This window comes from Streptomyces sp. NPDC016851 (assembly GCF_055562795.1).
This window is the reverse complement of the sequence record NZ_JBVHEP010000011.1, coordinates 111429-297613: the sequence shown is the minus strand read 5'-3', so window position 1 is coordinate 297613 and position 186185 is coordinate 111429. Positions and strand designations below refer to the sequence as shown.

Annotated in this window: 166 protein-coding genes and 6 pseudogenes (1 of these 172 only partly in view); 85 read left to right on the top strand and 87 right to left on the bottom strand. The window is 70.4% G+C overall.

Annotated elements, in window-relative coordinates:
* Window positions 1–129: 129 nt before the first annotated feature.
* Entirely contained in the window at window positions 130–912 is a 783-nt protein-coding gene (locus ACZ3I3_RS20300) for an MBL fold metallo-hydrolase (RefSeq protein ID WP_467366917.1), read from the bottom strand.
* A gap of 114 nt (window positions 913–1026) precedes the next feature.
* On the opposite strand from ACZ3I3_RS20300, the gene ACZ3I3_RS20295 reads away from it, so the two are divergent.
* From ACZ3I3_RS20295 to ACZ3I3_RS20280, 4 genes and pseudogenes are all read left to right on the top strand, one after another.
* On the top strand, window positions 1027–1620 hold the full coding sequence (locus tag ACZ3I3_RS20295) for a CGNR zinc finger domain-containing protein (RefSeq protein WP_467366915.1): 594 nt from the start codon (window positions 1027–1029) through the stop codon (window positions 1618–1620).
* Between the two features lie 45 nt (window positions 1621–1665).
* On the top strand, window positions 1666–2016 hold the full coding sequence (locus ACZ3I3_RS20290) for a nuclear transport factor 2 family protein (protein WP_467366946.1): 351 nt from the start codon (window positions 1666–1668) through the stop codon (window positions 2014–2016).
* Between the two features lie 19 nt (window positions 2017–2035).
* The gene (locus tag ACZ3I3_RS20285; RefSeq protein WP_467366913.1) at window positions 2036–2392 is read left to right on the top strand and encodes a MarR family winged helix-turn-helix transcriptional regulator; all 357 of its coding nucleotides are present in this window, start codon (window positions 2036–2038) and stop codon (window positions 2390–2392) included.
* Window positions 2393–2531: 139 nt separating this feature from the next.
* A pseudogene (locus ACZ3I3_RS20280) lies at window positions 2532–2732 on the top strand (hypothetical protein); the annotation flags it as partial.
* 22 nt (window positions 2733–2754) lie between these two features.
* On the opposite strand, the gene ACZ3I3_RS20275 reads toward ACZ3I3_RS20280, so the two are convergent.
* The 3 genes and pseudogenes from ACZ3I3_RS20275 to ACZ3I3_RS20265 form a co-directional block, all read right to left on the bottom strand.
* The gene (locus ACZ3I3_RS20275) at window positions 2755–3168 is read right to left on the bottom strand and encodes an organic hydroperoxide resistance protein (protein WP_467366911.1); all 414 of its coding nucleotides are present in this window, start codon (window positions 3166–3168) and stop codon (window positions 2755–2757) included.
* Between the two features lie 139 nt (window positions 3169–3307).
* Window positions 3308–4096 carry an MBL fold metallo-hydrolase gene (locus tag ACZ3I3_RS20270; RefSeq protein ID WP_467366944.1) on the bottom strand — a complete coding sequence of 263 codons (789 nt, stop codon included), beginning with the start codon at window positions 4094–4096 and terminating at the stop codon, window positions 3308–3310.
* Window positions 4097–5011: pseudogene (locus ACZ3I3_RS20265) on the bottom strand (SDR family oxidoreductase); the annotation flags it as partial.
* Between the two features lie 85 nt (window positions 5012–5096).
* Between ACZ3I3_RS20265 and ACZ3I3_RS20260 the strand changes: the two are divergent.
* On the top strand, window positions 5097–5663 hold the full coding sequence (locus ACZ3I3_RS20260; protein WP_467366909.1) for a TetR/AcrR family transcriptional regulator: 567 nt from the start codon (window positions 5097–5099) through the stop codon (window positions 5661–5663).
* On the opposite strand, the gene ACZ3I3_RS20255 is transcribed toward ACZ3I3_RS20260, so the two are convergent.
* Both ACZ3I3_RS20255 and ACZ3I3_RS20250 read right to left on the bottom strand, forming a co-directional pair.
* Window positions 5660–5902 carry an alpha/beta fold hydrolase gene (locus ACZ3I3_RS20255; protein ID WP_467366907.1) on the bottom strand — a complete coding sequence of 81 codons (243 nt, stop codon included), beginning with the start codon at window positions 5900–5902 and terminating at the stop codon, window positions 5660–5662. The two genes, ACZ3I3_RS20260 and ACZ3I3_RS20255, sit on opposite strands and share 4 nt — an antisense overlap.
* 193 nt (window positions 5903–6095) lie before the next feature.
* Window positions 6096–7004, bottom strand: a complete 909-nt coding sequence (locus ACZ3I3_RS20250; protein ID WP_467366905.1) for a radical SAM protein — start codon at window positions 7002–7004, stop codon at window positions 6096–6098.
* 187 nt (window positions 7005–7191) lie between these two features.
* Between ACZ3I3_RS20250 and ACZ3I3_RS20245 the strand changes: the two genes are divergently transcribed.
* Both ACZ3I3_RS20245 and ACZ3I3_RS20240 read left to right on the top strand, forming a co-directional pair.
* Window positions 7192–7572, top strand: a complete 381-nt coding sequence (locus ACZ3I3_RS20245; RefSeq protein ID WP_467366903.1) for a VOC family protein — start codon at window positions 7192–7194, stop codon at window positions 7570–7572.
* Between the two features lie 201 nt (window positions 7573–7773).
* Entirely contained in the window at window positions 7774–8199 is a 426-nt protein-coding gene (locus ACZ3I3_RS20240; RefSeq protein ID WP_467366901.1) for a PPOX class F420-dependent oxidoreductase, read from the top strand.
* Between the two features lie 472 nt (window positions 8200–8671).
* Here the strand turns inward: ACZ3I3_RS20240 and ACZ3I3_RS20235 are convergent, their stop codons facing one another.
* Window positions 8672–9130 carry a MarR family winged helix-turn-helix transcriptional regulator gene (locus ACZ3I3_RS20235; RefSeq protein WP_467366899.1) on the bottom strand — a complete coding sequence of 153 codons (459 nt, stop codon included), beginning with the start codon at window positions 9128–9130 and terminating at the stop codon, window positions 8672–8674.
* Between the two features lie 183 nt (window positions 9131–9313).
* Between ACZ3I3_RS20235 and ACZ3I3_RS20230 the strand changes: the two genes are divergently transcribed.
* Window positions 9314–10084: an ABC transporter ATP-binding protein gene (locus ACZ3I3_RS20230; RefSeq protein WP_467366898.1), complete on the top strand. Its 771-nt coding sequence runs from the start codon at window positions 9314–9316 to the stop codon at window positions 10082–10084.
* 67 nt (window positions 10085–10151) lie between these two features.
* Entirely contained in the window at window positions 10152–12671 is a 2520-nt protein-coding gene (locus ACZ3I3_RS20225; protein WP_467366896.1) for an ABC transporter permease, read from the top strand.
* 77 nt (window positions 12672–12748) lie between these two features.
* On the opposite strand, the gene ACZ3I3_RS20220 is transcribed toward ACZ3I3_RS20225, so the two are convergent.
* Both ACZ3I3_RS20220 and ACZ3I3_RS20215 read right to left on the bottom strand, forming a co-directional pair.
* Window positions 12749–13114, bottom strand: coding sequence for a winged helix-turn-helix transcriptional regulator (locus ACZ3I3_RS20220; protein ID WP_467366894.1), 366 nt, complete (start codon window positions 13112–13114; stop codon window positions 12749–12751).
* Window positions 13115–13133: 19 nt separating this feature from the next.
* The gene (locus ACZ3I3_RS20215; protein ID WP_467366892.1) at window positions 13134–13532 is read right to left on the bottom strand and encodes a nuclear transport factor 2 family protein; all 399 of its coding nucleotides are present in this window, start codon (window positions 13530–13532) and stop codon (window positions 13134–13136) included.
* Window positions 13533–13632: 100 nt separating this feature from the next.
* Here ACZ3I3_RS20215 and ACZ3I3_RS20210 point away from each other — a divergent pair, with 100 nt between their 5' ends.
* The gene (locus tag ACZ3I3_RS20210) at window positions 13633–14001 is read left to right on the top strand and encodes a winged helix-turn-helix transcriptional regulator (RefSeq protein ID WP_467366891.1); all 369 of its coding nucleotides are present in this window, start codon (window positions 13633–13635) and stop codon (window positions 13999–14001) included.
* Window positions 14002–14143: 142 nt separating this feature from the next.
* On the opposite strand, the gene ACZ3I3_RS20205 is transcribed toward ACZ3I3_RS20210, so the two are convergent.
* Complete coding sequence (locus ACZ3I3_RS20205) at window positions 14144–14488, bottom strand: hypothetical protein (protein ID WP_467366889.1); 345 nt, start codon at window positions 14486–14488, stop codon at window positions 14144–14146.
* A gap of 98 nt (window positions 14489–14586) precedes the next feature.
* Window positions 14587–14982 (bottom strand): nuclear transport factor 2 family protein, encoded by a 396-nt coding sequence (locus tag ACZ3I3_RS20200; RefSeq protein WP_467366887.1) that lies wholly within the window; start codon window positions 14980–14982, stop codon window positions 14587–14589.
* A 592-nt stretch (window positions 14983–15574) separates the two neighbouring features.
* On the opposite strand from ACZ3I3_RS20200, the gene ACZ3I3_RS20195 reads away from it, so the two are divergent.
* Together ACZ3I3_RS20195 and ACZ3I3_RS20190 are read left to right on the top strand one after the other, a co-directional pair.
* Window positions 15575–15979, top strand: coding sequence for a nuclear transport factor 2 family protein (locus tag ACZ3I3_RS20195; RefSeq protein WP_467366885.1), 405 nt, complete (start codon window positions 15575–15577; stop codon window positions 15977–15979).
* A gap of 328 nt (window positions 15980–16307) precedes the next feature.
* A complete protein-coding gene (locus tag ACZ3I3_RS20190; RefSeq protein ID WP_467366942.1) occupies window positions 16308–16952 on the top strand; it encodes a response regulator in 645 nt (214 codons plus the stop codon).
* 39 nt (window positions 16953–16991) lie between these two features.
* Here ACZ3I3_RS20190 and ACZ3I3_RS20185 read toward each other — a convergent pair whose 3' ends face one another.
* Window positions 16992–19343, bottom strand: coding sequence for a molybdopterin-dependent oxidoreductase (locus tag ACZ3I3_RS20185; protein WP_467366883.1), 2352 nt, complete (start codon window positions 19341–19343; stop codon window positions 16992–16994).
* A gap of 307 nt (window positions 19344–19650) precedes the next feature.
* Here ACZ3I3_RS20185 and ACZ3I3_RS20180 point away from each other — a divergent pair, with 307 nt between their 5' ends.
* The 5 genes from ACZ3I3_RS20180 to ACZ3I3_RS20160 all read left to right on the top strand — a co-directional run bounded on the left by ACZ3I3_RS20180 (window position 19651) and on the right by ACZ3I3_RS20160 (window position 24534).
* Entirely contained in the window at window positions 19651–20259 is a 609-nt protein-coding gene (locus ACZ3I3_RS20180) for a TetR/AcrR family transcriptional regulator (protein ID WP_467366940.1), read from the top strand.
* Between the two features lie 475 nt (window positions 20260–20734).
* Complete coding sequence (locus tag ACZ3I3_RS20175; RefSeq protein ID WP_467366881.1) at window positions 20735–21925, top strand: sensor histidine kinase; 1191 nt, start codon at window positions 20735–20737, stop codon at window positions 21923–21925.
* Window positions 21922–22620 (top strand): response regulator, encoded by a 699-nt coding sequence (locus ACZ3I3_RS20170; RefSeq protein WP_467366879.1) that lies wholly within the window; start codon window positions 21922–21924, stop codon window positions 22618–22620. Before ACZ3I3_RS20175 ends, ACZ3I3_RS20170 begins: the two co-directional genes overlap by 4 nt.
* A gap of 137 nt (window positions 22621–22757) precedes the next feature.
* Window positions 22758–23117 (top strand): DUF4333 domain-containing protein, encoded by a 360-nt coding sequence (locus ACZ3I3_RS20165; RefSeq protein WP_467366877.1) that lies wholly within the window; start codon window positions 22758–22760, stop codon window positions 23115–23117.
* 181 nt (window positions 23118–23298) lie between these two features.
* Complete coding sequence (locus tag ACZ3I3_RS20160) at window positions 23299–24534, top strand: FAD-dependent monooxygenase (protein ID WP_467366875.1); 1236 nt, start codon at window positions 23299–23301, stop codon at window positions 24532–24534.
* Between the two features lie 542 nt (window positions 24535–25076).
* Here ACZ3I3_RS20160 and ACZ3I3_RS20155 read toward each other — a convergent pair.
* The 3 genes from ACZ3I3_RS20155 to ACZ3I3_RS20145 form a co-directional block, all read right to left on the bottom strand.
* Entirely contained in the window at window positions 25077–25565 is a 489-nt protein-coding gene (locus tag ACZ3I3_RS20155; protein WP_467366874.1) for a GNAT family N-acetyltransferase, read from the bottom strand.
* Window positions 25566–26160: 595 nt separating this feature from the next.
* Window positions 26161–26346 carry a hypothetical protein gene (locus ACZ3I3_RS20150; RefSeq protein WP_467366872.1) on the bottom strand — a complete coding sequence of 62 codons (186 nt, stop codon included), beginning with the start codon at window positions 26344–26346 and terminating at the stop codon, window positions 26161–26163.
* A gap of 118 nt (window positions 26347–26464) precedes the next feature.
* On the bottom strand, window positions 26465–27472 hold the full coding sequence (locus ACZ3I3_RS20145; protein ID WP_467366870.1) for a LacI family DNA-binding transcriptional regulator: 1008 nt from the start codon (window positions 27470–27472) through the stop codon (window positions 26465–26467).
* Between the two features lie 360 nt (window positions 27473–27832).
* On the opposite strand from ACZ3I3_RS20145, the gene ACZ3I3_RS20140 reads away from it, so the two are divergent.
* On the top strand, window positions 27833–28828 hold the full coding sequence (locus ACZ3I3_RS20140; RefSeq protein WP_467366868.1) for a LacI family DNA-binding transcriptional regulator: 996 nt from the start codon (window positions 27833–27835) through the stop codon (window positions 28826–28828).
* 301 nt (window positions 28829–29129) lie between these two features.
* On the opposite strand, the gene ACZ3I3_RS20135 is transcribed toward ACZ3I3_RS20140, so the two are convergent.
* A complete protein-coding gene (locus ACZ3I3_RS20135) occupies window positions 29130–29300 on the bottom strand; it encodes an RICIN domain-containing protein (RefSeq protein WP_467366866.1) in 171 nt (56 codons plus the stop codon).
* A 290-nt stretch (window positions 29301–29590) separates the two neighbouring features.
* Between ACZ3I3_RS20135 and ACZ3I3_RS20130 the strand changes: the two genes are divergently transcribed.
* Window positions 29591–31864, top strand: a complete 2274-nt coding sequence (locus tag ACZ3I3_RS20130; protein WP_467366864.1) for a right-handed parallel beta-helix repeat-containing protein — start codon at window positions 29591–29593, stop codon at window positions 31862–31864.
* 64 nt (window positions 31865–31928) lie between these two features.
* Here ACZ3I3_RS20130 and ACZ3I3_RS20125 read toward each other — a convergent pair whose 3' ends face one another.
* Complete coding sequence (locus ACZ3I3_RS20125) at window positions 31929–32570, bottom strand: SGNH/GDSL hydrolase family protein (RefSeq protein ID WP_467366862.1); 642 nt, start codon at window positions 32568–32570, stop codon at window positions 31929–31931.
* Window positions 32571–32697: 127 nt separating this feature from the next.
* On the opposite strand from ACZ3I3_RS20125, the gene ACZ3I3_RS20120 reads away from it, so the two are divergent.
* A complete protein-coding gene (locus ACZ3I3_RS20120; RefSeq protein WP_467366860.1) occupies window positions 32698–33408 on the top strand; it encodes a cupin domain-containing protein in 711 nt (236 codons plus the stop codon).
* A 142-nt stretch (window positions 33409–33550) separates the two neighbouring features.
* Here the strand turns inward: ACZ3I3_RS20120 and ACZ3I3_RS20115 are convergent, their stop codons facing one another.
* Window positions 33551–34585: a LacI family DNA-binding transcriptional regulator gene (locus tag ACZ3I3_RS20115; protein WP_467366859.1), complete on the bottom strand. Its 1035-nt coding sequence runs from the start codon at window positions 34583–34585 to the stop codon at window positions 33551–33553.
* Between the two features lie 181 nt (window positions 34586–34766).
* Here ACZ3I3_RS20115 and ACZ3I3_RS20110 point away from each other — a divergent pair, with 181 nt between their 5' ends.
* The 5 genes from ACZ3I3_RS20110 to ACZ3I3_RS20090 all read left to right on the top strand — a co-directional run bounded on the left by ACZ3I3_RS20110 (window position 34767) and on the right by ACZ3I3_RS20090 (window position 40143).
* Window positions 34767–35687 carry a carbohydrate ABC transporter permease gene (locus ACZ3I3_RS20110; protein ID WP_467366857.1) on the top strand — a complete coding sequence of 307 codons (921 nt, stop codon included), beginning with the start codon at window positions 34767–34769 and terminating at the stop codon, window positions 35685–35687.
* On the top strand, window positions 35680–36576 hold the full coding sequence (locus ACZ3I3_RS20105; RefSeq protein ID WP_467366855.1) for a carbohydrate ABC transporter permease: 897 nt from the start codon (window positions 35680–35682) through the stop codon (window positions 36574–36576). Before ACZ3I3_RS20110 ends, ACZ3I3_RS20105 begins: the two co-directional genes overlap by 8 nt.
* Window positions 36577–36678: 102 nt before the next feature.
* Window positions 36679–37983: an ABC transporter substrate-binding protein gene (locus ACZ3I3_RS20100; protein ID WP_467366853.1), complete on the top strand. Its 1305-nt coding sequence runs from the start codon at window positions 36679–36681 to the stop codon at window positions 37981–37983.
* Window positions 37984–38071: 88 nt separating this feature from the next.
* Window positions 38072–39187 (top strand): Gfo/Idh/MocA family protein, encoded by a 1116-nt coding sequence (locus ACZ3I3_RS20095; RefSeq protein ID WP_467366851.1) that lies wholly within the window; start codon window positions 38072–38074, stop codon window positions 39185–39187.
* A complete protein-coding gene (locus ACZ3I3_RS20090) occupies window positions 39184–40143 on the top strand; it encodes a DUF6807 domain-containing protein (RefSeq protein WP_467366849.1) in 960 nt (319 codons plus the stop codon). Before ACZ3I3_RS20095 ends, ACZ3I3_RS20090 begins: the two co-directional genes overlap by 4 nt.
* 90 nt (window positions 40144–40233) lie before the next feature.
* Here the strand turns inward: ACZ3I3_RS20090 and ACZ3I3_RS20085 are convergent.
* A pseudogene (locus tag ACZ3I3_RS20085) lies at window positions 40234–40443 on the bottom strand (transposase); the annotation flags it as partial.
* A 32-nt stretch (window positions 40444–40475) separates the two neighbouring features.
* Between ACZ3I3_RS20085 and ACZ3I3_RS20080 the strand changes: the two are divergent.
* Together ACZ3I3_RS20080 and ACZ3I3_RS20075 are read left to right on the top strand one after the other, a co-directional pair.
* Window positions 40476–40670, top strand: coding sequence for a hypothetical protein (locus ACZ3I3_RS20080; protein WP_467366848.1), 195 nt, complete (start codon window positions 40476–40478; stop codon window positions 40668–40670).
* Window positions 40671–40868: 198 nt separating this feature from the next.
* The gene (locus ACZ3I3_RS20075; protein WP_467366846.1) at window positions 40869–41663 is read left to right on the top strand and encodes an SDR family NAD(P)-dependent oxidoreductase; all 795 of its coding nucleotides are present in this window, start codon (window positions 40869–40871) and stop codon (window positions 41661–41663) included.
* A gap of 206 nt (window positions 41664–41869) precedes the next feature.
* On the opposite strand, the gene ACZ3I3_RS20070 is transcribed toward ACZ3I3_RS20075, so the two are convergent.
* From ACZ3I3_RS20070 to ACZ3I3_RS20060, 3 genes are all read right to left on the bottom strand, one after another.
* Window positions 41870–42079: a hypothetical protein gene (locus ACZ3I3_RS20070; RefSeq protein WP_467366844.1), complete on the bottom strand. Its 210-nt coding sequence runs from the start codon at window positions 42077–42079 to the stop codon at window positions 41870–41872.
* A gap of 100 nt (window positions 42080–42179) precedes the next feature.
* Entirely contained in the window at window positions 42180–43088 is a 909-nt protein-coding gene (locus tag ACZ3I3_RS20065) for a pirin family protein (protein WP_467366842.1), read from the bottom strand.
* Window positions 43089–43156: 68 nt separating this feature from the next.
* Window positions 43157–43348 carry a zinc-binding dehydrogenase gene (locus ACZ3I3_RS20060; RefSeq protein WP_467366840.1) on the bottom strand — a complete coding sequence of 64 codons (192 nt, stop codon included), beginning with the start codon at window positions 43346–43348 and terminating at the stop codon, window positions 43157–43159.
* Between the two features lie 240 nt (window positions 43349–43588).
* Here ACZ3I3_RS20060 and ACZ3I3_RS20055 point away from each other — a divergent pair, with 240 nt between their 5' ends.
* On the top strand, window positions 43589–43909 hold the full coding sequence (locus ACZ3I3_RS20055) for a hypothetical protein (protein WP_467366838.1): 321 nt from the start codon (window positions 43589–43591) through the stop codon (window positions 43907–43909).
* Between the two features lie 102 nt (window positions 43910–44011).
* On the opposite strand, the gene ACZ3I3_RS20050 is transcribed toward ACZ3I3_RS20055, so the two are convergent.
* The 3 genes from ACZ3I3_RS20050 to ACZ3I3_RS20040 form a co-directional block, all read right to left on the bottom strand.
* Window positions 44012–44314 (bottom strand): nuclear transport factor 2 family protein, encoded by a 303-nt coding sequence (locus ACZ3I3_RS20050; RefSeq protein ID WP_467366836.1) that lies wholly within the window; start codon window positions 44312–44314, stop codon window positions 44012–44014.
* Window positions 44229–44972: a nuclear transport factor 2 family protein gene (locus ACZ3I3_RS20045; RefSeq protein ID WP_467366834.1), complete on the bottom strand. Its 744-nt coding sequence runs from the start codon at window positions 44970–44972 to the stop codon at window positions 44229–44231. The genes ACZ3I3_RS20050 and ACZ3I3_RS20045 overlap by 86 nt, the downstream gene beginning before the upstream one ends.
* A 155-nt stretch (window positions 44973–45127) precedes the next feature.
* Complete coding sequence (locus tag ACZ3I3_RS20040) at window positions 45128–45577, bottom strand: MarR family winged helix-turn-helix transcriptional regulator (protein ID WP_467366832.1); 450 nt, start codon at window positions 45575–45577, stop codon at window positions 45128–45130.
* Window positions 45578–45663: 86 nt separating this feature from the next.
* On the opposite strand from ACZ3I3_RS20040, the gene ACZ3I3_RS20035 reads away from it, so the two are divergent.
* The 6 genes from ACZ3I3_RS20035 (at window position 45664) to ACZ3I3_RS20010 (ending at window position 52924) form a co-directional block, all read left to right on the top strand.
* A complete protein-coding gene (locus ACZ3I3_RS20035) occupies window positions 45664–46449 on the top strand; it encodes an SDR family NAD(P)-dependent oxidoreductase (RefSeq protein ID WP_467366830.1) in 786 nt (261 codons plus the stop codon).
* A 186-nt stretch (window positions 46450–46635) separates the two neighbouring features.
* Window positions 46636–47274, top strand: coding sequence for a (2Fe-2S)-binding protein (locus ACZ3I3_RS20030; RefSeq protein ID WP_467366828.1), 639 nt, complete (start codon window positions 46636–46638; stop codon window positions 47272–47274).
* 12 nt (window positions 47275–47286) lie between these two features.
* Window positions 47287–48267: an FAD binding domain-containing protein gene (locus ACZ3I3_RS20025; protein WP_467366826.1), complete on the top strand. Its 981-nt coding sequence runs from the start codon at window positions 47287–47289 to the stop codon at window positions 48265–48267.
* Window positions 48264–50453: a xanthine dehydrogenase family protein molybdopterin-binding subunit gene (locus ACZ3I3_RS20020; protein ID WP_467366824.1), complete on the top strand. Its 2190-nt coding sequence runs from the start codon at window positions 48264–48266 to the stop codon at window positions 50451–50453. The genes ACZ3I3_RS20025 and ACZ3I3_RS20020 overlap by 4 nt, the downstream gene beginning before the upstream one ends.
* Before the next feature lie 154 nt (window positions 50454–50607).
* Window positions 50608–51792, top strand: a complete 1185-nt coding sequence (locus ACZ3I3_RS20015) for an XdhC family protein (RefSeq protein WP_467366823.1) — start codon at window positions 50608–50610, stop codon at window positions 51790–51792.
* Between the two features lie 367 nt (window positions 51793–52159).
* Window positions 52160–52924, top strand: a complete 765-nt coding sequence (locus tag ACZ3I3_RS20010; RefSeq protein WP_467366938.1) for an amidohydrolase family protein — start codon at window positions 52160–52162, stop codon at window positions 52922–52924.
* Window positions 52925–52979: 55 nt separating this feature from the next.
* Here the strand turns inward: ACZ3I3_RS20010 and ACZ3I3_RS20005 are convergent, their stop codons facing one another.
* The 3 genes from ACZ3I3_RS20005 to ACZ3I3_RS19995 all read right to left on the bottom strand — a co-directional run bounded on the left by ACZ3I3_RS20005 (window position 52980) and on the right by ACZ3I3_RS19995 (window position 55461).
* On the bottom strand, window positions 52980–53951 hold the full coding sequence (locus ACZ3I3_RS20005; protein WP_467366821.1) for a pirin family protein: 972 nt from the start codon (window positions 53949–53951) through the stop codon (window positions 52980–52982).
* A 42-nt stretch (window positions 53952–53993) separates the two neighbouring features.
* Window positions 53994–54374, bottom strand: coding sequence for a DoxX family protein (locus ACZ3I3_RS20000; protein ID WP_467366819.1), 381 nt, complete (start codon window positions 54372–54374; stop codon window positions 53994–53996).
* Window positions 54375–54516: 142 nt separating this feature from the next.
* On the bottom strand, window positions 54517–55461 hold the full coding sequence (locus tag ACZ3I3_RS19995; protein ID WP_467366817.1) for an NmrA/HSCARG family protein: 945 nt from the start codon (window positions 55459–55461) through the stop codon (window positions 54517–54519).
* A gap of 155 nt (window positions 55462–55616) precedes the next feature.
* Here ACZ3I3_RS19995 and ACZ3I3_RS19990 point away from each other — a divergent pair, with 155 nt between their 5' ends.
* Window positions 55617–56081, top strand: coding sequence for a MarR family winged helix-turn-helix transcriptional regulator (locus ACZ3I3_RS19990; RefSeq protein WP_467366816.1), 465 nt, complete (start codon window positions 55617–55619; stop codon window positions 56079–56081).
* Between the two features lie 208 nt (window positions 56082–56289).
* Here the strand turns inward: ACZ3I3_RS19990 and ACZ3I3_RS19985 are convergent, their stop codons facing one another.
* The 6 genes from ACZ3I3_RS19985 to ACZ3I3_RS19960 all read right to left on the bottom strand — a co-directional run bounded on the left by ACZ3I3_RS19985 (window position 56290) and on the right by ACZ3I3_RS19960 (window position 61980).
* A complete protein-coding gene (locus ACZ3I3_RS19985) occupies window positions 56290–56922 on the bottom strand; it encodes a CoA transferase subunit B (RefSeq protein WP_467366814.1) in 633 nt (210 codons plus the stop codon).
* A complete protein-coding gene (locus ACZ3I3_RS19980) occupies window positions 56919–57701 on the bottom strand; it encodes a CoA transferase subunit A (RefSeq protein ID WP_467366812.1) in 783 nt (260 codons plus the stop codon). The genes ACZ3I3_RS19985 and ACZ3I3_RS19980 overlap by 4 nt, the downstream gene beginning before the upstream one ends.
* 32 nt (window positions 57702–57733) lie before the next feature.
* Window positions 57734–57913, bottom strand: coding sequence for a hypothetical protein (locus tag ACZ3I3_RS19975; RefSeq protein ID WP_467366810.1), 180 nt, complete (start codon window positions 57911–57913; stop codon window positions 57734–57736).
* Window positions 57910–59595, bottom strand: a complete 1686-nt coding sequence (locus ACZ3I3_RS19970; protein ID WP_467366808.1) for an FAD-dependent monooxygenase — start codon at window positions 59593–59595, stop codon at window positions 57910–57912. Before ACZ3I3_RS19970 ends, ACZ3I3_RS19975 begins: the two co-directional genes overlap by 4 nt.
* Before the next feature lie 79 nt (window positions 59596–59674).
* Window positions 59675–60817: an alpha/beta hydrolase gene (locus ACZ3I3_RS19965; protein ID WP_467366806.1), complete on the bottom strand. Its 1143-nt coding sequence runs from the start codon at window positions 60815–60817 to the stop codon at window positions 59675–59677.
* Entirely contained in the window at window positions 60814–61980 is a 1167-nt protein-coding gene (locus ACZ3I3_RS19960) for a homogentisate 1,2-dioxygenase (RefSeq protein WP_467366804.1), read from the bottom strand. The genes ACZ3I3_RS19965 and ACZ3I3_RS19960 overlap by 4 nt, the downstream gene beginning before the upstream one ends.
* 184 nt (window positions 61981–62164) lie before the next feature.
* On the opposite strand from ACZ3I3_RS19960, the gene ACZ3I3_RS19955 reads away from it, so the two are divergent.
* The 11 genes and pseudogenes from ACZ3I3_RS19955 to ACZ3I3_RS19905 all read left to right on the top strand — a co-directional run.
* Entirely contained in the window at window positions 62165–62881 is a 717-nt protein-coding gene (locus ACZ3I3_RS19955; protein ID WP_467366802.1) for an IclR family transcriptional regulator, read from the top strand.
* Window positions 62882–63386: 505 nt separating this feature from the next.
* Entirely contained in the window at window positions 63387–64907 is a 1521-nt protein-coding gene (locus ACZ3I3_RS19950; protein ID WP_467366800.1) for a GMC family oxidoreductase, read from the top strand.
* An 8-nt stretch (window positions 64908–64915) separates the two neighbouring features.
* Window positions 64916–66364: an aldehyde dehydrogenase family protein gene (locus tag ACZ3I3_RS19945; protein WP_467366798.1), complete on the top strand. Its 1449-nt coding sequence runs from the start codon at window positions 64916–64918 to the stop codon at window positions 66362–66364.
* A 167-nt stretch (window positions 66365–66531) separates the two neighbouring features.
* Entirely contained in the window at window positions 66532–67437 is a 906-nt protein-coding gene (locus ACZ3I3_RS19940) for an ABC transporter permease (RefSeq protein WP_467366797.1), read from the top strand.
* Between the two features lie 230 nt (window positions 67438–67667).
* Window positions 67668–68849 (top strand): substrate-binding domain-containing protein, encoded by a 1182-nt coding sequence (locus ACZ3I3_RS19935; protein ID WP_467366795.1) that lies wholly within the window; start codon window positions 67668–67670, stop codon window positions 68847–68849.
* Between the two features lie 9 nt (window positions 68850–68858).
* Window positions 68859–71369: an ATP-binding cassette domain-containing protein gene (locus ACZ3I3_RS19930; protein WP_467366793.1), complete on the top strand. Its 2511-nt coding sequence runs from the start codon at window positions 68859–68861 to the stop codon at window positions 71367–71369.
* A 45-nt stretch (window positions 71370–71414) separates the two neighbouring features.
* Window positions 71415–71867: a nuclear transport factor 2 family protein gene (locus ACZ3I3_RS19925; protein WP_467366791.1), complete on the top strand. Its 453-nt coding sequence runs from the start codon at window positions 71415–71417 to the stop codon at window positions 71865–71867.
* A gap of 140 nt (window positions 71868–72007) precedes the next feature.
* Window positions 72008–72724 carry an IclR family transcriptional regulator gene (locus ACZ3I3_RS19920; RefSeq protein ID WP_467366789.1) on the top strand — a complete coding sequence of 239 codons (717 nt, stop codon included), beginning with the start codon at window positions 72008–72010 and terminating at the stop codon, window positions 72722–72724.
* Window positions 72725–72824: 100 nt separating this feature from the next.
* A complete protein-coding gene (locus ACZ3I3_RS19915; RefSeq protein WP_467366787.1) occupies window positions 72825–73802 on the top strand; it encodes an AraC-like ligand-binding domain-containing protein in 978 nt (325 codons plus the stop codon).
* 110 nt (window positions 73803–73912) lie between these two features.
* A complete protein-coding gene (locus ACZ3I3_RS19910; RefSeq protein WP_467366785.1) occupies window positions 73913–75448 on the top strand; it encodes a GMC family oxidoreductase in 1536 nt (511 codons plus the stop codon).
* 256 nt (window positions 75449–75704) lie between these two features.
* Window positions 75705–75794: pseudogene (locus ACZ3I3_RS19905) on the top strand (aldehyde dehydrogenase family protein); the annotation flags it as partial.
* A gap of 48 nt (window positions 75795–75842) precedes the next feature.
* Here ACZ3I3_RS19905 and ACZ3I3_RS19900 read toward each other — a convergent pair.
* Window positions 75843–76502 carry a response regulator gene (locus ACZ3I3_RS19900; protein ID WP_467366784.1) on the bottom strand — a complete coding sequence of 220 codons (660 nt, stop codon included), beginning with the start codon at window positions 76500–76502 and terminating at the stop codon, window positions 75843–75845.
* Window positions 76499–77695, bottom strand: a complete 1197-nt coding sequence (locus ACZ3I3_RS19895; RefSeq protein WP_467366782.1) for a sensor histidine kinase — start codon at window positions 77693–77695, stop codon at window positions 76499–76501. The genes ACZ3I3_RS19900 and ACZ3I3_RS19895 overlap by 4 nt, the downstream gene beginning before the upstream one ends.
* A 161-nt stretch (window positions 77696–77856) precedes the next feature.
* On the opposite strand from ACZ3I3_RS19895, the gene ACZ3I3_RS19890 reads away from it, so the two are divergent.
* Together ACZ3I3_RS19890 and ACZ3I3_RS19885 are read left to right on the top strand one after the other, a co-directional pair.
* Window positions 77857–78579 carry an ABC transporter ATP-binding protein gene (locus ACZ3I3_RS19890; RefSeq protein ID WP_467366780.1) on the top strand — a complete coding sequence of 241 codons (723 nt, stop codon included), beginning with the start codon at window positions 77857–77859 and terminating at the stop codon, window positions 78577–78579.
* Window positions 78576–80585 carry an FtsX-like permease family protein gene (locus ACZ3I3_RS19885; RefSeq protein WP_467366778.1) on the top strand — a complete coding sequence of 670 codons (2010 nt, stop codon included), beginning with the start codon at window positions 78576–78578 and terminating at the stop codon, window positions 80583–80585. Before ACZ3I3_RS19890 ends, ACZ3I3_RS19885 begins: the two co-directional genes overlap by 4 nt.
* A gap of 223 nt (window positions 80586–80808) precedes the next feature.
* Here the strand turns inward: ACZ3I3_RS19885 and ACZ3I3_RS19880 are convergent, their stop codons facing one another.
* Complete coding sequence (locus ACZ3I3_RS19880; protein WP_467366776.1) at window positions 80809–82164, bottom strand: pyridoxal phosphate-dependent decarboxylase family protein; 1356 nt, start codon at window positions 82162–82164, stop codon at window positions 80809–80811.
* Window positions 82165–82325: 161 nt separating this feature from the next.
* Between ACZ3I3_RS19880 and ACZ3I3_RS19875 the strand changes: the two genes are divergently transcribed.
* A complete protein-coding gene (locus ACZ3I3_RS19875) occupies window positions 82326–82814 on the top strand; it encodes a MarR family winged helix-turn-helix transcriptional regulator (protein WP_467366774.1) in 489 nt (162 codons plus the stop codon).
* A gap of 288 nt (window positions 82815–83102) precedes the next feature.
* On the opposite strand, the gene ACZ3I3_RS19870 is transcribed toward ACZ3I3_RS19875, so the two are convergent.
* Window positions 83103–83579 carry a MarR family winged helix-turn-helix transcriptional regulator gene (locus ACZ3I3_RS19870; RefSeq protein WP_467366772.1) on the bottom strand — a complete coding sequence of 159 codons (477 nt, stop codon included), beginning with the start codon at window positions 83577–83579 and terminating at the stop codon, window positions 83103–83105.
* Between the two features lie 190 nt (window positions 83580–83769).
* Between ACZ3I3_RS19870 and ACZ3I3_RS19865 the strand changes: the two genes are divergently transcribed.
* Entirely contained in the window at window positions 83770–84807 is a 1038-nt protein-coding gene (locus ACZ3I3_RS19865; protein WP_467366770.1) for an amidohydrolase family protein, read from the top strand.
* Between the two features lie 117 nt (window positions 84808–84924).
* Window positions 84925–86448 carry a carboxylesterase/lipase family protein gene (locus ACZ3I3_RS19860; RefSeq protein WP_467366769.1) on the top strand — a complete coding sequence of 508 codons (1524 nt, stop codon included), beginning with the start codon at window positions 84925–84927 and terminating at the stop codon, window positions 86446–86448.
* Between the two features lie 561 nt (window positions 86449–87009).
* Here the strand turns inward: ACZ3I3_RS19860 and ACZ3I3_RS19855 are convergent.
* From ACZ3I3_RS19855 to ACZ3I3_RS19805, 11 genes are all read right to left on the bottom strand, one after another.
* Window positions 87010–88092, bottom strand: coding sequence for a rhamnogalacturonan acetylesterase (locus ACZ3I3_RS19855; protein ID WP_467366767.1), 1083 nt, complete (start codon window positions 88090–88092; stop codon window positions 87010–87012).
* 61 nt (window positions 88093–88153) lie between these two features.
* Complete coding sequence (locus ACZ3I3_RS19850; RefSeq protein ID WP_467366765.1) at window positions 88154–88405, bottom strand: hypothetical protein; 252 nt, start codon at window positions 88403–88405, stop codon at window positions 88154–88156.
* A gap of 448 nt (window positions 88406–88853) precedes the next feature.
* Window positions 88854–89705: an alpha/beta hydrolase family protein gene (locus ACZ3I3_RS19845; protein ID WP_467366763.1), complete on the bottom strand. Its 852-nt coding sequence runs from the start codon at window positions 89703–89705 to the stop codon at window positions 88854–88856.
* 153 nt (window positions 89706–89858) lie between these two features.
* On the bottom strand, window positions 89859–91790 hold the full coding sequence (locus ACZ3I3_RS19840) for a glycosyl hydrolase 53 family protein (RefSeq protein WP_467366761.1): 1932 nt from the start codon (window positions 91788–91790) through the stop codon (window positions 89859–89861).
* Window positions 91791–91920: 130 nt separating this feature from the next.
* Window positions 91921–94149 (bottom strand): family 43 glycosylhydrolase, encoded by a 2229-nt coding sequence (locus ACZ3I3_RS19835; RefSeq protein WP_467366759.1) that lies wholly within the window; start codon window positions 94147–94149, stop codon window positions 91921–91923.
* Window positions 94130–95479: a right-handed parallel beta-helix repeat-containing protein gene (locus tag ACZ3I3_RS19830; protein ID WP_467366757.1), complete on the bottom strand. Its 1350-nt coding sequence runs from the start codon at window positions 95477–95479 to the stop codon at window positions 94130–94132. Before ACZ3I3_RS19830 ends, ACZ3I3_RS19835 begins: the two co-directional genes overlap by 20 nt.
* Before the next feature lie 118 nt (window positions 95480–95597).
* Window positions 95598–96434, bottom strand: a complete 837-nt coding sequence (locus ACZ3I3_RS19825) for a carbohydrate ABC transporter permease (protein ID WP_467366755.1) — start codon at window positions 96432–96434, stop codon at window positions 95598–95600.
* Window positions 96424–97440 carry a carbohydrate ABC transporter permease gene (locus ACZ3I3_RS19820; protein ID WP_467366753.1) on the bottom strand — a complete coding sequence of 339 codons (1017 nt, stop codon included), beginning with the start codon at window positions 97438–97440 and terminating at the stop codon, window positions 96424–96426. Before ACZ3I3_RS19820 ends, ACZ3I3_RS19825 begins: the two co-directional genes overlap by 11 nt.
* A complete protein-coding gene (locus ACZ3I3_RS19815; RefSeq protein WP_467366751.1) occupies window positions 97441–98724 on the bottom strand; it encodes an ABC transporter substrate-binding protein in 1284 nt (427 codons plus the stop codon).
* Between the two features lie 239 nt (window positions 98725–98963).
* Window positions 98964–100202 (bottom strand): glycoside hydrolase family 5 protein, encoded by a 1239-nt coding sequence (locus tag ACZ3I3_RS19810; protein ID WP_467366749.1) that lies wholly within the window; start codon window positions 100200–100202, stop codon window positions 98964–98966.
* A 1121-nt stretch (window positions 100203–101323) separates the two neighbouring features.
* Complete coding sequence (locus tag ACZ3I3_RS19805) at window positions 101324–102316, bottom strand: PaaX family transcriptional regulator (RefSeq protein WP_467366747.1); 993 nt, start codon at window positions 102314–102316, stop codon at window positions 101324–101326.
* 273 nt (window positions 102317–102589) lie between these two features.
* Here ACZ3I3_RS19805 and ACZ3I3_RS19800 point away from each other — a divergent pair.
* From ACZ3I3_RS19800 to ACZ3I3_RS19790, 3 genes and pseudogenes are all read left to right on the top strand, one after another.
* Window positions 102590–102643 (top strand): annotated as a pseudogene (locus ACZ3I3_RS19800) (hypothetical protein); the annotation flags it as partial.
* Window positions 102644–102740: 97 nt separating this feature from the next.
* Window positions 102741–103169 carry a PaaX family transcriptional regulator C-terminal domain-containing protein gene (locus ACZ3I3_RS19795; RefSeq protein WP_467366745.1) on the top strand — a complete coding sequence of 143 codons (429 nt, stop codon included), beginning with the start codon at window positions 102741–102743 and terminating at the stop codon, window positions 103167–103169.
* Window positions 103170–103549: 380 nt separating this feature from the next.
* Entirely contained in the window at window positions 103550–104863 is a 1314-nt protein-coding gene (locus ACZ3I3_RS19790; protein ID WP_467366744.1) for an RICIN domain-containing protein, read from the top strand.
* A 209-nt stretch (window positions 104864–105072) separates the two neighbouring features.
* Here ACZ3I3_RS19790 and ACZ3I3_RS19785 read toward each other — a convergent pair whose 3' ends face one another.
* The gene (locus ACZ3I3_RS19785) at window positions 105073–106008 is read right to left on the bottom strand and encodes a LysR family transcriptional regulator (RefSeq protein WP_467366742.1); all 936 of its coding nucleotides are present in this window, start codon (window positions 106006–106008) and stop codon (window positions 105073–105075) included.
* Window positions 106009–106137: 129 nt separating this feature from the next.
* On the opposite strand from ACZ3I3_RS19785, the gene ACZ3I3_RS19780 reads away from it, so the two are divergent.
* From ACZ3I3_RS19780 to ACZ3I3_RS19755, 6 genes are all read left to right on the top strand, one after another.
* A complete protein-coding gene (locus tag ACZ3I3_RS19780) occupies window positions 106138–107142 on the top strand; it encodes a fumarylacetoacetate hydrolase family protein (RefSeq protein WP_467366740.1) in 1005 nt (334 codons plus the stop codon).
* Entirely contained in the window at window positions 107139–108110 is a 972-nt protein-coding gene (locus ACZ3I3_RS19775; protein WP_467366738.1) for a cyclase family protein, read from the top strand. Before ACZ3I3_RS19780 ends, ACZ3I3_RS19775 begins: the two co-directional genes overlap by 4 nt.
* Before the next feature lie 114 nt (window positions 108111–108224).
* On the top strand, window positions 108225–109364 hold the full coding sequence (locus ACZ3I3_RS19770) for an FAD-dependent oxidoreductase (protein ID WP_467366736.1): 1140 nt from the start codon (window positions 108225–108227) through the stop codon (window positions 109362–109364).
* 5 nt (window positions 109365–109369) lie between these two features.
* Complete coding sequence (locus tag ACZ3I3_RS19765) at window positions 109370–110380, top strand: amidohydrolase family protein (RefSeq protein ID WP_467366735.1); 1011 nt, start codon at window positions 109370–109372, stop codon at window positions 110378–110380.
* A gap of 10 nt (window positions 110381–110390) precedes the next feature.
* Window positions 110391–111329 (top strand): VOC family protein, encoded by a 939-nt coding sequence (locus tag ACZ3I3_RS19760; RefSeq protein ID WP_467366733.1) that lies wholly within the window; start codon window positions 110391–110393, stop codon window positions 111327–111329.
* A gap of 93 nt (window positions 111330–111422) precedes the next feature.
* On the top strand, window positions 111423–112388 hold the full coding sequence (locus ACZ3I3_RS19755; RefSeq protein ID WP_467366731.1) for a fumarylacetoacetate hydrolase family protein: 966 nt from the start codon (window positions 111423–111425) through the stop codon (window positions 112386–112388).
* 638 nt (window positions 112389–113026) lie between these two features.
* Here ACZ3I3_RS19755 and ACZ3I3_RS19750 read toward each other — a convergent pair.
* Window positions 113027–113653: a class I SAM-dependent methyltransferase gene (locus tag ACZ3I3_RS19750; RefSeq protein ID WP_467366729.1), complete on the bottom strand. Its 627-nt coding sequence runs from the start codon at window positions 113651–113653 to the stop codon at window positions 113027–113029.
* Window positions 113654–114042: 389 nt separating this feature from the next.
* Window positions 114043–114419: pseudogene (locus tag ACZ3I3_RS19745) on the bottom strand (transposase family protein); the annotation flags it as partial.
* A 422-nt stretch (window positions 114420–114841) separates the two neighbouring features.
* On the opposite strand from ACZ3I3_RS19745, the gene ACZ3I3_RS19740 reads away from it, so the two are divergent.
* The gene (locus tag ACZ3I3_RS19740) at window positions 114842–116227 is read left to right on the top strand and encodes an MFS transporter (protein WP_467366727.1); all 1386 of its coding nucleotides are present in this window, start codon (window positions 114842–114844) and stop codon (window positions 116225–116227) included.
* 60 nt (window positions 116228–116287) lie between these two features.
* Here ACZ3I3_RS19740 and ACZ3I3_RS19735 read toward each other — a convergent pair whose 3' ends face one another.
* The 4 genes from ACZ3I3_RS19735 to lnt form a co-directional block, all read right to left on the bottom strand.
* Complete coding sequence (locus ACZ3I3_RS19735; RefSeq protein WP_467366725.1) at window positions 116288–118228, bottom strand: helix-turn-helix domain-containing protein; 1941 nt, start codon at window positions 118226–118228, stop codon at window positions 116288–116290.
* Window positions 118229–118301: 73 nt separating this feature from the next.
* Window positions 118302–119102: a 3-hydroxybutyrate dehydrogenase gene (locus tag ACZ3I3_RS19730; RefSeq protein WP_467366723.1), complete on the bottom strand. Its 801-nt coding sequence runs from the start codon at window positions 119100–119102 to the stop codon at window positions 118302–118304.
* Between the two features lie 54 nt (window positions 119103–119156).
* Window positions 119157–119636, bottom strand: coding sequence for an NUDIX hydrolase (locus ACZ3I3_RS19725; RefSeq protein ID WP_467366721.1), 480 nt, complete (start codon window positions 119634–119636; stop codon window positions 119157–119159).
* A gap of 67 nt (window positions 119637–119703) precedes the next feature.
* On the bottom strand, window positions 119704–121320 hold the full coding sequence (gene lnt, locus ACZ3I3_RS19720) for an apolipoprotein N-acyltransferase (protein WP_467366719.1): 1617 nt from the start codon (window positions 121318–121320) through the stop codon (window positions 119704–119706).
* A gap of 297 nt (window positions 121321–121617) precedes the next feature.
* On the opposite strand from lnt, the gene ACZ3I3_RS19715 reads away from it, so the two are divergent.
* Window positions 121618–122643 (top strand): O-antigen ligase family protein, encoded by a 1026-nt coding sequence (locus ACZ3I3_RS19715; protein ID WP_467366936.1) that lies wholly within the window; start codon window positions 121618–121620, stop codon window positions 122641–122643.
* A 75-nt stretch (window positions 122644–122718) separates the two neighbouring features.
* Here ACZ3I3_RS19715 and ACZ3I3_RS19710 read toward each other — a convergent pair whose 3' ends face one another.
* Window positions 122719–123273 carry a hypothetical protein gene (locus ACZ3I3_RS19710; RefSeq protein ID WP_467366717.1) on the bottom strand — a complete coding sequence of 185 codons (555 nt, stop codon included), beginning with the start codon at window positions 123271–123273 and terminating at the stop codon, window positions 122719–122721.
* Between the two features lie 73 nt (window positions 123274–123346).
* Complete coding sequence (locus tag ACZ3I3_RS19705; RefSeq protein ID WP_467366715.1) at window positions 123347–124132, bottom strand: glutamate racemase; 786 nt, start codon at window positions 124130–124132, stop codon at window positions 123347–123349.
* Window positions 124133–124171: 39 nt separating this feature from the next.
* Here ACZ3I3_RS19705 and ACZ3I3_RS19700 point away from each other — a divergent pair, with 39 nt between their 5' ends.
* Window positions 124172–125365: a glycosyltransferase gene (locus tag ACZ3I3_RS19700; RefSeq protein ID WP_467366713.1), complete on the top strand. Its 1194-nt coding sequence runs from the start codon at window positions 124172–124174 to the stop codon at window positions 125363–125365.
* A 30-nt stretch (window positions 125366–125395) separates the two neighbouring features.
* On the opposite strand, the gene ACZ3I3_RS19695 is transcribed toward ACZ3I3_RS19700, so the two are convergent.
* The gene (locus ACZ3I3_RS19695; protein WP_467366711.1) at window positions 125396–126700 is read right to left on the bottom strand and encodes a TerD family protein; all 1305 of its coding nucleotides are present in this window, start codon (window positions 126698–126700) and stop codon (window positions 125396–125398) included.
* Between the two features lie 296 nt (window positions 126701–126996).
* Here ACZ3I3_RS19695 and ACZ3I3_RS19690 point away from each other — a divergent pair, with 296 nt between their 5' ends.
* From ACZ3I3_RS19690 to ACZ3I3_RS19675, 4 genes are all read left to right on the top strand, one after another.
* Window positions 126997–127425 (top strand): DUF6643 family protein, encoded by a 429-nt coding sequence (locus tag ACZ3I3_RS19690; protein ID WP_467366710.1) that lies wholly within the window; start codon window positions 126997–126999, stop codon window positions 127423–127425.
* 45 nt (window positions 127426–127470) lie between these two features.
* Window positions 127471–128298 carry an MOSC domain-containing protein gene (locus ACZ3I3_RS19685; RefSeq protein WP_467366708.1) on the top strand — a complete coding sequence of 276 codons (828 nt, stop codon included), beginning with the start codon at window positions 127471–127473 and terminating at the stop codon, window positions 128296–128298.
* A gap of 176 nt (window positions 128299–128474) precedes the next feature.
* Window positions 128475–129080 carry an Rv1733c family protein gene (locus tag ACZ3I3_RS19680; RefSeq protein ID WP_467366706.1) on the top strand — a complete coding sequence of 202 codons (606 nt, stop codon included), beginning with the start codon at window positions 128475–128477 and terminating at the stop codon, window positions 129078–129080.
* 228 nt (window positions 129081–129308) lie between these two features.
* On the top strand, window positions 129309–131744 hold the full coding sequence (locus ACZ3I3_RS19675; protein WP_467366704.1) for a right-handed parallel beta-helix repeat-containing protein: 2436 nt from the start codon (window positions 129309–129311) through the stop codon (window positions 131742–131744).
* On the opposite strand, the gene ACZ3I3_RS19670 is transcribed toward ACZ3I3_RS19675, so the two are convergent.
* Window positions 131714–134107, bottom strand: coding sequence for a hypothetical protein (locus tag ACZ3I3_RS19670; RefSeq protein ID WP_467366702.1), 2394 nt, complete (start codon window positions 134105–134107; stop codon window positions 131714–131716). The two genes, ACZ3I3_RS19675 and ACZ3I3_RS19670, sit on opposite strands and share 31 nt — an antisense overlap.
* A gap of 282 nt (window positions 134108–134389) precedes the next feature.
* Here ACZ3I3_RS19670 and ACZ3I3_RS19665 point away from each other — a divergent pair, with 282 nt between their 5' ends.
* Entirely contained in the window at window positions 134390–135220 is an 831-nt protein-coding gene (locus ACZ3I3_RS19665; RefSeq protein WP_467366700.1) for a DeoR/GlpR family DNA-binding transcription regulator, read from the top strand.
* Window positions 135221–135283: 63 nt separating this feature from the next.
* Complete coding sequence (locus ACZ3I3_RS19660; RefSeq protein ID WP_467366698.1) at window positions 135284–135751, top strand: SRPBCC family protein; 468 nt, start codon at window positions 135284–135286, stop codon at window positions 135749–135751.
* A gap of 22 nt (window positions 135752–135773) precedes the next feature.
* Here the strand turns inward: ACZ3I3_RS19660 and ACZ3I3_RS19655 are convergent, their stop codons facing one another.
* Entirely contained in the window at window positions 135774–136898 is a 1125-nt protein-coding gene (locus tag ACZ3I3_RS19655; RefSeq protein ID WP_467366696.1) for a PLP-dependent cysteine synthase family protein, read from the bottom strand.
* Window positions 136899–137299: 401 nt separating this feature from the next.
* On the opposite strand from ACZ3I3_RS19655, the gene ACZ3I3_RS19650 reads away from it, so the two are divergent.
* Window positions 137300–137623: a hypothetical protein gene (locus ACZ3I3_RS19650; RefSeq protein ID WP_261682162.1), complete on the top strand. Its 324-nt coding sequence runs from the start codon at window positions 137300–137302 to the stop codon at window positions 137621–137623.
* A gap of 183 nt (window positions 137624–137806) precedes the next feature.
* A complete protein-coding gene (locus tag ACZ3I3_RS19645) occupies window positions 137807–138340 on the top strand; it encodes an ATP-binding protein (RefSeq protein WP_467366694.1) in 534 nt (177 codons plus the stop codon).
* Window positions 138341–138393: 53 nt separating this feature from the next.
* Here ACZ3I3_RS19645 and ACZ3I3_RS19640 read toward each other — a convergent pair whose 3' ends face one another.
* From ACZ3I3_RS19640 to ACZ3I3_RS19630, 3 genes are read right to left on the bottom strand one after another with little or no spacing between them, the layout of a single operon-like run.
* The gene (locus tag ACZ3I3_RS19640) at window positions 138394–140955 is read right to left on the bottom strand and encodes an ABC transporter permease (protein WP_467366692.1); all 2562 of its coding nucleotides are present in this window, start codon (window positions 140953–140955) and stop codon (window positions 138394–138396) included.
* Window positions 140952–141710 carry an ABC transporter ATP-binding protein gene (locus ACZ3I3_RS19635; protein ID WP_467366690.1) on the bottom strand — a complete coding sequence of 253 codons (759 nt, stop codon included), beginning with the start codon at window positions 141708–141710 and terminating at the stop codon, window positions 140952–140954. The genes ACZ3I3_RS19640 and ACZ3I3_RS19635 overlap by 4 nt, the downstream gene beginning before the upstream one ends.
* Complete coding sequence (locus ACZ3I3_RS19630) at window positions 141707–141988, bottom strand: SHOCT domain-containing protein (RefSeq protein ID WP_345662072.1); 282 nt, start codon at window positions 141986–141988, stop codon at window positions 141707–141709. The genes ACZ3I3_RS19635 and ACZ3I3_RS19630 overlap by 4 nt, the downstream gene beginning before the upstream one ends.
* A 174-nt stretch (window positions 141989–142162) precedes the next feature.
* On the opposite strand from ACZ3I3_RS19630, the gene ACZ3I3_RS19625 reads away from it, so the two are divergent.
* Both ACZ3I3_RS19625 and ACZ3I3_RS19620 read left to right on the top strand, forming a co-directional pair.
* Window positions 142163–142741: a TetR/AcrR family transcriptional regulator gene (locus tag ACZ3I3_RS19625; protein WP_467366687.1), complete on the top strand. Its 579-nt coding sequence runs from the start codon at window positions 142163–142165 to the stop codon at window positions 142739–142741.
* A gap of 10 nt (window positions 142742–142751) precedes the next feature.
* Window positions 142752–143330: a DUF4865 family protein gene (locus tag ACZ3I3_RS19620; protein ID WP_467366685.1), complete on the top strand. Its 579-nt coding sequence runs from the start codon at window positions 142752–142754 to the stop codon at window positions 143328–143330.
* Between the two features lie 160 nt (window positions 143331–143490).
* Here the strand turns inward: ACZ3I3_RS19620 and ACZ3I3_RS19615 are convergent, their stop codons facing one another.
* From ACZ3I3_RS19615 to ACZ3I3_RS19600, 4 genes are all read right to left on the bottom strand, one after another.
* Window positions 143491–143913 carry a PPOX class F420-dependent oxidoreductase gene (locus tag ACZ3I3_RS19615; protein ID WP_467366683.1) on the bottom strand — a complete coding sequence of 141 codons (423 nt, stop codon included), beginning with the start codon at window positions 143911–143913 and terminating at the stop codon, window positions 143491–143493.
* Window positions 143914–143932: 19 nt separating this feature from the next.
* The gene (locus ACZ3I3_RS19610) at window positions 143933–144823 is read right to left on the bottom strand and encodes an NAD(P)-dependent oxidoreductase (protein WP_467366681.1); all 891 of its coding nucleotides are present in this window, start codon (window positions 144821–144823) and stop codon (window positions 143933–143935) included.
* A gap of 158 nt (window positions 144824–144981) precedes the next feature.
* A complete protein-coding gene (locus tag ACZ3I3_RS19605) occupies window positions 144982–146223 on the bottom strand; it encodes an ROK family protein (protein WP_467366679.1) in 1242 nt (413 codons plus the stop codon).
* A 36-nt stretch (window positions 146224–146259) separates the two neighbouring features.
* Window positions 146260–146901 carry an alpha-ketoglutarate-dependent dioxygenase AlkB family protein gene (locus ACZ3I3_RS19600; RefSeq protein ID WP_467366677.1) on the bottom strand — a complete coding sequence of 214 codons (642 nt, stop codon included), beginning with the start codon at window positions 146899–146901 and terminating at the stop codon, window positions 146260–146262.
* A 92-nt stretch (window positions 146902–146993) separates the two neighbouring features.
* Here ACZ3I3_RS19600 and ACZ3I3_RS19595 point away from each other — a divergent pair, with 92 nt between their 5' ends.
* Window positions 146994–148127 carry a methyltransferase gene (locus ACZ3I3_RS19595; RefSeq protein WP_467366935.1) on the top strand — a complete coding sequence of 378 codons (1134 nt, stop codon included), beginning with the start codon at window positions 146994–146996 and terminating at the stop codon, window positions 148125–148127.
* Here the strand turns inward: ACZ3I3_RS19595 and ACZ3I3_RS19590 are convergent.
* Together ACZ3I3_RS19590 and ACZ3I3_RS19585 are read right to left on the bottom strand one after the other, a co-directional pair.
* A complete protein-coding gene (locus tag ACZ3I3_RS19590; RefSeq protein WP_467366675.1) occupies window positions 148117–148977 on the bottom strand; it encodes a class II fructose-bisphosphate aldolase in 861 nt (286 codons plus the stop codon). The genes ACZ3I3_RS19595 and ACZ3I3_RS19590 overlap by 11 nt on opposite strands.
* A gap of 13 nt (window positions 148978–148990) precedes the next feature.
* A complete protein-coding gene (locus ACZ3I3_RS19585; RefSeq protein ID WP_467366673.1) occupies window positions 148991–149872 on the bottom strand; it encodes an SIS domain-containing protein in 882 nt (293 codons plus the stop codon).
* A gap of 148 nt (window positions 149873–150020) precedes the next feature.
* Between ACZ3I3_RS19585 and ACZ3I3_RS19580 the strand changes: the two genes are divergently transcribed.
* On the top strand, window positions 150021–151856 hold the full coding sequence (locus ACZ3I3_RS19580; RefSeq protein ID WP_467366671.1) for a glycoside hydrolase family 15 protein: 1836 nt from the start codon (window positions 150021–150023) through the stop codon (window positions 151854–151856).
* Between the two features lie 133 nt (window positions 151857–151989).
* Window positions 151990–156072: an aKG-HExxH-type peptide beta-hydroxylase gene (locus ACZ3I3_RS19575; protein ID WP_467366669.1), complete on the top strand. Its 4083-nt coding sequence runs from the start codon at window positions 151990–151992 to the stop codon at window positions 156070–156072.
* 36 nt (window positions 156073–156108) lie between these two features.
* Here the strand turns inward: ACZ3I3_RS19575 and ACZ3I3_RS19570 are convergent, their stop codons facing one another.
* Complete coding sequence (locus ACZ3I3_RS19570) at window positions 156109–157068, bottom strand: hypothetical protein (protein ID WP_467366667.1); 960 nt, start codon at window positions 157066–157068, stop codon at window positions 156109–156111.
* A 192-nt stretch (window positions 157069–157260) separates the two neighbouring features.
* On the opposite strand from ACZ3I3_RS19570, the gene ACZ3I3_RS19565 reads away from it, so the two are divergent.
* On the top strand, window positions 157261–157479 hold the full coding sequence (locus ACZ3I3_RS19565; protein ID WP_467366665.1) for a heavy-metal-associated domain-containing protein: 219 nt from the start codon (window positions 157261–157263) through the stop codon (window positions 157477–157479).
* 4 nt (window positions 157480–157483) lie between these two features.
* On the opposite strand, the gene ACZ3I3_RS19560 is transcribed toward ACZ3I3_RS19565, so the two are convergent.
* On the bottom strand, window positions 157484–158134 hold the full coding sequence (locus ACZ3I3_RS19560) for a class I SAM-dependent methyltransferase (protein ID WP_467366664.1): 651 nt from the start codon (window positions 158132–158134) through the stop codon (window positions 157484–157486).
* A gap of 130 nt (window positions 158135–158264) precedes the next feature.
* Here ACZ3I3_RS19560 and ACZ3I3_RS19555 point away from each other — a divergent pair, with 130 nt between their 5' ends.
* Window positions 158265–158972 carry a phosphatase PAP2 family protein gene (locus ACZ3I3_RS19555; protein WP_467366662.1) on the top strand — a complete coding sequence of 236 codons (708 nt, stop codon included), beginning with the start codon at window positions 158265–158267 and terminating at the stop codon, window positions 158970–158972.
* Between the two features lie 368 nt (window positions 158973–159340).
* Here the strand turns inward: ACZ3I3_RS19555 and ACZ3I3_RS19550 are convergent, their stop codons facing one another.
* The 7 genes from ACZ3I3_RS19550 to ACZ3I3_RS19520 are packed head-to-tail and all read right to left on the bottom strand — an operon-like array spanning window position 159341 to window position 165866.
* Complete coding sequence (locus ACZ3I3_RS19550) at window positions 159341–159934, bottom strand: hypothetical protein (protein WP_467366660.1); 594 nt, start codon at window positions 159932–159934, stop codon at window positions 159341–159343.
* 5 nt (window positions 159935–159939) lie between these two features.
* Complete coding sequence (locus ACZ3I3_RS19545; protein ID WP_467366658.1) at window positions 159940–160800, bottom strand: carbohydrate ABC transporter permease; 861 nt, start codon at window positions 160798–160800, stop codon at window positions 159940–159942.
* The gene (locus tag ACZ3I3_RS19540; protein ID WP_020276668.1) at window positions 160797–161735 is read right to left on the bottom strand and encodes a carbohydrate ABC transporter permease; all 939 of its coding nucleotides are present in this window, start codon (window positions 161733–161735) and stop codon (window positions 160797–160799) included. Before ACZ3I3_RS19540 ends, ACZ3I3_RS19545 begins: the two co-directional genes overlap by 4 nt.
* Window positions 161732–163015, bottom strand: a complete 1284-nt coding sequence (locus ACZ3I3_RS19535; protein ID WP_467366655.1) for an ABC transporter substrate-binding protein — start codon at window positions 163013–163015, stop codon at window positions 161732–161734. Before ACZ3I3_RS19535 ends, ACZ3I3_RS19540 begins: the two co-directional genes overlap by 4 nt.
* A 57-nt stretch (window positions 163016–163072) precedes the next feature.
* Window positions 163073–163834 carry a cupin domain-containing protein gene (locus ACZ3I3_RS19530; RefSeq protein ID WP_467366653.1) on the bottom strand — a complete coding sequence of 254 codons (762 nt, stop codon included), beginning with the start codon at window positions 163832–163834 and terminating at the stop codon, window positions 163073–163075.
* A complete protein-coding gene (locus ACZ3I3_RS19525; RefSeq protein WP_467366651.1) occupies window positions 163828–164754 on the bottom strand; it encodes a DUF6807 domain-containing protein in 927 nt (308 codons plus the stop codon). The genes ACZ3I3_RS19530 and ACZ3I3_RS19525 overlap by 7 nt, the downstream gene beginning before the upstream one ends.
* Window positions 164751–165866, bottom strand: a complete 1116-nt coding sequence (locus tag ACZ3I3_RS19520; protein ID WP_467366649.1) for a Gfo/Idh/MocA family protein — start codon at window positions 165864–165866, stop codon at window positions 164751–164753. Before ACZ3I3_RS19520 ends, ACZ3I3_RS19525 begins: the two co-directional genes overlap by 4 nt.
* Before the next feature lie 330 nt (window positions 165867–166196).
* On the opposite strand from ACZ3I3_RS19520, the gene ACZ3I3_RS19515 reads away from it, so the two are divergent.
* From ACZ3I3_RS19515 to ACZ3I3_RS19500, 4 genes are all read left to right on the top strand, one after another.
* A complete protein-coding gene (locus tag ACZ3I3_RS19515) occupies window positions 166197–167795 on the top strand; it encodes an alpha/beta hydrolase (protein ID WP_467366648.1) in 1599 nt (532 codons plus the stop codon).
* A gap of 221 nt (window positions 167796–168016) precedes the next feature.
* The gene (locus ACZ3I3_RS19510; protein ID WP_467366933.1) at window positions 168017–169000 is read left to right on the top strand and encodes a Bug family tripartite tricarboxylate transporter substrate binding protein; all 984 of its coding nucleotides are present in this window, start codon (window positions 168017–168019) and stop codon (window positions 168998–169000) included.
* The gene (locus tag ACZ3I3_RS19505; protein WP_467366646.1) at window positions 168997–169536 is read left to right on the top strand and encodes a tripartite tricarboxylate transporter TctB family protein; all 540 of its coding nucleotides are present in this window, start codon (window positions 168997–168999) and stop codon (window positions 169534–169536) included. The genes ACZ3I3_RS19510 and ACZ3I3_RS19505 overlap by 4 nt, the downstream gene beginning before the upstream one ends.
* Before the next feature lies 1 nt (window position 169537).
* Window positions 169538–171031, top strand: a complete 1494-nt coding sequence (locus ACZ3I3_RS19500) for a tripartite tricarboxylate transporter permease (protein WP_467366644.1) — start codon at window positions 169538–169540, stop codon at window positions 171029–171031.
* 5 nt (window positions 171032–171036) lie between these two features.
* On the opposite strand, the gene ACZ3I3_RS19495 is transcribed toward ACZ3I3_RS19500, so the two are convergent.
* From ACZ3I3_RS19495 to ACZ3I3_RS19460, 8 genes are all read right to left on the bottom strand, one after another.
* The gene (locus ACZ3I3_RS19495) at window positions 171037–172974 is read right to left on the bottom strand and encodes a DUF2264 domain-containing protein (RefSeq protein WP_467366643.1); all 1938 of its coding nucleotides are present in this window, start codon (window positions 172972–172974) and stop codon (window positions 171037–171039) included.
* Between the two features lie 22 nt (window positions 172975–172996).
* Complete coding sequence (locus ACZ3I3_RS19490; protein ID WP_467366641.1) at window positions 172997–174064, bottom strand: LacI family DNA-binding transcriptional regulator; 1068 nt, start codon at window positions 174062–174064, stop codon at window positions 172997–172999.
* Between the two features lie 31 nt (window positions 174065–174095).
* Window positions 174096–175748 (bottom strand): extracellular solute-binding protein, encoded by a 1653-nt coding sequence (locus ACZ3I3_RS19485; RefSeq protein ID WP_467366639.1) that lies wholly within the window; start codon window positions 175746–175748, stop codon window positions 174096–174098.
* A 27-nt stretch (window positions 175749–175775) separates the two neighbouring features.
* Window positions 175776–176663: a carbohydrate ABC transporter permease gene (locus ACZ3I3_RS19480; RefSeq protein WP_467366637.1), complete on the bottom strand. Its 888-nt coding sequence runs from the start codon at window positions 176661–176663 to the stop codon at window positions 175776–175778.
* Window positions 176660–177514, bottom strand: coding sequence for an ABC transporter permease (locus tag ACZ3I3_RS19475; protein WP_467366931.1), 855 nt, complete (start codon window positions 177512–177514; stop codon window positions 176660–176662). Before ACZ3I3_RS19475 ends, ACZ3I3_RS19480 begins: the two co-directional genes overlap by 4 nt.
* A 221-nt stretch (window positions 177515–177735) precedes the next feature.
* Window positions 177736–179013 carry an iron uptake transporter deferrochelatase/peroxidase subunit gene (efeB, locus tag ACZ3I3_RS19470; protein WP_467366635.1) on the bottom strand — a complete coding sequence of 426 codons (1278 nt, stop codon included), beginning with the start codon at window positions 179011–179013 and terminating at the stop codon, window positions 177736–177738.
* 47 nt (window positions 179014–179060) lie between these two features.
* Window positions 179061–181103, bottom strand: coding sequence for an iron uptake transporter permease EfeU (efeU, locus tag ACZ3I3_RS19465; RefSeq protein WP_467366633.1), 2043 nt, complete (start codon window positions 181101–181103; stop codon window positions 179061–179063).
* A gap of 198 nt (window positions 181104–181301) precedes the next feature.
* Complete coding sequence (locus ACZ3I3_RS19460) at window positions 181302–181850, bottom strand: GNAT family N-acetyltransferase (RefSeq protein WP_467366631.1); 549 nt, start codon at window positions 181848–181850, stop codon at window positions 181302–181304.
* A 139-nt stretch (window positions 181851–181989) separates the two neighbouring features.
* Here ACZ3I3_RS19460 and ACZ3I3_RS19455 point away from each other — a divergent pair, with 139 nt between their 5' ends.
* From ACZ3I3_RS19455 to ACZ3I3_RS19445, 3 genes are all read left to right on the top strand, one after another.
* Window positions 181990–183099, top strand: coding sequence for a GDSL-type esterase/lipase family protein (locus ACZ3I3_RS19455; RefSeq protein WP_467366629.1), 1110 nt, complete (start codon window positions 181990–181992; stop codon window positions 183097–183099).
* 137 nt (window positions 183100–183236) lie between these two features.
* Window positions 183237–184871, top strand: coding sequence for a cellulase family glycosylhydrolase (locus tag ACZ3I3_RS19450; protein WP_467366627.1), 1635 nt, complete (start codon window positions 183237–183239; stop codon window positions 184869–184871).
* Window positions 184872–185066: 195 nt separating this feature from the next.
* Window positions 185067–186185, top strand: the 5' portion of a protein-coding gene (locus ACZ3I3_RS19445; protein ID WP_467366929.1) for an acyltransferase family protein. The gene runs 9 nt beyond the window's last position; only the first 1119 of its 1128 coding nucleotides appear in the window; the start codon lies at window positions 185067–185069; its stop codon lies off the right edge, out of view.

Below are 186185 nucleotides of genomic sequence, written 5' to 3'. Positions count from 1 at the left end.
GGGGTGTGGGGGGGGGGGGGGGGGGTGTACACCGCGGCGGGCGGGGGGGGGGGGGGGGGCCCTGTGGGGCGGGGGGGGGGGCCCGGCGCGCGGGCCACCCCCACAGGAAGGGAAAAGGGCTGGTTTCGCTCAGCTCAGCTGCAGGCGGTCGGCCAGGCCAGCGGCGGTGAAGGCGGCTTCCAGTTCGTCGCGGCCCTCGGTGAAGTGGGACCAACTGTCGAAGTGAACGGGCACCACGCGGCGGGCGCCGAGGATCCGGGTGGCCTCGGCGGCCTGGGCGCTGTCCAGGACGATCAGTCCGCCGTCGAAGATTTCGGCGAAGCGGGGCGCGCCGGCGAAGAGGATCGCGGTGTCGATGGGGGCGAAGCGATCGGCGATCTCCCTGACGGCGTCGAGGGAGGCGTTGTCGCCGCTGACGTAGACCGTGGGCAGGTTCTCGCCGGTCAGGACGAAGCCGATGACCTGTCCGGAGATCGGTTCGACTTCTTCGCGGGGGCCGGGCCCGTGGATGGCGGGGACGGCGGTCACCGTGAGCGTGCCGCCGCCGGCGCGGTCCAGCTGGATGGACTGCCAGTCGGCCAGTCCCTTGGCCTTCTGGCCGAGGCGTTCGCCGCCGCCGGTGGTGGTGAGGGTGAGCGGAATGTCGGCGAGTAGTGCACGGCCGGCGTTGTCGAGGTTGTCGTCGTGCTCGTCGTGGGAGAGCAGGACGACGTCGACGGAACCGAGGTCTTCGGGGGTGCCGGTGGAGGGGGCGGTCTTGGTCAGGGCCGGGGCTCCGGGGGGCGCCGGGTAGGAGCGGGGGGCGTCGAAGGTGGGGTCGGTCAGAAAGCGCAGGCCGCCGTACTCGAACAGGGCCGTGGGGCCACCGAAGACGCGGACGGGGAACTGCGTGGTCGCAGGGGAAGCGGACACCAAAACCTCACGGATAGATTTACTTGAACCGTGATTCGACTCTAAGCGGGCATCACGGATTAGAGCAAGTTCAACCGTGAGTCATGGTTGCGGGCAAGTCGTACCATGAGCGGTATGGAAGAGAGCGTCATCACCGAGTCCGGGCTGCCGCCGGCGCCGGGGGCCGAGCAGCACCCCTCGCTCGCCCTCGTCAACAGCGCCATCGCGCTACCGGGCGGGCACTACGTCGACCAGCTCGGCACGCCTGCCGGAGCCGACCAGTGGCTGACGCAGCAGGGCCTCACCCCCGTCGACGCGGGCATGCTCGACATGTGCGCCGCACAGCTGCGCTCCCTGCGCGAGCAGGTCCGGGCACTGTTCGCGTCCCGTGTCGCGGGACTCCCCGCCCTGCCCGCCGCCCTCGCCGCGATCAACGACGCCCTGACCCGCGTGCCCACCGCCCCGCTGCTGGCTTGGGACGACAAGACCGGCCCCTACCGCGCCATGCCCAACCCCACTTCGGAGCTCGTCGATCACGCCCTCGCGGCGCTGGCCGCCGATGCCGCCGACCTCCTCACCGGCCCCGAAGCGGAGCGCCTCACCGCCTGCGCCTCCACGCCCTGCAATCGCTACCTGCTCCGTCACGGCCGCCGCCATTGGTGCTCGACGCGCTGCGGCGACCGCGCCCGCGCCGCCCGCGCCTACGCCCGCCGCACCCAGCGCACGTAACGCCTCGACCGGAGGCTCCAGGGTGCCCCTCCGTACCTCCAGGCGATCCAGTCCGGCGACCTGGAGACGGTGGACAAGCTTCTCGACGACCACGTCGTATGGCACCAGCCGGGCGTCAACCAGTTCTCCGGTGTCCGTGAGGGGCGTGACGCCGTGTTCCAGATGCTCGGCGGGATGATGGAGGCCAGCCAGGGCTCGTTCGCCATCGACACGGTTCACGCTCTGATGGGCAACGGCGACATGGTCGCCGCCACCATCCACTTCACCGGCCGCCACGACCGGGGGTCGATGGCGATGGACGGTGTCGACCTGCTGCGTATCCAGGACGGCAGGATCGTCGAGGTGTGGCTGTTCTCCGGCGACCCCGCCACCGAGGACGCTTTCTGGGGCAAGTAGGCCGAGCGGAGATTGATCGTTGACCTGGCTCGACATCCTCCGGACGCTTGACCGGACCGGCGGATGCCGGGTGCAGGACATGGCCGAGGAATTCGCCATCACCGTCGGCGGCGCCAGCAAGGTGGTCGACCGGGTCGAGGCCGCCGGATACTGCACGCGCCGAGCCAATCCCGCCGACCGGCGCTCCTCCATCGTCGCGCTGACCTCCGCGGGAGAACAGATGCTCGGCAGGGCGCTGAGGATCTTCGAGGAGGAACTGCGCGACCGCTTCCGCCCCGCGCTCGACGACCACGAGGCGGAGCAACTCATCGCGACCCTCGCCAGACTGCGCACCGCCAACCGTGCGGCGGAAACAAGCCACGGAGGCGCGCAGTAGCCGGGCCGACCACCGCCTATGTGGTCGACGCTCGAAGTCCTTCGGGGTTGACGCTGAGGGAGTTCCTGTGCGAGTGGTGGCGTGGAACCCGACCGAAGGGCGAGTTGACCTTCAAGTTGGATGAACGTCGACAATCGGGGCCCTGGACGAACGGGAGCGGCTGCGGCGGCTCGCGGACGTCCGCGCCTACCCCGCCCCGACCGCGACCCGCGCCGAACGCGTCGCCCGCCGCTATCAAGTGCGCTGGCTGCTGCTGACGCGCTGGCACCCGGGGCCCGAGGAGGCGGTGGTGGTGGCGTGGAGCAGGCGGACGGGGGAGGTGTTGGCGCGGGTCGGATGAGATGCCGAGGTGGTGTGGGGTGTTACTCGATCACGAGGTCGACCTCGATGTTGCCCCGGGTGGCGTTGGAGTAGGGGCAGACCTGGTGGGCCTGCTCGACCAGTTTGCGGCCGGTCGCCTCGTCCACGGTGTCGGGCAGCTCGATGCGGAGGGCGACCTTGAGGCCGAAGCCCTCGCCCTGCTTGCCTATGCCGACCTCGGCGGTGATGGCGGCGTCGCTCACGTCGACCTTGGCCTGACGGCCGACGAGGCCGAGCGCGCTACCGAAGCAGGCGGCGTAACCGGCGGCGAACAGCTGCTCCGGGTTGGTGCCCTGCCCGTTGCCGCCCAGCTCCGCCGGTATGCCGAGCGCGAGGTCGATCTTGCCGTCGGAGGAGACGGCACGGCCCTCACCACCGTGGGTGGCGGTGGCGACAGCGGTGTAAAGCGCGTCCATGAAAATCCCTCTCAAGTCACGTTGCGGCGGCCCGATCGGGCCGCCGCATTACATTGATCCGCACCTGCCGGGGGCCGGGACGGGCACCGGGAGCTCGGTTGCGGCGGGTCGTTAGATGGACGGAGTCCATCCACTGCGGTCAGCCCAGGTGTCCCCAGTCCAGGCGGTCGGCGAGCCCCGCGGCGGTGAAAGCGGCCTGCAGGGCGTCTCGGCCCTCGGTGATGTGGGCCCAGCTGTCGTAGTGGACGGGGACCACCCGGCGGGCGCCGAGTATGCGAGTGGATTCGGCGGCCGTAGCGCTGTCGAGGACGAGGGGTGCGCCGCCGAAAAGACCTTCGAAGCGGGGTGCGCCGGCGAACAGGACGGCCGTGTCCACCGGCCCGAAACGGTCGGCCGTCTCCCTGACGGCGTCGAGGGAGGCGTTGTCGCCGCTGACGTAGACCGTGGGTAGTCCGTCACCGGTCAGGACGAAGCCGACGACCTGCCCGCTGAACGCCTCGACCTCCTGCCGCGGGCCGGGGCCGTGGACGGCGGGGACACCGGTCACAGTGACCGTGCCGCCGCCGGGCCGGTCCAGCTCGACCGACTCCCAGTCGGCCAGCCCCCTGGCGTTGCCTCCGAGAAGCTTGCCGCCATCAGGCGTGGTGAGGGTCAGCGGCACGTCGGCGAGCAGGGCGCGGCCGGAACGGTCGAGGTGGTCGGCGTGCTCGTGGGACAGCAGGACCACGTCGACGAGACCGAGTTCGGCGGGGCTGCCGGCGGAGGGGGCGGTCTTGGTCAGGACCGCGCCGCCCGGCGCCGGGTAGTCGCCGGGGGCGTCGAAGGTGGGGTCGGTGAGAAAGCGCAGGCCGCCGTACTCGAAGAGGGCGGTCGGGCCGCCGAAGACGCGGACGGGGAACTGGTCACTGGTCGTCTCGGCAGGAGTCACGGACGAAGGAGCGTGGAAGTAGTGGCCCCTGTTGAGATCTTCCAGGAGGCCGGGGTGGGTAGGCCGCCAGTCCAGCAGTTCCCGGGTCAGGGTGCTCGACGCCGAGACGTCGAGGTCGAGGAAGGGGCCCAGCCAGGTGAAGTGCTCGGAGGCGGCCTCGGGGGTCACGGCGGTGACCGGAACGTCCAGGTGACGGCCGATCACCTCCGCGATGTCGCGGATCGGGATGCCCTCCTCTGCAACACCGTGCAGCACCGATCCGGCGGGGGCCTTCTCGACGGCCAGGCGGAACAGCCGTGCGGCGTCGAGGCGGTGGACGGCCGGCCAGAGGTTGGCGCCGTCGCCGATGTGAGCGGAGACGCCCTTGGCTCGGGCGATGGCGACCAGGCCCGCCACGAAGCCGTGTTCTCCTTCGCCGTGGCAGCTCGGGGATACTCGTACCACGGATGAGCGCACACCGCGCGAGGCGAGTGCGAGTACCGCTCGTTCGGTGGCCATTCGGATCGACAGCGGTGAGCCGTCGATCATGGGCATGTCCCGCTCGGTCACCAGACGTCCCGGCTTGAAGCCGGCCAGGCCGGAGGCGACGACGAAGGGGCGGTCGCTGCCGGCCAGCGTGTCGGCGAAGGTGTCGACGGCGCGGCGATCGGCCTCGGAGGCGCCCTGGTAGTCGCCGCTGAAGCCGATGTCGTGCTTGAAGGCGAGGTGGATGACCGCGTCCGACGCGGCGGCCGCGTCCCGCAGGACGTCGAGGTCGTCGAGGGTGCCGCGGACGGCCTGTCCTCCGGCGGCGGTCAGGGCGGCGGCTGAGGCGTCGGACCGGGCGAGCCCGACGACCTGGTGCCCCGCGTCGATGAGTTCGGGAACGACGGCGGAGCCGATCCAGCCGGACGCGCCGGTCACAAAGATGCGCATGGGGATTCCAAACCGTTGATGTCAGTTCCTGTCATCGAAGGTAACACACGCGATGTCAGTCACTGTCATCGCGTACAATCTGCGCATGGGTAGATGGGAGCCGAACGCGCGCGGACGCCTGGCGAAAGCGGCGTTGGAGCTCTACAGCGAGCGCGGCTACGAGCAGACCACCGTGGCGGAGATCGCCAAACGGGCCGGGCTCACGGAGCGGACCTTCTTCCGGCACTACGCCGACAAGCGCGAGGTGCTGTTCGACGGCTCCGGCATCCTGAAGGAGCTGTTTGCGAGCGCAGTCGCCGGAGCTCCGGAATCCGCAGCGCCAATCGACTTGATAGCGGCCGGCCTTGAGGCGGTCTCCACCGCGTTCGTCGACCGTCGCGAGCACTTCCGCCGGCGACAGGCCGTCATCGTGGCCAACGCGGAACTCCAGGAGCGTGAGCTGATCAAGCTCGCCTCGATGTCAGCCGCGCTTGCCGACGCCCTGCGCGGACGTGGTGTTGCGGAGCCGGCCGCGAGCCTGACCGCCGAGGCTGGGATCGCCGTCTTCAAGGTTGGCTTCGAGCGATGGATCGCGGCGAACGAGAAACGCGAGATGTCGCAGTTGATGCGGGAATCGCTGGACGAGCTCAAGGCCGTGACCGCGGGCGGCTAGGACTTGCCCGGACGATCAAGTTCGCAGCCACGGGCCAGGTAGCCGCCGTACGCCTCGCCTATGAGCAGAAACGGCGCGTCCCCGATGGTGTCGTCGACGAGGTCCTGGACGGCGTCGAGCACGTCGTCCGAGCTTGCGATCGTTGGTGACGCAGGCGAGTTGCCCATGGCCGGCAGGTCCGGGTACAGCCGCCGGTACCCGGTGCGGGTGGTGAACACCGGTTCCAGGCAGCCGAGCATCAGGCGTGGTCAGGGGTCCATCCGTGCAGAGCCAGCACCGGGATTCCCTCGCCCCGCTCTGTGAAGTGCAACGTCACCGACGTACGGCGTGGCATCCGAATCGTTCTCCTTGCGTGGGGCCGATGTCCGTCCGTGCGGCCTGCCGCCGCGGGTCCCGCCCCTTTGGCGGCCGATGGGTCCGACTGGGGCGCGGTCACGTCTGCGCCTGTGCGGTGGGTGTGGCCGGCGGTCCGTAGATGTCCGGCCTGGGGTCGGTGAAGTCGTCGTGGTAGACGACCTCGTCGAAGCGCAGCCGCAGCCCGTGCTTGTCGAGCAGCGGTGCCACAATGGCGTCCAGTCGCTCGCGGTGGTTCTTGGTCCGGGCCTGGACGTATGACTCCTGTATCTCTTCCGGCTCGTCGGCCAGGACCTCGTCCATGCGCTCGCGGATGTAGCGCTTGAGGTTGATGTGCTCCATGTAGACCTCGCGTACGCCCGCCTCGACGAGCTGGCCGAACAGGTGGTCCAGCAGCCCGGGTCGGGTGGCGAAGTGGGGTAGCAGCGGTCCGACGAAGGCGAAGACGGGCACTCCGGCCTCACGAAGTTCGGCGAGGGTGCGCAGGCGGCGGGAGGAGAGCGGGGCGCGCACCTCCAGCCAGCGGCTGACCGTGTCGTCGGTGGTGGTCACCGTCATGCCGACCTCGGCCCGCGGCAGACTGGTCAACAGGTCGATGTCGCGGGTGACGACGGGCGACTTGGTCAGGATCCGGATAGTGCCCGGGTAGTCGACGGCATCCAGCTCGCGCAGGATGCCGCGGGTCAGACGGTACTGCGTCTCATGTCCCTGGTAGGGGTCGGTGACCGAGCTGAGCAGCATGGTGCCGCGGCGCTTGTGCTCGGGCATCTTCGCCAGTTCCTTGCTGGCGAGCTCGACCGCGTTCTTCTTGACGTACAGGTAGTTGCCCCACTCCTTCACCGGCTGCCCGAACTGCCGTCCGGCGAAGCTGGCGTAGCAGTAGGCGCAGCCCAGCACACAGCCCGTGTAGGGGTTGATGACGTAGTCGATCGACGGGATCTTCGACCGTTGGATCAGAGTCTTCGCTTCGATCTCGACCGGCTTCATGAGCTGGCGTTCCTCTCTCCGGCGGCCGATTACGGCTCGACTCGGAACATTCATCCACGGAAGTTGCTTCCATGGAATGTATATGCCTAGTCTGGGCGCGGCAACTCCGGAGCACGCCCGCCGAGCCCCGGCCGCGGCGTGCGGAGAGTGCCTGGACGTACTGCTTGTAGACGTAAAGGAGAGTTCGATGCCCGGTCCTGCCTTCAACTCCGTCGCCTGGTTCGAGATCGGCGCCGGCCGGCCGGAAGAGGTCAAGCGGTTCTACGGCCAGCTGTTCGACTGGAACTTCCAGCTCAACACCAACACGCCCGGCGTGAACTACCACGCCGTCGTCACGCCGGGTGCACAGCAGCCCACCGGTGGCGTGTGGGAGTCGGAGGGGAAGTTCCCCGACTACGCGGTCTTCTACGTCCTCGTCCAGGACGTCGCCGCGACCGTCCAGCGCGCCGAGCAACTGGGCGGCAAGGTGCTCATGGCGCCGATCACCGACACCGCGGGCCTCACCTTCGCCCGCCTGGAGGACAGCGCCGGCCACCACTTCGGAGTGTTCTCCGCACCCGCCCCGTGACACGTCTCCGCGCACAGCGGGCGGCACCGAGGTGCACCGTCCGTGGGCGGACCGGTCCAGTGGCCGACGACCTCGATTTCAGCCGTTGAACCACCACACATCCGGCGGCACAGCGCCTGCGGTGAACTGCGCTTCCTCCGCGGGGAAGCCGGAACATCCGGCTTCCCCACACCCTGGCGCCCGATCAGAAGAGGCAGACTCATGCACAGAATGACCGAACAGGAGTGGCGGGCCTTCGTCTCCCAGGGCACCCGCACCGGCAAGCTGTCAACCGTCAGGGCGGACGGCAGCCCGCATGTCACACCGGTGTGGTTCCTGCTGGACGGAGACGACGTGGTGTTCAACACCGAAAAGGACGGGGTCAAGGGCCGCAACCTGGCCCGGGACGGCCGGTTCGCGCTCTGCGTGGACCAAGACCAGCCTCCCTACGCCTTCGTCCTGCTCCAGGGCCGCACCGAGGTCTCCGACGACCTCGACGAGACACTGCAGTGGGCCGGTCGCCTCGGCGCCCGTTACATGGGCGAGGACCGCGCCGAGGATTACGCCGCCCGCAACGGCGGCCCGGGAAACCTCCTCGTCCGGGCCCGCATCGAGAAGGTCATCGCTTTCGCCGGCATAGCCGACTGATCCCACAGCCGACGCAGAGCACCAGACTCACCTCGATGCCGGAGCCCAATCGGCCTCCTCCTGTGCCCGCATCCCCAGCACCAGGCACCAGGCACCAGCGAGTTCTGGTTGCGCGACGGCTCCTGGCCGATGTTGACGACCGAGTACCGCTCGTGCAGCAGGCTCCGCGCACGGAGCGCCGCATCTCCAGCAGCTCCGGGAGAGGCGCGTGTGTACGGCCTCGATCACCCCGTCGGCCACCCACAGCTCGACGTGAACAGGTGTCCCCCCACTGGTGCGCGACCGAGTGCCACGCGGTGGCGTCGGGATTCCCGCGCTGCCACCAGCGGTGGCCCATGTCACTGCTTGGGGCGTGGCGCTTGCACGACCCGTCGCCGACAAGGCTGCGGCGCGATCATGCAAGGCCGGTATTCCTGCGGCGACCGGACTGCCCGAGGCGTTCAGCGCAACCCGGGCGCGTCCCTCCAAGCCGCTAACCAGCAGCCCGCGGCCTCGCGTTCAGGGAACGCCCGGCGGCCCGGAGCGTCCCGAGAAGCTCGGTCAGCTCTCGGATCGACCGCTCGGGAATCACCGAGCCGATCCGCAGCTGAAGCTCGTCCTCGAAGGCCTTCATGGCCCTGTCCACCAACCGCTGCCCCGCCGGCGTCAGTTCGACGATCGAGGAACGCCGGTCGTTCGGGTTGGCGCGCCGCGCGCAGTAGCCGGCCGTCTCCAGGCGGTCCACCACCTTGCTCGTGCCGCCCACCGTGATGGCGAACTCTTCCGCGATGTCCTGGATCCGCGGTCCGGGCCGCCGCACCAGCAAGTGCAGCACCTCGAACGAAGTCAGCGGCAGGTCGCACTCGGCACGGAGCCGTGCGTCGATGCCGGCCCAGAGCTCGGTCTCCAAGCGGACCAGCTCGTTGTACAGCAGCTTCAAGTCAGTCGACATTCACATTCCGAAGATTTATCTTCCTGGGATTTCACATCTTACGTCATACCTCCGGTGGACGCGCCGAACCTCGCTCGCACTTTCGGCCGCCCCGGAAACGGGCATGTGGGCGGACGTCCCGCGGGATCGTGGCGCGGACGATGGACGGGTCCCCGAAGCACAGTTCCCGTCAGGAGCCCTCTCGTGATCACCACACCCACCGCTCACCGTGCCACCGCGGTGGCCGCACGCGCCGCGGATCTGTCCAAGGTGTACGGACAGGGCGAGACCCGGGTGATCGCCCTGGACCACGTCACCGTGAACTTCCACCAGGGCGAGTACACCGCGATCATGGGGCCGTCGGGCTCGGGCAAGTCGACGCTGATGCACTGCGTGGCCGGTCTCGACACCTTCAGCGGCGGCTCGGTCCGCATCGGTGACACCGAGTTGGGCCCGCTCAAGGACAAGCAACTCACGCGGCTGCGGCGGGACAAGATCGGCTTCATCTTCCAGGCGTTCAATCTGCTGCCGACCCTGACGGCCCTGGAGAACATCACCCTCCCGATGGACATCGCGGGCCGCAGGCCCGACAAGGAGTGGCTGGGCAAGGTCATCGACATGGTGGGCCTGTCCGACCGGCTGGGTCACCGGCCTGCGCAGCTCTCGGGCGGCCAGCAGCAGCGCGTCGCCGTGGCCCGCGCGCTGGCCTCCCGGCCCGAGATCATCTTCGGTGACGAGCCGACCGGCAACCTGGACTCGCGCTCGGGCGCCCAGGTGCTGGGCTTCCTGCGCAACTCGGTACGGGAGTTGGGGCAGACCGTGGTGATGGTGACCCACGACCCGGTGGCCGCCTCCTACGCGGACCGGGTCATCTTCCTGGCGGACGGCCGGATCGTCGACGAGATGCTGCGTCCCACGGCGGACGGCGTGCTCGACCGCATGAAGGAGTTCGACGGCAGGGGCCGCACCAGCTGAGCCTCCCCGGGGCGCAGCGCCCCGCTCCCCACCCACCACCGGACACCCACCCCAGGACCCGCATCCCATGTTCCGTACCGCCCTGCGCAATGTGCTCGCGCACAAGGCCAGACTGCTGATGACCGTACTCGCCGTGATGCTCGGCGTGGCCTTCGTCTCCGGCACCCTGATCTTCACCGACACCCTCTCCCACGCCTTCCGCAAACAGTCGGCCAAGAGCTACGACGACGTCGCCGTCGCAGTCACCTCCTACGTCGACAGCGACACCGGACGGCAGACGGGCCTGTCCCAGCGGACCCTCGACAAGCTCGGCGACCTCGATGCGGTCGCCAGTGCCACCGGGCGAGTGAACGGCTTCGCCGGGGTCGCCGATCCCGACGGCAAGCTCATCGGCGCCGAGTGGTCCAACACGGGCTCCAACTTCGCCCCCGGCAAGGACGGCGAGGACCCCGCCTACGACTTCACCGACGGCTCCGGCCCCGTGCAGGACAACCAGGTTGCACTCGACAAGGACACCGCCGCCAAGGGCGAGTACGAGGTCGGCGACAAGGTACGCGTCGCCACGAACGGCCCGGTCAGGGAGTTCACGCTCACCGGCGTCTTCACCACCGACGACGGCGCCGTCAGCGCCGGCGGCAGCCTGGTCCTGTTCGACACCTCCCTCGCCCAGCGCCTCTACCTGAAGCCGGGCCACTACCAGGAAGTGACCATCACCGCCGCCCCCGGCGCCGACGACGAGAAGATCCTCGACGCGGTCAAGCCGCTGATCCCCGAGAACTCCGAGGCGAAGACGGGCGCCACGCTCGCCGATGAGCAGGCCAGGACAATCGAGGAGGACATGAGCACCTTCAACCAGATGCTGCTCGGCTTCGCCGGCATCGCACTGTTCGTGGGCGTGTTCCTGATCGCCAACACCTTCACCATGCTGGTCGCCCAGCGGACCAGGGAACTCGCGCTGATGCGCGCGGTGGGTGCCTCCCGCAGGCAGATCACCCGCTCGGTGCTGGCCGAGGCCGCTTTGGTCGGCCTGGTCGCTTCCGTGGTCGGTTTCGGACTCGGTGTCGCCCTGGCCTCCGGGCTGCGCTCGGGGATGGCAGCCTTCGACATGAAGGTGCCGGCCGGCCCCCTCATCATCGGTACGACACCCCTGATCACCGCGCTCGCCGTCGGCATCCTCGTCACCATGTTCGCCGCCTGGCTGCCCGGTCGCCGCGCCGGGAAGATCCCGCCGGTGGCGGCGATGAACAGCGTCCACGCCGCCCCGACCACCAAGTCGCTGCTCATACGCAACTCCGTCGGTGCCGCTTTCACCGCCCTCGGCGTCGCGCTGATCATGGCGGGTGCCGCGCTCGGTGAAAGTGGCCGGTTCATCGTCGGCGGCGGTGCGTTCTTCGCGCTGGTCGGCGTGATCGTGCTGATCCCGCTGCTGTCCCGCCCGGTCGTCGCCCTCGTACGGCCCCTCATCGTCCGTGCCTTCGGGGTGGCCGGCAAGCTGGCCGGGCAGAACGCGGTCCGCAACCCGCGCCGTACCGGTGCCACCGCCTCCGCCTTGGCCATCGGCCTGACGCTGGTCACCGGCCTGTCGGTACTGGGCGTCTCGATGGGCACGACACTGGACAAGGCGACGACGGACCAACTCAGGGCCGACTACACGATCAAGATGGCCAGCGGCAACAGCCTGGACCGGTCCGCGGTGGCAGCCCTGGCCAAGGCTCCGGGGGTCTCGGCTCTCTCGCCGGACCAGTCCGCGACCGTCCGCATCAAGGGCGAATTCCAGCCGGCGTCGGGCGTCAGGCCGGGGGACATCGGGCGGGTACTCGACATCGATGTGGTGAGCGGTTCCCTTAGCTCGCTCGGTAAGGGGCAGATGGCGGTCGACGAGAAGACGGCCACCGAGCAGGGCTGGAAGGTCGGCGCCACCGTGCCGGTCACGTTCGACGACGGCAAGAAGGGCTCATTGAAGGTCGGCGCCGTCTACGAGGAGGGGACGGTCCTCTCCTCGGTGCTGGTGGACACGAAGGTCATCACCCCGCACGAGGCGAAGCCGTACATCTCCCGGATCTACGTGAAGACGGACGGTGGCCCGAGCGACGCGAACGAGAAGGCACTGATCAACGCCCTCGGCAAGAACCCGGCGATCAGTGTCATGGACCAGAAGGACATCCGCGACGAACTCGGCGGCACCGTCAACATGATGCTGAACATCATGTACGGCCTGCTGGCGATGGCGCTGCTGATCGCGGTGCTCGGTGTGGTCAACACCCTGGCCATGTCGGTCTTCGAACGACAGCAGGAGATCGGCATGCTGCGCGCGATCGGCCTGGACCGCCCCCGGGTCAAGCGGATGATCCGCCTGGAGGCCGTGGTCATCTCCGTCTTCGGCGCGGCGATCGGCATCACCCTCGGCTCGTTCCTGGGCTGGGCGCTGGGCCAGACCCTCGGCATGAATGGCTTCGCGCTGGTCATCCCGTGGGGCCGGATCGGGATCTACCTGGTCCTGGCCGCGCTGGTAGGCGTCCTGGCCGCGATGTGGCCGGCCCGCAGTGCCGCGAAGCTCAACATGCTCAACGCCATCAAGGCCGAGTAGGCCCGTCGCCGGTCCGCCGAGTTCCCAACGTCGGGGAACCCGGCGGACCGCTTGCGCAGGTGGACGAGACCAAGGGGTCAGTGCTGGGCGTCGTAGGTTTCGCGGGCCACGAGCACCTCGGCGATGTGTGCCTCGGCCCACTGGCCCAGCGCTTGCAAGGGCGCGTGCAGGGTGTGCCCGAGAGCGGTGAGTTCGTACTCGACCCTGGGCGGGATCTCGGCGTAGGCGTGGCGTGTGACGAGTCCGTCGCGTTCCAGGTCGCGCAGGGTGTCGGTGAGGACTTTCGCGCTGATCCCGTCGACCTTGGCGCGCAGGTCACCGAAGCGCATGCTGCCGGAGCCGAGTGCGATGACGATCAAAGCGGTCCACTTGTTGGCGATCCGCGCCAGCGACGTACGTGACGGACACGTCGCCGTGAGGACATTGAATTTCGAGGAGGTCAAGTGACAGCGGAACCGACGCTCAGGCGCCGTTCCAGAAGGCGTCCTCGTCCTGCTGGATGTCGGAGAACAGCCACACCTCGGCGATCTTGTCGCCCTCGACCCTCAGTACGTCGACGCCGTCCATCGACAGCTCGACGCCCGCGCGCTTGGCCGAGAAGTGCACGGGAATCGTGAACAGGGCACCGTTGACCATGGGCGCACCGGTCACCGCCAGCTCGAAGGTCCCCTCAGTGATGGTCATCGTGGCCCCGAGCACCTTGTTGACCTCACCCACACCGCGGTAGGTACCGGAGATGCGGTTGTCGCCCGGCTGGTGCCACACGATGTCCTCGGAGAACAGAGCCGCGACCGCACCGAAGTCCTTGGCGGCTACAGCGTCGACGTACCGGCGGGCGACAGAGAGCGTGGTGGAATCCATGGCAGTTCTTCTCCTTCGATCGGTTCCTTTTGCCTGGTGCCACCTATACTCACCATCGGTAACCAGTCACCTCAAGGTAACCAATGGAGGTGCATGACGCATGTCACAACACCCTGCTTTCGACGTGCTCACGGCGACGTGTCCGTCACGTACGTCGCTGGCGCGGATCGCCAACAAGTGGACCGCCATGATCGTCATCGCGCTCGCCTCCGGCCGTATGCGCTTCGGTGACCTGCGCGCCAAGGTCGACGGGATCAGCGCGAAAGTCCTCACCGACACCCTGCGCGACCTGGAGCGCGACGGACTCGTCACACGCCACGCCTACGCCGAGATCCCGCCCAGGGTCGAGTACGAACTCACCGCTCTCGGGCACACCCTGCACGCGCCCTTGCAGGCGCTGGGCCAGTGGGCCGAGGCACACATCGCCGAGGTGCTCGTGGCCCGCGAAACCTACGACACCCAGCACTGACGTCTCCAGGTCGGGCGCGCCGGGAGGCTCCTATGCGACCAACTCCCGGATTTCCAGAGCGAGGTGGAAGTCCAGCTGATCGCGCCGCCGGTGCGGGTCGCGGCCGGTGACCTCGGCGATCCGGTGACTGTCAGCTTCAGATTCAGCTCGTTGCCGAGGAAGGCCCGCAGGACCGGCGGGAGTTCCGTACGGGGGTGTGCCAGGTCGTGGGCGTCCAGCGGAGCGAGCACCGCTTCCGCGAAGCCAGCTCGGGCCGGGCCGACGGGTCGACGTGCCGAAGCAGTTCGGCGATCCCGCCCAGGTCGGAGATGTGCAGCAGCGGCACGCCGCGGTCACCGGCCTGACGGCAGGCGAGCCGGGGCTGCCGTAGGCCGGTGAGGACGCGTTCATGCGGCAGGCGGTGGCTGACCGCGGCGCGCCATCCCCGGACGTGGGCTACCGGATCGAAGGAAGCGTCCCCGGGAGGATCGACGACCAACGCGACCACCCAGGGTCGTTGCCTGCGGCGATCACCGAACGTCCGCTACTGACCCTCGGTCATCCTCTGCAGGCGTCTGCCTTCCGCATCCGGGGCCCGGCCGAGCTTCAGCGGCCCCAGAACTCGTCCTCGGCCGCCTGGTCACCGGAGAACAGCCACATCTCGACGATCTTGCCGTCCTTGATGCGCAGGAGGTCCACGCCGTCCATGCTCATCGACGCACCGTCGCGGCGGCCGGCGAAGTGAATGGTGGCCGTCACCATGTCGCCGTTGCCCATGACTGCGTGGATGGCGTCGATGGCGAAGGTGCCCTGGCTGGTCTCCATCATCCCGCCGAGCATCGCGAAGACGGCGTCGCGCCCCTTCTGCTCGCCCGAGAACTTGTTGGAGCCGGGCTGGTGCCAGACGATCCCCTCGTCGAGGAGCTCCCCCACCTTGGCGAAGTCGCCCTGCTGCACGGCCTGGAAGTACTCACGGGCAATGTCGACGTTCTTACCGCTCATCACGATCGCTCCCTACGGGTTCGGCTTCTTCCTGGTGACGCCAATCCTCACGATCGGTAACCAGTCACCTCAACGTAACTAACGGAAGGATGTGATGCATGCCACAACACGACCTTCGACACTGCATGAGCGAAGTCGAACCCGAAACCGGGCCTCACGGTACAGGTTGCTATCAACCGTGACACAGCCGGGCATGCATGGCCTGGGCGGCCAGTGGAACGGTCTCGCCGGGCGGCACGCTCCAGATCGTCATGCACGCCGACTGGCCGTCGTGGCAGACGGAGCCGCCGGTCAAGGTGGCGTTCCCGACACTGGAGAGTGTGCTCGACCAGCTCGCGCTGCCGAAGGCCGACTGGACCGTGGAGACACGGGAGAACGGTGCGCCCGGTGAGCCTGTCACCCGAGGGGGGCGAGGGCTTCCACGACGACAACAACTGGAGGTTGCGCCGCCTCGGCGCCTGACCTCCAGCAGCGGAGGACCAAGTCACGTGACCTGCGCCACAATTCTTCATTGGTTACGTTGAAGTGACTGGTTACCGATGGTGAGTATTGGCTTCAGCAGGACGAACTCAAGACAACGAGGAGACCAGCCATGGAGCAGCCCACCATCAACCTCTCCGTCGCCCGCCAGTATGGCGAAGCGGTGGCCGCCGGGGACTTCGCCACTGTCGTGGGCCTGTTCGCCGACGACGTCGTGTGGCACCAGCCCGGTGCCAATCAGTTCTCCGGCACCCACCGCGGCGCCGCGGCGATCAGCGAGATGTTCGGCGGCATGATGACCGCCACCGAGGGCACGTTCGAACTCGAGTTGACCGGCGCACCGATGGCGAACGGCGCGCTGGTCGCGACCCCCGTCCGCTTCTCGGCAAAGCGCGACGGGGCGGTGATGTCGATCAACGGAGTCGACGTGATCCGGGTCGAGGACGGGCGGATCGCGGAGGTCTGGCTCTTCTCTGCCGGACAAGGCGACGAGGACGCCTTCTGGGGCACCGCCTGACCGCTCCCTCCCCCGACTCAGGTCGGCGGGAGTCGACGCCGCAGTAGCCGCCCGACTTTCGGGACGCGCAGCCCTTATAGGTAGCCGGTCGAGATCACCGCCGCCGCCCGTGAGGCCGACCTGCCGCCGGAGAGCGCGACGAGCGTTCACCGCGTCGTGCAGGAGGCTCTGACCAACGTACGACGGATTCGGTCTCGTGGGACTGAGCGAGCGCGTCGAGACCGTGGGCGGCACCTTCGACGCCGGCCCCAGTCCCGATGGCGGCTGGCGAGTGCGGGCGGACTTCCACACGGACAGCCATGGCAAGATCGACCCTGTGAGCGGTTCCATCACGCGCATCCTCCTCGCCGACGACCAGCCCCTGGTCCGGATGGGTTTCCGGCTGATCCTCGACGCCGAGCCCGACCTGGAAGTGGTGGGCGAAGCCGCCGACGGAGCCATGTGCGTCGAACTCGCGCGTCGGCTGCGCCCCGACGTGTGCGTCGTCGACATCCGCATGCCCACCCTGGACGGCCTCGACGTCACACGAGCCCTCGCCGGCCCGGGTGTCCCCGACCCCCTACGCGTCGTCCTGGTCACGACCTTCGACCAGGACGACTACGTCCACACCGCCCTGCGCAACGGCGCCTGCGGCTTCATCCTGAAGGACGCCTCCCCCAGCCTGCTGATCGAGGCCGTAAGGGCAGCGGCCCGCGGCGACGCCCTGATCTCCCCGGGGGTCACCGTCCGGCTGCTGAAGCACCTCCACACCACGACCCCCTCACCCGCGTCGCACCCCCTCAGCGAGCGGGAACTGGACGTGGTCCGCCGGGTCGCGGTCGGCCGCACCAATCAGGAGATCTGCGACGAGCTGCGGCTGTCCCTGTCCACGGTCAAGACCCACCTGACCAACGTCCAGACCAAGCTGAACGTCCGCAACCGCGTCGAGCTCGCCGCGTGGGCCTGGGAGCACGGCATCACGGGGACGGGCTGACCACAGTCACCATCGGCCGCGCTCCCAGCGGTGTCCAGCCTACGTGCGGCGCCTTGCCGCGATCAGCTCGTTCGCGTGGTGCTGGTCGACTGTCTCGGGTGGCACGAACGCCCGGGGCGGCGGGGCCGTCGCGGGGTCGACGCGTTCGACGTCGACGAGGGTGGTTCCCGCCGTTGACCCCTGTGCCAGCCGCGAGGTGCCGATGTCAGCCGTGAGCACGTTCGGGTTGCCGTGGCGATCGAGGGAGCCGGGCACACCCGGTTCCTCGGGATCGAACCAGGCGCCGGTCGCCAGGACGACGACCTGTGGGCGGACCTCGTCGGTGACGACCGCTCCGGCGAGACAGGCGCCGCGGTCGTTCCACAACCGGACGATGTCGCCCGAGGCGATACCCCGTTCCGCCGCGTCCCGCGGGTTGATCAGGACCGGTTCGCGGTCGGCGACCTTGCCCGCACGGCTGTGTGAGCCGTTGTCGTACTGGCTGTGCAACCGACGGCTGGGCTGGTTGGACACCAACTGCAGGGGGAGGCGCTCGCCGGGGGGAGCGCCGAGCCACTCACGTGGTTCCAGCCATACCGGGTGGCCGGGGCAGTCCTCGTAGCCGAAGCCTGCGATCGTCTCCGAGGTGATCTCCACCTTACCGGACGGTGTGTCGAACGGGTGCCGTTCGGGGTCCTCCCGCAGCAGTGTGAAGCTGCCGTACGTCGCGTCCACCGGGGGCGGCAGCTTCGCCTGGCCGCGCTCCCAGAACTCGTCGAACGGCGGGAGCTCGGTGACCTCCACCAGCCCGGCGCGGGTCCGTTCGTAGAGTTCGCGCACCCAGTCACGCGCGTCGCGCCCCTCGGTGAACTGCTCGGCGAAGCCCAGCCGCTTCGCCAGTTCGCTGAAGGTCTCGTAGTCGGGGCCCACGCCCGGAGGCGGGTCGACGGCGCGATGCATGGCGGTGATCGTCAAATCGAGTGTGCCGCCGCCGAAGTCCTCCCGTTCCAGCGGTGTGGCGGCCGGGAACACGATGTCGGCGTAGCGGGCGTTCGCGTTCCACCACGGCTCGTTGACGATGACGGTGTCCGGACGCTGCCACGCCTGCACGAGGCGGTGGAGATCCTGATGGTGATGGAACGGGTTGCCGCCGGCCCAGTACACGAGCCGGATGTCGGGATAGCGCAGCGACTGCCCGTTGTACTCGAACGGTTCGCCGGGCTGCAGGAGCATGTCGGCGACGCGAGCGACCGGGATGAAACTCGTGACCGCGTTCGCGCCCTGGAGCAGTGCTGCCTTCTTGTGCGAGCCCCGACGCACACCGAGCTGGGAGATCCCGAGTCCGGCGGCGAAGCCACCGCCGGGACGGCCGAGAGATCCGGAGATCGCCGACAGCACGACGGCCATCCAGTGGGCCTGTTCGCCGTGGTCCATTCGCTGGACGGACCAGCTGGCGTTGATCACAGTGCGGGAGGTGGCGATCTGCAGCGCCAGCGACCGGATCACGTCCGCGGGAATCTCGGTGATCTCCGACGCCCACGCCGCGTCCTTGGCGACGCCGTCGCTGTGTCCGAGCAGATAGGCGGCGAACGGTTCGAAGCCCACGCAGCAGCGCTCGAGGAAGTCGCGGTCGTGCCGGTCGGCGGCGACGATCTCGTGGGCCAGGCCGAGCATCAGCGCGACGTCGGTGCCCGGTCGGATGGGCAGCCAGTCCGCGCCCAGTGTCTCGGCCATGTCCGCGCGCAGCGGTGACACGTTGACGAACCGCACGCCCGCGGCGCGGCACCGCTGTTGCAGCCCGGCGGCGGAATGGTCGGCGACGCCGCCCTGATCGATCGCGGCGTTCTTGCGGGCCATGCCGCCGAAGCTCACCACCAGCTCACCGTGGGCGGCGATCTCCTCGTAGGTCGGGCACCGGCTCATGAAGCTCATCGGGTGGCCGCCGATGACGTGGGGCAGAATCACCTCCAGCGCACCGGCGCTGTAGCTGTTCACCGAGTCGGTGTAGCCGCCGGCCATCCGCATGAACCGGTGGATCTGGCTCTGCGCGTGATGAAACCGGCCGGCGCTGGACCAGCCGTAGGAACCCGCGTAGATCGCCTCGTTGCCGAACGAACCGCGCACTCGCTCGATCTCCGCCGCCGCCAGATCGAGCGCGACATCGAACGGCACCGGCACAAAACGGTCTCTGCCCCGCCCGCCGTGCGCCGGTCCCGGACCTCCGGCAAGCCACCCCTCCCGCACCATCGGCTGCTTGATGCGCAGCGGGTCGTTATGGGCGCTGGCTATGCCTTGCCCGATGAGTGAGGGGTTGCTGTCCTCCGTGGACGGCTCCAACGCAACGATGCGCCCGTCCTTACTGACAACCGTGTAGTTGCCCCAGTGGAAGGTAGTTGGTGTTCGTCGTGCCATCGCGGAACTCCCGGTGGTGATGGACATGGACAGTGCTGCGCCCGGTCGCCGTCCTTACGGGATGCGTCAGATGACGTTCACCGCTGTCTCGTCGTGGGCGTGGGCGCCGGTGGCGCCGCCCCCGGCCGAGACGCTGCGCAACGCCCGGCCGATGCCGTGGCTGCCGCCAGGTAACCAGCGCGACCTTTCCCTCAAGTGTGCGTGTGAGCAGGGCTGTTGGCCACCGCCCAATTTGTTGAGCGATAGCTCAACAAAGAAGGTAGCATGCCTTTTTGAGCGAGCGATCTAAAATGGACGAGTGACTGACATGCGCGCGAAGCGAGGGCGGCCGAGAGCGTTCGACCGCGCCGCGGCACTGTCCGCAGCCACCCGTCTGTTCTGGGAACGCGGCTACGAAGCCACCTCCGTCGGCGAGCTGACCGAGGCGATGGGTATCAGGCCCGGCAGCCTGTACGCAGCCTTCGGCGACAAGAAGTCTCTGTTCAAGGAAGCGGTGCACAGTTATCGGCGCTCACCCGTGGGCGCATTCATGGACGTTGCCCTCGAGGAGGAACCCACCGCCCGCGCCGCGTTCACCCGCGTCCTGCGTGAGGCAGCGGTCATCTACCCCGACCCCGCCCACCCGGCGGGATGCCTGACGATCAGCGCAGCCACCAACGTCACCCCACAGGATGCCGAGGTGGAGGTCTTCCTCCGCAACCTGCGCAACGAGAACTTGGCCGTCTTCGAAGCCCGCCTACGGTTGGCGCAACGGGTCGGCGAGCTCTCCGATGCAGCCAACCCCCGTGCGCTGGCGGCATACTTCGCCACGGTCATCCAGGGCATGTCGCAGCGCGCCCGCGATGGCGCTGAGGCGGCCGAGCTCATCGAAATCGCCGAACTGGCACTGGCTGCGTGGCCCGCGTCGCGACGCTGATCCCCACGCATCAACAAGATCGGTCCCCGCTGCCATTGCCCGCCCTGATCGGAGTATGGACAGGAGGAGAGCCGTTCCCTTGCGGACCACGCGGGCAGGTGGCCCCTGCCCGCCAGGGGGCAGTGCTCAGGGTGCCTGGCCAGCGCAGGTGCGGGCTGCCGTGGGCGACGAGCCGGTGGGTGTCCTCCAGGTGACTCACTGGAGTGCCAGTGCGCCGGCGGTGTGGGGGTACACCCCGGAGGAGACGGACGGCCTGGTCTCGGCCCGCGATCGCGACATCGATGAGGGGCTCGACGCATTGCGACGCGCCCTTGTCCAGTCGGCCTCCTCGCTCTCGAGAACAGTGTGGATCCGCATGCCGTCGACGACCAGCCGTACTGCCGCGTCCGTCCTCGGCCGCCGGGCCGGTACGAGCGCCCGGCATCGGCCCGCAGGCCGACACTTTCCTCGGCCGCACGTCTTTACGCTTCGATACATGGAACCCGATTCACCGCTCTCCCCGACAGTCCAGCGGCTGCTGACCTGCCTGCTCGTCGCCGGCCTGGCCCTGCTGTGGCTGTTGGACATGGTGAGCTCCGACCCGGGAGACTGGCCGTTCCGGCCGGTCATGCTGGCCTTCGGCACGCTCACCGCCCTGGCTCTGCTCCTGCCCGACCGCGGCCCCGGCCCCGGGACGCGGGCCGGCGCCGCAGCCGCGGGTTCGCTGGTGATCACCGTGTGGCACCTCGTCCTCGCTCCGCAGGAGTACGAGTGGGGGAAGGTGGAGACCCTGGCTCTGCTGGGCCTGCTCGTGCGCACCACCCGCCGCATTGAGCGGCCCGCCGCCGCGGTGGCCCTGTCGGCGGCCCTCGCCGCCGCGGTGATCGTCCTGCCGCTGCGCACCGGCACGAAGAGCGAGATTCTCTGGTCCTCCTTCCTGCTGACCTTCGCCGTCGGCGGGGCCGTGGGCCTGGGCTGCTACCTGCGTCTGCTGGACGCCCGCCGGGCCCGGGCCGTGACAGCCGTGCGGCAGAACGAGCGCATGGAACTCGCCCGCGACCTGCACGACTTCGTCGCCCACCACGTCACCGGCATCATCGTGCACGCCAATGCCGCGCTGATGATTCAGGAGACCTCGCCGGAGCAGGTCAAACCCCTGCTGGAGGGGATTTCGCGCGCCGGTGGGGAAACCCTGGACTCCATGCGCCGCCTGGTGCGGGTGCTGCGCGAGGACGATCACCAGGTGGCACGCCCGGGCGAGCTGCTGGGTGAGCTGGGCCGTCTGGTCTCCGCCTTCTGCGGGCACGGCACCGAGGCGAGGCTGGAGATCGACGAAGCCGTGCACACGGTCCGGCTGGCTCCGGAGGTGGAGACCTCCGTTCACCGCGTGGTGCAGGAGGCACTGACGAACGTACGCCGCCATGCTCCCGGCGCGGACGTGGCGGTCCGCCTCGACCTCGACCGGCAGACCGCGGGCGATCGACTGCGGGTGGAGGTGCGCAACACCGCCCCGGCGGCACGCTCCACCGTCCCCACAGGCGGCCGGGGCGGGTTCGGTCTCGTCGGGCTGCGCGAACGCGTGGAGGCCGTGGAAGGCTCCCTCGCCACCGGGCGGACCCAAGACGGCGGATGGCGCGTGACCGCCGCATTCCCGGTCCGGGACGCTGTGGAAGGATCACCCGCATGAGCGGCACGAACGCAGCGAGCGGAGCGAGCGGCGGGGCCAGAACGAGGGTGCTGATCGCGGACGACCAGGAGATGGTCCGCACCGGCTTCCGGCTGATCCTGGGCACCCAGCCCGACCTGGAGGTCATCGGCGAGGCCGGGGACGGCGCCGCGTGCGTCGAACTCGCCCGCCGACTGCGCCCGGACGTCAGCCTCGTCGACATCCGCATGCCCAAGCTGGACGGCCTGGAGGTCACCCGCGCCCTGGCCGGACCGGGCATCACCGACCCCCTGCGCGTCGTCGTGGTCACCACCTTCGACCAGGACGACTACGCCTACACAGCACTGCGCAACGGCGCCTGCGGCTTCCTCCTCAAGGACGCCGCCTCCAACCTGCTGATCGAGGCCGTACGGTCCGCTGCCCGCGGCGACGCTCTGGTCTCCCCCGCCGTCACCGTCCGGCTGCTCAAGCACCTCGCCGGACAGCAGCCGGCGCCCGCCGCTCCCCACCCGCTCACCGAGCGGGAGCTCGACGTCGTACGACTGCTCGCGGTCGGGCGCACCAACCAGGAGATCTGCGACGAGCTGTACCTGTCCCTGGGCACCGTCAAGACCCACCTGGCCAACATCAAGGACAAGCTCAACGTCCGCAACCGCGTCGAGATCGCCGCCTGGGCCTGGGACACCGGCACCGTCCGCGAACGACCCCCCGCCTGACCGGTGGGTCGGCCTGCGGGCTGACCCCGACCACCCCCTTTCGGCCGACAGGCCGAAGCAGCGCCATCGCCGCCCGGGCCACTCTCCTGGGGACAGCTCCACTGGAGCAGAAGCAGACGTATCCCCGAGGAGAGACCGTGAAGTACATCGCCGTGTCCCTGGCGACGGCCGCCACTGTGGTCGTCGGCGGCCTGGCCGTCGTGGCCGTACCCCGGCTTCTGAGTACGGAGTCGACCAGCACAGTGGGCACTACTGCGAATGTGGCCCGGGCCGAGGTCGAGAAGAAGGTCCGCGAGAACTACGCCCTGCCACTCGTCCAGGAGAAGCCGAAGGCAGTGAGCTGCCCCGGAGACCTCAAGGCCCGGAAGAACGCTACGGTCGAGTGCACGGTGACGCGCGCGGACGGCAAGGAACAGCGCATCGCCGTATCCGTTACCAAGGTCGACGGCAGCGAGATCTCATACGACTACGTGGAGCTGGCCGACCAGGGCGCGTGACCGTGCCGCGAGTGTAGTCGCGGCGCCCCTTCTACCCGAAGGGCAGCGAGAGCTCCACACGGAGTGCTGTGGTGAACTCCCGGGCAATATTCACAGGTCGCACTTGACGTAGAGCATTCACCAGCGAAAACCTTGGACTGACCGTGACCCGGGGGACCTTGGTGAAAGACGGGAATTCGGGATGCGTGGTGGCAGTGTCGCTGTGATAGGCGGCAGTGTAGCGGGGTGTGCGACGGCGCTGGCAGCGGTGCGCGGTGGCGCCAAGAAGGTCGTGATCTTCGAGCGGGCGGCGGGTGAACTCAAGGAACGTGGCATGGGTTTGGTCATGCAAACCGATCGCTACGTCGAGCTTGAGGCCGCCGGGTATGTGGGCGAGTCGGTGGCGTGGGCGCCGATCGACGGTCGGGTATGGGAAGTCCGCGATGGTGCTGCGGAGTTGGGGCGGTTCATTGCGGTGCAGCCGTTCTCCTTCCGGGCCTACTCCTGGGGTTCGCTGTGGAGCGAGCTGCGGCGTCGTGTGCCGGAGGGGGTGGAGTACCGGACCGGGTCGGCTGTCGCCGCCGTGGAGGCCGACGGCCAGCGGGCGACCATAGTGCGGGCCGATGGGGAGCGGGAGCGCTTCGACGTGGTGGTCGGGGCGGACGGGTACCGTTCCGTGGTCCGCCAGACGATGTTCCCCGGGTTGCAGCCCTCGTACGCGGGTTACCTCGCCTGGCGCGGTGCCTCGCGCGGACTGCCGGCGAGCGGGGCGGGGGCCGCCGAGCGTCTCTCCTGGACGCACCTGCACTACGTCGTGTTCCCCGGCGGCCACTGCGTGATCTACCGCATCCCGGACGGCGCCGGCGGATACCGCGTCAACTGGGTGCTCTACGCCACCCCGCCCGAGCATCTGGCCCTCCCCATGGACCTGCAGACGCCGTCGTCGCTGCCGCCGGGGCGCCTGACCACGGAGCTCAGCGAGTTCGCGCGGGAACTGGTGGCCAAGCACTTCCCGCCGTACTGGGCGGAGTGCGTGTTGCGGACGCCGCGGGAGGAGAGCCTGGTCCAGCCGATCTACGACGTGGAGGTGCCGCACTACGCGCAGGGGCGACTGCTGCTGGCGGGGGACGCCGCCTCCGTGGCACGGCCGCACACCGGCGCAGGCGCCGTCAAGGCGCTGCAGGACGCGCTCGTGCTGGAGAACGCCTGGCGGAAGGCGGAGAGCTGGGACGAGGCCCTGACCGCGTACGACGCCGACCGCGCCGCCGTAGGCTCCGCCATGGTCCGGCTCGGGCAGCAGATGGGGCTGACTCACGTCGTGGACACGCCCGACTGGGCCACGATGACCGAGGCGGAACTCAACGTCTGGTGGCTGGAGAAGAACCAGGCTTCGGACAAACGGAGCGGCCTCGGCGGGCATGCACTCAAGCGCGACTGATCGCTGAAGCGTGGCCGACTGGCAGCGGACGAGGCGGTGGTGATCGCGTCGTGGAGCACCGGCGGGGTCCCTACGAACGGCGGTGCCGTTCAGCCGGGCGGTGACCCGTTCGGAGGCGGTCAGAGGCTGTCGGCAAGTCCGCTGCGAGTGCCGCGCTGCGGAGCCCAGCACGGCGAAGCCCTCCAACGGGAGGAGGTGTTGGTCGGCGCGTGGGCCTGCCGGACGAGCAAGGACCAAGGGACCGGATCGTCGATCTGATCTTCCTCGGCCTCGCCACCTGCCTCATCACTCACCGCCACGTCCAACGCCGTTGTCAGGACCTCTAACGCCGCCGCGGACTCCCCGGCCGGCTACGGCCTCAGTTGACCTGCAGTCGGCGTACGGCCTGACCGCCGGCAGCTCCGGCAGTGACCATCGCCCTCGGCGACGCCCACGACCCAGGGCAGAGGCGACGGCACACACGGAGCGCGCGGCGTCCAGCGGCTCCTGCATGCCGGCCACCATGCAGGCGAAGCCAGTGCTGCGCCAACCGGCACACCGCGTCATTCCGAAGAAACGCGAAACTCGAATTCGGGACGGTCCCACGGCACGGCGGGCGGGTTCGCAAACGCGGTCCCGGTCCGCACCGCACCAACGCGGTGGTAGAAGTCCTCGGCGGGAAGATGCGACACGACCATGACACGGTCGAGCCCGGCGGCACGGGCCTCGGACCGCATGTGCGCCACGAGCAGCCGTCCAATACCCCGTCCTTGCACTTCGTCGGCAACGAACAGCAGGTCGAGCTCCGGTGGAGCAAGGACGAGCGAGTAGAACCCGAGGACCCGGCCTCCGGGCTCGTCGGCGCCGACGGCCACAAAGACGCGGTGGGCCTTGATGTAATCAGGACCGACCCGGTAGCCCGCGACTGCGGCTGCGTACTTCCCCGCGTAGGCACCTGAGCCACGCACGAGCCGCGTGAGCCGTTTGGCATCCCCCGCGACGGCCCTCCGTATCGCGATCGGCTGGCTGATCGGGGAAGTGCGTGAACTCATCGGGAGAGTATTTCGCACCGGGGAGTGCCTTCGTGCGGCGGGTCTGCTGCTCGGGCAGGCGTTCCTGCACCGCTCCCGGGAACCGCTCGCTCAGGCCCCGAGATGCCCGAGTTCAACGGAGCGTAGTCAGCACCAAGTCAGCACGGGACATGGTGGCCACACGCATAGCCAGCCCCCCTCGAACTATGTTGCCCCGCCACATGTGCGCCTGACCTGCGGATTCCTACGGTATGGCGACACGAAACCGTCCCCGCCAACTGCCAGGAAGTGGTGCCGATGCCCTCCCCCGCGACCGCTCCCCCACCCCCCGCCAGCCTCAAGCGCATCGTCACGGCAAGCCACATCGGCACCACCATCGAGTGGTACGACAACTCATTCGATCGGGGCCAGGACCTCCGGTTTTCTATGATTCCGGCCCTCGAAGTCAGCACGGAACCAGTACGGGGTTGGCGGCGTGCTGACTCGGTGCTGGCGGCCTGCGTCTCAGCACGCTCCATTGGGCCCGGTCGGCATCCGCGCACGGTTGCTCAGTGTCACCAGCGGCTTGAGCTGACAGTGATATACCGACGGCTCCAGCCACAGCTGCCTCGGCGCGCTACTGGCGCGGTGGGAGTCCCGCGTCGTCCTGGAGCAGTTGCCGGAGCGCTTCCCCGAACGGCGGCTCGCTCCCGGCTATCACCGTGAGCCCGGTCCGGGCCTGGTCATGGTCCGCCGCCCGGCTCGGCTCGACGTCGTGCTCTGATCTGAGCAGGGCTTCTCCCGAGGACGGCGCCGTGCTCATCGGCTGACGGCGCGCTCGGCAAGCCGGAAGACCGTCGTCCGCCATGAGGGCGTCGACCGGGCCGCGGAGCAGCTCGGGGCCGGACAGCCGACGCTCACCACGCGATCAGCCGGCACGGTCATCGAGGGGGTGTGCTTGCCCGCAGGACGACGTTCGTGTCGACCGGTACGATCCGCGAGGAGTCATCGTCGGAGAGCGCGAGCTCCATCGCGAGGAGCCCGACCTGCTGCAGAGGAACGGTCACGGACGTCAGCTCCGGGACGACGTCCACCGCCGGGCCGATGTCGTCGAAGCCGGCGACCGCGACGTCCCGGCCAGGGACAAGCCCGGCGTCGCGGAATGCGGTCATCACGCCGATCGCCATGACGTCGCTGACGGCGAAGACGAGTTCCGTGCCGTCCAGTCCCCGCCGGACGAGCTCCCGGGCCGCCGCACAACCTCCTCGGCGGCTGAACTCGGCTTCCACAACCAACCGTTCGTCGACGCCGATGCCGAACTCGCGCAGTCCCTCCACGAAACCGCTGCACCGGTCACGGGACGTCCTGAGTGCGGATCCTGCGCGGACCACCGCGAACCGCCGGTAGCCGAGCCCTACCAGCGCGCGGGCAAGCTGCCGCGCTCCACCGTAGTTGTCGATGCTGACGGTATGGAACGGCAGGTCGTGCTGGCTGATCAGGACTACGCTGCCGCCCGCTTCGCGGTAGGCGTGGAGCTCCTCGACGAGGGCGTCGCGGGCATCGGCGCCGTCGACGCGGCTGCCGGTCATGATGATGACGCGGGGACGCATGCCGCGCAGCGTCCCGACGATCTGGAGTTCCCGCTCCGGGGAGCGGTCCGCGACCGCCATGGTCACGATGAGTCCGGCGGCTTCGGCTGCCCGCGCCACACCTGCCGCGATGGACGAGAAGTACGGGTCGTCGACGCCGCTGACGACCAGCGCGGCGATGTTCGTCGAACCCCGCGCGATCGCCTGGGCGGACAGGTGCGGTGCGTAGTCCAGTTCCGCGGCCGCGGTGAGCACACGGTCGACGTTCTCCTGCCGGACGTTGCGGACGCTGCCGTTGAGCACCCGCGACGCCGTCGCCTGTGAGACGCCCGCTGTCCGCGCCACATCATGCAGGGTCACCTGGCGCCCCTCGGATACGGCCTCCCCGCGACGCCGTACAGGCGCTGCCGCTCCATCGTCCATGCCGCACATTGTGCACCTCGCCGCCCAGCTCCTGGAAGTCGCGGAATCACTACCGAGGGTCACTCCGCAGGCCGTGCGCTTACTGCGCCGCACATGCCTTGCGGAATCCAACCGGGCCGACGCGACCACCTTCGAGCCGGGCGGCCGTATCCCGAGTCGGTCACCGGCACTTTCGTCCACACCTCGGCGACCTGGCCGGGGATATCCTCGGGTAGCGTCGGCGGCGGCTCGTTTTCGTGGTGCGGGAGGGACGGCACGATGCCCCATTCAGCGAGGCCGACCGTCACGCTGCGCGACGTGGCGGCGGCGGCCGGTGTGTCGGTCCCGACCGCGTCACGCGTGCTGGGCGGCAGTTCCCGGACGGTCGCGGAGGAATACCGGCAGCGGGTCCTCTCCGCCGCGGCCGCGTTGCGCTACACCGCGGACGCCTCGGCCCGGGCGATGCGGCGCGCGAACGACTCGATCGCGGTCGTCGGCGACGACCTCACGACCCCGTCGATGGGAATGGTCGCCGCGGCGATGGAACGGCGGGCACGCGACGCCGGGGCGTTCGTGACCGTCTCGTCGACCCACGGCACTGCCGAGCGGCAGCTCGAAACCGTCCGGGTGCAGCGTGCTCTGCGGCCGCGTGCGCTCATTCTGACCTCGAGCCGCCTCGATACGAACGCTCTCGGCGGGCGCCTGCTCGACGAGTTGCTCGGCTACGAACGCGAGGGCGGCCGGGTAGTGATCGTCGGCGACACCGACATGCCGTTCGACTCCATCAGCTTCGACAATCACGGCCCCGCGAAAGAACTGGCCACCTACGTCGCCGGGGCGGGGCACCGGCACGTGACGATCCTTGCCGGCGCGCGTGGGCAGGGGAACGTCTCCGCCCGTACTGCGGGCTTCATGGCCGGGCTCCGCGACGGCGGCGTCGAGGCGCGGCACATCCGGATCTCGCACTGCGCGGTGAGCCGCCAAGGGGGGGTCGACGCGGCGCGGCGTCTGGTCACCGAGGGGCTGGAGCCGTCCCACGCGGTTCTCGCCGCCAACGACACCATCGCCATCGGCGCGATGTCCGCCTTCCGGGCTGCCGGGGTGGCGGTGCCGGACGACGTCTCGGTGACCGGCTTCGACGACATCGAGCTCGCGACCGACGTGACACCGCGACTGACGACCGTGTCGTTGCCGCTGGCGCAGGCGGGTGCCGAGGCGGTTCGCCTCGCGGTCGCGGAACGTGCGGAAGCAGAGCATTTGGTGATGCGCGGGCAGGTCGTGGTGCGTGACAGCACGGCGATCCGCGTCGTCTGAACTGCCCCTGAGCCGAGCACTCCGGCCGAGCACACAACACCTTCAGGCCACCAGGACCTGACTCGTCAACGATGCATCATTGCTCGCTGACCGACGCTTGACGCCTTTGATCACGGACGGGCCACTGTGCGGAATACGATTTCCCACGCCACCGCGACTGACGACCGTGTCGTTGCCGCTGGATATGGTCACCGACACGGGCCACGGCGCGGGGCGGGGCGGGCCCGGATCGCCGGCCTGCCCCGCCCGTGACCGGGAGCCTTGAGCCTTGGCCCATGGGATCGGTCGGATCCTCAGCTGGTCACGAAACCTTGACCAGCAGCTTCCACCGCTGATTGTTGCTGCCGGTGGTGAACCACTGGTCGACGGGTGTGCCGTCGGTGGTCTGGGCCTTGTACATGTTGACCTTGTATCCGTTGGAACGGGACTCGATGGTGTAGGTATCTCTGCCGGCCGCGGGGCGATCAGCCACTGCTGGCCGGCTTTCCCGCTGGGAGTCCCAGCCGCAACGGATCCCTGCATCGCGTCGACGCGTTCATCCGCTCGAACCCTTGACGCACTCGACCGCCGCTGGGCACACTGCGCGGAATACGTTTTCCCCCATGTCAGGCCGGACGCGCGCCCGTGTCCTCGGGCACCCGTCGGTGCGTCCCCCCGCACGGCCCTCGACTGCCCGCGCCCCGAGCCGTCACGCGTCGTCTCGACCGGACGCGTCACGACAGGAGCCAGTACCTCACCACCACGGACGACAAGAAGAGGACCATGACCGGCAACCGAAGACTTGTGTCACAAGCGACAGCCGCCGCACTGTGCGCGCTGGCAGTCGTGCTGGCGTCGATCGTGCTCATCCCCGCGCAGCGGGCCTTCGCCGCGGGCACCACGTACTACGTGAGCGCGACCGGCAACGACAGCAACGCCGGAACCAGCAGCAGCGCGCCTTGGCGCTCGCTGAGCAAGGTGAACTCGACGACGTTCCAGCCGGGCGACACCATCCGCTTCGAGGCCGGTGACAGCTGGACAGGGCAGCTGTGGCCGAAGGGGTCCGGGGCCGACGGCGCCCCGATCAGCATCGACAGTTACGGGGCGGGCGCCAAGCCGAAGATCGCCGGCCAGGGCACCGTCCCGGACGCGGTGCGGCTGAACAACCAGCAGTACTGGGAGATCCGCAATCTCGACGTGTCGAACGCGGTACCCACGGGGACTACGGACGGTTCGAAGCTCGGCGACTTCCGTGGCATCGGCGTGCACGGTGACAATGGCCAGACCCTGCACCACTTCGTGATCGACTCGGTGGACGTGCACGACGTCACCGGCGAGGTCAAGTGGGTCGGCGGCAGCACCGCCGACAACAAGCCGGGCATCAGCTTCGCGCAGGGCTGGGACCGCTCGAAGAACACCGGCGGCATCGCCTTCCTCACCGGCGTCCAGGACATCACCGCGCCCGGTGCCCCCACGACGCTCGACGGCATCACCGTGGAGAACTCCACCATCAAGAACACCTCGTTCAACGGGATCGTCACGAAGCAGTACGCCGGTGACGCGCCGGGTGCCGTCTACACCGGCTGGGGCAAGCGCGCCACGGCCACCGACGCCGCTTGGAAGCCGTACACCAACGTCACGTTCCGCGGCAACTACATCACGCAGGCCAACACCCCCTTCGGCTGCAACGGCATCTACGTCACCGGCGTCAAGGGCGCACTCGTCGAAGGCAACGTGATCGACCGGGTCGGCGTCTCCGGCGTCGAGACCAACATGGCCGACAGCGTCACCGTCCAGCACAACGAGATCATGGGCACCCACCTCTCGTCGGGCGGTGCCGACCAGAACGCCCTGGACCCCGACATCGGCACCACCAACCAGCTGTTCCAGTACAACTACCTCCACGACAACGGCGACGGCATCCTGCTGTGCGCCTGCAACTCCGCGGTCAAGTTCGGCAGCGTGGTGATCCGCTACAACGTCATCACCGGCAGCAAGCGGTGGAACATCCACATGTCGCAGCAGACCGGCTCGGTGGCGCACGTCTACAACAACACCTTCGCCAACACCGATTCGCCGACCATGGTGAGCGGCGGTGTCGGCGGCAAGGTGACGTTCACCAACAACCTGTTCGTCTCCGGAAATGCCGCACCCGAGTTCAGACAGCAGTCGAGCATCGTCTACAACAACAACGGATACTCGTCCAACCTGACCACTCGGCCCGCGTCCGACGTGAACGCCGTGGTCGGCGCTCCGCAGTTCGTGAACGCCGGAGCCACGGGACCCTACGGTGACGAGAACGGCCCGAAACTTGGAACGGCCGGAAACTTCGGGCTCCAGACCGGATCGCCCTTCGTCGACGCGGGTGCCACCGTCACCGGCAACGGCGGCCTCGACTACGCCGGGGCGACCGTGCCGGTCGGGACCGGCCCGGAGATCGGCGCCTTCGAGCGCGGCGCGCCCAGCATCGCGTTCACGGACACCTTCAACGGCCTGGCGACCGGCACGCTCGCCAACGGGACCAACGGATGGCGAGTCATCTCGACCAACAACGACGTCTCCGTGGTGGAGACGCCGTCCGCCACCGACAAGAGCGTCCGGCTGACCCGCACCATCGAAGGCGGCGGCACCGACGGGACCAACCTCGCCCGGCTCTTCAGCACCCCGCTGCAGGGCGTGGTGACCATCGACGCGCAGGTGATGCGCAACGACACGCAGGCCGGCTGGTTCGGGCTGCCCTACGTGTACAACGCCAGCGGTGCCCCGGCCGTCAGCGTCGCCTTCGCCCGCGGCCAGATCCACGCGTACAAGGGAACCACGGACACCGTGATCGGTACGTACACCACCGGCAAGTGGTACCGGGTCACGCTCACCGTGGACACCGTGAACCAGCGCTTCGACCTGGACATCGACGGCCACCGCGTGCTGACCGATGCCGCGTTCCGCACCTCGATGCCGGGAATCGCGAAGGTCGCGTGGTACTCGAACGGGGGCGAGCGCGGGGCGGTGCACGTGGACGACGTGCGGATCTCGCGCGGTACCGGATTCGGCCAGTGAAAAAATGAGAAAACAGCTCTGCCGGGCCGATATCGGCCCGGCAGAGCTACAATTTCAGCCCTGATCAACAGGGCGATATCTGTTCCAGTCCGGTGGTGACCACCGGCACATAGAATGTGGTGATCCCCGCCATATTGGGGTGCGTTCCAGATCCCTCCGCACCTGGCAATCCGTCGACCAGTTCATCGAAGGTGTACTTGGCCCGGTGGACGTCATCGCGCGTGTCGAACGGGGTGTCCCCGAAGACGTCGGCAATGGCGACATTCCCATTCCGGCAGACCCGCAAGGTTTCCTCGCGGAGTGCCACCTGGGTGTCCCAGTCCCTCGAACCGAGCTTGTGGGCGGACACGTACACAAGGCGGGCGGCAGGCCACCTGCGCTTCATCGTGTGCAGCGTTTTCTCGAGTTCGGCCGAGTAAGTCCCCACGTCGTACCGGCCGTTGAAGACCGACTCGGCGTCGTTGGTGCCGCCGTCGAAGAGGATGAAGTCCGGCGCGACTGCCGGGGCCTCCTCGACCTGCGCGAGGATCTGCCCGCCGGAAGCATGCGGGTCGACGCCGATGGTCGCGCCGTTCCTGGCGAATTTCGAAAGGGTCATTCCAGCACGCTCGGCAACGACGTCCACAAAACTGCGCGAATACACGTGACCATACACGATACTGTCACCGAAGGCGTAGACACTCCTGCCCGCCAACCCCGTTCCCACATCAATCTCCTCATCACTCGACTCTTCTGCAGTCTGATTTTAATCAGGGCATTGACCCGTTGGTCCAGGGGGGCGTAAATTGCATTTAAGAAAGCGCTTACTATCGCGAAAACGGAGTTCTGGCACCATGACTGCAACCCATGCCGGCCTGCCCGGGGGCGTCGCCATCTCACATCTGTCGGTGTACGACTGGCCTGCCGCCGACGGGGCGTGCGGCGGCACCCCTCACATGCACCTGGCCTGTTCGGAGGCTTACGTCGTCACCGGCGGACGTGGGGCCGTGCAGACGCTGACCGCATCCGGGTACGAGGTCACTCCGCTCCAGGCCGGCACGGTCGCCTGGTTCACGCCCGGCACCATCCACCGGCTGGTCAACGAGGGTGATCTGCGGATCACCGTACTGATGCAGAACAGCGGGCTGCCGGAGGCAGGGGACGCGGTCCTCACGCTGCCCCCGGAGTACCTGACCGATCCGGAGACGTACGCACGCGCCTCCGCCATCCCGTCCGACGCGACCGAGGAGGAGCAGGAGCGTTTTGCCCGAGCCCGGCGGGACCTCGCTCTGGTGGGTTACCGGGCACTGCGCGCGGCCGAGGGACCGCAGGCCCTTGCCGCCTTCCACCGTGCCGCCGCCGCGCTCGTACGGCCGCGCATCGCCGAGTGGCGCGAGCGGTGGCGACAGGGGGCCGAGGCGTCCGCCGCGGCCACCGGGGTGCAGCTCGACTGGCTGGAGCGGGCGGAGGCCCCGCACCTCGCGGATGCTGTCGTGAAGGCCGAACAGCCCGTTGCCCGTGGGAAGTTCGGGATGTGCGGTCGGCTTGACGTATACGAGAACTGACGGTGATGTGCGCCTGAGGCCGCGCGGCGTTCACGGCCGATTCGGCCCGCATCGCAACGCCGGACCGGACGGGTGGTGCGGACAGAGCGGACGGCCCTGGTCCGTCTGCCCCGCGCCCGATCCGCCAGCGGCGCCCCCTCGGTCACCGCTTGCGGCCGGCACGACCTGTGGCAGGCGGCTCGGCCGTCGACTCCCGCCAGATGATCCGGAACAGGGAGCCCTCACTCGTCTCGGGCGCGCTGTCTCTCAGACCCGCGATCAGCTTGGCCATGGCCTTGCTGCCGAGGTGTTCGAGCTCCACGTCGACGGTGGTCAGGGACGGAGTCATGAACTGCCCGACCCCGGCATTGTCCCAACCGGTCACGCTGAGGTCGCCCGGCACGTCCCAGCCGCGCTCCCGGGCGCCCCGGACGACGCCGGCGGCGACGAGGTCGTTGGCCGCGATCACCGCGGTCGGCCGCGCATGGCTCGGGAGCGACCGTATCGCCTCGATGCCGGACTCCCCCGACCAGTCCCCGTCGAAGACCCCGACGGACTCCACCCCGAGGCGTTCGACGGTGTCCAGATAGCTCTGCTTGCGCGCCCTCGCGGAAGCGAACTGCGCGTCGCCCGCCACATGAAGGAACCGGGAGTGACCGAGCGCCGCCAAGTGCTCGATCATCTGCACCACGGGCGTGGCGTCGGCCAGTTGTCCGATGCCACGCATCTCGTCGTCGAAGTCGGCCGAGATCACCACGGTCGTCCTCTGGTGCAGTTTGCTCTCCACCGCGGGAAGCACAGGGGCGAGGGAGAGGATGCCCTCGAACTGTCCCGAATCCGCGAGCTCCAGCAGGCGTTCGCTCCTCGCGCGGACGCCTCCCCCGGCGCTCACGACGTCCACGAAGAACCCTCCGGCCTGCGCGGTCGCGCTGGCCCCCGCCAGCATGCGAGACGGGTTGAAGGCCATGGCAGGCATGAGTATCGCCAGCCGGCCGGTCTTGCGCGTGCGCATCGACCGCGCCACCAGGTTGGGACGGTAGTCCAGTTCGCGGATCGCGTTCTCCACACGTTCCAGCGTCGCGGGCTTCAGCCCGCCGTTGAACCGCAGGTACCGCGAGACCGTCTGGGGCGACACACCGGCGAGTCGCGCCACATCGGTGATCGTCGGCCGTCGTCGCGCCGTGCCAGCGCCGTCCATCCGCTTCTCCCACCATCCGCCAACGTTCCGGAAGTCAGAGAGTACACACTCTTGACGCAAAAAGTGATCGTTCACTATGGTCCTCGCAACCCAAAGAGTGAACGATCACTTTTTGGTCACGCGGGCCCGGGACGGGCCCCCAACACTGTGTGCCGATGCCGCCGCTCAAGGGAGCAGTGCCGTGAGCTCCATCAACGAACTACGCCGGCTGCGCGGGTCCCAACGGGACACGCGCCAGCAGAACAAGGCGGCGTTCTTCTTCCTACTGCCATGGTTCGTCGGGCTCTTCGGGATCACTCTCGGTCCGATGCTGGCCTCGCTGTACCTCAGCTTCACCAAGTACAACCTGCTGCAGCCGCCGCAGTTCAGCGGGCTCGACAACTGGACGCGTATGGTCGACGACGAGCGTCTGCACAAGTCGCTCGAAGTGACGTTCAGCTACGTCCTCGTCTCCGTCCCGCTGCAACTGGCGATGGCCCTGGGGCTCGCCCTGCTGCTGGACAGGGGAGTGCGTGGCCTCGCCTTCTACCGCTCCGTCTTCTACCTGCCGTCACTGATCGGCGGCAGCGTGGCGATCGCCGTGCTGTGGCGCGCGATGTTCGGGACCAACGGCCTTGTCAACGAGGCCCTGGCCTTCGTCGGTGTCCAGGGGCAGGGCTGGATCTCGGAGCCGGAAACGGCGCTGTCGACCCTCGTCGTCCTGAACGTCTGGACTTTCGGCTCACCCATGGTGATCTTCCTGGCCGGGCTGCGGCAGATTCCGACCTCCCTCTACGAGGCGGCCTCCGTCGACGGCGCGAAGCACTGGCGCCAGTTCCGCAGCATCACCATTCCGCTGCTGACACCCATCATCTTCTTCAACCTGGTGCTGCAGATCATCCACGCCTTCCAGACCTTCACCCAGGCCTTCGTGGTCTCCGGCGGTACCGGAGGGCCCGCCGACTCCACCCTCTTCTTCTCGCTGTACCTGTACCAGCGCGGGTTCGGCCACTTCGACATGGGGTACGCGTCCGCGCTCGCGTGGGTCCTGCTCCTCATCGTCGCGGCCTTCACCGCCGTCAACTTCTGGGCCTCAAAGTACTGGGTGTTCTACGATGACTGACCGCACCGCAGCCGTACCTCGCTCGCTGCCCGCCCACCGCCCCCACGCGACGCGCCGGATCAGGCGTGCGGTGCGTGCCCCTCTCAAGCACTGCCTGCTGGCTCTCTGTGCCCTGACGATGCTGTACCCCGTCCTGTGGATGGTGGCCAGTTCGCTGCGGCCCAACAACCAGATCTTCCGCAGCGCGGGACTCGCATTGACGCACCCACACCTCGAGAACTACAGCAACGGCTGGAACGCCTTCTCCCAACCGTTCAGTCACTACATGATCAACTCGGCGATCGTCGTGACCGGCGCGATCCTCGGGAACCTGCTCGCCTGCTCCCTGGCCGCGTACGCGTTCGCCAGGCTGGAATTCCGGGCGAAGCGCATCTGGTTCGCCATCATGCTCGTCACCATCATGCTGCCGATCCACGTGATCATCGTGCCGCAGTACGTCTTGTTCTCGGAGCTCGGCTGGGTCAACACGTTCCTGCCTCTGATCGTGCCGAAGTTCCTGGCGACCGACGCCTTCTTCATCTTCCTGATGGTGCAGTTCATCCGGGGCATCCCGCGCGAGATCGATGAGGCCGCACGGCTCGACGGAGCCGGGCACGCGCGGATCTTCTTCTCCCTCATCCTGCCGCTGATGGTCCCGGCGCTGGCGACCACGGCGATCTTCACCTTCATCTGGACCTGGAACGACTTCTACACCCAGCTCATTTATCTGACCGACCCGGACATGTACACCACGCCTCTCGCGCTGCGGACCTTCGTCGACCAGCAGACCGCGACGGACTGGGGCTCGGTGTTCGCCATGAGTGTCGTGTCGCTCGTACCCGTCTTCCTCGTCTTCCTCGCAGGACAGCGCTTCCTTCTGCGAGGCATCGCGACCACCGGCGGCAAGTAACCGCGGGGGCTACTGCCGGACATGCGGAGGCGACCGAGCCATGGCCGCTCGGGAGCACCGCGGACATCAACCCGACCCACCCATCAGAGTCAGGACAAGCCCATGAACCCCAGCCCCTTCAGACGCGTCGCGGTCGGAGCGATCGCCTCACTCTCGCTCGTGCTGACCGCCTGCTCCGGCGGCAGCACCGAATCCGCTTCCGACCTCAGCGACAAGCCGGTCACCATCCGCGCCACCTGGTGGGGAGCGGACGCCCGCGCGCAGCTCACCGACGAGGTCATCAAGGCGTTCGAGAAGAAGTACCCCAACATCACGGTCAAGGGCGAGTACAAGGACTGGAACGGCTACTGGGACGCGCTCGCCACGACGACCGCGGCCAAGGACTCTCCCGACGTCGTCCAGATGGACGAGCTGTACCTCGCGTCGTACGCCGACCGCGGAGCGCTGTACGACCTCGGCAAGGCCAAGAAGCTCCTCGGCACGTCACAGTTCGACGACCAGGCCCTGGCCACCGGGCAGGTCAACGGAACGCAGTACGCGCTTCCCGTCGGGGTCGGCGTCATGTCCGTCCTCGTGAACACCGACATGTTCAAGAAGTACGGCGTGAAGGTTCCCGACGACAAGACGTGGACGTGGGACGACTACGCCAAGATCGGGAAGGAGCTGACCGACAAGAGTGGCGGCAAGATCCATGGTGCCGCCGGCGCGCCCGGCTTCTCCGCCGGAGACGTCAAGTACTGGGCCCGTCAGCACGGTGAGAACCTCTTCGACAAGGACGGCAACGTCTCGTTGAAGCACGAGACGCTCGCCGGGATGTGGAAGTACGGTCTGGACCTGACCTCCTCGAAGGCCAGCGTCAAGGCGTCGACGATGGTCGAGGACCTGACCGCGGGTGTCACCGCCGGCAGCTTCGCCACCGGCAAGGCGGCCATGATGGGCGCGTACAACACCCAGATCACCGCAATCCAGCAGGCCACGGGCGCCAACGTGAAACTGCTGCAGATGCCCCGCCTCGGCACCACCAAGGCGAACTTCTTCAAGCCCTCCATGTACTGGGCGGTCTCCAGCCAGAGCAAGCACCCGGCCGAGGCGGCCGCGTTCATCGACTTCATGCTCAACGACCAGAAGGCCGCGGACATCCTCAAGACGGAGCGCGGCATCCCCGCCAACAAGGCCATGCTGAAGCACCTTGAGCCGGGCCTGGCCGGGACCGACAAGGCGGCAGCCGACTACATGAAGGCCGTGACCCCTGGTGAGTCGCCGGTCGTGACCCCCAACGGCGGAAGCGGCATCGAGCCGGAGCTGCAGCGCTACAGCCAGGAGGTCTACTTCAAGAAGACCTCGCCCGAAGCCGCCGCGAAGGCTTTCATCAAGGAGCTCCAGGGCGAGATCGACGCGGCCAAGTGACCTCCTTCCCGGGGGCCGACGTCGCTGCCCACGGCCCCCGGGAGGCCCCACGAGAAGTGGGGCAGGAACCAAGAGAGAGAAAACACCCATGCCAAGCCCCCGGCCGCCGTACCGTGTGGCCATCATCGGCACCGGCGGTATCGCCCACGCTCATGCCGAAGCTCTCACCGAACTCTCCGCACGCGCCCGGCTGGTCGCCGTCGCCGACGTCGACCCCACCCGTGCCGCCGAGTTCGCCGACCGATTCTCCGTGCCGCACGTCTTCAACGACCCGCAGGCACTGCTGGAGAGCGAAGACCTCGATCTCGTACACATCTGTACGCCCCCGCAGACCCACGCACCCCTGGCGTCCACAGTGATGCGGGCCGGCGTCACCGCACTGGTGGAGAAGCCGACGGCGCTGAGCCTGCGCGAGATGGACCAGCTGGCCACGGTGCAGGAACAGACCGGCTCCAAGGTCCTGACCGTCTTCCAGCACCGCTACGGCGCGGCGGCCGTACGCCTGCGAGAGCTGGCCCGGTCCGGCGCACTGGGCCGGCCACTGGTCGCCACCTGCGAGACCCTCTGGTACCGGCCCGACGCGTACTTCGAGGTGCCGTGGCGGGGACGCTGGGACGTCGAGGGAGGTGGCCCGACCATGGGACACGGCATCCATCAGTTCGACCTGATGCTGTCGGTTCTCGGCCCCTGGTCGCAGATCACCGCACTCGCCGACCGCCAGACCCGGCCCACGGACACCGAGGACGTCTCGATCGCCGCCGTCCGGTTCGACAACGGAGCCCTCGCCACGGTGGTCAACTCCCTGCTGTCCCCCCGGGAGACGTCGCGCCTGCGCTTCGACTTCGAACACGCCACGGTCGAACTCGAGCACCTCTACGGCTACCGCGAGGAACACTGGCGGTTCACGTCGGCCCCCGGCCACGAGGAGCTCTCGGACCTCTGGGCCAGTGGTGACGAGCCGGACATCACGAGCGGCCACAGGCTCCAGATCGAGGCCGTGTTCGATGCCTGGGAGGCCGGTGAGGAACCCGGTGTCTGCCTGCTGGACGCGCGTCGCACGCTGGAGTTCGCGGCGGCGACCTACGCCTCGGCCTTCCGCGGTGTCCGCATCGCCGCGGGTGAACTGACCGACGACGACCCGTTCGCGGTCAGCATGGACGGCGGCGCCGTGCCGTGGGAACCGGTCAAGGAGGCCCTCGTATGAACGCTCTTGAGATCCGCCACGACTTCGGCACCTCGGTCACGGTCCGCGACGGCGGCACCGAGCTGTTCCGCTACGTGTACCAGCCGGACACCGTCCAGCTGGAATCCCCCAAGCCCTACATCCATCCCCTGCGCACCCGGGCCGGCAAGGTGGTCAGCTTGTTCCGTCCCCACGACCATGTGTGGCACAAGGGCATCGCGTGGTCCCTGCCCCACGTCGGCGAGGAGAACTTCTGGGGTGGTCCCACGTACATCCACGGACGCTTCTACGTCCAGCTGGAGAACAACGGAACCCAGGCCCACCGCCGAGTTGTCGACCTGGACAGGACCGACGGAACGGCGACGTTCACTCACGATCTGGACTGGACCACCCAGTCCGGCGCGCTCTTCTTCACCGAACGCAGGAGGCTGCGAGCGAGCCTGATCTCCCCGCAGGCTTGGGCGTTGACGTTCGAGACGCGGATGACGAATGTCTCCGGAGGGGACGTCGCCATGGGATCGCCGACCACCAAGGGACGGGAGAACGCCGGCTACGGCGGCCTGTTCTGGCGTGGCCCGCGGTCATTCACCGGCGGACAGTTCGTGACCGAGGAAGGCATGGGTGGCGACGAGGTTCGTGGGCGGCGCATGGAGTGGATGGGCTTCGCGGGCCGCCACGACGAGACGGACGCGCAGTCGCTCGTCCTCATGCTCGACGACACAGCCAACCCGAGTCACCCGCCGCAGTGGTTCGCCCGGACCGAGGAGTTCGCCTGCCTCAATCCGGCACCGTTCTTCAGCGAGGAGCTGACCGTCGAGGACGGCGCGACCGTGCGGTTCCGCTACGGCGTCGGGATCGCCGACGCCGACGCGAGCGCGGCTCCCGAACTCGCGGACGCGGTGCGCCGGGCGCTCGCGCGGTCGGGTACATCCGTGCGTGCGGGAGATTCCGCTTCGGACCGTTTTGCGGTGGAGTGAACTGATCCTGCTCACTCCGCAAGCCCTCTGCGTGCACTCCCCACTGACAAGGGAGTGCACGCCTTCCTCGCCACTCAGTCCTGAGCGTGCCCGAGGGGCAGCAAGGCGGTAGGCCGACCGCAGCTTCTTCAGCAGCAGCTTCTCCCGCACACCGGCCTCGTTCAGGCGGCCAGGCGACCGCCAGCAGGTCATGCCCGAGCCGAAGCCCAGCTCCTGGGGCAGATACTCCCACTGGATGCCCGTGTGCAGCACAAACAGGATCCCGCACAGGGCTTGTCGGTCCGGCACCCGCGGCCGGCCCGCCACCAGCTTCGGCCCCGGCTCCGGCGGAGGTGTACGAAGACGGCGAGGAACCCAACGAGGTGTACGTCTTCTCCATCACCGGGGCCTCTGAGGAAGTTCTCCTGGCCGTGGCGTCCGACCTGGCCAGAGTTCCGGGCATGCCGAGCGGAGTGTTCGCGATGGTCACGAACGACGAGGCGGAGGAGATCGGCCCCGGACAACGTGTCGAGCTGCCGCTCGGTTAGTTCTCTGCAGAACCGACCGTCGACCAGAGCCCTCGCTCTGCCGGTTTGACGGCTCCTGGCGAGCAGGACAGGCACAGCCTTCCAAGATCATGCGCGTCGGCGGCCACGGGTTCCTCGTCATTGCCTGCCAGGAGAATAAGGCGCTTCACAGTCATCAAACGCTTGACTAGTTGAAGGCGCTTGAAGAACACTGGTCGCATGTCCCGCACTCTCGCTCTCGTCACGGGCGCCTCCTCCGGGATCGGCGCCGCCTACGCCCGCCTCCTCGCGCCAGAACACGACCTCGTCCTGGTGGCCCGTCGTGAAGACCGGCTCAACGACCTGGCCGGCCGACTTCGCGCAGCCGGTGCCGGGGTGGAGGTCCTGGTCGCTGATCTCTCCTCGTATGAAGGACTCGCCGCGGTGACCGGCCGACTGGCCACCGGAGACGTCCGGCTGCTGATCTGCAACGCCGGAGTGGGCGGCTACGCCCCGCTGACGGATGTCGCCCCGGATGAGGTCAGCCGGCTGCTCACCCTCAACGCCGTCGCCCCGATTCAACTGGCACGCGCCGCCCTGCCCGGCATGCTCGCCGCCGACGAGGGTGCCGTCGTCACTGTGGCCTCTCTGCTGGCGTTCAGTGGCGGCTGGGACGGCCCGCACCTGCCGTACCGCACCCTGTACGTGGCCGCCAAGGCCGGCACCGTCGCCTTCACCCGCACTCTGGCAAGCGAACTCGCGGACACCGCGGTGCGCGCGCAGGTGGTCTGCCCCGGCATCGTGGCCACGGAGTGGAACGGCGGCTCCGGTCATAGCGTCCCCTCGGCGATGTCCCCGGAGGCAGTGGCCTCGGCGAGCCTGGCGAGCCTGCGCCTGGGCGAGACCGTCTGCATCCCCGGTCTGGAGGATCAGGACGCCGGGCTGAAGGCTCTGCTGGACGCGGAGAGCGCCTTGATGAACGGCGGCGCCCGCCCGTCCCCCGCAACCCGGTACCAGCATTCGGCGCAATCTTGAGGGGGCGGCACGTCGCACCCGTCATCGACGTCTGCATGGTGACGAGCTGGTCGGTGCCGGCGACCCGCGCCTTGAACATCTTGCCGATGCGCCCGTCGTAGACCCACTTCAGGTCGGCGGCGAAGGCGGGGGCCTCGACCATGCTCAGATGGTCGGCCGTGCGTCCTACGGGCGGAACAGCGGCCCCCACTTCATCAACATCCATTTCACTTACTGGGCCAGGCTCCAGTCACCGCCACGTCCCGCATCGCGGCCTGCCACATGTGCTGGTGGGTGTTGACGAAGCCGGGCAGCAGCAGGGCTCCGGCGGGGTCGATGACGGTGGCGTCCGCGAACAGCCGTTGGCCGACCGTCCGCGCCCTGTGACCAACTGGTTCCGGGGACGTTGATTTGGCCGACGAATCGGGCTGGGCCATGTCTGAGTTCTTGTTCATCATGTTCGCTGTCTCTGGCTTCTGGCCCTTCTGCTCCTTCTGGTGATCTGGGTTGTTCTCGGTCCGTGGCGCAGACGTCCGGTCATCGGTCGTAGGCGAGGCGGGCCTGGCGGGGCACCGGGCCGAAGGCGCCGGCGTGGAAGTCGGTGAACGCCTTGGTGATCTCCACCTTGGTGTTCATCACGAACGGGCCACCGACTGCGACGGGTTCGCGCAAGGGAATGCCGCTGTAGACCATGACGCGGGCGGGCTGTTCGGGGTCGACGGCCGCCAGGTGCAGCGAGGTGGCCGCCGGAGCACCGCCGTCATCCCCGCTCCGCCTCGTGACAGGGTCGGACCAGCCGGTCTGCCCCGCCTGCAATTCCCGGCCGCCTATCAGCAGGCGCCCGTGCATGACGTGTGCGAACAGCCGGTGTTCGGCGGGGACGTGCAGGTCGTAGAAGGCATCGGGGTCGAGCGTGGCGACGACGCCCTGCACCGGGTGACGGGTGTCGGCCGCGCCGGTGACGCCCCCGACGGTGCCGGCGTGGACGTCGATCGTCACGCCCGGCGCACGCACGCGTGGTATGGCGGCCTGGGTCAGGTCCTGGTAGCGCGGCGGCGTCAGCTTCTGCTCGGCGGGCAGATTGAGCCACATCTGCAGCACGTGCGCATGCTCGTCGCGGTAGGCGAGCTCACGGTGGATGATGCCGCGCCCGGCGGTCATCCACTGCACCTCACCGGCCTGAAGCGCCCCGGCGTGGCCGAGGTTGTCGCCGTGTTCCAGGACGCCGTCCACGACGGTGGTGACGGTCTCCAGTCCGCGGTGGGGGTGCCACTCGAAGCCCGGGGTGGAGAACCAGTCCTCGACCAGGGCGAGGAAGGGGTCGGTCAGGGCCGGGTCGGTCGGCACGAAGACGAGTGCCTTGTCGTCTACCTGCGCGTCGGGGCCCAGCTGCTGCTTGGTGGTGATGCGGGTCAGCGTGCGCTCACCCGTCAACTGTGCGGTCATGGTTGCTCCGTGATGCCGATGCCCGGCTCCCGAAAGGAGACGGGGTGGTGAAGGGGGATGGACAGGGTTCAGGCAACGCGCAGGGCGATCTTGCTGCGGGTGTGGCGGGTCGCGAGGGCTTGGAGCGCCGTGGCCGCGTCCGCCGGCGCATAGGTCCGTCCGACGGGAATCCTGATCGTTCCATCGGCGAGATGCCGCACCACGCGCCCGAGGCTCTCGGGGCACGGCCCCGTGCGCGACGTTGGTGCGGTCCGGGCCATGACCTGCGGCGTAGATCGGCGAGGCGACACGGCCACCGCCCTTGACGACTCCCGCGAACGGCGTGATCTCGTCCGCGGTCACGGCGTCGACGAGCGCGTCCACGCCGCCGGGGTGTTTCCTGCGTACGGCGGCGACGAGGCCACCCCCGGGCGAGTGGTACGGCGATGCCGCCGATCCCGCCGGTCGCACCCACGGCAAGGGCAGTGTCGCCGGGTGCCGGGTCCGGCGCATCGGCCGTCATGATCGCCGTACTGGCCGTCAGCGCGGCCGCACCGGCGGTCGCGGTGTCGGTTTGGGCGGGCTTGCGGGTCAGCATGTGCCCGCCGGTCACGACGAGTTCCGCCCAGGCCCCCGTCGCGAACGGTCTCCGCCATGGGTACGGCCCCGAAGATCTCGTCGCAGACCTCCACCTCGCTGATGCCTTCACCGACGGCCTCGACGATCCAGGCGAAGTCCCGGCCCAGTGTGATCGGCAGCTCGTGCAGGGCCACGTGCCCCGTGATCGGCTCCGGAACGTCCTCGCGCAAAACGGGCGGAGTGCCGAACGCGGTGAGCGGTGACGGCTTTCATGATTGCTCCTCGCGAACAGGACCCGACGAGCGGACCAGCGATCGTGCATGACACATCAGGGTGCATGACACATCAAGAACATACTTGATGTGTCATGCATTGCGCCAGACCGGTTCGATGATCGGAGAGGGGCACGCCCTCGGCTCCGTACAGAACATGGTGTTGTCGTTCGCCGACGTCTCCGGCACGGCCTGGATCACGTCCCAGCGCTTGACGATCTTCCCGTTCCGCACCCGGAACAGATCCACAATCGCCTGACCCCGCGCACCCGGCGCTTCCACAATGTGCTGATGGACCGCGACCAGGTCGTCATGTGCAATCACCCGCTTCCGGGAGACCTCCAACTGCGGGAGGGCCTCGAAGAGTCCGCCGAGTCCCGCCTTCGCGCCCGCCACCGTAGCGGTCGATAGCCGACAGGCCCTTGTGGACCATCAGTTCACCGAAGGCCTTGGTGACCAGCTTCTCGTTGTACCGGGTGAGCCACGCCGGCCCCGGCTGCTCGGTGCGCGGCCAACTCTCCGTCGAGAACATGTCGTTGCCGTTCACGGAAGTCTCGGGCACGTCCTGCGCCACGTCCCGGTGCTCGGCGATCTTCCCGCCCTGGAACCGGAAGATGTCGAAGACTGTCGCGCCCCCTTCGCCCGGCGCCATGACCACGTTCGAGTGGACGAGCACCAGGTCACCCTCGGATATCACCCACTTGATGTCGTACTTGGCGTCCGGGAACCGCCGGTGGAGGTCCGTACCGAGCTTCTTCAGCGCCTCGACACCGTCGGGCGCGAGCGGGTTGTGCTGGATGTAGTCCGGGCGGACGTAGCGATCGACGACCTCGGTGTCGCCCCGCTCGAACAGGCCCTTGAGGACGCGTACGGTGACGGCCTTCTGGTGGCCGAGGCGGGCGGAGTCGCCGTAACCGGAGTAGGCGCCGTAGCCGGAGTGCCCGGCGGATTCGGCGGACGGCGCAGCGACGGCGGGTGCGTCGACGGCGCCCAGCACGGCGGCGGAGGCCATCAAAGCGACGAGTGCTCTGCGGGCATGGGTGGTGGGGATCACGGTGCGCTCTCCTCAAGAAGTCCCCACCCGCGACCCGGCGCATCCGGCCCCTCCCGGCTCGCCACGACGCCGACACGGCCGTCCTCGCCGCCCGCCACACGTCGACGATCGCCGGCAGCACCGCCGGGTACCGCTGACCTGACCGCAGCGGTGATCTACGACTCCTGGACCGCCTCGACCACCTGCCCGAGCAAGGCGGTGAGTTGCGCAGTGCCGTCCGGGCCCAGCCGCTCGACGACGCGGCGCTCGATGTCCGCGACGACGCGACTGGCGGAGCCGAAAGCCTCACGGCCGGCGTCGGTGAGATGGAGCTCCTGCACATGGCGGTGCAGCGCGTGCTGCCGACGCTCCAGCTGACCGCGCCCCTCCAGTCGCGTCACCAGCGATGCCACGGCCTGAGGGGTGACGTTCAGGCGGCGGGCGGCCTCCGCGCCGGTGAGACCGGGTTCGTCATGGATGCAGAACAGCAGGGAGTAGTGCGCGGGCGCCATGTCCAGGGTGCGCAGCCGCTGCCCCTTGAGCGCCTGCACGGCGAGTTCCGCCCTCCGCAGGGCCCAGATCGCTCTGACATCGCCACCTGGCGTCTTCTCGTCATCCGTGGTCACGCGAGGAGGATACGGGAATTCAGATGTATCAACCACTTGATATCAAACGCTTGATTCTAGACAGGCGCTTGGTTAATGCTGGGCGCATGTCCCGAACTCTTGCTCTGATCACTGGGGCCTCGTCCGGCATTGGCGCTGCCTATGCCCGGCTCCTGGCGTCCGACTGCGACTTCGTCCTGGTGGCCCGGCGGGTGGACCGGCTGAACGAGCTGGCCGCCGAACTGCGCGCAGCAGGTGCCGCCGTCGACGTTCTGCCCGCCGACCTCAGCACGCACGACGGCCTCGACGCCGTGACCCACCGCCTGGCCACCGGAGACGTCCGGCTGCTGATCTGCAACGCCGGAGTCGGCGGCTTCGCACCGCTCACCGACATCGACGCCGTCGAGATCGACCGTCTCCTCACACTCAACGCCGCAGGCCCCATCCGTCTGGTGCGGGCCGCCCTGCCCGGGATGCTGGCCGCCGGTGACGGCACCGTCATCACCCTCGCCTCACTGCTGGCCTTCAGCGCCGGTCAGGAGATGCCGATACCGCGCACCTTGTACGCGGCCGCGAAGGCCGCCACGGTCGCCTTCACGCGGACGCTCACACACGAACTCGCCGGCACCGGCGTCCATGCCCAGGTGGTGTGCCCGGGAGTGGTGGCGACGGAGTTCCACGGCGGCTTCGGCCAGGGCTACCCCTCCGCCATGACGGCCGACGGTGTGGCACATGCCAGCCTCGCCGGCGTCCGCCTGGGGGAGTCCGTCTGCGTCCCTGGTCTGGAGAACCAGGCTGCCGCGCTCGACGCCCTCCTGACCGCCGAATCCGCCCTTCTGACCGGCAACCATTCTTCCCCGGCCGCCCGTTACGGGCACCTGCCCGTCGCCTGAGCAGCGGGCCCGCACCGCCCTCAGCCGCGACAGCCGAGGCGGAGGCGGGCGCACACGCGAGACCGCGAGTCGGCGCCCGGTTCAGGGGGCGGGGCGAGGGTGCGGCAGGAAACGCCCCGTACGCCCCGCCCCGACAGGTTCGCGCCGATCAGCAGGACCATCCGTACCCCGCACCGAGGAGTGGGCATGTCCACCGAACTTCCCGACTCAGCAGTGTCTCCCCCGGCCGAATCCGGCTCGGCACCGACCCGGCGTACGTTCATCGCGACGACCACGGTGGCCGGAGGGGCCGCCCTGGCCGGCGGCCTGGTCGCGGTGCCCCTGCCCGGCTCCGGGGAAGCGGCTGCCGCCGAGGCGCCGCACGGCAGCCGCATCTCCCTGACGGTCAACGGCGTCCGGCACACCGTCACGATCGACAACCGCACCTCGCTCCTCGACCTGCTGCGCGAGCGCCTGGACCTGACCGGTTCGAAGAAGGGCTGCAACGCCGGTGCCTGCGGCGCCTGTACGGTCCTGGTCGACGGCCGCCGCGTCAACTCCTGCCTGACGCTGGCGGTCCGGCTGGACGGCGCCGAGGTCACCACGATCGAGGGCCTGGCCAAGGGTGACCGGCTCCACCCGCTGCAGCAGGCGTTCATCGACCAGGACGCCTTCCAGTGCGGCTACTGCACCCCGGGTCAGATCATGTCCGGTGTCGGGTGCATCCAGGAGGGCCACGCCGGCTCGGCGGAGGAGATCCGGGAGTGGATGAGCGGCAACATCTGCCGCTGCGGCTGCTACGTGAAAATCGAGCGCGCGGTTCAGCAGACCGCGGGACGGAAGTGAGGGCCGATTCCCATGCATCCCTTCACCTACACCAAGGCCGCAGACACGCGCGAAGCCCTCAATGCCGGTCGGCGCGGCGGGCGTTACATCGCCGGCGGCACCACCCTGGTCGACCTGATGCGCGAGACCGTCGAGCACCCTGGCTCGCTGGTCGACATCGGCGCCCTGCCCCTGCGCTCGGTCACCGCCACCAAGAGCGGGGGCCTGCGCATCGGCGCCCTGGTGACCATGGCCGAGGCCGCCGCCCACCCCACGGTCCACGCCCTGTACCCCGTCGTCTCGCAGGCGCTGGAACTGAGTGCGTCGCCCCAACTGCGCAACATGGCCACCATCGGCGGCAACATCATGCAGCGCACCCGGTGCACGTACTTCCGTGACGTGACCGCCCCTTGCAACAAACGCGAGCCCGGCTCCGGATGCGCCGCGCTGCACGGCTACAACCGCAGCCACGCGATCCTGGGCACCACCGACGACTGCGTGGCCACCCACCCCTCCGACGCCGCCGTGGCCTTCGCAGCACTGGAGGCGACGGTCCACCTGCTTGGCCCGGCCGGGGAGCGGACCGTGCCCTTCGCCGACTTCCACCTCAAGCCGGGCAGTACACCCCACCGCGAACAGGCCCTGCGCCCCGGCGAGTTGATCACCGCAGTGGAGATCCCGCCCTACCCGCGCCCGCTGAAGTCCGGCTACCTGAAGGTCCGCGACCGGCAGTCCTACGAGTTCGCGCTCACCTCCGCGGCCGTCGCCCTGCATATCAGCGGCGGGGTGATCCGCGAAGCCAAGGTGGCCGCCGGAGGCGTGGGCACCGTCCCCTGGAAACTGCCCGCCGTCGAGCGGGAGCTCATTGGACACCGGCCGTCGAACGCCCTGTGGACCAAGGCCGCCGAGCGGGCGGCTGACGGGGCCCGGCCCCTCGAACACAACCGTTTCAAGGTCGAGTTGCTCATACGGACCGTCGAGCGTCAACTGCGCGTCGTAGGAGGTGGCAAGTGAGCCCGCAGCCACAGGCAGCCGTCGGAGCGGCGGTCCCCCGAGTCGACGCCCGGCTGAGGGTCACCGGGCAGGCGAAGTACGCCGCCGACAACAACCCCGACAGGGTCGTGCACGCGGTCATCGTCGACAGCAACGTCGGCCACGGCCGCATCACCGGCATCGACACCCGCGCCGCCGAAGCCGAGAACGGCGTGCTGAAGGTGATCAGCCACCTCAACGCGCCCGAACTCCCGCCCCTTGAAGGGCAATTCCCGCCGGGCAAGCCGCTGCAACCCTTCCAGGACGACCGCATCCGGTTCTTCGGACAGCCCGTCGCGGTCGTGGTGGCCACCACACTGGAGACCGCCCAGCACGCCGCGAGCCTGGTGAAGGTCTCCTACGACGCCCAGCATCCCGCCACCGATCTGGCCGCCGCCGACCCCGCCGACGAGCCCGAGACCTATGCGCGCGGCGACGCCGACGAAGCCCTGGACTCGGCCCCCGTCCGGCTGGACATGACGTACCGCACGGCCCGCAACCACCACAACGCCATGGAAGCGGCCGGCCTCGTCGCCCGCTGGGACGGCGACAAGCTCACCCTCTGGGAGAAGAGCCAAGCGACGCAGTACACCGCTTTCGGCATGTCCGGCGCGCTCGGCATGCCACCGGACGACATCCACGTCATCTCCCCGTTCATCGGCGGGGCCTTCGGCAACGCCTTCAGCACCTGGCCGCACTCCGTCATCGCCGCCGTGGCCGCGCGCGAGGTGCAGCGCCCCGTCAAACTCGCCCTCACCCGCAAGCAGTTGTACTTCGGCGTGGGATACCGGCCGGCGTACGAGTACGAACTGAGCCTGGGCAGCAACCGCCGGGGGCGTCTCACGGCGTCGGCGCACGACGTGCGCGCCGAGACCTCCAGATACGAGACACACATCGAAGACGTGCTGGTCCCCGGCCGGATGCTCTACAGCACCCCCAACGTCCGCCAGGCGTACCGGCACGTACCGCTGGACGTGAACACACCGACGTGGATGCGCGGCCCCGGCTACGCCAGCGGTGCCTTCCCCGTCGAGTCGGCGATGGACGAGCTCGCCCACGAACTGGGACTCGACCCCATCGAGCTGCGGCTGCGCAACGAGCCCGCCGACGACGAGTCCACCAATCTGCCGTTCTCCACGCGCCGCCTGCGCGAGTGCTACCGCGTGGGCGCCCGCGAGTTCGGCTGGCAGCGGCGCAGGCCCAAGCCCCGCTCGAGGCGCGAGGGCGACTGGCTCATCGGTATGGGCATGGCCGCCGGCGTCTACGACACAGCACGCTCCGAGTCCCGGACATCCGTCCGGCTCGACGCCGACGGCACCGCCCTGCTCCAGGCCGCGACCGCCGACATGGGCGCCGGCACCGCCACGTCCATGACGCAGCTCGCCGCCGACGCCCTCGGCCTGCCCATGCGCCGGGTGACCTTCCGGCTCGGCGACTCCCGTCTGCCTCCGGCCGCCGGCCACTTCGGTTCGCAGACCATGGCCAGCGTCGGATCCTCCGTCCAGGACGGCTGCGACAAGCTGCGGCGTCAGGCGATCGAACTCGCCGTCGGGGACGAGGAGTCACCGCTGCACGGCGTCGACCCCGTCGGCATCGTCGTACGAGGAGGCCGACTGCACGTGAAGGACGACCCCGCGCGCGGGGAGACGTACCAGCAGCTCCTGGCCCGCAACAACCGCACCCACCTCGAAGCGATGGGCTCGTACGCCGGGGCGCCGGAATCGGCGAGGTTCTCCTTCTACGCCTACGCCGCGACCTTCGCCGAAGTGGCCGTAGACGCCCGCCTCGGCCTGGTACGGGTACGGCGCATGGTCGGCGTGTACGACGCCGGCCGGATCATCAGTCCCGCGCTCGCCGACAGCCAGGCCCTCGGCGCCATGACCGGCGGCATCGGCCAGGCCCTCCTTGAACACACGGTCACCGACCACCGCGACGGCCGGATCGTCAACGCTAACCTCGCCGACTACCTCGTGCCCACCCACGCCGACATCCCTGAACTGAAAGCGATCTACATCGACGGAGAGGACTACGAAGCCGACCCCATCGGCGTGAAGGGGCTCGGTGAGATCGTGCTCGTCGGAGTGGCGCCCGCCATCGCCAACGCGGTCTTCAACGCCACCGGCCGCCGGATCCGCGAACTGCCGATCAAGCCCGAGGCCCTGCTCTGAACTCCCGGGTGGCCGCGCCACCACCGGTCACCCGGGCTCCCCAGCGTCCGGCGGTCGGCGACGACCCACCACCGGGCACCAGGCCGCCGTCGCACCCTGTCTCCCCCACGGTGCGGCGGCGGTCCTCACCCCCCATCACCCGGAGCGCACGCCCATGCTCAACATCGCGGACACGCTGTACGACTGGTCCCGCGAGGCCCGTCCCTTCGCCCTCGCCACCGTCGTCGACGTCAGCGGCAGCGCACCCCTGCCACCCGGTACCGCCCTCGCCGTCGACACGGACGGCCACATGGTCGGCAGCATCTCCGGCGGCTGTGTGGAGGGAGCCGTCTACGAGCTGTGCGTCCAAGTGCTCAAGGACGGCGGCAGTTCCGCCCGCGCCCGGTTCGGCTACTCCGACGACGACGCCTTCGCCGTCGGCCTGACCTGTGGCGGCGAGATCGACGTCCTGGTGCAGCGGGTCGAGCCCGCGGCCGAGCCGCATCTCATCGACGCCCTCGGCGCGGTTATAGGGGGCCGGCCCGTCGCTGTGGCCCAGGTGGTGGACGGCCCGGACGACCTCCTCGGCCGCACCCTCCACGTCCCCGAGGGCACGGGTGCTCACCGCGGAACCGTGGGCGACACGAACGCGGACCAGGTTGTCGCAGCGCAGGCCCGCGCGCAGCTGAGGGCCGGCCGTACCCGCCGTGTCGAGGTGGGCGGCGACGCCGACACCTGCCCCGAGCGCCTGTCGGTCCTCGTCCACACCCACGCGTCCCGTCCTCGCCTGCTGATCTTCGGCGCGGTCGACTTCGCGGGCGCCCTCAGCCGGGCCGGGCAGTTCCTCGGCTACCGCGTCACCGTCTGCGACGCCCGTCCCGTCTTCGCCACCCGGGCCCGCTTCCCGCACGCCGACGAGGTCGTCGCCGACTGGCCCCACCGCTACCTGGAGCGCACCGAGGTGGACGGACGTACCGCGATCTGTGTGCTCACGCACGACGCCAAGTTCGACGTCCCTCTGCTCCGCCTGGCGCTGAGCCTGCCGGTCGGCTATGTCGGCGCGATGGGCTCACGCCGTACTCATGAGCACCGACTGCAACTCCTGCGCGATACCGGCGTCCTCGAGGACCGGCTGGCCCGCCTGCGCTCCCCCATCGGCCTGGACCTCGGTGCGCACACGCCCGAGGAGACGGCGATCTCCATCACCGCCGAGATCGTCGCCCACACCCACCAGGGCACGGGCCTGCCTCTGTCGCAGCGCACCGGCCCCGTCCACCAACCCGTCCGGACGACGACGGGCCTGCGAGAAGAGGAGCCCCAGACATGGACCCCGTACGGAGCACCTCACCTCGAGGATTGACCGAGGCGGCATCGGGTGCGCCCCTCGTGGCGGCGGGTGCGGTGCCGGCGGCCGCCGCGGCACCGTCCGGCCGAGGGTTGCCGAAGGGCAACCGGCGCATCGACACCCACGCGCACTACTTCCCCGACGTGTACTACGACTACCTGGAGCGCCACGGCCGCCTCGCCGACACCCTGACCTATGTGGGTCCCTGGTCGCTGGAGGCGCACCTGGCGTTCATGGACCGGTATCGGATCCAGGCGAGCGTCCTGTCGTTCGGCGACCTTCAGCTCACCGTCGGCTCGGTCGACGACCGCCGCAGCACCGCCCGCGCGGTCAACGACTACGCCCACGACCTGGTGCGCACCCGTGGTGACCGGTTTTCGGGATCTTCGCGGTCACCCCGATGCCGGACATCGAAGGCGCGGTGGCCGAGGTGGACCGCGCGCTCGGTGAGCTGGACCTCGACGGCATCTGTCTGCTCACCAACTACCAGGGCCGCTACCTGGGCGACCCCTCGTTCGCGCCGCTGTACGAGGTCCTCGACCACCACGGCGCCTATGTCTACGTCCACCCGACGGGTCCGGAGGTGAATCCGGCCCCGAAGCTCCGCTACGGCCCAGGCATCCCGGCCCTGAACTTCGTCTACGAGTACACCTTCGACGCGACCCGCGCGATGACGAGCCTGATCTACAACGGTGTCCTGCGGGACCACCCGAACATCCGCTGGCACTTCACGCACTGCGGCGGGACGCTGCCGTTCCTGTCCCACCGGCTCGCGACGCTGCACGCGTTCTTCCCGCCGTTCGACTCCGTACTGCCCGAAGGCCCCCTCGACTACATCTCGCAGCTGTACTTCGACGACGCGCAGGCGTTCACCGCCGCCCAGTTGCTGCCACTGGCGTCGCTCGTGCCGGCCGACCACATCATGTTCGGCAGCGACTGGCCGGCCGTCCACAACCTCTTCGAGGCCGACAACGTGGAGAAGATGCCGTTCCTCGAGGGACGTCTGCCGGACCCGCGGTCGGGCGACCCCGAACCACCCGTCGACGGTGTCTACAGCCCGCACCAGAGGATCGCTCTCGAGCGGACCAACGCCCTCGCCCAGTTCCCGAAACTGCGCGCGCGCATACCCCGGCTGAGTCGGTGCTGAACGACGACCGCACGCCGGGTCCTGTCACCGCGGGCCAGGGAGAATCGGTGGCCGGTTATCCGGTGTGCGGCAGCCGGGTGGCGGGGATGACGCCGAGCCGGCCGGCCTGGTAGTCCTCGAAGGCCTGGGTCAGTTCGTCGCGGGTGTTCATGACGAACGGGCCGTAGTGGGCGACCGGTTCACGAATCGGCTGCCCGCCCATGACATACAGCTCCAGCTTCGGGGTGTGTGAAGCCTGCCGCGGCGCGGCAGTGAAGCGCAGGCCGTCCCCAGGCCCGTGCACGGCGAGTTGACCGACCTGGATCGGCCTGTTCTCGGCGCCGACGGTGCCGGCGCCGGCCAGGGCGTAGACCAGCGCGTTGTATCCGGGGTGCCAGGGCAGGTCGACCTGGGCGCCAGGCTCGACTGTGATGTGCGCCAGCGTGATCGGCGTGTGCGTGACCCCCGGTCCGGCGTGTCCGGCGATGTCACCGGCGATGACCCGGATCAGCGCGCCGCCGTCCGGTGTGGTCAGCAAAGCCGCCTGGCTGCCGCGGATGTCCTGGTATCGGGGCGGGACCAGCTTCTTCGCCCGGGGCAGGTTGACCCACAGCTGGGTGCCGTGGATCACGCCTCCGCTCATCACCAGGCTCTCCGGCGGCGCCTCGATGTGCAGGATGCCCGCCCCGGCGGTCATCCACTGGGTGTCGCCGTCGGCGATCCGCCCACTGCCACCGTTGGAGTCCTGGTGGTCCACGATGCCGTCGATGACGTACGTGACGGTCTCGAAGCCGCGGTGCGGATGCCACGGGGTCCCCTTGGGCTCACCGGGGGCCAGGTCCACTTCGCCGAGATGATCGAAGTGGACGAAGGGATCCAGCTCGGACAGCGGCACATCGGCGAACCCTCGGCGTACCGGGAAGCCTTCACCCTCGTAGCCGTGCGGTGCGGTGACCAGCCGGCGCACCTCACGGATCCGGGTCCTGGCAGGGGCGAATGCGGGCAGGCGGGGCAGGACGAGGACGTCCTCGACGGTGATGGCGGGCATGGTGCTCCTCCCTGTTCCTCCCTGGACGGACGCTGCCGGCGATCAGGCGAAGGGGTACGGGCCGAAGCGGCCCCATGCCACCGCACCGGCCAGCACGATCAGCACGAGGGTCGTCACGATCGCGCTGGACTCCTTGCGCCTGGCGTGGGTGATCGCCGCCCCGGCCATCAGCAGCACGAGGCCGACGGCGGCCAGCGGCACCAGGACGGGGACGATGTCCAGCGCGGCGGGCAGGATCAACCCGACCGCGGCCAGCACCTCCAGGGCGCCGATCAGCTTGAGCATGCCCGGAGAGAAGTCCTCGGCCCACGCCATGTTCGGCGAGGCGGCGAGCTTCTCCTTCGGCTGGGCCAGCTTCGCGCCGCCGGCTGCCAGGAAGAGCGCGGCGAGCAGGCCGGCCAGAATCCACAAAACGATGTTCATCAGTTGACCAATCAAAAGGGAGGAAGACAGGGCCCCGACGTTCTCGTGATGCGTCCCGATGTGCGGGACGAAAGCGGCATTTCGCGATAACGCCGGGGCCCTGGGAATCAGATGCGTGGAATAAGATCCGCCGGGTCGCCCGTCAGGCGCCGGCGAAGGCGGGCTTGTGTGCGTCCAGCCACTGCTGGAACGTCTGCAGTTGCGGGTTCAGGTCGCGGACGGCGTCGAGGTCGCGGACCGCGTTGAACTGCGGCACCTCCGCATAGAACTGGAACATGTTCCCCGTCTCGGCCGCGGCGGGGAACGGCTGGGCCCGCATCACGTCGAAGGGCACCGGCACGTACGCCACCTCTTCACCCAGGGCCGCGCTGAGGTGCTCGGCCATCTGCTTGCCGGTCAGGTGCTCGCCGGCGATGGACACGGTGCGGCCCACGAGATCACCGCCGCGGCGGAAGATGCCGTAGGCGGTCTTGCCGATGTCTTCGGCGGCGATGCCGGCGAGCAGGCTGTCGGCCATCGGCATGGCCAGCATGAGCCGACCGTCGTCTCCCCGTCGCGGCGCCATCGGGCCGAGCAGGTTCTCCCAGTAGAAAGTGGTCTGCAGGAAGGTGGTCGGCACCCCGGCATCGGTGAAGAACTGGTTGGCCTCGGCCTTGGCGTCGAAGTGCGGCACCTTGTAGCCGCCCAGCAGCGTCGGCATGCGCTCGTCGTCGAGCGGGATGTAATCGCGGGTGTCCTCCAGCGTCGACCAGATCACATGGGCCACTCCGGCGGCCTTGGCGGCCCGGGCCATGGTTGCCGCCTGCTGCTTCTCCTGCTCGGGCGACATGTGCTCCCAGAAGTTGGTCACCAGGAACGCCCCATGCGCCCCGTCGAACGCCTCCGTCAGGCTCCGCAGGTCGCCGGTGTCGGCCTTCACCACCTCGGCGCCCAGGGCCGTGAGCTCGCGTGCGGTGTCCGAGTCGGGGCGACGAGTCAGGGCACGTACCGCGAACCCGCCGCCGGCGTCGGCCAGGATCGCCCTGGCCAGCCCGCCGCCCTGGGAACCGGTCGCGCCGACCACCGCGATCACTTTCTTCTCCGCCACGGCCTTCTCCTTCTTGTTGGGGCAGGGGTGAGGCACCCCCACTGCATGTCACATCATCTATCTCCGCCCGGAAGTACATGACGTGTCAGATGATGTGTCATGTACGTTAGGCGCAGGTGCATGACGTGTCAAGCAATCAGGTAAACTCGCTGCGTATGAGCGACACACCCGCGTGGCTGAGTCCCGCCGAGCAGCACGCCTGGCGTGCCTTCATCCGCCTGCACCAGAAGCTCTGGGCCACGCTGGAGCGTGACCTGAAGGCGCACAAACTGTCCGGCGCCGACTTCCAGATCCTCGTCGCCCTCACCGACACCCCCGACGGTCGGCAACGATTCCAGGACCTCGCCAACACCATCGAGTGGGAACAGAGCCGCCTGTCCCACCAGATCGCCAGGATGACCAAACGCGGCCTGGTGACCCGGGAGGAATGCGCCGAGGACGGACGCGGTGCCGTCGTCGCCATCACACCGGCCGGCCGCAAAACCATCGAGGCCGCCGCACCCCACCATGTAGCCACGGTCCGCCGCCTGGTCATCGACGCCCTCAGCCCGGACGAACTCGCCACCTTCGCACGGCTCTCCAACCGCATCCTCGAACAGCTGGACAACGAGTCACCGTGACCTTCACCGCGGTCCTCGCACTGGTGCCACCGCCGATTACCGACTTCACCCGTCATCAGAGGACCCACCAGACAGCCAGGCATTGCCGATGCAGCCGCATACGCCCTTCCGGCCGACCGACTCATCGACAAACACGTCACGCGGTCCGACTCCCAGGTCTACGCGGAACTCTCGGCGCGCCGTCTGGTCCTGGCCCTCGCTGACCCGGTCAGCCAGCTGTCAGGGCCGCTTCGGTCGCCCGCTGGACCTGCTCGAATGTGACGTCAGGCGCGAGTTCGCGCAGGATGAGGCCGTCGTCGGTGACGTCGATGACGGCCAGGTCGGTGATGATCCGGTCGACGACCGCGCGCCCGGTCAGCGGCAACGAGCAGTCCTGGACGATCTTGGGGTCGCCGTCCCGGGTGGTGTGCTCCATGACGACGATGACGCGCCGGGCGCCGTGTACGAGGTCCATGGCGCCGCCCATCCCCTTGACCATTCTGCCGGGGATCATCCAGTTGGCCAGGTCGCCGTGGGCGGAGACCTGCATGGCGCCCAGGAGAGCGACGTCGATGTGGCCGCCGCGGATCATGCCGAAGCTCAGGGCGGAGTCGAAGAACGAGGCGCCTGGGCGGACCGTCACCGTCTCCTTGCCGGCGTTGATCAGGTCGGGGTTCTCACCGCCCTGGTACGGATAGGGGCCGACGCCGAGGATGCCGTTCTCCGAGTGCAGGACCACCTCGACGCCGTCCGGCAGGTGGCCGGGCACCAGGGTGGGCAGGCCGATGCCGAGGTTCACGTGGTCGCCGGGGCGCAGTTCCCGGGCGGCACGGGCGGCGAGCTGGTCGCGGGTCAAGCTCATGCGGGCACGCTGCCGGGTCGGGGGCGGACGGTGAGGCGCTCGATGCGCTTGGCGGCCGGGCCGTGCAGGGGCAGGACGTGGTCGACGAAGATGCCGGGGGTGTGAATGCCGGCGGGGTCCAGTTCTCCCGGCTCGACGAGTTCCTCGACCTGCGCGATGGTGACCCTGGCCGCCATCGCGCACAGGGGGTTGAAGTTGTGCGCCGAGGAGGCGTAGACGAGGTTGCCGTGCCGGTCCCCCCGCGCGGCGTGCACCAGGGCGACGTCGGCGGTGATGGCCTCCTCCAGGATGTGCTCCCGGTCGCCGAAGACGCGTGTCTCCTTGGAAGGTGAGGCGACGGCGACCGTGCCGTCGGGGTGGTGGCGCCAGGGCAGGCCGCCATCGGCGAGCGGGGTTCCGACGCCGGCGGGTGTGTAGAAGGCGGGAATGCCGCAGCCTCCGGCGCGGAGTTTCTCCGCGAGGGTGCCCTGCGGGATGAGTTCGACCTCCAACTCGCCGGTGAGGTACTGGCGGGCGAACTCCTTGTTCTCGCCGACGTAGGAGGCGGTGACGCGGGAGAGCCGACGGTCGCGCAGCAGGATGCCCAGGCCCCAGTCGTCCACGCCGCAGTTGTTGGACACCACGCGCAGGTCGTCCACGCCCGTGGCATGCAGGGCCTGGATCAGGGACATGGGGGTGCCGCAGAGGCCGAAACCGCCGACGGCGAGCGTCGATCCCGGGCGTATCGCGGCGAGCACCTGTGCGAGTGCGGAGTCGTCGATGGTCTTGTCGATTCGCAAACTTCCTCCAGAAGCGCGCAGCGGACAGGGGGTTACCGGCCGTCGGGTGTCGCGGCCACCTCGACGGCCGTGCGGACGCGTTCGGCGTCGTCCACCTCGTGGGCGAGCAGCAGGGCGAGCCGGCTCAGGTAGAGCAGCGCCCCGTCCTCGCCCGCCGCGGTCATCCGGTGGCAGATCTCCGAATAGATCTCGTCCAGTTGTTCGGCGTTCACCGCGTGTCCCTTCCGATGCCGCGTCCGACGGTCATGGCCTCCGCCCAGGCCCGGATCTCGCCGGGCCTCGGGTGCTGCCGGCGTGCGTACAGGTGCCCGTCCGGGCGGATCAGGCAGACGGTTCCCGGCTGGGCGCCGCAGAGGGGGAACAGCCGCCCGGTGTGGTCGTGGGACGCGGTCCGCGTCGGCGCGGCGGAGATCACGGCCGTGGCCAGCGGCACCGGTCCGGCGGCCAGCGCGTCCAGCTCCGCCCGCAGGCCGGGGGCGAGTTCGCCGTCGGCGGTGAAGGCGAGCACCGTGATCCGTGAGCCGAGCAGGTCGGTGAGGTGGCCCTCCTTGCCGCCCGTGAGGGTGAGGGGGCATTCGGGCAGGACATCGCCCGGTCGCGGGCCGTCGTCGAAAGCGTCGGCGGGCCCCGTGAATCCGCAGCCCCCGTAGGAGATCGGCTGTGTCTGCCGCGGGTTGATCAGCGAGGAGGCCCAGGTGTGTCCCTCGGCGGTCAGGCCGAGTACGGCCGTGCGCATGGTGTCGAACGCGAAGGAGGGCGGCGCCATGAACTCGGTGCTCTTGGAGGCATACCGGATGTTCTCCCGGCCCGCGTGCACCCGCTCCGTCGAGTAGGTGTCCAGCAGGTCGACCGGCGAGTGGCCGCCCACGACGAACGCCAGCTTCCAGGCGAGGTTGTGGGTGTCGTCGATGGCGGAGTTCATGCCCCGCACGCCGAAGATCGGGACCAGGTGCGCGGCGTCCCCGGCGAACAGGACGCGGCCGTGCCGGTAGGAGTCGAGTGTGAGGGCGTTGGCCTTGTAGACCGAGATCCACACCGGTTCGACGTCGTCGCGTTCGCCGATCATCCGCAGGTGGCTGCGCACTCGCGGCATCACGTTCTCCGGCCGCACCGCCTCTTGGGGATCCTCGTCCGGCAGCAACTGGTAGTCCAGGCGCCAGATGTCGTCGGGCTGCCGGTGCATGAGCAGCGTGGAGCCGGGGTTGGACGGCGGGTCGAACCAGGCGTAGCGCAGCGCGGGCCGGTCGGTCTTCAGCTCGACGTCGACGATGACGTACCGGCCCTCGTACGCGGTCCCCGTAAGGCGCAGGCCGAGCTGCTCGCGCACGGTGCTGCGGGCGCCGTCGCAGCCCACCAGCCAGTCGGCGGTCATCGTGTAGGTGTCGCCGTCGTCGGTGCGCACCTCCAGGTCGACCCCGTCCGGGTTCTGCCGCAGGGCCTCGACGCGGCTGCCCCAGCGGACCTCGACCAGGCCGTCGCCGTACCGATCGGCGGCGTCGAGCAGGTACTGCTCGGCGTAGCACTGCTGAAGGTTGATCATCGGCGGGAACTTCTGGTTCTCGTCGTGCGGCATCGCGAACCGCAGCACCTCGGTGTCGCGGTAGTAGCTCACGCCACCGGTCCAGGCCAGACCCTTGGCCAGGTAGGCGTCCGCCGCGCCGAGCTGCGCCATGATCTCCAGCGTGCGCCGCGACAGGCACGCGGCCCGGCTGCCGACGCAGACGGTGCGGTCGGACTCCAGCACCACCGAGGGCACGCCGTACCGGGCCAGTCCCAGGGCGAGGGCCAGACCGGTGGGGCCGCCCCCGGCGATGACGACTCGATGACGCACAGGGTCTTTCCCGTCGGTCAGTCCAGGGAGGTGGACGGGATGGGTGACGTAGTCGAAGTACATCGGTGAGGGCCTTTCCTGCGTACGCCCCGGGACGTCGGCCGTCCCGTCGCCCAGTGTGGTGGAAGGGGTGACGTGCGGGTCATGCCGGCACGTCGTCCAGCCAGTCCAGGAGCGTGTCCACCATGAGGGCGGTGAGCTCCGGCTGGCCGACCAGGTAGTGCTTGCCGCCCTTGATGGGGGTCAGCGCCTTGCGGTCGTGCTGGACCGCGTCGTACAGGGCCCGGGCGTGGGAGGGGAAACAGCCCTGGTCGGCGGTGCCGTACACGACGTGCACGGGGGCGTCGACGGTGCGCAGCCTGGCCGGGCCGTCGCCGCGGGAACGACTCAGGGACCACTGGGACAGCCAGGAGCGCAGGGTCGTGTAGTGCCCGAGCGCGGCCGGCTGGAAGTTCGCGTTCCACGCGTCGCCCCACAGGGTCCCCGGCTCGCGGTCGGACGGGTCCAGCGACAGGTCCAGGAACCGGGGGTCCGCGCAGACGCCGTGCACCAGGAACGGCATGTCCGCGATCCCGCGCTCGTCCAGTTCGTCCAGCCTCTTCTCGGCCCAGGCGGTGATCGCCTCGCTCCGTTCGACCTGCGCGGCGCGGTAGCGGCGCAGGAACTCCGGTGTGTACGGCGGTCCGTTCCGGGCGTCGAACAGGTCCAGGTCGGGGTCGCGGTCGAACGGGTCCTGCTCGCTGCGGACCGCCGGGTCGAGCCACTCGGCGAGCAACTGGGCCCGGCCGGGGTGGGCCATCGCGAGGACGAGCGCGTCGGCAGGGGGCAGGTCGGCCTGGGTCAGGTCGGGTCCTCCGCCTGCCGGGGCCGCTGTGATCGTGGGGTGTTCGGCCTGGTTCTGGTACAGCGAGACGAGGCCTCCGCCCCCCGAGTTGCCGAAGAGCACGACCCGCTCGTAGCCCTCCTCCCGCAGGTGCCGGACGACCGACCCGACGTCGACGACGCAGTTCTCCAGCAACAGGGCGGTGTCGTTGCCGATGTAGCGGGTGGTCATGCCGATGGCGTCCACGCCCGCGCGGGCGAAGGCGCTCAGCGCGTAGTGCCCGAGGAAGTTCGACGACGGGTGGACGGCGACCACCGCGGTGCGGGCGATCTTCCCCGGCCGTGCCCGGTGCCGGGTGCACCACAGCGTCCCCGCCATCCGGGCCACGCCGGAGTAGATCTCGTTCGCGGATGCGGGGGTGCGCATGGGCACCGCCAGCAGCTCCCGGTCGGGTGTGTTCATCGCCGGACCCGCCAGCTGCTCAGGTATTCGGGGTCCTCGCAGTCCATGGCGGCCGTGCCGAGGCGCAGGGGCCGGTAGGTGTCGAGCATGACGGCGGTCTCCTCCGTCCGCCGGGCGCTGAGCGCGGCCTCGATGCTGCCCGGGTGCGGGCCGTGGATGAACCCGGCGGGGTGCAGCGAGACCGAGCCCTGGCCGATGCCCGTGCCCTTGCGGCTCATGAAACTGCCGTCGGCGTAGAACAGCACCTCGTCGGAGTCGACGTTGGCGTGGAACGGCGGGACGGGCACCGCGTCGGGGTGGTAGTCGAACAGACGGGGCACGAAGGAGCAGATGACGAAGCCCGGTCCTTCGAAGGTCTGGTGCACCGGCGGCGGCCGGTGCAGGGAGCCGGTGACGGGCGAGAAGTCGGCGATGTTGAAGGCGTACGGGTACAGGCAGCCGAACCAGCCCACCACGTCGAACGGATGGGTCGCGTGCACGTAGCGGGTGACGCCGTCCCGGTTGCGCACCAGGACCTCGACGTCGGTGCCCTCGGCGAGCAACGGGCCTTCGGGGCGTCGCAGGTCCATCTCGCAGTAGGGCGCGTGCTCCAGGAACTGCCCGGCCTCGGAGAGGAAGCGCCTGGGCGGCCGCACGTGTCCGGAGGCTTCGAACACCACCGCGTGCAGTACGTCGCCGTCGGCCGGGACCCAGCGGTGGGTGGTGGCGGTCGGCACGATCACGTAGTCGCCCTTGCCGACCTCCAGGGTGCCGAACACCGACTCGAGCCGTCCACTGCCCGCCTCGATGTACACCAGCTCGTCGCCTATGGCGTTGCGGTAGAGGGGGGAGGGCTCGTCGGCGACCGCGTAGGTCATGACCACGTCGTCGTTGCCGAGCAGTACGTGCCGGTCCCGGACCAGGTCGCCCTTGTCGCCGGCGAGGTGGTGCGGGCGCAGGTGCCACGGCTTGAGCGGGAAGTTCGCGACCAGCGGTGGCCGGGCTCCTTCTACCGCCTCCACCGTGACCACGTCGGTCGGTGCCTCTCGGTGGTACAGAAGCGAGGAATCCGAGACGAAGCCCTCTTCGCCCATCAGCTCCTCGCGGTAGAGAACACCGTCAGGCCGTCGGAACTGGGTGTGCCGGGTGCGGGGTGTCTCGCCCAGGTGCATGAAGTAAGGCACGTGATCCAACTCTCCCCTATGGGTTCGTTAAACGAACATGCAAGTTCGATTCTTGATTCATCGTGGCCGGTGACCAAGGCTTTGTCAACGCACGTGGCCCAAGCGCAAGGGCTTCTGACGCAGGGCGAGAAGATGCTCCGCGCTATCGTTCGTTTTGCGACTCGCCAAGTTCGAGGGGGCTAGGGTGGAGATCTCCAAGACCGCCGACCAGGCGTTGGTCCTGTTGCTGCGGATCGCCGATCAGGGTGCACAGACCCCGGTCGAACTCGCCCGGGCGACGGGGCTGAACCGCACAGTCGTGCACCGCCTGCTGGCCACACTGCAGGGGCGGGGGTTCGTGACCAAGCGTGGCGACCGTTACGCCCTCGGCGCCGTACTGATGCGCATGGCGGATCGGTACGAACCTGAGTTCCGGGCGGTGGCGCGGGAGGTCATGACCGCTCTCGCCGACAAACTGAACGAAACGCTGGTGCTCGCCGTCCGCGAGGACGACCAGGCGGTTGTCGTCGAGCAGGTGACCGGCTCGCACCACCTCGTACGCGTCCAGTACGACCTCGGCTACCGCCATCCGATCACGCTCGGCGCCAGCGGGCTGGCACTGCTCGCCTTCCTCGACGCGGCGGAGCGCGAGGCCCTCCTCGCTCATGTCGAGGAACCTGAGCGGATCCACCGGCGCCTGTCGGAGGTCCAGGCGCTGGGCTACGCGGTCACCCACGACGAACTGCGGGTCGGCGCCTACGGGCTGGCGGTGCCGGTCCGCGACGGCGACGGCTCGGTGATCGCCAGCCTGGCGGTCATCGTGCCGACCACCCGAACGCCGGGCTTCGCCGACTACGCGCATCCGCTGACCACGGCCGCCGAACGGATCACCGAGCTGCTCGCCGGAACGGCGGACGAGTAGAACGGGGATCGGTCGCAGACCGACTCCCGGGACGCAGTTCATGGCGCCTGCGGCGCGCCGTCCCCGGCGAAGGCAACCATGGATGTCGAGCCAAGCAGTCGGCTCAGCAGCTCCACCGGCAAGACCGGACGTCAGGGTGCCCCAGGGAACCGCCGCCGCGCGGCTGCCTGCCGCAGTCGTTTCCCATCGCGCCGCCCTGCCATCACACGAGTGCGTCGCACCTTTCGGCTGCTGTGAGTTCGATCCGCTGACCGTCCGCCCGCATACGGGCCCTGCCGCACCGACTCGAACCACCTCGAATCGACCTGATCGGATGCCGGCGCCCTATGACCGCCCTGGCGGATGATGCAGCGCGTTCTCGTCGGAGATGTCCGTCCTCGCGGCGGCTCTTGACACCACTGCAACCGCGCCGCAATATTCCGAACACGCAAGTTCGACAAACGAACGCGATCCCAATGGTTCTCCAGGGCGGGCAATAGCCGTCTTGATCGGTACGGGAGTACGCATGACCGAGGGAACATCCACCTACGACGACGTTGTCGTCGGCGCCGGCTCAGCGGGCTCGGTGCTCGCTCGTCGGCTCGTCGACGCGGGCCGACGTGTCCTGCTCGTCGAAGCCGGCCCGCTGGATACACGGCCCGAGATCCATGACCCCGCGAGCTCGCTCGCACTGTGGCACACCGAGGTCGACTACGCCTACGTCACCGAACCGCAGGAGCATGCCGCCGGGCGACGTCTGGGATGGCCGCGGGGCAAGGTCGTGGGCGGCAGCAGCTCGATCAACGGCATGATCTACGCCCGAGGCGTTCCCGAGGACTACAACAGCTGGGCCTATCGAGGCTGCTACGGCTGGGACTGGGACTCGGTTCTTCCCTACTTCAAGCGGTCCGAGGACCACGAGGAGGGCGCGTCGGAACTGCACGGCCACGGCGGACCGCTGCCCGTCGGCCGGATCAAGAACCCGAACCCCCTGGCCGCAGCGTTCGTCGCGGCGGCGACCCAGGCGGGGTTGCCCTTCATCTCCGACCCGAACAGCCCGGCATACCTCGGGGCGAGCTATACCCAACTCAACGTGCGGGACGGACGTCGCCGCAGCGCCTGGGCGAGTTTCGTCGAGCCTGTCCTCGGCAACCCCGCGCTGACCGTGGTGACCGGCGCCGTCGTGTCGCGTCTGCTGTTCGACGGCGAGCGCTGCGTGGGGGTGGAGTACGTCCTCGACGGGCGTACCGAGCAGGCGCGGGCGGAGAACGAGGTCGTGGTCAGCGGCGGCGCGATCGGGTCGCCCCAGCTCCTGCTGCTCTCCGGCATCGGGCCGGCCGATCAGCTGCGGTCTCTGGGCATCGACGTGCTCGCCGATCTCCCCGGTGTCGGTGGCAATCTGCACGACCACCTGATCTGCCCCGTCCTGTGGGAGACCACGCAGCCGCTGCCGCAACCCGCGGCGCAGGGCCTGGAGGTGAACATCTTCTGGAAAAGCCACCCCGGTCTGACCGCACCGGACACACAGCCGCTGCTGGTTCACGCGCCCTACCTCGGAGACGACCCGAACGTGCCGCAGAACGGGTTCACCTGCTTGGGCGGGCTCGTACGCCCGCTCAGCCGGGGGCGTCTGTGGCTGCGGTCGGCCGACCCGACGACGCCGCCCGCGCTGGACCCACAGGTGTTCGCCGAGCCGCACGACCTCGAAGTGATGGTCGACTCCGTCGAACTGGTCCGCGAGATCGGCCGCCAGCCTGCTCTGGGCGAGTGGCGCAAGGACGAGTGGGCTCCGGGCACCCAGGTCACCAGCCGGGACGCGCTGCGCGACTACGTCCGCAACCGCGTGCAGACCTATCACCACCAGGTCGGTACCTGCCGGATGGGCGTCGACCGGGAGGCGGTCGTGGATCCGCAACTGCGCGTCCACGGCGTCGAGGGACTGCGAGTGGTGGACGCCTCCGTCATGCCCGACGTCCCGTCCGGGAACACCCATGCCCCCACCGTCATGATCGCCGAGCGGGCCGCTGACCTGCTCATCGGGAAGTGAGGACCGCTATGCACGACAAGGGCAAACTGCTCATCGGCGGAGAGTGGGTCGACTCCTCCGGCGAGCGATTCGAGACGATCAATCCGGCGACCGGTGAGATCATCGGTGACCTCGCGCTAGCGGGCTCCTCTGAGGTCGACGCGGCGGTCGACGCGGCGGGACGTGCGTTCGAGTCCGCGGAGTGGGCCGACATGATGCCCGACGAGCGGGGCCGGCTCCTGTGGCGGCTGGCCGACCTGGTCGAAGAGAACGCGCGCGAGCTGGCCGAGGTCGAGACCCTCGACAACGGCATGCCGGTCGCGCTCAACGAACAGTTCGTCCTCCCCAACGTGATCAGCGTCCTGCGCTACTACGCCGGCTGGACCACCAAGATCACCGGTGTCACCTCGCCGGTGTCGGTGCCCGGCTTCGCCCACCACACCCTGCGAGAGCCACTGGGTGTCTGTGGACTGATCACGCCGTGGAACGCGCCGCTGATGATCCTGGCCTGGAAACTCGCCCCGGCGCTGGCCACCGGCAACACCGTGGTGATCAAGCCCGCGGAACAGGCACCGCTGTCCACATTGCGCCTGGCCGGGTTGGCAATCAGGGCCGGCTTCCCGCCCGGCGTGATCAACGTGCTCACCGGCGACGGATCGACAGGAGCGGCCCTGGTCCGGCACCCCGGAGTCGCGAAGATCTCCTTCACCGGCTCCACCGACGTCGGCAAGGAGATCCTCCGCGCCAGCGCGGACCGCCTGACGCGCGTGTCGCTGGAGCTCGGTGGCAAGGCGCCCAGCATCATCGCCGCGGACGCCGACATCGACGCCGCGGTCATGGGCAACCTGCTGGGCGGGCTGTTCAACGCCGGCCAGATCTGCGCGCAGTACGCGCGGATGTACGTCCATGCCAGCCGCATCGACGAGTTCGCCACGAAGATCACTGCCGCCGTCTCCGGCATGGGCCTGGGCAACGGCATGGACCCGGCCACCCAGCTCGGTCCGCTCGTCTCCGCCGAGCAGCTGGAGCGCGTGATGCGCTATGTCCAACTCGGCGTCGACCAAGGCGCGACCTTGCTGACGGGTGGGGAGCGGGCCACCTCAGGTGACCTCGCGAAGGGGTTCTTCCTCCGGCCGGCCGTCTTCACCGACGTGGCCGACTCGATGACGATCGCCAAGGAGGAGATCTTCGGCCCGGTGCTGTCGATCCTGTCCTACGAGGACGAGGACGACGTCGTCGCACGCGCCAACGACACGCCGTACGGCCTGGTGGCCAGCGTCTGGACCCGCGATGTCGGCCGCGCCAACCGGCTCGCGCGGCGGCTGAAGGCCGGAGCGGTGTACATCAACTCCCTGCCCGTGCAGGATCCGGCAGCGCCGTGGGGCGGACGCAAGGCCTCCGGCATCGGCCGCGAGATGGGGTGGCAGGCCGTCGAGGCCTACACCGAAGTCAAGGGCATCTGGACGAACCTGTCATGACCGGCCGCCCCCAGCCGACGGCGTCCGGGGCCAGACCGTCCAGAGCGACCACCCCCGAAGCACGCGGCACAGATCCGGCAGACCCCGGGCCGCGAGGAGGGGCGGAGACGCAGACGACCGGCAGGTCGCCGCTCGGCCGCCTGCGGGCGCTTGCCCGTCGGCCGACGATGACGATCTGCCTGGCCACGATCGTCCTGTTCACCCTGAGCCCGGCGCTGGCCCCGGGGAGCTTGTCGCGGAGCGCGATCGCAGGCATGCTGCCCTTCGCCGCGATCATGGCGCTGGCCTCGACCGGGCAGACCCTGGTGGTGCGCCAGCGTGGCCTGGACCTGTCCATCCCGGGCGTGCTGTCGGTCTCGGCGGTGCTGGTCGCGGTGACTACCGGCGGCGATCCGGCCAAGCTGCCGGCGGCCCTCGGCATAGTGATCGCGGTGGCACTGACCGCCGGGCTGATCAACGGCTTGGCGATCACCTGGCTGGACGTGACTCCGCTGGTGGCCACGTTGGGTGTCAACGCCCTACTGATGGGACTTGTGCTGCAGGTCAGTGGTGGCAGCATCGCCGCACCCACCCCCACCAACCTGGCGAGCTTCGCACTCGGCTCGACCTTCGGTGTCCCGCACACGGTGTGGATCGCCGTGCTGGTCCTGCTGCTCGTCACCATCCTGGTGGACAAGACGGTGATGGGCCGACGCTTCCTCGCCGCCGGGGTCAGCCCGGCGGCCGCCCGGGCGGCCGGCATCCGCGTGCGGTCATACCAGGTCGGCACCTACGTCTGCGCGAGCGTGTGCGCGGCGGCTGCGGGAGTGTTGCTCGCCGGTTTCCTGGGCCGGGTGAGCCTGTTCGGCGGCACGGACTACCTGATGCCGAGCATCGCGGCCGTCGTCCTCGGCGGCACCAGCCTGGCCGGTGGCGCCGGCAGCGTCGTGGCCACGGCGGTCGGCGCCCTCTTCCTGACCCAGCTCGGCCAGGTCGTGCTCGGCATGGGCGTGCCCGCGTCCGGCCAGTACATCGTCCAAGGGGCGGTGATCGCGCTGGCCGTATCGGCTCGGCGGATCCCGGCCCGCACCTGACGAACCAGGACCCCCACGCCCGCTGCCGCAAGCGATTCACCGCCGATCGAGGCGCGTCGCGCTCCGTGCCGGCCGCGACATGCGGTCGCCGCGGCCATCGAGCGCGACGAACAGTGCGTGGCGTTCATCGGCCTCTCCTCCAGCGCCGACTCGGCACCGCCGTCCTCAAGCCTGGACCCGCCGACTGGAACGACCATCCCGAGTCTCACTCAGAACACTAGGACACCGCCATGACGTACAGATCACCCGTTGTCCCATCCACCCGCAGACGCCGGTTGTGGCAAGCATGCGGCGGCGCCGCGCTCGCACTGATCCTCGCCGCCTGCTCGGCCGCCCCCGGCACCACGAACAGTCACCAGTCCGCCAACAGCGACACGACCGCGGCTCGGGCCACCGAGGCTGACGAGATCGCGCACGCCGGCGTGCTCCCCGGCACCTCCTTCTGCGGTACCAAGCGCCTCACGGTCGGCGTCGAGGACGGCTTCGGCGCCAATCCGTGGTCGCAGCATGCGATGGCCGCGGTCCGCTCCGAGCTGGCGAAATGCACGAACGTCAACCAGAAGGTCCTGACCGGGGGCGGCGACCTGCAGAAGGCGATCTCCGACATCAACAGCCTGGTCGCACAGGGCGTGGACGCGCTAGTGATCATTCCGGACTTCGGCAAGGCCCAACTCCCGGCCTTGCGAGCCGCGACCCGCGCCGGGGTCAAGGTGGTCACCTGGGGCGCGGCCCCCGGCGGCACCTTGGGACAGGACTACGCGGACTACGTCGACTGGGACACCACCGCCGCCGGCGCGCAGTACGCCCAGTGGATGGTGAGCGCTCTGCACGGCAGCGGCAACGTCGTCTATATCGGAGGCCCTGCCGGCAACCCCGTCGGCCAGGGCATGTTGCGGGGCTTCCAAACGGTGTTCCGTCAGCATCCGAAGATCAAGCTGTTGACCGGCTACACCGATTGGCCGGTCACCAACTGGGATCCCGCGCAGGCACAGAAGGTGATGGCCGCGCTGCTGGCGAAGTACCCGGAGATCGACGGCGTGCTGTCCGAGGACGGCCCGTCCATGGTGGGCGCGATGCGCGCCTTCGTCGCCGCTCACCGGCCCATGGTGCCGTTCACCGCCCTCGATTCCAACGAGTTCGGCTGCGCCTACACCAAACACAAGCCGGACAACCCACGACTGCAGGCCACGACCATCTCCTCCCGGACCTGGCTGGGCCGCGTAGCCGCCCGCAAGGCCGTCGCCCTCGCCGCGGGAGTCGCATGGAACGAGCCCAGCAGCTACGACCTGCCGCTTTACGAGAACTCCCTCAGCGGCAAGGCGCCACAGTGCGATCCGAAAGCACCGATCGACAGCATCTCCTCGGCGAAGGTCAGCACCGCAACGCTCCAGCAATACGGCAAGACCAACTAGGAGCAGCTGATGACAACCGCACACGTGGTGATGAACCTCGTTGACGTGGTCAAGACCTATCCCGGTGTGGTTGCGCTCGGCGGTGTCTCGCTGAGCATCACCGCCGGCGAGGTGCACGCCCTCGTCGGTGAGAACGGTGCCGGCAAGTCAACACTGATCGGTGTCGCCGCCGGTTCCATCATCCCGGACCGCGGCGTCATCGAGATCGACGGCACCAGACTGGAGCACAACTCGGTGACCGAGGCGCAGGCCCACGGCCTGGCCGTGGTCTATCAGCACACCTCCCTCCTCGACGATCTCAACGTGCTGGAAAACCTGCTGCTGGCCGAATATCCCGGCCGGCGCCCACCGATGCGGCACGCGCCGCAGTGGGCCAGGACTCTGCTCGACACCGTCGGTGCCACCTTCGAGCCGCAAGCACGGCTGTCCGAGCTCGGCATCGCGGACCGCACCCTGCTCGAGATAGCCAAAGCCCTCGCCCAGCAGCCGAAGGTCCTCATCCTCGACGAGCCGACCGAATCGCTGACCGCCACTGAGATCGACCACCTCTTCGGCTTGATCAGACAGGTGGCCGCCCGCGGGACCGCAGTGGTCGTCATCTCCCACCGCCTGCCCGAGGTCCGTCGCATCGCCGATCGGTTGACCGTGCTGCGCGACGGCGTGGCGCACGGCACCTTCGCGGTCGACGCCCTGTCGGACGACGACATCCTGCGACTGATCATCGGCCGCTCAGTCGACCACAGCTTCCCCGCCAAGGCAGTCCCCCAACCCCACAGTCCGCCGGCGCTGGACGTACGCGGCCTGTCCGGTGCCAAGTTCGACAACGTCGACCTCACCGTCCGACCCGGCGAGATCGTCGGGCTGGCTGGTGTGGAGGGCAACGGGCAGCGGGAGTTCCTGCGCGCGCTCGCCGGACTGGAACCCAGCCGCGGCGAAGTGCGGGTCGACGGCCACCCGCTCCGCTCCCTCGGCACCGCCCGGGCGCGCGATGCGGGAATCGTGCACCTGCCGGGTGACCGGCACGTCGAGGGACTGTTCATGCCGCTGACGGTCAGGCAGAACGGGGCCATGCTCGCACTCCCGTCAACCCGCAGGATGGGCCTGCTGTCAGCGCGCCGGGAACAGGTCCTGGTCGACCCCTGCCTCGACCGGGCCGCCGTCAAAGCGGCCTCTCCCGACGTGGCTGTCGAAACGCTGTCCGGCGGCAACCAGCAGAAGGTGCTCTTCGCCCGGTCGCTGTTGGCCGGACCCGTCGTCCTGCTCGCCGACGAACCCACCCGCGGGGTTGACGTCGGCTCACGGCTCGACCTCTACCACATGCTGCGTGACCAGGCCGCCGCCGGGAAAGCCGTCGTCGTGCTGTCCTCCGACGCCGTCGAACTCGAGGGCTTGTGCGACCGTGTGCTCGTCTTCTCCCAAGGCGAGGTCATAGCGATGTTGACCGGGCCGGATGTGACCGAGCACAACATCACTCGACAAGCCGTCACCGCCTCCGACCGCTCCCGCGCGTCCGCCGCACAGCACAACAAGCCCGGAATCCGATGGCGACGGCTCCTCGCCGGCGATCAGCTCCCCGTCGGCGTGCTGGCACTGCTGGTGCTCGCGCTCGGTGCCTACGTTGCCGGCGTCAACCCGAACTTCCTGGGCGAACGCAGCATGTACAACCTGCTGTTGGTCGCCGCCGCCGGAGCCTTCGTCAGCCTCGGGCAACTGCTCGTGCTGCTCGTCGGCGCCATCGATCTCTCCGTCGGCCCGCTCATCGGCCTCGTCGTGGTGGTGCTGTCGATCCTGGCCGAGGACGGCACCGGCCTATGGGGCCTGGTGGCCGCCATCACGGTCACCGCCGCGGTGGCGGTCCTTGTGGGCCTCGGGCACACGGTGCTGGTCCGGGCCGTCCGGCTCAACCCGGTGATCGCCACGCTCGTGAGCTACATCGTTCTCGTAGGAGTCGCGCTCCTTCTGCGGCCCGCGCCGGCCGGGTCCATCGACCCTGCGTTGACCGCGACGCTCACCAGTGCCGTCGCCGGCGTTCCCGCACTGTTCCTGGTCGCCGTGGCATTCGCCCTGATCGCCGAATTCGCGCTACGCCGTAGCGGCTGGGGACGGGAGATCCGCGCCGTCGGGTCGAACGAGCAACGCGCTCGACGCGTAGGCGCCCGCGCCACCCGGTCACACCTGCTCGCGTTCTGCGGCTGCTCGCTGTTGGCCGCGCTCGGCGGGCTCATCCTCGCCGCACAGGTCGGCGTCGGGGACGCGACCGTCGGCAACACCTACACCCTCACGAGTGTCACCGCCGCCGTGATCGGCGGCGCGAGCATCTTCGGTGGGCGCGGGTCCTTCCTCGGCGCCCTGATCGGCGCAGTGCTCATCCAGGAGATCCAGTCGGCGACCTCCTTTCTCGGCTTCGGCACGGCCTGGCAGTACTGGCTCGCTGGAGCCGCCGTGCTCCTCGCCGCCGCCGGATACTCCCGAGCCCGGCGAGGCCGCACCGAGCGCCTCCGGACGCCCCGCGCGGCATAAGAGCCGGAGCAGACCCACATCCGACCAGTCACCACGGAGACCACGATGGCAATAGCCCAGACCGGGCCACTGGACGAACAGCGCAAGTCGGTGGCGATCGAGTACCTCAAGCGCATCGACCACGGCGGCGACGTCTTCGAACTCTTCGCCGACGACGCGCTCTGCTACTTCCCCAAATGGGGAATTGCCGACGGCATCGAGGAAATCCGGCAACTGTTCGCCGACGTCATGGAGATACTCGCCGAGATCCACCACGACCACGCCTACATCAACTTCGTCGTCAGCGGCGACACCGTCGTGATGGAGACCACCAGCCACGGCACCACCGCGACCGGCCGGAAGTGGCGGGCCGGCGTGACCCATGCGGGGCGCGGCTGCAGCGTCATGGAGATCCGCGACGGGCTCATCCAGCGCATGTTCATCTACCTCGACCCTGACTACGGTGACGAGGACACCGCACGCTACGTGTGGCTGCGTCGAGAGCATGCGGCCGGATGAGCCGCCGCGATCGGGTCTGTTGAACTGGCCGAGCTCAGTGCCGTCGACAGCTCAGGCGTGGACCAACACAGGGGTTCGACGGGCGGCTTGGGGCCTGGCTATCGTTCGTTTTACGATGTCCCACGTTCGAAAAGGCAGCAATGGAGATCTCCAAGACCGCCGATCAGGCACTGGCCCTGCTGTTGCAGATCGCCGACCAGGGCGCCCGGACCCCGGCCGAACTCGCTCGGGCCACCGGCATGAACCGCACAGTCGTGCATCGACTGCTCGCCACGCTGCAAGGTCGCGGATTCGTGTTCAAGCGCGGCGACCGGTACGCCCTCGGGGCGGCGCTGATGCGCATGGCCGGGCAGTTCGAGCCGGAGTTGCGGGCGGTCGCCCGGAGCGTGATGACCGACGTGGCGGAGCGGCTGCACGAGACGCTGGTGCTCGCCGTCCGCGAGGACGACCAAGTGGTGATCGTCGAGCAGGTGGCAGGCTCCCGTCACCTGGTCCGCGCCCAGTACGAGCTCGGATACCGTCACCCGATCACCCTCGGCGCCAGCGGCCTGGCGCTGCTGGCCTTCCTCGGCGAGCAGGAACGCGAAGCCCTTGCCGCGCGTACCGAGGAACCCGAGCGGATCATCCGGCGCCTCGCCGAGGTGCGCGCGCTGGGCTATGCCATCACTCACGACGAACTCCGCGTCGGCGCGTACGGCCTGGCTGTGCCGGTACGCGACGGGGACGGCGAGGTGGTCGCCAGTCTGGCGGTCATCGTGCCGACCACGCGCACGCCCGGCTTCACCGACCACGCGCCTACTCTCGCCGAGGCGGCCGAGCGGATCACCAAGCTCCTCGCCGGGGCAGCGGAGACCTGAGCCCGGATCGCGACTCGTTGACACGCTGAAGTGCGGCTACCTAGGTTGACTCGGTAATCGAACTCGGTGCCCTGATCCAGTTCGCTGAGGGGAGAACCGAATGCCCTCGATAGTGACGCCGGCCGAGGACACCTCGGAACGAAGACTCGAGTTCTGGCGGGACGTCGTCAGCCAGAGCTTCGTTCCCCTGGAGGCGCTGCCACGTAAGACCCCGGACTTCCGTGCCGAGCTGCGCACGGCCCGCATCGGCCCGGTCCAGGTCTCCGTCATCACCGCCCAGCCGCACGCCATCGCCCGTACCCGGCGGCACATCGGATCCGCACCACCGGACTACGTCAAGGTCAACCTGCTGTTCAACGGGCGGTGCGTGCTGTCCCAGGGCGGCAACCAGACCGAGCTGGGTGCGGGCGACCTGGTGGTCTACGACACCCGGCGACCCTACTCGCTCGACCTGGACCGGCCCTACCGGGGCCTTGTCCTGATGTTCCCGCGGGACCTGCTCCGGATGCCGGAGCGCGATCTGGCGCGGGTCATGGCGACCCGCGTGCCGTGCCACGAAGGCATCGGCACTCTGGTGCGTCCCTTTCTGCACGGGCTGGTCGGGCAAGTGGAGCAGTCCGAGTCCCTCGACGCGCCCCGGCTCGGCCACAACGTGGCGGACCTCATCGGAACCCTGCTCACCGAGTACATGGGCGCGGACCGAGCACCGGGAGACGAGGGTCGGGACCTGCTTGTCCGGCGCATCCTGACGTACATGGAGCAACGCCTGGACGATCCGGCGCTGGGCCCCGACGAGATCGCGGCCGCTCATCGCGTCTCGCGTCGTCATCTCTACAAGCTCATGGCCGAGGAGGGGTACACCGTCTCGGGCTGGCTGCGGGAGCAGCGTCTCGCCCGTTGCCGGCGCGATCTCGGTGATCCGGCCCTGAGGCATCTGTCGGTAAGCGCCATCGGGGGGCGCTGGGGATTCCCGGACCCGGCTCACTTCAGCCATGCCTTCAAGGCCGTCTACGGCATGAGCCCCCGGGATGTTCGCTCGGGCCGGGCCCCGCATCCCCGGGAGGCCGGGCGCGGCTGAGGTTGCGCCCGGCGACGGCACCGGCCGGCATCGCGACATCGTGCACGACAACGCAAGAACCGTGCACCGGGCCGCAAGCCCGAACCGCTTCCAGGCCGCACGCTTCCGGTATGGAAGCCGCAAACAGCACTTACCACCACATCGTGGTGGGCGCCGGGTCCGCCGGCTGCGTCATCGCACGTCGGCTGGTGGACGCCGGCCGCAAGGTCCTGCTGATCGAGACCGGGGGACGTGACGACAACCCGGCCATCCACGACCCGGGACGTTCCTGGGAACTGTGGAACGCCCCCGAGGACTACGCCTACCTCACCGAACCCCAGCAACACGCGGACGGCACGCAGGTCTTCTGGCCGCGCGGCAAGGTCCTCGGCGGATCCAGTGCCCTCAACGGCATGATCTACGTCCGGGGCCACCGCTCCGACTACGACGACTGGGCCAAACGCCACGGGGCCACCGGCTGGTCGTACGACGAGGTCCTGCCGTACTTCAGACGCTCGGAGGACTTCGAGGACGGGCCCTCGCACTACCACGGGACGGGCGGCCCGCTGCCGGTCACCCGCAACCGCGACCCCCACCCGGTGACGAGCGCGTTCATCGAGGCGTGCGAGGAGTACGGGATCGCGCGCAACGACGACTGCAACGCCGAGGAGATCCTCGGTGTGCAGTTGCTGCACCGCACCATCCGTGACGGCAGGCGGGTCAGCGCCTGGACCGCCTTCGTGCAGCCCGTGCTGGACAACCCCCTGCTCACCGTGATGACGGGGTCGCCGGTCTCCCGGGTGATCGTCGAGTCAGGGCGCGCTCGCGGCGTCGAGGTGAGCGGGCGCGGCTCCGCAGGCTCCATCCGCTGCTCAGGTGACGTGATCCTCTCCGGCGGCACCATGGGCTCGGCCCAACTGCTGCTGCTCAGCGGGCTCGGCCCGGCCGACGAACTGCGCGCGCTCGGCATCGACGTAGCCGCCGACCTCCCCGGAGTGGGCGCCAACCTGCACGACCACGCGCTCGTCCCGGTGGTGTGGCGGTCGAGCCGTCCGCTGCCGCCGGGCACGGCGAACAAGCTGGAGGCGCACTACTTCGCCAAGACCGATCCGACGATGACGGCCCCCGACCTCCAGCCGCTGATGTCCCACGCGCCGATCCCCGTGGCCGGCTACGACATACCGGCCGAGGGGCACGGCTACACCGTTCTCGCGGGCACGATCCGTCCGCTCAGCCGCGGCCGGATGTGGCTGCGCTCCGCCGACCCCACCCAGCCGCCCGCGCTCGATCCGCAGTACTACGCCGACCCGTACGACCTCGCGGCCATGGTGACGGCGATCAAGCAGGTCCGTGAGATCGGCCGACAGCAGGCACTCGGCGACTGGCGTTCCTTCGAAATCGCTCCGGGCCCCGGCATCGTCACGAATGCCGAGATCGCCGCGTACGCCAAGAAGGCCCTGATGAGCTATCACCACCAGGTCGGGACCTGCCGTATGGGCACCGGTCCCGACGCGGTGGTCGACCCGTTGCTGCGCGTCCACGGCGTACTGGGCCTGCGCGTCGCCGACGCCTCGGTCATGCCGACCATCCCCTCGGGCAACACCCACGCACCCGCCGTCATGATCGGCGAGCGCTGCGCCGACTTCGTCCTCGAGAAGTCCTCATGAGCATGGCCCAGACCCTTTGCACCGGCGGCCAGTGGCAGGCAGAGCCGCCTCCGGCGCCGAGTTCGACACCCTGGACCCCGCGACCGGGCAGCCGCACGCACGCTGCTCCGAGGCGGCCGGTGCCTACGTCGACGCGGCGGTGGCCGCCGCCCGTTCGGCCTTGCACAGCGCGGAGTGGGGCGGCCCCTCCGGCCCGACGGGCCTCTGCTGCTGGCGCTCGTGCTCACCGGCGCGGCGCTGCTCGCCCGCGTCCTTCTTCTACCAGCCGACCGTCTTCACCGACGTCCGTGAGGACATGCGCATCGCCCGCGAGGAGATCTTCGGCCCGGTCCTCGCCGTGCTGAGGCGGCCGGCGCCCGTGAACCGCTCCGGCGTGGCGGCTGTGCAGTCGTCCCTATCGCGCCCGGACCATGCCGCGCTCCCATGCCCAGGCGGCGATCTCGACCCGGTTGCGGGCGTCGATCTTCTGCTGGATGTTGGCCAGGTGCGTCTTGACGGTGGACAGTGACAGCACGAGCTGGTCGCAGATCTCCTGGTTGGTGCGGCCCACCGCGACGAGCCGGGCCACGTCCAGTTCCCGTTCGGTCAGCGGGCTGGCGGCATCCGGCTCGGGCCGCGTGGAGGACAGTTCCTTCAGCAGCCGGACGGTGACGGCGGGCGAGACCAGCGCGTCGCCGCGGGCGGCGGCCCGCACCGCCTCGATCAGCAGGCTGGGCGGGGCGTCCTTGAGCAGGAAGCCGCAGGCCCCGTTGCGCAGCGCGGTGTGCACGTAGTCGTCCTGGTCGAACGTGGTGATCACAACGACCCGCATCGGTGCGTGGATTCCGGGGCCCGCCAGTGCCCGGGTGACGTCCAGGCCGTCCAGTTTGGGCATCCGGATGTCGACCAGACACACGTCCGGCCGCAGCCGGCGGGCGAGTTCCACGCAGGCGGCGCCGTCGGCGGCCTCACCGACCACCTCGATGCCGGGCTGGGCGCCGAGGATCAGCCGGAAGCCCATGCGGACGAGTTCCTGGTCGTCCGCGATCAGTACCCGGATCGCCGCGTCGTTCATGCCGGTGATCCTGTCACGGCGGCCAGCACCGGGAAGGCGGCGGTCACTCGCCAGCCGCCGTCGTCGGTGGGGTCGGCGCTCAGCGTGCCCTCCACGGCTTCGACGCGTTCACGCAGGCCGACCAGCCCGAAGCCGCCGCGTCCGCCGACCGGGGCAGCGTGGCGCGCGGCCGGTGCCGTGTTGTGCACCTCGACCCGCAGCCGGTGCCCGGCCACGTCGACCCGTACGGCGACCGCGGCGCCGGGCGCGTGCCGGCGCACGTTGGTCAGTGCCTCCTGCACCACGCGGTGCACGGACGTCTCCACCTCGGGGGCGAGCCGCACCTCGCGGGCCGCCGCCGCCACGTGCAACCGGGCGTCCTCTTCGTCTCCGGAGAACGCGGAGACCAAGCGGGCGAGCTCCGCCCACACCTCGCCGGGTCGCACGGCTGCGTGGTCGTCCTCGCGCAGGACCCGCACCAGACGGCGCATCGAGTCCAGTGCCTCTGACCCGGAGCGGGTGATGTTCTCCAGCAGCGGCCCGACCTGTTCCGGCGCGGTGTGCTGAAGAGCCAGCGCGGCATTGGCCTGAACGATGATGCCGGTGACGTGGTGGGCGACGAAGTCGTGCAGTTCGTGGGCGAGTTCCAGGCGCTGGCGCTGGCGCACGGCGGCGATGTCGCGGGCCCGGTGCTCCTTCATCAGCCGTACCCGCAAACCCCAGGCGAGAGCCAGGCCGACGCCGAGCGCCATCAGCAGTGACCCGCCGAGGGTGTTCTGGCTGTCGCTCTGGATGTCCGCCGGCAGCAAGCGCAGCGGGATCACGATGGCGGCCACGCTCAGTGCGGCCGACACGGCCGCCGCAGTCCTCGGGCCCGGCACTGCCCACACCGCGCGGGACAGCAGCACTAGGAGAGCGACGCTCTCCAGCGCCCCGAACGTACCGGCAATGTCCGGACCCGCCCACGTGGCGATCACGGCCGTGAGGACCAGCGAGCCGCCCGCGACGAGCACGGCACGTACCTGCACGTTCGGCCGACGGCCGGGCGACAGCAGCGCCGCGCATGCCAGAGGGCCGGACGCGATGGGCAGCCAACTCGTCCAGCGGTAGTCGGAGGCCCGACCGGCGAACAGGTCCAGCAGCCACACCAGGGAGAGGAAGATCCAGCCGGCGGCGATCAGCGCCCGGCGGCGCAGCGGAGTCTCGGAGTACACGCCCGGCAGGATACGGAAGCAGCGATTCCCGCGGACTCGGCCGAATGGCCGATGCCCGGCCGCCACAACCGGCCGTCCGGCCGAGCCCGCCGGAAACCGTGCGCCCCGATCGTGGACGGCATGCACCTGATGATCACCGTCCTTTCCGGGGAGACCGCCCGATGAACACCCCCTCCGCCGTCCTGACCGGCACCAGCCTGTTCAAGTCCTACGGCATGACCCGCGCCCTGGCAGGCGTCGACATCGACGTGGCGGCCGGCGAGTCACTGGCCGTCATGGGCCCGTCCGGCTCCGGCAAATCCACCCTGCTGCACTGCCTGGCGGGGATCGAACGGCCCGATTCCGGTGAAGTCCTGCTGGACGGCAAGAGGGTCGACCAGCTGGGCGAACCGGCCCGCAGCGAGCTGCGCCGCACCGCGTTCGGCTTCGTCTTCCAGTCCGGCCAACTGCTGCCGGAGCTGCCCGCCGACGAGAACGTGGCTCTGCCGCTGATGCTCGGCGGCACGGTGCGCCGGGAGGCCGTCGAGCAGGCCCGGCAGTGGTTCGGGCCGCTGGGTTTGCAGGGTCTGGAGGACCGGCGTCCCGGGCAGCTGTCCGGGGGCCAGGCGCAGCGGGTCGCCATCGCCCGGGCCCTGGTCGGCCGTCCGAAAGTGATCTTCGCGGACGAACCGACCGGCGCGCTGGACCAGGCCACCGGCATGGACGTGATCCACCTGCTGGTGGAGGTCAGCCGCAGCCAGGGCGCCGCCCTGGTCGTCGTCACCCACGACGCGGACGTGGCCCGCTGGTGCGACCGCACGGTGCAGGTCCGCGACGGCCGGCTGGCCGGAGGCCAGGCCGAGACGGAGACCGGCGCGGAGGCGAAGGCGGGGTACCGGCGATGAGGGCTCTGGACCGCACCACGTGGGCGCTGACCTGGCGGCTCACCCGAGCCGGTGGCGGCACCGGCCTGCTCGCCACCGGGCTCGCGGTCGCGGCGGCGGCCGTGTCCACCACACTGCTGCTGCTGTGCGTAGCTATGAACCTGGGCTTCCAGCACCGCTCGGACCGCACCGACTGGCGAAACCCGGTGGAGTCCTCCCGTCCGGTGGCCGTCGAGGCGGTCGGCACGACGTTCACCCGGGGAGTGCCTGTCAACGTCGTGGACGTCGCCCGGCTGCCCGGACGCACCGCTCCCGCCCCGCCCGGCCTCGACCGCTTCCCCGCCCCGGGTGAACTGTGGGTCTCCCCGGCGCTCGGCGCCCTGCTCGACCGGCTGCCCGCCGACCGCCACCCGGTCCCCGGCACGCCCAGCGGAACGCTGGGCCGCGCGGCACTGGCCCACCCCGGCGAACTCGTCGCGGTGATCGGACACCGCCCCACCGACCCGGCCGTCACCGCCGAGCGCGCGCCCGATCCGCGCCGGGCCGGCGACATCGCCTCCCCCACCCGCGTCGCATCCTTCACCGGCGCGCCCCTCACGGACGGCACGGGCAGGATGTACGAGTTCCTGGCCCGGGTCGCCACCGTCCTCGTCATCGTTCCGCTGCTGGTGCTGGCGGCCTCCGCTGCGCGGCTGTCGGTCTCCCGCCGCGACCAGCGGCTCGCCGCACTACGCCTGATCGGCGCCACGCCGGGCCGTATCGCCGGGCTGACGGCTGCCGAAGCGCTGCTGACCGGAACGGCAGGGGCGCTGTTCGGCGCCGTGGGATACGCCGTGCTGCTGCCGGCGGCGGCAAGCCTGCCACTCGCGGGCGGCGCCTGGTACACGGCCGACCTGTGGATCGGCGCGGCGCCGCTGCTGGCGGTGACGGCCGGAGTGATCGCGCTGGTCGTCATCAGCGCGCTCGCCGGACTGCGTCAGGTGGTCGTCGGCCCGCTGGGTGTGGCACGCCGTTCGCGCAGCCGGGGAGCGGGCGCCGTACGAGCGGTGGTCTTCGTGGCCGTCGTCGCCGGGTACGGCTGGATCACCAAGAAGTACGGCAGCGACGACTCCATGGCGCTGTTCGTGTTCGCCGCGGTCTTCCTGGCGCTGGCCGTGATCGGGCCCTGGGTGGTCCGGCTGCTCGGCAGGATCGTCACCGCTCTGGCCAAGCGGCCGGCGACGCTGCTGGCCGGGCGCAGGCTGCTGGACGATCCGAAGGCCGCCTGGCGGATCGTCTCCGGGCTCACCCTGGCCGGTTTCGTCGCCGGGTTCTTCGCCCTGCTCACCCTGGACACCACAACCCCGTGGGGAGGACGGCCCGACCAGCTCGCCATCGCCGTCCAGGACAACAAGGTGACGCAGGTGCGGACGCGGGCCGAACAACGTCTGCGTGCCGCCGGGGTGACCGCGGTGGTCGGGGTGGACGACGGCTTCGTGGCCCAGGGCCCCTACGACAGCCGCCAGGTCACCGCCACCGTGTCCGGCGGCCCGGCCGAGCTGGATCGAGCCCGCACCGCGCTGACCGGCCTGACACCCGACCAGTACCCGGTCACCACCACCGACGTGAACTGGTCCGAGGCACGGTTCACCCGGGACTTCACCAGCATCACCCGGGTGGTGCTCGTGGTGACGTTCATGGTCGCCATCACCTCGGCCGGGATCACGGCGGCCGCCGCCGTCCTGGACCGCCGCCGCACCTACGGCCTGCTGTACCTGGCCGGGACCCCGTTGCGGGTCCTGGACGCCGCCCGGAACCGGGAGACGCTGATCCCGGTCACGGTGCTGGCGGGCGGGGCTGTCGCGACGGGGCTGCTGTGCGGGGGATCGCTGACGCTGGCCGGCGGCGACTCGTCGTTCGACGCACGCGGCCTGATCGTTCTCGCGGCGTGCTGCGCCGCGGGGGTCGCCGGGATCCTGGCAGCCGACGGGCTGAGCCGTCCTCTGCTGCGGGCGGTCACCCGGCAGGCGGGGGCCCGGGGAGAGTGAGCGTTGCCGGGGGCTCTCGTCGGGGACCGTGGAGAGCGATCCGCGGTCCGCCCGGTCCAGGCTTGTGCTCCTCACGGCGGCCCGGCCTGCGGCTGTCCGCCCGCCGTGGTTTGGCTGTGGGTTTGACGTCGACAGGTGCCAGGATCGGTTCGGCACCTGTCGAAGGCACACAAGTCGGTGGACACGGCCTCGCCTGATCCGACGGCGGTCATCGCCCTCAGGCTCAGGTGAGCCGTTCGACCTGGTGGTGGATGCGCTCCACGTGGTGCTCGGATTCCGGTTTCATCAACACGCTGCGGAGGACGCGCGCACTGTCGGCGTCCGCGGTGATTTCGGGGTGGCGTGCGGTGAACGCCTCGCGGTCGGCTCTCAGGGTGCTCAGGAACACAGGGTCGGGGCTCGTCATGCCGTCCGTGAGGATGCGGGCGGAGGCCGTGTCGATGCCGTTCAGGGTGGCGGGGTCGACAAGGGGGAAGTAGCTGACGATGTCCAGTTCCGGCTGTTGGTAGAGCTCCAGGTGGTCGGAGGTGGTGATCAGTTGTGCCCACTTCAATGCGGCACGGCGGCCCGCCGCCAGCACCCGGCCCAGGCCGTCGGTGGTGGGCGGGAGGAGCTGGAAGGTGAGCCACAGGGCGGCGGCCGAGGCGCCGGCGCGTGAGCATTCCAGGCTGATCTCGCCGAGGTGGAGCTCGGTGGAGGTGAAGTAGGTGTAGGGCGAATCGTGGAGGTAGAAGCGCCCCACCTCGGGGTCGCGGAAGATGACGGCTCCGCAGCCGTAGGGCTGGAGCCCGTGTTTGTGTGGGTCGACGACGACCGAGTCGCAGAGGGCGATCGCCTGCCAGGGCTCGGGCGCGAGTCCTTCGGGCCTGTCGACGCCGGCCAGCACGGTGAAGAAGCCGCCGTAGGCGGCGTCGACGTGGAGGCGGACGCCGTAACGCTCCTTGAGGAGCAGGGCCTCGTGGATCGGGTCGACGGCCCCCAGCCCGGTGGTTCCGGCGGTCAGCACGACCGTGCCCACCCGGCCGCCCCGCAGCAGGTCTTCCAGCGCGTCGAGGTCCATACGTCCCCGGTTGTCCGTGGGGACCGCGTGTCCCTCCATCCCCAGCACACGGCACATGCGGCCGTGGGTGTAATGGGCGTCCTCGCTGTACGCGACCCCTCGACCGGGATGTAGCTCGCGGGCGACGAAGAGGGCTTCGAGGTTGGCGATGGTGCCGCTGGTGGTGAGGTGGCCGAGGTGGGTGTCGTAGCCGAACATGGCGGCCAGCTGAGCGACGGCCTCGCGTTCCATCCGGGCCGTGGCGGGGCCGCCGTCCAGGGCGTGATTGTTGGGGTTGATCAGCATGGCGGTGAGGTAGCCGACCACCGCGGTGGGGTGCGGGGGTTTGAGCATCTGCCCCGCGTAGTTCGGGTGGAAAAAGGGGTAGTTGTCCCGCAGCCTCCCGGTGAAGTCCTCGAAGGCTGTGGCGAAGAGGTCGTCGTCGACCTGGAGTGACGGGTGCGGCTGGTAGGGGCCGAACGTGTCGGCCCAGTCCTGTATCGCGTTGGTGGCACGGCCGAGCCAGTGCTGCAGGTTCATGGGTGTCCCTATCTCCGATGGGGCCGCGGGCCGGATTGGCGTCCACCATAGGATTTCGTTGAGCAGTCAGCAATTGACTGCTCAGTAATTGAGACGTCAGTAGGTGATAGGGCAGTAAAGTGGTGAGCCCAGGACCGCCAAGGATGGGAGGACATGTCCAGGTGAATGCCACGACCAGGCGGGACGACCAGACCGCCCGTGCCGCCAACAGCCGGATCGTTCACGACTTCGGGCTGCTGATCAAAGCTGCGACCCGCCTGGAGCGGCGGATCGACACCGCCCTGCGACGTGAGTGCGGGATCAGTCACACGATGCTGGAGGTACTCATCAGGTTGTGCCGCGAACCGGGCGAGGAGGTCTCCCAGCGCCGGCTTGCCGACGACCTCACCCTCACCAGCAGTGGCACCACCCGGCTGATCGACCGCATGGAAGAAGCCGGCCTGGTCCGCCGCGTCCCGTCACCGGAGGACCGCAGAAGCGTGCTGGTGGAACCGACTGATCACGGCCGTACCGTGTTCCTTCAGGCCGCGACCGTTCACTCCCAGGTTGTCGAGCGGTACTTCGTCACGCCCGTGGCCCGCGAGGACTACGCCCGGCTGACCGGCGCGCTGAGCGACATCAACGAGGCGCTGCGCGACGCCGCCGACTGAATCGGAATGCCCAGGTACCGCATGCAGACCGCCGGACCGCCGCGGTCCCGCGCCAGCAGGGCCACGGCGCAAAGACCTTCAACGTGATGTGCATCATGCTGCGGGTGGAGGTCTCGGGCTGCCCTGCCGACCATGAGTGGACCGCCCCCACCGCCCGTCGCCCCGCGGACGTTTCAGGGCCCGGCCGTCACGCTCGTTCGTGCCGGACCAGCCATGCGGTCCGCGTGCGGTGGCCTTGCGCTCGCTGCCCGGGGAGAGGCCGGCGCCTGCGCCCGGGAGCCGACAGCGTCAAGGAGTGGAAGGGCCGGGGAGTTCCGCTGCCGCCGATTCCGGAGACCCCCACGGTTCCTCCAGGGCGGCCCGAAGTGCGGTGACGGTATCCGTACCGACGCGCCCGGCGAGCGTGGCTTCGAGCCCGGCCAGTAGCTGCATCGTCTCCGCGCGGCGCCGGACACCGGCCGCGGTGAGGAGCACGAGCTTCGACCGGGCAGACCGTGGATCGCTCTCGACGGTGACCACGCCCGCGGCGACAAGTTCATGGACCCACTGGTGCGCAGTCGGGGCGCTGACGCCCAGGCGCCGGGCCAGCTCGGCGATGCTCGCTCCCTCTGACGGGAGCTGACTGAGCAGGGTCACGTGTGCCGCACTGATGGCCGACCCGTCTCCCTGCGCCTCGAACGCAGTGGTCAGGGCGGCTCGGAACCAGTTGTGTGCGCGCCACAGCAGCCGGATGAGCGGCTCGGGTTCAGGCGAGGGGTCGGGCATGCGGTTCTGCTTTCGCGGTGGGGCGGCGGTCGTCGGTGTGCGGTCTGCCGATCGTAAGCCGGTCAGAACTGGCGCCCAACATCATCGGGGCTTCCGAGACCTTCATCCATTAGGTAGCCTATGATTAGGTTACCTAATGTTGGGCGGGATTGATCCCCGGCCCGACCCCATGTCCCAGAAAGGCGTGACGATGACGTCAGGATCGTCTGGATCCTCCCTCGCCGCGGGCACCTCGCGGCGGCGTCTGATGGCCGCCGCCGACCGCCCGGGGCGCGGCATGAAAGTGATCGCGGTCGAAGAGGCGTTCTCCACTCCGGAGTTGATCCCGTGGCCGGGCGAAGCCCGGATGCCTCCCGGCTGGGGGCAGGAGTGGGGGCGCCGGCTCGCCGACTTCACGGAGTTGCGGCTGGCGGACATGGACGAGCACGGGGTGGACATGCAGGTCCTGTCGCTCACCTCACCCGGCGTGGAGGCCATCGAGGACCCCTCCGAGGCCGTGGCCACGGCCCGCCGGGTCAACGACCGCCTGGCCGACGTGGTAGCCGCTCACCCGACACGGTTCGCCGGCTTCGCCGCCCTGCCGTTGCAGGACCCGAAGGCCGCGGTGGTCGAGCTGCGCCGGGCGGTGGAGCAACTGGGCCTCAAGGGGGTCCTGCACAACGACCACGTTCAGGGCCACTACCTCGACGAGCCGCAGTTCCGGCCGGTGTGGGCCGAGCTTGAACGGCTCGGTGTGACGCTCTACCTCCATCCCGCGCTCTTCCCCGCCGATCAGTGGCGGGTGTTCCAGGGGCATCCAGCGCTCAGCGGGCCGTCATGGGGATGGACAGCGCAGGTCGGCGCCCACGCACTTCGCCTGATCTACGGCGGAGTGTTCGACGAGTTCCCCGGGGCCTCGGTGACGCTGGGACACATGGGAGAACTGCTGCCCTTCCAGCTGGCCCGGCTCGACAGCCGCTACCATCAGGCCGACCCCAAGAGCAGGCCACGACACCTGCCCTCCCACTACCTGCGGCACAACCTCTACGCGACCACCAGCGGCGTCTTCTCCCACGCGGCCCTCCTCGGAGCCGTCCAGGCCATCGGCGCCGAGCGGCTACTGTTCGCCGTCGACTACCCCTACGAATCAACCGCCGAAGCAGTCGAGTTCCTCCGCACAGCGCCGTTCTCCCGCGCCGACCTCCAACACATCGCACACCGCAACGCGGCCCACCTGCTGAACCTCTGATCACAACAGCAGCAGGTGAGGAGTGAGGCTGGGCGCGACTTCCGACAGGCGGGGCCCGGCCCACCACGCCGACAGCAAGAACGAATTCTCCGCGCCCTGGGAAGACAGGCTCACGCCATGGCAGACGCACTCCTGACCGACACCACCACGGGAACCGTTCACGGACGCGCACTCCCGGGCGGAGGTCGACTCTTCGCCGGTATCCCCTTCGCCGCACCCCCGGTGGGCGAGCTGAGGTTCCGCCCGCCCCAGCCGCCCCGACCGTGGCAGGGTGTCCGCCAGGCCGACACCTTCGCACCGGCGCCCGCTCAAGGCGCCTCTTCCCTGGTGCCGGGGGCGAGTCAGAAGTCGTCCTTCCCCACCTTCCCCACGGCGGAGATCCGGGAGACATCCGAGGACTGCCTGTATCTCAACGTCTGGACACCCACGACGAAGGCCGAGGACGCTCTCCGCCCCGTCATCATCTGGATCTACGGCGGCGGATACGACGCCGGCTCCGCCGCACCCCCCTACAGCGACGGGGCTGCTCTCGCCCGGCAGACCGGCGCGGTCGTCGTCACCGCCAACTACCGCCTGGGAGCACTCGGTTTCCTGCACCTGGCCGACCTCGGCAGCCAGTGGGCCGGGTCCACCAATCTCGCCCTGCAGGACCAGATGGCCGCCCTGCGCTGGGTAGGGGACAACATCGCCTCCTTCGGCGGTGACCCCGGCAACATCACCGTGGCGGGGCAGTCCGCCGGTGCCTTCTCCATCGGAGCCCTGCTGGCCGCCCCCGCGGCCGCCGGCCTCTTCCACAAGGCGATCCTCCAGAGCGGCAGCACGTCCCGGATCTTCGACCGGGCCACCGCCACCACCATGGCCGAGGATCTGATCACCGCACTCCGCCTCGACAGCCCCGAGGACCTGCTCACCGTCACGTGCCGGCGGATCCTGGACGCGCAGAGCACCGTCGTCACCGGCGACATCGGGCAGCGCAACCTGCCCGGCGGCCGGTCCTGGGGTGCCGTACTCGACGGCAGCGTGCTGCCCATCGCGCCGCAGCAGGCCGTCGCCGACGGCGCCGCCGCCGACATCCCCCTGCTCGTCGGCGCCACCCGCGACGAAGCCCGCGTCTTCCAGATGATCGGCGGCGACTCCTTTCGCCCCGAGGACGAAACAGCCCTGCACACCGAAATGCGGCGCGCCGGTGTCACAGAGCCGGAGAAGCTCCTCAACGCCTACCGCCGCCGCATCGCCGACCCCCAGGATCTGTCAGCCCTGCGCTGTGCCTTCCTCACCGACGCCCTCTACCGGATCCCGGCCACGCGTCTGGCCCGGGCCCAGGCAGGGGCGGGAGGCCGTGCCTACCACTACCTTCTCGTCGACGAACCGTGCGGACCGGCCATGGGTGCCTTCCACGGCGCCGACCTGCTCCACGTCTTCGACAAACTGTCCGACGTCGGCGCCGACACCCCAGAACACCGCACCGCCCGGGACACCCTCGTCGGCGCCTGGGCCGCCTTCGCCGCCACCGGCTCCCCGGGCTGGCCGCCGTATGCCCCGGAAGCCGCGGGCAACTCCCGGGCCATCGGCGGCTCCCCCGCCGAAGCCGACCGCATGACCGCCGAACCCCCGGCCGACGACGTCACCGCCCTCCACTAGCGAGAACCTGCCTTTCGAGACCGACCACATCGTCACCGTCACCGACGACTGATGCCCCCGCCAGCCGCAGCAGTTGCCGTTCGGGATCGGTCACGGTGACCGATCCCGAACGCTGGCACAAGGCTCCCCTTTCCGAGCCACGGCCGTCTGATCCGTTGCTCCGTCACAGAGGCAGAGGAACCAGCACGAAGGCCGTGGTCGTGAGTCTGGCATCAAGGCGTCCTGCGGGATGCGTTCGCGGAAGTGTCACGCGGTGGCGCACATGGCCTCCGCAGCACCCGCTCCCCCAACCAGCACGAGGTTGGTGGCGTGCTGATTCGGTGCCGGCCGACCTGCGTCGCAGCGCGCTCCGTTGATGGCGAGGGGGGGATAACCCCACCCCGATGAGGGCCAACGCCATACGGATCGCCAGAGCAGAGCGAAGTGGATCTCTGGACACTGTGCCTTCGTCCTCCTGACCTGCCAGACGGGCCGATGAGCCTGCCCGCCTGGCAGGGGCAACGCGAGCGCCCATGCACACGTGCGTGCGCCCTCCCACAGACAGGCACCGCCGGGCGTCGGTCAGCGCAGGTACGCGGCCAGGGGCAGGCGCTGCTCCCGGATGCTCTGGAGCACCAGCCCGCCCATCTGGGTCGCGCCGTACTGCGAGAAGTGGGTGTTGTCCGTGACGCCGTCGACGGAGGAGCGCAGGAAGAGCTGCGCGGAGGCGGACGGACCGAGGGACTCCACCAGCGCCTTGCTCTTGGCGGTCAGGTCGATCACCGGCACGTTCTGCGCCGCGCCGAGTGAGCGCATCTCGGCGGGCAGGTTCACGCCCACGCCGTTGACATGCAGCGCCGTTGCCGTGAGCCGGTTGCCGTTGAACTGCCGGCGGACGGGCGGGGTCACCAGGACCGGGACGCCGCCCTTCGCACGGACCTGCGTGATCATGGACGTGAGGTTGCTCCGGAAGGCGGACGCGCTGGTCTGCTTGTCGTTGTGGCCGAACTGGATGAAGACCGCGTCGTTCGCCCTGACCTTCGACAGCAGGGCGGGGAAGAGCGCCGAGTTGCTGCGGAAGCTACCCGAACTCTCCCCGGAATCGGCGTAGTTGGCGACGGCCGCGCCGGGACGCACCGCAGTCGTGATCATCTGGCCCCACCCGGCGTACGGGGCGATCAGCTGGTCGCACACGGTCGAGTCACCGGCCAGGTAGGCGACCATCGGTTGGGTCGCCGGTTTCACGGAGACGGCCGACACCTGTGGGTTGGTCCCCGCGAACCGGATGTCCAGACCGGGGTTTCCGGTGCCGCCCTGGCCGGTCGGCTGCCCCTCGGGCTGCCGCACGTTGACCGTGAACGAGTACGTGGCTACGGCACCGGCCGCCGTCTTCGTCGCCGGAAGCATCAGCCGCCGGGCCTCCACCCACATCTCGGTCTGCCCGGCGGAGGCGCCGCCACCGATGGAGACCGTCACGTCATAGTTGCCAGGTGAGACCGCGTAGTGACACTTGACCGGCGCCGTGCCGGAACAACCGGCCGGCAGAGCCTTCGCGGCGGCATCGGCCTGCGCCGCGCCGGCGCCGACCAGCATGGCAAGGGTCAGCAGGCCCGCTGCGCCCAGCCGGGCCCCATGCCCTCCGTTGCGCGCTAATGCCATGCTCATTCCAATCACCAATCCCATCTTTGACCGAGTCGATACCGGGTTGAGGTCGACGGCCCGTCACTCAGGCCTGGTTGAAGCCGTTCATGATGACGGTGGGCAGCTGCGTGGAAGAGTCCCAGACACCCATGTGGTTGTAGCCGGTGAACGGAGACATGCACTCCGGCTCCTGTTGGAAGATGCCCTGCCCGCCATTGGTCTTCAGCGCCTTGGTGTAGGCGACCAGCACTGCTTGGGTGGAGGAGGCCCTGTTCACCCGACCGCCGAACTCGCTCTGCAGGAACGGCTTGCCGTAGGCGGCGGAGATCTTCCGCATGTTCGCCACGATGCCGGGGGCGACGTCGGCGCTGCCGTAGGAGGCACCCAGCTGATGTCGACGCCTTTGCCGAAGCCCGCGGCGGCGTTGGCCGACGTCTCGAGTTCGGCGAGCGTGGTGGCGGAGCCGCTCATACTGAGGGCGCCGTAACCAGCGCACCCGCCCGCGCCAGCAGCGTCCGGCGCGGAAGCCGCCGAAGGGAACGTCCGCTGGATCGCGCATCAGGGCCTCCTGGCAGGTTGCCCGTGTCGGCATCCGCTGTGGTGCGGCTGGAACAGCGAAGCACCCGTCGTGGAGCCGGCGACCGAGTGCCTCGCTGTCCGCGTGCGTGCATGAGTCACGGGAGGGCCGCCCCGCACGCCACCGAGTGCCGTGATCATGACAATCTCTCCGTCTGACGATCCTCACGTGCCGGAACGTCACGCCGGGCCTGTGGAGCGGTTGCTCCTCAGCGCAGGACGGATTCCCACCTGGTGTTGGACCCGGCCGCGTCGGCAGGGAGGCGGTCCCGTGCGGCGGTGTCGCCGTACATGCTCCAGCGGGCCCAGTCGACAACGGTCCTCGGGAAGCGCTGGTCGCTCCAGAAGCTGGTGTGGCTGCCGCCGACGAAGGTGAGGAACGCCTTGGGCCAGGTGATCTCGTTGTACGCCTGCCGGGCCGAGCTGTACCCCGTGGTCGAGTCCCGGTCGCCGTGGACGAACAGGACCTTGGCGGAGACCGAGCTGGACGGGTTGCCCATGTCCACGCAGGACTGGGGGTTGGCGGAGATGATCCGGCGGTCGGGCCAGGAGGTCAGCAGACCGTGGGTGATCATGCCGCCCAGGGAGTGGCCCGACACGCCAACACCGATCCCTGTGTTGATGTGCCCGGCCAGCGGACCGCTCGCGTTGAGCGCGAGGGTGTTGGTGATGATCTGCGAGACGTCCTTGGAGGAGTTGCCGTTGTTGACGTCGCTGAAGTTGTGGTTGAAGTGCGGGGCCGGGACGACGAAGCCCGCCGAGGTCAGGGCCCGGATGATGAACAGGGAGTTCTGCGGGCTGCTTCCGTAGCCGTGGGTGAAGTTGTAGACGGGGAAGACACCCCCGGCGACCGGGGCGTTCGTCACCGGGTTGCCGCCGGGGGTGCCGGTGGCGGGGTAGTAGACGTAGGTGGTGCACCGGCGGCTGCCGCGAGTCCAGTCATAGCGGCGCACGCCGACCGCGAACGGCGTGGTCGGTGCGCTCTGCGGCCTGGCGATGGCGCCTGCCTGCCCGGTACCGAGCAGGGACAGGCCCATGCCCGCCGCTCCGGCAGCGCTCATGCTGAGGAATGTCCGTCGTTGCATGGACACGGGATGGCTCCTTCGGTGGGGGATGGGTGGAGCGTTTGGCGTTCCCCGTCGTGCCTCGGACCGCGTGCCAGGTGGAGTGCGGAACACCACCCGCAGCGCGGCGCGACCGGGAGGCGATGGAGGCTATGAGGTGGTCAAGTCGTGTTCGCCGTGGTCGGGCACGACGTCGATGACCGCCGTGACCGGTCCTGTGCGGGTCGTCCCGGTGACTGTCACCTCACCCGGCCTGTCGGTAGCCCCGGGTGGCAACGGCTGCCAGCGGACGGGGACACGGGTGATCGTGTTGTTGCCGGTGGTGAGCATGCGGAGGGAGGAGGGCAGCTTCGGGGCGGCTCCCACCATGGTGCTGGTGTAGACGGTGTCCTGGAGGATGTGCTTGGCGCGGCTGGCGTTGAAGACGTTGATGGAGGCGTGCGGCTCCCATGTGTTCGCCAGTCCGGGTACGGCCCGGAACATCGGCTGGTAGCCGGCCGGCTCCCACACCAGCACCCCTGAACCTCGGTTGTCGACCACGTCGTTGGCGGCCTGGAACACCCTCCGGATGGCGTCCGCCTGGCCCTGAATCGTTCGCGGGAAGGGTGAGTTGGGCAGCGGCGAGCCCTCGCCGCCCGAGGCGGGGTAGGCGGTTTCGGCGATGTCGATCTCGTAGCCGGGATGGGTGGTGGCCATGGTGTTCAGGTTGCGGTCCAGCGCCTCGGGTGTGCCGTGCCACTCGGGGTAGTACGAGATGGCCAGCACATCAGGGTTCTGGCCCTTGGCCTTCACCCGGGTGAGGAACTGGTGCCAGAACTCCATGGTCTTGGCGAGCTTGTCCTTGTCGACGATCACGTGTATCTCGACCTTGGATTTCGGTGAGGCGTCGCGGACGGCCTTGATCCCGGCTGCGGCCAGGGTGGTGAACCGGTCCCACGCCTGGTCGTAGAGCTGTTGCTCCGCCGGGTCGGTCGACCGCCAGTACTTCCACAGCAGGCCACCGCCGGGCTTGGACTGGTAGACATCGGCCTGGTCGACGAAGTACGGCGGATTCGTCGTGCCGATCTGGGCCGCCTCGCTGCCGTACATGAACCCATTGATGATCTCGTTGCCGACGGCCACCTTCTCCGGCGTGGTGCCCTGCCGGATCAACCGCTTCAGATAGTCGGCGGTGAAGTCGTACACGGCCTTGGACAGGTCCGCGAACTCCAGCTCGGCCCAGGCGCGTGGTTTGGGCTGCTTGCTCGGGTCCGCCCATGAGTCCGCGTAGTGGAAGTCGATCCCCAGGCCCATGCCCCGCTGCTTGATCCGCTTGGCTGAGACCAGTGAGCGCTCCGGACCCTGGCGCGGTATCGGCGTCGGTTGACCGGTGCTCTCGCTGCGCGGCTCGTTGAATATCCGCAGCCGGGTGTGCTGCATGCCGCGGTCCTTGGCCACGTCGAGCAGGTGGGGCCCGGCGCCGCGGTCCTGGGCCAGGGGGTCGACCCAGTACTGCTGGTCCTGGACGTCGTCCATCCAGGACAGATCGGCGCCGAGGGTGAGGTCGTCGCGCAGGTAGTTGAAGACCTGGAGCTCGCTGACACCGGCCTGGGCACGGTCCTGCCCACCTGTGAACATCAGCCGGACGAAGCGCGTTGCCGGGCGGGTGAACAGGTGCACTTCCCCTCGCGACACGGCTCGGTTGTGGGACCTGTCGGCGATGGTCTTCCACCGGCGACCGTCGGAGGATGTCTCGACGACGTACCGGTGGGCCACGCCGCGGTCCGGGAACATCACCTTGACCTTACGCAGGTTGTCGTAGGTTCCACCGAGGTCGACGGTGAGCCACTGCCGGGCGCCGGAACGACCGGGCTGCCAGGACGTCGTCGGGTCTCCGTCGATGGCCAGTGCGGCGTTCGACGAGCCGTCGCCGGCTGTCGCCGAGGCCCATTCCTTGGCAGCGATATTGCTTTCGATCGGCTTGATGTCCGCGGTTCCGAAGGTCGCATGGGCCGGCGCGGGCACCATGAGTAACGTCGCGGACACCATGGTGACCAACGTCGTCGTGCCCGCGATGACACGGGGCAGACGCTTGCTGCTCATGTCCTTCTCCTGACGGTGTGACGTACTTGCGGCGGGTGCTGCTTGCCACGCGGTCGGCCGTCGTTCTCCATGGCACTGGACGTGACCCTGTGCGCTCTGCCGGTCGAAGAGACCGGCAGAGCATGGGATGTCAGCCAGTGGCGGGACCGACATCGAGGTAATCGACGTTGGGCAGTCCGGCTGCCGTGGTCGGATCCAACCGGATGGTGTTGCTGCCGGCGTTCAGCGGGACGGTCACGGTCTTGGTCGACCACGTCGTCCACGCACCGGTGGACTCGAACGAAACGGTCCCCACCGTGGATCCGTTGACGATCAGGTTCGCCGGCCTCGCACCGCTACCGGAGCCATTGGCGAACCGGATCCCCAGCGTTGCCGTACCAGCGGCCTGCGGGGTCACCGTGAACTGCGCGAAGGCCCCCGCAGCGGCAGTGCCGTTGCAGAACCCGCTACCGGAAAAGCCCGCTTGGTTCGAGTCGATCGTGCCCTGGCACTGGGCCGGCGCGGTCTCCGCCTCGTACCGCTGTCCTGATGGCGCGTCGGTGGAGGTCTTGACCAGTGAGAGCTGGTCGACGATGACGCCGCCCGAACCCGACGCCCGCACGGTGACGGTGGCGGCCCCGCCCGGCAGCGCGATGCCGGTGAGCTCGCGCTTGGCCCAGCCGCTCGACGACGGGATGGCGAGGGTGCGTTGGCTGCCGTTGGCGCCGGTGATCACGACCTGTCCGGCGCTACCCCGAGCGTGCAGGGACAGGGTGTACGTGCCCGCGGGTACCGACGCGATCCGCTGCTCGACGCCGCCGCTGTTGCTCACCTGGAGGGCGAAGCGAGACCCGTTCACACCACCGTTGACGTTGGTCACCGAACCGCCGAGGTTCCGCCATCCCCGCACACTGGAGACGATGATGCGGTCAGCCTGGATGTCCGGGTTGAGGATGTAGTTGTTCGCCGGCCCGACACGCCACTCGCCGGTCGTGACGTTGAACTGCCACTGGCTCACCGAGTGGAACTGGGGCCTCGCGCCGGTCTTGGTGATCGGCACCCACTGGTTGTACCCGATGCCGTTCCAGGCGAAGTCGGCCCAGCGGTCGCCGGCGTAGATCACCGTGTTCTGCTTGGTGCCCTTGACCGTCACGAAGAACCCGGTCTGGGTCACGTGGCTGTAGTCCATCTCGGTGCCGGCAAGGACGTACTCGCTGCTGTACGAGCCCTGAACGTTGCTGCTGGTCGACTCGTTGACGTAGTTGACCGAGGTGTTCCAGCCGTGCAGGTCCGACGCCGCGTGGTAGTACTTGCCGTCGAGCTTGAACATGGCGTTGCCCTCGCGGCCGTCGCCGCGGCGGATCTCCACGCCTGGCTCGATCCGCAGCGAGTCGGACTCCCGGAACTTGGCCACGAAGCCGCGCGACCGTCCTTCGCGGTTGGAGAAGATCAGGTAGTCCTTGCCGTTGTCGTCGGTGAAGACGGTCTGATCCCCGGTTCCGGTCGTGGGCGAGTTGGTGATCTGGGTCTGGAAGTAGCCGTAGTCGAAGGTGTCGGTGGGTGAGTCGCCCTGCAGCAGCAGCACGCCGTGCCCGCCCCTGCCCGTGTGCCACATCTGCACGGCGAGCACGTACTTGCCGGTGTTCTCGTTGTACGAGACGCCGAGCCGCCCGACCCAGCCCGCACCACCCAGGTTGGCGCCGCTGCCCACGCCGGTGGAGCGCGTCGCGACCCGGTTCTCGAACTTCCAGTTCACCAGGTCCTTGGACGAGTACACGGGGATCGAGACGAAGCTGACGTTGCCGTCGTACTTCCTCGTCGGATTGGCCCGGTAGAGCTCGGCGCCGGTGTAGTGCACGCCGTACCAGTAATAGGTGTCGCCGAACTTGAAGACCCCACCGCCCTGCGAATAGATGGGGTTGCCGCTGGTGTCGTTCCAGAAGGTGTTGTTCGTGATGGTCTGGAACGTGCCTTCGTCGGCGGCCTCCAGGCCGGCGGCGGAAGTCATCAGCGCCGTCTTCGCGGCGGCGACCTCCGACGTGCCGGCCGACGTGTCGTCGGCGACATCGGCCGCGGCGGTCAACGCCTTGGCGAAGGGCTTCCAGGAGTCAGCTGTGTACTTCGTCGGAGTGCGCGTCTGATAGTCGGACACCAGGTACTCGAGGCCACGATCCACCGCCGGTCCAGCAGTGGCACCCTGGTCTTGGAGTTCCCTTGCCTGCGTTGCTTGGGTCTGCGTCGCGGGTGCCTCCGCCGCAGCGGTGCTCGCCGAGAGCGGTGCCGCTAACGCCACGGACAGCAGTGCTGCGGCGGCCAACTTCCAGTACTTCGACACCACGCGCGATCTTTTCCTCACGATGTCACCTTCCGTCGTTCTCATAGGCGCCGAGGTCCGGCGCGCTTCCGCTGAAGGGCAGTCCCACGTCGGTGCCCTTGTCGATGAGGGCACTGTTCGCCGCGGGACGGAGGTGGGGCAGTACGGGCAGGCTCCCGTCGGTCTGGCGGGGCGCGTCCCAGCCGGACGTCGACACGCTCCGGAACTGGGAGTCCGACAGGGGGACACCGAGGTTCCAGGAGTTGTACGCGGCGTTCGTGCCGGTCATGTACGACGTCGGCGTTCCGGTGTAGGCGATGTTGTTGCGCAGGTTGCCCCGGCCGACGGCGGCGCCGCTCGGGTCGACGCCACGCATGTTGAAGTTGGGGTGGTTTCCGTAGCCGGTGTTGTTGAAGAAGTCGTTGGCCACCGGGTGGTGGTTGGCGTAGAAGCCGGCCGCCTTGTTGAGGAACGCCACCGAGGAGCGGATGGTGTGCTTCGGTGCATTGGCTTCGTAGTCGCCCCCGTAGCCGCCCGACTTGAAGCCGGCTCCGTTACCGGAGGGCGTCGTCGTCCCCGGCACGTACCCGTTGCGCCAGGCCCACGAGTTCTCGATGAGCACGGGCGAGTAGGTGGAGATGAGGTCGAACCCGTCATCGGCGTTCCACCACGCGCGGCACCCCCGGAACACGTTCGCGGCGCGGCCGGCCGGCGTGTAATGCGCACCGAACCCGTCGGCGTTCTCGCCGGGCCCGTCATTGCTGCGCAGGTCGTAGTTGTCATGCGAGTCCGAGTTGAGGACGAGGTTGCCGCCCCCGCCGTTGATGAACAGGCCGGTGCCCATGTGGTGGTGGGTGTTGATCTGCTCGAAGACGCCGTTGCTGCCGGAGATCCAGATGCCCCAGGACTCGGCGTTCCGGTTGTTGTTCTGCGGAACGCCCTTGACTTCGAGTCCTTTGAGGTGGATCCAGCTGCCGGTGACGTTGAAGCCCTTGATACGGCAGTTGTCCGTCATCCGTGAGAAGTCGAAGACCGGCCTCTCGCCCGGGTGGGCCCAGTACCGGATCGGGTTGCCCGAACTGCCGCTCTTGTTCAGGGTGATCGCGTCGACTCTGGCGGACTGGCTGGAGCAGGCGCTGTTCGCTCGGGTGTAGGCGTAGGTGCCGCCCCGGAGATAAACCGTGTCGCCCGCCTTGGCGACGGACTGCGCACGGGCGATCGATGCCCACGGAGCGGCCTGCGTACCCGCTGCGCCGTCATTCCCGTTCGGGGCGACGTAGTAGGTGTTTCCGGCCGCCGCGGCGCTCGCGGACGCCGAGCCGGGGGCCATGACGACGGAACTCGTCGTGACCACCGAGAGCAGGAGGGCAGGGGTGACGAACTTCGCGGTTCTCACAGTGTCATCTCCCGAGTCAGGTGATTTCCCGTGCAGCGGCAAGGCTCATGCCTGCCTGAAGTGCTCAGCGCAGGTGCGGAAACTGCTTTTCGAAGGGCGGGACCACGCGCGTGCTTCTTCAGAACTTCATGGAGCCGGCGGCCAGGTTGGCGATGAAGTGGCGCGAGCCGATCAGGAAGACCCCGATCAGCGGGATCACCGACATGAGCGCTCCGGCGATGACCATCGACTGGTCGGTGGTGTAGACGCCGTTCAGCTGCTGCACGGCCACCTGCAGCGTCACCTTGCCCGGGTCGGTCATCACGATCAGTGGCCACAGGTAGTCGTTCCAGATGTGGAAGAAGGTGAAGATCCCCAGGAACGCCAGCCCCGGACGGAGCACCGGCAGCCCCACCGTCCACCACTGGCGGAAGAACCTGGCCCCGTCCACCCTCGACGCCTGGATCAGCTCGTCGGCGATCGCCCCCTGCGCGTACTGGCGCATCCAGAAGATCCCGAACGCGTTGGCCGCACCCGGAATGATCAGCGCCTTGAGCGAGCCGGCCCAGCCGAGCCAGGCCAGGGTGACGAACTGCGGCACCAGTGCCAGCTGCATCGGGATCATGAAGGTGGCCAGCACGATCCAGAACAGCACCCTCCGCCCGGGGAATTCGTACTTGGCGAAGGCGAAGGCGGCCAGCGAGTCGAAGAGCAGCACCAGGAACGTCACGGCTGTGGCGGCCACGACGGTGATGCCCATCGCCCCCCAGAAGTCGATCCCGTCGAACACCTTGTTCATGTTCTCCCACAGGTGAGGGCCGGGGAGCAGGGCGGGCGGGTAGGCGAAGATGTCCCCGGTGGTGTTCGAGGCCATCACGAACATCCAGTAGAACGGGAAGACCGTGATCAGCACGCCCAGCAGGAGCACGGCGTGGCCCACGATCGTCCGCGACCCGGCGGAGGTCTCAGCGCGCACGGGACTTCCCCTTCCGCTTTCCGGTGCCGATCGCGTCCTCGTCGCGACCGGCGATCAGCCGCCAGTTGATGACGGAGAACACCGCGATCAGGAGGAACAGCGCCCAGCCGACGGCCGCGCCGTAGCCGAACCGGTTGAAGATGAACGCCTGCTGGTACAGGTAGAGCACGATGGTGGTGGCCTCGCCGCCGGGCCCGCCGACGTTCCCGTTGTCGTCCACCGGGAACAGCACCTGCGGCTCGGTGAACAGTTGCAGCCCGCCGATGGTGGAGGTGACGGCGACGAACAGGATCACCGGGCGGAGCATCGGGAGGGTGATCCGGAAGAAGGTCTGGCGGTTGCCGGCGCCGTCGACCTTGGCCGCCTCGAACACGTCGCTGGAGATGGCCTGCAGGCCGGCGAGGCAGATGATGGCGTTGTAGCCGACCCACCGCCAGGTGGTGATCGCCGCCACGGAGACCTTCATCGCCCACGGGTCGGACAGCCAGCCGACCTCGCCGGCGTGGATCGCCCGCAGCGCGCTGTTGAGCAGCCCGGAGCTGTCGCTGAAGACCGAGCCGAGCACCAGGGTCATCGCCACGATCGAGGTGATGTTCGGGACGAAGTAGGCGACCCGGTAGAACGCCTTGAACCGCACGGCGGTGTGCAGCGCGTAGGCGATGACCAGCGCCAGAAAGATCATCGGGACGGTGGACAGCAGCCAGATGATCAGGGTGTTGCCGATCGACTGCCAGAAGTCGGGGTCGGACACCAGGTACGCGTAGTTCTCCCAGCCGATCGACCGCATCTCTCCGATGCCGTCCCACGACATGAACGACAGGTAGACGGAGAAGCCGACCGGGAAGACACCGAAGACGGCGAAGAGGATGAAGAACGGGGAGACCGCCGCGTACATCGGCCAGTAACGGCGCCAGCCGGGCAGCGGCCTGGACCCGTCCGGCGGTGGCTTGGCGGCGTTCCCGCGCGGCTTGACGGCCTTCCCACCCAGGGAATCGGCGAGGCCCATTCAGATCGCCCCCTCGCGGGTGAGTTCGCGCTCGACGGTGGCCTGGGCGTCCCTCCATGCCGTGTCGACGTTCTTGCCGGACTCGACGTTGGCGAGCTCGGCGGCGAAGACGGGATCGATCACCCGGTCGTACGGGCTCCTGTAGACGGTCCTGACCTGCCGCGCGGAGGGGCCGAACACCTCGATGGTGCGCTGCCCGCCGTAGAAGGGCCGGGGTTCACGCATCTCCGGCCTCGTGAAGGAGCGCGGGGAGGACGGGAACAGCGACATCTCCGTGAACGCCTTGACCTGGTTCTCCGGAGACTGCAGCCAGGTGATGAACTTGTAGGCCGCCTCGGGGTTCTTGGAGTACTTGGTGATCGCCAGGAACGAGCCGCCGACATTGCCCGCGCCACCGGGCGGGTCGGCCACCCGCCACTTGCCCTCGGTCTTCGGTGCGGCGGACTCCGGAAAGGCCAGGCCCCACCACACCGCGCCGATACCCACCGGCTGCCGACCGCTGGTGATCACGCCGTACAAGTCGGTGGAGCCCTCCGGGGCGCCGGCCGACAGGCCGTCACTGCCGATCCGGTAGGCCAGTTCGAACGCCTCGCGCAGCTCGTCCCGGTCGCCGATGTACCGGCCGTCCTCGGTCATGAACTTATTGGCCAGCTGGCCGAGCCGGATGCTCCAGACGTGGCGGATGTTGGGGCAGATCACCGCGCGCTCCCGGGACTTCTGCAGCTCCTTGCCCAGGGCGATGAAGCCTTCCCAGTCCGGGGCCCGGGCGGCCAGCTCCTTCGGGTCGGTGGTGATCCCGGCTTCCTGAAACAGGTCGGTGCGGTAGAACAGCCCGGTGGGGCCGGTGTCCATGGGGAACGCGATCATCCGGCCCTCGGGCGTGATGCACTCGTTCCACTTCCAGTCCAGGTACCGGCTCTTCAGCTCGGCCGCCCCGAAGTCGTTCAGGTCGACGAACCCGTCCTGGTTGGGGAAGTAGGTGGCCACGTCCGAGTTGATGCCGATGATGTCCGGCACCAGCGACTTGCCGGCGAGCACGGTACGCACCTTGGTGTTGAAATGGCCGCCGATGTTGGTGCGGCTGATTCTGAAGCCCTCGGCCCCGGGAATGCCCCTCGTCTCTGCCCGGGCGACCAGCTCGTCGCTCACCGACCGGTCCCAGGTCCACAGCGTGATCTCGTCCGAGTCGCCGAGTGAGCGCTGCGACCCGCAGCCGGCCGTCCAGGACCCTCCGGCGGCCGCTCCGGCGCCCAGCGCCAGAAGCCGTCTTCGTGACACTGCCATGGGCGTGTGCACCACCTTCCGAGCGAGCGGCCCACCCCCTGATCGCTCCGGCGGTGACCGAACAGACATCGCGAACCGTTGCGCTGGTTGAACGGGGGTGGGCTGTCTTGAGGAGGCTCGGCATTGCCGCCGACACACCGCACACAGCGCTGCCCACGAGCGGCGGTGTGGACCTCATGGCTCACGGGACGAAGCGGCTGCTGCGCAGCTCCGGACCCGTCGCCGGGCCCCTGGCCCTGCTATGCGCCAGACGGAAGGCTCTGGCCGGCGGCACGGCTGCCGACGCCGCTCATGATGGCGTTGATGATGCCCTGCTGGGTCACCGTGAGGGAGCGCCGGTTGAAGAGTCCGAACCCGTACCGATCGGTTGTGCCATTGTCCCAGTAGACGGGGGCCGCCCCGTATTTCTTGGCGGTGGCCGCGACAGCCCGCGCGAAGTCCGCGCGATACCTGTTGTTCGACGAATCGAACGACGACTTGTCGATCGCGCCGTACTCGCCGAGCACTACCGGATACCCCTTCGTGACGAAGGTGTCATGCATCTTTTTGAGCTGGGAATCCAGGTAGTCCTCCTGGCCCCAGGTCGACGTTCTCGATGGATTGGTCGCCGCTCGCCCCCACTGCGTGATGGTGCCGCTTTCCTCTCCGGCGAAGTCCCACGGGCTGTAGTGATGAACGGAGATCATGATGCGCCGCTCGTTGGCGGGAATGGAGGGGGATCGATACTGGTCGGACGGAAGCGTGAAGCCGTAGTTCCCCGCGGTGTAATCGATGTTCGTGTTCCAGCCGGGAACGAGAAGCCACCTTGAGCTGTTGTTTCCGCCGGTCTTTCGCACGGTGTCGACGAAGATCTGGTTGTAGCTGTTGATGTTCGAGTAGCACGGTTGGGTCGGGTTGCCGTATTGCCCGTCAAACTCCTCGTTCATGGACTCCAGGATCAGGCGATGGTCGTAGTTCTTGAACCTGTTCGCGATTTGCTGCCAAGCCTTCTGATACTTGGCCTTGATCGTCGCTTGGGAGGGTGAGTCGCAGATAAGCCAGGAGCCGTTGATGGTCTTGTATCCGTCGCCGTGCATGTTGATCATCACATGCAGGCCCCTGTTGTAGGCGTAGTTGACGACTTCCTGGATTCGGTTCAGCCAGGAGGGATTTATCGTGTAATTCGGGCCGGGTCCTATGCTTCCCAGGTACGAGACCGGGATCCGGATCGTCTTGAAACCTGCCGCCCTCACTTTGTCGATGAGGGCTTGCGTGACGGCCGGCTGGCCCCATGCCGTTTCGCTGGGGTATCCGTTGGTGGTGGCTTCGAGTTGGTTCCCCAGATTCCATCCCGCGCCCATGTCGGCCACGATCTGCGAAGCGCTCGACTGTGCCACGGTGTCGGCCGATGCCTGATGTGCCGCGCCGTACACGGATGCGGCAACCGTCAAAAGGACGGCAAGGGAAACGGCTCTGATCTTCCCTGCTAGTGAAACCATGAGCTTTCCTCTCTTCCAGCCTTGAGGGTGTCTCCCTCAAGTGCACCTGTCTGCCTGAATGCGAGCGGCTGGAGCCGCACCGGGAGTTCGGGGATGTCGTTCCCGCCTCCGGCCTGGGAACGTACACAGTGAATTGCGCCACCCACGGCTTGCCTCGCAGTGATCCGAGAAGTGGTCGGAGCTGCGAAGGGCCCGCGCTGCGCACGGGTCCGGGCGCCGTGCGTGGTTGATCCTCAGCTCAGGGCCGATTCCCAGGTGGTGGTGCTGGAGGTGGTGCCGGAGCGAAGGAGGTCGCGGGCCGCGGTGTCGCCGTACAGACTCCACCGCGTCCAGTCCACGAAGGTGATGATGGTGCGGGAGTCGCCTAAGTTGTTGCTGTGGTCGGCACCGCGGAAGGTGAGGAACGCCTTGGCGGCGGGCAGTTCCCGAAACGCCTCACGAGTGGAATAGATCGGGGGGCACGCTGGGGCGGAGCTCCGGCCGTCGCAGTGGCTATTGCTTGTCCCGTGCCGAGCAGGTACATGCCTACGCCCGTGGCTCCGGCTGCGCTCAGGGGCAGGAAGCAACGCCGTTGCATGGTCATGAAGACTCCTGGTGTGGGGTGAGCGGAGTGCTGCTCGATCAGGCGCCGGGAAGGGGCATCGGTGATGCTGCGGCGGTGACGCTGACCGAGGTGGTGGGGAGTAACCGTGGGGGGGCGGTCAGGTGGGCGTTGTGCGCACGGTGGAGGACGTACCGGCCTTGCCCGTGGCAGCGACCGTGGTGGCGATCGATGTGGCGTGGTCTTGCGAGCAGAGACACGGCGAGCCGGTGAACACCGCCCGACCGGTGACTCGATCATGGCGAAAGCCCTTCGCAACCCTCTGCCCGCCCATCTGATGGGGGATGGGAATTCCGCGGAAGCGTCGCAGAGGTGCCTCTCCTTCCACTCGTCGTGCGCCGGCGCTTCTGGGAGCGTTCCCATGGGGACTTGCAACAGTCAGAGTCCCGATCGGGTGCCTATCTGTCAATCATCGGAACCCAACTCTGTTGCCTTCGACGCGCATTCGACAGATCGCAGGGCGGGAAGCGCTGTGTGGTGTCTCCGAGGCCCGCCCGGTCCCGCTCGCGGCGGTCCGTCGTCAGCCGTGGCCCATGCCCGCACTCATGCCGGCGATCGTATGGGCCCTGATGTCGAGATGCGGCCCCTCCGCGCATCGGGTCACCACAGCGCGGACATGGTCCTGGGCCGGCTGGAGGAGACCGTCGTACACCGCGACGCAGACTTCCCGCGCCCGTGACCGGGGCCAGCCGGGCGGCAGCAGCCCGATGGGGAGCAACGGGTCCAGGATGGGGAAGTGCCGGTAGGCATGCATGACCTCGGTCCGGGCGCGCACCGCGTCGGCACCGGTGACGTCGTCGGCGCTGATGTGTGGCAGCAAGCCGCTCCAACGGCTGATGAAAGCCTGGTAGTGCTCGGCGATGCCGGGCAGGTCCCAGGCCTGGACCGGGTTGCGGTCAGCCTCCGTGTCCAGATCCTCCTGCCGCGCGCGGAACACGGTCACCGCTCCCCGCGCCAAGTCGGCCACCTCGATCCGCCCCTTGGGGGTCAGGGGGTGCGGCGATACCCAGAGCGCGTCGTACAGCGGCGCGAATCCGCGCCAACGCAGCGCGGTGCGCAACGCGCGCCGCCGCGTGCTCTCCTGCTCCGGGACGGAGAAGGCGATCAGTGTCCACTGTCCGTCCCATGAGTCGGGTTGGGTGGTGAAGGTGGCGATCGAGCTGGCACCGCTCCACAGGTCGACGGCGGCCTGCGACGTCAGTCGGTAGGAGCTGTACCGCCCTTGCCGACTGCTCTCCAGCACCCCTCGGCGCATCAGCCTGCTGATCGTCGTACGGGCGGCGCCCGCGCTCACCTGGAACTCGCCGAGCAATGCCACGATCGCCGCCGACGGCAACCAGGCCCGAACGGGGAACGTGTAGTCGGCGATCAAAGTCACCGCGAGTCCCTGCGGCGAGACGCCGCTCTGCCAGCCGGGCGACCGCACGGGTCCCGCGGCGCCGTCACCCTCGTCGGAGAAGATCTCCTCGAGGTGGGACAGGTTCGGCAAGGTCGGCTCCGACGCGGTGGACACGGTCGGCACCACTTTAACGGTTGTGAAATCGCAGGGTGGAGCCCTGGCGCGACTGCTCCACCCTGACGGGACCTGCGGGCACCGGTGAAACGTCCAGGCAGTGCCAGGTGTGCCAGGCCGGTGTACTTGGAGGGCAGTCGGTAGGGGCGGTACAGCTCGTACCGGCTGACGCGGGAGGCCGCTGTCGATCTGTGGAGCGCCGCCAGCTCGATCGCCACGTTCGCCACGCAGCCCGACTCATGGGACGGATGGTGGGCCCTGGTTGCCTTCTCCGTGCCGGAACAGGAGAGCACGCGACGGCGTGCGTTGCGCACCGCGCTGCGGTGGCGCGGGTTCGCGCCGTTGTGCGACGCGGTGTGGACTTCGCCGCACCCCGCTCACCCCCAAGGGGCATGCCGAACCGGCCGACTTGGCGCTGGGGGCGGTGAGCGTGTTCCGCGCGCGACAGGTGGATCTGGAGACGGAGGCCAACCGCAACCCGATCGAGGCGTGGGACCTGCCCGGCATCACCGGCCAGTACGCGATCTTCATCCGGCGGTGGAGCGGCCTGCTGCCCCGTATCAGCGCTGGTGGGATCACCGGTGCCGCGGCGGTGCGCGCCTGTACCGAGGTGATGAACACTTATCGCCATTTCCCAGTGCTGGACCTACTGCTGCCCATCGACCTGCTGCCGGCTGACCGGCCTCGGCCCCAGGCGAGGGAAGTGTGCGTCGCGGTGTACGACGGTCTGGCCCACCCGGCCCAGGAACACGTCCGATCGGTGGCGGCCCGGTCCGCGGACGGTCCGCACGTCGGCATCAGTGCCCACACGATTGCCGGCATGAGTGCTGGTATCCGTCACAGCCGTGGCTGACGGCCGGCCGGTCTGCCCCTGAGTTCGAAGGGATTTGCGTCGCATCGATTGACAGATGAGAGTCCGGTAGTGACTCTTTTTGTTATTCGAAGTGGGTGTGGGAGCGTTCACAGTCATGGCCCCGTAGAGGGCAGATCGCATGCATCGCTCCCCGCCTCATCGGGTTCTTGTACCTCCGCATCAGTGGTGACAGGAGGCACGTCATGCGTGAGTCACGGCCGGTCGGCGTTCGGCGGGCGCCACCACACCGTGCGTGTTCAGCGGAAGCCGCACCATCACCCCGTTACCCCACTTGACGCTTCCTCACCAGTGAAGCGACCGGGCCGCGACACCCGCATCTTCCCCCACGAGCAACCCCCCACTCCCACAGGAGTTCATCCATGAGCATGCAACGGCGCACCTTCCTGGCCCTGAGCGCGGCCGGAGCAGCGGGCGTGGGCGCATCCCTGTTCGGCACCGGGCAGGCAGGCGCCCTCGTCAGGCCGCTGGACACGGCGCCGACCACGCCGTTCGCGGTCGGCGTGCGCCGGTACAACTGGACCCGCGGCAGCCGCCCGTGCACCACCTACGTCTACTACCCGGCCACCGGCACCGCCGGCGGCAACCCGGTGACGGACGCCCCGGTCGCGGGCGGGGTCTTCCCCGTCTACAACTTCACCCACGGCTACGGAAGCAGCCCGCAGAACTCCCTGTTCATCATCCGGGCCCTGGCCTCGGCGGGCTTCGTCGTCCCCGCCCCGCACTTCAACCACAACTTCAGCGACGTCAACAACGGCAACACCTCCAAGGACGTCTCCCAGATCCTCACCAACACCCTCGCGCTCAACGCGAACGGTCCGCTGGCCGGGCACATCAACACAGGGACCGGTGTTGGCGTGTCGGGCCACTCCCTGGGCGGCATGATCACCCACGGTCTGCTGACCTCCTGGCCCGACCGCCGGATCATCTCCGCCAACCCCCAGTCCTGCGTGGACATGGGCAACCCGTCCAGCTCGGTCTCCGCCAAGGTCCTGTTCGTCCACGGCGACCGGGACTCGACCACGAGCTACAGCTCGGCCCGGCAGGCGTACAACGAGATCACCTGGCCCAAGGCGTTCCTCACCTTCGTCGGCGGCAGCCACACCAGCTTCTGGAGCGACCAGCGCTTCCCGAGGACCGTCGTCGACTGGGCCCGCTGGACCATGTACGGCGACACCGCCGCACGGGACCGCCTCCCCGCCGACGCGGCCGGGTCCAACACCAGGTGGGAAGCCCAGCTGGGCGACTCGCCCGGTGGCCCGGGCCTCTACACCCTGGTGGCCCAGCACAGTGGCAAGGCCGCCGAGATCAACGGGGCCTCCACCGCCGCCGGGGCACAGCTCGTCCAGCGGACCACCAACAGTCGCCCCAACCAGCAGTTCGAGTTCGTCGACGCCGGTAACGGCCACGTCCGCGTCAAGGCACTGCACAGCGGCCTGTTCCTCCAGCCCACGGGCACCGCGACCGGCGCGGACGTCGTCCAACAGGCCGACACCGGCGCCACCGGGCAGCAGTGGCGCGTGGTCGACCACGGCGGTGGCGTGATCAGCCTCGTCAACCGGGAGTCCGGCCTGGCGATGGATGTCTGGGAATACTCGACCGCCGACGGCGCCCGCATCTCCCAGTACACCTACAGCGGCAACCCCAACCAGCGCTTCACCCGCCGCCGCGTCTGACCGGGACCTGTCGGGGCACCGCTCTGGCAACAGGGCGGACGGTGCCCCGACATGGCGGCGGCAATCGCCAACCTGTCGCTGGCCACGGCCTACCGGTACTTCCCGTCGGTCGAGCTCGCCCGCCTCCCCGACGTGGGTATCCGTCACCGCGGTGGGAGGGCAGGGCCGGAGCGCGGCAGCGTCTTCGCCCTCGCCGGGCCAATCCATCCTCAAGTCGGCGGACCGGAGACCGTGGGCCGCCCTGCCTCCACGGCTTCGGCGACCCGGGCCGTCGTCTCCCGCAGCCACATGTGCGCCGCGTCGTGCATGTGGACCGGATGCCACCACAAGGCCTGCTGGATCGGCACGGCGTCATAGGGCGGTTCCATGATGCGGACGTGTGCGAGTCCGTTCAGCTCGTCTGCGAGACGCCTCTGCAGGAGAGCTACACGGCGGGTGCGCGCGACCAGGAGTGGCATCAGCTGGAAGCTGTCGACGGAGACCGCCACGCGCGGCTCGATGCCGAGCGTGGCGATCTGGCGGGCGGCGGGGGCGTCGTAGGCTCGTTGGTACGTCACCCATGGCAGTCGGGCCAGGTCGTCAAGGGTGAGCTGCTCGCCGACCTCGGGGTTGTCGTCGGCGACGAGGAAGACCCAGCTGTCCTGGTAGAGCTCGACCGTGGGGAAGCCTCGAATGATGCCGTGGGGCAGCAGCAGCCCGTCCACGGTGCTGAGCAGCGACCCGGTGCTGTCGATGATTTCGTTCGGCACCTGTTTGAACCGGAGCCGGATGCCTGGTGCCTCGGCTTGGACGGTGCGGGCGAGTTCGGTGCCGAAGACGGCAACCGCATAGTCCGAGGCGATCAGCGTGAACTCATGTTCCTCGCGGGAGGGGTCGAATTCGGCCTGAGTGGCGAAGACTCGCTCCAGCAGGTCGCACGCGGTGGTGGTTCGGTCGAGGAGGGCCTGCCCGAGGGCGGTCAGTTCGTACCCTCCGCCCACCCGGGCGAGGAGGTCGTCGTCGAAGTGGCGGCGCAGCCGGGCCAGGGCCGCGCTCATCGCGGGTTGACTGAGCCCGATGCGCTGGCCGGCCCTGGTGACGTTGCGCTCCTGCAGGAGGGCGCGCAGGGCAACGACGAGGTTGAGGTCCAGGCTGGCCAAGTTCACGAAGCATCCCAATTCCGGAGCCAGCACCATCGGTATTCGCCGGCTGGATTCTCATATACAGGAAATCGATTTCCCTGATTGCAATCTACGGGGCCAGATTAGTGGCACCGCAATCGGGAGGAAATCTCCGTGACATCCGCAGCCACGTCGGCACCCATCACCCCCTTCTCCGGACCGTTCGCCATCGGCACCCTCTCGGCACGGGGCGGGACCAGGTTCCCGAGCCTCGTGACGCCGGACGGCCGAGCGCTCGATCTGCGCACGGCACTGGACGAACCCGCGTTGACCACGCTCGCGCTCCTGGAGCGCTGGGACGAGGAGCTGCCGCGGCTGCACACCCTCGCCGGGGACCCGACGCGCGACTGGCGGCCGCTGGCGGAGATGACGGTGCACGCGCCCGTCGAGCCGCGGCAGATCTTCCAGTCCGGCGCCAACTACCGGCAGCACGTAATCGACTTGGCGGTCGCACACCGCGCCCCGGACGCCCCGGGCACCGTCGAGGAGGCCCGCGCCGAGGTCGCGGCGGTCATGGACAAGCGGGCCGCCGAGGACCTCCCGTACGTCTTCATCGGCCTGCCGACCACGATCAGCGGTCCCTACGACGACGTGGTGCTGCCCGCTTGGGCCGAGAAGCCCGACTGGGAGCTGGAGGTGGCCGCGGTGATCTCCCGCCCCGCCTACCGGGTCACCGTGGAGGAGGCGCTGGAGTACGTCGCGGGCTACACCATCGCCAACGACCTGACCGACCGCGCGACCGTCTTCCGCCGGGACATGCCCCCGATCGGCACCGACTGGCTGCGCAGCAAGAACGCCCCCGGTTTCACCCCGCTCGGCCCGTGGATCGTCCCGGCCGGCTCCATCGCCGACCCGTCCGACCTGCAGGTCACCCTGAAGCTCAACGGCGAGACCATGCAGGACGAGTCCACCAAGGACATGATCTTCGACGTCGCACGGCTGGTCTCGTACATTTCCCAGACCGCGCGACTGCTCCCCGGCGACCTGGTCCTCACCGGCAGCCCGGCCGGCAACGGCATCCACTGGGGCCGGTTGCTGCGCGACGGCGACGTGATGGACGGCTCGGTCACCGGGCTCGGCGCCCAGCGCACCCGCTGTGTCGCGGAGGAGGCCCGATGAGCGCCGGTCGTATCGACCGTACAGATCCCGAGGCGGCGATCGCCGAGGCCGCCAAGGCGTACTCGAACTGGGGCCGCTGGGGCGAGGACGACGTGCTCGGCACGCTCAATTTCCTCGACGAGGCCAAGCGCCGTGAGGGCGCGGCCCTGATCCGCGACGGCGTCAGCTTCTCCTTGTCACAGGCCTTCGACATGGACGGCCCGCAGAAGGGCTGGCGGCGGCGTACGAACCCGGTGCACACGATGCTCGCCACCGGCACCGACGCCGCCCTGGGCGGCCAGGGCTTTCCGCACGGTTTCGGTGGCGCCGACGACGTAATCGCCATGCCCCTGCAGTGTTCCACCCAATGGGACGGGCTCGGGCACATCTTCGATCACGGCAAGGCGTGGAACGGCCGCCCGGCGGAGAAGGTCGTCACCTCCGAAGGCGACCTGGTCACCGGCATCGAGCACATGGCTTCGCACGTGGCCGGGCGGGGCGTCCTCCTCGACGTGGGCCTGGTCATCGGCCAGGACGGCGAACTGCCCGACGGCTTCGCCATCACCGAGGAGCACCTGACCGCGACCGCCGAGGCGCACGGCGTGACCGTCGGTCGTGGCGACCTGGTCCTCGTGCGCACCGGGCGGCTGGTGCGCGCCCGTCACGAAGGCTGGGGCGACTACGCGGGCGGACCGGCGCCGGGGCTGAGCTTCAGTACGGCCGGCTGGCTGCACCGGAGCGAGATCGCCGGGATCGCCACCGACACCTGGGGCTTCGAGGTGCGGCCCAACGAGTTCGACCACGCCTTCCAGCCGCTGCACCAGGTCGCCATCCCTCACATCGGTCTGCTCATCGGTGAGATGTGGGACCTCGACGCCCTCGCCGCACATTGCGCCGCCGACGGCCGGTACGAGTTCTGGCTCACCGCCGCGCCGCTGCCCATCACCGGTTCCGTGGGCTCACCGGTGAATCCCATCGCCGTCAAGTAACGCCCTGGACTGCCGGGCGGGCCGCGCCCGGACGGCAACGCCACCCTCGCCCGCCCGGCCCGCAACACCCCCTCTGTCGCTCGAAGTCGCGCGGCACCATCTCAGGGAGAACCCATGAACGACCCCCGTCCCCGCACCGTTCTCGTCATAGGCGGCGGCGCGTCCGGCAACGCCGTGACCGTGCTGCTGCGGCGGGCGGGCATCGCCGTGGAACTGATCGAGGCCAAGCCCGACTGGAACGTGCTCGGCTCCGGCATCACCCTCCAGGGCAACGCGCTGCGCGTGCTGCGCGAAGTGGGGGTATGGGACGAGGTCCGGGAGAGCGGCTACGCCGTCGACGTCGTCGGCCTGGCCGCGCCCGACGGGACCGTGTTCCACGTCCAGCAGGACATCCGCACCGGTGGGGACGACCTGCCCCCGATCTTCGGCATGCAGCGGCCCCGGCTCCAGGAGATTCTGTGTGAGGCCGTCCTCGAGAGCGGCGCGACGGTACGCCTCGGCACCACCGCCGAGGAACTGGTCCAGGACGCGTCCGGCGTCACCGCCCGGTTCAGCGACGGCACCGAGGGCCGCTACGACCTTGTCATCGCCGCCGACGGCGTCGGCTCCCGCACGCGCACGATGATCGGCATCAGCGACAAGCCCGAACCGACCGGCATGGCCATCTGGCGCGTCCCGGTGCCCCGCCCCGAGAGCGTGCAGCGCATGGGCCTGTCCTACGGCGGACCGTGCTACATCGCCGGCTACTGCCCCACCAGCAAGAACACCATCTACGCCTACCTCGTCGAGGCCAACCGCGACCGCGCCTCCATCGACCCGGCCTCGTACGCGGACGAGATGCGGCGGCTGGCCGCGCCCTATGGGGGCCCATGGCCGGAGATCGCCGCGAGCATCACCGACCCCGCCAAGGTCAACTACACCTGGTTCGACCGGCTGCTCGTCGAGGGCTCCTGGCACCGCGGACGGGTCGTCCTGATCGGTGACGCGGCCCACGTCTGCCCCCCCACGCTCGCCCAGGGCGCGGCCATGTCGCTGGAGGACGCCTCCGTACTGGCCCAGATGCTGGGCGAGGAGCAGGACTGGAGCTCCCTCGACACCCTGCTGACCGGCTTCTACGAACGTCGGATCGACCGTGTCCGCATGGTGGTCGAAGCATCCGTGCAACTCGGTCAGTGGCAGCTGGACGGCGTCCGTGACGCCGACGCACCCGGTCTGATGGGCCGCACGATGTCCGCCCTGAAGGAGACCCCGTGAACCCCGTGAGTCCCCAGAAAAGCACACCCACGGTCGATGTCCACGCGCACGTCCTGCTCCCTCAGGTCGAAGACGCCGTCGCCGGACACCCCGGGCTGGCCGCGGCCCGCGACCTCGACGCCCGCCGCAACGGCCCCGAGGCCATCGCCGTCAGCGGCCCGATGTTCCGGGACCGCTTCCCGAGGCTGACCGACGTCAAAGCCCGGCTCGCCGCGATGGACGCCTCCGGGATCGACGTCCAGTTGGTCTCGCCCTCTCCCTCGCACTACCACTACTGGGCCGACGAGGACCTGGCCCGTACCGTGTGGGAACTGGCCAACGAGGGCACCGCCGCACACGTCGCCCAGGCCCCGCAGCGGCTGCACGGCCTCGGTCTTGTCCCGCTCCAGCACCCGGGCCTCGCCGTCGAAGCCCTCGATCACGCCCTCGGCCTGGGCCTGCGCGGTGTTGAGATCTCCAGCCACGCACCGGGACGCGAACTGTCGGACCCCGCGTACGAACCGTTCTGGACACGGGCCGAGGAAACCGGCGCCATCCTCTTCCTGCACCCCTTCGGTTGCACGCTCGACGAGCGCCTCAACCGGTGGTACCTGTCCAACACCGTCGGCCAGCCCACCGAGAACGCCGTCGCCCTGTCCCATCTGATCTTCTCCGGAGTCCTGGACAGGCACCCGGGGTTGCACATCGTCGCCGCCCACGGAGGCGGCTATCTGCCCACCCACATCGGCCGCTCCGACCACGCCTGGCTCGCCCGCACCGACACCCGCGGCTGCGCGCACCCGCCCAGCAGCTACCTCAAGCAGCTGTACTTCGACTCCCTCGTCCACGACCCGGACGTCCTTCGCGAGCTGATCCGGGTGGCCGGCCCCGACCGGGTACTGCTCGGCTCCGACTTCCCCTTCGACATGGGCACCGACGACCCGCTCGGTGCTCTGCGCGATGTCACGGACCTGCCCGACCCCCACTTCCACGCCGTACGCGGCGGCAACGCGGCAGCGCTGCTGCGTCTCACCTGAGGAGCCCGACATGACCAACCGCCTGCTCACCCACCTGCGGCACGTCGACCTGGCCGTGCCGGACTACGACAAGCAGCTCGACTTCTACGCCGGCGTCTGGGGCCTGACCAAGGTCGCCGAGGACTCCGGCATCTCCTTCCTGGCCGCCGAGGGCTCCCCCGAGCAGTACATCGTCCGGCTCCGCAAGGCCGAGGAGAAGCGCCTCGACCTCATCTCCTACGGCGCGGCGAACCCCGCCGACGTGGACACACTCGCCGAGCAACTCCTCGCGGGTGGAGTGCAGTTGATCTCCCAGCCAGGCAAGGTCGACACCCCCGGCGGCGGCTACGGCTTCCGCTTCTTCGACATCGACGGCCGCACCATCGAGGTCTCGGCCGACGTCGAGGCGCGCCGGCACCGTCGTATCGAGGAGAAGGAGTCCATCCCGGTCCGTCTCTCGCACGTCGTCCTGAACTCCCCCAATATCAACGCCACCCGCGCCTGGTACGAGCAGCACCTCGACTTCCGGCTGTCCGACACGATGGCCCTGCCCCACATGGGCGAGGTCATGCACTTCATGCGGATCAGCAACCAGCACCACTCCATGGCCATCGCCAGCGGTCCGCACACCTCCCTGCAGCACCTCTCCTTCGAGATGCGCGGCATCGACGAGTACATGCGCGGCTCCGGCCGCGTGATGCGCTCCGGCGCCCGCAAGATCTGGGGCCCCGGGCGGCACATGGCGGGCGACAACACCTTCACGTACTTCCTCGACCCGCACGGCAACACCGTGGAGTACACCACCGAGCTCGAAAAGCTGGACGAGGACACCTGGCACCCGCACATCTACGACCTGACGAAGCCCGAGAACGCCGACCAGTGGGGCACGTCCAACCCGATGAACGAGATGGTCGCCAAGGAAATGCTCAACGACGTCGACCGCGGCGTCTTCGTCGCTCCGCCGGTCTGACCCCATGACACCGGGGGCCCGGCGCACTCCCCCGCCCTGCCATGGCGCCGAGCCCCCGGCCTGCGTCAACCCACCCAGCTCCCAAGGACTGCCATGCGCTTCGCCACGTACGAACAGCACGGCCGCAGCCGTCTCGCCACCGTCGAGGACGACGGCGTCCTCTACCCCTGCCCCGGCCGAGCCTCGCTTCTCGATCTGATCCAGGCCGGTCCCGAGGCGCTGCGCGAGGCGGGCAACGCAAGCCTGGACGTGCCGCGCGGCCCGCACGTCTCCCAAGTGCAATTGTTGCCGCCGCTCCAACCACCCTCCGTACGCGACTTCGTCACGTTCGAGGAGCACGTCGAGGGTGTACGGCGCAGCATCGACGGAGTCTCGGGCGCCCCGGACGCCTGGTACGACGCGCCCACTTTCTACTTCACCAATCCCTACGCGGTCATCGGCGCTCACGACGACGTCCCCGTGCCGCCCGGCAGCCAGGCGCTGGACTTCGAGCTCGAAGTCGCCGCGGTCATCGGCCGCGAGGGCCGCGACCTGACCCCCGAGCAGGCCCGCGACCACATCATCGGCTACACCATCTACAACGACTGGTCCGCCCGCGACCTCCAGTCCCGCGAGATGCAGGTCGGCCTCGGCCCCTGCAAGGGCAAGGACACCGCCACCACCCTCGGCCCCCACCTCGTCACCGCGGACGAGCTGGAGCCCTACCGCGACAGCGACGGATTCCTGCGCCTGGCGCTGACCGCCGAGATCAACGGCGAGGTCGTCGGCAAGGACCTGCTGTCCAACATGAGCTGGACCTTCGAGGAGATGACCGCATACGCCTCCCGCGGCACCCGGGTACGCCCCGGCGACGTGCTCGGCTCCGGCACCTGCGGCAACGGCGGCTGCCTCGCCGAACTCTGGGGCGTACGCGGCCGCCAGGACCCGCCGCCGCTCAAGCCCGGCGACACCGTCACCCTCACCGTCGAGGGAATCGGCACCGTATCCAACACCGTGGTGCCCGGGGCCGAACCGGTGGCTGTCCCTCGCGCCCGTAAGCGCCCGCGAACGCGCCCGTGAACCGCGAGGCGTAGGGCAGGCCGGCCGACGATGTCGTCGTCACCGGGTCCGCGCGCCGGCAGGGCGCGGTCGAGGCGCCGGCCCAGTCGGGAGCGACCGTGACCGCCACCGATGTGACACAGGCACCCGGCCAACTCGGTCATCCCCGGAATGATCGACGCCGAGGGCCACGCGAGGCGACCTGCTCGCCGACGACCACCCGACGCGACGTCGACCGCGACCTCATCGAGGCCGGCAAAGGAATTGCCACTGTGCTCCCGGGAGAGATCGCCAAGGCCTCGAACCAAGGCCGGGACAGCCAGGACCGCTCGACGAGCACGGGCCACGCGCACACCCGGGGCTTCCTGGCCGGGCACCGCGCCTGTATGGGAGAAGCCCGCCCTCACCAACTACCAGGTCGACGACGACCAAGGCTGAGGAACCCACCAGGAAGAAACTTCCCGCACCCGCCGGCAACATCCTCAACCTGTGGCCGCCCTCCATCAAGGCACTCGGGCTGCTCGGAGTGAACATCGAGGACCTGGGTGCGCCCTGTACGTCCGAGTTCCGCACGGGCACGTGCCCGGGGCAGACACCGTCGTGCGCCGAGATGGTCGGCGATCGCCGGCCAGGCGACATCGTCGCGGATAGGCAAGGACTCACGTGGTGGGGCGGGAGTGCACGCTGACGGCATAACCGCAGCCTTGGTAGTAGGGGTCGCCGCTCCAGGTGGCGTAGCGCTGCCGCAGGATCAGTCCGGACTGGGCGCACCAGTGGTCGAACTCTGCAAGGGTCACCGATGGTTCGGGCAGCGGCAGGTGTGCCGCGTCCAGTCCCATGCCCGTGACCAGCAGACCGCCGGGGCGCAGTGCGGCGGCCAGCTGCCGGACGACAGCTGGCTCGGTACCGGGGGCCAGCAGAGGGATGACGTTTCCGGCGGCCAGCGCCAGGTCGAAGCCCTGATTCAAGCCGAGGGCATCCAGACGGGCCAGGTCGCCGAGGAGCCACTCCTGCGTGGGCGCGTCGCGGCGGGCGACAGCGAGCATCGAGGGGTCAACATCCACGCCGGTGCAGTAGTGGCCCAGCTCGGCGAGCCGGATCGCGATCCGGCCAGTGCCGCAGCCAGCGTCGAGTATCCGGGCGGCTGGCTTCAGCAGCGCAGCACAGAAGGCGGCCTCTCCGTGGATGTCTTGGCCCGATTCGGCGAGCCGCGCGAAACGCTGAGCGTACTCCTCTCCGGCTTGTCCGCCGGTCAGCTCCGCCCAACGGTCGCGTTGCCCGGTCATGTTCAGCGTGCCTTCCGGTCAGCCTCGCCCAGCAGGAGCGAGGACAGTGCCATCGCCCTATTCCGCTCGTCGGTCCAGACCTCGCGGCCTGCTACAACGGTACACAGGGCGAGGCTCGCACAGGCGTCCGACCATGCGCTACCTCTACACCCGTACCTGACCACCCGGCTGCCGTCGTCAGGCACCCAGTGGCGTGAAAGCGTGACGGTCAGGTGGTGCGGCGCAGGTATCCCCTCCCGCCAAGTGGGAGTTGGCCCTCCCACGCCAACACGATCGGACCGCCGGAGTTCCATCTCTCCGCCGCACCGACCGACCGAACGGAGCGCGCCGCGCCGCACCGGGCAGCGGCGCAGTCGCCTTGCTTCTCGACTGAGTCGCCCGCCGGTACAGCGATGCCGCTCAAGCGTGAGGACCGCTTTGGCGATTGACGCCATGCGGTTCGGGCTGCAGCGGGCGTGACGCAAGATCCGCCAGGATTTGAGCCGTACCACGCCATGTTCGAGCGGTGCCCGTGCCGCGGATAGTGCGCGGTTGACGGTTTGCTGGATGGGCGTGCACGGCCTGGTGGGCGTCGGAAGGGTGTCGTCACCCATGGGCCGGCGCCCAGGTAGGCGCGGGCGGCCAGGGTCGGGACGCCTTGGCGTTCGCAGATTCGGATGACCGCGTGAGTACGGGCTGCGGTCAGGTCGTGAGCGCGGCCGGGCAGAGCGGACGAGAGCCACAGCAATTGTTCAGGCAGGCGCACTTCCGGGTCGAGCGCAACCCGTCCGTCGCGAAACCGCGGCAGACTGACCTGCGGGGCGAGGGTACATTCCAATCTTGTGTGCCGGGCAGATCGACCAGACCTGCCAGAGCAGCTCCATGATGGTCTCCTGCGCCGCGTCCGCGACAACCGTCAGGACAGTCTTCGCATCGTCTGGCTCTGGCGGGTTGCCCTCCTCCAGGGCAAGCATCAGTAGCACGGGAGTCAGCACGCCATCGCTAAATCATCCCGAATGACGCAACACGGACACTGTCCGATCTGCCACCGCGCAAGCCCTCGAAACGGCCCACGAAACCCCTACATAGGGGCGGCACGCACACACTGCCCGCGAACTATGTAGTCCCACCACATGTGCCCCTGACCTGCGCGTTCCTACGGTGTTCCGACACCGACCCGTCCCCACCGCACACGAGGAAGTGGCGCGCATGACCTCCGCAACACCCGCTCCCCCACCCCCCGCCAGCCTCAAACGCATCGTCACCGCCAGCCTCATCGGCACCACCATCGAGTGGTACGACTTCTTCCTGTACGGCTCCGCCGCCGCGCTCGTGTTCAACAAACTGTTCTTCCCCGACTCCGATCCGCTCGTCGGCACGCTGCTGTCGTTCCTGACGTACGCGGTCGGGTTCGCCGCCCGGCCGCTCGGTGCGCTCGTGTTCGGGCACTACGGTGACCGGCTGGGGCGCAAGAAGCTGCTGGTGCTGAGTCTGCTGCTGATGGGCGGAGCGACCTTCGCGATCGGGCTGCTGCCCACGCACGCCACCATCGGGACGGCCGCGCCGGTCCTGCTCACCGTGCTCCGGCTGGTCCAGGGGTTCGCGCTCGGCGGCGAGTGGGGCGGTGCCGTGCTGCTGGTGTCGGAGCACGGGGACGCGCGGCGGCGCGGGTTCTGGGCCTCGTGGCCGCAGACCGGCGCACCGGCGGGGCAACTCCTCGCCACCGGTGTGCTGTCCCTGCTGACCGCCGTGCTGTCGGACGCCGCGTTCGGCGACTGGGGCTGGCGGATCCCGTTCCTGCTCTCCGGGGTGCTGGTGATCGTCGGTTTGTGGATTCGTCTGTCTGTCGATGAATCGCCCGTCTTCAAGCAGGCGTTGGCGCAGGCCGAGGCCCGCAAGGCGGACCGGGCCGCAGAGGCCGAGAAGCTGCCGCTGGTCGCCGTGCTGCGGCATCACTGGCGTGACGTGCTGGTCGCGATGGGGGCGCGCATGGCGGAGAACATCAGCTACTACGTCATCACGGCGTTCATCCTCGTCTACGCCACCACCTCGGCCGGCGTCTCCAAGCAGACCGCGCTCAACGCCGTACTGATCGCCTCGGCCGTGCACTTCGCCGCCATCCCGGCGTGGGGCGCGCTCTCCGACCGGATCGGCCGCCGTCCCGTATACCTGGTGGGTGCCGTCGGCGTCGGACTGTGGATGTTCCCGTTCTTCTCGCTGATCGACACCGGCGGCTTCGGCAACCTGATCCTCGCCGTCACGGTGGGGCTGGTGCTGCACGGGGCGATGTACGCGCCCCAGGCCGCGTTCTTCTCCGAGATGTTCGCGACGCGGATGCGCTACTCCGGCGCCTCCATCGGCGCCCAGTTCGCCTCGGTCGCGGCCGGTGCGCCCGCGCCGCTGATCGCTACCGCGCTGCTGTCCGACTACGGCAGCTCCACGCCGATCGCCCTGTATGTCATCGGCGCGGCCGTCCTCACGGTCATCGCGGTGGCGGCGGCCAAGGAGACCCGCCACCGGGACCTGGCCGACGTCGCCTCTCCCGCCGGCGCCGACCGGACGACGGCACCGGCGGCGGACGCCCGCACTCCCTGAGCCGTCCCGGCACCGGCCCCCGTGCGTGCCTCACCGCGTACGGGGGCCCGCCTGCGGGTGTCAGTGCCGCGCCGACAACCGGTGCAGCCGCAGGGCGAGTTGGATCTCCAGGGCGCGGGCCGGGCTCTGCCAGTCGTCGCCGAGGAGGCGGCCGACGCGTTCCAGGCGCTGGGCGACCGTGTTCACATGGACGTGCAGTTCGTCCTTGGTGCGGGCCGGGCTCATGCCGCAGGCGAAGTACGCGTCGAGGGTGCGCAGCAGCTCCGTGCCGCGCCGTCGGTCGTAGGCGATGACCTGGCCGATGGTGCGGTCGACGAAGCCGGGGATGTCCCGGTCGCCGGCCAGGAGCAGCCCGAGGAAGCCGAAGTCCTCGGCGGCGGCCCCGTCCCCGGAGCGGCCGAGGAGCCGCAGGGCGTCGAGGCAGCGCCGGGCCTCGGCGTAGGCCGTGGCCACGGCCTCGGGGCGGGTGGCGAGGTCCTCCGCGGGTGCGGAGGCGCCGACGGTGACGGGTGCGTGGACCGCTGTGCCCAGATGCCGGGCGGCGCGGCGGGCCACTTCGGTGGCGGTGTCACCGGGGCCGAGGGGCAGCAGCAGGACCGTGCCGCCATCCCGTGCGGCGGCCAGGCCCTGCCGGGTCGCGGCGAGGTGGGAAGCGGCGGCGGCCAGGCGTCTGCGGGCGTCCGCCTCCTGGTCGGCGTCGGGCGCGTCGCCCTCCAGTCGCGCGGCCAGCACGACATGGACCGCGTCGAGGTCGGCGTCGAGGCGGGCCGCGCGCTCCCGCAGCAGGCGCGGGTCGCGGTCGCGGGCGTCGAGCAGGTCGTCCAGGAGCTCGCCGCGGACGCGCTGTTCGGCCTCGGCGGCGGACCGGCGGGCCAGGAGGAGCAGGGAGGTGACCATGGCGGCGCGCTCCAGGGTGCGCTGGTCGACGGGGTCGAGCCCCGGGTGGCCACGCAGCACGAGTGCGCCGAGCAGTTCCCCGCCGGCGGCGACGGCGGCGATCCAGTCGTCCTCGTGCCGCACCGCGTGGCCCTCCGCACGGGACGCCTCCAGGGCCTGCCCCGGGGCCGCGGCGGCTTCGGTGAATTCGACCGTGCCGTCGAGGACTTCGGAGACGGCGGCGGCCACGTCGTGGACCCCGCCGCCGCGCAGGACGAGCTCGGCGAGCCGGTCGTGCACGTCGGAGGCGCGTTCGATGACGCCGCTGCGGTCCTGGATGATCTCGTTGGCCCGCTCCAGACCGGCGAGGGCCGACCGGGTCTCGGCGAGCAGGTTGGCGGTGTCGATGGCGGCCGCGGCGAGGGCGGCGAAGGAGCCGAGCAGGGCGATCTGCTCCCGCTCGAAGACCCGGGCCCGGCGGTCCGCGGCGAACAGCACGCCGATGACATGGTGCCCGAGTGTGAGCGGCACGCCGAGGATGGCCACGAGCCCCTCGTCCCGCACGCCGGCGTCGATGGTGAGGGTGTGCTGGAACCGGTCGTCCTTGAAGTAGTCGTCGGTGACATAGGGGCGTGCGGTCTGTGCGACCAGGCCGCCGAGCCCCTCCCCCATGCCGAGCCGCAGTTGCTGGAACCGGGCCGCGACCGAGCCCTCGGTGACCCGCATGTAGGTGTCGCCCCGCGCCGGGTCGTTCAGGCTGAGGTAGGCGACATCGGTACCCAGCAGCGAGCGGGCGCGTTGCACGATCGCCTGGAGCACGGCGTCCAGGTCGCGCAGCCCGGCGAGGTCGTGGGCGGTCTCGAACAGTGCGGACAGCTCGGCCTCGCGGCGGCGCCGTCCCTCCAGTTCCTCGCGCACGCGCAGGGCGAGCGGCTTGGCCTGCTGCAGTGCGGCGATCCACTCCGCCGGGCGGCCTTCGGCGCGGGCGAGCAGCACCGGCTGCTCGTAGGCGTCGGCGGACGCGCCGCGGGCCAGGAGCTCCAGATACGGCGTCTCCGCGGCGGCCGGGGGCGGTTCGGCGAGGCCGGCGGAGCGCTCGGCCGGCTGCACGTGATCGCTGGGCATGCTCACAGGATTCACCATGACCGGGCCGTCCCGTCAGCCCTGTGGACAACTCCGGACCGACGAGGCCACAGGCTCAGTGGGCGGTCCAGCCGCCGTCGAGCACGAGTGAGGTACCGGTCACGAAGGACGCCTGCGGACCGCACAGATACGCCACGGCCTCGGCGACCTCCTCCGGCTCGATGAGCCGCTTGACGGCACTGTCCTGGAGCAGCACCTCGGACAGGACGCGCTCCTCGGGGATGCCGTGCGCCCGGGCCTGGTCCATGAGCTGTTTCTCGACCAGTGGGGTGCGCACATAGGCGGGGTTCACACAGTTCGAGGTGACACCGTGGGACGCGCCTTCGAGGGCGGTGGTCTTGGAGAGTCCCTCCAGCCCGTGTTTGGCGGCCACATAGGCCGACTTGTAGGCCGAGGCACGCAGGCCATGGACGGACGACACGTTCACGATGCGGCCCCAGCGCTGTCCGTACATGTGGGGCAGGGCGCCGCGGATGAGCCGGAAGGGTGCCTCCAGCATCACGGTGAGCACCGTGTGGAAGACGTCGGGCGGGAACTCCTCGATGGGGCTCACGAGCTGGAGCCCGGCGTTGTTGACGAGGACGTCGGTGCCCGCGGCGGCGAGTTCGGCGGCGTCCAGGTCGGTGAGGTCGAGGACGTGCGGTTCCACGGCGCCCGCGAGGTCGCGGCCCTGTCCGGCGAGCGCCTCCAGTCCCGCGGCGTCCCGGTCGACCGCTCTCACCTTCGCCCCGGCGGCCGCGAGCCGCAGCGCGCAGGCGCGGCCGATGCCGCCGGCGGCGCCGGTGACGAGCGCGGTGCGGCCGCCGAGGTCGAGCGGCAAGGCGTGGGGAGCCGGAAGGAGAGGGGACGCGGTCATGCCTCGACCCTAGGCAGCACGCCTGCCGCGCCCCATGTGGTCACGCCCTACAGTTCAGCCCGATGCAGTGGGGTCGAACCATGTGGGGTCGTCCGACAGGGCCTGCTTGATCCGGAACAGCCCGAACTCGTCCAGCTGGGGCAGGGCGTCGATGTCGAACCAGGCCACGTCCAGCGACTCGTCGTCGTTGACCCGTGCCTCGCCGCCGACGGCCCGGCAGCGGATGGTGATGTCCATGTACTGGCAGATGTCGCCGTTCCCGTAGGTGACGGGTTCCAGGGCCTGGACGAGGACGACCCGTTCGGCGACACAGTGCACGGCCGTCTCCTCGTAGACCTCCCGCACGGCGCAGGCCGCGGGCTGCTCCCCCGGGTCCGGGATACCGCCGATCACCGACCACTTGCGGGTGTCGGCCCGGCGGTTGAGCAGCACTCTGCCCTCGTCGTCGAAGACGAGGGCGGTGACTCCGGGAAGCCAGAGCAGCTGGTGACCGGCCGAGGCGCGGAGGGTGCGGATGAAGTCGGGAGTAGCCATGGGCCGACCCTAATAGGCGGGTTGCGGCGCCCCGGCGGGTTTCATGCGGTGTGCGACCGGCGTACGGCTACACGTCGCCGGCGCGTCGCCCGCGCAGACCGGCGCCGACGGCCCAGCCCAGTCCGCCGGCCGCGACCAGCACGAGGGCGATCTCCGGCAGGATGCCCAGCTGTGTGGCGGGGGTCTGCGAGGAACGCAGCGGCACCTTCTGCACCAGTGAGTCGGCGACGAACATGCCGGTCTTCTGCGTGATCTTCCCGTCCGGCATGATGATCGCGCTGACGCCGCTGGTCACCGGCACGGTCACGGTCCGGCTGTGCTCGACCGCGCGGACCCGGGACATGGCGAGCTGCTGGTAGGTCATCTCGCTGCGGTCGAACGTGGCGTTGTTGCTCGGCACGGAGATCATCTGGGCGCCGTCGGTGACCTCGGAGCGCACGGTCCAGTCGAAGGCGGCCTCGTAGCAGGTGACGAGACCGACCTTGGCGCCGTCCATGGTGAACACGCCCGGCTTTGTGCCCCGGGTGAAGTCCTGGCGCTGCATCGAGGTCCAGTTGCTGTTGATCGCCCCGATCAGCGAACGGAACGGCAGGTACTCGCCGAACGGCTGGATCTGGCGCTTGTCGTAGGTGTCGACGGGGCCCTTCGCCGGATCCCACAGGATCTGCTCGTTGTAGAGCTTGCCGTCCCGTTCGACGACGCCGCCGACCGAGATGGGCACGCCGACGGCCTTGGCCGCCGTGTCGATCACGGCGCGGGCGTCGGGGTTGGCGAAGGGGTCGATGTCGGAGGAGTTCTCCGGCCACAGGACGAAGTCGGGCCTGGCGACCTTGCCGGCCTTGACCTCCGCGGCCAGGCGTTCGGTCTCGCGCGCGTGGTAGTCCAGGACGGCCCGCCGCTGGGAGTTGAAGTCGAGACCCGCCCGCGGCACATTGCCCTGGACCACGCCGACGGTGACGCTGCCGTCCTCGGCCTTGTCGCTGACGAGCGGGCGGGCCGCCACGGCCGCCACGACCGGGACGGCCAGACTCACCAGGCCCACAGCCGCCGCGGCCCGGCGCACGGTGCCGGTACGCCGCCACACCCCGGCCAGGCGGACGACCTCGTACAGTCCGAAGCCGCACAGCACGACCGCGAAGCCGAGCACCGGGGTGCCGCCCACCGCGGCGAGCGGCAGGAAGACACCGTCCGCCTGCCCGAACGCGATCTTTCCCCAGGGGAAGCCCTCGAACGGCACGCGCGCGCGTGCCGCCTCACCGGCGATCCACACAGCGGCCGCCCACACCGGCCATCCGGGCAGCTTCGACACGGCGGCCACACCGGCGCCGACCAGCGCGACGAAGATCGCCTCGATCGCCACGAGGGCGAGCCAGGGGCCCGGACCGACCTCCACTCCGGTCCACACCAGCAGCGGCAGCAGGAAGCCGAGACCGAAGAGGTAGCCGAGACCGAGCCCCGCCTTCCAGCCGCGGCCGCGCAGCACCCAGCCGAAGATCGCGAAGGCCGGCACGGCCAGCCACCACAAGGTGCGGGGCGGGAAGCTGACGTAGAGGAGCAGGCCGGAGAGCGCGGCTGCGGCGGCCGGGAGGAGACGCACCAGACGCCGGGCCCAGGTCCGCGCTCCTGGCGCGATCTGCGGCTCCAGCTGGTCCGACTCGCCGACGGAGGTTGCGGTGACGGTCACTCCCGGAGTGTAAGGCGAGCGACCTTGACACCGACAGCGCGGTCCACGGGGCGGCCGTGTCACAGCCGCTCCGGGTATCTGCCGCAACGTTCCTGCTCATTTCGTCACGACACATCCACAAACCGTCCACCAGCGGCTACGGTGTGCCGAAGCCTCAGTGGTGCGGCCGGTGGCGGCCCGTGCGACCGGGGTCTTCACAGGTCGGGGGCGACGTGGCGCGGGGGGCGGGGCGGGGTGGGTTCCAGCGGGCTGACGTCCGCGTCCGGGCAGGACGCGGACGGTGAGAGACGAATCGTCGTGGACGGGGCCGGCGTCGTGGTGCTGGGGGCCTGCGCCGGCTGGTCCCTGGTCACGGCCGCGCTGCACGACGGCCGCCCGGAGGGTGTGCTGCTCGCGGTGCTGGCCGTTGCGGCCGGGTACGCCGCCGGGCGGATCGGCGGGGCGTTGCTGCCGGTCGGCGCGCCCTGCGCCGGGGCCCTGGCCGGTATCGGGCTGACCGTCGCGGTTCCGCACCTCGCGCCGGGCCCGCAGATCACCACCCCTCTGGGGCATGCCGGGGCGACGGCTGCCGTGCTGACGCTGTCGGCCGGTGCCGCGTGCTGCGCGGCCTGGGCCGCTCGCGCTCCTGCCGTGCGGTTCGCCCTGCGGCTGCAGGCCGCCGGGGCCGCGGTGCTGGCGGCCGTGCTCGGCTCGGGCACCGGATGCGTCGCCTGTGTCGCGGTGCTGTTGTGCTCGCTGGCCGCCGGCCGCACCCGTCGCCGCGGCGCGGGCCTCGCGGCACTGGGCACGGTCGCCGTCCTGGTGACCGGTCTGACGTGGGCGGTCGCGGCGCGGGCCGTACCGGACAGGCTGGTGGCCGCCTTCGAAGAGCGGCTGACACCGCACCGTGTGCGGCTCTGGCAGGACGCATGGCATCTGCTGCGCGACGACACCGCCCTGGGCGTCGGCCCGGGGCGCTTCGGGGAGCTGAGCGCGACGTCCGCGCAGTCACTGTTGTCCGACGGCAAGCCCCACTCGGCACCGCTTCAGCAGGCGGCCGAACAGGGGATCGTGGGTGTGGCCCTGCTGGCGGCGGCGTTCGGCTGGGTGCTGTACGCGCTGTGGCGCAGTCCGCGCCCGACCCCGGTGGCGCTCACCGCGGGCGCGGCCCTGACGGCGCTCGCGGTCATCGCCGCGATCGGCAGCGCGCTCAGCTTCACCGCTGTGTCGGTGGGGGCGGGCCTGCTGGCGGGGATGGCCACGGCACGGCCGCTCACCGACGAACCCTCGAGCCGCATGCCGGACGCGCGTTCCCGGGGCGCCGGACGCACCCCGGCGTGGTGACCGGACGCCCGCTCAATGCGTGGGGGCGCCCGCTCAGTGCGCGGGGACGCCCGCTCAGTGCGCGGGGACGCCCGCTCAGTGCGCGGGTGCGCCCGGCTGGGTCCGCCCCAGCCGCGCCTTGATCACCTGTACGGCCGCCTCCGCGTCGTCCACGGTGACCGTGAAGGTGTGTCCGTCCCACAGCTCGAGCACGAGGCCCTCACCGCGCCGCACGACCACCGCCGTGCCCTTCTCCGGCCGCCATCGATAGCCCCAGCCGCCCCAGTGGCGGGGAGTGACGTGCGAGATGTACGTGGCGCCCGCCACCTGGGAGAGCGGGATACGGCGGCGGGGCACTCCGATGTGTCCGCAGCGCACCTCCAGGTGCTCCTCGTCGACCCGCAGGGCGACGTGCACGAAGGCGAGCGTCCCGAACAGGACCAGCAGCCCGGCGGCGATGCAGCCGACCACGGCCATGGTCAGCGGGGCGATGCCGGACGTCCAGGCCGAGTCGACGGCCAGTGCGATGCCCAGCGCCATGCAGGCGGCACCGATGAGCGCGAGCAGCCACTGGACGCGGTTGGTGGCCCGGCCGGTCCAGACGTCGGTGTGCGCGTGGGGAGCGTTCTCGCCGTGGCGGTGGTCCCTCATGCCTATGAGGTTACTCAGGTTTCGTTCCGCTGGTACCTCGTGGCGGAGCGTTACTGCGCCGGCCGGGCGGTGGTCAGCCGGCCGGGGTGACCGCCTGCAGCAGCCGCCCTTCGGCGTAGGCGAGGGCGGGTGCCGGCAGCGTGCCCTCGCGTCCGCTCAGCAGGACGGTCAGGGTGCCGTGGGGCGCGGCCCCCGGCGCGGGCTGCTCGCCGAGCCGGCGCAGGGCCTGCGCGGCCACGGCGCCCGCGGAGCCGTGCAGCACGAGGGGCGGCCGGCCGGGGCGCTGGACGGCGGCCCGGATGCGCTCGGCGACCAGCTCGTAGTGGGTGCAGCCCAGGACGACGGTGGTCACATCGGCGGGGGTCAGTGCGGCGGCCGCGGACACGGCGGCGTCGATCGCGGCCTCGTCCGCGCGTTCGACGGCCTCGGCGAGGCCCCAGCAGGGCACCTCGGTGACGGGCACCCCGTCGGCGAAGTCCCGGATCAGGGTCCGCTGGTAGGTGCTGCCGGTGGTGGCCGGGGTGGCCCAGATGGCGAGGTGCCCGCCGCCGGCCGCGGCCGGCTTGATCGCCGGGACGGTGCCGATGACCGGAAGTCCCGGCTCGAGGTGGGCGCGCAGGGCGGTGAGCGCGTGCACGGTCGCGGTGTTGCAGCCGACGATCAGGGCGTCGGGGCGACGCGCGGCGGCCGCCTCGGCGACGGCCAGGGCGCGCTCGGTCAGGTCTTCCGAAGTCCGCGGGCCCCACGGCATGCCGTCGGGGTCGAGGGAGAGTACGAGATCGGCGTCGGGGCGCAGCCGCCGTACCGCGGCGGTGGCCGCCAGCAGACCGATTCCGGAGTCCATGAGCGCGATCTTCACCCGATCACGATAGACGATGAGCGGTCCCCGGCCGTTCCGGTGGGGCAGACTGCGCGCGTGAGCGCCATTGTGTGGACTGCCGCTGGATCGCTTCTCGCCTGGCTGTGGCTGCTGCTCTGTCAGGGCTTCTTCTGGCGCACGGATGTGCGACTGCCACCGCGCCGGGAACCGGACGCCTGGCCGTCCGTGTGCGTCGTCGTCCCGGCCCGCGACGAGGCGGCGGTGCTGCCCGACGCGCTGCCGTCGCTGCTCGGTCAGGACTATCCGGGGCGGGCGGAGATCTTCCTCGTCGACGACGGCAGTACGGACGGCACGGGTGACCTGGCGCGTGAACTGGCGCGCCGGCACGGCGGGCTGCCGCTGACGGTGGGCTCGCCGGGCGAGCCGCCCTCGGGCTGGACCGGCAAGCTGTGGGCGGTGCGGCACGGCATCGGCCTGGCACGCGCGCGTGACCCCGAGTACCTGCTGCTGACGGACGCCGACATCGCGCACGCGCCGGACAGCCTGCGCGAGCTGGTGGCGGCAGCTCGTACGGGTGGGTTCGACGTCGTCTCGCAGATGGCCCGGCTGCGGGTGGAGAGCACGTGGGAGCGGCTCGTCGTGCCGGCCTTCGTCTACTTCTTCGCGCAGCTGTACCCCTTCCGCCGGATCGGCAAGGAGGGGACCCGGACAGCGGCCGCGGCCGGCGGCTGCGTCCTGCTGCGGGCGGAGGCCGCCGAACGGGCGCGGATCCCGGACGCGATCCGGCACGCCGTGATCGACGACGTGGCCCTCGCGCGGGCGGTGAAGGGCAGCGGCGGCCGTGTCTGGCTGGGGCTGGCCGACCGGGTGGACAGTGTCCGGCCGTATCCGCGGCTGGGTGACCTGTGGCGGATGGTGTCGCGCAGCGCCTATGCCCAGCTGCGGCACAACCCCCTGCTGCTGGCCGGGACGGTCGCCGGGCTGGCGCTGGTGTATCTGGTGCCGCCCGTGGCGGTCGCGGCCGGCCTGGCTACGGGGAACGCGGCGGCAGCGGTCGCCGGAGCGTCGGCGTGGCTCGTGATGACGGGGACGTACGTCCCGATGCTCCGCTACTACCGGCAGCCGCTGTGGCTCGCTCCCCTGCTGCCGTTCACCGCGTTCCTCTATCTCCTCATGACGGTCGACTCTGCGGTGCAGCACTACCGGGGACGCGGCGCGGCCTGGAAGGGCCGCACCTACGCCCGTCCGGACGCCGTGCCCGAGGAGGGCTGACGGCCGCGCTCACGACCGCCCAGGGGAGAGTCACTTCCTGCCGGGGGTCCAGTTCATGCCCCACCCGTAGGCGTAGTCGACGGTCCGCTGCGGGCTCACTCCGCGCTCGGGCACGAGATAGCGCGCCTCACGCTGTACGACGAGGTCGGTGCCCGTGTTCGTGATGAGGGCGAGCGCGCACACGGGCGAGGGGACGGTGCACTCGTCGAGGAAGAACTCGACGGGGGCGCCGTGCTGCGGCTGGAGGGTCACGGTGGCGTTCAGGTCGGCGAACGAGCGGGCGCCTTCGTAGATGGTGACGAAGACGAGGATGCGCCGGAAGGCGTTCTTGTGGTCGAGATTGACGGTGAGGTTCTCACCGGTCGACAGGGCACCGGTGCGGTCGTCGCCGTCGAGGTGGATGTACGGAGGCTGGTGCAGCGCCCCGAAGGCGTTGCCGAGGGCCTGTACGACGCCCTTGCTGCCGTCGGTGAGTTCGTACAGCGCGCACAGGTCGAGGTCGAGGTCGGAGTGCATCGCGGCCGGGCGGCCGAACTTGCTGCTCCAGCCCGAGAACTGCTTGCGCACCTGCCAGTTGAGGTTCACGTGCAGGGCGCCGGAGGTGCCGCCCTGCTTGGTGAGCGACACGGAGGGTGCGGCCTTGGTGAGCGTCACCTTGGTGAGACGGACGGGTTCGGGCGCTGCCGCCGGGGGCGTGGCCGGCGGGGGCGGGGCCGCCGGGCGGGTGTACGCCGAGGGCGCGGCCACGGGCGGCGGCACGGGAGCCGGGGCCGGAGTCGGAGTCGGTGCCGGTGCCGGTGTCGAGGTCGCCTGCTGCGGTTCGTCGACCGTGATGCCGTAGTCCGTGGCCAGTCCTTCGAGGCCGCTGCTGTAGCCCTGGCCGACGGCGCGGAACTTCCAGGCGCCCTGGCGGCGGTAGAACTCACCGAGCACGAAAGCGGTTTCGGTGGTGGCGCCCGGGTTGTCGAAGCGGGCGACCGGCGTTCCCCGCGTGGTGTCCTGGACCTCGATGTACAGCCCCGGGACCTGCCCGAACGCCCCGCCGTCGGAGGAGGCGGCCACGACGATCGTCTCGATCCCGGGCTCCACGCGCGTGAGGTCGACGAGGAGCGTGTCGGTCACCCGGCCGTCGGCGGTCCGCTTGCCCTCGTGCCGGATCGCGCCGGAGGAGTGCGCGGGCTGGTTGTAGAAGACGAAGTCCGCGTCCGAGCGGACCTTTCCGCTTACCAGCAGCAAAGCGGAGGCGTCGGCATCGGGCACCCCCGGGCCGGCCCGCCAGCCCAATTCCACGCGCAGCGGCGAGGTTGGCACCGGAGTATTTGAACCTTTCAGCATTTGCATGTCCGCCCCCATTGCGTGTCACCGCGCCAGGCACATCCCGGCCGTCCGTCGAGTTCCGTCCGCACAACCTATTCCTCCCCGCGGCGAACTCCCATGCGCCGCCACAGGAAGACCGATGGCCAACCCCTGATAACCCGCCCGGAACTCGGCCTTTACACGATCGGAGCCTTGTTCGGTGCCCCTTTTTGCCGAGTTCGCTCGCATTGGGGATACCGGGTCACTGCGGACACGGAAAACAACCCTCTTATCGGTCTCCCCAACCAGCACATCGTGGGCTTAACTTATGTGCCATGACCTCCCCCCGCTCCACCTATGGCGGCGGCTACTACTCCGCCTCCTTCCCGGACACCCCGATCTACGACAAGCTCGTCGCCGAGCGGGGCACCCCGCAGATCGCCCCGATCCGGGTCCCCGCTCAGTACGACACGCCGGGCGGCGGCCTGCCCGCCCTCCCGTCGGCGCTGCCCGCTCTTCCGGCAGCCCCGTCCCAGCCCGCCTACGGTTATCCGCAGGCGCAGCAACCCGCCCCGCTCCAGCAGGCGCCCGCGGCGTACATCCCGCAGCAGGCCACCGCACCGCGCGGCTACCCCGGCCCCCAGCCGCAGCAGCCGCGCCCGGCGGCACCCGCGGGCTACGAGGCGATGCGCCCCGCGGCTCCCCGGCCCGCCCAGGCTCCCTATCAGGACCCGTACAACAACCAGCAGTACCGCGGTTACTGAGCCGCCCACCCGGGGGCTGTCGGTGCCGGCTGGCACGATGGCCCCATGGGGAACGCACATCTGCACTCGATCCACGTCCATCCGGTCAAGGCGGTCCGGGGCCTCGCGCCCCGGGAGGCCGTCGTGCAGCCCTGGGGGCTGGCCGGAGACCGGCGCTGGGCGCTGATCGACGACGGGGGAAAGGTCCTCACGCAGCGTCGGGAGCCGCGCCTCGCCCTGGCCGCCGCCGAGCTTCTGCCGGACGGCGGCGTCCGGCTGTCCGCACCCGGCACGGAGTCTGTGACGGTGAGCGTCCCACGGCCGTCGGGCACAGTGCCGGTGCAGATCTTCCGCGACAAGGTCGACGCGGTCCCGGCCGAGGACGAGGCCGCGCACGCCTGGTGCAGCGCCTATCTCGGCATCGATGTGCGGCTCGTGTACATGGACGACCCGGCCACGCGCCGGCCCGTCGACCCGGAGTACGCGCGTCCCGGCGAGACCGTCTCCTTCGCCGACGGCTTTCCGCTGCTGCTCACCACGACGGCCTCCCTCGACGCCCTCAACGCCCTGATCGCGCAGGGTGATCACGCGGACGAGGGTCCGCTCCCCATGGACCGTTTCCGGCCGAGCGTGGTCGTGGCGGGCACCGACGCCTGGGCCGAGGACGGCTGGTCGCGCCTCGCCATCGGGGACGTGTCCTTCCGCGTGGCCAAGACCTGCGGCCGGTGCGTGGTGACCACCACCGACCAGGGCACGGGCGAGCGCGGCCGCGAGCCCCTGTACAGCCTGGGGAAGCACCGGCGGCTCGACGGCAAGCTGGTCTTCGGGCAGAACCTGGTGCCCCTGTCCCGGGGCACGATCCGGGTCGGCGACCCGGTGAGCATCCTCGAGTAGCCGGACCGGCCGTCGGCGTCCCCGGGCGGGAACCGCCCCTGGCGCCCGGGCGTTGGGCTTGTGTGAGAAGTTCATGAGAGTCGCCGGTGAGGGGTGATTTCGCTCTCTCTTCGCCCGGTTGGCGCGTGGACGGCTCGGCAGGGGGTTATCACGGAGCGGGGAAGGGGGTGCAGGCGGTGCGAGCGATCAGCGGACTCTGGCGCTGGCGGCGCAACCCGCTGTGCCGCGCGACCGATCTGGCCGAGGCGTGGGTCGCGCTGGCGGCCCTGGTGCTGATCCTCCTGGCCGCGCCGGTGGCCGGTTCCCTCGTCGGGGGCGCCGCCGAGGACGCCCTCCAGCGCTCCGTCCGCGAGCAGCGCGAAGCGCGGCATCTGGTGACGGCCACAGTGGTCCGCAAGCTCGACCCCTCCCCGCTGGACGCCGACCCGGAGACCTCCACGGGCCGGGATCTGCGCAACCGCGTCCTCGCCGACTGGACGGCACCGGACGGCACCGCGCATCAGGGCCCGGTGCTGGCGAGCCTCAAGGACCCGCAGCAGGGCGACGAGTTCCGGATATGGACCGACCGGCACGGCCGGATGGTGGCCCGCCCCCTCGACTCCGCGACGGCGTCGACGCACGCGGTCCTCGCCGGCTTCGGCGCGGCCCTGGCGGCCGGCGGTCTCATAGAGGGCGGCAGACGGCTGATCGTCTGGCGCATGGTCCGCTGCCGGTACGCCCGTTGGGACCAGGCATGGGACAAGGCGGGCCCGGACTGGGGCAGGACGGGCACCGGCAGCTGACAGCCTTCCGGCTCTGGTCAACCCACCACCCGCGCGCACGCTACGGTGGTCCGGCCGAACCGTTCGGCACAACCCGCGCGCGAGCGAGCAGGAGGGGCGCGCCGGTCTCGATGCCGCGTGCGCGCACAGGCCCCACGGGCCCGGCCCGGTCGCGGTCCCGACACCGGTGGCAGCGTCCCGAAGGCGAACGAGCCATCAGTACGACCGAGGTGGGGGCACAGCTACACCATGGCACAGGGCACGGTCCAGGTGACGCACACCGGCACGTCGCGGTGGCGGCGCCGCACAGGTGAGTACGCATCGCTCGCCGCTGCCCTGGAGGCCGCGGCCGACGGAGACGTCCTCACGGTCGCCCCCGGCACCTACCGGGAGAACCTCGTCGTGCAGCGTGCGGTGACCCTGCGCGGCCCCGAGGGCTCCCCCGGCTCGGTGCGGATCGCGCCCTTGGACGGCGTGCCGCTGACCGTGCGCGCCTCGGCGGTGGTCCAGGACCTGCACGTGGAGGGCCAGGACGCGGCGGCCCCCGCGGTGCTGGTGGAGGAGGGCACGCCGGAGCTGAGCAACGTACGGGTGGTCACGCGGTCGGCGGCCGGGATCGAGGTGCGCGGCAGCGCCCGGCCCACGGTCCGGCGCTGCGCGGTCGACAACCCGGCGGGCATCGGCATCGCCGTACTCGACGGCGCGGGCGGGGTGTTCGAGGAGTGCGAGGTCGTCGCGGCCGGCCAGGCGGGTGTGGCGGTGCGCGGCGGCGCCCACCCGCGTCTGGAGCGCTGCCGGGTGCACCACACCTCGGGCTCGGGCCTGTCGGCGACCGGGGAGAACTCGGCGCTGGAGGCGGTGGGCTGCGAGATCTACGAGGTCCGGGGCAGCGGTGTGCAGATCACCGGCCGGGCCACCGCGCACCTCACCGACTGCGATGTGCACCGCACGACGGCCGACGGAGTCACGCTCGACACGGACGCGGTGCTGACGCTCGCCGACTGCCGTATCCACGACATCCCGGAGAACGCGGTCGACCTGCGGTCCCGCTCCGTCCTCACGCTGACCCGCACCACGGTGCGTCAGTTCGGCCGCAACGGCCTGTCGGTGTGGGACCCGGGCACACGCGTGGACGCCAACCAGTGCGAGATCTTCGACAGCACGGGCGACTACCCGGCGGTGTGGGTGAGCGACGGCGCCACCGCGGTGCTCGACTCGTGCCGGGTGCACGACGTGCCGGACGCCCTGTTCGTCCTCGACCGCGGCTCCCGCGTGGACGTCGTCGACAGCGACCTGTCGCAGGTGCGCAACACGGCCGTGTCGGTGAGCGACGGCGCGACCGCGCAGCTCGACGACTGCCGGATCCGGGACGCGGCGACGGGCGCCTGGTTCCGTGACCACGGCAGCGGCGGCACCCTCAGCAACTGCACGCTGGACGGCACCCAGACCGGCGTCATCGTCACCAAGGGCGCCGACCCCACGGTGGAGCGCTGCACGATCGACTCACCCGCGGAGGCGGGGGTCTACGTCTCGGCCGGAGGCCGCGGCAGCTTCCACAACTGCCGGGTGACGGGCAGCGGCGGCTACGGCTTCCATGTGATCGACGGCAGCCGTACGAGCTTGCGGAAGTGCCGCACGGAGCGGTGCGCGCGCGGTGGTTACGAGTTCGCGGACAGCGGCGCGGACGCGTCGTCCGGAGCGGGCCCCCTGGTCGAGGACTGCACCAGCGACGAGAGCGCGGGGCTGCGGGCACCGGCGGCACGGGAGACGGCCGTGCAGACGGTGGACCACTCCCCCGGCCTGCTGGGCGCGGTCCCGGGGCAGCGCACCGAACCGGAGCCCCCGGCCCCGGTCGTGGAACCCGAGCAGTCGGCCCGCAGCTCCAAGGACGTCCTCGGTGAACTGGACGCGCTGGTCGGCCTGGAGAGCGTCAAGCGCGAGGTGCGCGCCCTCACGGACATGATCGAGGTCGGCCGGCGCCGGCAGCAGGCGGGCCTGAAGGCGGCGTCGGTCAAGCGGCACCTGGTCTTCACCGGCTCCCCCGGCACGGGCAAGACGACGGTCGCGCGGCTGTACGGCGAGATCCTCGCGTCCCTCGGTGTGCTGGAGAAGGGCCACCTGGTCGAGGTGTCCCGGGTGGACCTGGTGGGCGAGCACATCGGCTCGACGGCGATCCGCACGCAGGAGGCCTTCGAGAAGGCGCGCGGCGGCGTGCTGTTCATCGACGAGGCGTACGCGCTGTCCCCGGAGGACGCGGGCCGCGACTTCGGCAAGGAGGCCATCGACACGCTGGTGAAGCTGATGGAGGACCACCGGGACGCGGTCGTGGTGATCGTCGCGGGCTACACGGCCGAGATGGAGCGCTTCCTGTCGGTCAACCCCGGTGTGGCGTCCCGGTTCTCGCGAACCATCACCTTCAGCGACTACGGCCCCGAGGACCTGCTGCGGATCGTGGAGCAGCAGGCCGAGGAGCACGAGTACCGGCTGGCGCCCGGCGCGGCCGAGGCCCTGCGGACGTACTTCACGGAGCTCCCGAAGGGCCCGGCGTTCGGCAACGGCCGTACCGCGCGCCAGACCTTCGAGGCCATGGTGGAGCGGCACGCGAGCCGCGTCGCCCAGTTCACCGAGCCGAGCACGGACGACCTGACCCTGCTCTACGCGGAGGACCTGCCCGAGTTGCTCTGAGGATCCGCCTCCGGATCCGGGCAGGGCTGCTCGGCCGTGTGACGGGGTGCCGGCAGGCCCGGCCGCAGCCGGGCCAGCAGCTTGCGGCGCTCCTCGGCGAACACCGGGTCCGCCTGGTAGTCGGAGTGGCCGAGGATCGGCGCCGGCAGCGGGTGCAGGTCGGTGCGGCCGTAGGAGAGGGGGTCCATCAGCGGCACGTGGTCGACCCCGAGGTCGTGGTTGCCGGGCAGGCGCACCGGGCCGCCGATGGGGTCGGTGAGCCGGTACAGGTTGCGCCAGCAGTCGACCTCCCGGTGCAGGGAGCCGAGCGCGGCGGGGCCGAAGTGCGCCGGGAACCAGCGGCCGTAGAGCCGCTCCAGCGGGGAGCCGTACGTCAGCAGCGCGACGCGTCTGCGGGTGGACGGGGACAGCTGCCAGGCCGCGGCGGCGGCGAGCACGCTGCCCTGTGAGTGCCCGGAGATGACCAGCCGTCCGCCGGTGGCGCGCGTCCAGGTCGCGATCCGCCAGGTCAGGTCGGGCACCGCGCGCTCGGCGTAGCAGGGCGGGGCGAAGGGGTGGGCGGCGCGCGGCCAGAAGGTGCCGACGTCCCACAGGATGCCGATGGTGCGGCGGGCCGCGGCGTCCTTGTAGGCGCGCCTGCCCCAGGTGACGAACAGTATGAAGCCGAGGCCGATCAGCCAGGAGCCGAGGGCCTGGGCGGTCTCTGCGGCGCCGTGGACGACGGGGTAGGTGCCCCGCGCCGCCTCGCCCGGCGTCTCGTCGGTGGTCAGGGCGCCGACGAGGGCTCCGGCGCCGAGCAGCAGGGTGACGCCGGAGGTGACGGCGACGACGCGGGGCCCCCGGTCGGTGAGGGAGGCCATCGCGCGGGTGTAGGCGATGCGGCGGGTGCGGGCGCGGTCCTGGGCCTCGTCCGGGTAGTCGCGGGCCACCGCCTCGCGTTCGGCGCGGGCGAGTTGCCAGGCGCGGTGGGCCAGCCAGCCGAAGAGCACCAGCAGCACCACGATCAGGGGCGGGATCACGGACGCCTGCCAGGTCAGCAGGACCGGCGGGCCGTCGATCGACGTCCCGGTGCCGTCCAGCCAGTCCGACACACGCTGCGACACACCGCCGGACATCACCCCGCCCAGGGCGCAGCCCAGCATCGCGACGGCCGGTCCGCCGAGCCCTCGCAGCACGGCCCGCCGGTCGGGGTCGGTGCGGTGCAGCGCGTACGCGACGCCGCCGAGGACGATCACGAGCAGGCCCTGGACCAGAGCGAGACCGCCGAAGGTGGCATCACCCGGCAGCCGGCCGGCCGACTCCCAGCCGGGGCGCTCCCAGCCCGCGTACACCAGGGCGAGGGCGAGCAGGACGAGGGCGGCGAGCGGCAGGCGCCGTACGAAGCGCTCGTCGAGCTCCCGGTCGATGCGTCTCTCGCTGCGGCCCCGCCGGCACACCACCCACACCACGGCGACGACGCAGGCCGCGAGTGCCGCCTCCAGGAGCAGGCCCAGGATGTTCAGTACGGCGGGGCCGCCGGGCTCCCGGTCGTGCCGGGCGGCGGCGCCGGCGACCGCGGCGGCGACCGTGATCAGTCCGGCGGCGGTGTGCGCGGCGCGCAGCCGGGCCACCAGCCGGCGTCCGTACCAGAAGCCGGGCCGGCCCAGCGCGGTCGAGCCGTCGCCGTCCTCGTCGGGCTCGGCGTCGCCGGCCGGCGGCTGCTGGGACTCGTAGTCGCTCCAGGTGCGCCGGGACAGGTACCACAGCAGACCGGTCAGGGCGGTCGGGACGAAGGACGCCAGGGCGAGCCTGCGGCCGGGGCTGCTCCACCAGCCGCCGTCCGAGACCGTGGGCGAGAGGAAGCCGAGCCAGGAGTGCCGGTCGGCGCACGCGCGCGTGCCCGCGCACTGCCAGGCCGCCAGGTCGAGGGCGACCTCGCAGGCCGCCGCGACGAGCAGCACCGTCAGGGTGAGCCCCGTGAGCCGCACCAGCAGGCCGTACAGACGCACGGTGCGGCGGCGGCCCCGGGCACTGGGGCGCATCCAGTGGGCGAGGTTGACGACCATGAACGGCAGCAGCAACAGCCACAGGGCGCGGGTTCCGTTGCCGGAGGTGAGGTTGCACCAGACGTAGGCCTCGGGCACCGGTTTGTCGCGGCGGCGGTCGTCGGGGCCGGTCTCCGCGTCGACGTCGTCGGCGCGCCGGAAGACGGCCGCGATGCCGTCGCCGGTGATCCGCACCGTGCGCGGATCGTCGAGCATCTCCTGCGGCGTGGTGCCGCCCACGCCGTGGACCAGGAGTTCCAGAGCGGTCCCGGTTTCACCGGGCCGCCGGGCGGGCTGGTCCGGCCCGCCGGTCGAGGCCTGTTCCTGCGCACGTTCCACTGATTCGCACTTCCCCCGTGACACGCCGTCGGCTCTGTCCGTGCGGGCACAAGGATCTCCAGTTCCGCGGCGCCGCACACCTGCTGTCACGGAATCTCCCCGATCCGTGACCGTGCGGAGAGCCGCCGGTGACATGTGCGCGGCGAGCGGTCGGTGGCGCCGCCGGTCCCGCGACATGCGAGGATGAGGCGTCCGCGCACCGGAGCCGGGGGAGAATGTCCTGGTTGGGGCAGGTGTGCTGGGCCTGACGGACGGCATTGAGGCGAAAGGACCGGAGCGTACGTGAGCGAGAATCAGAACCTCCTCGCGGAGCAGCGGCGATCCCTGATCCTCGACGAGGTCCGCCGCCGGGGCGGTGTCCGGGTCAACGAGCTGACCCGCAAGCTCGGCGTGTCGGACATGACGGTCCGCCGCGACCTCGACGCGCTCGCCCGCCAGGGCATGCTGGAGAAGGTCCACGGCGGCGCGGTCCCGGTGGTCGAGGCGAGTACGCACGAACCGGGCTTCGAGGCGAAGTCGGGGCTGGAGCTGAGCGCCAAGGAGGACATCGCACGGGCGGCGGCCAAGCTGGTCGCGCCGGGCGCGGCGATCGCCCTGTCCGGCGGCACGACGACGTACGCGCTGGCGCAGCAGCTGCTGGACGTGCCGGACCTGACGGTGGTCACCAACTCGGTGCGGGTGGCCGACGTCTTCCACGCGGCGCAGCGCACCTCCGGCCCGCGGCAGGGCGCGGCGACGGTCGTGCTGACCGGCGGTGTGCGCACCCCGTCCGACTCACTGGTGGGGCCCGTCGCCGACCAGGCGATCGCGGCGCTCCACTTCGACCTGCTGTTCCTCGGGGTGCACGGCATATCGGTCGAGGCCGGCCTGTCGACGCCGAACCTCGCGGAGGCGGAGACGAACCGGCGGCTCGTGCAGTCGGCCCGGCGGGTCGTGGTGGTCGCCGACCACACCAAGTGGGGCAAGGTGGGCCTGAGTTCGTTCGCCTCGCTGGAGCGGATCGACACCCTCGTGACGGACTCCGGTCTGCCGGACGAGGCGCGCGGCGTGGTCGTGGAGCATCTGCGGCGGCTGGTCGTGGCCGGGGAGCCCGAAGACGAGGCAGACAGCTGACGGGTCGCCAGTTAGGGTGACGCTGCCGGTCTCGCCAGCTCCTCAGCCAGGAGGGCTTCGTCCATGGCTCACCGTCTGCGCCCCGTGGGGCTCGACTTCGTCCAGGCCGCGCCCGTGCGGCATGTCTCCGAGCGGGAGATCTCCGCTCCGGTGGAGGCGGTCTACCGGGCTCTGGAGGACGTGCCCGGCTGGGCCGACTGGTTTCCCCAGGTGACGGCCGCCCGTCCGATCGACGGCGGGAAAGGGCGCGACATCCGGCTCATCGGCGGCGTCCGGTTCCGGGAGTCGGTCATCGCGGCGACGGAACCCGAGGTGTACGCCTATCGCGTCGACGTCACCAACGTGCCCGGAGTGCGCGCGATCGCCGAGGAGTGGCGGCTCGCCCCGGCCGGTACCGGGACCCGGGTGCGGTGGACGTTCGCGACCGACGGGACGGCGGCGTACCGGCTCGCCATGAAGCCGGTGCGGGCGGCTCAGGCCAAGGCCTTCCGGGACGCCGTCACGGCGCTGGACCGGAGGCTGGCGGCGTAGCGCCACCAGCCCGGGCATCCTCTCAGTCGGGCCAGACGCCCGTCTCCAGGAGCGAGTCGATCGCGGCCGTGTACGGCCCGATGTCCAGCCCCTGGGCGGCCAGCCAGGTGTCGGAGTAGTACTTGTCGAGGTACCGGTCCCCCGGGTCGCAGAGCAGCGTCACGACGCTCCCCTGCCGTCCCTCGGAGACCATCTCCGCGACGATCTTCAGCGCGCTCCACAGTCCCGTACCGGTCGAGCCGCCCGCCTTGCGGCCGATGGCGCGCTCCAGTGCCCGTACCGCGGCGACACTGGCCGCGTCGGGCACCTTCATCATCCGGTCGATCGCGCCGGGCACGAAGCTCGGTTCCATCCGGGGGCGGCCGATGCCCTCGATCCGGGAGCCGCAGTCGCAGGTGACGTCCGGATCGCCGGTGGTCCAGCCCTCGAAGAAGCACGAGTTCTCGGGGTCGGCCACGCAGACGCGGGTGTCGTACTGCATGTAGTGCACGTAGCGCGCGAGGGTCGCCGAGGTGCCGCCGGTGCCCGCCGTGGCGGCGATCCACGCCGGCTCGGGGAACCGCTCCCGGCGCAACTGCCGGAAGATGGACTCGGCGATGTTGTTGTTGCCGCGCCAGTCCGTGGCCCGTTCGGCGTAGGTGAACTGGTCCATGTAGTGGCCGCCGGTCTCTGCCGCGAGGCGGGCGGACTCCTCGTACATCGTGCGGGGGTCGTCCACGAAGTGGCACCGGCCGGAGTGGAACTCGATGAGACGGATCTTCTCGGCGCTCGTGGTGCGCGGCATGACGGCGATGAAGGGCACGCCGACGAGCTTCGCGAAGTACGCCTCGGAGACGGCCGTCGAGCCGCTGGAGGCCTCGATCACCGGGCGGCCCGGCCGGATCCAGCCGTTGCAGAGGCCGTAGAGGAACAGGGAGCGGGCGAGCCGGTGCTTGAGGCTGCCGGTGGGGTGGGTGGACTCGTCCTTCAGGTACAGGTCGACGCCCCACCGCTCGGGCAGGGGGAACTGGAGGAGGTGCGTGTCGGCCGAGCGGTTGGCGTCGGCCTGGACCCTGCGGACGGCTTCTTTCAGCCATGCGCGGTAGGCGGTGTCGCTGTGGTCGACGTCGAGGGTGACGCCGGTGCGGGTCTGCTGGGGGGTGCTCACGAGGGGGCTCCTAACGCTGCGCGCCGACGACGCGTCGCGCGGCCGACACCCCGATCATAAGCACCTGACGCACGCTTCTCACCTGCATAAACGCACCTTTGAGCCCCCCAAAGCGCCCCCTGGGGCAGAGCCGGTGCAAGGGGGCGCGCGGTCCAGGGGGCGCACTTGCGTGTGTGCTCCGGGCGCCCCCTGCAGAGGGGGTCTGCTGTACTGGTGCTCGACGCCGGGTGGGGGCAGACTTCACCGCGGGACCGGAGCCCCGGACGGGGTACCGGCAGGGGTACGGCGCACCACCGGAGCAAGCCTCCGGACGGGGGCACACTGGATCAGGACACGAGCCTGTGCCGGGTACCGCGCAGAGGGCGGGCCGGTGCACCGACGCGCACAAGGGGGCGGGTGGCATGGCGGAGCCGGAGTTCAGGGCCACGGGCGTGCGGATCGGGAAGCGGCTGCGTTCGCTCACCCGGGCCGGCCAGGTCCGCATCAGCGACGGCCGGCTCGAGCTGCTGACCAGCTACGGCAGTGAGATCGACAGCGCGCCGGTGCAGGCGGTGCGCGCCTCCAAGCCCTGGTTCGGCCCCGATGACCGGGCCACGGCGGATCTCAACGGCAATCGTTACCTGCTCACCCTGGGCGATCACGACCCCGCTCCGGGCGAACCGGGGCCGCCGGCCGCACGGCGCTTCATCGAGGCCGTGCGCCGGGCGGCGGGGCGCGGCGACTGAGATGTCCGCGAGTTGCGGTACCCCACCCCCTGCGTCACTCTGGTCTCACGTCACTCTGGGTTTACCGGCGATAACGCTGCGAACCAGCCCGCCGGCCACGACAGCGGGCGACAGCGTCACGAAGGCGCCCTGCTGGATCCGAACTCCGTGTTCTTCCGGACCTCACGTCGGGGAGTCGCAGCCGTGATCAGCTACCCAAGCAGGCACTGCACGGTGGAGCTCCAAGCCCTGCCGTCGCGGATCGGCCAGGTCCGCAGAATCGTCTCTGCGCAGTTGCGCTACTGGCATCTGGACGCTCTGATCGACCGGGCCTCGCTCGGTGTGACGGAGTTGCTGTCCAACGTCCACCGGCATGCCCAGCCCGACAAGACGTGCACCGTGGAGATAGAGCTGCTGCTCGACCGGCTCACGGTCTCGGTGCGCGACCACGACCCGCGGATGCCCGTGGTGGACGACGCCGAGCCGCTGGCGACCTGCGGGCGCGGGCTGGCGATGGTGGCGGCCATGAGCGAGAGCTGGGGCGTCCGGCCGGACGGCGAGTCCGGCAAGGTCGTCTGGTTCACCCTCCCGACGTCCTCCGCCGCGGTCGCGGCGCCGGCGCGCCGGGCACGGCGCACGGTCCTGGAGAAACCCGCGCGCAGGTTCGCGGAGGTCGGGCACGTCGCCGACGGGCTGCGGCCCGAACATGCTCCCGCCCGGTCCGCCGTTGCCGGTTGACCGGGCGGTGACCACCGTTCGCACGGGGGTCGCGTCGGCGGGCACCTCCAGGGTCACTCGGTGGCGATGGCGCGCAGCACGTCCAGGCGTGCCGCGCGCCGGGCCGGGCGCAGCCCCGCGAGGGCGCCGGCCATGAGACCCACGAGGGCCACGACCGCGAGTTGGACGGGCGGCACGGCGAAGGCGAAGGCGCTGTCGCTGCTGCCGTCCGAGGCCCTGACGAGGACCCAGCCGAGGAAGGCGCCGAGGGCGAGCCCGCCGACCGTGCCGAAGGCGGCGACCAGGACCGACTCCCAGCGGACCATGGCCCGCAGCTGGGAGCGGGTCTGGCCGACGGCCCGCAGCAGGCCGAGTTCACGGGTGCGTTCGTGGATCGCCAGGGTCAGGGTGTTGGCGATGCCGAGCAGCGCGATGACCACGGCGAGGGCGAGCAGGGCGTAGACCAGGGTGAGCATCATGTCGATGCCGCCGGCCGAGGACTGCGCGTACTCGTCGCGGGTCTGGACCTCCGGGTTGCCGTACCGGGCGGCGGTCTTCTCCACCGCCGCCTTGCCCGCGTCCGTGCTCACGCCGTCCTCGAACGTGACGGCGACGAGGGTGTCGGAGTCCTGGGTGCGGTGCGGGGCCCAGGCGGCGCGGGTGATGACGTAGTCGCCGGCGAGTTCGGACTGCCCGTAGACCGCGCGGACGGTGAACGTCTCCTTGCGGCCGTCGGTGAAGGTGAGCTGGGCCCTGCCGCCGGGGGTGAGGTGCTGCCTGGCGGCTTCCTTCTCGGTGACGGCGATGCCGTCGGTGCCGAGGCCGCGCATCGAGCCGTCGATGCTGCCGAGGTCGAAGGCGCGTTCCAGGGCGGCCGGGTCGGTGACCGTGAGGGCCCGGCCCTCGCCGTCGACCTCGGCGACACCCCGGCCGAGTCCGACCGCCGTGTCCACCTCGGGCAGCTCCTGGACCGCGTCGGCCAGCCTCGGGCTCAGTCCGCTGCCGCCCGCGCCGAACGACGGGGCGCTGACGGCGACGTCGCCGGCGAAGGACCGGGACACGGTCTGGTCCATGGTGGCCTTCAGCGAGGCACCGAACACCGTGAACAGCGACACGACGGCCACGCCGATCATCAGGGCACTGGCGGTGGCCGCGGTGCGCTTCGGGCTGCGCAGGGCGCCCTGCCGGGCCAGCGCGCCGGTGACACCGCGCAGCCGGCCGAGCGGGCTGCCGAGGATCCGGACGGCGGTGGTGGAGGCGACCGGGCCGAGCACCACGAACGCGACCAGGGCCAGTGCGGCGCCGGAACCCGCCAGCCAGACGGACGGTGACACGAGGACGCCGGCCAGGGTGAGGGCGAGGGCCAGCGCGATCAGGCCCGTGCCGGTGATCGCCCGCAGGCGGGACGCGCCGGAGGTGTCGACGGCCGTCTCGCGCAGGGCGGCGAGCGGTGCGGTGCGGCCGGCGCGTACGGCGGGCAGCAGGGCGGAACCCAGGCAGACCAGGATGCCGACGGCCAGAGGCAGCGCCAGTGAGAGGCCCTTGACCACGAGGTCGCCCTCGGGGAACGGGAAGCCGATGGCCGGGAACAGTGCCTGGAGCCCGGCCGCGATGCCGATGCCGCCCGCCAGGCCGGCCAGGGACGCCGTCACGGCCACGGCGGTGGCCTCCACCAGAGTGGTGACGGTGACCTGGCGGCGGGAGGCGCCCAGCGCCCGCAACAGGGCGTTCTCGCGGGTGCGTTGGGCGACGACGATGGCGAAGGTGTTGTGGATGGAGAAGGTCGCCACCAGCAGGGCGACGCCGGAGAACACCAGCAGGAAGAGCGTGAAGATGTCCAGGAACTGGCTGGAGATCATCTCGGTGTTCTCCTCGGCCGACTCCTGGCCGGTGATGGCCTCGACGCCCTGGGGCAGGGCGGGCGTCAGCCGCTCGACGAGTTCCTCCTGGCTCACGCCAGGTCCCGCGCGCACCTGGATGCTCGCCGCCTCGCCCGGCCTGGCCGTGAGGTACTTCTCCGCGTCGGCCAGGGTCATCCCGGTGAAGGTCACCTGTGCCATGCCGTCCTCACCGCCGAAGGTGGCCAGGCCGACGACGGTCACCCGGACCGGGTCGGGGGTGCGCAGGACGGTCGTGTCGCCGATCTTCAGGGCGCCCTTCTCGGCAGTGCCGCGGTTGACGACGACCTCGCCGGACCTCCGCGGGGCGCGTCCGTCGGCCAGCCGGTACGGATTGAGCTGCGGGTCGGTGATCCAGTTGCCGGCGAGGGTGGGCGGGCCCTGGCCGCCGATCGGGTCGCCGTTCGCGCCCACGAGCTGCCCGGCGCCCTGGATGTTCGGCACGGCGGTCGCGACGCCCGGGACCTTCTCGACGGTCCTGGCCAGGCCGGTGGCGACCGGCTGCCGTACGCCCTGGCTCTCGCCGGGCGTGGTGATGGCGTCGGCGCTGCGGACCACGGCGTCGGTGCCGCGGGTCGCGTTGCCGAACATCGAGTCGAAACCGGCGCGCAGTGTGTCGCCCATGACGAGCGTCCCGGCCAGGAACGCCACGCCCAGGAACACGGCGAGGAACGTACCGGCAAAGCGCCGCCGGTGGGCGTGCAGGGAGGACACGCTCAGGCGTACGGAGGCGTTCATGAGGGCACCTCGAAGGCCTTCATCCGGTCCAGGACCCGGTCGGCGGTCGGGGACTCCATGCGGTCGACCAGGCGTCCGTCGGCGAGGAAGACGACCTCGTCGGCGTGCGCGGCGGCCACGGGGTCGTGGGTGACCATGACGACCGTGCGCCGGGTCTGGCGTACGGTGCGGCCGAGCAGGCCGAGCACCTCCTCGCCGGAGCGCGAGTCGAGGTTGCCGGTCGGCTCGTCGGCGAAGACGACGTCCGGCTGTCCGGCGAACGCCCGGGCCACGGCGACGCGTTGCTGCTGTCCGCCGGAGAGTTCGGCGGGCCGGTGGTGGAGCCGGTCACGCAGTCCGACGACGTCGATCAGCGTGTCGATCCACTCCGGGTCGCCCCGGCCTCCCGCCAGGTCAAGGGGCAGCCTGATGTTCTCCGCGACGGTGAGGGTCGGCACCAGGTTGTACGCCTGGAACACGAAGCCCACGCGGTCGCGGCGCAGGAGCGTGAGGCGGCGGTCGTCGAGGCCGCCCAGGTCGGTGTCGCCGATGCGGGCGGTGCCCGAGGTGAGCGTGTCCAGGCCGGCCGCGCAGTGCATCAGGGTGGACTTGCCGGAGCCCGAAGGGCCCATGATCGCGGTGAAGCGGCCGGCCGGGAAGCTCACGGTCACGCCGTCGAGGGCGCGTACGGCGGTGTCGCCACCGCCGTACACCTTCACCGCGTCGACGACCCGGGCGGCGGGCCGCGTGGTCGTCGTGGCGGTCGTCGTGGTCATGCCGCGCCTCCCTTGCGGCCGAACTCCTCGTTCAGCACGGACAGTCGGCGCCAGTACTCGTCCTCGTCGATCTCGCCGGAGGCGAAGCGGTGTCCGAGCACGGTGATGGGCGAGTCGTTCCCGGCCGGGGGCTGCCGCCAGGGGCCGCCGCGGCGGCCGCGCCACACCGTGCGGCGCAGCAGCGCGATGCCGCCGCCGATGACCAGGGCCCAGATCACCGGGAAGAGCAGGATCCAGGGGCCGGGGCCGCCGTCACCGAAGTTCGCCAGGGTCTGCATGTCGTTCAACTCCTCGGACGCGTTGCCGCGATGTCCTGTCTGTCGCTTCCGAGCGTCGCCCCGCGCGGGGTCCCCGGTCGTCGTACGGCCAGCGGCAGTGCGCGTACCTCGGGGGGAGTAGACGGGCGCGGTACGGGTGCTTCCCCTGCCCCCTCGACTTCTGTACCTACTGGTATGTACAGTGCGGTCATGAGCACCTCGGAGCGGCTGATCGAGTCCACGCGCGAGCTGCTGTGGGAGCGCGGCTACGTGGGCACGAGCCCCAAGGCGATCCTGGAGCGCGCGGGCGCCGGGCAGGGCAGCATGTACCACCACTTCAAGGGCAAGCCGGACCTCGCGCTGGCCGCGATCCGGCGGACGGCCGAGGAGATGCGGGCTACCGCCGCGGGAGTACTCGACGGCCCGGGAACGCCGTACGAGCGCATCGAGGCATATCTGCGGCGCGAGCGGGACGTGCTGCGGGGCTGCCCGATCGGCCGGCTGACCATGGACCCGGACGTGATCGCCGGCGCCGAGCTGCGCGCCCCGGTCGACGAGACGCTCGACTGGCTCCGGGAGCGGATCGCCGGGATCGTCGAAGAGGGCAAGGAACAGGGGCAGTTCGAGTCCTCGCTGGACGGCGGGGAGATCGCCGCGGCGGTCGTCGCGACGGTCCAGGGCGGATACGTCCTGGCCCGCGCCTCCGGCTCCCCCGCCGCGTTCGACGCGGGCGTACGGGGGCTGCTGTCCCTGTTGGCGCCCCGCCCGGCTTGAGGAGGCCCGCGTGCACGCCATGCAGTACGAGATCACCCTGCCCGCCGACTACGACATGGGCGTCATCCGCGACCGTGTCGCCCGCCGGGGGCATCTGCTCGACGGCTGGGACGGGCTCGGCTTCAAGGCCTATCTGACGCGCGAGCGCGGTCTGCGCGGCTCGTCGGTCAACCAGTACGCGCCGTTCTACCTCTGGAACACCGTCGACGGCATGAACGCCTTCCTGTGGGGCGGCGGGTTCCAGGGGCTCAGTGACGACTTCGGGCGGCCGTCCGTACGGCAGTGGACGGGGCTCGCGTACGAGGAAGGGGGCGGTGCGCACGCGCGGTTCGCGGTACGGCGGCGCCAACCCGTCCCGGACTCCGGGTCGCCCGCCGGGACGGTGGAGGAGGCGGTGCGGGAGGTCCGGCGGCTGGCGGCGCAGGACGGGGCCCTGCTCGCCGCTGCGGCCGTCGACACGAGCCGCTGGGAGCTGGTGCACTTCTCCCTCTGGGAGCACGACACCCCGAAGGCCGACGGCGACCTGTTCGAGGTGCTGCACCTGTCGGTACCGGGCCGGGACCGGCTGCTCCGGGGGCGCCGGTGGTGAGTGCGGTCCGCGCGGTGCGCGGGACGTACTGAACCTGTTGTGCGGGGAGTTGGGAGTACCGCCGCATCACGTGATGCTCGGCGCGGACGCCACGACGGCCGCCGCCCGCTCGGTGGGCGGCGGCCCCGGGACGCGTGTCTGACGGCGTGGCCCGCCGGTCTCAGCCCATGGCCTGGTCGTTGTCCTTCATCTCGCCCCAGCCGTGCCAGCGGTCGACCTCGATCCAGGCGCTGACCCGGGGCCGGACGCGGTTCGGGTAGGGCCGGCCGCCGTAGTGCCGGGAGAGCAGGTCGATGTCGGCCAGGTCCTTGTCGTCGTACATCTCGGTGACGCGGCCGATGAGGGTGATGTGGGTGTACCAGTTGTCGTCGGCGAGGACGGTGAGTGTCACGCGCGGGTCGCGGCGCAGGTGCTTCAGGCGGACCCGGCCCTCGTCGAGGTTGATCAGCACCCGGCCGTCCTTCCACGCGTACCAGGTGGCGGTGGAGACCGGTGTGCCGTCGGAGCGGAGCGTGGCCATGACGCACGGGTTGGGCCGACTCAGCAGGGCCTCGGCCTCGGGCGGCAGCGGCGGCTTGGACATGGGGGAACCTCCCGGATGATCAGACGGACGGGCTTTCGTCGAAACTGGCGAAGTAGGCGGCGGCCATGTCCTCGTCACCGTGGCCCTGGGCGGCGGCGCGCTCCATGCGGGCGGCGGCGGCTTCGGCCACGTCCAGGCGGACGCCGTGGCCCGCACCGGCCTCGACGATGAGGCGGGCGTCCTTGGCGGCGGTGGTCACCGCGAACTGCGGCGGGGTGAGCCGGTCTTCGAGGACCAGGCCGGACTTGGCGTGCAGATAGCCCATGTCGAGCGGGCCGCCGGCGATGAGGTCGAGGAAAGCGCGCGGGTCGATGTCGAGGGCCTTCGCCAGTGCCAGGGCCTCACCGGCGGCGGCCGTCACGGCGAGGACCCAGCTGTTGGCGACCAGCTTCAGCCGGGTGGCGCCGCCGGCCGCCCCGTCCTCGCCGGCCCACACGGTACGGGCGCCGACGGCGTCGAACACGGGCGTCACCGTCTCCCTGCCCTCGACGGGGCCGGCGGCGAGCACGGTCAGCTGCCCGGCCTCGGCGGGCTGGCGGGTGCCCAGAACGGGCGCGTCGTAGAAGACCAGGCCGTGCTCGCGGGCGAAGGCCGCGAGGTCACCGATGGCCTCGACGCCCGCGGTCGTGGACTGCACCCAGGCGGCGCCCGGGCGCAGGGCGGGGGCGGCCTCCCGCATCGTCTCCAGGGCGGCGGGGCCGTCGTAGAGCATGGTCAGCACGACGTCGCTGTCCCGGACCGCCTCCGCGGGAGTACCGGCGATGTGCACGCCCTCGGCGGCCAGCGGCTCGGCCTTGGCGCGGGTGCGGTTCCAGGCGTGGACGGCGTGCCCGGCGCGGGCCAGGTTGCGGACCATCGCGGCGCCCATGATCCCGGTGCCCAGGACGCTCACGGTGAGCTTGTCGGTCATGACGTCAACTTCCTCGTTCGTACGGTGCGGGCGAGCCGCCTGCGGTCCAGCCTGCCCGCTCAGGCGCGAGCCTTCCCGGAAGCGGCGCGGGCAAGCCCGTCGAGCGGTGCCTGATCCCCGATGAGCCCTCCCAGCCGGACACCCTGTTCCTCGTCCGGCTAGGTCAGCGCTCCCAGGGGATCGTCCAGGACCGGCTGCCACGCCAGTTCCGCGGCGCCGACCAGGCTGTTGTGGTCGAGGGTGCACGGCAGGATGGGGACGCCGCCGCTCTGGCCCCACAGGCTGCGGTCGGCGACGACCGCGCGGAGCCGGCCGGGGTCGGCGTCCAGGAGGGTGCGGTGCAGGCCGCCGAGGATGATGCGGTCCGGGTTGAGGATGTTGACGAGACCGGCGAGTCCGAGCCCGAGCCGGTCGATGAGGGTCTCGGTGGCGGTGCGGACGCCCGGGTCGTCGTAGTGGTGGCGGACGAGGTCGATGGACTGCTGGAGCAGGGACATCTCGGGGCCCGGTTCGCGGCCCGCCGCCGTGAGGAAGGCCAGCGGGTCGGTCTCCACGTCCAGGCAACCGCGGCTGCCGCAGTGGCAGGGGCGGCCCTCGGGGTGCACGGTGAGGTGGCCGACCTCCAGCGCGAGACCCGAACTGCCCCGGTGGAGGCGGCCGTCGAGGACGAGCGCACCGCCCACGCCCCGGTGGCCGGTGGCCACGCACAGCAGGTCGCGGGCGCCGCGTCCGGCACCGTGCCGGTGCTCGGCGAGCGCGGCGAGGTTGACGTCGTTCGCGGCGAACGCCGGTCCGTCGAGTCCGGCCGCGCGCACCTGCTCGGCGAAGATGTCCCGGACGGGCGCGCCCGCGGGCCAGGCCAGGTGCAGCGGGTTGAGCGCCAGGCCCTCCGGTTCGGCGACCGCGGACGGTACGGCGAGTCCCGCGCCCACGCACCGGCGCCCGGTCTCCCGCAGCAGCTCGGCGCCCGCCGTGACGACGGAGGCGAGCACCTTCGCCGGGTCGGCGTCGACGACCTCGCAGCCCGGCGCGGTGGCGACGATCCGGCCGCCCAGCCCGACCAGCGCCGCCCGGAAACCGTCGGCGTGCACCTGCGCGGCGAGCGCGACGGGCCCGTCCTCGGCGACGGCCAGCTTGTGCGAGGGCCTGCCCTGCGAACCCGCCGCCGCGCCGGGCCGGGCGTCGACCCGGATCAGCCCGAGCGCCTCCAGTTCGGCGGCGACCGCCCCGGCCGTCGCCCGGGTCACGCCGAGCTCGGCGGTGAGTACGGCCCGGGTCGGCGCGCGGCCGGTGTGCACGAGCTCCAGCGCGGGTCCGAGCGCTCCGCGCCCCCGGTCCAGCCGCGTCCTCGTCGAGGTGCTCCCATCCCCCGCCGGCCGGGGGTCCGCCTTCCCGCTCATGAGGGCGAGTCTCCCATGATCCGCAGGGCCCGCGGCCTACAGGCCGCTGACCCGGAGCGTGATGTTGAGCCGTCCGGTCAGGCCGAGACCGGGCGGTGCCGTGCCTCCGTGTACCCGGGGGACTCCGTGGTAGGCGAGGCGGGACGGGCCGCCGAAGACGAACAGGTCGCCGCTGCGCAGCTCGACGTCGGTCCAGGGCCGGGTGCGGGTCTCGGCGTTGCCGAAGCGGAACACGCAGGTGTCGCCGAGGCTCAGTGACACCACCGGCGCGTCCGACTTCTCGTCGCTGTCGCGGTGCATGCCCATCCGGGCGTCGGCGTCGTAGAAGTTGATCAGGGCGATGTCGTAGGCCGGTGCCGGTCCCTGGAGGGTGTCGCGGACCGCCCGGCGGCCCAGGTCGCCCAGCCATGCGGGGAACGGCTTCACCGGGGCGCCGTCGCCGTCGACGACCGTGCCGGCGTAGCCGTACGGGTACCAGTGCCGGCCGAGGCAGACCTGCCGGGCGGTCATGGTGCCGCCGCCCGGGGTGCGGACGGTGCGCAGCCCGGCCGGCGGGCGGGCCCAGTCGCGGCAGGCCTCCAGCAGCTCGCGCTGCTCTCCGGGATCCAGCCAGTCCGGCACGTGCACCGCGCCCGGCGCCACCTGCGTACGGGCTCGGGAGAACAGTTCGCCGTCCATGCCCCCATCCTCTCCTCTCCTCCCCTCGCCTCTCCTCCCCGACCTGGGCTGAGCTGCGGCTCGGCTAGCCTGGACGCACGATGAACGACCGTATGACGACGCCCTGGGGCGAGCTCGCGCTGACCCGTTTCCCCGAGGACCCGCGCGACAGGCTGCGCGCCTGGGACGCCTCCGACGAGTACCTGCTGAGGTACCTGGCGCAGGAGGGGATTGTGCTGTCGGGCACGGTCGTGGTCGTCGGGGACCGCTGGGGTGCCCTGGTCACGGCGCTCGCGGAGCACCGGCCGGCGCAGATCACGGACTCCCATCTGACCCAGGAGGCGACCCGGGCCAATCTCGCGCGGCACGGTGTGGAGCCCGGCGCGGTCCGGCTGCTCACCACGCAGGATCCGCCGCCCGGCCGTGTCGACGTGCTGCTCGTGCGGGTGCCGAAGAGCCTGGCGCTGCTGGAGGACCAGTTGCTGCGGCTGGCGCCCGCGGTGCACGCGGGAACGGTCGTCGTGGGCACGGGCATGGTGAAGGAGATCCACACCTCCACGCTGCGCTTGTTCGAGCGGATCCTCGGCCCGACCCGCACCTCGCTCGCCGAGAAGAAGGCCCGGCTGATCTTCTGCACGCCGGATCCCGCGCTGGAGCGGCCCGCCAGTCCGTGGCCGTACGTCTACACGCTCCCGGACGGCATCGGCCCGGCGTCGGGGCGCACGGTCGTGAACCACGCGGGTGTCTTCTGCGCCGACCGGCTCGACATCGGCACCCGGTTCTTCCTGGAGCATCTGCCGAGCGGCGGGGGCGGCCGGCGGGTGGTGGACCTGGGGTGCGGCAACGGTGTGGTCGGCACGGCGGTGGCGCTGGCCGACCCGGCGGCCGAGGTGCTGTTCGTCGACGAGTCGTTCCAGGCCGTGGCCTCGGCGGAGGCGACGTACAAGGCGAACGGGGTGCCGGGGCACGCCGAGTTCCGGGTCGGGGACGGGCTGGCGGGCGTGCCGGCCGACAGTGTGGACCTGGTCCTGAACAACCCGCCGTTCCACTCCCACCAGGCGACGACGGACGCCACGGCCTGGCGGATGTTCACGGGGGCGCGGCGCGCGCTGCGGCCGGGCGGTGAGCTGTGGGTGATCGGCAACCGGCATCTGGGCTACCACGTCAAGCTGCGGAAGCTGTTCGGCAACAGCCGGCTGGTGGCGAGCGACCCGAAGTTCGTGGTGCTGAAGGCCGTCAAGCGGTAGCCGCGCCGAGGGTGTGGAGGGTCCGCGCCACTGTCCGGGTCATGGCCTCCCGGGCGACCGTCAGGTAGCCGCGCGGGTCGACCGCCTCGGGCCGGTCGGCGAGGAACTCCCGGATCGCGCCGGTCAGCGCGATGTTCAGGGCCGTGCCGATGTTGACCTTGGTGATGCCGCCCGCGACCGCCGCCGTGAGTTCGCCGTCCGGGACGCCGGAGGAGCCGTGCAGGACGAGCGGGACCTCCAGCGCGGCCGACAGTTGTTTGAGCAGGGCGTGGTCGAGGGTGGCGGTGCGGGTCGTCATGGCGTGCGCGCTGCCGATGGCGACGGCCAGGGCGTCCACGCCCGAGTCGGCGACGAAGGCCCGGGCCTCGTCGGGGTCGGTGCGCGCGCCCGGGGCGTGCGCGTCCAGCGGGGGTCTGCCGTTCTTGCCCCCGATCTGCCCCAACTCGGCCTCGATCCAGAGCCCTTGGGCGTGTGCCCAGTCGACCGCCGCCCGGGTCGTGGCCAGGTTCTGCTCGTAGGGCAGCCGGGCCGCGTCGTACATCACGGAGCTGAAACCGGCCTCCGCGGCCTGGTGCAGCAAGGTCTCGCTCTGTACGTGGTCGAGGTGCAACGCGACGGGTACGGCGGCCCGTTCGGCCGCGGCGACGGCCGCGCGGGCGAGCGGGAGCAGCTGCCCGCCGTGGAACTTGACCGCGTTCTCACTGATCTGGAGCACGACGGGGGCGGGCACGGACTCGGCGCCCGCGAGGACGGCCTCGACGTGTTCCAGCGTGATGACGTTGAAGGAGGCGACGGCCGAACGGGCTGCGGCGGCGCGGGTGACGAGTTCGCCGGTGGTGGTCAGGGGCACGGTGCCTCCAGGGTCAGTGGGCGAGGATCACCGAGCGGGTCAGGTGGCGGGGCCGGTCCGGGTCGAGGCCACGCGCGGCGGCGACCGCGACCGCGAGGCGCTGGGCCCGGACGAGTTCGGCCAGGGGGTCGAGCCGGCCCTCGATCCACAGTCCGCCGGTGGAGCGCACCTGGTCGGCCAGACCCTCGGGTGCCTCGCCGAACATCCAGGTCGCGGTGCCGCTCGTGGTGACACTGATGGGCCCGTGCCGGTATTCCATCGCCGGGTAGGCCTCCGCCCAGGACAGCGACGCCTCGCGCATCTTCAGCGCGGCCTCGTTGGCCAGGCCGACGGTCCAGCCGCGTCCCAGGAAGGTGAACTGGGCGCAGTCGACGAGGCCTTCGGGCAGGGGTTCCGTCAGGGCCGTGCGCGCGTCGGTGACGGCGGTGTCGGGGTGCAGGCCGAGGTGGGCGCGCAGGAGGGTGAGGGCCGTGGTGGCGAACCGGGTCTGTACGACGGAGCGTTCGTCCGCGAAGTCGAGGACGGCGAGCTGGTCGGCTGCCGTCCGCACGGGCGCGTCCGGGTCTGCGGTGATCGCGGTGGTGCGGGTGCGGCCCTTCAGCCTGCCCAGCAGATCGAGGACCTCGGTCGTGGTGCCGGAGCGGGTGAGGGCGACGACCCGGTCGTAGGCGCGGCCGTACGGGAACTCCGAGGCGGCGAACGCGTCGGTCTCGCCCTGGCCCGTGCCCTCGCGCAGGGCGGCGGCCGCCTGCGCCATGAAGTACGAGGTGCCGCAGCCGACGATCGCGACCCGCTCCCCCGGTGCCGGCAGCACCTCCGCGCACCCGGCCGCCCGTGACGCGGCTTGCGCCCAGCACTCGGGCTGGCTGGTGAGCTCGTCCTCGACATGCGTCATGCCGCATCCTCCATTGTGTTTATTCCTGCAAGATATCTCCAACATTCGAGCAATATCAAGCATGCAAGGCGGATCGTTCCCCACCGTCCGGTGGGCCGCCCGCCTAAGCTGGGGCTGAGGCGCATGCCGGGCGGGCCAAGGAGGCGTCATGGGCGGACCAGCGCGCGACCACGACGTGCCGGGTGGCCGGAGGTATCTGCCGATCGCCGAGCACGGGCTGATCGGCGACCTGCGCAGCGTGGCACTGGTGGGGACCGACGGCACCATCGACTGGTACTGCTGCCCGGCCTTCGACGCGCCGAGCGTCTTCGCCTCGATCCTGGACGCGGAGCGCGGCGGCTGCTTCGAGCTGGCGGCGGCGGTGCCGGCGCGGACCAAGCAGTTCTACTTCCCGGACACCAACGTGCTGATCACCCGGTTCTTCACCGAGGACGGCGTCGGCGAGGTGCAGGACTTCATGCCGCTCGACGGCGAGCCCGCCGAGGTGGAACGGCACCGGCTGATCCGCCGGGTGGTGTGCGTACGCGGCTCGATCCCGTTCCGTACCCGCGTCGCTCCCCGGTTCGACTACGGCACCCGGCCGCACACCGTCCGGCTGACCGGTGACACGGCGCTCTTCGAGTCCGAGAGGCTGGCGCTCGCGCTGACCGCGACCGTGCCGCTGGAGACGGACGGACCGGACGTGCGCGGCGACTTCAAGCTCTCCGAGGGCGAGTCGGCGGTATTCGCGCTGGACAAGGTGGGCGGCGACGTGGCGCCCCGCCGGTGTGCGCACACGGAGGCGGAGGAGCAGTTCGCGGCGACGGTGGCGTACTGGCGACGCTGGCTGTCCGCCTCCAAGTACCGGGGCCGCTGGCGGGAGATGGTGCACCGCTCGGCGCTGACGCTGAAGCTGCTGACCTACGCGCCGACCGGGGCGATCGTGGCCGCGCCGACCACGAGTCTGCCCGAGCGGCTCGGCGGCGAACGCAACTGGGACTACCGGTACGTGTGGGTGCGCGACGCGGCCTTCTGCGTCTACGCCCTGCTGCGGCTGGGCTTCACCGGCGAGGCCGAGAAGTTCATGGACTTCGTGACCCGGCACATCAGCCCGGGCGACGGCAAGCCCTCCGGCCCCTTGCAGATCATGTACGGCATCGACGGGCGCACCGAGCTGCCCGAGACGGCACTCGGCCATCTGGAGGGCCACGAGGGTTCCGCGCCGGTACGGGTCGGCAACGCGGCGGCCGACCAGCTCCAGCTCGACATCTACGGCGCGCTGATCGACTCCATCTACCTCTACGACAAGTGGGCCAAGCCCATCTCCAGCGGCCAGTGGGACGACGTGTGCGCGCTGGTGGACTGGGTGTGCGAGAACTGGGACCAGCCCGACGAGGGGATCTGGGAGACGCGGGGCGGGCGCAAGAACTTCCTGTACTCGCGGCTGATGTGCTGGGTGGCGATCGAGCGGGCCATCCGGATGGCCAACCGGCGCGGCCTGCCCGCCGACCTGCTGCACTGGCGGGAGTGCCGCGACACGATCTACCGGCGGATCATGAGCCGGGGCTGGTCCGAGGCGCGCGGAGCCTTCGTCCAGCACGAGGACGGCGAGGTGCTGGACGCGGCCGTGCTGATGATGCCGCTGACGAAGTTCATCGCCCCGACCGATCCGAAGTGGCTGTCGACACTGGACGCGCTCACCGAGGAACTGGTCTCCGACTCGCTGGTCTACCGCTACGACCCGCAGTCCAGCCCCGACGGGCTGCGCGGCGACGAAGGCACGTTCTCCATCTGCTCGTTCTGGTACGTCGAGGCCATGGTGCACGCGGGCCGCATCGACGAAGCGCGCCTCGCCTTCGAGAAGATGCTGACGTACGCCAACCATCTCGGCCTGTACGCCGAGGAGATCAGCCACACCGGGGAGCAGCAGGGCAACTTCCCGCAGGCGTTCACGCATCTCGCGCTGATCAGCGCGGCCTTCAACCTGGACCGGGCGCTCGGCTGACGCTCGGCTTGTGCGAACTCGGCTTGTGCGAACTCGGCTTGTGCGAAGGGGAGACACGGCAAATACTCGGAGAATGGCGGGGGGAAACGGGAGCGGCCGTGTGTGGCGCGTCCCTGGGGCATGGGGAAGGTTCGTGTCGAGCGCCCGAGGACGGCGCGGTCGCAACGGCTCGAGGACCGATCCGCCGACCACGTCCTCGTCCTCGTCCGGGGACCGAGCGGCCGCCGTGGGCGGGGATGCCGGTCAGGTCATCACCGGTGACGGCGCGACCGGGGTGCACGTCGAGAACATCGAGCGGGCGCTGCTGCTCCCGAAGGAGGCGTTCACGCAGGCCGCGTATCACGAGCGGTCGGCCGCAGCGGCGTTCCCCTCGCATGTGGACCTCACCTCGATCCCCCTTGCCGTTCCCCAGCGACGGGTCGCCGCGGACCGGTTGCGCGGGCGGGACGACCTGGTGGCGGCGCTGACCGGCGACATGGGACGCGATGCGGGTGACAGCCCGGACCACCGCCGCGTCCATGTGCTGACCGGGCTCGGGGGCTGCGGGAAGACCACGGTGGCTCTGGAGGTCGCGCACCGGCTCTCGCCCCGGGCGGGCCACATGTGGTGGGTGTCCGCCGCCGACCGGGAGAGCCTCTGGGGCGCTCTGCACGCCGTCGCACTCGACGCCGGGGCCGACAGCGGGGAGTTCGTCCGCGCTCACGCCGCCGATGTGCTGTGGAAGCGGCTCAACGCGCTCACCGAACCATGGCTTCTCGTGCTCGACAACGTCGACGATCCGTCCTTCCTCAGCGCCCGGTCACAACCCCTGGCGCGTGGCGTCGGCTGGCTGCGGCCGCCCGGCACCCCGCACGGGACGGTCCTCGTCACGAGCCGCGAGTCGCGTCGGGAGCGGTGGGCGCCGTGGACACAGATCCTGCCGGTGGACGTGCTCGACATCGACGACGGGGCTCGCGTCCTGCTCGACCTGGCGCCGGACGCGGGCGGTGAGCGGGAGGCGGAGAAGCTGGCCGGGCACCTCGGCAGGCTGCCCCTGGCGCTGGACCTCGCCGGTTCCTACCTCGCGCTGGCAGCCGACGCGCCATGGCACGTGCGCGGAACGCCCAAGACTTTCGCGGAGTACCGCCGTGACTTCGACGGACGGATCGCGGAGATGGCCACCGACCCGGACTCCTCGCTCGGGGAGGCGGAACAGGCCCGCCGGGCCATCCTGACGACCTGGGAGATCTCGCTCGATCTCCTCCACGACCAGGGCAACGACCTCGCCCGGCCGCTGTTGCGCCTCCTGTCGGCCTTGGGGCCGGCACCGATTCCCCACCAGCAACTGCTCGACCCGGAGTTGCTCGCCGCCTGCGACCTGTTCCCCGCTCCGACCGACGAACGGATCCAGGCCGCGTTGATGGGGCTCTCCGGTCTGCGACTGGTCGACCTGCAGAGCGTGACCCCGGAACCCGCAAGGGGTGAATCGTCCGACGCCGACATCCGCCTGAAGCTCGACATCCACCCCCTGGTCCGCGCCAGCAACCGCGCACACGCCGACTTCGCCGCGCACACCGGGACACTCCTCGGCCTCGTCACGGCCCTGCTGGAGCGCGCCGTGAGCCCGCTCGAACCGGACAATCCCATGCACTGGCGCCGGTGGCGCCATTTCGCCCCGCACTGCACCGCTCCCCTGCACCTCCTGGAACTGGTCGGCTCGGTGCCGGACGACGTCGCCGTCGCCGCCACCGAACCTGCCCTGCGTGCGGCACAGAGCCGCAACTTCCTCGGCCTGTACTCCCTGGCCGTCACCGAGGTCAGCACTGTCGTCGCTCTCCGGGAGAGCCGTCTGTGTCCCGACCATCCCGCGACGCTCGAAAGCCGTCTGAGCCTTGCTCTCGCTCTGCGTGACGACGCACGGCTCCGTGAGTCCGAGGCCGTGTACACGGCGACAGCCGAGGCGTGCGAACGGACGCTGCCGTACGACCACCCCTTTCTCCAGTCCGCCCGAGGCGGCCGGGCACGGGTGCTGTGCGCACTCGGACAACCGGAGGTGGCGGAGAAGGATCTGCGCGCCGTCCTCGCGATCCGTCTGCGCGATCCGGGGCCGAACTCCCGCAAAGCCCTTCGTACCAGGTACGACATCGCCACGGTCCTGCACATGCGAGGAATGCTCAGGGAGTCCGCCGAAGAACTGCGAGAGCTCCGACGAGCGGGACGAGAGCTGTTCGGACACCGCGATCCGCTGACACTTGCCGTCGGCGCCCACCTCACCAGGGTGTTGCGCGATGCCGGGGAGCTCGACGAGGCCGAACGCGTCGGAGCGGAGGTGGTGGAGGACTCGGTGAACCTGATGGGTCCCGCCCACCCTGACACCCTCATCGCCCGCCACGAACTGGCACGCGTGATGCGGGACAAGGGCCGGCTCACCGAGGCCCGGGCCGAGTTCGCCGAGATCTGGAACGTCAAAAAGGAGCGTTTCGGCGAAGATCACCCCGACGCGGTCGCGAGTCGGCATGAACTCGCCACTATTTTGCACCTGTTGGGCCGCCCGACCGAGGCGGCGGGTCACTTCCGTGCCGTGCTCGACGCCAATGTGCGGCTCCTCGGCGAGGAACACCCCGACGTGCGGAGGAGCCGCCGGAACCTCGCGCTTGTCCTGAACGGAGCGAATGAGGAGGACCACACAAGGATGTCCCTGGACGAGGCACTCGCAGCCGGCAGTGACGAACCGGCCCCCGATGTCCGTCGAATCCTTGAAAGGTTCGCCCGGCCACGGCAGAGCAAATCGGGTGAGGGATACGGCGGCGGCGGATACTCGGAGGGCAGCTACTCCTACGCACCGGACCCGCGGTACCGGCCGGTCCTTTCCTACCGCTCGCAGTCCCGCTTCCAGGACAAACCCACCGCCCTGCCCATGGCCACCAGGAGATGTCCGCCACCTGTGCTGCGTGCCCTGGCCGCCGGGCGGGAGACCAGCAGCGACGTCGAGAAGCTGTGCGCCCATCAGCTCGACATCCGTGTCCTGGCACTGGCGGGGATCCTTGCCTGGTACACCAAGCGGGACGGTGCCGAGTGGGTCCGGCAGGCACGGGCGTTGTTCGTCGAAGCCGACCAAGTCGCCCCGGCCCTCTTGGACAGACTGCTCCTGCATCCCGCTACGGGCCGGTGGATGAGCCGTACGCTGCTCGCGCTGGAGGACGACTCCTCACAGGCCGATCCCGGCTATCTGCGGGCGCTCGCCGCCACGGCCGGCATCAACGCCGAGTTGTCCTTCACGCTGCGGATTCCGGTCCACGAGGGCCTGGCCGTCCTGCCGGCCCTCGGCTTCGCCGATCTCGGAACCGACCGGCGTACGACGGAAGCGGACGTCGTGGCGGAGAACGGCCAGAGGTACGTCCGGGCCGCGGGCAAGGAGGTGCGACTTCCCCCTTCGCTGGAGGCCGAGTCTCCCGGCTGGCACCCGATGCGTCGCATCAAGGCCTCAGTCGCCGGCGAAACCCGCCTGGTCTGCCTCGACGACATCGACCCTTACCGCGGTGTCGATCCCGGCACGGCGCCCCGCCCACTCACTCCCGAGCAGGTGAACCGCTGGCAGGAACTGCTCGGTGAGGCATGGAGCCTGCTGGACCACACGGACGGCGTGGACGCCGGGGCACTCGCGGCCGCTCTCACCACCCTCACGCCGCAGGCCCCGGAGCCCGGCGGCGCGCCGACTTCGCTCACGTCGAGCGATGCCTACGGCGGGATCGTCCTCACCGAACCGGAGGACGCGCTGCAATTCGCCCTGACACTCGTGCACGAGGTCCGGCACATCAAGCTCCACGCCCTCCTCGACATGGAGTCGCTGCACAGCGAGCAGGACAGTGAGCAAGAGCTGTTCTACGCGCCCTGGCGGGATGATCCGCGGCCCTTCGAAGGGCTGTTCCAGGGAGTGTTCGCCTTCTTCGGGGTGGCCGAGTTCTGGCATGGGCGCTGCCTTCGGTCGACCGGCGACGACCTGAGGCGCGCGCAGTTCGAGCTGGCCTACTGGCGCCTTCAGGTCTGGGCGGCTTTCACGGTGGTGCGGTCCTCGCCTCGGTTGACGGACACGGGCCGGCAGTTCGTCGCCGCGATGGCGGAGAGCGCCGCCGCGTGGCGGACCGAGCCGGCCGTACCCGCCGACGTGGCGGGGGCAGCCCGGGCGGCCGCCGTCGCCCACCGGGCCCGGTGGGAACAGCTGCACGGCAGGCCTTGACCTTCGAGGACGGCTCACTGCCCGCGCCCCTGGGCCTCAGTGGCCGTGACCGTCGTCCGTGTGCCCCTCGGGGGTATCGGAGTCTGCTGCCGCTCCCCCGGCCCTGACGGTGAACGCCGCCGTGTGGACCTTGCCGTCGTGCTTGAAGTCGAGGAACAGGCGGTAGGAACCGGCGCTGGGGGCCGTGGCCGTGAAGGAGATGTCCGGGCCGGGCCTGGTCTTTCCGTCGCCGGGTTCGCCGTTCGGGTGGACGTGGAGGTAGGCGAGGTCGCCGGAGCGCAGGGCGACGAGGTGGCCGTACGCGCCGAGGTAGGGCTGGAGGTCGGTGACGGGCCGGCCGGCGCGGGAGACCTTGAGCTTCAGCTCGCCCGCCTCGCCGGGGCGCAGGGCGCCGGACAGCTTCACTTCGTAGCCGTTGGTCCTGGCCGTGGTGGCCGGTGCGGGCAGTTCCTTCGGCTGGTACGGGCCGGAGGCGGCGAGGTCCGCGCCGAGGGTGAGGTTCCGGGCGTCCTTCTTCGCCGGGGTGAAGTCGGCGAAGACGCGGTAGCCGCCCGCGCGGGGCAGGTCGACGGGGGTGCTCCAGGTGCCGTCGGAGGCCCGGGTGGGGTGCAGGTGACGGTACGTGGCCAGGTCGCGTGAGGCCACGATGAGGTGGAGTTCCTTGTCGTGCTCGCGCTGATAGGCGGTGACGGCGCGACCGCTGCCGTCCCTGACCGTGAAGCGCAGGTCGGCCCGCTGCCCGGCGGTGACGCTCGGGGTCTGGAGGTCGAGGGTGTAGCCGCCCTCGGAGATCTGGAGCCCGTCGGCCGGGGGCGTGTCGTGCCCGGCGTGGCCGCCGGCCTGCTCGGACGGGGGCGCCGGCGGGGTGTGCTCGTCCTCGTGTCGCGGCGGGCTGTCGGCGACGACGGGGTCGATGCCCTGGCCGACGCCGTAGGCCGTGCCGAAGGTCGCCGCGAGAACGGCGGCGAAGGTCGTGATCTTCAGTCCGGTGTTCATGGCCGGCATCTCCTTCAGAACGGGGCCTCCCGCTCTCGTGCGGGGCCTCCCTACATCTCACCATACCCCCGGGGGGTATCAAGTCAAGCGCTGGCCGTGCTTGCATCTTATACCCCCGAGGGGTATACAGGGCTCGGCGAGGAAATACCCCCGCCCCGTATTCGAGATTCAGACCGTCCCAGGAGGCACGCCATGACCGCTACCGCCACCACCTACGCCGTCTCCGGAATGTCCTGCGGCCACTGCAAGGCCACACTGACCAAGGCCATCGGCGAGCTGGACGGCATCAGCGGCGTCGAGGTCGACCTCGAGAGGGGGCACGTCACCGTCACTAGTGCCACGGAGCCCGACGACACCGTGATCGCGGAGACCGTCGACGAGGCCGGCTACGAGCTGACCGGGCGGGTCTGAGCCATCACCGCCGGCGGTGGTGCCACACCAGCGTGTGGCGCCAGAGCAAGCGGCGGCGCAGGCGGGCGCCGGGCAGGACGGTCCGGGCCTCGCCGACGATCTCCGGGAAGGTCATGGCCGCCGGACGCGTGCGGGCCGTCATGGAGACGGGGCGAGACACCGGGCGGCCCCGGTTCTTGAGCAGGGCCATGACGATGTTGAGCGGGACCGACGCGACGCCGAGGAGGTGGTCAACGGGCGTCCGCTCCCGGGAGACACCGACGATCACCAGGGTGCCGCCGGGGGCCAGACGGTCGCGGAAGGCCTGGAGAGCCTGGGTGAACGGCAGGTGGTGGACCACGGCGACGCAGGTGATGACGTCGTACGGACCGGCGGGCAGCCCGGCCGGCGCGTCGGCCACGGTGTACGTCACCGGGGCGGCCGCGGGGGTCAGCTCCCGCGCCCGGGCGATGATCGCCGGGTCGGCGTCGACCCCGTGCACCCGCTCGGCCCGGCCGGCCAGCAGCCGGGCGAGGTCGCCGCTGCCGCACCCCACGTCCAGGGCGCTCCCCACCCGCCTGGGGAGCTGCCGCAGGATCCAGCGGTGGAAGTGGGCGTTGTGATCCCAGGGACGGGCGGCGTGGAATCGTTCGAGGGCACGTGACAGGGACGTCATGCCCTCAGTTCAGCAGACGGGTTCAGACGCCCGACGTGGGCACTCGGGAGGTACCGGCTCACAGGGGTGCCGAGTGTGCGCCCGGCGTGAGCCGGTACCTTGCTGGGAAGGCCACTGCGGGGAGAAGCACATGACCGATCCGACGACCACAGACGAGGACGCCCTTCGTCCGCTCCCGGCGGACGGGAAGCCCTCGGGCGGGCCCGGCCGGCTCCTGGGTGCCGTCATGGGCGATCTCAGGGCCGTGGACGGCGCGCTGTACGCGGCGGTGGCCGCCACTCCCACGCCCACGCTCGACCGGACGCTGCGCCATCTGTCGCACGCGGCCGACCACTCGAAGATCTCGTTCGCCATCGCCGCGGCCCTGGCGCTGGGCGGGAAACGGCCGAGGAGGGCCGCGTTCGCCGGCGTCGGGGCGATCGCCGTGGCCTCGGCCTCCGCGAATCTGCTCGGCAAGCGCCTGGTGCGCCGGGCCCGGCCGGACCGGGAGGCGGCCCGCGTGACGGTGGACCGGCACGTTCCGATGCCGACGTCGGCCTCGTTCCCGTCGGGGCACACGGCATCGGCGGTCGCGTTCGCCACCGCCGTCGGCGTGGTCCTGCCGCCCGCCGCGGTGCCGCTCGGGGCACTGGCGAGCGCCGTCGGCTACTCCCGTATCCACACGGGCGTGCACTATCCGGGTGACGTGGCCGCGGGCGCGGTCCTCGGCATCGCGAGCGCCGCGGCGGCCCTGGCGGCGGCAGCGGCGGCGGCCACACCGTCGGAGCGGACGCAGGCGCTCCTCACCGCGGCCCGCTCCTGGCCCCGGATCGGCATCGGCGCGGCCGTACGGCAGTGAGGCCGCGGGCCTGTTCATCAGCATCGCGCGCCTCGGTGGCCCCAGCGGCGGCAGCGGCAGCCGCCACTCCGTCGCCACCATTCCGTGAGAGCGGACCGAGGCGCTCCTCAGCGACCGGCCCGTTCCTGGCCGCGGATCGGCATCGGCGCCGCCGTACGGCAGTGAGGCCGCGGCTCACCGTCGTACGGCAGTTAGGCCGCGCGGGCGGGTTCATCGGCCCCTCGGCCGCGTTGCGCAGCCCGGCGAAACGGGGTACCGCTGCGCCCACCCGTGGGCGGGCCAGCGGCGCGACTGCCCGCACCTGAGCGGGACCGGCGGCCCACAGCGCGCCCCGGCTCCCGGCCAGTCATCGGCCACCCGGCCCCCGGCTAGTCCAAAAGCACTGCAGCGGACCGGCGTACGTCGACGGCGGTGAGCGCCAGGGCCAGCGGGCCCGGGGTCAGGAAGGCCAGGGGCAGCAGCATCCAGGCGCACAGCGCGGCCGTCGCCACGGCGAGCAGGACCAGTCCGCTGCCGCCCGCGTCCGCCACGGCGTCCCGGGCCGCCCCGCGCACCGCCGCACGCCAGTCGGTGAGCGACTCGGGGCGGGCGCAGGCCCGCAGGCCGACGACCGCCGCGCAGGCGCCGATGGCGGCTGCGGCCACCGCGAACAGCGGCGCGCCGGGCAGCCCCGCCCCGGCCAGCGCCAGGTCGGCCGCGAGCAGCAACAGACCCGCCAGCGCGGCGGCTCCCGCCAACAGGTCACCGGCGCGCAGCCGTTGCCGTAGCAGGAGGAAGTACCTTCCGGCCGTGACGGGTCGGTCCTGTCCGGCGCCTCGGAGTACGGTGCACGCCGTCGACAGCGCGGCCGGTGCCGTCACCAGCGGCAGGCAGGCCACCGACGTGGCGAGGCCGACGCTCAGCACGTCCGCGAACAGCGTCATGCGCGGCCCGAACACCTCACCGGCCTCGCGTGTCCGCATCCCGCTCACCCCTTTACTCCCGAGCTGGCCATGCCCTCCACCAGGAACCGCTGGAAGGCGAGGAAGAACAGCACGATCGGCAGCAGCGCGATCACCGACATCGCGAACATCGGGCCGAACGCGGAGGTGCTGGAGGCGTCCACGAAGGAGCGCAGCGCGAGGGTCAGCGTGAACTTGTCCGGGTCGAACAGGTAGATGAGCTGGGTGAAGAAGTCGTTCCAGGTCCAGATGAACGTGAAGATGGCGGTGGTGATCAGGGCCGGCCGGGTGAGCGGCAGCACGACCTGGAAGAAGCTGCGGAAGGGTCCGCAGCCGTCGATCCGCGCAGCCTCCTCCAGTTCGCGCGGCAGGCCGCGCATGAACTGGACGATGAGGAAGACGAAGAACGCCTCGGTGGCGAGGAACTTCGGCAGGATCAGCGGCCAGTAGGTGTTCACCAGGCCGAGCTGGTTGAAGATGATGTACTGCGGGATCAGCACGGCGTGGTGCGGCAGCATGATCGTGGCGATCATGAAGGCGAACAGCGGGCCGCGCAACCGGAACCTGAGGCGTGCGAAGGCGTAGGCGGCAAGCGAGCAGCTGATGACGTTGCCGAGGACCGCGCCGCCGGCGATCAGCAGCGAGTTGCCGAGCAGCCGCCAGATGGAGACGTCGTTGACGCCCTCCATGGCGGTGGAGTAGTTCGACCACTCCAGGTGACCGGGCAGCAGGTTGAGGCTCGCGATGACCTCGTCGGCGGGCTTGAGCGAGGTGGCGAGCAGCCAGGCCAGCGGGTACAGCATGACCAGCAGGGCGGCCAGGCAGCCCAGGTGGACGGCGACCCGCCCCCAGCGGACGGGCTTGTGGGAAACGGCGGTCGAGGTCATCGGTCCCCCTCGGAGGCGTAGAAGACCCAGGAGCGGGAGGTGCGGAACAGCACCGCCGTGACCACACCGATCACGAGGAGCAGCACCCAGGCCATGGCGGAGGCGTAGCCCATGTGGGAGGCGACGAAGCCGCGGTCGTAGAGGTACATGGTGTAGACGAGGGTCGAGTCGGCCGGCCCGCCCTTGCCCGCGCTGACCGCGAAAGCGGGCGTGAACACCTGGAAGGCCTGGATGGTCTGGAGGACCAGGTTGAAGAACAGCACCGGGGACAGCATCGGCACGGTGACGGACAGGAACTGCCGCCACTTCCCGGCCCCGTCGACCGCCGCCGCCTCGTACAGCTCGGCCGGTATCTGCTGGAGACCGGCGAGGAAGATGACCATCGGCGCGCCGAACTGCCACACCGTCAGCAGCGCGACGGCGAGCAGCGACCAGCCGGGCTTGTTGACCCAGCCGCCGGTGCCGAGCAGGTTGTCCACCGTGCCGCCGTCGTTGAAGACCGCCCGCCAGACCAGGGCGATGGACATCGACGCGCCGAGCAGCGAGGGCGCGTAGAAGGCGGAGCGGTAGAAGGCCTTGCCGCGCTTCATGCCCTTGAGCGCGAGCGCCACGACGAGGGCGAGCGCGAGTTGCAGGGGCACGGCGATGACGACGTACGTCACCGTCGTCACGACCGAGCGCCAGTAGCGCGGGTCCTCGGTGAACATCTGCACGTAGTTGCGCAGGCCCACCCACTTCGGCGGGTTGAACAGGTCGTAGTCGGTGAACGACAGATACAGCGACACGGCCATCGGCAGCAGGGTCAGGACGATCGCGCCGAGGACCCAGGGCGAGAGGAACACCCAGGCGGCGCCCTCGCGTTCGCGCTTGGGCCGGCGCTTCGGGGCGGCGGCGGGGACGCGTTTGGTCTCCGTGGGGATCGCGGTGGTGGTCATGACCTCAGCTCCGCCTTCGCCTCGGTGATGTAGTTCTCGGCCGCCTCGCGGGGCGACATGCGCGCGTAGGACACCTGGTCGTAGTCGCGCTGGAAGGTGCTCTGGAGGGCGTTGTCGCCCGCCGGCGGTGCCTGGGGCGGGTCCTTGAGCTTGCCCTCCAGGGACGCCTGGAAGTCGGCGATGGTCTTGTCGAAGTCCTTGAGCTGCGGGCCGATCTCGTCGCGGATCCGCTCGTTGACGGGGATGCCGCGGCTCGCACCGAGGATCTTCGCGGCCTGCCGGTCGTTGACCAGGAAGTCGACGAGCTGTGCCGCCTCCTTCGGATGGGCGGTGTTCGCGGAGACTCCGACGAACATGGACGGCTTGAAGTACTGGCCGGGTGTGCCGTCCTCACCGGACGGCATGGGGGCGAGCGCGACGCCGCCCTTGACGAGGGCGAGGAAGCCGCTGGCCGGGGCGTCCCAGTTGGCGTCGGTGACGGAGGTGCCACGCCCCAGCGGGGTGTTCTCGACGGAGCCGTCGAGCTGGGTGGTCTGCTCGGCGGGCGAGACGGCGCCCTCGCGGCGCAGCTTGTCGGTGAAGGTCCACCAGCGGGTGAGGTCGTCGGCGGTGAAGCCGAGCCCGCCGTCCTCGGTGTAGAGGGCCTTGCCCTGCCCGCGCAGCCAGACCTCGAAGGCGTCCTCGCTCTGCCCGGGGTCGGTCGCCCCGGGCTTGCCGGTCTTCTTCGCCAGGGCGCGCATGGTGTCGGCCCACTGGCTCCAGGACCAGCTCTTGCCGGGGAGGGGCACGCCCGACTTCTTCCAGGTCCCGACGTCGTAGGCGACGGTCTCGGTGCCGCGGCCCTGCGGGATCGCGTACTGGACGTCGTCCACGCGGCCGGTGGCGAGCAGGCCCTGGTCGATCTCGGAGGTGCGCAGTACGGCTTTCTGCTTCGCCAGGTCGAGCAGGACGCCGCCGGAGGCGTACTGGTCGATCTGGCGGTAGTCCAGCTGCATCACGTCCGGGGCGTCACCGCCGGCGGCCTGGGTGGCGAGCTTCTGTTTGTAGGCGTCGTAGCCGGAGAACGACGTCGTCACGTCGACGTCGGGGTGCTGTTTCTCGAACAGCGCGACGGCCTGCTCGGTGCGTTCCGCGCGGTCGGGGTTGCCCCACCACGTGTAGCGCAGCACGACCTTGCCGCCGCCGGCCGATTCCCCGGATCCTCCGCAGCCCGCCAGCACGGCACACAGTGCCAGTGCGGCGGCCGACGCGCAGAACCCCTTTGTCCTGTGTCCGGGCATGCCGAGGTCACCTCTCTTCTCCTCGGAGTTCGGTTGAGGCCCCCCTCGTTGGTGCGGTTACTCCCCCTGGTACGGCAGCGTCGTCCCCGGCAGGTTGTACTCGTCCCGCCGGCCGCACATGCCGAAGCCGCCGAGCCGGGTGGGCGCGGCCTCGTAGGCGGTGGCCTCACCCAGGTAGGCGGGTTCGCCGTCGGCCAGGGCGTCGAGCTGGGCGCCGGTGCGTTCGGCGGTGGCCAGGGCGCCCGCCCTCCACAGGGCGCGCCAGGTGGGCACCTTCTCGCGCACGATGCGGGCGGCGGCCCGCTGGAACTCCAGGTACGGGCCGTTGTCGCCGGCGACGAGCGCCTCGCGCAGGGCCAGGTAGCCCTCCACGGCCAGGTCGCGGCGGCGCTGTGCGGCCGCAGCCGTCTCCGGCCCCGTGCCGGGCGGCAGGGTCGCCGCGGCGGCGTACTTCTCCGGGTCGGCGAGCACCTCGGGCGGGAAGGTGAACACGGCGTCCCCGGCCTCGGGCAGGCCGCTGTTCTGCATCAGCACAGTGATGCGCAGATCGCCGCCCTGCACCATGCGGTGCACGGTGCCCGGCGTGAACCAGGCGATGGAGCCGGCCTCGAGGGGGATGTCCCGGTAGCCGTCGGGGCTCAGCGTCTGGACCGCGCCCCGGCCGCCGGTGACGACGTACGCCTCGGTGCAGACCAGGTGCAGGTGCGGGCTGCCGCCGCAGACGCCGTCGGCGGCCTCCCAGTCGTAGGCGCTCAGATGGGACAGCCCGATCGCGCCGGGCAGCGGGTGCGGCAGGGCGGGCTTGGCGTCGTTCACCACGGCAGGCCCTCCAGGTGTGTGCCGACCCGGTCGCGGTCCCAGGCGCCGTCGGCGACGACGAGCCGGTAGCGGAAGGCGAAGGACTCGCCCGGCGGGAGTTCGAACTCCTCGAAGAACGCCCAGGAGAAGGCGACCGTCGGGAAGGGCTCGGAGCGGACGAACCAGTGCGACTCGTGGATCGCGGACGTCTCGTCGAGGTTCTCGGGCGCGTGCGCGAAGACGAGGGTGGAGTGGCCGTCGACGTCGTCGTGCTCGGTGGTGAAGGCGAGCCAGGGGCCCTGGGTGCCCATGAGCTTGCCCGCGTCGGCGTCGGTGTCCGGGGCGAAGACCGTGCCGCCGGTGAAGTCGCGCGGGCCGCGCCACTGGAGTCCGGTGTAGCCGGCCATCTCGCGGCCGGCGGTGGTCGGGGAACCGAAGGCCAGCGGCTCGGCACGGACGTTGGTGAGGCGGATCGACCAGTCCAGGGCCCAGGCGCCGGCCTCCTCGTCCACCGAGTGGACGGTCAGCCCCCGCACCTCTCGCGCCCATTCCTCGCCGCCGTTCTCGACCCAGGTGAGCTCCTCGGTGAAGGCGAGGCGGTCGTCCTCGACCGTGAACTCCGGGAAGCCGTCGTGCCGCATGGAGCCGACGCGCTCGGGCTGGCGCAGATAGCCCTGGCCGTGGACGTAGCAGTTGCCGCCCCAGAAGTTCTGGCCGGACAGATGGCTGGACGTCATCTGCAGGCCCTTGTGCCAGCGGTGGTCGTTCGGCCGGTAGCCGGTGACCGTGCGGCCGGACAGGGTGCGCACCGGGTGGGCGTACGGCTTGCGGGACTCGAAGGGGTCCGGGTCGGGGCGATAGACGTAGCGGAGGATCTCCGTGCCGTTCGCCGCCGTGACGGCGATGTCCTCGCCGTGGGTGTGGGTGACGCGGATGCTCATGCGCGCTCCTTGGGGGCCCAGTCGGGGTACTCGCCGTGCATGGCCTCGTAGAAGGGGTCGCCGGGTCCGATCTCGCCCGCGTGCACGGAGCGTCCGGTGAACGCGGCCTTGTACAGGGCGGCGGCGAACTCCAGGGTGACGCGGGCGTCCTGGCCGCTGCCCGGTGGCCGGGTGCCGTTGTCGTAGGCGTCGAGGAGGGCGCCCAGCTGGGCGGTGTGCGAGCTGGGCACGTCGTTCGAGGGGGTCCGCCAGGCGATGGCGCGGTCGGAGGCGACGTGCGGGGCCGGGGTGTAGACCCAGCTGTCGTTGGAGTGGCCGTACAGGTGGGTGAGTTCGACCGTGGCGTCCGCGCAGTCGATGCGGATACGGCTCACCTCGTCCGGGGACAGCACACTGTTGACGACGGTGGCGAGGGCGCCGCTCCTGAACCGGACCAGGGCGGTGGAGACGTCCTCGCTCTCGGTGTCGTGGACGAGCCGGGCGGCCATGGCCCGGATCTCCTCCCACTCGCCGAGCAGGTGCAGCAGCAGGTCGTACTGGTGGATGCCGTGGCCCATGGTCGGCCCGCCGCCCTCGCTGGCCCACTTCCCGCGCCACGGCACGGCGTAGTAGGCGGCGTCCCGGTGCCAGGTGGTCTGGCAGTGCGCCACCAGCGGGGCGCCCAGCTCGCCGCTCGTGATCAGCTCGCGGGCGTGCACGGCGCCGGAGCCGTAGCGGTGCTGGAAGACGACCGCCGCGTACGCCCCGGAGGCCTCCTCCGCGGCGGCGATCTCGTCGTACTCGGCGAGCGACAGGGTGAGCGGCTTCTCGCACAGCACCCAGGCACCGGCCTTGAGCGCGGCCACCGTCTGGTCGCGGTGCAGGGAGGGCGGCGTCCCGATGAGGACCAGATCGGGGCGGACGGCGTCCAGCATCGCGTCCACCGAGGTGTACCCGGCGACCTGGTCTCCGGCCAGCTCACGGAAGGCGTCGAGGCGCTCCTGGTCGACGTCGACGGCGGCGACCAGTTCCACCCGGTCGGAATGGGCCCGCAGCGCCGGCAGATGACTGCCGCTGACGATCGCTCCGGTGCCGACGACGGCCACGCGGCGGCGGGCGGGGGACAAGGACATGCGGCGCTCCTCGGACGGCCGGCGGACACACGCTTGGGAAGCACTTTTGAAAGCACTGCGAACAGCACCTTGGAAAGCGCTTGCATCCGGTAGCCGACCCTAGGCGTGAGCGAATGTCTGGACAACCCCCCTGCAGCGACCTGCACAAGGTCTTCCCGGGCATTCTCCCAGCTCGGGGGTGAGATTGGGGTTGTTGTCACCACCATGGAAAGCCGCGTACCCCACGTTTCGATGGTGGTGTTTACCCCACCACGAACCGGGCTGCCAGCCGGAGTGATCGAACCGCGGCCCGTCCCTAGCGTTCTGTCGCACCGCGCCCTCGTCTCCGGCATGTCCCTGCCAGTCCCGAGGGGGCATCGGCGACAGAAAGGACATCCACCCGTGTTATCCCGCTTCCCGGGAACCGCGAGAAGAGCAGCCCTGGCCCTGACGGCCGCCGCCCTCGCCGTGACCGCACTGCCCGCCACGGCCGGGGCGAGTCCCGGCTCCGACCCCCTCGCCCGCTACCACCACCAGCGCCTCACCTGGAAGAGCTGTGTCCTCGGACCGGACGACACGACCGGCAAGGAACTGGAGCAGGCGGGCGCCCGCTGCGCCGACGTGACCGTCCCGCTGGACTACGCGGACCCCGGCGGCCGTACGATCACCGTCGCGATCTCCCGGATCCCCGCCACCGACACCGACCGCCGCGTCGGCCCGCTGCTGCTCAACGGCGGCGGACCCGGCGGGCAGTCCCTCGGCGACCCGCCGTGGGTGCGCAAGGCGATGAAGGACGTCGCCGCCCGGTACGACGTGGTCGGCGTGGATCCCCGTTTCGTCGGCCGCAGCTCACCGCTGGACTGCCACTGGCCGACCGGCTCGGCGTGGCGCGGGGCGGGTGAGGGCCGGGCCGGATTCGACCGCGTGGCCGCGTTCTCGAAGGACCTCGCCGAGCGCTGCCGCACCCACGCGGGCGATGTCCTCCCCCACGCCACCACCCGTAACACCGCGCGCGACATGGACGTCGTCCGGGCCGCGCTGGGCGAGCGGCGGATCTCCTACCTCGGCTACTCGTACGGCAGTTACCTCGGCGAGGTGTACACCACGATGTTCCCCGGCCGGACCGACCGGGTCGTCCTGGACGGTGTGATCGACCCGGACCGGTACGGGCCAAGGCTGCTCCGGGGCGTCGAGCAGGCCAACCGCCGCGCGCTGGAGGGCTGGGCCTCCTGGGCGGCCGCCCGCGAGGCGACATACGCCCTGGGCCGCACACGGGGCGAGGTGCTGGCGACCGTGGACCGTGTCCGCAAGGCCGCGGCCCGCACGCCGCTGCGGCTCGGTGACCACCGGCTGGACGAGCACGTGATGCCGATCGTCGCCTTCAACGGCCTGTCGCAGCACAACGACGCCGCCTACGGGGACTTCGCGCAGGGCGTCCGGGACATGCTGCGGGCGTCGCGGGGGCAGCGGGTCACGCCGTCACCGTGGCTCGCCGGGGTGCTCGAGTTCGTCCTCACGGACACCGACTCCCACTACGGAAGCGTGCAGACGGCGATCCTGTGCGGCGACGGCCCCGCTCCGCGCGACCCGGAGGTGTACTGGCGCGACGTGCAGCGCACCCGGGCCGAGGACCCGCTGTTCGCGCCCGTCACGCACAACCTCAACCCGTGCACGTTCTGGGACCGGCCGCGCGAGCGTCCGACCGCGATCCGGGACGACCTGCCGGCCCTGCTGGTCAACGCCACCGGCGACCCGCGCACCGACTACGACGGTGCCCGGGCGGTCCGCGGCATGTGGCCCTCCTCGCGGCTGATCACCGTAACGGGCGCCGACCAGCACGCGGTGTACGGCGTCTACGGCGTGCCGTGCGTCGACAACACGGTCAACGCGTACCTCGCCACGGGCCGTCTGCCGGCCCGGGACGTGAGCTGCGCCGCGCCCGCCCGGTGAGCAGGGGGCTCGTGGCATCTGCCCGGTGAGCAGAGGGCTCGCGGCGTCCGCGCCTCGAGCCCTCCCGCCACCCCTGTGGTCCGGTGACCACAAAGACCAGAACCTCCGTTGGTTCCGCAAGAGAGACAGCCCGTCGGCGCCGGTGCACCATGTGGCCCACGTCACCCTCCCCCACAGGGCCTTCCCTACCCGCAACGACGTACCGACAGGTGGTGGCACACGTGCGCCTGCGCACCCCCCTCGCCCTGCTCGGGGCCGCCGTGCTCGTGCTCGTCGGACCGCCGCTGCTGACCACCGGCAGCGGCTCCGAGACCGGCACACAGATCCCGGGCCTGCGTTTCATGGTCCCCAACACGCCCGGCGGAGGCTACGACATCACGGCCCGCACGGCCGCGAAGAACGCCGAGGACGCCGAACTGACCCACAACATCGAGGTGTTCAACCTGCCCGGCGCCGGCGGCACGGTCGGACTGAGCCGGCTGGTGAGCGAGCACGGCAACGGCAAGCTCGCCATGTCCATGGGCCTCGGGGTCGTGGGCGCCGTCCGCTCCAACGACGCGCCGAAGACGCTCGGCGACACCACGCCGATCGCCCGGCTCACCGAGGAGCAGGACGTCGTCGTGGTCGCCAAGGACTCGCCGTACAAGACGATCGACGATCTCATCGGCGCCTGGAAGGAGAACCCGGGCAAGCTCCCGGTGGGCGGCGGCTCCTCGCCCGGCGGGCCCGACCACCTCGCGCCGATGCTGATGGCGCGGGCCGCCGGGATCCCCCCGAAGCGGGTCAACTACATCCCGTTCGACGGCGGCGGCGAACTGCTCGCGTCGATCCTCGGCAACAAGGTCGCCTTCGGCGTGTCCGGCGTCGGCGAGTACCTCGACCAGATCAAGGCGGGCGAGCTGCGGCTCCTCGCGGTCACCGGCCCCGAGCGCGTCGATGGGCTGGACGCGCCCACCTTGAAGGAGGCCGGGTACGACGTGAACTTCACCAACTGGCGCGGCATCGTCGCCCCGCCCGGCCTGACCGACAAAGAGCGCGACAAGCTCGTACGGCTGCTCGAGGAACTGCACGGTTCGGACGAATGGCGCAAGTCCCTGAAGCAGAACGGCTGGGACGACGCCTTCCTCACCGGGGAGAAGTTCGGCGCGTTCCTCGACGCCGAGGACAAGCGCGTGGTTTCGGTGTTGAAGGAGCTGGGACTGTGACGACGCAGACCACCGACATTCCCCCCGCGGAGCGCGGGGAGCGGCGCTCGTGGCTGCAGGAGCACTCCGAACTCGGCGTGTGCGTACTGCTGCTGGTGCTGGGCGTGCTCGTCCTGACGGACGCGCTCACCATGGACGTCGACATCGCCCAGCGCGGGCCGGTGGGCCCCAAGACCGTGCCTGTCGTGGTCGGCGCCGGCCTGCTGGTGATCGCCGCCCTGCTCGCCGTGGACGTGCTGCGCGGCGGCCGGGGCCAGGCCGAGACCGGCGAGGACGTCGACCTGTCGGAACCCGCCGACTGGCGCACGGTGCTGCTGCTCGCCGGGGTGTTCCTCGGCTCGGCCGTCCTGATCGAGCCGCTCGGCTTTCCCGTCGCGGGCGCGCTGCTGTTCTGGGGTGCGGCGTTCGCGCTCGGCAGCCGCAGGATCGACCGCGATCCGCTCATCGCGGCCGGGCTGTCCCTCGTCACCTACGTCGTCTTCAACAACCTGCTCGGAGTGCCCCTGCCCGGCGGTCCGCTGATGGGAGTGCTGTGACATGGACGCCTTCAACTCCCTTCTGGACGGCTTCGGTACGGCCCTCACCCCGGTCAACCTGCTCTGGGCCGTCATCGGCGTGCTGCTCGGCACGGCCATCGGCGTGCTGCCCGGCATCGGCCCGGCGATGGCGGTCGCACTGCTGCTGCCGGTGACGTACGGGCTCGAACCGACCGGCGCGTTCATCATGTTCGCCGGCATCTACTACGGCGCGATGTTCGGCGGCTCCACCACCTCCATCCTGCTCAACACGCCCGGCGAGAGCGCGGCGGTGGTGGCGGCCATGGAGGGCAACCCCATGGCCAAGTCCGGGCGCGGCGCGCAGGCCCTGGCGGCGGCCGCCGTCGGGCACTTCGCGGGCGGCCTGATCGGCACGATCCTGCTGGTGGCGCTCGCCCCGACGGTCGCCAAGCTGGCCGTGGACATCGGCGCGCCGGACTACTTCGCCATCATGGTGCTGGCGTTCATCGCGGTGACGTCGGTGCTGGGCTCGTCCCGCATCCGGGGCCTGGCCTCCCTGCTCATCGGCCTCACGCTGGGCCTGGTGGGCCTGGACCAGATGACCGGCCAGCAGCGCCTGACCTTCGGCTCGCTCCAACTGGCGGACGGCATCGACGTGGTGATCGTCGCGGTCGGTCTGTTCGCGATCGGCGAGGCCCTGTGGGTGGCGGCGCACCTGCGGCGCAGCCCGCCGGAGCCGATCCCGGTGGGGCGCCCGTGGCTGGGGCGCGGGGATGTGAACCGGACCTGGAAGTCGTGGCTGCGCGGCCCGTTCATCGGGTTCCCGTTCGGCGCGATCCCGGCGGGCGGCGCGGAGATCCCGACCTTCCTGTCGTACGTGACGGAGAAGCGCCTGTCGAAGCACAAGGACGAGTGGGGCAAGGGCGCCATCGAGGGCGTGGCCGGTCCGGAGTCGGCGGCGTCGGCCTCGGCGGCGGGCACGCTGGTGTCGATGCTGACCCTGGGCCTGCCGACCACGGCGGTCGCGGCCGTGATGCTGGCGGCCTTCCAGCAGTACGGCATCCAGCCCGGCCCGCTGCTCTTCGAGCGCGAACCCGACCTGGTGTGGGGCCTGATCGCCTCCCTCTTCGTCGGCATGGTGCTGCTGCTCGCGCTCAACCTGCCGCTGGCGCCGCTGTGGGCGAAGCTGCTGCGCATTCCGCGCCCGTACCTCTACGCCGGGATCATGTTCTTCGCGGCGGTCGGCGCGTACGCGGTCGGCGGTGAGGTGATCGACCTGGTGATCCTGCTGATCATCGGCCTGATCGGCTTCGGCATGCGCCGCTACGGCCTGCCGGTGCTGCCCGCCGTCATCGGCGTGATCCTCGGCCCGAACGCCGAGCAGCAGCTGCGGCGCGCGCTCCAGATCAGTGACGGCAGTGTGTCGGGGCTGTTCAACACGCCGTTCGCGGTGACGGTGTACGCGGTGATCGTGCTGCTGCTGGTCTGGCCGCTGGTGAGGAAGGCGGTGACGCGGGGCCGCGCCGCGGCCTGACCCGGTCATCGCGGCACCCGTTCCCGGGTGCCGTCCGGGAAGCGGATCTCCACCTCGCCGGTCGCGGCGACCCGTACGCGCGGTCCTGAACCCCACGCGTGCGGGTCGCCGTTCGTCTCCGGGTCGGCGCTCAGCACGACGAGGGTCACCAGGAGGTGGGTGCCGCCCGGGTGGGCGGGCAGGGTGAGGTACGGGGTCGCCGAGTGGTGGCCGCAGGCATTGGTGCCGCCCGCGTGTGCCACCGCCGTCCCGGCGCCCTGCCACCCGTACAGGCCGACGAGCATGCTGGTCAGGCCGTCCGCGCGGCGGGCCAGCGCCCAGCCGGGGCCGGTCGACGCGACCGGCGGCGCGCTGTCGTCGGCGACGGCCCAGCCCCCTTCGCGCACGGGTGTGCCGGGCGGCGCGTCGACGCGGTGCACACGCACCTCCCAGGGGCCGTGCACCACGCTGACCGTCGCGATGCGGTGACCTTCGTCGCTGCCCGGGAGCACCGCCCGATGCCAGGAGGCGGCCCGCCTGCCCTCGACGCCGAGCGGGTGGATACGGCCGCGCGGGCTGGGCGTGCCGTCGGGGGCGAGCAGGGCGATGTGGTTGTCAGGAGCTCGGTCGGCCGGTGTCTCGGGCGCCGTCGCACTGGAATAGGCGAGTCGGGCGTAGTGCGGGCTGTCCTCGGCCGTTGCGGGTGGGGGTGGCAGCCGGTCGCTGCCGTGGTTGACGAGCCGGACGATCCCGTCGGCGGCGGTGGAGTGCAGCACCCAGCCCGGTGCCGATAACGCGAGGCGCACGTCGGCCGTCTCCACCGGGCCGGGTTCCTCGGGCGCCGTCCACACGGGGTGGTCGGCGGGCAGGAGCAGGCCGAGGAAGGCTTTGCTCGCCCAGTACGGGGAGGCCGGGCCCGAGTACCGCTGGGTGACGGGGAGGAAGGTCCCGTACCAGCCGAGCGTGAGCAGCCCCCGGGCGTCGGGCACGCCGCGCTCGGCGAAGTGCTTCAGCGCGCCGGAGGCGAGGCGGCGGGTGCGGCCGGGCGGCAGCGGGGTGGCGTCGGCGAGGACACCCGCCCACAGGGGGGCCGCCGTCGCGAACCGGTAGGTGAGCGAACGGCCTTGGTGGACGGGTGCGCCGTCGGCGCCGAAGAAGTGCTGGTGGTCGTGGAGGAACGACCGCAGGCGTCTTTGGTGTTCGGCCACCAGCCGGGGGTCGGCGCGCGGCCCCGCGATACGGGCCCACAGGACCGGATAGAGGTGCAGCGCCCAGGCGTTGTAGTAGTCGAACTTGCGGCCGTCGCCGTCGGTGTACCAGCCGTCGCCCCGGTACCAGTCCTCCAGGCGTGCGAGGCCGGCGTCGATCTCGATGCGGCTGTGCGGGGCACCGACGGAGGCGAGGAACTCCTCGGTGATGACCTGGAACAGCCGCCAGTTGGAGTCGTTGACCACTGCTCCGACGAAGCCGCCCAGCCAGTCGGCGACCCGCTGCCGTACCCGGTCGTCGAGCCGGTCCCAGATCCACGGGCGCGTCTCGTGCAGGGCGATCGCGAGGGACGCGGCCTCGACCATGGGCTGGGAGCGGTCGGTGATGGGCGGCCAGCGGTCGGGGCCGTGCGGGTCGGTGCCGGCCGCGAGCCCGGCCGCGTACCGCTCGATCAGGCCGGACACGCCCTGCCCGCCCGAACCGGCGATGCGGAACGCGGCCAGCAGGAAGGACCGGGCGAACCCTTCGAGACCGTCCGACCAGGGCCCGGAGTGGCTGGGCGGGCCGGGCAGCCGGTACTGGGCCAGGCCCGGGGAGGCGTAGGGCGTCAGGGCGTCGAGGAGGCGGTCGGCGATCGCCTCCCAGTGGGCGCGGGTCCAGCCGGTGAGGGGCGAGGTCAGCGGGTCGGGGGGTGGCAGGTGGGGCAGGTTGGGGAGGTGCGTCGGGTCGGGGAGCGACACGTGCGGCGCGCTCATGCGGGTGCGGTTCCTCCGTTGGTCACAGGGCACGCCCGGGCGGGGGCGCGCCGACGCTGTCGCGTACGACGATGTGGGTGCCGAGCAGATGGTGGGCCCCGGCGGCGTGCTCGGGGTCGCGCAGCGCGATGCGCACGGCGGCGCGCCCGAGTTCCTCCGCGGGGGTGCGGACGGTGGTGAGGGGCGGGTTGAAGTCCTCCGCGAGCGGGATGTCGTTGTAGCCGACGACGGAGATGTCGCCGGGGACGCGCAGTCCGGCGTCGGCGATGGCACGCAGGGCGCCGGCGGCCACCATGTCGTCCCCGGCGAAGACGGCGGTGAACTCCCTTGTGGATTTGAGGAGTTCGGTCATCGCGCGGTGGCCGGCGGCCCGGCCCAGGCCGCAGTCGACGACGTGTGCGGCTTCGGGCGGCAGCCCGTGCGCGGCCAGGGCGGCCCGGTAACCGGCGACGCGGGCGTCGAGGGCGGTGTTGCCGGGCAGCCCGCCGAGGAAGACGATCCTGCGGTGGCCGGCCGACAGCAGGTGGGCGGTGACGGCGCGGGCCCCGGCCTCGTTGTCGAACTCGACGACGAGCGCCGGGATGTCCGGGTCGGGCGCGGGACGGCCGCAGAGCACCAGCCGGGCTCCGGAGGAGTCGAGGGCGTGGGCGTAGTGGGCGACGCGCTCGCGGTAGGCGTCGTCCTCGACGACCCCGCCGACCAGGATCACCAGCCGGGCGCCCTCCTCCCGCATGAGCTGCACGAACTCCATCTCGCGCTGCGCGTTCCCGCCGGTGGCGCCGACCACGCAGAGCCAGCCGCGGTCGGCGGCCTCCGCCTCCACGCCCTCGGCGACCTGGGCGTAGAAGGGGCTGGTGACCTGGCGGACCACGACGGCGGCCATCTTGCGGCCGCCGCCGACCAGGGCGCGGGCGTGCGCGTTGGCCACGTAGTCGAGGTCGCGGGCCGCGCGCAGGACCCGGGCCCGGGTCGCCGGGGGCACCGGGTGGTTGCCGCTGAGCGCGCGGGAGGCGGTGGCCGTCGACACGCCCGCCCGCTCGGCGACCTCGCGGATCGTGACCCGTCCCTTGGACACCATGTCGTTCCCCATCCCCCGCGTCTCCTCTTCGGCCCACCGCTGCTCAGGTGTTGGCCGCGTAGTCCTTGGCGTATTCCTCGGCCATTCTGTCGCCGCCCCGGCTCCGCCACTTCTTCACGGCCGCGTCCCACTCGGACATGGGCAGGCGCCCGGCGATGATCCCGGTGATCGTGTCGTCCAGGAAGGTCTTGAGGGTGGCGCCCTGGGAGTTGTTCGTCGCGGACTGGAGCCCGAAGGAGGCGTCGCGGATGGCGTGCGGTACGACCTTCCGCTGCCAGGAGTGCAGGGCGCGCACGGCGTCGGGCATGCCGGGCACGAACAGCACCTGGGGGCCTTCGGCGAGGTACTTCAGCGGCAGGTTGGTGTTGTTCTCGACCTCGCCGAGCTTGGTGGGTTCGGGCGAGCCGTCCTTGCCGCGGGTGAAGTGGACGCCCTCGACGCCGTAGTGGACGAGTTCCCACTCCTGACTGCCGAAGGGCGCGGCGAGGTAGTCGAGGATGCGCAGCAGCAGCTCGATGCGCTCCTTCTTGGCCTGCTTGAGGACGGTGTAGCCGAAGGAACGACGGGCGGCGACGATGCCGCCGGGCTCGCCGCCGACGCTGTACGGCAGGGCCGCGGCGGGGCTCATCTTGCCCTTGGACTCACGGTACTTGGGCAGGTAGGCGCCGAACCCGTCCTGCATGGAGCCGACGGTGCCGTTGTAGTAGAGGGTCGTCAGGTCGATCTGGGAGATGGACGTGGCGTCAGGGTGGTAGGAGCCGTTCTTGCGCAGCTGGGCCTGGAAGGCGATCGACGCCTTGTAGCGCTCGTCGGCGGCGGCCGGCAGGAAGGTGCCGTCCTTGGTGACGGCCCAGCGCTGGGGGGCGTTGTGGGCGGCGGAGTGGTAGGCGTTGCCGAACAGGGAGCCGTTGGCGGCGCCGAGCATGTACGTCCGGCCGCGGGTGCCCCGCCGGGCCACGGCGGTGAAGTCCTCAGCCGTCCAGCCCTCCTTCATGCCCGCGTCGGCGAACATGTCCTGGTTGATCCAGAGGGTGGAGCCGGGCAGCGGGCGCTCCAGCGGGATGCCGTAGATGCGGCCGCCGATGCGGCCCATGTCGCGCCAGGCGTGGGTGGGGATGTTGGCCAGGTTGGGGTAGTCGGCGATCGCGTCGCCCGACAAGTACGGCGTGAGGTCCTGGGCGCGGCGCTGCACGAACTGCGCCTCACGGGGCAGGGTGAAGCCGGCGAACATGTTGATGATGTCGGGCAGGGCGTCGGCGTCGCCGGCCATGACCGTCGCCATCTTCTTCTGGTAGTCGGCCTGGGAGATGATCGTGTACTCGATCTTCACGCCGAGGGCCTTCTCGACGGCCGCCCAGAAGCGGTTCTGCGAGGCGGGCTTGGGCGGGGTGCCGAAGGAGACGGTCATGACGCGGACGGTGGAGCCGTCGCCCGGGGTGCGGGGGACGGACTTGACCAGGTCGGACGGGTAGGTGGTGTAGCCGGCCTGGACACCGGCGCCGGTGGGGGCCAGGTCGGGCTTGGGCCCGGAAGCGGGCCGGTAGGCGGGCCAGGGGGCGAGCTTCTTGCCCGCGTTGGAGACGTCGCCGTCCCCGGAGTCCGAGGAGGAGCAGGCGGTCAGCAGACCGGGGACGGAGACGGCGGCACCGCCCACTGCCATGGAGCGCAGGAGGGTGCGTCGGGACATGCGGGGCATGGGTGAATCACCTCGTGTCGGCTCGGTTCAGCTCTTGATGGCGCCGGTGAGCACGCCCTTGGTGAAGTACTTCTGCAGGAAGGGATAGACGAGCAGGATCGGAACGGTGGCGATCACGAGCACCGCCATCTGCACGGTCTGCGGAGCGGTGACGGTGGCCTCGCCGGTGGTCGCGTCGGTGAGTCCGGCACCGGACACCACATAGGTGCGCAGCACCTGCTGGAGCGGCCAGTGATCGCTCTCCAGGTACAGCGAGGCGTAGAACCAGGAGTTCCAGTAGGCGACGGCGTAGAACAGGCCGACGACGGCGAGCGCGGCCTTGGACAGCGGCAGCACCACCGACACCAGCACCCGCCAGTCCCCCGCCCCGTCCAGCCGGGCCGCCTCGTAGAGCTCCTCGGGGATCGACTGGAAGAAGCCGCGCAGGACGACCAGGTTGAACACGTTCACCAGGACCGGCAGGACGAGCGAGGCGTACGAGTCGAGCAGGCCGAGTTCCTTGACGAGCAGGAAGCTCGGGATCATGCCGGGCGGGAAGAGGAACGTGAACAGCACCAGCAGCAGGACGGGTTTGCCGCCGAAGACGCCCGGGCGGGACAACGCGTAGGCCAGGGTCACCGTGCAGGCGAGACTGAGCAGGGTGCCGACGATCGTGACACCGGCGCTGACACCGAGGGCGTGGGTGACGATGCCGCCGTCGAAGATGTCACGGTAGGCGTCGAGCGAGGGTTCGGTGGGCCACAGCACCCAGCCGCCGTTGTCGACGACCTCCCGGGTGGACGCCAGCGAGGTCGACACGATCACCAGGAACGGCACGCACACCAGCAGCACGACCACGGCGAGGGCGAGGACCTTCGCGGCCTGGGTGAGCGGCCGGGGCTTCTCCATCCAGCCGGGCCGGGCGGACGCGCTCACTTGTAGACCCCCTGTTCGCCGAGGCGGTGGGCGACCTTGTTGGCCGCGTAGACGAGGAGGGCGCCGACGACACCCTTGAACAGGCCCGCCGCGGCCGCGAATCCGTAGTCGCCGCCGACGATGCCCTGGTAGTAGACGAAGGTGTCGATGACCTCGGCGGTCTCCGGTCCGACCGCGTCGCGTTGCAGCAGCATCTGCTCGAAGCCGACGGAGAGGATGTCGCCGAGCCGCATGATGAGCAGCAGCACGACCACCGGGCGGATGGCGGGCAGGGTGACGTGCCAGAAGCGCCGCCAGGGCCCGGCGCCGTCGATGGCGGCGGCCTCGTACTGCTGCTCGTCGACCTGGGCGAGCGCGGCGAGGAAGATGATCGTGCCCCAGCCGGCGTCCTTCCAGATGACCTGGGCGACGACGAGCGGCTCGAACGCGTCCGGGTTGCCGATGATGTCGACGGTGTGCAGACCGGCCCCGCTCAGGCCGCTGTTGAGCAGGCCCGTGTCCCCCAGCACCTGCTGGAACAGCGCGACGACGATCACCCACGAGATGAAGTGCGGCAGATACGCCACCGACTGCACGAACCGGCGCACCGAGCTCCAGGTGAGCGTGTGCAGCAGCAGGGCGAGACCGAGCGGCACCGGGAAGTAGAAGACCAGCTGGAGGACGGCGATCCAGAGGGTGTTGAGGACCGAGTCCCAGAACGCCGCGTCCTCGAACATGCGCTGGAAGTTGCCCAGTCCCACCCAGGGGCTGCCCCACAGGCCGTCGAACGGAACGTACTCCTTGAACGCGATGACGTTGCCGGCGAGTGCTCCGTAGTGGAACAGCAGGAAGTAGGCGACGCCGGGCAGCATGAGCAGGAACAACGCCTTGCTCTGAAAACCTTTACGCTTGCGCTGCACCCCATGGGGGTCGCGTCGGTCCGGACTCGCCCCCTTCGTACCTGCTGGTTCCCGTAAGGCAGTTGCCACGGCTCCCCCTCACCTCGGCGTGTCCGGTGAAGGGAAGTTAAAACGTTTTCACTCTGCGGTCAACACTTCTGACACGGACGTGAGTTGACCCGGCCGGCCGGCCTTCAAGCCGAGAGCAGTCCCCGGCCGAACCAGTCGGCAGACGAGCGCACACCCGGCAGGGCGAAGAAGTAGCCGCCGCCGGTCGGGGAGATGTAGTCCACGAGCGGTTCGTCGATCAGGCGGGTCTGCGTGGCCTCGAACTGTCGCCGCACGTCCTGCTGGTAGCAGCAGAAGACCAGGCCCATGTCGAGGTTGCCGACGCTGTCGACGCCCCGGTCGTAGTTGTAACCCCGGCGCAGGATGCGGGAGTTGTCGGTCGCAGCGGTGCGCGGGTTCGCGAGGCGGATGTGGGCGTCGAGCGGGATGGCGGTGCCGTGCGGGTCCTTGGCGTAGTTCGGGCTGTCGGTCTCCTGGGCGCCGTCCAGGGGCGCACCGGTGTCCTTGCGCCGGCCGAACATCTGCTCCTGCTCGGTCAGCGAGACCCGGTCCCAGAACTCCACGAGCATCCGGATGATCCGGACGACCTGGTAACTGCCCCCGGTCGCCCAGCCCGGTTCGCCCTGCCCGTCACCGACCCACACGAGGTGGTCCATCTCGCGGGCCGACGCGACGTCCGGGTTGACGATGCCGTCCTTGAAGCCCAGCAGGTTGCGCTGGGTGCCACTGGGCCGGGGCGCGTTCTGGAAGCCGTCGACACGCCAGCGGATCTGCATCGCGCCCCGGGTGTGCTTGGCGATGTCGCGCAGCGCGTGCAGCACGGTGTCCTGCCGGGCCGCGCAGATCTGGAGGGACAGGTCGCCGTGGCACTCGGCGGGGTTCAGGTGGTCGTTGGGGAACGTGCGCATGGGCGTGAGCCGGCGCGGCTTCGCGTCGGCGAGTCCGTAGCGGTCGTCGAAGAGGGAGGCACCGACCCCGACGGTCACGGTGAGCGCGTCGGCCGGGACGACCGGGCCGAGGATGCCGTTGTCCGAGGGCGGGGCGCCGACACCCAGGTCGGCGGGGGTGCCACCGGCGGTGAGGAAACGGGCCCGCCGGGTCAGGGTCCGCAGGAGGTCCGTCAGTTCCGCGCGGTCGCCGGCGATGACGTCGAAGGAGACGAAGACGGCGGCCTTCTGCTGGGGGGTGAGGATCCCGGCCTGGTGGGGGCCGTGGAAGGGCACGGCGGCATCGTCCGTCCCCTCGGCGGCCCGGGCCGTGCCGTCACCGCTCTCGGCGAGCGCGAACCCGCCCCCGGCCAGTACGGCTCCGGCTGCTCCGGCGCTCAGGGCCGTCCTGACGAAGGAACGGCGGCCGGCGTGGGCTGGGCAGCCCGGCGGAGGCGTGTCGTCTGCGGACGGCATGGGGACGTTCCCTTCGGCGTGTTCGTCATTCTCGTGGGGGCCGGTGTTCACGCGGACTTCCTGATCTCGAGCAGGTCCGGCACGGGCGACAGATCTTCCAGGAGCTGCCCGGTGACCCCGTCGATCCGGGCCTTCCCGGTCCGGCCGAGCCGGTCGACGGGAGTCCAGCGGCCGTCGCGGTGCTCGGCGTCGAGCAGCGCCTGGAGTCGCGCGATGTCCGCGTCGACGGTGAGCAACAGATGCGGGGCCCGCGTGGTGAGCAACGGCCGGAGTACGGTGAGCAGTTCGCGTGTACCGGAGAGGTTGGCGTCGGCCGTGGCCAGCCCGGTGCCGCTGCCCTGGTCGGTGTCGCCGGTCAGCTCGAACTGGAGGGTGTTCTCCAGGATCTCGTGGGCGCGCAGGGGCAGGTCGGAGGGGTCGAAGTCCTGATGCGGGAAGGCCTTCCGCAACCCGACGGCTTCATCGGCGAGTTGGTGGGCCGGCCCCTTGAGCTCACCGGCCGACTGCCCGTGCCACAGCCCGTACTCGATCCGCTGGAAGCCGGTGAAGTCCTTGTCGTGGACCCCGCCCGGGAGACCGTCGGGCCGGCCGTTGATCTTCTGGTCGAAGTCCTCGAAGGTGCCGTAGGCGGCGCCGAGGGAGGCGTAGGTGCGGTGCGCGGTCAGCCAGTCGGCGCGTGCCGTGTCCAGGTGCCCGGCACGGATGTCGTCGCCGAGCTTCCGGGTCTCGGTGACGAGGGTGACCAGGCCCCGGTTCACGTACGCCTTGTAGGCCCGCAGCGGTCCCGCGAGATCCTGCTCGGAGACAGGGACGACGGCCCCGGCACCGGCGGCGCCGCCGACCCGGACCGCCTTGGAGGTGACGGCCTTGCCGTCGCTGGGCACACAGCGCCAGGCGTACGTACCGCCCGCGACGGTGGCGACGAGGTCCCGGGTGGTGCCGGGGGCCAGGCCCTCGATCTCGCCATAGACCGCGTGGGTGGCCGGGTCGATGAGGTACACCTCGGACGTCTGGTCCCCGGTGTTGCGCATCTGGAAGGTCTGCCGCCCCGGCTCGGGCGCGGTGAAGCCCTGACCGCAGTCCTTGACGGAGACGGCGACCGTCTCGCCCCCGGCGGGCTTGGGGCGTGCCAGGGCGACGACGAGCCCGGCCAGGACCGCGGGCACGGCGACCACGGCGACGGGGACGAGCCAGGCGGGGCGGCGGCGGGTGGGCTCACGGGTGGGAGTGGGGGTCGGACCGAGGCTCGGACTCGGGCTCGGGCTCGGACTGGAAGCACCTCCCCGCACGCCCCTCACGAACAGCGTCATCACCACGCCGAGATACCCGACGTACCCGGCCACCTGAAGCCACGTCATCGTCGGCGTCAGATTGAGGACGCCCTGCAGCAGGGTGCTGTACCAGGACCCGGCGTCGACGCTGCCGCTGAGGTCAACGGCGTAGGCCGTCCCGCCGGGCAGGACCCCACCCTCCTGCAGGTCGCGCAGCCCGTAGCCGAGCACGCCCGCGGCGATCACGATGAGGACGGCGCCGGTGGCGGTGAAGAAGCGGGTGAGGTTGATGGAGAGCACTCGGCGGTAGAGCCCCCAGCACAGCACCGCCGCGAGCACGAGGCCGATGCCCGCGCCGGTCAGCGGCCCGGCCGACTCGTGTGCCGCGCGGGCCGTGGTCCACAGGAACAGGGCGGTCTCCAGGCCCTCGCGGCCCACCGCCAGGAAGGAGGTGAGGATGAGCACGCCGGCGCCCATGGTCAGTGCCCCGGTGACCTTCTCCTTGATCTCGCCCGCCAGGCTGCGGGCCGAGCGGCGCATCCAGAACACCATCGCGGTCACGAAGGCGACGGCGACGATGCTCAGCGCGCCGCCGAAGGCTTCCTGCGCGGCGGTGGAAAGGGACGCCGCGGTGAACGTGAGGACCGCGCCGAAGCTCATCGAGAGCGCGACCGCGGCGAGCACGCCGGTCCACACCTGCGGCAGACGGGACTTGGCGCCCGCCCGCACGAGGGTGGCGACCAGCACGGAGACGATGAGACCGGCTTCCAGTCCTTCCCTCAGCCCGATCAGGAAGCTGGGAAACGCGTCGTCCCACATGTGCTGCGGCCCTCCCGGCCCTCCGCCCCGACCCACCACGCAAGCGAGTTAGCCAAGGCATGCCTTACCGACGCCGCCCATCATGACCTCGACTCTCTGGGCATCCGGTCATGAATGGCTCATGGCACGGCAAAAGTCCGGCCTCCAGCTCCCCATCAGGGCCCAGCGGAGGGTGCGGGGGCTCGGCTCGACCGGACCTCAACCGGACGACGTGGTCGAAGACCACACGCCGAACCACTGCTCGGCGCCGAACTCCTCGAACCGCTCCACCTCGGTGAACCCCAGCTTCGCCGCGAGCCGCATCGAGCGGTCGTTGGCGGTCTGGGTGCAGAGCACCACCGGCTCGCCGGGCAGCGCCTCGGCGAACCAGTCGAGTGCCGCTGCACACGCCTCCGCGGCGTACCCGCGTCCCCACGCCTCCGGCAGGAACATGTAGCCGAGCTCGGCCTCACCGCCCTCCGGACGAACGCGCCCCGGGCGTTCCGGGTCACGCCGGTCGAGCGTGACCATGCCGGTCATCGCGCCGTCGAGGTCGATCACGAACAGGCCGGGGCGCCGCCCGGGCAGCTCGGGCACCGCGCGTTCGAGCTCGTCCCTCGGTTGGGGCCCACCGAGGTAGGTGCGCACTTCCGGCGAGGCGAACAGCTCGATGAACGCCGCCCGGTCCCGGGCCTCGGACTCGCGGAGCACGAGCCGTTCGGTCTTCAGCGGGGCAGGCGGCCAGGCGACGGGTCCTAATCCAGTCATGGCGGGGAACCTATCGCAGGCCCGCGAGAGCGGTCCGAAAGAAATGACCTGGTTGCGCACCCGGCCCCTTGACGCGTCAATGACAACAATGGCTTGATGCATGGGAGCGCTCCCACCTCATCCAGGGAAGGGAATCACCATGCGCAGAACCCCCCGCTCGTCCCCACGCTTACGGATCGTCCCTGTTCTCGGCCTCCTGGCCGCCCTGCTCCTCCCCCTCAGTCTCACCCTCGCGCCCGCGGCCACAGCCGCACCGGCGGCGGCCGGCCCCGTCCGCATCATGCCGCTCGGCGATTCGATCACCGGCTCGCCGGGCTGCTGGCGTGCGGTGCTGTGGAACCGGCTGCTGAACAGCGGGTACAAGGACATCGACTTCGTCGGCACCCTCCCGCCTCAGGGCTGCGGACAGGCGCACGACGGCGACAACGAGGGGCACGGCGGCGAGCTGGTGACCAACGCGGCCGACCAGAACCTGCTGCCGGGCAGGCTCGCGGCCACGCGGCCGGACATCGTTGTCATGCACTTCGGCACGAACGACGTGTGGAGCAGCATCGCCCCGGACCGCATCCTGGCCGCCTACACCAAGCTCGTGACGCAGATGAGGGCCTCGAATCCGGACATGCGGATCCTCGTCGCGCAGCTCATCCCCATGAACCCGGGCAGTTGCGCGGCCTGCGCTCAGCGCGTCGTCGACTTCAACGCGCGGATCCCCGACTGGGCCCGGGCGACCAGTACCGAACGCTCCCCGATCACCGTGGTCGACCAGTGGACGGGCTTCAGCACCGCCACGGACACCTACGACGGGGTGCATCCCAACGCCTCGGGTGACGACAAGATCGCCGCCCGCTGGTTCCCGGCCCTCGCGGCGGTCCTCGACGCGGGCGTCCCGCAGGACCCCGGTGGTCCGGGTGACCCGGGCGGCCCCGCGGCCTGCACGGCCCGCTTCCGGGCCGTGTCCACGTGGCAGGGCGGCTACCAGGGTGAGGTGACGGTGACGAACACGTCCGCCTCCGCCGCCTCGGGCTGGACCGCGACGGTCGTACCCGCGGGCGGCGCGCGCATCGGTCAGGTCTGGAACGGCACCCTCACCACGGCCGCGGACGGTACGGCCACGGTCACGAACGCGGGGTGGAACGGGGCGCTGGCGCCCGGCGCGAGTGCCACGTTCGGTTTTGTCGCCACCGCCCCGGCAACGGCCGGCGCCCCGGCGGCGACCGTCACGTGCACGGCGAAGAGTCCCGGCGCCTGACGCCCGACGAGGGCCCAGGACCGGCCCGACGACCAATTCGGCATCGACGACCAGCTCACCGCTCTCTCCCCCCAACACAGGATCGGACGCGACCCGGAACAGCCCCACCTCCTCCCACCCCCACCTCTGGAGCCGCCATGAGACCCCGCACCGCCCCCACCCCGCGCGTGGCCACCGTGGCCGTCGCCCTCCTCGGCCTCCTGCTCTCCTTCCTCTCCCTCGGCACGCCGGCACACGCCGCCCCCACCGGCTTCCGCATCGACAACGGCCGGCTGCTGGAGGCGTCCGGGAACGACTTCGTGATGCGGGGCGTCAACCACGCCCACACCTGGTTCCCGGACCGGATCAGCTCCCTCTCCCACATCAAGGCCAAGGGCGCCAACACCGTCCGCGTGGTCCTCTCCAGCGGTGACCGCTGGACCCGCAACGACGCCGCCGACGTGGCGAACGTGGTCTCCCAGTGCAAGCAGAACCGGCTGATCTGTGTCCTGGAGGTGCACGACACCACCGGGTACGGCGAACAGAGCGGAGCCGTCACGCTCTCCCGCGCCGCCGACTACTGGATCAGCGTGCAGAGCGCGCTGACCGGTCAGGAGGACTACGTCATCGTCAACATCGGCAACGAGCCGCACGGCAACACCGGCTACACGGCCTGGACGGCCGACACCAAGGCGGCCATCCAGAAGCTGCGCAACGCCGGGTTCGACCACACGATCATGGTCGACGCACCCAACTGGGGCCAGGACTGGGCGTTCACCATGCGGGACAACGCCGCCTCGGTCTTCGCCGCCGACCCGGACGCCAACACGATCTTCTCGATCCACATGTACGGCGTCTTCGACACCGCCGCCGAGATCACCGACTATCTGAACCGCTTCGTCACGGCGAAACTCCCCATCGTCGTCGGGGAGTTCGGACACGACCACTCGGACGGCAACCCCGACGAGGACACCATCCTGGCCGTCACCCAGCAGCTCCGCCTGGGCTACCTCGGCTGGTCCTGGAGCGGCAACGGCGGCGGCGTCGAGTACCTGGACATGGTCACGAACTTCGACCCGGACCAGCTCACCAGCTGGGGCCGGCGGCTCTTCAACGGCGCGAACGGCATCGCCGCCACCGCCAAGGAGGCCGCGATCTACTCCTCGGGCGGCGGTGACACCACTCCCCCGACGGCTCCCGGCGCCCCGACCGCCTCGGGGGTGACCTCCTCGTCCGCCACCCTGAAGTGGGGCGCCGCCACCGATGCGACCGGCGTCACGGGTTACGACGTCGTCCGGGTCAGCGGGGGCGGGGAGACGGTCGCCACCAGCACGGCCGCCACGACCGCCACCCTCACCGGTCTGTCCCCCGACACCTCCTACACCTTCGCCGTCTACGCCCGTGACGCCGCCGGCAACCGTTCGCCCCGCTCGGCCACGGTGACGTTCACGACGTCCTCCGGCGGCTCATCGGCGTCCTGCGGCGTCGGCTACCGGGTGACGGGCAGCTGGCCCGGCGGCTTCCAGGGCGAGATCACCCTGCGCAACACCGGCACGTCGGCGATCAACGGCTGGACGCTGCGCTGGACCTTCCCGGACAGCCAGCGCATCAGCAACCTGTGGGGCGGCACGGCGACGCAGAGCGGCTCCGAGGTCAGCGTCGCGGCCGCCCCGTACACCGCGACGATCCCCGCGGCGGGTTCGGTCACCCTCGGCTTCACGGCCTCCCGGGCGACGGCGAACCCCAGCCCGACGGCGTTCACGCTGAACGGCGCGGCCTGCTCGGTGAGCTGACCGGGCGGCATCACCCACCTGGTGTGATCCGCGCAACATCCACACCAGAAAGCGGTTTACGTCAGGCCGGAGTGGTGAGGCGGCGGGGATGTCCCACCGGCACCCCACCGCCGTCACTCCGGCCAGACGAGTACCCGCCCGTCCGTGTCCCCCGCACCGTGCGCGGGAGGCGCGATGAGCGAGGACACCCTGCGCATGCGGGCCGTGACGAGCAGGAGTGGCGAGACCGGGGCACGTACCTCACGCGCCGCCGCCCCGCCGAAGCAGGCCGGGCAGCGGGACGCGTTCTTCGACAACGCCAAGTACCTGGCGATCGTGCTGGTGGCGATCGGGCACGCCTGGGAGCCGTTGCGGGACGGCAGCCGGACCGTCAGCGCGCTCTACATGGTCGTCTACGCCTTCCACATGCCGGCGTTCATCGTCATCTCCGGCTACTTCTCGCGCTCCTTCGACGCGAGTCCGGGGCGGGTCAGGCGTCTGGTCACCGGGCTCGCGGTTCCGTACGTCGTCTTCGAGACGGCGTACACGCTGTTCACGCGCTGGACGGACCAGGAGCCGGACCGGCCCGTGAGCCTGCTGGATCCGCTGTATCTGACGTGGTTCCTGGCGGCTCTGTTCATCTGGCGGCTGACCACGCCGGTGTGGCGGCGCGTGCGGTGGCCGCTGCCGGTCGCCCTCGTCATCGCGATGCTGGCGACGCTCTCGTCGTCCGTCGGCAACGACCTCGACCTGCAACGCACCCTTCAGTTCCTGCCGTACTTCGTCCTCGGTCTGCTGCTCAAGCCGGAGCACTTCCAGCTCGTGCGGCGCCGCTCGGCGCGGGTGCTGGCCGTGCCGGTCTTCGCCGCCGCGGTCGTCGTGGCCTACTGGGCGGTCCCGCGGATGAGCGGCGCCTGGTTCTACCACCGCGACAGCGCCGAGGAACTCGCCGCGCCCGCCTGGTACGGGCCCGTGATGACGCTGGTGACCTTCGGCTGCTCGCTGGTCCTGGTGGCCTGCTTCCTCGCGTGGGTCCCCGGGCGCCGGGCGTGGTTCACGGTGCTGGGGGCGGGGACGCTGTACGGCTACCTGCTGCACGGCTTCGTCGCCCAGGGCTCCAAGTTCTGGGGCTGGTACGAGCCGGCGTGGGTGCACCGGCCCGTGGGCATGGTCGTGGTGACGGTCTTCGCCGCGGGGCTCGTGACCGCGCTGTGCACCCCACCGGTGCGGCGGCTGTTCCGCTGGGTGATGGAGCCCGAGATGACATGGGCGTTCCGCCGGGACGCGCAGCAGCAGGCGCGGGAACGGAACGCCGTCCGCGAGGGAAGCGCCGTA

What these genes read in the sequence shown, in the direction of transcription:
- ACZ3I3_RS20295 (WP_467366915.1), top strand. Translation starts at nt 1,027, where the DNA reads ATGGAAGAGAGCGTCATCACCGAGTCCGGGCTGCCGCCGGCGCCGGGG.
- ACZ3I3_RS20275 (WP_467366911.1), bottom strand. Translation starts at nt 3,168, where the DNA reads ATGGACGCGCTTTACACCGCTGTCGCCACCGCCACCCACGGTGGTGAG.
- ACZ3I3_RS20260 (WP_467366909.1), top strand. Translation starts at nt 5,097, where the DNA reads ATGGGTAGATGGGAGCCGAACGCGCGCGGACGCCTGGCGAAAGCGGCG.
- ACZ3I3_RS20255 (WP_467366907.1), bottom strand. Translation starts at nt 5,902, where the DNA reads ATGCTCGGCTGCCTGGAACCGGTGTTCACCACCCGCACCGGGTACCGG.
- ACZ3I3_RS20250 (WP_467366905.1), bottom strand. Translation starts at nt 7,004, where the DNA reads ATGAAGCCGGTCGAGATCGAAGCGAAGACTCTGATCCAACGGTCGAAG.
- ACZ3I3_RS20245 (WP_467366903.1), top strand. Translation starts at nt 7,192, where the DNA reads ATGCCCGGTCCTGCCTTCAACTCCGTCGCCTGGTTCGAGATCGGCGCC.
- ACZ3I3_RS20240 (WP_467366901.1), top strand. Translation starts at nt 7,774, where the DNA reads ATGCACAGAATGACCGAACAGGAGTGGCGGGCCTTCGTCTCCCAGGGC.
- ACZ3I3_RS20235 (WP_467366899.1), bottom strand. Translation starts at nt 9,130, where the DNA reads ATGTCGACTGACTTGAAGCTGCTGTACAACGAGCTGGTCCGCTTGGAG.
- ACZ3I3_RS20225 (WP_467366896.1), top strand. Translation starts at nt 10,152, where the DNA reads ATGTTCCGTACCGCCCTGCGCAATGTGCTCGCGCACAAGGCCAGACTG.
- ACZ3I3_RS20215 (WP_467366892.1), bottom strand. Translation starts at nt 13,532, where the DNA reads ATGGATTCCACCACGCTCTCTGTCGCCCGCCGGTACGTCGACGCTGTA.
- ACZ3I3_RS20210 (WP_467366891.1), top strand. Translation starts at nt 13,633, where the DNA reads ATGTCACAACACCCTGCTTTCGACGTGCTCACGGCGACGTGTCCGTCA.
- ACZ3I3_RS20200 (WP_467366887.1), bottom strand. Translation starts at nt 14,982, where the DNA reads ATGAGCGGTAAGAACGTCGACATTGCCCGTGAGTACTTCCAGGCCGTG.
- ACZ3I3_RS20195 (WP_467366885.1), top strand. Translation starts at nt 15,575, where the DNA reads ATGGAGCAGCCCACCATCAACCTCTCCGTCGCCCGCCAGTATGGCGAA.
- ACZ3I3_RS20185 (WP_467366883.1), bottom strand. Translation starts at nt 19,343, where the DNA reads ATGGCACGACGAACACCAACTACCTTCCACTGGGGCAACTACACGGTT.
- ACZ3I3_RS20180 (WP_467366940.1), top strand. Translation starts at nt 19,651, where the DNA reads ATGCGCGCGAAGCGAGGGCGGCCGAGAGCGTTCGACCGCGCCGCGGCA.
- ACZ3I3_RS20175 (WP_467366881.1), top strand. Translation starts at nt 20,735, where the DNA reads ATGGAACCCGATTCACCGCTCTCCCCGACAGTCCAGCGGCTGCTGACC.
- ACZ3I3_RS20170 (WP_467366879.1), top strand. Translation starts at nt 21,922, where the DNA reads ATGAGCGGCACGAACGCAGCGAGCGGAGCGAGCGGCGGGGCCAGAACG.
- ACZ3I3_RS20160 (WP_467366875.1), top strand. Translation starts at nt 23,299, where the DNA reads ATGCGTGGTGGCAGTGTCGCTGTGATAGGCGGCAGTGTAGCGGGGTGT.
- ACZ3I3_RS20155 (WP_467366874.1), bottom strand. Translation starts at nt 25,565, where the DNA reads ATGAGTTCACGCACTTCCCCGATCAGCCAGCCGATCGCGATACGGAGG.
- ACZ3I3_RS20150 (WP_467366872.1), bottom strand. Translation starts at nt 26,346, where the DNA reads ATGAGCACGGCGCCGTCCTCGGGAGAAGCCCTGCTCAGATCAGAGCAC.
- ACZ3I3_RS20130 (WP_467366864.1), top strand. Translation starts at nt 29,591, where the DNA reads ATGACCGGCAACCGAAGACTTGTGTCACAAGCGACAGCCGCCGCACTG.
- ACZ3I3_RS20120 (WP_467366860.1), top strand. Translation starts at nt 32,698, where the DNA reads ATGACTGCAACCCATGCCGGCCTGCCCGGGGGCGTCGCCATCTCACAT.
- ACZ3I3_RS20115 (WP_467366859.1), bottom strand. Translation starts at nt 34,585, where the DNA reads ATGGACGGCGCTGGCACGGCGCGACGACGGCCGACGATCACCGATGTG.
- ACZ3I3_RS20105 (WP_467366855.1), top strand. Translation starts at nt 35,680, where the DNA reads ATGACTGACCGCACCGCAGCCGTACCTCGCTCGCTGCCCGCCCACCGC.
- ACZ3I3_RS20100 (WP_467366853.1), top strand. Translation starts at nt 36,679, where the DNA reads ATGAACCCCAGCCCCTTCAGACGCGTCGCGGTCGGAGCGATCGCCTCA.
- ACZ3I3_RS20095 (WP_467366851.1), top strand. Translation starts at nt 38,072, where the DNA reads ATGCCAAGCCCCCGGCCGCCGTACCGTGTGGCCATCATCGGCACCGGC.
- ACZ3I3_RS20090 (WP_467366849.1), top strand. Translation starts at nt 39,184, where the DNA reads ATGAACGCTCTTGAGATCCGCCACGACTTCGGCACCTCGGTCACGGTC.
- ACZ3I3_RS20075 (WP_467366846.1), top strand. Translation starts at nt 40,869, where the DNA reads ATGTCCCGCACTCTCGCTCTCGTCACGGGCGCCTCCTCCGGGATCGGC.
- ACZ3I3_RS20070 (WP_467366844.1), bottom strand. Translation starts at nt 42,079, where the DNA reads ATGGCCCAGCCCGATTCGTCGGCCAAATCAACGTCCCCGGAACCAGTT.
- ACZ3I3_RS20065 (WP_467366842.1), bottom strand. Translation starts at nt 43,088, where the DNA reads ATGACCGCACAGTTGACGGGTGAGCGCACGCTGACCCGCATCACCACC.
- ACZ3I3_RS20060 (WP_467366840.1), bottom strand. Translation starts at nt 43,348, where the DNA reads ATGGCCCGGACCGCACCAACGTCGCGCACGGGGCCGTGCCCCGAGAGC.
- ACZ3I3_RS20055 (WP_467366838.1), top strand. Translation starts at nt 43,589, where the DNA reads ATGATCGCCGTACTGGCCGTCAGCGCGGCCGCACCGGCGGTCGCGGTG.
- ACZ3I3_RS20035 (WP_467366830.1), top strand. Translation starts at nt 45,664, where the DNA reads ATGTCCCGAACTCTTGCTCTGATCACTGGGGCCTCGTCCGGCATTGGC.
- ACZ3I3_RS20030 (WP_467366828.1), top strand. Translation starts at nt 46,636, where the DNA reads ATGTCCACCGAACTTCCCGACTCAGCAGTGTCTCCCCCGGCCGAATCC.
- ACZ3I3_RS20025 (WP_467366826.1), top strand. Translation starts at nt 47,287, where the DNA reads ATGCATCCCTTCACCTACACCAAGGCCGCAGACACGCGCGAAGCCCTC.
- ACZ3I3_RS20015 (WP_467366823.1), top strand. Translation starts at nt 50,608, where the DNA reads ATGCTCAACATCGCGGACACGCTGTACGACTGGTCCCGCGAGGCCCGT.
- ACZ3I3_RS20005 (WP_467366821.1), bottom strand. Translation starts at nt 53,951, where the DNA reads ATGCCCGCCATCACCGTCGAGGACGTCCTCGTCCTGCCCCGCCTGCCC.
- ACZ3I3_RS20000 (WP_467366819.1), bottom strand. Translation starts at nt 54,374, where the DNA reads ATGAACATCGTTTTGTGGATTCTGGCCGGCCTGCTCGCCGCGCTCTTC.
- ACZ3I3_RS19990 (WP_467366816.1), top strand. Translation starts at nt 55,617, where the DNA reads ATGAGCGACACACCCGCGTGGCTGAGTCCCGCCGAGCAGCACGCCTGG.
- ACZ3I3_RS19985 (WP_467366814.1), bottom strand. Translation starts at nt 56,922, where the DNA reads ATGAGCTTGACCCGCGACCAGCTCGCCGCCCGTGCCGCCCGGGAACTG.
- ACZ3I3_RS19970 (WP_467366808.1), bottom strand. Translation starts at nt 59,595, where the DNA reads ATGTACTTCGACTACGTCACCCATCCCGTCCACCTCCCTGGACTGACC.
- ACZ3I3_RS19965 (WP_467366806.1), bottom strand. Translation starts at nt 60,817, where the DNA reads ATGAACACACCCGACCGGGAGCTGCTGGCGGTGCCCATGCGCACCCCC.
- ACZ3I3_RS19950 (WP_467366800.1), top strand. Translation starts at nt 63,387, where the DNA reads ATGACCGAGGGAACATCCACCTACGACGACGTTGTCGTCGGCGCCGGC.
- ACZ3I3_RS19945 (WP_467366798.1), top strand. Translation starts at nt 64,916, where the DNA reads ATGCACGACAAGGGCAAACTGCTCATCGGCGGAGAGTGGGTCGACTCC.
- ACZ3I3_RS19940 (WP_467366797.1), top strand. Translation starts at nt 66,532, where the DNA reads ATGACGATCTGCCTGGCCACGATCGTCCTGTTCACCCTGAGCCCGGCG.
- ACZ3I3_RS19935 (WP_467366795.1), top strand. Translation starts at nt 67,668, where the DNA reads ATGACGTACAGATCACCCGTTGTCCCATCCACCCGCAGACGCCGGTTG.
- ACZ3I3_RS19930 (WP_467366793.1), top strand. Translation starts at nt 68,859, where the DNA reads ATGACAACCGCACACGTGGTGATGAACCTCGTTGACGTGGTCAAGACC.
- ACZ3I3_RS19925 (WP_467366791.1), top strand. Translation starts at nt 71,415, where the DNA reads ATGGCAATAGCCCAGACCGGGCCACTGGACGAACAGCGCAAGTCGGTG.
- ACZ3I3_RS19920 (WP_467366789.1), top strand. Translation starts at nt 72,008, where the DNA reads ATGGAGATCTCCAAGACCGCCGATCAGGCACTGGCCCTGCTGTTGCAG.
- ACZ3I3_RS19915 (WP_467366787.1), top strand. Translation starts at nt 72,825, where the DNA reads ATGCCCTCGATAGTGACGCCGGCCGAGGACACCTCGGAACGAAGACTC.
- ACZ3I3_RS19910 (WP_467366785.1), top strand. Translation starts at nt 73,913, where the DNA reads ATGGAAGCCGCAAACAGCACTTACCACCACATCGTGGTGGGCGCCGGG.
- ACZ3I3_RS19900 (WP_467366784.1), bottom strand. Translation starts at nt 76,502, where the DNA reads ATGAACGACGCGGCGATCCGGGTACTGATCGCGGACGACCAGGAACTC.
- ACZ3I3_RS19890 (WP_467366780.1), top strand. Translation starts at nt 77,857, where the DNA reads ATGAACACCCCCTCCGCCGTCCTGACCGGCACCAGCCTGTTCAAGTCC.
- ACZ3I3_RS19885 (WP_467366778.1), top strand. Translation starts at nt 78,576, where the DNA reads ATGAGGGCTCTGGACCGCACCACGTGGGCGCTGACCTGGCGGCTCACC.
- ACZ3I3_RS19880 (WP_467366776.1), bottom strand. Translation starts at nt 82,164, where the DNA reads ATGAACCTGCAGCACTGGCTCGGCCGTGCCACCAACGCGATACAGGAC.
- ACZ3I3_RS19870 (WP_467366772.1), bottom strand. Translation starts at nt 83,579, where the DNA reads ATGCCCGACCCCTCGCCTGAACCCGAGCCGCTCATCCGGCTGCTGTGG.
- ACZ3I3_RS19865 (WP_467366770.1), top strand. Translation starts at nt 83,770, where the DNA reads ATGACGTCAGGATCGTCTGGATCCTCCCTCGCCGCGGGCACCTCGCGG.
- ACZ3I3_RS19860 (WP_467366769.1), top strand. Translation starts at nt 84,925, where the DNA reads ATGGCAGACGCACTCCTGACCGACACCACCACGGGAACCGTTCACGGA.
- ACZ3I3_RS19855 (WP_467366767.1), bottom strand. Translation starts at nt 88,092, where the DNA reads ATGAGCATGGCATTAGCGCGCAACGGAGGGCATGGGGCCCGGCTGGGC.
- ACZ3I3_RS19850 (WP_467366765.1), bottom strand. Translation starts at nt 88,405, where the DNA reads ATGCGGAAGATCTCCGCCGCCTACGGCAAGCCGTTCCTGCAGAGCGAG.
- ACZ3I3_RS19845 (WP_467366763.1), bottom strand. Translation starts at nt 89,705, where the DNA reads ATGAGCGCTGCCGGAGCGGCGGGCATGGGCCTGTCCCTGCTCGGTACC.
- ACZ3I3_RS19840 (WP_467366761.1), bottom strand. Translation starts at nt 91,790, where the DNA reads ATGAGCAGCAAGCGTCTGCCCCGTGTCATCGCGGGCACGACGACGTTG.
- ACZ3I3_RS19835 (WP_467366759.1), bottom strand. Translation starts at nt 94,149, where the DNA reads ATGAGAACGACGGAAGGTGACATCGTGAGGAAAAGATCGCGCGTGGTG.
- ACZ3I3_RS19820 (WP_467366753.1), bottom strand. Translation starts at nt 97,440, where the DNA reads ATGGGCCTCGCCGATTCCCTGGGTGGGAAGGCCGTCAAGCCGCGCGGG.
- ACZ3I3_RS19815 (WP_467366751.1), bottom strand. Translation starts at nt 98,724, where the DNA reads ATGGCAGTGTCACGAAGACGGCTTCTGGCGCTGGGCGCCGGAGCGGCC.
- ACZ3I3_RS19810 (WP_467366749.1), bottom strand. Translation starts at nt 100,202, where the DNA reads ATGGTTTCACTAGCAGGGAAGATCAGAGCCGTTTCCCTTGCCGTCCTT.
- ACZ3I3_RS19790 (WP_467366744.1), top strand. Translation starts at nt 103,550, where the DNA reads ATGAGCATGCAACGGCGCACCTTCCTGGCCCTGAGCGCGGCCGGAGCA.
- ACZ3I3_RS19775 (WP_467366738.1), top strand. Translation starts at nt 107,139, where the DNA reads ATGAGCGCCGGTCGTATCGACCGTACAGATCCCGAGGCGGCGATCGCC.
- ACZ3I3_RS19770 (WP_467366736.1), top strand. Translation starts at nt 108,225, where the DNA reads ATGAACGACCCCCGTCCCCGCACCGTTCTCGTCATAGGCGGCGGCGCG.
- ACZ3I3_RS19760 (WP_467366733.1), top strand. Translation starts at nt 110,391, where the DNA reads ATGACCAACCGCCTGCTCACCCACCTGCGGCACGTCGACCTGGCCGTG.
- ACZ3I3_RS19755 (WP_467366731.1), top strand. Translation starts at nt 111,423, where the DNA reads ATGCGCTTCGCCACGTACGAACAGCACGGCCGCAGCCGTCTCGCCACC.
- ACZ3I3_RS19750 (WP_467366729.1), bottom strand. Translation starts at nt 113,653, where the DNA reads ATGACCGGGCAACGCGACCGTTGGGCGGAGCTGACCGGCGGACAAGCC.
- ACZ3I3_RS19740 (WP_467366727.1), top strand. Translation starts at nt 114,842, where the DNA reads ATGACCTCCGCAACACCCGCTCCCCCACCCCCCGCCAGCCTCAAACGC.
- ACZ3I3_RS19735 (WP_467366725.1), bottom strand. Translation starts at nt 118,228, where the DNA reads ATGCCCAGCGATCACGTGCAGCCGGCCGAGCGCTCCGCCGGCCTCGCC.
- ACZ3I3_RS19730 (WP_467366723.1), bottom strand. Translation starts at nt 119,102, where the DNA reads ATGACCGCGTCCCCTCTCCTTCCGGCTCCCCACGCCTTGCCGCTCGAC.
- ACZ3I3_RS19725 (WP_467366721.1), bottom strand. Translation starts at nt 119,636, where the DNA reads ATGGCTACTCCCGACTTCATCCGCACCCTCCGCGCCTCGGCCGGTCAC.
- ACZ3I3_RS19710 (WP_467366717.1), bottom strand. Translation starts at nt 123,273, where the DNA reads ATGAGGGACCACCGCCACGGCGAGAACGCTCCCCACGCGCACACCGAC.
- ACZ3I3_RS19695 (WP_467366711.1), bottom strand. Translation starts at nt 126,700, where the DNA reads ATGCTGAAAGGTTCAAATACTCCGGTGCCAACCTCGCCGCTGCGCGTG.
- ACZ3I3_RS19690 (WP_467366710.1), top strand. Translation starts at nt 126,997, where the DNA reads ATGACCTCCCCCCGCTCCACCTATGGCGGCGGCTACTACTCCGCCTCC.
- ACZ3I3_RS19685 (WP_467366708.1), top strand. Translation starts at nt 127,471, where the DNA reads ATGGGGAACGCACATCTGCACTCGATCCACGTCCATCCGGTCAAGGCG.
- ACZ3I3_RS19675 (WP_467366704.1), top strand. Translation starts at nt 129,309, where the DNA reads ATGGCACAGGGCACGGTCCAGGTGACGCACACCGGCACGTCGCGGTGG.
- ACZ3I3_RS19660 (WP_467366698.1), top strand. Translation starts at nt 135,284, where the DNA reads ATGGCTCACCGTCTGCGCCCCGTGGGGCTCGACTTCGTCCAGGCCGCG.
- ACZ3I3_RS19650 (WP_261682162.1), top strand. Translation starts at nt 137,300, where the DNA reads ATGGCGGAGCCGGAGTTCAGGGCCACGGGCGTGCGGATCGGGAAGCGG.
- ACZ3I3_RS19640 (WP_467366692.1), bottom strand. Translation starts at nt 140,955, where the DNA reads ATGAACGCCTCCGTACGCCTGAGCGTGTCCTCCCTGCACGCCCACCGG.
- ACZ3I3_RS19635 (WP_467366690.1), bottom strand. Translation starts at nt 141,710, where the DNA reads ATGACCACGACGACCGCCACGACGACCACGCGGCCCGCCGCCCGGGTC.
- ACZ3I3_RS19630 (WP_345662072.1), bottom strand. Translation starts at nt 141,988, where the DNA reads ATGCAGACCCTGGCGAACTTCGGTGACGGCGGCCCCGGCCCCTGGATC.
- ACZ3I3_RS19625 (WP_467366687.1), top strand. Translation starts at nt 142,163, where the DNA reads ATGTACAGTGCGGTCATGAGCACCTCGGAGCGGCTGATCGAGTCCACG.
- ACZ3I3_RS19615 (WP_467366683.1), bottom strand. Translation starts at nt 143,913, where the DNA reads ATGTCCAAGCCGCCGCTGCCGCCCGAGGCCGAGGCCCTGCTGAGTCGG.
- ACZ3I3_RS19610 (WP_467366681.1), bottom strand. Translation starts at nt 144,823, where the DNA reads ATGACCGACAAGCTCACCGTGAGCGTCCTGGGCACCGGGATCATGGGC.
- ACZ3I3_RS19605 (WP_467366679.1), bottom strand. Translation starts at nt 146,223, where the DNA reads ATGAGCGGGAAGGCGGACCCCCGGCCGGCGGGGGATGGGAGCACCTCG.
- ACZ3I3_RS19600 (WP_467366677.1), bottom strand. Translation starts at nt 146,901, where the DNA reads ATGGACGGCGAACTGTTCTCCCGAGCCCGTACGCAGGTGGCGCCGGGC.
- ACZ3I3_RS19595 (WP_467366935.1), top strand. Translation starts at nt 146,994, where the DNA reads ATGACGACGCCCTGGGGCGAGCTCGCGCTGACCCGTTTCCCCGAGGAC.
- ACZ3I3_RS19585 (WP_467366673.1), bottom strand. Translation starts at nt 149,872, where the DNA reads ATGACGCATGTCGAGGACGAGCTCACCAGCCAGCCCGAGTGCTGGGCG.
- ACZ3I3_RS19580 (WP_467366671.1), top strand. Translation starts at nt 150,021, where the DNA reads ATGGGCGGACCAGCGCGCGACCACGACGTGCCGGGTGGCCGGAGGTAT.
- ACZ3I3_RS19570 (WP_467366667.1), bottom strand. Translation starts at nt 157,068, where the DNA reads ATGAACACCGGACTGAAGATCACGACCTTCGCCGCCGTTCTCGCGGCG.
- ACZ3I3_RS19565 (WP_467366665.1), top strand. Translation starts at nt 157,261, where the DNA reads ATGACCGCTACCGCCACCACCTACGCCGTCTCCGGAATGTCCTGCGGC.
- ACZ3I3_RS19560 (WP_467366664.1), bottom strand. Translation starts at nt 158,134, where the DNA reads ATGACGTCCCTGTCACGTGCCCTCGAACGATTCCACGCCGCCCGTCCC.
- ACZ3I3_RS19555 (WP_467366662.1), top strand. Translation starts at nt 158,265, where the DNA reads ATGACCGATCCGACGACCACAGACGAGGACGCCCTTCGTCCGCTCCCG.
- ACZ3I3_RS19550 (WP_467366660.1), bottom strand. Translation starts at nt 159,934, where the DNA reads ATGCGGACACGCGAGGCCGGTGAGGTGTTCGGGCCGCGCATGACGCTG.
- ACZ3I3_RS19545 (WP_467366658.1), bottom strand. Translation starts at nt 160,800, where the DNA reads ATGACCTCGACCGCCGTTTCCCACAAGCCCGTCCGCTGGGGGCGGGTC.
- ACZ3I3_RS19540 (WP_020276668.1), bottom strand. Translation starts at nt 161,735, where the DNA reads ATGACCACCACCGCGATCCCCACGGAGACCAAACGCGTCCCCGCCGCC.
- ACZ3I3_RS19535 (WP_467366655.1), bottom strand. Translation starts at nt 163,015, where the DNA reads ATGCCCGGACACAGGACAAAGGGGTTCTGCGCGTCGGCCGCCGCACTG.
- ACZ3I3_RS19525 (WP_467366651.1), bottom strand. Translation starts at nt 164,754, where the DNA reads ATGAGCATCCGCGTCACCCACACCCACGGCGAGGACATCGCCGTCACG.
- ACZ3I3_RS19520 (WP_467366649.1), bottom strand. Translation starts at nt 165,866, where the DNA reads ATGTCCTTGTCCCCCGCCCGCCGCCGCGTGGCCGTCGTCGGCACCGGA.
- ACZ3I3_RS19515 (WP_467366648.1), top strand. Translation starts at nt 166,197, where the DNA reads ATGTCCCTGCCAGTCCCGAGGGGGCATCGGCGACAGAAAGGACATCCA.
- ACZ3I3_RS19500 (WP_467366644.1), top strand. Translation starts at nt 169,538, where the DNA reads ATGGACGCCTTCAACTCCCTTCTGGACGGCTTCGGTACGGCCCTCACC.
- ACZ3I3_RS19495 (WP_467366643.1), bottom strand. Translation starts at nt 172,974, where the DNA reads ATGAGCGCGCCGCACGTGTCGCTCCCCGACCCGACGCACCTCCCCAAC.
- ACZ3I3_RS19490 (WP_467366641.1), bottom strand. Translation starts at nt 174,064, where the DNA reads ATGGGGAACGACATGGTGTCCAAGGGACGGGTCACGATCCGCGAGGTC.
- ACZ3I3_RS19485 (WP_467366639.1), bottom strand. Translation starts at nt 175,748, where the DNA reads ATGCCCCGCATGTCCCGACGCACCCTCCTGCGCTCCATGGCAGTGGGC.
- ACZ3I3_RS19475 (WP_467366931.1), bottom strand. Translation starts at nt 177,514, where the DNA reads ATGCTGCCCGGCGTCGCCTACTTCCTGCTGTTCCACTACGGAGCACTC.
- efeB (WP_467366635.1), bottom strand. Translation starts at nt 179,013, where the DNA reads ATGCCGTCCGCAGACGACACGCCTCCGCCGGGCTGCCCAGCCCACGCC.
- efeU (WP_467366633.1), bottom strand. Translation starts at nt 181,103, where the DNA reads ATGTGGGACGACGCGTTTCCCAGCTTCCTGATCGGGCTGAGGGAAGGA.
- ACZ3I3_RS19460 (WP_467366631.1), bottom strand. Translation starts at nt 181,850, where the DNA reads ATGACTGGATTAGGACCCGTCGCCTGGCCGCCTGCCCCGCTGAAGACC.
- ACZ3I3_RS19455 (WP_467366629.1), top strand. Translation starts at nt 181,990, where the DNA reads ATGCGCAGAACCCCCCGCTCGTCCCCACGCTTACGGATCGTCCCTGTT.
- ACZ3I3_RS19450 (WP_467366627.1), top strand. Translation starts at nt 183,237, where the DNA reads ATGAGACCCCGCACCGCCCCCACCCCGCGCGTGGCCACCGTGGCCGTC.